The organism is symbiont of Argiope bruennichi, from assembly GCF_051094275.1.
In the GTDB taxonomy this organism is placed as follows: Bacteria; Bacillota_I; Bacilli_A; order Mycoplasmatales; family SG1.
In genome coordinates, this window is the sequence record NZ_CP070274.1 from 57,672 (window position 1) to 288,357 (window position 230,686).

Genomic DNA, 230,686 nt, shown 5'->3' on the forward strand with positions numbered 1-230,686 from the left:
ATATTTTATAACCTTCATTTTTTAATTCTCTAATTAATTCCATGCCGTAAGTTAAAAAAAGTTGATAGCCAATTTTTAAAATTGGTTTTTCTACAAATTTCATTTTTTTCAAACAATTCATTAAAGATTCTTTATCTTCAAAATCACATGCAAAAATTAATCTGTTCATAACACTATTTTTTTCATTGGTTTTTTTCATAGTTTATATTTATATTTAACTTTGAAGGCTCAAAATTAAACTCCTTTTTAATATTATATTCATTTTTTTTTAATTGTATCAAAAAATCTTTAATTGACGCAAGTAAAGGTCTTAATAGAAGAAAGATTATAAAGATATTTAACATAAAACTGATAGAAACTAAAATATCGCTCATATCAAAAATACTTGACCCAATTCTTCCAATAATTGGGGAAAAAATACACGCAAGCATGGCAATTACGCGATATAGAATCACAATTTTATACCGTAGGGCTTCATTTTTTAAATTTTTTGTTAAAAATAAGACATTAAATTCAGCAATTAAAATTCCTCCAAGGGTGCAATTAATTGCAAAATAAAGAATAAATAAAGAAATAATAATACCCCCAACATTCATTCCTCAAATTTGCCAACTAAAAAGTTCTTGTAGTGTTAACCAGGTAAAGTACTCCGATGTGTGCCCGGCAAAATTACTGTTATTGCTAATAATTTTTGTATCATCTGAAAATTTATTTGCAAATTGAGATAAGTCGCCATTATAATTTACTATAAGCCCGATTGTAAAAATAAAACCAGAAAGAGAACAAAAAATTAATGTGTCAAAGAGAACACCAAAGCCTTGGGCAAGTCCTTGTTTTAAGGGGTGATCAATTTTTGCGCTAGCTGCAGCATGAGTTCCAGACCCTTGCCCTGCTTCATTTGAAAAAATTGATCTTTGTGCGCCAATAATAATAATTAAAAAAACTGAAGCGGCTAGGGGTCCTTTAATAATCCCGTTGCTATTAAATGCACTCGAAAAAACTATTTTAAAAAAATCTGGAAAATATTGAATGTATGAAAAAAAGATAACAAGCGCGAAAATAAGATACAAAATAATAAAAATTGGTGCTAGTTTTGAGGAAAAATTTATGATTCCTTTTACTCCTTTTAGCAAAATAAAAAAACCAATAAAAAGCCCGATAATTAAACATATTATTCAAGGAGTTGGTGCAAAAAAATCTGATAAGTTAGCATTTTCTCCAGAAATTGTAAATAAAGAGGTGTAAACAATTGAGTTGATATTTGCTGTTACAATAAAAAACCCTTTAGTAAAAATACTAATTATAGCATAAATTATTGCCAAAAAATAAAATTTTTTGGAAAGACCGTTGGTAATATAGTAAGAAACCCCACCAACATACATACCTTTTTCTTCAACATCTTTTTGCTTATAAATTTGTGCTAATACTGCTTCTGCAATTGCAATACCAACTAAAAAAATCCCAAAAATTCAAATTCAAAACATAATTCCGGGTCCACCGATAAAGATCCCATATCCAATCCCGATAATATTTCCGGTTCCAACTTTTGTAGCAACTGAAGTCATCACTGCAGAAAAATTAGATATTGAATTTTTTGACTTTCCACTTTTTAAATCAAAAAAGCATTTTGTCATTTGAACAATTCTTCTGAAATAAAAAGATTTAAAGACAATTGTAATAAAAGCGCAGGATAAAATAACAATTATGGCATAAATTGCCAAATATCACTGATATTCAGAAAAATAAAAATTTTGGTAAAAAAAGGAATTTTTCATAATTAAAAAAATAACATAAAATTAAAAAATTTAAATATTATAATATATTTTTATTTTTTTAAATTTATTTTTTAAACAAAAAAAATAAAATGTCGTCTTGTTGAACAATGTAATCTCTCCCAACAAATGAAAAAAGATTTTTTTCTTCAATTTCTTTTTCTGAGTGACAATTTTTCACTAAATTATAATTCGATCTTTTAGCTTTTATAAAATTATCACCAATATCTGTGTGGATTAAAAAAGCGCATTGCTTTGCTGTAGAACCCTTAGTGAAATTTCATGCCCGAACTTCATTTGCACCACATGTAAAAAAAAATTCAATATTTAAAACTTTTATGCCTAAATTTAAAATTTCAAAATAATTAAGTTTTTTTAGGGAAAACTCTTTCATCATAAAATTTAAATCTTCTTCGTTCTCTATTGAGGCCAAATCATATTCTGTCTTAAAGTCAACAAATATGGTAAAAAAATGATAATTTTGAGTCTTATTCAAAAATTCTCTCTCTAGTGCTTTTGATCTTTTTAAATAGTCAACGTTCCCAACGATAAAAAATTTTTTTAATGATAAAAAATTGTATTCCTTAATATTTTCCAATTCTTTTTCGGAAAAATTAATTTGATTTAATAATTTCCCGTCTTTTAAAAAAGATAATGCTTTTTTTAATGCATCTTTTTTTTCTTTTAATTGTGGTAAATGTTGATTTTTTTTTCATTTATTTTCTACTTTAAAAAAATTATCTTCACATTTTTTTAAGTCAGATAGAACTAGTTCAAAAGTTAAATCCTCAAAATCTCTTATCGGATTGATACTGTTTTCTACATGCAAGACATCTTTTGAGGGAAAAAATCTAATTACAAGCGCGATTGCGTTGCATTCGCTAATATGTGATAAAAATTTGTTCCCAAGACCCTTTCCTTCCGATGCACCTTTAATGAGACCAGCAATATCAATAAATTCAATATAGTTGTAAACTTTTTTTTTAGCGTTAAATATTTTTTGTAAATGATCGAGTTTTTCATTAAAAACTTCACAAACTGCAACCGAAGGGTCGATTGTTGCAAATGGATAGTTATTAATGTTTGCTGCTTTCTTTGTTAAAAGAGAAAAAAGGGTTGATTTACCAATATTTGGAAGACCAACGATACCAATTTTTAAATTCATTTATTGACTAATCTGCTCCAATTTTTTTTAGTATTCTAAAAAAGTCTTCTTTGTCGGCAAAGTTAATGATAATTTTTTTATTTTGCCTAATAGTAACCTTTGTGTCTAATAATTTTTTTAATTTTTTTGAATAGTAAGAAAAGTTTTCTTTTTTGTTTTCAACTAATTTTTTATTTTCTTGTAGTTTGTAACCATTAACGATATTTTCTACATTTCTAACCGACAACTTTTCATTAATAATTCTTTTGGAAATTTTTTTTATTAAATCATGATCTTTTAGCGAAAGAAGTGCTTTTGCGTGACCTTGAGAAATTTTATTTTCTAAGACTAGTTTTTGTGTTTCTTGTGGTAAATTTAAAATTCTCAAAACATTTGTAATGTAAGCTCTAGATTTTGCAAATTTTTTTGAAATTTGATCGTGGGTTAAATTTTTTTCTTCAAGAATTTTTTTATAAGCGATGGCTTCTTCTAAAGAATTTAAATTTTCTCTTTGAATGTTTTCAATAATTGCTGTTTCTCCAATATATTCATTTTTTTCTTCAAAAACAATCGCTTTGATAGTTCTTTTTTTTAGGAGTTTTACAGCTCTAAATCTTCTTTCGCCCGCAATAATAAAATATTTATCTTGTTCTTTTTTTAGGATAATAGGAGCAATTAGTCCGTATAACTTAATGCTTTCTGCTAGTTCTTCAATTTTTTTTTGATCAAAAATTTTTCTTGGTTGTAAAGGGTTTGAAAAAATTTTTTTAATATCAACCTCAAGAATTCTTTGATAATATTTTTTTTCAGAAAAAAATTTTTCTAATTCTAGTGAATTATTTTCAGTTTCTTCAAAAATATTATCAATTCCATCTCCTAAGTGTTTTTTACTTTTCATATTTTGATAAAATTTCCTTTGCAAGAATTTGATAACGAATTGCACCAATGCAATTTTTATCATATTGTGATATTGCTTTGCCAAAAGATTGAGCTTCAGATATTTTAACATTCCTTGGAATCGTTATTTCAAAAAGTTTTTCTTGAAACTTTTCTTTTACTTTACGATAAACTTGCCTTGAAAGAACGGTTCTTCCATCAAACATTGTGACAAATATTCCTAAAAGATCAAGTTTTTGGTTGTAATTTTTTTTTATTAGATTGATAAATGAAAGAATTTGTACAATTCCATCAAGAGAGTAAAATTCAGCTTGCATCGGAATAATTACGTTGTCTGAAGTAATTAAGGCATTTTTATTTAAAATTCCAAGACTTGGAGGACAATCAACAAGTATATATTCATAATTTGGGGCTACTTTTTCAATAATACTTTTTAATTTATAAATACCATTTTCATCTTCTTGTAAAAATGTTTCAATGGATGCCAAATTTATTGTTGCTGGAATTAAATCAAGATTTTTGGAAATATTTTTAATTACTTCTTCAAATTTAGCTCTGTCTGCTAATAGGTCAAAAGCACACTTTGATAGTTTGCTCTTTAAAAAACCAAGTCCAATTGTTGCGTGTCCTTGGGGATCTAAATCGAACAAGAGCGTTTTTTTATTAAGATTTGAAAATTCAAATGCTAAATTTATTGCAGATGTGGTTTTTCCAACCCCGCCCTTTTGATTAATTAAGGAAATAACTTTTGCCATAAACTTTATAAATTATAAATTGTTTATTTAAAGATTAAGAATAAATTGTAAAAAAACAAATAATTTATACAAAAAAACCACACTTTTAAAAGTGTGGTTTTTTAAAAAAGTAAGTTGAAAAAAAATTAATTTTCTGAAGTTATTTCTTCGTTAAAATATCTTTTTAGTAACCCAATTAAAGATTTACCATGTCTTGCTTCATCTCTTGCGATTTCATGAACCATATCGTGTAAATCATCATTTTCTTTTTTGGCTCAACAAGCAATTTCATATCTTATATGATTAGCCCCATTTTCGCCATGAATCATTTTTTTTAGATTTTCTTTTGTGCTTGGATATACCATTTCACCAATTGCTTCACAAAATCTAGAAGCGTGATCTGCTTCTTCAAAAGCAATTTTTTCAAAAATTCTACCAATTTCTGGATAGCCTTCGCGAAATGCTTGTCTAGACATTGCAAGATACATTCCAACTTCAGAAGTTTCAGCTTTAAAACAACCATCTAACATTTCTTTAATGTTTGCAGGGACATCTTTTGCAAAACCAATTCTATGTTCTGCAACTCATTTTAAAGGACCTTTTTCAGATGAAGATTCTGCGTATACACCACTATGTTCATCGGTAATTTCGTGAACATGCATTTTGTCTGCTCCGCAAACGGGGCAATTGCCATGCTCGTTGAAAATTGCTCCGCAAACTTTGCATTTAAATTTTTTCATTTTATAAATAGACCTCGAATTTATTTAAATTAAAAGGTCAAAGGTTGACCATATTATTATATCATTAATTTAAAATTATTTATTAACATTAAGTTTTATTTATTTAAAGTTAATTTTTTTCAATCTTTTATCAAAATATTCACATCTTCCAACCTTCGCTGAAGGCGTATTGTTGTTTTTAACAGCATCACAAGTAAAATCGCAAATATTTTTTAATAATGATCTTCCAACACCATATGCATCAACAGGTACGTTATTTTCTTCAAAATATTTAATTTTTTTTAGATTAAAACCACTACTAACAACAATTTTTATTTTTTTAAAATTATTTTCGTCTAATTTTTTTCTAAGAGCAAAAATTAATTCTGGATTAGTTCCTTTTAATTTAGATCTTTGAAAATTTTTATATTTTGGATTATTTAAAAAAAATTTATCAATTAGTTTTATTGAAGTGTCAACTCTAAAACCAGTTATTTTTCCCCTAAATTTTTTGGCAACTTTTAAAGCATCATCAATAACATTGTTGTTGTAGTCAATTAAACAAATAATTTTTTTATAAAATTTTAAATAATTTTCACATGATTTTAAAATATCTCCGTCGTTTAATTGAATAAAAGAGTGCGGGATAGAGCCGTATAGTGGCAATTTTTCATTAATTTTTTGAATTTCAGACTTTGAAGAAAATAATCTAATTCCGCCTACATATGCAGCATAACCATCATTTGGCTGATTTATATAGTGATCGCATCGATCTGCCATAAAAATAATATCTTTTTTTTTAGGTTCTAAATATTTTACAACTCAATAGCAATTTGTTGCGATAGAAGATTGGCGAGATAAAATACCATTGATAGTGTTTTCAAAAATTATTCCTTTGTAATATGTTGTTACTAGTTTTAAGACTGGGGTATTATTATTAATAATATCTCCATCTTTCAATGCATATACTTCAATCGATTTATCAACCATTTTTATAAGGTTGACTGCTTCATTTATCCCACAAAGGCAAACATTGTTGGTTCTTTGAAAATATTGAAAAGTTATTATATTGTCTAGATTTAAATTTTTTGCAACTTTTTGTGTTTCTAAAAAATAAGTTGATATATTGTTAAAAAATAATTTTAAATCAAAACACATGTGTAAAAATCTTTAAAAAATAGTTAAAATATTATAAATAAATTTATAGTTTTTTTATGAAAAATGTAAAAATTGTTGTGGATTCTTCTACTGGTTGAACAAAGAAAGAAGCTAAAGAAAGTGGTTTCTTTTATCTGCCACTTTGTATTAATGATATTTTTGAAAATAAAAGTTATTTGGATGATGGAGAATCAATAACAAAGTCGCAAATTCTTGAGTATTTAAAAGATAGCCGTTTAATAACATCTCAAAGTTCTGTTGGTTCAATTATTGAAGTGATGAATTCGTTTTCTGAAAATAATACGGTAGTTTTTGTTGTTATTCCAAAAAAAATTAGTAACCTTTACTTTACAATAAAAAACTTAATTTCAAATAAAAATTTAAAAAATTTTTTTGTAATTGACAATAGTTTTGTTTCTGCTCCGCTAATTTATTGTTTAAAGTATATCAAGAAATATATGGAAAACTTTGAAAGTGTTGAAGAGATTCAATATTTTTTTGATTATGTAAATAAAAAAAATTCTGTTTTTTTCGCTGTTAATGATATAAGGTATTTAAAAAATGGTGGCAGAATCAACTGGGGGGTTGCAAAAATTATTTCTTCATTAAATATTGTGCCTGTTTTAGAAATGAAAAATGGAGAAATTGTAAAAAAAGGTGTTTGCAAAAATATTAATTCTTTTGTCCAAAAATATGTTATTTCTAAAATAAAAAGATCTGATAGTGTTATTTTTATTTCCTCTTACAACGAAGATGATTCTTTAGTTTTGAATACAAAAAAGAGAATAAAAGACAAACTACCAAACATTCAAATTATATTTTTTTCTTTGCCAAATACAATAATGATACATACAGGGCCAAAAATGATTGGGTTTTGAATACCAAGAAAAATAAAAATTGTAGATGTTTTTTAAATATTAAGAGGAAATAACCTGAGAGCCTTTTCACAATCTTCCATCTAATCCATTTGTTCAAGGTTTAAACATCAACCAGAATAAATATATCTATGTAAATCAAGATGGGTGCTATTGCCTTATGTCATGAAAGAAGCGTCAAATGTTTACTTACATAACCAGCTCCGTTTTCCCTATAACTTATGTTCGTAAACTTTTTTACAAGCTTGAAATAAATACTCTTTTGTGTTAAACGTCATTTTTTTATTTTTTACAAGGTATTCGGTATGTGGTTTTATAATAAATAAACCGCAACATATTCACATATCAAACGCAAGATCAAAAGTAATTTGACTGTGAGAATTAATACAATTAATTAAGTCGTTGTCACTTATCAACAATCTTCAATCTGATCATTGATCGTATGATGTGTATGCCTTAACGCGCCTTCTTTCTTTGAGTTAAATTCTATAGTCGCTTTGTACGGTAAGGCTTTATCTTCTATTTTTGGTAAGCTTTTTGAATTTTTTTAAAATTGTTGTACCCAACTCTCAGAAAATATCAGACACGAGATACCATAAAAAAACGTAGAAGCAATATAGGGAACGGCAAGGCCAAGCGTTAGTCCTAGCCCCATAAACTTTCACCCGAACTCTCCTTTTTGTGCCCCTAATGTTGTCACACATGGAATAGTTAAAAGTAAAAATACACAGTAAGAAATTGCTTGTGGTTTGGTTATTAAAGCGTGAGATAGTTTTTCTGTAAGGGAACTATCAGCAGTGCTGTTTGTAGTTCCTAAAAGCCCATCAAGCCAATGCCAAGGAAGCAACGAAATAAAAATATTTTTAATATTGTCTAAAGAATTATGTAAAAATCCAGAAAAATTAAGAACATCTTTTTTTTCATCTAAATGATATAAAACTGCAAGAGCGCCAATTGCAGTTTCTTTTGCAATAATTGCTGGAAAAATTGCAATAATAAACTCTAAGTGATTTCAAAATCCTAATGGATAAAAAATATATTTTAATCCTTTGGCAATTTCTTCAATAATTGATGTATTGTTGGATGTGACTGGTTCATTTAATAATCAAAGAATAATACAAGAAAATAAAATAATTCCTGATGCCTTTTTTAAGTATCCTTTGGCATAAATTCCTGATGTTGTTAAAATATTTTTTATTCTTGGTCTTACATAATTTGGTAGGGAATTAACATCAACTGATGAAATAAATATTCTTGATTTTTTTCTAATAATAATATTTACAATGTATGCAAGTAATAGTGTTGTAAATATTCCTAAAAAATATAAAAACAATAAAAAATATGCCCCAGAATTATAAAAAAATGCTGATGCAAATAAGACAAAAACTGCAAGTCTGGCACTACATGGAATAAAAGGTACAACAAGCGCTGTTATTCAGCGGGTTTTCTTGTCTTTTATTGCCCTAGTTGCATAAATACTTCCAACATTACAGCCAATTCCTAAAACTAATGGAAAAATTGCTTCTCCATTTAATCCAACTTTTTTAAAAAGCTCATTTAAAATAAATGCCATTCTTGCCATATATCCGGTCTGTTGTAGGATGGCAACAAAAAAATATAAAACAAAAATTATTGGAACAAAAGTGATAACTGTCCCTGCCCCACTAATTACCCCTTCAACAATAAAACGTTCAAGAAAATTATTTTTAATTGCAGTTTGTAAATATCCACCAAGCAATCCATTAATTAAATCGTCGACAATATTTTTAAGTGGATTTGCAATATTAAATACCAAAATAAACATTAAAGAAAAAGTAAGAATTAAAATTGGTAGTGCAAGGAAGCGGTTTAAAACAATTTTGTCAATTTTTATTGTAGTTGTGGTAACTTTTGAAACTAATTTGTTGATCTTTAAATTTAAAAAAACATTGTTGATGAATTTAACTCTTTTTTGAAAAATATAATTTGCTAAGTAATTACCAGTTTCATTTGCAAAATTTTTTTGAATAATATTTAATTTGGTTTTATCAAACTTTTCAATTTTTAGATGATCAAAATAGTGTTTATTATTTTCCATAATTCTAGAAGCATAAAAATTTAAAGTAAATTCATCTTCTTTTTGATTTATTGCTTGAAGAATTCGCTGTTTTTTTAAGTCATTTATAATTTCGTTTTTTGCAAAAGATAAATGGTTATCATAAAAAAGAAACTCTTTTTTTTGATCTGTTTTTTCTTTTTCTTCAAAATATTTTTCAACAAAGGGAAAAAATTTATCAATATTTTTTTCTTCTAATGCAGAAACTGTAAGAACTTTTGTCTGAAAAAAAAGTTCTAGTTTTTTAACATCAATGTCTTTAAAATTTTTTTCAATAATATCTAGGTGATTTACAACAATAACAAAGTTTGCGTTAATTTCTCTTAATAGTTGAGTTAAATAAAGTCCTTTGTTTAGGTTGCTACCATCAATAACATTAATGATTAGATCGTATTTATTTTCTTCAATTGTGTGACAAGTAATTTTTGTATCAACTGAAGTTGGATTAAAATCATAAATTCCTGGAGTATCAATAATTTCGTAGTTTGTATTGTTAAAGTTAGAATGAACAATTTTTTTTCCTATTGTAACCCCGTGCCAGTTTCCTGTCATGCAAACAAATTTTTTTACAATTGCGTTAATTAACGAGCTTTTGCCACAATTTGGATTACCCAAAAGAATGATTTTTTTTTTATTAATAAGATCTTTATTCAAGATAAAATATTAATATCTTAAAAAAAATATTAATAAACTTCTACTGATTTGCAGGCTTCTTTGGAAAAAGTAACAATTGAGCCGTTAACTAAAAATGCTCTTGGAAAGCTAAATGGTGAGGTGTGTAGGTAGGTAATATTTGAGTTTTCTGTAACTCCATGAAAGAAAAAAGAAGAGTTTGATTCAGTCAAAACAATTTTTTTAATTTTTTTTGTTTGACCTTTTTTTAATGATAATAAATTCATTTAATTTAATTAAATAAAGTTTCTACTATTTTTTAAAATAAAACCTTTTGTAAAGTTATTATAAAATAAAAAATAAAAAATAAATTTAAAACTTTTTATAATTTCTAAAAATACTTAACTAAAAAAGAAAAGAGCAAAAAATGGATAATAAAGAAATAAAAAATATTTTGATGAATCTAACAACCAACACAAAAAAGGGCGAAAAAGTTAATTATTTAAAAGAAAATATTAAATTAATAGAAGAATTAGATTTAAGTGAAAACGATATTTTTGCTATTATTGGTTTATCAAAAGATTGATATGAAGAAAAAAAAGATATTTTAAAATTTTCAAGTAATTTAGATGAAATTTTAAAGCACTGTAATAAAAAATAATTTTAACTCTTTGAATTTCTTTTTTGTTTAAAAAAATTTTTTATTAAATTACTACTCTTCTCTTCAAATAAAGATATCTTATTTAATAAAAATAATTGGTCGAACATTTTATTTTCTTTTAGTAAATAAAAATTTTTATAAATACTAAATTTATAATTTTCACAACAAAAAAAAATATTTTTTATTCCAAAATTAATTAATGCCCCATAACACATCATGCATGGTTCCATGGTAACAAAAAAAATATAGTTTTTTCGTTCTTTTTTTGGTATTTGTAACTTTTCTAATTTTTTTAATGCAATAATTTCTGCATGATTAAAGATGCTGTTTTTTTTGCCATTGTTGTGAGTTTTTAAAATTATTTTGTTATTTAATAAGACGACACAACCAACTGGTAGCAATTTTTTTAATTGTGCTTTATTTGCTTCTTTTAAAGCGGCTTTCATAATTTTTAAGTAACAAAGCATTTTTTAATTTAATTTTTTTATAGATAGAATTTAAATTAAATTAAAAAAATAGTCGCACATAAAATACGTTTTTAAGGCTGCTTTTTTTCAAACCTGACCTGATTTAAAACTTTTTTATTGCGACTACAAATTTATTATATAAAAAATTTAATTAAATAAAAATTTTTTTAAAGCTTTAGGTAATATGATTGTTTTATTGTCTTTTTGGTGATTTTCAATAATTGCTGCCATTAGTCTTTCTATTGGCAATGCAGAACAATTATAAGTATATACATATTCTTTTTTTTCGCTAGAAGTTAAATACTTAATGTTTGATCTTCTAGATTGATAATCAGTACATAAAGAACATGAAGCAATTTCTACATATTTTTCTTGTGATGGCATTCAAACCTCAACATCATATGTTTTTGCAGAACTGATTCCCAGTTCTTTTCTAGTTAATTCAATAATTCTATAAGGTAAATTTAATAAGTCTAATAAATTTGTTGTGTTTTTTACTAAAAATAAAAAATTTTCTTCAACATTTTCTTGTTTAGTAAATAAAAAAGTTTCAATTTTTCCAAACTGATGAAGTCTTATTAATCCTTTTGTGTCTTTCCCGGCAGCACCTGCTTCTTTTCTAAAACATTCAGTATATGTACAAATTTTTTTTGTTGTAAAATTTTTATCAAAACAAGTGTGAACAAATAAATTTAATATTTGAACTTCGCCAGTTGGTGATAGATATTTGTTTAATGATGTTTTAAAAAGATTCGTTCTAAATTTTGGTAGTTGTCCGCTATTAACTAGACCAATTTCATTTAATAAGTAAGGAAAAGAATAAAATTCAAAATTATTTTTAATATTGTTAGATATTAAAAAGTTTATTAAACCTTGGCGTAATGTTGCTCCAAATTTCTTAAAAACAACAAATCTAGAACCATATATATTGTTTGTGTTTTTAGATTGTATTCAATTATTTATTTTTAAAAAATCGTCGTGATGAATTACACTGTTTTTTTCTTTTTTTAAAAAATTGTTTTCAGAAATTACAATATAATTACAATTTTTTTTTGTAATTGGCGATGTTTCACGTGGAACATTTGGTGCTTTTATTCATAAGGCAACAAATAAATCTTCTGCTAGTTTTTTTTTATTAGCAGTTTCTTTAAATTTTTCTTTTAAATATTTTAATTTAATTTTTTCATCGTCTGTTAAATTAAGATATTTTTTAGATAAATTATTAATTTCACTTTTTAACGATTCTCATTCAAACAAAAATTTTTTAAAATCTCTATAGCTATTAAGTAATTTTAAAGATTTTTTTTTAGAAAAGCCTCTAGATAACAATAGTGAAGAATATTTATTAAAGTCTTTTTCAAAATCTTTAATTGATATCATTTTAATTTAAATAACAATAAGAAACTTTTTCTTTATTTTTTAAATTTACTAAAATAACGCCTTTAGATAACTTACCTTTTACTTTTCTAATTTCTGATAAATTAATTCTTATCGTTTTGTTATTTGTTGTCACAATTAGTAATTCTTCTTCATTATTAATTAAAAATAAGGAAATTAAATTTCCATTATTTTTTCTATCTTTAATAACATATCTACCGGTTGCGCGTCGATTTGTATGTTTTATTATGCTTGCAGAAAAAATTTTTCCATACCCTTTATCTGTAACAGATAGTAATTGGCATTCTGGCTCAGAAGATCGAGTGACAGAAACAATTTCATCGCCTTCTGATAGTTTTAAACTTAAGTTACCATAAGTAGCGTTTGTAGATCTTGTTGGAATGTCTTTTGTAAATAATTTAATAACTTTACCAAATAATGAACCAATAATAACTTCATCTCCATCGTTTATCAATAAAGAAGTTAAAAGATTATCATTGTCTCTTATTTTAATAACTCTTTTGCCAGACTTGTAAATTTTGATTAAATTTTTTAATAAAATTTTTTTTAAAAGTCCTTGTTTTGTTATTAAAAATAAATATTTATCTTCAGAATCTTTATCGAAATTAGTAATATCAACAACTTTTTCATCTTTTTTTATAAAATTAAAATAATTTGCAAAAGATTGACCTCTAGAAGTTCGTAAACTTTTATTAATTTCATAAGCCTTTTTTTGAAAAATATAACCCATATTAGATAAAAAATAAATGTTATCTAAGTTATTAGCAACAATAAATTTTTTAATGTTGTCTTCAGATAATGAATTTAAAATAAAAGTACCAACACCTCCACGATGTTGTAACTTAAATTCATCAATTGAAGTTTTTTTTATGTAATTAGAGTTTGATATTGAAATAATAACTTTTTCATTTTTTATTAAAGACTCAATATTAATTGGTTTATATTCACCACTTATTTTTGTTTGTCTTTCGCGACCATATAAATTTTTAATGTTTTCTAAACTTTTACAAATGTGATTATCTAGGCTTGTTTCTGTTTCCAAAATTTTATCAATTTTTTCAATTTCTTTAATTGTTTTGTCTAATTCTGATTGAATATTATTAATTTCTAATTTTGTTAATCTTTGAAGTTTTAATTCCAAAATTGCAATAACTTGAACCTCAGAAAAACTAAATCTTTCAATTAAATTAATTTTTGCATTTTTTACATCATTTGAGGATTTAATAATTTTTATAACTTCATCAATATTGTTTAAACAAATTAGAAATCCAGATAAAATTTCTTTAGTCTTATTTAATTTTGATAATTCAAAATTTAATTTTTTTAATTCTATTTCTTTGCGAAAAATAAAATAATCTTGAAAATAAGTTAATAAGTTGTATTTAATAGGAACATTATCTTTTATTGCTAAAAAATTAAAATAATGCATTTCTTGTAGTGGAGTATGAGAAAAAAGTTTATTTTTTAATATTTCTAAATCATATTCTGGATTAAAATTACTTTTAAGTTCCAAAACAATTCGAATTCCTTCAAAATTACTCTCATCACGAACATTATTAATTTCAGTAACTTCTTTGCTTGTAATTAAAAGATTAATTTTTTCAATTATTTTTAATTTATTAACTTGATAGGGAATTTCATCAATAATTAAAGAGTAGTGTGATGAAGATTTTTCTAATTTTATATTTCCTTTTAAAACAATTGTACCAACACCATTTTTATAAATATCTGTTACGTTTGTTTTAAATAAAATTTCACCTTTAGTTGGAAAATCTGGCCCTTTTATAAAATTTAATAAATTTTCAATACTACAAGTTGTTTTATTTTTTATATAGTAAATAAAAGCATCAATAACTTCGTTTAAATTGTGGGGTAGGATAGAGGTTGCCATTCCAACTGCAATACCTAAAGATCCATTAATAATTAAATAAGGAAAAAGTGTTGGCAGTAATTTTGGTTCGTCTTCAGTATTATCATAGTTTTTTACAAAATCAACTGTGTCTTTTTCCAAATAACTAACTATTTCAGTAGCAATTTTATCTAATCTAATTTCTGTATAACGCATTGCAGCATAAGAATCGCCGTCAATTGAGCCAAAGTTTCCGTGCCCATCAATAAGAGTATGATTAATATTAAATGGTTGTGCCAATTTTACAATAGCTTCATAAATTGATGAATCTCCATGGGGGTGATATTTACCAATTACTTCACCAACAATTCTTGCAGATTTTTTATATGAAGAATTATAAAAATTTTTAAGATTATACATTGAATAAATAATTCTTCTAACTACTGGTTTAAAACCATCCCTAACATCTGGAATAGTTCTTCCAATAATTACACTCATAGAGTAGTTTAAAAAAGATTTTTTTACTTCTTCGTTGATTAACTTAGTTTCAATTTTCATAAATTTAAATATCTAAATTAGTTACAAGATTTAAATTTTTGTAAATAATTTTTTTTCTTTCATCAACTTTTGTCCCCATTAGTTGAGAAAATAAATGTTCTGTTTCCAATTCATTTGAAAGATAAATTTTTTTTAAAATTCTTTTTTCTGGATCCATTGTTGTTTCTCAAAGTTGTTTTGCATTCATTTCCCCTAAACCCTTGTATCTTTGAATATTAATTTTTTTATTTTTATTTTCTTTTAAAAATATATTCAATTCTTCATCTGAATAAAAATAATTAATAGATTTACCAATTGTTACTTTAAATAAAGGAGGATTTGCAATATAGATATGTCCTTCTTCAATTAAATTTTTCATAAATTTAAAAATAAATGTTAATAATAAAATTTTTATGTGTTCACCATCTACATCTGCATCTGTCATAATAATAATTTTTGAATATCTAAGTTTAGCAATATCTAATTCTTCTCTAATACCACAGCCAATAGATTTAATTAAATTTATAATCTCTTCATTATTTAAAATTTTGTTTAAATGTTTTTTTTCTACATTTAAAACTTTACCTTTTAAGGGAAGAATTGCCTGAATATGACGATTTCTAGCAAATTTTGCATTTCCTCCAGCAGACTCACCTTCAACTAAAAAAAGTTCTGTTTTTGTATTATCTGATAAAGAACAATCTGAAAGTTTTAATGGTAAATTTAAAGAATTAATTTGTTCTTTTTTGAATTTTAATTCTTTAATTTTTTTTATTTCAGTTCTAATTTGTGCATTTTCTAAAACTTTATCAACAATAGCTTTTGAATTTTTAAAATCAGCATCCAAAAACTCTTTAAAATATTTACTTACAGAATCATAAATTGGTTTTTTAATTTCATTATTTGAAATTTTAAACTTTGTTTGTCCTTCATATTTAGGATTAAAAATTTTTAAAGAAAAAATAACATTTAATCCAGAAAAAATATCTTCTCTTGTAATTGTTAAATCATTTTTATTTAAATTTTTTGATTTTATATAGTAATAAATTGTTCTATAAATAGCATTTAAAAAACTATCAATATGTGTTCCGCCATCTTTTGTTAAAATATTGTTACAAAATGAAAAAACGTTAGTATCAGAATCTGAAAAATATTGAATAACAAATTCAATATTAATATTATTTTTTAAATATTCTTTAAAAAAAATAGAAGAAATAGCAATTTTATTTTTATTTATTTCTTTAAAATAATCAATAATTCCATTCTCATAAAAAAAAATTTCTTTAGAATCTTTTATTCTGTCATAAAAGGAAATTTTAGTTTTTTTATTTAAAAATGAAAGTTGTTTTAATCTTTCTTTAATAATTTCAAAATTAATTTTTACTTCTTCATCAAAATATCTAAAATCTGGTTGAAAAATTACTTTTGTACCATTTAAATTAGTATCACCAATTTTTTTTAAAGAAAAAATATTTTTTCCATTATTTTCAAATTTTTGAAAAAAAATAGAATTTTCTCGATAAACATAAACTTCAACAAAATTACTTAAGGCATTAACAACAGAAGCTCCAACTCCATGTAAACCACCACTAACTTTGTAAACATTATTTTCAAATTTTCCACCACTATGTAAAAAATTAAAAATTGTTTCAATGGTAGTTTTTTTAGTTTTTTCATTAATTCCTACAGGAATACCTCTACCATTATCAAAAACAGAAATAATATTATTATCAAATGCTTCAACTTCAATGACATTTGCAAAACCAGCTAATACTTCATCAACTGAATTATCAATAATTTCTCATACCAAATGGTGAAGACCAGAAATACCAGTATTACCAATATACATACTAGGTCTTTTTCTTACAGGTTCTAACCCTTCTAAGACCTTGATATTATCATCTGTATAATTTACAGTGATTTCATCATATTTTTTTTCTTTTTTTTGTTCCATTTTTATTAATATAATTTTAACTTATTTTTTATAAGTTTTTATATAAATTTTAATAAAAATAATAATGATTAATATATTTTTTATGATAAAATTAAGTTAATTAAAATTAATTTTATAAATAGAAAAAGAATAAATAAATTAAAAAAATAATGAATGTAAATTTAATAGAAAAAATAAAAATTGGTTTATTGGGTCTGATTTGTCTTTTTTTAATGATTGGTTGTATTGGAATATTTAAGGCAGGCAATAAAATATCTCATCAAGGTGAAGTTTATCATTGTTATTATAAAAAAAATACTCAAAAACTTGTTTGTGGTTGATTTGATCCTAATGATTTGCCTGATATGTAAAAAAATTGTTAATTTTTTTTATATATAATTAATTATTACATAAATAATATTTTAAAAAATTAACATGTTTTAGTTTTAATCCTATTAAGTCCTTGACATTATCATGTGATAAAATATTTTTGTAGTTAAATAAAATAAAATTTAATTAATTTACATTTTTTTTATAATAATTTATAAAATAAAAATAATTTATAAATACAAATAATTAAATTAAATAATAAATTAATAATAATAATTAAATTAAATAATAAATAAAAAAAAAGAAACTAATAATAATATTAAATTATGAAAAGAACATATCAACCAAAAAAAAGAAAAAGAAAAAAAGTTCATGGATTTTTAAAAAGACTTTCAACTAAGAATGGAAGAAGAGTTTTAAAGAGTAGAAGAAATAAAAAAAGACATCAATTAACTGTTTAATTTTTTTTGAATTTTTTGTTTTTTATAAAATATTGATAAATGAAAAAAAAATTTATTTTAAAAAAATATGAAAATATTAAAACTATTAAAAATAAATCAAAAAAAATAAAATTTAATAATTTAGTTGTTTATTATCAAAAAAATAATTTAAAATATCATCAATTTTGTATTCAATTATTTAAAAAAAATATTAAGTTATCAGTAATTAGAAATAAAATAAAAAGATTTTTAAAAGATTTAATTGTGAATAATATAAATTTTAAAAATAATAATCAAAATTTTTATTTTATTTTTAATATTTTTTTTTTAAATAATAAAGAAAATAATTTAAAATATAAAAAAATTATTATTGAAAAAAATTTTTTAAAATTTAAAGATTGATATTATAAAAATTTAAATGATTCAGGATCTTATAAAAGAAAAAAAAAATAAAGAAAAACGTAATTTTTCTAGTTTATCATTAAAATATTTAAAAATTTTTTTATTTGTTTTTCTTTTTGTTATGTCACTTTATGGTTGTGCACAACAATTTATTGATCCAAGAGTAAAAACATATTATTTTCCTGGTTCTGGTTTTGAATTTTATAGTAACAATACTGATGTTAATAATCATTTAATTTTTTTTAATGATAAAACAGGTAAATTTTTTGAATATTTTCATATTCAAGTATCTAGTTGATGACAAACACTAGATTATGGTCCATTTTACTTTATTTTTATTTATCCTTTTGCATATTTCTGTTCACATTTTTTACCATTATTAAATAATTCAGGTTCTGCTATTGTATTAACAATTTTTTTAGTTGTAGTTTTTATTAGAACAGCAACTTTATTTGTAACTATTCCTCAGTTTAAACAGCAACTTTTAATGTCAAAAGTTCAAATTAAAACTTCTGAAATTAAAGGTAAATATGAAGGCAAAAAAGATAAATTTTCTAAACAAAAACAACAAATGGAAATAATGGCTTTATACAAAAAATATAATTTAAAGCCCTGGACTTTATTTGCTTCAACTTTTGTAACTTTACCATTTTTTTATGCAATGTATCGAGTTTTTTGTTCCACTTACGCAATTAAAAATGGTACTTGAGGCCCATTTTCTATGCAAGATATTCCATTATATAGTATATTTCATGGTCATTATTGATATATTTTGGTTGTTTTAATTATGGTTCCAGTCCAAATTTGTTCTTTTAAGCTTCCTCAATGATTAACAAGTAAACGAAGTCAAATTAAACAACTAGATTCAGCTGCAAAAAAAAAATATAAAACTTCACAAATTATTAATTATGTAGTTATGGGATCTTTTACATTTATTTCTCTTATTGTTCCATTTTCTTTAACTATTTACTGATTTTTTGGTGGTTTATTTACAATAATACAAAATCTTTTATTACATTACTACCTATATGAAAAACAAAAAATAAAGAAAAGAAAATTAAAATTAGCATAATGTTATGAAAAAATTAAAAATATTAGAAAATTTATTTTATGTTGGTGTTCAGGATAAAGATTTAAAGGTTTTTGATATTGTAATGGTTTCAAATTATGGAACTAGTTATAATTCTTATATTTTTAAAGATAGTGAAGAATGTTATGTTCTTTTTGAAACAGTAAAAATATCATTTTTTGATGAATATATTCAAAAGATTAAAGAAATTATTGGAAGTAATGATTTAAATAATATTAAATATGTAATTGTAAATCATACAGAACCTGATCATTCTGGAAGTTTATTAAAATTATTGGAATTAATTCCAAATATTTGTTTTGTTGCAAGCACAGTTGCAATTAAGTATTTAAAAGAAATTTTAAATGTTGATTTTAATTATTTAGAAACAGAAAAAATTAAAAAATTAGAATTAAAAACTGAGATAATTGAATTTATCGATGCACCATTTCTTCATTGACCAGATTCTATTTATTCATACTTAAAAAATAATAAATGTTTAGTAACTTGTGACTCTTTTGGGGCACATTTTTCTTTCGATGAGGTTATTTCTTCAAAATTTGATGAAGAGACAGAAAAAAAATATTGGCAAGCATATTTTTACTATTGAAAATGTATCTTTTCTCCGTTTAAAAATTTTTTATTAAGTGCAATAAATAAAATTAAGAATTTAGAATTTAACTATATTTTAAATGGGCACGGACCTTTATTAGATAATAAAAAACACATTGATTTAGCAATTAAAAAATATGTAGATTGAAGTATAACAAAAAAAAATACAGAAATAAAAAAATATTTAATTTTTTATTGTTCAGCATACGGTTATACAAATGAAATTTTAGAAGAAATTTGTAAAGGAATATCTTCTGTTAATTCAAAAGTTGAATTTAAAATATATAAAATTGATATTTTAGACTATCAAACAAAAAAATTTCAAATTTTGTTAGATTTAGAAACTTCAGATGCAGTTTTAGTTGGTTCACCAACAATTAATTCAGATGCCCTTCCAATAATTTGGGATATTCTTGGAAATTTTGGAGTTTTTTCTTGTTTGAGAAAATTTGCCACTTGCTTTGGTTCATATGGATGAAGTGGCGAGGCAATTCCAAATATTGAACAAAGACTTACTCAATTAAAATTTAAAGTTTTTTCTGGACTTAAAATTTTATTTAAGCCATCTGATAAACAAAAAAATATTGCGTTTAATTTTGGAAAAAATTTTGCTACATGTGTTGAAAATAAAAAAATTTTATTTTTTGAAGATATTACTACAAATGAAGATAAATATTTAGAATTTTGTGAAAAAAATAATCCAGAATCTTTAATGTTAAATTGAAAATGTAAGGGATGTGGCGAAATAATTTTTGCAAAAAAACCTCCTTTAAATTGCCCAGTTTGCGAAGCATCACATAATCATTTTTTTGTTATAAATGAAGAAAAAAATATTATAGAAGATAAAAAATTTAAAATTGCAATTATTGGTGGGGGAGCTGCTGGAGTTAAAGTTTGTGAAGAAATTAGAAAAATAAATAAAAAATCTGATATTTTTCTCTTTTTAGATGAAAAAAAATTACCATATTATAGACCAATAGTTTCAGATATCTTATCAAATCCAGAAAAAATTAATTCAAAATTCTTTTACATTAAACCAGAAAATTGATATCATGAAAATAATATTAATTTAGTTTTTGAAAAAATTAATGAATTGGATTTAAAAAATATGTCAATAAATTTTTTAGACAGAGAACATATTTTTGATTATATTATACTTTCTACTGGTGCTAAACCAATATATTTACCAAATATTGGTTTAAAACATGATATAAGCAATTTATTTTCTTGTAACACCTACGCAGATTCTTTAAAAATTTTTGATTTTATTAAAGAAAATAAAATAAAAACTGCAACAGTAATTGGTGGTGGGCTTTTAGGACTAGAAAATGCCAATGCACTTGATGAATTAGGTTTAAAAATTAATATTATTGAATTAAAAAATCAGCTTTTACCAATTCAAACTGATTTAATTGGATCGGAAATATTAAAACAAAATATTTTAAAAAAAAATCACAAGATTTTTTTGGGCAAAAATATTGAAAATGTCATTATTAAAGACAATGAAATTAAAAAGTTAGTTTTAACAAATAATGAAGAAATCGAGTCTGATATTTATATTATAAGCATCGGTGTTGCAGCAAATATTGAACTATTTAAGGATCAAAAAATTAAATATAATCGCGGAATCATTACAAATGAATTTTTAGAAACATCAATAAATAATGTTTATGCATGCGGTGATGTTGTAGAAATTAAAGATAAATTTATTCCAAAAATATGGGCAACTGCATTAGATCAGGCAAAAATTGTTGCCAATAATATTTTTTTTCCAAAAAAATCTTATGTATTTCAAAATTTTCCCTTTATTTTAGATGTTTTCAACACTAAAATTGTTAGTTTTAACTATGATAAACGCTCAGAAAATTTAAAAAGCATTTCTCTAAACGATGTTTCATCATATGGAAAACTTTATTTTGATAAACAAAATAATTTAATTGCTGGAATTTCTATTAATAATAAAAATTTTGAAACACTAATTTATTCTCATAAAAGTGCTTGAAAAAATCTTTTTAAATAGTGAACAATAATGAAATTGATTTAAAAATTAATTTAGCATTGGATAAAATTAGACCATTTTTAAGAAGAGATGGCGGTGATGTTTTATACTTGGGTTTTGAAGATGGAATTGTATATTTAAAATTTTTGGGGGCATGTGTTGATTGTAATGTTCAAGATCTAACAATTGATAATGCAATTGAAAGAATTTTAATAGAGGAAGTTCCAGGAATTATAAAAATAGAAATTACTAATAAAAAAAATAGTTAAATTTATTAAAATAAAATAAATAAAATTAAAATAATTTTTTTTCTAAAATAAATAAAATGTTAAAAATATTATTAGTATCTGATAATCACGGAGATGTCTCAGTTTTAAATAAAGTTTTATTACAATCTGACTTTTGTAATATTAAAGTTCATTGTGGTGATTCTGTAATGGATGAGGAATATATTAAAAAACATTTTGATTATGCTGTAAGAGGGAACAATGATTTTAATTCTTTACCAATAGAACAGACTTTTTCTTATGAAAAATTTAGATTTTTAGTTATTCATGGTGATGAAATTACTTGAAAAAGAGAAAATTATTTTAAAGAATTTGCAGAATATGCAAAGAAAAAAAATTGCAATGTTGTCCTTCACGGACACATGCATACCATTGTTGACACAACATATGATGGAGTTAGAATAATTTGTCCGGGCGCACTTATGTACCCTAGAACTTCTGTTGGAAAAACTTATATGATTTTAAATGTTTCTTCAAGCGAAATAAATATTTTCTTAAAAATGTTATAAAAGAATAGTGTTTCAAAAAGAAAAAATTTTTATTAAATCGCTTTTTTGTTGAATTATTTTTTGATCTTTTATGGTATTTTTTTTAAATTTTTTTATTTCGCCCGTTTATACAAACGTTGCAAATAAAAAAATTAAATGCACTGCTGATAATTGCCTTGGAAATTTAAAACAAGCAAAAAAAGACGGATTATTAGATGATGATACTTTAACAAATTTAAATTTATCTTTAGATCAAAACGGAAACTTAAAACAAGATCAAAATAAAGAAAAATTATTAAATCATTTAAATTTAATTTCAAAAAACAACTTAATTTCATACAAAATTTCTTTATATTATTACTATAAACCATCCAACAACAATAATTGAATAATTTTTGTTCACGGAATTTCTTCTGATTGAACAAGCTCTTTTTTATATTCACAATTTGCTTTAAAAAAAAAATATAATTTCGTTGTATTTGATTCTTTTGGTGTTGATAAAAATTTAAAAGACTCGTTCGGCAACCTAGGGAGCGATGGCTTTGGATATCCTACATTTGGAGCTTATGAGCAATACGATATTAATTCAATTGTTAATTGAATTAATTCAAAAAGTTCAAATCCACAAATTGGAATTTTTGGCCTTAGTATGGGGGCAGCCACAAGTCTTATTTATCTTAAAAATTTTTATTCAAAAGAAAATTCAATAAAATTTTTATTTTCTGATGCAAGCTACGCAAACACTGTAAATGAAATGAAACATGTATTGAAAGAAATGTTTCCGTTGCCTTGATTTTTTATTGTTCCTGGCGCCTCACTATACATGAAATTATTTTTTTCTTACAGTCCTTACGATGTTAATCCTAGCAATCTAAGAAACCACACAGACTTACCATATATTAGCTTCATTCATGGAACCAACGACAATTTTGTTCCATTTAGCAATTTTAACAAGTTATTCAAAGACTATTGAAGGATTAATAGAAATTGAAGCACACAGACTTTACAATATTCTTCTTTTTTAGAATATGGAGCAGATCACGCAAATGACTTGCAATGAAATAAAAAAAATGGCAATAAATTTTTTAATTTTTTAGAGTCTGCTTCAGAAGTTTTTTTTAAAAATTAAAACAATTAAAATTAGTATAATAAAAAATGTTTAAAAATTGAAAAATTAAAAAAAAATTATTTTGTTTTAATTGAAACATTTTATTAAAATCTTTTTCAACTTTTTTAATTTTTTGATCTACAGTTTGAATTTTTTCGAATACTTTTTTTGGACCAATTTTTGCCTATATTCCAATGAAGTTAACAAATTGTCAACAGTGAAATACTTGTTTGGGTAATGTTAAATCTGCATTACTAAAAAATCAATTAAACTCAGCAATTATAGATGAAATTAATAGCAGCGAACAAAATGTTAAACTTAAATTTTATGGTTCAATCTTAACTTCTCAATTACATTATGAAAATTTTCATGCTTTTTTAAAAGTAAATGAAGGTAACCACGTGCCTCATTATAAAATTTCCACATACTTTTTTTTAAACAACAACAATAACAATAAATGAATTATTATGACCCATGGAATTTCATGTGATTGAACTTATTCTTTTCTTTTTGCTCTTTCTTTTTTTAAAAACTACAATGTAATTTTGTACGATTCATATGGAGTTAATTCGGAAAAAAAGGACAGCTTTGGCAATTTAGGAACTTCTGGCAATTGTTCCACTTTCGGAAAGTATGAACAATATGGACTTCATACCATTGTAAAATGAATTTACAATATGAACAAAAGTGCAGAAATTGGTCTTTTCGGCCTTAGCATGGGGGCATCAACAACACTTTTGTATTTAGAAAATTTTCACGACGAATCATCTAAACTTGTAAAATTTGCAATATCTGACGCTGCCTACAAGGATGCCGCTGAAGAAATGGGATATGTAGGTTCTTCTTTTGTTGATATCCCTTCCTTTTTTTTCACCCCTGGCGGATCATTGTATTTATCTTTTTTCGCCGGATATAATCCATATTCAATAAATATTATTAAAAATATAAAAAAAATTGACAAAGATAAGAAATTATTTTTTATTCAGGGATCAAGCGACAATTTTGTTCCATTTAAAAAAAACTTCTATCAACTAGTCGATGAGGCAAAAAAATGTAAGTTAGACACTGATCAATTAGTTGAAGAACACGGCACACATGGCGAAGATTTAAGCTGAAATAGATCAACAATAAGGGCAGATGAAATGGCAACAGACGGTACTTTTTACACATGCTTAGATAGATTTGCCCGCATGGGGTTTGGTGAATAAATGAAATACGACGCTAGTTCAATTGAAATTTTAGATGAGTTAGAAGCGGTAAGAAAAAGACCTGGAATGTATATTGGGTCGACCGACTACATAGGCTATCAAAATTTAATTCATGAAATAATTGATAACTCTGTTGATGAAATTATGAATGGATATGGAGATTTAGTTGAATTAATTATTGAAAAAGACAATTCAATTACAATTATTGATAATGGAAGAGGCATTCCCTGCGACATTCATCCAAAACTTAACAAACCAACAATTGAAATAATTTTTACCAAATTGCATGCTGGAGGAAAATTTGGTAGCGACGCATACCAAACTTCTGGAGGACTTCATGGAGTTGGAGCTTCAGTTGTAAATGCATTGTGTGAAAAAATGTTTGTTGAAACATGTTGAAATAAACAAAAATTTTCAATATCTTTTTTTAAAAATGGAAAAATAAAGGAATCTTTACTTTTTAAAGAAAAAACCTATAAATCTGGGACAAAAATAAACTTTTTGCCTGATAAAAAAATATTTATCGATGTTGATCCTGAAAAACAATATATTTTTAACCTTTTACAAGAAAAAGCCTTTTTAAATTCAAAAGTTAAATTTAACTTCCTTGACAAAAGAGATAAGTCTTCTCATAGCTTTTATTATGAAAATGGGATCAAAGACTTTATAAAATATTTAACCAAAAAGAAAAAACTCATCTCAAATAGTATTGATTTAAGTTACAGCGATAATATTTTGAAAGCAAAAATTAGATTTTGCTTTCAATACGCATACTTTGACGATGAAACAGAAATTTTTTCCTATGTAAATTGTATTAGAACCTATGATGGTGGTTCCCACGAAAACGCTTTTGTCAACAATTTTTGTAAATTAATGATTGAAAAATTGAAAGACAGTGGCTACAAAAACTGAAAAGAAGTAAAAAACACTGACATTTTAAAAAATCTTTTTGTAATTTTAGATCTTAGAATTATGGATCAAGATATTGAATTTGAGGGTCAAACAAAAAGAAAACTAAATTCTAAAGTTGGCAGAATTCTGGTAGAAAATTTAATAAACACCTATCTAAAAACTTATTTACTACATCAAAGCGAAGAAGTAAAAAAAATCTTAGAATACTTAAAAAACAATACAGAAATTCGTTTAAAAGAGCTTGAAAGCAAAAAAAAAATTACCTTAAAAGTAAATAAAAAAGAGCCTAATAAATTTATTACCAAACTTGTTCCTGCTTATTCTAAAGACAAAAACAAATGCGAGCTATTTTTGGTTGAGGGCGAGTCTGCTGGAGGAACGGCAAAAAGAGCAAGAGATGCAAAAATTCAGGGTATTCTTTCCTTAAAAGGGAAAATATTGAACACAGAAAAATGCACCTACAAAGATATTTTAGAAAACAAAGAAATATGTTCAATTTTTTATTCTTTAGGCATTTTTAGAATTAATGAAGAAATTAATGTTGATAAAGTAAAATATAAAAAAATTATCATTATGACAGATGCAGATGTAGATGGAAGCCACATAAAAGTTTTACTTTTAACTTTTTTCTTTAAAATGGCCTTTAATTTAATAAAAAATAACATGATTTATATTGCAAAACCGCCTCTTTTTCAATATAAATCTAAAAAAGAAAAAAAATATTTTTTTAACGAAGAGGAATTAAACAAGTTTTTGGAAACAAAAAAGGATGTAGAAAAGTACGAAATTCAAAGATATAAGGGTCTTGGCGAAATGAATCCTGATCAACTTTGAGAAACAACCATGAATCCTGCAACAAGAAAACTAATTTTAGTTACTGTAAATGATTTTCTAACTTGCAAGGAAAATATTTTTATCTTAATGGGTAATGATGCTGAAAAAAGAAGAGATTGAATAGAACAAAATCTTTTTTTTGATTAAAAAAATTTGGTTATCAATAAATTAAATCTATAAAATATAAGTCAACTTAACAACTTACACTCTAAAAAATATGTTCTTTGATGACATAAACAAGGAGAATATTGTGTTACTTAAATTTTTCTTTTTAATTCATTCAACTAGAAAGACTATTAATCATGCGCATAGTACCCTAAGATAGTGTCCATTCTTAAAAGCAATTTATTTTGAATTTGTCCTTCATATTATTTTTTACTTGTTTCTACAATTCTTTCTTTAATTTTTTTAATTCCAATATATTCGGGCACAGATGTTTATAACATGCATCCATTTTTTATAATAGGATGTATTAATTTATTATTTTTTTTCATTATTCACATCTTTGTTTGAAAAAATCTTTCTAAAAAACTTAAAGATACAAAACTTTCAGATTAAATTTATTTAAAATACATTATTTTAGGGACTAAATATTAAAAAAATTGTTTAATTGCAATAAAAACAAGCATAAACAAACAAAATATAATTAAAATTTTTGTTCTTAAAAAATAATAATTTTAATATGTTATTATTTTTTTATCATTATTTATTTTTATTTTATTTACTTTTTTTACTATTAATTCAATTAAACATTTCTCGTTATGAAGGTGCTTAAGAAATCTTTTAATTTTATTGTCATTTTACCCATTATTTTCTTTAATATTAAAATTTACATATACCTCAAAAAACTAAAAAAATGAAATATAAAAAATTTTTAAATTAAAAATTAAACAAAATTAAATTAATAAAGGCTCCAGAACTTTTATATATCAAGGTAAATAATTTTTTAGTATTTTTTAGACTATAACGGACCATATGCCCATATATTTAATATATTTTGACTTGAATACGCGTGAAGCAAAAAAAATTATTATTATATAGAAAACGAACTTAAAAACAGTGTAATATCCGGGCATATGGTCCATACTTTAAAAATGTCTACATGCAATAAAAAATGTTAACGCATACAAATCTATACAAAATATATAATAAATTAATATGTATCTACACACAATTCTAAACAATGCCTAAAAAAAATATAAGTGAGTTAGCAAGAGAACATAATATAACAAGATCAAGCGTTTATAAAGCAATTGAAAGAGATAAACCACAAAACACAATTGAATTAAATGTTGCGCTGGAAAAAGTAAAACAAAATAAACAACACTATCAAAAACAAATAACAAAAGACGAATATATTAAAGTATTAGAACAAAAGATAATGTGATTAGAAAATGAAGTTAATAATTTAAAGTTTAAAGTTAGCAAAATTGAATTATTAGAAACGTCAATACCTAAAAGAAAGTGGTGAATGTTTTGGAAAAAAAACCAATAAAAACCGAAAATATTAAAGAAAAATATTATTTAAATTGCTGTTTCTACACAAAAAAAGAAGTTGCTAAATTATGCTGGGACTATGTTTTGAAAAATTTATTTAAAAAAAAGTCAATCGACGAATATTTATTTATTGAACCAAGCGCGGGAGAAGGATGTTTTTTTGATTTATTGCCTAAAAATAAAATAGGAATAGATTTAGAACCAATTAGAAAAGAATATTTGATAACTGACTATTTAAAATATGAAATACCACTTAATAAAAATATAGTTGTAATTGGTAACCACCTTTTGGAAAAAGAGGAGATATTGCTTTAAAATTTATAGAACATTCAAAAAACGCTAAATATGTTTGTTTTATATTACCAATGTACTTTAATAGCGTTGGAAAAGGTTCTTTAAGATACAGGGTTAAAAATTTTAATCTTTTATATAGCATAAAACTTCCTAGCAATTCTTTTTATCTACCGAATGGTTTAAGTAAAAGTGTAGAGACTGTATTTCAAATATGGGGAAAAGAAAAAACTAAAATTAAAGAAAATAACTGATATAACCCCAAAAAAAGCAATTTAATAAAAGTTTTTACAATATGTGTTAATAAATCTAGGTTATGTGGATTAAAAATGATTGGAGCTTGTGATTTTTATATATCTTCAACATTTTTTAAAAACACAAAAGTAGTTAATAATTTTGCAGATGTTAAATATGGAAGTGGTATCGGAATAAAAATATTAAATAAAAAAGATGAAGTATCAAAAGTTTTAAAAGAAGCTAATTGAAATATTTATTCTACGAAGTCAACTAACAATTGCTATCATATAGGTATTTCACATATTCACAATTTAATTTTAGATAAAGTAAAACATGATTAAATCTTATAAAGAAATTTTTGTTGGCTTAGTTAAAAATGCTTCTAAAAACGATAAAACTATAAAAATATGAAAAGATACTTTGTTTGAATATATAAAATATACTAATAACACTAATAAAGGATATTTAGCAGAAAAGTTTTTGGAAATAATATTTAGTGATTTAGATTATGTTGTAAAAAAAGAAGACTATAAACATACACATTATGATTTAATAGTTAATGGCAAAAAAATAGAAGTAAAACTAGCAACATTAGATACAAACAATAATTTTCAGTTTAATGGACTAAATCCAAAATATCACTTTGACTTATTATTTTTATTAGGTGTAGAACCAAACGACTTATGATTTATACTAATTAAGAAAGAAAATATTAATTTGAATAAACTTGTTAGTATGAACCCAAAAAGCACCACATCTTACAAATATACTTTAAATAAAAAACAAATTTTAAATATTGATGAAATTAAGACTTATATAAAAATAAATTATTTATTCTTTACTTAAAACAACTTCTTAATCTAAGAGTTTTGTGTCTTTCATTTTTTTCAATTGTTTAATATATATATAAGTTTTAGTACTAAAAAAAATTAATGAGTAGAATAATAATAATATTGCAAAAGTTTTATAAACATCTTCATAATTAGAAACTTTTAATTGAATTCATAGCAGAAAAAAAATACATAATGCTATAATAAAGTAGTGATAAATAGATGATAATATATACCAAAATTGTCATTTTTTAAGAAAAGAGAATATTTTAATCATGTGATATACTTATATATTTGTTTTTTTATTGTTGATAAGTGGGATTTTTATAGTTTTTGACATTTATTTTTTAACAAGATATATTAAATGAAAAAAAAAAAAAAAATAAAACTAAATAATACAATATTCTCCTTGTTTGTGAAATCAATTAATTATAAGGGATCAAGAAACATCTCAAACAACACCACAACCAGCATCATCATGCATTATTGCTTTAACATATGGTATTCCAACTTTTTCTGCTAAAGTTATTAATACCCCTAAATAAGGAATGTCTCCCATAATTTTTTCTAATATTGCTGCTAAACCTTCACCTAAATCAAGATCTTTTAATGCGGTTTTACATTGCTCACTAGTTATATAAAAAGCATATCCCCATCAGTATCTAATAGGAATTCCAGAATTACAAGTACAACCATTTATAGGATTTCAAATAAAATAAATTATTAATTTACACAATGATAATTAAATACAAGTGTTATAAAATTAATTTTTATTTACTAGTAAGTTTTTAGTTATTTGTTGAATTGTTTTTTAACTTAAAATTTAAAATTTACTATAATATAAATAGATTTCATAAAGGTAAAGTAATGTCAAATATAACTAAAATAATTTCATTAACAACATTCTTAACTGGTGGTTTTATAATAAATAATCTTGGAAGTTATCAAATTAATAATAATTCAATTCAAAAAATAAATAAAGTTAGAACTAAAAATATTGAAAAATTGATTAATGATAACTATTGTTTAAAAGATGATAAATTTTGATTTGATAAAAATAAATTAAATGATAGTGAAAAAGACTTAATTGTTATTAAATTAAATATTCAAAACATCAATCAACTTGATAATTTACATTCTGATAAGTATTCTATTTGAAATCCTATAAATGGTTGTACTTGTAATTCTGGAATTCCTATTAGATACTGATGGGGATATGCTTTTTATATAACTAGTGAGCAATGTAAAACCGCATTAAAAGATCTTGATTTAGGTGAAGTTTTAGCAGCAATATTAGAAAAAATTATGGGAGACATTCCTTATTTAGGGGTATTAATAACTTTAGCAGAAAAAGTTGGAATACCATATGTTAAAGCAATAATGCATGATGATGCTGGTTGTGGTGTTGTTTGAGATGTTTCTTGATCCCTTATAATTAATTGATTTCACAAACAAGGAGAATATTGTATTATTTAGTTTTATTTTTTCTTTTTTTTCATTTAATATATCTTGTTAAAAAATAAATGTCAAAAACTATAAAAATCCCACTTATCAACAATAAAAAAACAAATATATAAGTATATCACATGATTAAAATATTCTCTTTTCTTAAAAAATGACAATTTTGGTATATATTATCATCTATTTATCACTACTTTATTATAGCATTATGTATTTTTTTTCTGCTATGAATTCAATTAAAAGTTTCTAATTATGAAGATGTTTATAAAACTTTTGCAATATTATTATTATTCTACTCATTAATTTTTTTTAGTACTAAAGCTTATATATATATTAAACAATTGAAAAAAATGAAAGACACAAAACTCTTAGATTAAGAAGTTGTTTTAAGTAAAGAATAAATAATTTATTTTTATATAAGTCTTAATTTCATCAATATTTAAACATTTGTTTTTTATTTAAAGTATATTTGTAAGATGTGGTGCTTTTTGGGTTCATACTAACAAGTTTATTCAAATTAATATTTTCTTTCTTAATTAGTATAAATCATAAGTCGTTTGGTTCTACACCTAATAAAAATAATAAGTCAAAGTGATATTTTGGATTTAGTCCATTAAACTGAAAATTATTGTTTGTATCTAATGTTGCTAGTTTTACTTCTATTTTTTTGCCATTAACTATTAAATCATAATGTGTATGTTTATAGTCTTCTTTTTTTACAACATAATCTAAATCACTAAATATTATTTCCAAAAACTTTTCTGCTAAATATCCTTTATTAGTGTTATTAGTATATTTTATATATTCAAACAAAGTATCTTTTCATATTTTTATAGTTTTATCGTTTTTAGAAGCATTTTTAACTAAGCCAACAAAAATTTCTTTATAAGATTTAATCATGTTTTACTTTATCTAAAATTAAATTGTGAATATGTGAAATACCTATATGATAGCAATTGTTAGTTGACTTCGTAGAATAAATATTTCAATTAGCTTCTTTTAAAACTTTTGATACTTCATCTTTTTTATTTAATATTTTTATTCCGATACCACTTCCATATTTAACATCTGCAAAATTATTAACTACTTTTGTGTTTTTAAAAAATGTTGAAGATATATAAAAATCACAAGCTCCAATCATTTTTAATCCACATAACCTAGATTTATTAACACATATTGTAAAAACTTTTATTAAATTGCTTTTTTTGGGGTTATATCAGTTATTTTCTTTAATTTTAGTTTTTTCTTTTCCCCATATTTGAAATACAGTCTCTACACTTTTACTTAAACCATTCGGTAGATAAAAAGAATTGCTAGGAAGTTTTATGCTATATAAAAGATTAAAATTTTTAACCCTGTATCTTAAAGAACCTTTTCCAACGCTATTAAAGTACATTGGTAATATAAAAACAAACATATTTAGCGTTTTTTGAATGTTCTATAAATTTTAAAGCAATATCTCCTCTTTTTCCAAAAGGTGGGTTACCAATTACAACTATATTTTTATTAAGTGGTATTACATATTTTAAATAGTCAGTTATCAAATATTCTTTTCTAATTGGTTCTAAATCTATTCCTATTTTATTTTTAGGCAATAAATCAAAAAAACATTCTTCTCCCGCGCTTGGTTCAATAAATAAATATTCGTCGATTGACTTTTTTTTAAATAAATTTTTCAAAACATAGTCCCAGCATAATTTAGCAACTTCTTTTTTTGTGTAGAAACAGCAATTTAAATAATATTTTTCTTTAATATTTTCGGTTTTTATTGGTTTTTTTTCCAAAACATTCACCACTTTCTTTTAGGTATTGACGTTTCTAATAATTCAATTTTGCTAACTTTAAACTTTAAATTATTAACTTCATTTTCTAATCACATTATCTTTTGTTCTAATACTTTAACATATTCGTCTTTTGTTATTTGTTTTTGATAGTGTTGTTTATTTTGTTTTACTTTTTCCAGCGCAACATTTAATTCAATTGTGTTTTGTGGTTTATCTCTTTCAATTGCTTTATAAACGCTTGATCTTGTTATATTATGTTCTCTTGCTAACTCACTTATATTTTTTTTAGGCATTGTTTAGAATTGTGTGTAGATACATATTAATTTATTATATATTTTGTATAGATTTGTATGCGTTAACATTTTTTATTGCATGTAGACATTTTTAAAGTATGGACCATATGCCCGGATATTACACTGTTTTTAAGTTCGTTTTCTATATAATAATAATTTTTTTTGCTTCACGCGTATTCAAGTCAAAATATATTAAATATATGGGCATATGGTCCGTTATAGTCTAAAAAATACTAAAAAATTATTTACCTTGGTATTTTTTTTGAATAAAAAATTAAAAAATATTAAATTATTTCTGGTTGCTGGCACCCGGATTGCCTCCCTTACCAACAATTTAGCTTTGCTGAAAAAAGAACACATTTAATAAGTATTTATGGAGATATAAATTGGAATTAAAAAATTAAATACACCACAAACATAATTTTTGTAAAAAATAGTAACTTTGACTTTATTTTTTTATGGTATACAATTATTTTTAAAAATAAAAAACATAAGTAAAAACAAACCTTGTCTTATAAAGGAGTACAAAAATTGCCATATAAAAAAGAAATAAAAAAAAGTATTTTTTTGATTGTACCATTAACTTTTTTAGTTTTTTTAACTTTTGGTTACTCATTAATTGATAATAAAAGCAATATTAACCAGGAATCAAGAAAGTTAAGATACGCTGATAATTTTCCAGTAAATTCAAAAGAACACTTAACAAACAATTGAATTTCTAAAATAGAATTAGAAATTACTAACAGTCAAAACATAAACTTAACAGTAAGCGTTGTTACAGGATATCATGCAAATTCAATCTTTACGATATGCAATGTATTAGTAAATAATTCCTTCAACACTAAAAAATTACACACTATGGGGACAGAAGACATAAATGAGGCGAGGAGACTTAGAAAAACCGGAAAACCAATTATTGGTTATTTAAAATATAAATTTACCTACCCTGTAAGTATTATTCAAAATAACGGAATTTTGGATATAAGAATTGATGTTCACGGAGAAGAAGAGTGTTTAATCGCCAACGACACCATTGATATGTATAGATATAATCATGGCAAATGTAATGAGTTGCCAATTACAATATACGATCAAATAAGCTATCAAAAGTCAATAAATATTAATGATTTTATTGGTCCGGTAAGCTTTCAACACATTGAACTAAAAAACAACGAACAAAAAACAATTAAACTTTTAAAATCAATTTATATAAACCCATATTTTACAGTTGATGTACCAAATATTGAAGGCGAAAAGACATTTAAAAAAAATGAAAATGCAATTTGGAACCCAGAGTACGATTACATAACAATTAAAAAAAACAAAAACCATTCATTTGATAATAAATTTTTTTTTAGTGACTATGAATTTACAGATTACCAGGATTTTTATAATAAAAACGGATCAATTCACTTTAAAAGTGCACTTATTCAAGAATATAATAATAATTTTTATTTACCAACCAAAAAAATTGACTGCTACTTAAAAAAATACAACCAAAAATGATTTCTTTTCAGCAACTTTGATAGTACTTTAGAAACCAACAACAAAAAAAACTTTTACTTTAATGTTTTTCCTGCATATCCAGAAACAAAAAACGGAATTTTAAAAAATAATATAATTTCAAACAAAACATTTTTACAAATAAATTTGTTTGTAAAAGAAAAAATGAATGTTAGCTTATTATTTCCTTTGCACGATGAAAAACCATATTTTGACCTAAACAACAAAGGATTAATTAAAATTATTGATGAAAAGAATTAAATTTATTTTTTACAAATCTATTAGATTTTTTAAAAATATTTACGTTATATTATTATTATTTTTTTTTGCAATTTTGTTTTCTTTGGTGGGATATTATCGGTTTTTTTACCACAAAGAAAATTTGAATTTTCTTAACATAAAAAATAATTATTACTTAAATCTTGCAAAAAAATTAAAAATAAATATTAAAGAAAACAACTTAAGTAATACAGATATAAAAAATATAATTATTAAAAAGACCAAAAAATTAAATTTTTGGCTAAAAAATTTCGAAACAATATATTTATACAATAATTCTATATACGTTGATTCAGATAAAAAAATTTGTATTAATAAAGATAACTTTTCTTGGAACTTACAGAAACTTATAGAAAATCATTTTTACGAATTAACTGAAAATTATTTTTTAAAAGTAAATTCAAATAATAAAAGTTATTTAAAAATAAATTTTGGATTTTTTTTGTTTGACAACTCTTTTTTTACAAAAGAAAAACCATTAAAAATTACCTTTAACAAAAAATTTGTAATTAACAAATAATTTTATTAAATTAAAAAAAATTAAAAAAACTCTTATAATTTTTTGTCTTGTGGAAGATAAAGTAGATATTTATTTAATTAAAAAATTTGAAAAAATTTTAAAAGAAAAAATTTCTTTAAATGATGAAATTCGTCATTTAAATATTGATTCAATAATTTTTTTTGATTTTATTTTTCAAGTGGAAAAAGATTTTTCAATAAAAATTGATTTTTCTGAGTTAAACAACATAAAAACATTAAATGACTTTGGATTATTAATTAAGAGTAAATTAAATAAATAATTTTTGCCCAGTTAGCTTAGTGGTAAAGCAAACGGCTGTTAACCGTTGTACATTGGTTCGATTCCTTTACTGGGCGCCATTTTGGCCCGTTGGTGAAGTGGTCTAACACGCACGGTTTTCATCCTTGTATTTTCATGGGTTCGAATCCCATACGGGTCACCACAGGGGTATGGTTCAACGGCTAAGAACGCCAGGCTTCAACCCTGGAGATATGGGTTCGATTCCTATTACCCCTGCCATTATTAAAAATAAAAAAACAAATTTTTTATTTTTAATAATTTTTAAAATAACACAACAAAAAACATTTTTTAACATAAAAAACTCCAACTTATTTATAAAATTTTTTACTTAATCTTAACAATTAATATTTATTCAAAAAATTAGTAGTAAATAAAAGATAAAACAGTTTTACAATTTTTACTTAACTTCAAACACAACTAAAAATAAAAAAGTTTAAAATTTTAATTAAAATATATATATTAATGAACCGTATATCTAAAGAAATAATTGAAAAAAATAATAGTTTATTAGCGAAAAAACTTTTTAATTATTTCTCAATTTTTGCTTTTTGTTATAAAGGTGAAAAAAATAAATTAAGTTTAAATTTTTTAGCAAATTGTGATTTATATTGTGATAATAATAAAGTTTTGCTACTTTTTTACAATAAATTATTGCAAAAAAATGCAGAAATTATTTTCAAACAAAACGATTTAAAAAAAATTCTCTTAGAAAAAATTTTTTTTAATTTTGATGAAATATACTTAGATTCTTCCGAAAAAGAAGAGAAAAACCATTATTTAAATGCAAAGAAAAAGATATTAGATGCGTTAAAAAATAGCGATATTGAAATATCTTACCAAAAATAGTTATGATTATTGTTTTTGAAGGTGCTGATGGTGTAGGGAAATCTTCAGTTATCAACGAACTAAAAAATGATCCATTTATCAAAGATAACGATTTTATTTTTTGCAAAGAGCCTGCAGACAATGATAAATATCTAAAAACACTAAGGAATCTTATTTTAACCGAAGAAAATTATAAGATTTCTGATTTTCTCCTTCTTATGGCATCTAGAGCTAGACATTTCAAAAAATATATTATTCCACATATTAACGAAAAAAATTTTATTTTTGATAGATATACTTATTCTTCTTTCGTATATCAATTGGAACATGAAAAAGATCTTTCATATATGAATCAAATTATAAAAATTACATTCGAACATCTTACTGAAGGAAAATTGGAAGTTTTTAATAAAATTGTGTCTCCCGACATTGTTTTTTATTTTGTTTGCGACCTAAAAAAACAAATTGATCGGCAAAAGGAACAAAAAAACGAAATATTTAGGTTTGAAAAAAAATCAATGATAGAGAAAGCAAAAATAAAAGAAAAATACGAAAAACTTTTTGTACAAACTATTAAAGATGACTTAGGAAATCCTAAAGAAGCACTACATAGCAATGTTTTTAAAATTGATACCACAAACAAATCAATTATTGAAATAAAAAAAATTTGTCTTGAAAAAATTAAAGAATTTATTGAAAACGAAGCGAAAAAAATTCAAACCAATAAATAAAAAATGAATGATTTAAAAATATTTTTAGATATTGTTGCGACACCAATCGGCAATATTAACGAAATTACTTTTCATGCTATAGAATCATTAAAAAATTCAGATATTGTAGTTTGTGAAAATATTTTAAGAACTAAAAAAATTTTCTACAAATACAATCTTTTAACGAACAAAAAGTTTTTTAGATGCAATGCATCAACAGAAGAATTAGCCTTTAAAGCTGTAGAAAAATATTTAAAAACCTTTAAAAAAAAAGAAGCTATAAACATTTGTTTAACTTCTAATGCTGGATACCCATTAATTTCTGATCCTGGATGATATTTTTTAAGAAAACTAAAAGAAAAGTTTAATATTAGTACTACAGTTTCTAATGGGCCATGTTCTATAAATCATGCGCTTTTACTATCAGGTTTCAATATAAATTCTTTTTTCTTTTTTGGATTTTTACCAAAAAAAACTTCAGAATTGAATAAAAAAATTCAAATAATAAAAGACTTACCTACATTAATTGTTTTTTTTCTTTCAAAACACAGATTAAAAAAAGAACTCACAAATTTATTATCTTTTTTTGAAAAAAAAGAAGCAAGTTTGGCCTTTGAACTTTCTAAAGTTAATGAAAAAGTAATCAATGGAAAAATAAGTGAATTATTAAATAAAATTTCTGATGATGTAAAGGGCGAAATTGTTTTAACAATAAATAATAATTAAGTGAAAAAAGTAATTATCACATCCCCAATATATTATGCAAACAACAAATTGCACTTAGGACATGTGTACACGAATGTAATTTGTGATTCTTATTGTAGGTTTTATAAAAAAAATTGTTTTGAAGTATTTTTTACAACAGGAATGGATGAACACGGGGACAAAGTTTTTTTAAGTGCAAAAGAAAAAAATATGCCAATAGACTTATTTTTAGATAATATTACAAAAGACACTCTTGATCTTTGAAAAAAATATAATATTGAATTTACAAATTTTATAAGAACTTCAGATCAACAACACATAAAAACAGTAAAAGACATTTTCTTTTACTTTTTTAAAAAAAAAATTATTTACACTTCAAACTACGAAGGATATTATTCTTTAAAAGATGAAGCTTTTTTGTCAAAAAAAGAATTAAAAAATCTAAAAAACAAAGACAATTTAGTTTTTAAAAAAGAGGAATCATTTTTTTTAAAAATTGAAAAACAAAAAGAACTATTAAAAGAAATTAAAAAAAGACTTCTGCCAAAAAATAAAGTAAAGGAATTAGAAAAAAATTTTTTTTCAGATTTAAAAGATCTTTCAATTACAAGAGAAAATTCAAAAAATTCAATATCTTTAGAAATAAACAACAAAAACTTAAATATTTATGTCTGATTTGACGCTCTAATTAATTATCTTTCTGCATTTAATTTTTCTTTTAGAAATCAAAAATTTTTTGATTTTTGAAATAGTAAAGATACTAAAATAATTCAATTTATTGGCAAAGAAATTGTAAGATTTCATACAATTTACTGATTTTTAATTTTAAAATATTTAAAATTAAAAATACCCAATAATATTATTTCTCATGGGTGGCTTTTGTTGAAAAATGAAAAAATGTCAAAAAGTGAAAAAAATATTATTTGTCCTCATGAATTATTAAAAAAATTTTCTTCAGATGAAATTAGATATTTTTTAACAAAAAATTTTAGTTTAAAAAATGATTTTTCTTTTTCTATAGATTCAATAGCAAATACAAAGAAGCAAGATTTAATCTTTGTTTTTAGTAATTTGGTCACAAGAACCTTAAAAATGATTGAAAAATATTTTAATGGACAAATAAAAATGAATTTAAATAACACACAAGTCAAGCTTGGAAATAAATGAATTAATGAAGTAATAAAATTTTACGAAACTTACAAAATTTCAGCATCAATTAATTTTTTATTAAAAAAAATGAGCCTTATTAACAAAAAAATTCAACTAAAAGAACCTTGAAAACTTTATAATCAAAAGAAAATGAAGTCATTGGAAAAAATTTTATTAGATTGTTTTTTTAAAATTTTTTTAATTGTTTTTTTATTAAGTCCAGTTCTTGTTACAAGTTACAAAAACTTTATTTTAATGTTTGAAAAAAATAATTTTTTTGAAGAACTAAATTTTTTGAATTTTATAAATTTAATTAACAATAAAGAAATTAAAATAAAAGAAATTAGCTATCTTTTTAAAAATGATTAATAACAAAATGTTTTTTGATGTAATTGTGGTTGGTGGGGGACATGCAGGGGTTGAAGCCGCAAATATTTGTGCTAAAAAGGACTGTAAGACGCTACTTATAACTTTTGATCCAACAAAAATTGCAATGACACCATGCAATCCTGCAATCGGTGGGAGTGCTAAGGGAATTGTAGTAAAAGAAATTGACGCTCTTGGGGGCATTATGGGTAAGGCTGCTGATGCAACTTACTTACAATTCAAAATGTTGAATGAAAGCAAAGGGATTTCGGTTCACTCATTAAGAGCACAAATTGACAAAAAAAGTTATCCAGAATTTATTCAAAATTATTTAAAAAATTTAAAAAACTTAACCATTCTTGCAGATGAAGTTCTAGATTTTTTGATTGAAAATAATAAAATTGTTGGCATAAAGGCCAAAAAACATAAAAATATTATGGCAACTTGTGTTGTTGTAACAACAGGAACTTATCTAAAGGCAATTCAAATGTATGGAAAGGTTGAAAAAAATGAGGGGCCTGAAAAGACAAAAATAAACTTAACATTAAGCGACAAATTAAAAAAATTAGGATTTAAGATTCTTAGATTTAAGACGGGGACACCACCAAGACTTGATTACAATACGATTGATTTTTCAAAATTTGAAGTTTTAAATTCAGGTAAAAATTGTTGTTATTTTTCTTTTTTAAGAGAAAAAGAAAAAATAGTTGATAAAAACATTAACTGTTATGTTGGATACACAAATAAAAAAACCGAAGAAATAATTTTAAAAAATTTGCATAAAAGTCCAATGTTTCAAGACAGAATTAAAGGAATTGGACCTAGATACTGTCCTAGTATCGAAGACAAAGTTGCAAGATTTAAAAATCGTGAAAAACATCAGTTTTTTTTAGAACCAGAAACAAAAGACTACAAATCTGTCTATATCCAGGGGTTTTCTTCGAGTCTACCAGAAGAAATTCAATTGTTAGCGTTGAGAAGCATTGATGGTTTAGAAAATTGTGTTCCCTTAAGGTACGGATTTGCAATTGAATATGATTGCATCGACCCTCAAGAATTATTTTTAACGTTGGAATCAAAAAAAATTGAAAATCTTTTTTTTGCTGGGCAGATTAACGGCACAAGTGGCTATGAAGAAGCAGCAGGGCAAGGTATTATTGCAGGGATTAATGTATTTTGTAAAATAAAAAACTTAAAACCATTTATTTTACAAAGAAATGAAAGTTATATTGGAATTATGATCGATGATCTTTGCAATAAAGGAGTTTTAGAACCATACAGACTTTTATCATCTAGAGCAGAATTTCGATTATTTTTAAGAGTTTTTAATGCAGATTTAAGAATGTATCAAAAAAGTAAAGAATGAAAATTGTTGGAAGACAATGAATTGCTAATAATAAAACAAAAAAAAGATAATATTGAAAACACTTTAAATTATTTAAAAAATACTTTGGTTTCACCAAAAGAAATTAACGAATTTTTAGCCCGATTTGAAGAAAAAGTAACGAAAAAATTTTCTCTTTTTGATTTGCTAAAAAGACCAAAAATTAATATTTTTGACTTATTTAATTATTTAAAAATTAACTATGAAAATCTTTCAAGAATTGAAATGGTTGAAGTAGAAACCTTAACAAAGTATGATGGTTACTTTAAAAAGCAGGCAGATGAATGGGAAAGAATGCAAAAATTTGAAAAATTTAAACTTAATAAAAATTTTGATTATTATAAAGTTAACAATTTATCAATTGAAGCTAAAGAAAAATTGACAAAAATTAAACCAGAAACAATTGGCCAGGCATTTCGAATTTCTGGAATCAATCCTTCAGACATTGTTGGACTGTTTTATTATTTTAAAAATAAAAAAAAATCATCAAATCTATTAAAAAAAGATTAGAATAAAAATAATTAATATGAATAATTATATTTTAGTAATAAACTCTGGATCCTCTTCATTAAAAATCTCTCTTTTTGATTTTTCTTTAAAAGAAATGCTTATTTCTTTTAATTTTCAAGCATTAAATGCTGAAGACTGCACACTTTTTGCAAATTTTAAAGGTAAAAAAATAACTGAAAAATTACCAAACTTTGATCACGAAAAGACAATAAATTTTTTTTTAAATTTTTTAATTGACAAAAAAATTATTAATTCAATCGAACAATTAAAATACTTTGGTCATAGATATGTTCAAGGTGGTGAATTTTTTCAAAAGTCAACAATTATTGATAAAGACAATGAAGAAATTCTTGAACAAATTATGGATCTGGCTCCGCTTCACAACCCAGTAAATTTTAAGACCTTTAAAATATTTAAAAAAAATTTTCCAAATGGGTTACATGTTGCTGTTTTTGATACCCAATTTCACACAACCATTCCAATCGAAAGATTTTTATTTCCGATTCCCTACAGTTATTATTCAAACCATAAAATTAGAAAATATGGTTTCCATGGTTCTAGTTATATGTATGTTTTAGAAAAAGCCAAAGAATACTTTAAAAAAAAGAAATTAAACCTTATTGTTTGCCATATTGGTGCTGGTTCTAGTATTTGTGCGATAAAAGATTCAAAGTCATTTGATACTTCTATGGGAATGTCACCCCTTGGTGGAATAATGATGGGAACAAGATGTGGGGATATTGACCCTAGTGTTATTGAGTTTATTCATCAAAAAACTAATAAAAATTTGTATGAAATTACGAATGAATTAAATAGAAAAAGTGGTATTAAGGGTGTTTGTGAATTAGAAACAGGAGACTTTAGAAATTTAATTTCTTTGGTTGAAGAAGGTAATATTCAGGCAGAGATTACTTATAATATGTTTTTAAATCGAATTATTGAGTATATTGGAAGATATTTTTTTGCATTAAAAGGCGAAGTTGACGCTTTCATTCTAACTGCTGGAATTGGGGAAAATTCCCAAAAACTTCATACCGATATTTTAGATTATTTAAATAACATTTTTAAAGAAAATATGGAACTAAAACACCAAGAAATTAACGGGATAAAAGTTTTGGCAAAATTTAAAAATTTTGAATATTTAGTAATTCCAACAAACGAGGAATTAGTTATTGCAAAAGAGGTAAAAAAATTTATTTAAATGATTAATTATAACATTTTGATTAAGGCACTTAAAAAAGAACCATTAAAAAAAATTGTTTTTTCTGAAGGAAGTGAAATTAGAGTTATTAAGGCTGCTATTAACTTAGCAAAAAAAAACATTATTATTCCAATTTTACTTTCAGATGAAAAAACTGTAAAAAAAGTCTGCAAAGAACACTTTTTAGAATTGCACCAAGGAATACAGTTTTTAAATCCTAATAGTTTTTCTGAAAAAAAAAGAAAAAAATTTATTGATGAAACTTTAAAATTAAGACAAAATAAAAATTCAAAAGAAGAAATTGAAAAGTGATTTTACGAACCAAATTATTTTTCAGTTATGTTGGTTCAATTTGGATATGCAGATGGTGTTATTGGTGGTGCTAATTTTTCTACTGCTGATACAATTAGGCCCGCATTTCAAATTTTTAAGGCTGATAGATTTGCCTCTAGTTCAATGATTTTATCAACTAATGAAAAGGCAGTTATTTTTACAGATTGCGCCATAATGCTTGATCCAAACGGACAAGAATTGGCAGAAATTGCCAAAAGAGGCGCCAATCTTTACCAAAAAATTTTTTACAAAAAACCGGTTGTTGGTTTTCTTTCATATTCCACAAAAGGTAGTGGCAATGACACTAACGTTCCAAAAATTAAAGAAGCGATTAATATCTTAAAAAACGATCAAGTAGATTTTATATTTTCTGGGGAGTTTCAATTTGACGCTGCCTTTTCTTCTAGAGTTGCCAAAAAAAAATGCAACGACGACAAAGCGGCAGGTCATGTTAATGTTTTTGTTTTTCCTAATTTAGTTTCTGCAAATATTGGTTATAAAATTGCCCAACTTATGGGAAATTGAAATGTCGTTGGCCCAATCATTTCCGGGATTAAAAAACCAATATTTGATTTAAGTAGAGGGTGTACTGCTGAAGAAGTTTTTAACTTATCAATTATTTTGGCTTACTTAATTTAATTAGATTGAAAAAAAAAAATTTTTGCCTTTTTGCAGGCTCTTTTGATCCTTTTACCAACGGACACTTAGAAATTTTAAAAAAAAGTTCTGGACTTTTTTCTAAAATGTTTCTTGTGGTTTCCGAAAATTTAAGAAAAAAACCGCACCTTCCCCTAGAATTTCGCTACAAATTAATTAAATTATTAGTAAAAAAACACAAACTATCAAACGTTGAAGTTCTTCTTAACAAAGATGTGCTAACTTCATTATTGGCAAAAAAACTAAACTGCGAATTTTTGCTTCGCGGGATCAGAAATAGTTTGGAATTTGAACAAGAAAAAATCATTGCAAAAAACAATAGTTTTATCAACGAATCATTAACAACAATCTTTGTCATGATTCCAGAGCCACATTGTTATATTTCTAGCTCTGTTTTTTGAGAAATATTTTTTTACAAAAACACCGCTACTAAACGTTATGTTGATGATGATATCTATTTAGAAATTAATAAGTATTTTCAAATGAAAGGGTAAAATTATGACAGAAAACGATCAAATTGGTAAATCTATTTATGATTCATTAGAACAAATTAGAGGAAAATTAGAACCCACAAGATTTAGAGATATTTTTTTTCCATTGTTTTTTTTACTTTTTGCATCTAAAAAATTTGAATTAGCCGAAAAAAAAGAAATTGAAACCAAAGAAAAACTTGCAGGAGTATCTTCTTATATTCTTCAAGAAGCGCTTAACTCCGACACTTTTAACCGACAAGGGATTCTTTATATTCCAAAAAAGGCAAGATGAGAACAAATTGTTGAAGCCGACAAAACCGGATCACTTTTTTCTGCTATTTCTTCGGCATTTTCGATGATATACAACGAAAACGATAAAAATAAGTTTAATAACTTTGAATTTTTGTTTAAAGAAATTAATCAATCAAATGTTTCTGCCAGCAATTTATCTTTAATTGTAAATCTTTTTAACAAAAAAATTTGAATAGATAACAAAGACAACATAACTTTAGAAAATATCGATGACCATTTTGGAAAAATTTACGAATATTTAATTTATCATTATGGAGATAAAACCAACGATAATGCTGGAGAATTTTACACTCCATCATCAATAATTGATCTTTTGGTTAATTTTTTAGACATTCAACCGCAAAAAAAGATTTATGATCCATGTTGTGGATCTGGAGGAATGTTTATTAGATCATTAAATTACATTAATAAAGTTTATAAAGATGATTTAGAAAAGAAAAAAAGAGCATTAAATCCTTCAGAATTTTTAGAATTTGTTCCCGCTGAGTTTTACGGGCAAGAAATTAATCAAAATACCATTTCTATTTGTTGATCTGGTCTGATTATTAACGGAATTATTCCAAAACTTGGAAATGACGATACCTTTAAAAATTATTTTCATCAAGATCAAGTTGGGCAAATTGACTATGTGTTGGCTAACCCTCCCTTTAATTTAACCTTGAACGAAAAAGAATATCCTTCATGAGGAAGCGATCCACGATGAATTTTTTTGGTTCCTTCAACAAAAAACGCAAACCTTGCATGAATTCAACATATTTACTACTATTTAAGAAAAGATGGTGGTAAGGCCGCAGTTATTTTATCAAAAGATAGCGCTTCTTCACCTGACAGTATTGATATTGAAACAAGAAGAAAAATCATTGAGAGTGGTTGCATTCAAGCAATGTTGTTTTTGCCAGAAAATTTATTTTTTAATACGGGAATTTCAGTTTGTGTTTGATTTTTAAAGAGAGATGTTAATAAAACAAACGATAAAATTCTTATTCTTTCATATCCTGAAGGAGGAGAGTCTGAATCAAAAAAAATTTCCTATCTAACTCCATCAGAAATTAAAAATTTAAAAGAAATATACTTTAAATATCTAAACGGACAATTAGAAAAAGAAGGCTCTTCAGTTATTTACAAACAATATAAATGTGAGTGAAAAATTTTAACAATCGAAGAAGTTTTAACTGATAATCCAGATTGCTCTTTGACTCCTGGCACCTTTAATATTGAAGAAAATATTGATTTATCAGAGGACTTAGAAGTTGACGAAATTCCTTTTGAACCTGGTAACGAAGAAAATGTTTTGCTAAAAGAAATTAAAGAAATGCAACCTTGACTTAAAGAACTAAGCGAAAGCAAAAAAAATTTTGATGATTTCCTAATTTAGTTTTTGGCAAATTAGCGGTTGGTTACATTTTAAACGAAGATTATTATAAAGACAAAACCGATGATATTAACAACTTAGTGAATATTTTATCTTGATCTAGTAAAAGAAAATACACTGAGTACACCAAAGATCAAGATCCAGAGAGAGAAAAAAAACATCAAGAATTTTTACAATTAATAAAAGATCCAACTGATATTAATTATTACAATAAAATAATCGAAACAGACGAAAACAAAGACTTTTTGGACTTTTTAAAAGAAAACAAGTATTGCTTTGATTACAACTTTGAAGATGATTCTGATAAAAATTAACAAAGGTAAAAAAAAATATGTCATCTAATCGAAAAGTAAATTTTATCCTTGATAAAACAGAAAACAAAATTACCGAAATTTTTTCGAAATGATATGAAAAATTTGATGAGAAATTTAAAAGAGTCGAACACTTTGAACTCGATAAGCTAAATGCTGCCGTTCTTTTTTACATTGTTCAATCAAAATTATTTGAAAAATATTCAAAAACTGAAAAATACTTAGAAAATTTGGAATTATACGATGAAGAGGATGAAAAAATTAATTCGATTCAAAATGATTTCAAGATGTTCTATTTTGAAAAAGAAGATTATTTATTTCCAAAAATTTTAGAAAAAGCAAATTTTTATCTAAAAAATCCTGAAGATTTTCGTATTAATTTTAAAAAAGATTTTAGTGAATATTTTATCGATATCTGCGTTAATTTAGCACAAAAAAACAATAAATCTGACATTTTTTTTGCTTTATTCAACAAAAACATTAAAGACATTTCAACAATTATTGCAAATATTTTAATTTTTTACAGTAATGCTGAATATGATGGTGAAAAAATATATCAAAGTGATAATTTTTCTGAGTTAATGTTTTCAAAACTAATTATTTATTTTTCGATTCTTTTAAATAGTTCTGGAAAAGGTAAAAATAAAACAGTTGTTTTTTCAAATAAAATTTTAGTTAATTTTATTACTAAATTAATTGCTCCAGGAAAAATTTTAAATGAAACAAAAGTTTATTCACCAATTAGTGATTATGGAATCTTTTTTGTTAGTTTTTTGGAAGAATTACACAAAACCCACAAAATATTTAACAACAAACCAATGATTCATAGAATTAAAATTTGCCCTCATGTAAAAACAATATTTATTAAAAATTTATGTTCTATGATCTTGTACTTATTGGATATTGATACTGATTGATTAGAAGATGAAAAAGCCATTGGCGATCCAGTTGAAAATGATCGCTTAGATGATGAAAAATTTGATTATATTTTTGCAGACATCCCAACAGAGATTAAATCATGATCATCTGAAAGTGAATTTGAATTAGGAGAATTTAGGGATGAACCTTCAAGCAATCTCCCAATTTATGCATGATTTATTAAGGTAATTAATAAATTTGCAAAAAATACCAAAGGCGCTTGTGTTATTATCTTTCCTTATGGTAGTGGAAGTGTCAAAACGATGGAAGAAAACAGAAAAATTTTTGTTGAAATGAACATCCTAGACGCTATTATTAAAATTCCAAAAGGAGAATATTTTGGTTTAGATGAATCAAAATTAATGTTTATTCTAAAAAGAAGACCAAAAGACGACCATGAAGTATTCATCTCAGATATTGAATATTTCTTAAAGTACTACGATAAACCTAGTGATTTTTTTGATATCATGGAAAAAATTAAAAAGAATTATGTTGCTTGAACCATTAACCATAATTATTTTAGAGAAACACCACCAAAATACCGCTATGGTACAATTATCAATGGTAATTTATTTAAAATGAATGACTCATGTTCTTTTCGTATGGAAATATTTTTAAAAAAACTTGAGGGAAATAGAACATATTTTGATCAAAAAACAAAATTTTTTGATTTTATTTTTGATCATTTTACAGATCAAATTCTTTTTCAAAAATATTCTGATGAAATGTCAGAAATTATTGAAGAAATTGAAAAAGAACATCAAAACTAGTTCATGAACATCGAACAAGGAAATTTTAAAGAATCACACCTAAAAAATAAAATTAAAGAATGTCTTGCTGATTTTAATAACGGTGCCATTGATGAAAGCAGAGATAATGATGTTTTTTTATTATACCCAGAATTAAACTGAACCAACGCCGATCCAGTATCTAGCAAAACAAGTTTTAAAAAAGAGGATTGACATTTCGCTGATACTCACGAGAAAAAAAGATGATTTAATGAAAAACAATTTTTGCTTTACTTAAAGAAGATAAAAATTGAATTTAAAAATGGTTTAAACTCAGTAAGTGATGAAAAAGTTATTAAAAATTTAAATGAAATATTTGAAAAAGAGTTTGGGTATGGTTATGAAAATATTGATGAAACTATTAAAGACAGATCATTTTTAAATTTTTTAAAACAAGAACATTATTTGGCCTCAATTGCCAAAAACATTAAATTAATTGATCTTTCAAATATTAAAAATAATATTTTTACTTTTAAAGAAGAAGTAACTTACACAACAAAAAAGTCTGAGAAATTTCGCTTTGATTTAGTTCTTTTTGTAAATGGATTTCCATTAGTTGTTTTGGAATTAAAAAAAAATTTGAATAAAGAAGCTGCTGGTCAGCTTGGAGATTATGTAAAAAAATGCAAAAATTTTTTTATTCCCAACGTTTTTTGTTGTTGTGCATTAGGTTCATCATTTTATCTTTCTAATAAAAAAAACTTTACAGAAACTCCTTATATTGATAATAGCAAGATCAAAAAATGAATTACCCAAGTCGAATACAACAACGAAGAACAAGAAATTATTGAAAATTCAAAAAAAATTAGAGCTTTTGTAACCGAGGTTTTAGCTCCAGAAAGAGTTCTGTCTTTTTTAAACGTATTTAATTACATATTTTCTGTAGGCAACAGAAGAGAACGCAGAATTTGCTATTCACACCAATTTTTAGCTGCATTTGCAGTTTTAAAAAGATATAAAGAAAATAAAAAACTTGGAATTGTTTGACATCCAACCGGAACTGGCAAAACTACGACAATGTATTATACTATTAAGTTAATTTTAAACTGAGTAGATAATAATCTAACTTTTTTTATCGTTACTGATAGAAGAGAACTTTTGGATCAAACATCAGCATATTTTGAAAGTTGCTATGAAAATAAAGTTTATAAAGTTAAAAATAGAGAAGATTTAGAAAAACAATTTAAAAAAGAAGATGAAAAAATAATTAAATATGCAGGATGTGTAATTATTTTTAATCTTCAAAAAATAACCGATAGTATTTATAAATTACAAGATTATTTTGTTGAAAAAGGTTCTGATAAATATGTTTTTTTGGTTGATGAAGCGCATAGATCGCATAGTGATGCCGGAAAAAGAGAAAATTTTTCATCCTTTGATAGAGATGAAGGAGATCCTTTTTCTTATTCACAAGCATTATGAGATGTTTTTAGTAATTCAAAATTTTTAGGTTTTACCGCAACAATAGTTTCAAACAGAAACACTGACACAAAAAAAAAATTTGGTGAAGTTACTCATCAAATTCCACTTAAAAAGGCAGTTCAAGAAAATTTTATTGTCGCTTGCACATGTCTTACAACTGAAATTCATCCTCCAGCAGAATCTGTAAACAAAAACAAAAAAAAAGTTGATGAAATTGAGCCTGAAATAGAGAGAAATTCTGAAGAAGCACAAAAAAACATAATTAATCGTCACACTTCCCCAAAAGATGTCATAAAACAAAAAATTTATTCTGAAAAATTTGGAGATGATAGATTTATTGAGACTGCAGTCGAAAAAATTTGCAAAGATTACAAAGAAGAATGGATTAATGAAAAACAAAAAATTTGGGGCAAATCACTTATAGTTTGTAAGTCAATATCTGCAGCAAACTACGTTTACAAAATATTTTTAGAAAAATCAATTAAAAATAAAGTATTGTCGAATGAATACGATTATTATAAACGTGTTTGCGAAATTGAAAAAACAACACCAATTTCTTATAAAAAGTTTTGCGAAGAGTCAATAAAAATTATTTATACCAGTAATAATACCCAGAACAATGAAGACAATGATGATTTTATTCAAGGAAAAATTAGAATGGACAGCTTTTTTGTTGAAAGGGTTAGAGATGAATTTAAGAAACAAAGGTATAAAGATTACAACAAAAGCAACATCGATATAAAAATTGTTATTGTAGTAGAAATGCTTCTTGTAGGATACGATTGTCCACCTTTAGAGAATATTTACTTGTTAAAAGATGTTAGTCCTACCGGAGCAGTTCAACTTTTAGGAAGGGTAGATAGAAATTTTACTTTTGAATTTTTAGATGAATTTGGAATTAAAAGAACCAAAAAAAAAGAAATAGGAAGAATCCATTCTTTTACAGGAATTGATTTATTTGGCTTAATAAGGAATTATTACGAGAATTTTAAAGAAACAAATGATTTTAAAGAGAATTCCGAAGAAATTCGCAAATTAATCGAATGTTTTATTGAAAAAATTACCTTAACTTATACAAACATTCTTTATGAATTAATCGGAAAAGAAGAATGAAAAAATTTTAAAAAAAAATTTTTCAATGTTATTGAAGATTTTAAAAAAGGCGTTTTTTCTGACGAAGTACTTGATTTTCACACAAATATTTATATAGATTTTAGAAAAAAAATCGTTAATGAAAAACCCTTTGAATCAAAATCACAAAAAAAATATTACAACGAAATAGATTCACTTTATCAAATAAAATATAACAAGTTAGTAAAAGTTATTCCTAATTTTCAAGATATTTTTCAGAATTTTTTATCGAATATAGAACCTTCCAATTATATTACTTATCATGATTTTTATTTACATTACAAAACTTTTTACAACAAGTGTATTCAAAAGGTTAATAATTATACCTATCTTAGAAAACAATATGTTTTTTCAGATATTAGAAAAAACAAGTACAAATTATATCTAGATATTCATTTTTTCTACTGACTTGAAAAAATTATTAAAATAAACGATCAAAAAATTATTAAAAATTTTTTTAAGGATCAAATTGAATTTATTATTGAGAAAAAAAATGAAATTCCATTTTTTTCAACCGAAACAAAAATAATCAAGTGAAGTGCATACTTTGACTCTGCACAAGTTAATAGAGTTTTAAAAAGTAAAAATACCGACCGAGAGACAGAATTGTCATTGGGTTCGAGCGAAGTTAATGCTTTATCAAAAAAAATGGTGCTAGCGAAAGAATATTTAAAAAACGATCGTGATAAAAAGGAATCTGATAAAATTTCGGAATTATTTGTAAAAATTTTTTCAAGGTATGGACTTGGTGAAAATCTACAAGACATTGAAAAACAAATATTATTAAAACCAAAAGATGATATAAGAATTAGTATTAGTGATCTAAAGGAGTTTAGTGATCTTTATAATAAAATTAATAAATTTGTCGAAAAAATAGTTCCTTTAAAAGATCAATATTATTACACAGAAGATCTTAATGCTTCTGAAAATGAATTAAAAGAATCTTATTATTGCTACTCAAAAGAGGTATTTTACCGCTTTTGTTTTAATATTGAAAGAGCAATTAGAAATTATTTTACCGATGACGCAAAACTAAAAATATTTCAAAATAAAAAAATTCTTTTAAATTTTTTAAAAGACTTATTAATTAAATATTTTGAGAAAAATCCAAATCCAAAAAAAGATCAATATATTGAACATACTGGATCATCAAAGTGATCAATTAAAGATAATTTTATGAGATTTACAAAACAATATTTTGGAATAAAATTTGATGACTGTTTTGGAAATGACAAGAACAAAAAAGGTGTTTTTTTAGAAGAAGTGTATGATATATACACAAATATGTTAAGAACTGATCATTAAAACATAATTAAATTCTTAACATTAATTATTTTTTTGCTATTAATAAAATTAAGTTATTAACAAAAATAAATTTTTAAAAAAGTTTAAAATAAATAAAAGTTTTTAATTTTAACAAATGATAACATTCGTTATGTTCTTTTTGCAAAAAAGTCTTGTTATCAATAATAAACATAAAAAGAAGGTACTGATTTTGACAGAAAACAATGATTTAATCAATGATGAAAATGAAAAAAATAAATTAATTGATAAAAAAAATGACACTTTATCTGAAAATGAAAAAAGTAATTTAAAAAGCGATAAAAAGTTTTTTTTAAAGCCAAAAGTATTGCTAAAATCTGGAATTCAGTTTGGTCATAAGGTTGAAAAAAAGCACGTAAACGCTTCTTGATATATCTATGGTGTTAAAAATAATATTCATATTATTGACCTTTCCAAAATTTTAAAAAATTTAATTCAAGCTATTGGTTTTGTTTACGATTTGGCAAAGGCTAACAAGACAATTCTTTTTGTTGGTACTAAAAAACAGGCAAAAGATGCTGTTAGGATTGAGGCTGAAAGGTGCAAAATGCCTTATGTTTCAGAAAAATGAATTGGCGGCACCTTAACTAATTTTTCAGTAATTCAAAAAAGTATTTTTCGTCTTGCAAAACTTGAGACAAAATATAAAAAAAACATGTTTTATTACTTAAATAAAAAAGAATTAAAAAAAATTAAAAACGAAATAAAAAAACTTACGATTAAGTTTTTTGGTTTAAGGAATCTTTCAGCGCTACCAGATGCAATTTTTCTTTGCGATCCCTTATTAAATAAAAATACGATTATTGAAGCTAAGAAAAAAAATATTCCAATTATTGCCATTTCAGATACCAATGTAAATCCAGATGATTTTCACATTGCGATTCCTGGAAACGATGATGGAATAAAAAGTAACCGGATTGTCTGTGCATTAATAGCAGATGCAGTAGCTGCTGCAAAAGGCGAGCCATTTTCAGTGCTAGGACACGATAACGCTGAATTAATTTTTGATAGAGAAACAAAAGAACTTAATTTTTCTTACGAAAACGAAGAAAAAAAAGACGAAATATTTTCGAGTAAAAAAAAATTTGATGACAGCACAAAAGAAATTAATTTAGAAAAAGCGGAGTAATTTTATGGGTGTAAACATTGAACTATTAAAAAAATTAAGAACAAAAACTAATGCTGCAATTAAAGATTGTAAAAATGCTTTAGAAAACTGTGAAAATAATTTTGAAAAAGCAGTTGATTTTTTAAGAAAAAAAGGTATTTTAAAGGCAAAAATAAAAGAAGATAACTTAACAAATCATGGTTATGTTTATGCAACTAGCAACTTAAATGAAGCATCTATTGCATTAATTGGAACAGAAACAGATTTTTGTGCAAACAATGAAATGATAAAAAATTTGACCATAAAAATTTGTAATTTTATTCTTTCAAAAAATGCTAGTAATATTGAGGAACTATTAAATTTACAATTTAATGATTACAACGACACTCTTGGCAATTATATTAAAGAAATTGCTTCTAAAATGTCTGAAAATGTTAGATTATTAGAATTTAAAAAGTTAGACAACCTGTCTTCTTATAACGTTGGGGTTTACAATCATTTCGATCACTTAGCTTCTGCTGTTTGCGTTTTAGAGGGTGGAAATGTTGATTTAGCGAATCAAATTGCTGCACAAATTGTTGCCATGTCACCAAAATACATTTCTTTAGATGATGTTCCAAAAGAAGTATACGAAAAAGAAAAAAAAATCTTAGAAGAAGAATTAATGTCTTCGGTTACTGCAAAATCAAAACCAAACCACATATTTTTGAATATTTTGACTGGAAGATTAAAAAAAAATTTTGCAAATGAGACACTTTTAGCACAACCTTTTATTTTTAAAGAAAAATTAAGTGTTGAGGAAATTTTGAATCACTCTAAGGCAAAAGTTATTGATTTTTATTACATATCAATTAGAAATTAATGAAAAAAAAAGTTGTTTTAAAAATTTCTGGCGAAGCTTTTTGCGATACAAACTCTAAATATAACACCATTTGGCTTCAAAACATTGTCACAGTTATTAAAAAATCTTTAAATAATTTTCACATATCAATTGTGGTTGGCGGTGGTAATATTTGAAGAAAAGAAGATATAAGTATTGAACAAATTAATCAAAACGATTCTGATTACCTTGGCATGCTGGCAACTATTATGAACGGAGTTGTTTTAAAAAACTTTTTTTTGAGTAATAAAATTCCCTCAACGCTTTACAGCGAGGTTGATATTACAAAAGTTGTTCCATCTTTTAACTATCAAAAAGTAGAAAAAGATTTTTCTGAAAACAAAGTATGTATTTTTTGCGCTGGAATTGGTCATCCATTTTTTTCAACCGACACAAACACTATTTTAAAAGCATTAGAAATTGGTGCAGACCTGGTAATTTTTGGGAAAAATAATGTTGATGGAGTATATGATAAAGATCCTCAAAAATTTTTAGATGCTAAAAAATATGACTTAATATCATTAACAGAAATTATTGACAAAAAACTTAAAATAATTGATTTAACCGCGGCCTCTTTGGCACTAAAAGGGAATTTTGAAATATTTTTTTTAAATATTAACAAACCTGAAAATCTCGAAAATTTTTTTTTCTCAAAAAAAGTTAGTTTTACAAAAGTAATCAACAAAGGATAAAAAATATGCAAATAGAAATTAATGAACAAGAAATAAAAGAAAAATTCTTGTCTGTAATTTTTGGATATAAAAATGAATTAGCAAAAATTATTACAAATTACGCTAATGCAAACATTTTAAATCAAATAAAAGTTCCATATTATGGGCAGATGTTACAAATTTCTCAAGTTTCAACCATTTCTGTTCCTGGACCTACAGAAATTATTATCAAACCATTTGAAAAAGAACTAATTAAAGAAATTCTCAAAGGAATTACTGATTCTAACTTGAATTTAAACGCCCACTCAGAAACAAACTTAATAAGAATAAAATTTGAACCATTGACAGAAGAAGTAAGAAAAGAAACGGTAAAAAAAATTAAAAAAGTAACTGAAAGTAATTTAGTAAAGTTGAGAAATGTTCGAAGAGAAGAACAAAATTTAATTAAAAAAGCACAACATGTTTCAGAAAGCGAAAAAAAAATTAATTTAGAAAAGATTGATAAATTATTTTTTCATTATCAAGACATTTTAATTGCAAGCGAAAAAGAAAAAATTGATTCAGCATTACATTTTGATAGTTTAAAAAAAAATAAATAATGGTTTATAAAAGTAAAAAAGAAGAGTCAAAAGCTTTTAAAATTAATTTTTTTAAAAGGCTTATTGTTTCCCTTTTGATTATTATTATGATGGGGTTGTTTTTGTCCTTTGTTTTCATTCTTGAAAGTACAAAAAACATAAATGAACAAAACTTTTATTATTATGCCATTATTACTTTTGTCTTTTTTTGATTTTTTTTCTTAGCAGTTGAAATCTCTTTATTAATTATTAACGTAGATGTCTTAAAGAAAAAAAGCTCTATTTTATTTTTTCTTTTTTATCTTTTAGGATTTACATTAAATTTTTTATTTTTTAACAACAAATTTATTTTTAAATCAAATCAAAATGGGTCCCCTTTAGATTTAACTTTTCCCTCATTTAATTGAATTTTTTTATTATTTTTTTCACTTATTAGTTTTTTACTTTCCTTCACACTAACGGGAACATATTTTTTCAAAAATTTTTTAATTTTTACATTAATTTTGTTCTTAGTTTTTATATCACATCTTTTGTTAGCAATTTCTCTATATCATGAAAAACCTAATTCAGCGGACATTCCTTCGAATGTTATTAGTCCTTTTTGAACGCTTTTATATTTATTTTTAACAAATTTTGTTTTTGATATCTCGGCTTATTTATTTAGTTGTTTTTACAAAAAAGAGGGCGATCTTGCACCTAAAATTTCTAAAAATAAAACAAAAAAAGCCTTTCTTTTTGGAACAGCAGTAAGTTTTTTAACTGGTGCTATTTTTGCATTTACTTACTCATTATTAAATAAAAAAACTTTTGTATCATTTTTATACAACAATGGAGATCCTTTATTTGCTGTTAATTTAACGTTAATAATTTTTATTTCGCTTTTTATCCCGATAACGGCACAACTTGGAGATTTATTTTTTTCAAAAGTCAAAAGAGAAAATCAGATTAAAGACTTTTCAAGAGCCTTAAGCGCTCATGGTGGCGTTCTTGATCGTTTTGATAGCCTAATTTTTTCGCTATCTTTTTAAAAATGAACAAAACTTTTATTATTATGCCATTATTACTTTTGTCTTTTTTTGATTTTTTTTCTTAGCAGTTGAAATCTCTTTATTAATTATTAACGTAGATGTCTTAAAGAAAAAAAGCTCTATTTTATTTTTTCTTTTTTATCTTTTAGGATTTACATTAAATTTTTTATTTTTTAACAACAAATTTATTTTTAAATCAAATCAAAATGGGTCCCCTTTAGATTTAACTTTTCCCTCATTTAATTGAATTTTTTTATTATTTTTTTCACTTATTAGTTTTTTACTTTCCTTCACACTAACGGGAACATATTTTTTCAAAAATTTTTTAATTTTTACATTAATTTTGTTCTTAGTTTTTATATCACATCTTTTGTTAGCAATTTCTCTATATCATGAAAAACCTAATTCAGCGGACATTCCTTCGAATGTTATTAGTCCTTTTTGAACGCTTTTATATTTATTTTTAACAAATTTTGTTTTTGATATCTCGGCTTATTTATTTAGTTGTTTTTACAAAAAAGAGGGCGATCTTGCACCTAAAATTTCTAAAAATAAAACAAAAAAAGCCTTTCTTTTTGGAACAGCAGTAAGTTTTTTAACTGGTGCTATTTTTGCATTTACTTACTCATTATTAAATAAAAAAACTTTTGTATCATTTTTATACAACAATGGAGATCCTTTATTTGCTGTTAATTTAACGTTAATAATTTTTATTTCGCTTTTTATCCCGATAACGGCACAACTTGGAGATTTATTTTTTTCAAAAGTCAAAAGAGAAAATCAGATTAAAGACTTTTCAAGAGCCTTAAGCGCTCATGGTGGCGTTCTTGATCGTTTTGATAGCCTAATTTTTTCGCTATCTTTTTTCTTTTTAATTTTTTTGATTTTTAATTACAACTGATTTTTTATTAGTACCATTAATTAAATGAATAAAACTAAGGCCTTTTTTGACGCTCTTTCAATTAATATTTCAACAAAAGATGAAAATTCTGGATTTTTTTTAAAAAAACTTTCTTTTCTTGATAAAGATGAAAAAATAGTTGCTTTCTTTGAATTTAATGACTATGAATCGCTACTATTTTTTTTAAATTATGTAAAAAAACTTTCTTTCAAATACTATTTCTTGTCATTTGAGTACATATTATCTTCATTATTTTTTAATTCTTTAGTCTTAAAAATTAAAAAGATAATTTTAAAAGAATTATTAATTGATGAAGAAACTTTTAGCAAAAAAATTGCTTTAAAAAACGAAAAAAACATTTATTTTATTACGACAAAAGATTCAAAATTTTTAGAAAACATAAAAAAAATAACATTTTCTGATAATTTTTTAGATTTTGTTTGAAAACAGATTAAGTTAGAAATTGGTGAAACAGAAGCTAAAAATTCCCAAGCAATAGAAACTATTATTAAAAACGATCAAAAACAATTAAAAAATTCATATGAAAATAATCATAAAAATTTTCAAGACATTGAAACTATTATTAAAAATGATCAAAAACAATTAAATAGTTCTTATAAAAATAACCAAAAAATTTTTGCAAAAGAATCTTTAACTACCAAAGAAATTTTTTTGAAAAATAAAAATAATTCTAATTTATTAACAGATTTTAACTTAGATAATGTAAAAGTTAATGATAAAATCAGCCTCAATGGAATTTTAATTTTTAAAGATTTAGCAATTAAAAAATCTTGGCATGTTTTAAATTTGCTAATTACTGACAATAACAATAATTTTTTAAGTTGCGAAAAACTATTTCAATCAAATTCATTTGATAAAACTATTGAGTTATATGAAGAAATTTCTGAAGAAGACATTATAAATGTTGAAGGAATCTATCAGTTTAATAGCTATTCTTCAGAATATGTTTGCAAAATTACTTCATTTAAAAAAATAAAAGGTTGAGAAATTTGACAGGGAACTGACAATAATAGATCAGAACTTTTGTGTCACACCAATATGTGTGCCATGGATGGTGTTTCTAGCGTTGAAAGTTATGTAAAAAAAGCCATAAAGTCAAAACTAAAATCAATTGCTTTCTTGGACAATGTATCAGTTCATTCTTTTCCAGATATTTATAAGTTTCAAAAAAAATATGGGAACGACATCAAATTTATTTATGGGGTGCAACTAGAAATAATTGATGAAGAACCTAACTTTATTTTGAACTCAGAAAACAAAATTGATCTAGAACCTGAAGGCTCTTACATTCTTTTCGATCTTGAAACTACAGGTCTTTATCCCCAATTTAATGAAATCATTGAATTTGCTGGAATAAAAATTAAAGATGGCAAAGAAGTTGAAAGATTAGAAATTTTAATTAAACCCAAAGTTGAAGTAAATAGTTTTATCACCAGTCTTACAAAAATTACTAATGAAATGTTGAAAAACAAAAACTCAATTGAAAATGAAATTAGAAACATTCAGAAATTTTTGGGTGATTCAGTTCTTGTGGCTCATAATGCCATATTTGATTTTGGATTTTTAAATTTTGCATTTGAAAAGTATTTAAACACTTCTTTAAAAAATATTGTTATTGATACGCTTGCTTTGAGCAGATCAATTGTTTTTTGTAAAAAACATAATCTTGCAAATTTATCAAAAGAGTTAAAAGTGCCTTATGATGCATTAGATAAGGCTCACAGGGCAATTTATGATACAGAAATTCTTAGAGACTGTTTTTTTAAATTATTAAAAATTTATCAAGAAAAATATCAATCAAAATATCATCAATTATTAAAAGACAAGCTGGCTTTAGAAAATTTTTATCAAAAAACCATTGGATTTTCTGTTTCTTGCTATTGCAAAAATCAAGATGGAGTGAAAGACTTGTATAAAATATTGTCTTTAAGTCTTACAGACTACTTATATAAAAAACCAAAAATATTTGCCTCAGTTCTAAAAAAATATCAAAATAACATTCTTATTTCCACAACTGACTTTAGAAGCGAACACTTTTATTATTTTAGTCTTGGTTTACAAAATATTTTCTTAGAAAAACTAAAAAAATATAACTTTTTAACCATTGAAGCACCATCCAATTATTTACATTTTATCAGCGATAATGCAGCAACAGATATTTCGCAACTAAATATTTTTTTAAGCAATTTTTATAAATTTTTAAAAAAAACAAAGATGATCGTTTGTTGTGTTTCAAATAGTTACTTTGTAAGTAAATATGAACATGAAATTCGTGAAATTCTTATAAATACCAAAGGAATTTCTGGGACATATCACTATCTTTCTGGATTTGATTTAAAAAAATATCCAGAAAACTATTTAAAAAATGAAGCAATTTTTCGAAATGAGTTTTCTTTTTTGTCAAAAAAGGAACAAGATGAAATAATTATTGATAATCCGAATAAAATAGCCAGTTTAATCACTCCTGTTATTCCAGTAAAAAGTAAATTATATTCACCAAATTACATTAAAGATCCAAACAAAGAATTAATAAAATTTGCAAAATTTGCCCTAGATCTTATTTATGGCAGTGAAGTAGATCCAATAATTTTGGAACGTTTTGACAAAGAAATTAAAATTTTAACGAAAAACAATTATTCAGAAATTTATTTAATTGCAAAAAGTACAATTGAACAAGCAGAAAAACTAGGTTCTACCGTTGGGAGCAGAGGATCGGTTGGAAGCAGTTTTATTGCGTTCTTACTAAAAATAACCGAAGTTAATCCCCTAAAACCTCATTATTATTGCAAAAGTTGCAAATACACCGAATTTTCATCTGAAAGTGATTGTGGATTTGATTTACCTCCAAAAAAATGTCCAAAGTGTAATGAGTTAATGTTTGGTGATGGAATAAACATTCCTTTTGAGACATTTTTAGGATTTGACGGTGATAAAATCCCAGACATTGATTTAAATTTTCCTTCATCAATTCAAGCAGAAATCCATAATTATATTAAAAAAACTTTTGGTAAAAATTCTGTTTTAAGAGCTGGCACTACTTCTACAATTGCTACAAAAACAGCCTTTGCTTTTGTAAAAAGTTACTTAGATAAAAAAGAAATGACGCTTCCAATAAGCTACAGAAATTTTTTAATTAAAAAAATGGAGGGTATTAGGAGAACTACCGGGCAACATCCTGGAGGAATTTTAATTATTCCAAAAAAATACAAATTTGAAGATTTTACTCCAATTGCTTACCCTGCAGATGATAAATCAAGCGAGTGATACACATCTCATTTTACAATTGACACCTTACATGATAACTTACTAAAACTTGATCTTTTAGGGCATCTAGATCCAGAAATTCTTTTAGAGCTAGAAAAATTAACTTCAAAAAAATTTTTAGAAATTAAATTTTTTGATAAAAAAGTCCTAGAATTATTTCTTTCAAATGATTCGATTAATTTAAAATATCCAGAATTTCTAGGATATAAAAAAAACTCTGGATTAGGAATTCCAAACTTTGGTACTTTTTTTGTAAGAGATATGCTAAACGATATTAGGGTACGTAATTTTTCTGACCTAATTCGAGTTTCTGGGCTTTCTCACGGAACAAATGTTTGAATTAGTAATAACTTACCACTTGTAAAAAAGAATAAAGTTCCTCTAGAAAAAATTGTTTCTTGCAGAGATGATATTATGATTCAATTAATGGATAAAAAAATTGACAAAATGTTGAGTTTTACAATTATGGAAAAAGTAAGAAAAGGGATAAAATTATCAAATAGTGAGATAAATGAACTAAAATTCCACAACATTGACGATTGATACATTGAATCACTTTTAAAAATCGAATATTTGTTTCCAAAAGCTCATGCGGCAGCATATGTAATTATGGCGTGAAGAATCGCTTGATATAAGGTTTATTACCCCTTAGAATTTTATGCAGTTACTTTGTCATATCGATGCGATATTTTTGATATTGAGGTAATGACCAGCAATGTTGAAAATATTCACAAGCATTTTCAGAAATTACTAAAAAAAGCTCAAACCACTGTCAAAAAAACAAGCAGTTTTATTACAAATAAAAGAGTATCTGAAGCTTCTGCAAAAGAGCAACAACTTCTCGTTTCATTAGAAATTTGCTTAGAACTTTATTGTAGAGGTTATAAAATTTTAATGTGTGATTTAAAAGAATCATCAGAATTTAAATTTAAAATATCAAAAAATGATAATGCTATTATTGCACCATTTTTGACAATTAATGGTCTAGGTTCGGTTGTTGCCAAAAATATTGTTGAAGAGCGAAAAAAAGGTTTTTTTACCTCAATCGAAGACTTTAAAAATCGTACCAAAGTTCAGAAACCAGTAATTGATTTTCTAAAAACAACAAATTTTTTTCAAAAATACAATCTTGAATAGCGGATAATTTTTTTTAAAACAACTTTTTTTTAAAATTATTCATGAAAAAAAACCTTTTTTTTCTTGAAGAAGTTAAAAATTATAATAGAAACCTAAATGTTTTTTTTTCGCTAAAAATAAAAAAAAACGATCTTCTTTTTTGAATTTACAAAGATTTTTCTAAAAAAATTTTTTTAAATTTTTCTAAAGGCAATTTTAAAAAAGTTAATAAAGAATTAAATAATTTTTTAAACATTACAAAAAAATTATTTATCTTTTACTTTTTTAAAGAAAACAACTTTTCTTTTTTTTATGGATTTTCAAAAATTGATGAAAAAAATAATATTTTATGCGGCTTAAAATTTTTAGTATCAACTTTTTCAATTAAAAATTTTGGTAAAGTTTATTTTATTTATCAAAAAAATATTTTTATTAAAAAGCAAAACCAAATTTTTTATCAAAAAATTAACCAAACTTTTGCTTCTTTTGAAAATAAAAAACACAAGCTTTGTCTAGGTTTTAAAATTTCTAAAAATATTAACTTGAAGTTTAGAAACTACCAGAATGAATTATTACAAATCACTTATCAAAAATTAAATATTTGTAATTTTCAAAAATGAAAAAATAACTTTGAAATTTTTAAGGGAATAAAGAATAAAAGATTCTCAAAAAAATTAATTGATCAAATTTTTGAAAAAAAAATTTTACTCTTTTACAAAAAAGATCAAATTTTATCATTTAGAAAAGTTGCCTTCTTTTTGTTAAAAAAGGCAAACAACTATTTATCTTTTGGAAAATACAGCCTTGGATTTGATTCTAGATATTACTTTAATTTTTTTAAAAATCCCCAGAATAAACTTTACAATCCAGAAAATTTTTTTAAAGCCATAAAATATTTTCAATCTTGCAACCCATACGAACAAAATTTAAATCTAAAAAAAATAATTAATTTTAAAAAAAAATTTAAGGCAATCCAAAAGAAACTTTATTACCATTTTCTTTTATCAAATAAAAAAAAATACTTCAAGTTTTTAAAAAGGTACTACTTAGGCTACGATTCAGATAGTTTTTTTTCAAAAAATTTTTCTGATAATAACAAATATTTTTGCATTAACAAAGTAAAAGAAAAATTTAACTATTTTGAATCAATTGATCCTTATGAACAAAATATCAATTATTTTTATATTTCCTATTTTTTTAAAAGTAATTTTATTTTAAATTTTAGAAATCATCAATTGCTTCTTTTTAAAAAACATCTAAAAATTAAAGAAAAAGAGTGAGAAAAAATTTTAGATGATCCAAAAAATTTAGAATTTAATAGTAGCAATTGCAACTATTTTTTAAACATTCAAGAATTTGATCCAATTTATATAAAAAAAAAATTTAAAAATTTAAATGATAACGATCCATTTATTAAAAAATTTTCTAAAAAAGATATTGATAACTTTTTTCAAAAAAACTTTACGATATTTTTTTATTTTCATCAAAAAAAAGCCTACCAATCGTTTTTAAAACAACACAAACAAAAATATTATTATTATTTTCTTGGATATCAAAAATGATACGATCCTTTAAAAAAATTTCATATTAAAAAAGAATTTAGCAACTTTGATTTTGCAAAAATTATTTATTTATTTTTAAATTTAGAAAAAATATCTGATAAGTATTCTTTTTTACAAAGAAATAAAAATTTTAATTTTCTTTTTCAAAATTCTTTTCAAAATAATTTTTTTATCTTTCAAAAAAAGTATAAAAAACAATACGCAAAAGAGCTCATCAAACTTTACAGGGATCCGGGCAAGTACAATTTTTTATTCACAGAAAAAAGCCCAGAAATTCAAAAAATATATGATGTGAGTTTTTCTTCTCAAAAACTAATTAATTTTCTTAAGGATAAAGAAATTACTGATTTTTGGTTAAGACAATTTGATCCATTTTTAAATGGACAAATTTTTTTAAAATTTTTTGAACTACAAATAAAATACTTAAAATTTTATTTGTTTTATCTTTTAAACTGATTTTTTTACTACAAAAACTTTCAACTTTACAAAACTTACAAACGAAAAATTAGTTATATTTTATCTTTAATAAAAACAAACGATTTAGAAAAATTAAAAAAATACAATTATTATTTCTTAAAAAAAAATTACACTTTTTTTCATAAAAGTAATTATTTAACTTATTTTTCAAAAGATGACAAAACAACTAGTTTATTATCGTTATACTGACCTAAAAATTGTTATTTATTTTCAGATTTTTATTTTAAAAAATACCATATTGATTATTCATTTTCCCCAAATACCATAAAAAACTTATTATTGTCAAAAAAAAATGATGAAATATTAAATTTGTATCAAAGAGATTCAATTAATTATTCTAAATTTTGAAAACTTCAATATAAAATTCAATCTCTTTACATTTACGAAATTTTAAATTTTTATCAAAGCGATCATCAAAACTATAAAGGTTTTGGAGTTATAAAAATCGACAACATCTTTAAAGAAAAAATTTTATCTTATTTACATATTTTTCCCCTATCAAAAAATAATTTTTTAAGTTTAAAAAAATTTTGTTACTTAAATTCTTATTTTTTATATTATCAATTTTTATCAAAACAATACGTAATTTTTAAATATTTTCAGTTAAAAAAAACTTTTTTTTACGACGAACAAAACTTTTTTTCTTTTAATATTTATGGCAATTATTTAACTTATAAGCCCTTAAACTTAAATTTTTCTAAATGGTCATTGTTAGACAAAAATGCCCTAAAACACTTAAATTATCATCAAGAAACTTATAAAGTTTTTTTAAAAGAACAAAAAAAAATTAAAAAAACTTATGAAAATATTTCCAAAAAAGATAAAAAAATCCTTTTAATTTTTATATATATTTTTTTAAAAGACAAAATTTTTAATTTTGAAATTAAAAACATTTCTTTAACTAACATAAATTCTTCTTGGAAAGAAGTAGATAATATTTTTTTTGAAAACAAAGATAAAAAATATTTAGTTTTTTTACCAAAATTTTTGTTTATTTTAATTTTTGAAGTGTCTTCGAAAACTATTAACTTTTTTCAACCAAGTAATTTTAAATCACTAATTTATATTAATTTTCTAGAAAACAAAATTATTGAAACAAAAAAATTTTTTATTAATGAAAAAACAATTCAATTTTTAGAAGGGGACAATACTTATGAAATTTTAAAAACAAACTATTTTGATCAAAACTATTTTTCTTTTATTTCTTGCCCCTTAATTTTTAAAATTAAAAAAAACAATCAGGTAACTTCTTGTTTTTATTCAATAAAATCAAAAAAAAATAACAATTATTTTGATTACTTTGCAACTTATAAAAACATAAAAGAAAATTATTTTAAAAACTATAAAATAGTTGGTTTTTTTGATATAAATTGTTATTTTTTGCTCAAAAATGAAAAAGATACTTTTTTATACAACTTTGACTTTAATAATACGAAACTAAAAAAATATAGTTATTTTGAAGCAAAAAAAATTTATCATAAATTACTAAAAAACAAAAACATTATTAAAAGAACTTTTTTAAAAAGAAAACTAAAAAAATTTTTTTTAAAGAAAATTATGTCATATTTTTAACGTTACTAAAACGATAGAAAGTTTATATTAGTGTTAATAGGAAACGGGAAAAATAGATAAATCATTAGACACATTGTTGAAAATGTTTGAGTTATTTTATTTTTATTAATTTATTCACTTAACACTTAAAATTTATAAAATATAAATAAAGGCAATAATTATTAATTTTTATTTTTTCTTTTATGTTTTACATATCTTAAATAAAAACAAGTATCAATTCAACAAAATATACCTAATAAAACAATTGTTATAAATCCAATAATAAGGGCTAACATTATGAAAAAAATTCTTACAAAATGAAATTTTTACTTTTATATATCTATTACACTTTATTTAATCATATTTGGGTTAAGTTTTTACTGAAGAAAACGCTTTATTAAATAAATTTACTATATTATTTACACTTTTAGTCTCTGTTAAATTCTTTAAGTAAAAATCTCACTTATATCCTGCTCCTGTTGCTTCTACAGACTTTCCTCTTAAATGTAATTTTTTAAAAGGTATATCAATATATTTATGTAAATGTATATATAAATTATTTGGTGCAATGTCTACAAAAATTATAGCATCATAGCTATTAGTTTTTTTATTCCTTCATGTTGAAATTTATTATTAATATCTAGGGGTTGCAGTTTTTATTTCTATTTTCTTATTATTAATTTTTAAGTCATAAACTCCTGTTTTATTATCGTGATATTCAACTAAAAAGTTATTATCTTTAAATATTTTTGCAATAAAATGTTCTCCAAAAGCGCCTTTTTTATCAATTTGCATAGTTCTAATTTTATAGCATAAGCCAGTTTTTTTACAAGATTTATGATAATTGTATTTAAGTTTTAACAGTTTATCCTTAAAGATTTTACAGATAATTTAGTTTTACTCCATTTTTTCAAAACCGCTTTTTTTCCCAAATCAAGCTGTTTTTACTTAGGCTATATATAAAAATAAAAAAATAATTCTCTATATAGGTTAATCCAATTCAATATTAATTTGAAAGAATGGGAGAGTCATTATCTTTAAAAACTGCATAAAATTATTTTTTTGAAAATAAGTGCTAAAATAAAATACAATACAATTATTTCTAAATAATTGGAAGCAATGCTTCCAATTTTTTTTTAGGATATATTTTTTTGAAAAATGAAAGTAAAAAAATGTTAGGTTCAAAGTCAAATAAAAAAATTTTTTTAATTATTAACTCTTTATTAAAGGAGAGAAGTATCCCTTTAAACACAATTTCTGAATTTTTAGAGATTTCAATTCAAAAAGCCTATAAGAAAATGGAAAATATTGAGCCAATAATTAAAGCAAACATCAATCAAGAAAAAAAAGAAGTTGGTTTTTTCAGGGTTTTTAATATAAAAGAAAATATCGAGGACGATACCACAGAAATTCAAGAAAAAGATTGTGATCCAAAGTATATTGACAAAGAAAATAATTTATATTTGCAACCAATTGACTTAACATTATTTTCTATTTCTGCAGTTCAAATTTTTAAACAAGTGTTTTTAAAAAAAATAACTGACTTTCAAAACAATAAAATTATTAAATATTTTAAAAATCTTTCAAATAAAATAATTTTTGGAGAAGTGTTTGCAATTTCTGAAAAAGTACATGAAATTTACTATATGAATTGTAAATGTATTTTGCCAAACAACCAACTAATTCCAAACGAAGAATTAAAAGTTCATCACTTTTACTACTTTTATATTTTAGATATTAAAGAAGTTAATTCTGATTTTGTGGTTTATCTTTCAAGAAAACACATTAATTTGTTAACTTCATTACTTAAAAAAGAAATTCCAGAAATTCAGAATGATCAAGTTGAAATAAAGGCTGGATGAAGAGTTCCGGGACAAATTAGCAAAATTATTGTTAATTCAAACGTTAGCAATATCGATCCCTTGGGTGCTTGTCTTGGAATTCAAAACGAAAGAATTAATTCCATTCAAAAACTTATAAATAATGAAAAAATTTATTTTATTAGGTACTTGGAAAATAAAATTGATATGATAAGTGAATGCTTTCCAAGAGTTGATATCAAACTTATTATAAAAGGTCAAGAAGAAGATCGGATTGTCAATTATATTGTTGTTGATGACGATAAATTATTTTTAGCAATTGGAAAAAAATTTATTAACATCAATTTGTTAAACTCATTATATCCAGAAGACAATTATAAAATAATTACTTTATCTGAATTAGATAAAGTAAAAGAAATTCCCGAAGAAATAAAAGTTGATACTACTGATCAAATCGTAAAAACTATGGAATTTAGTTTAGATGAAAACGAAAAAATTGATGATATAAAAAATGATTTTGACGAAGACATTTTAGATGATCTTTCTAGCAAAAAAGATCAAATTATTATTGATGAACCACAAAAAAAAGAAAAAATTATCACTGATACAAAAATCACCTTAGATTTACAAGATGTTAAATTAGATTTTGATGATTTAATGAAAACAAAAGAAAAACAAATCGTTAAAAAAACAAAAAAATCAAAAGAAAAATCATTTGAAAAACTTATTGATGAAAACAGTTTAGTAGTGGATGAAGATAAATTAAAAGAAATTGATAAATTATTAGACGATGAAAATTTAATTGATGATGAAAAATATGATGATTTTGAAAATTTATAATAATAATATTTATCTTATTTTAAGTTAAAATTACATAATCGATGAAAAGAAAAGTTAAAGTTACCAGAAAAAATATTACTTATAAGTTTGATGATGCCAAAAAGAAAAAAAATCAAGAAATAAAAAAAGATTTTTATTATTCTGGCAATATTTCTTTGCATGATTTTGCCAAAGAAACCAATATTTCTGGGAAAGACATTATTTTATATTTTTTTTATAAAAAACAAGTTGTTAATTTAAATACAATTCTAGATGAAGATAAATTAAAAGATTTGTGTGAAAACTTTAAAATTAAGTTTTTGAAAAAAGATCTCGATAAAGATGCTTTTTCTGAGTATTTTTCTTTAACAAACGAAAATTCTAAATTAAAAAAAAGACCTCCGGTTGTTACCATCATGGGGCATGTTGATCATGGTAAAACAACTCTTTTAGATATTATTAGAAAAACCAACGTTGTTGGCAGTGAATTTGGTGGGATAACCCAACATATTGGTGCTTATCAAATTAATTTTAAAAATGAAAAAATAACTTTTATTGACACGCCAGGACATGAGTCATTTTCTGAAATGCGAGCTCATGGAGCAAAAATTACCGATATTATTGTTTTGGTTGTGGCTGCAAATGATGGTTTTAAAAAACAAACCATTGAATCAATTCAATTAGCAAAGGCTAGTAATATTCCAGTAATTGTAGCGATTAATAAAATAGATCTAAATGATAAAAACTTTGATCCTATTTTTCAGTCACTAGAACAACATGGATATTTGGTTGAAGAATGGGGCGGCGATACAATTGTTGTTCCAATTAGTGCTAAAAACAATGTTAATATTGAACTTCTTTTAGGAAATATTGTTCTTTTAAGCGAAATTTTAAATTTAACGGCAGATTATGAAAAAAATCCTACCGGGGTTGTTATTGAGTCATTTATGGACAGTAAAGTTGGTTCGACAGCAACACTTTTAATTCAGGCCGGTGTTTTGAAAAAGAATCAATACATTGTTTTCAATAAAACATATAGCAAAATAAAACAAATGAAAAATCAATTAGGACAATTGGTTCAAATTGCAGAACCATCTTGCCCAGTTCAAGTTTATGGTTTTTCAGAAGTTCCTGAAGTTGCTTCAAAATTTGTTGCTTTTGATAATGAAAAAGATGCTAAAATTTTGGCTCAAAAAATAACTGATGGCACTATTTCCCATCTTCAAGAGACTTTTTCTGATGCAAACAAATCAAACTTTATCAACGTTATTGTAAAATCTGATGTAAAAGGCTCATTAGAAGCACTAAAATCAATTATTTTAAAGTTTAATGATCAAGAGCATAAACTAAAAATTATTCGTGATGATACTGGTGAAATTAATAAAAACGATGTTATGATGGCCTTTATTACCAAAGCAATAATTGTTGGTTTTAATGTTCGATGTGCTAGTGAAATTATTAATTTAATTAAAGAAAAAAAGATTCCTTACATTCAAGATAATATTATTTATCGAATTGAAGAACAAATTAAACTTTATTTAGATTCTAAAATTATTAAAGAAAAAGAAGAAATTCTTATTGGTGAAGCTCAAGTAAGAAAAGTATTTAAAACCAAAAAATATGGCACAATCGCCGGTATTTATGTTCGAACTGGTTTTATAAAGGCTGATTCTATTGTGGTTATTTTTAGAAATAACGCCCAAATTTATAAAACTAAACTTAACAGTTTAAAACATTTTGAAAAAAATGTTAATGAAGTAAAAGCGGGGCTTGAATGCGGTGTTACTTTAGCTAATTTTAATGATATCAAAGTTGACGATATTTTTCAAATTTATAACCTATCACAATAATTTATGAAACCATTATATATTATTCGAAAAGAGGCAAAGTGTCTAAAAGCAGCTGCTTTTTTTCTAGAGACACTTTTTTTATCTTTAGATATTGCCGGTGTTTTTGTAACTCAAATCATTCTTTCAAAAAACGACGAATACTTAAAAATTTATTATTTTTGTAGTAAAAGTAATTTTTTTGTCGTTCAAAAAACCCTAAAAAAAAATTTAGTTCCGATTTTAAATCATCTTTTAGCCAATGTTTCTTTCAAAAAAGTTCCAAAAATTTGTTTTATTTTTGACAGAAACTATGAGAAAGTTTTAAAAACCCAAAACATTATTGACAATTTGTCATAAAATCTATGGAAATTATACTTATTGAAATCTCTGATAATTTTTCTTTTAAGAACAAAGAAAAACTTTGCAATTTACCTCTTGTTACAACAATTGGAACTTTTGATGGATTTCATAATGGTCATACAAAATTAATTAATAAAGTTTTGTATGAGTCCAAGGCAAAAAGATATTTTTCTGCAGTTATTACTTTTGATCAATCAATTAAACAATTTTTAGCAAATTCAAAAAAAAATTATTTATTTTCTTTTGATACCAAAAAATTAATTTTTCAGTCATTCAAAATTGACTATCTAATTGTCTTTAAAGTAAATAAAAATTTATGTAATTTACAACCAAAACATTTCAACAAACTTCTTTCAAACTTTTTTAATATTAAAGAAATTATTGTTGGAGAAGACTTTTGTTATGGAAAAAATCGTACAGGGAACATTTTAACGCTTCGAAAAAACTTTAAATCGATTTCTTTAAAAAATTTAAAATATCAAGATAAAAAGCTTGGCACTTCAACGATTAAGAATCTTTTTAAAGAAAATAAAATTGAAGAAACGTTTGAACTTTTAAGAGTTCCTTATTTTGTTAATGGGAATGTCGTTGCTGGAGAAAAAATTAATAAAGACTACCATACAGCCAATATAAAACACAAAAATTTTAAGTTTTTTTTAAATGAAGGTGTCTATTTTGGTTATTCAATTTATCAAAAAAAAATTTTTCCATCAATGATTTATTTTGCCCTTAATGAAAAAAATCAGACGTATTTATGAGAAACTCATCTTTTTAATTTTTCAAAAGACATTTTGGAAGAAAAAATTTTTATAATTCCTGTTGCCTTTTTAAGAAATAAAAAAATCTTTAAATCTGAAAAAGAAGCCAGAGCAGAAATAAAAAAAGATTATCTTTTATGTAAAAAGAAGAGTAAAATTTTTGCCACAAATAAAAAAATTCATGGTTCAATGAAACAATTATTAAAAGTATTATCTTTTAACGAAGTTTTGCCAGAAAACAACGAATAATTTTGTATAATGTAAAATAATATCTTCTTTACGATTATGAAACAATATTTGGAACTATGTAATAAAATTTTAATTTCTGGTGAAGATTTTGTTGACAGAACAAAAACTGGTTGTAAATCCATTTTTGGTTATTTTATGAAATTTGATTTAAATCAAGGTTTTCCCTTATTAACTACGAAAAAAATGCCCTTTAAGACAATTTTAAGAGAACTTTTATGATTTTTAAAAGGGAACACAAACATTAAAGAATTAATTGATAAAAAAGTAAATATTTGAAATGAGTGACCATACGATCACTACTTAAAAAGTTCTAATGATCAAAAAAAATTATCATTTGAAGAATTTATTTTTCAAATAAAAAATAATTCTGATTTTGCTCAAAAATGAGGCGATATAGGTCCACTTTATGGAAAACAATGAAGAAAATGAGGCAAAAATAATATTGATCAACTAGAAAATATTATTAAAGAAATTAAAAAAAATCCCTCTTCTAGAAGGCTATTAGTTTCTTCTTGAAATGTTGATGAGTTGGATGAAATGCTTTTATATCCTTGCCATGTGCTCTTTCAGTTTAATGTAATTAACGGCAACATCGACTTACTTTTATATCAAAGAAGTTGCGATGTATTTTTAGGTGTTCCCTTTAATATTGCAAGTTATTGCCTTTTACTTTTAATTGTTGCCAATATTTGTGATTTAAAACCAAGAAATTTTATTTATTCGATGGGCAATTGTCATATTTACAATAATCATTTAGAAATTTTAAAAAAGCAACTTAAAAAATTGCCTTTTTCTTTACCTCAAGTAAAAATAACCAAGAAATTTAAAAATTTAGATGACATTGAAGAAACAGATTTTTTATTATTAAATTACAATTCTCACGAAAAACTTGTGGGGGAAATAAGCGTTTAATTGATTATTTTAGTACTTGCATGTACCCAAGACGGGGGCATTGGATATAAAAATTCTCTTCCATGAAATATTAAAAGTGAAATGGAAATTTTTAAAAAAATTACTTTAAAATTCCCAAACGTTCTTATGGGAAGAAAAACTTTTGATTCTTTACCTTTTCCTTTAAAAAAAAGAAAAAATATTGTTTTAAGCAACAAAGAAAATTATTCAAATGATGAAAATGTATACTTTTTAAAATTTGATGAAAAAGTTTCTTGTAAAAAAATAACTCAGATAGAATATAAAAAAAACAACACCTTTAATTTTTCTAATTTTGTTAGTTTTTATCAGCAAAAAAACAAAAATATATGTGTTATTGGTGGGGAAGAAGTCTTTAATTTATTTTTTCCATTTTGTGATGAAATTTTTATTTCAATTATTAAAAAATTTTATTTGTGTGACAAATACTTTAAATTTTTAAATAATGTCTTTAATAACAAACGTTTTTTTGAATTAAAAGAGGATAGAATTACTTGCGAAGAATTTATAAATTATCATTTTATTAAAAAAACTAAGGAAAAAAATTAAAAAATGCGTATTTGATTTTTATTTTTGTACTCTTTTATTCTATGACCATTTAAGTTAATTAAAGCAAAAAAAATTAATAAAAATAAAGAATTTAACGAAAAATATAATGTTTGGTATCGTCAAAAATATTTTTTAAAAATTATAAGATTTTTGTGTTTTGGATTTAAAGTAAAATACGAACTAAAAAACTTTGACAATATTAACGATAGAGCCTGTATTTTTATTTTTAATCATCAGTCATTTTTTGATTGTTTATCATTTGCAAAAGTATTCAAAAACCGACCATTTACTGTTATTGCAAAAATTGAACTAAGCAAAGGGTTTCTTGGAAATTTTTGTAAAATTATTGATCCTGTTTTTGTAGATCGAGATGATCATGCTTCAAAACTTAGAGCCATTACCGAGGCTTCATTCAAAATTATCGATCAAAAATTAGATTTGGTTATTTTTCCAGAGGGTACTAGATCTAGAAAAAAAGAAATGAATAAATTTCATTATGGATGAGTGTTAATTGCTAAAAAAACCCTAGCCCCAGTGGTTCCAGTAACAATTTTAAATTCATATGACACCTCACTTTCAATTTTTAGAAGAACCAAAAAAATTATTTTACATTTTCACAAACCAATTTATTCAAGAGAATATTTAACTTTGGATTCAGAAAAATTTGCAAATAATGTCGCCGATATTATTAAGTCTAGCTTGTAATTTATAATTATAAATTTTTTGTTTTATAATGATGTATGATTACCTCAATAACAAAAAATAAACCTTCTTTTTGACATAAAGTAAAAAATGAATTTGTTGTTATTAAAGACGATCTTAAGAGTTTTTCCTTGCCTATTAAGATCTTGTTGTTGCTTTTAGTGTTAGTTGCTATTTTTAATTCTTTTTTCAATTTTAAAACTGGAAAATTTGAATTTATCGATCCAAGTTTAACTCTTTTCAAACAAGTGTGTAAAATACTTAATGGTTTTGGAACTATCGCTGGAGTTATTACTGTTGGTCTTGTAACAAAGAAAAAAATTTCTACCTTTTATTGATCTTATATTTACATTCCAATATATGCTTTATATTGTGCTAGCATAGGACTTTGAGCAATTTTTCAGATCCAAATGTTCTTTTTTCTACCTTGTAGCATCGCTGGACTTTTTATTTGAAAAAGAAATATGAACTCTAATGTTGCAGAAGTTAAAACGACACCATTTGAATGAAAAGAGACCCTTTTATTTCTTGGATTTTTTATTATTGTTGCCTTCTTCGCATTCTATGAATTCAAATGAATTAATCAACTAGCAGGATCAAAAATAGATTATAGTAATAGCAAGGATCTTTCAAAAGCAATTTTTGATGCTATTACTAGTTGTTTACTAATGACAGGACAAGTAGTACAACTTAGAAGAAAAAACTTTACAATGCTTACTTGATTAATTGCTGACATTGGAATGATGCTTTCAGCTATTATTCCTCCAAGTGTTGGTTGAGCCGATTCTTACGACTTCAACGTAATTATTATGACAACAATTTTTGTAATTCTTGCAGCTTATGGTATTTTTAGATGAAATATTTTACCAATGATTGAGGCAAGAAGAAAAAAAAGTTAAAATATTTTTTTTAAAAATTTTTAATTTTTACCAAGGCATCTATTAAAATAGATGCTTTTTTTATTATTTTTTCATTTAAAAATATTTAAGTTTTAGATTTTTAAGATAAAATAATTTATACAACTTATATTATTTAACTTTTTTTAAGTTTTTACAAAATTTAAAGAATTTTTTAAGGAAAAAATGAAAAAAAATTTTATTGTCGCATCTGTTGATGGTAACGCTGTTGTTGCAGATATTGCTTATTATTTTTCTGAAGTTGCTTGTATTTTTCCAATAAGCCCTTCAACTCCAATGGCAGAGACAGTTGATGCCATGGCAAACGCCAACAAAACTAATTTTTTTGGTAACAAAGTAAATGTTTTTGAGTTTCAATCAGAGGGGGGTGCTGCTGGAGGTGTTCATGGCGCATTACAAGCCGGTTCATTTGCGACAACTTTTACAGCATCTCAAGGACTACTTTTGATGATTCCAAATATTTATAAGTGAAAAGGTGAATTATTACCAGCAGTAATCCATGTCGCTGCTAGAGCAATCGCTTCTAAGTCACTTTCAATTTTTGGGGATCACCAAGATATTTACGCAGTTCGTCAAACCGGGGTTATCCTTTTGTGTTCACACTCGGTACAAGATTGTGCTTTTATAACACCAATTGCTCATGCTATTGCGATTAGTGCTAGTGTTCCAGTAGTTCATTTTTTTGATGGTCTTAGAACATCCCATGAAATCAACAAAATTAATCTTTTATCAAAGGAAGAACTTTCAACCTTTATTGATTTAGAAAAAGTTGAAGAGTTCAGAAAAAGAAAATTATCTTCTGATAATCCAGTAACCAGGGGTTCTGCAGAAAACGATGACACTTATTTTCAAGGTTTAGAAGCACAAAATTTACATTTTAACAATGTTATTAAAGTTGCTAAAAAATATTTTAAACAAATTAATGATCTAACTGGAAAAAATTACGATACATTTACATATTACGGCCATAAAGATGCAAAACATGTAATTGTTGCTATGGGTTCAGTTACAGAAACAATTGAAGAAACAATTGACGATTTAAAAGGTCAAAAAATTGGTCTTGTTAAAGTTTATCTTTACCGACCATTTGACACGGAAACATTTATTAGTGTTTTACCAAAATCAGTTACTTCAATTGCCGTACTAAATCGAACAAAAGAACAAGGCGCTACTGGTGAACCATTATATTTAGATGTTGTTTGTGCCTTAAAAAATCACAAAAAAATTAAAATTGCTAACGGCAGATATGGACTGTCTTCAAAAGATACCAATCCAGCTCAAATTAAAGCTGTTTTTTCAATGTTGAAAAATAAAACAATTAAAGATGAATTTACAATTGGAATTAATGATGATCTTACCCATCTTTCATTAGACTATGATGATAGTTATGAAACAAAAGTTGAAAAAAAAGCTCAAAAAACAATTTTTTATGGAATTGGATCTGACGGTACTATTTCTGCAAATAAATCAACAATAAAAATTGTCTCTGAAATTTCAGACCTTTTCACTCAAGCATATTTTGCATATGACTCTAGAAAAGCTGGAGGACTAACTCGTAGCTTTTTAAGATTTTCAGATGTTCCAATAAAATCTACTTACTACATAAAAAACGCTGATATTTTGGTTTGTACCAAAGATAATTATCTATTTCAGTATCCACTAATTGAAAAATTAAATAAAAATGGTGTTTTTTTATTAAACACTTCTTTTAGTAAAGACGAAATTATTACGATTCTTCCAAATAGAGTAAAAAAACTTTTAGCCCAAAAAAAAATTAGTTTCTACATCATTGATGCCAATAAGATTGCCAATAAAATTGGAATTCCAGGAAGAATTTCTACAATTATGCAGTCTGCATACTTTAAGTTATTATCAAAAGTTGTCCCTTTTGAAAAAGCAATTGTTTTAATGAAAAAGTATTGCGAAAAAGCATATGGAAAAAAAGGTCGAGATATTGTTGAAATTAATTATCAAGCTATCGACCTTGGTTATAAAAAAATGACTAAAATTAAAGTTTTAGAAGAATGAAAAACTTTAGAATTTCAGCCAATTACTTCAAAAAAAACTAATGATTCATATGTTGATGATTTTGTGAGAAAAATTGATAACTTACAAGGTTACGAGCTACCAGTATCCAAATTTTTAGCTCACAAAGATTTTGCTACTTTAGATGGTACAATGCGAAATGATGTTACTTTTAAAATTGAAAGAAAAATTGCAGAAAATGTTCCAACTTGAATTCCAGAAAAGTGTATTCAGTGTAATAGATGTGCTGTTGTTTGTCCGCATGCTACAATTAGAGCCTTTTTGTTAGATGATTTAGAAATTAAAAACGCACCTAAAGAATTCAAAACTTTAGATGCAATTGGAGCTCCAAAGTATCAATTTCGAATTCAAGTTAATGCAGAAGATTGTGTTGGATGTGCTCTTTGTGCCACAGAATGTCCAGTTGGTGCCTTGAAAATGACCCCAATTAAGGAAAGAGTTAATAAAGATCGAGAATTAACTGAATACCTTTATAAAAAAACTGAAGTTAAAAAAGTTTTTTCAATAAATTCTTTTAAAGGCTTTGGATTTTTATATCCATATATCGAAAATCATGGAGCATGTGCTGGATGTGGTGAAGCACCATATTACAAAATGTTGACAATGCTTTTTGGAAAAGATATGATTATTGCTAATGGTACTGGATGTACTTCAATATATGGAGGTTCTTTTCCATATTCTCCATTTGCAACTGACAAAGACAATGAAGGTCCATCTTGAGCAAACTCACTCTTTGAAGATAATGCAGAATTTGGTTTTGGAATGCGCCTATCATTAGACGTTTATGAAACAAAATTGAGAAATTTAATCATGTCTTGTATTAATGATGAGAGCATTAACAAAGATTTCTGCGATGTTTTAAATGAGTTTTTAACAGTTGACAGAAATAATCGTGACCGTCAAAGAGAATTAAAAGCGATTATTTTAAAAGAAGCATACACATCAAAAAACTTAAAAATTAAAGAATTATACCAATACAAGGATTATTTAGTCCGTAAATCGCTTTGATTGGTTGGCGGGGACGGTTGATCTTATGATATTGGCTTCTCTGGATTAGATCATGTAATGGCATCTGGAAAAGATATCAATATTTTAGTATTAGATACGCAAGTTTATTCAAATACTGGAGGACAAGCCTCAAAATCTACAGATATTACGGCATCTGCTGGGCTTTCAATTGGTGGTAAAAAAACAAATCGAAAAGATCTAGCAAGAATGCTGATGACTTATAAAAATGTTTATGTTGGTCAAATTGCTATGGGTATGAATCCAAATCAAGCCATAAAAACTTTTATTGAAGCAGAAAATTTTGACGGACCTTCAATTATTATTGCATACTCACCTTGTATTGCTCATGGCATTAAGGGTGGTATGCGTATGCATCAAGAAATTGAAAGACTTGCCGTAAAATCTGGATATTGACCAATCTTTAGATACAACCCAGATTTATTAAAAGTTAATAAAAATCCCTTAATTTTAGACTATAAAAAACCTGATTTTTCACTACTTTACGACTTTTTAAACAAACAAAGAAGATTTTCAATTATTTCAGAAAAGAAACCAGAGCTTTTTTCAAATCTTTTTATAATGCTCAAAAAATATCATATTGACGCATGAAACGAATTAAATTATTTTGCTAATCGAGAATTTAATGAACAACTTTTTGACAATGCAACGGAAAAAAAATTGATTTTTGAAAAATTAAATGTTAAAGGTTAATAACTTATCCGTTTTTACCAATAATAATTCAAAAAAAATTATTAATAATCTTTCAATTAACTTCAATCCATCAGAAGTTCATGTCATCATTGGACCTAATGGTAATGGTAAATCAACTTTTTTAAAATCCTTAATTAACGATTCATCTTATCAAAAAGAAGGTGAGATAATTTTTGAAAATTTAAACATTACTAATCTTTCAACTGAAGAAATAACCAAAAAAGGCATTTTTTTATGTTGGCAAAACCCTCTTTTAATGCATGCTGTGAATTGTTTGGATTTTTTACAATTAATGATTGAAAGTATTAACGGTAAAAAAATTGAATTTTACGACTTATATCAAAAAATTACTACGGGCTGCAAAGAATTAAATTTTGATTTTAATTTATTAAAAAAAACTAATGAAAATTTTAGTGGTGGCGAGCGAAAAAAATTTGAAATTTTACAACTTTATTGCATTTCACCAAAAATTGCTTTAATTGATGAATTTGATTCTGGATTAGATATTGATGGTATTAAAAAAATCTCAAAATATCTCCAAAAAATTGCTAAAGATAAAAAAATTTGTGTTATCTTAGTTTCACATTATGAGTCAATTTATCGCTATTTAGATCCAGATTTTGTTCATGTAATGGTTAATGGAACCATTGTTGAATCTTCAAAAGACAAGGCATTAATTGAAAAAATAGCAACATATGGCTATGATTGGATTTATAAAAAACATAAAATTTTAAAAATTGAAGATGATGAAAGAGATAGCTTATTAATTTGTGCTAGCAACAAAAAATAATTTAGAAAAATACACCAAAGAATTTTTATTTAAAGATTCTATTTTTTATTTTTCTTCAAAAATTATTAAAAATCTCAACAAAGAGGCACTTTTTTTTAATTTTTTTCTTTCAGATTTTTATCACAAAATAATTTTTAAAAATTGCAGCGATTTAAAAATTTTTATTGTTTTTGAAGAAAAAATTTTTATTTCCAAAACTTTTGATTTTTTTTGTGAAAACTGCAAAAACATTCGCTTTTTTATTTTTTCAAAAAATAGCAATCATCAAAAAATCAACTTTAAATTTTTTTTAAAAAAAAAATCAGACATTTTGGTAAATTTTTTGTATTTATCAAAAAATACTGTCAATGACTTTTATTTTTTTGTCGACCATTTAGGAAACGAGACTAAAAGTAAGGTTAACATTATAAATTTCTGCTATAATAAAGATAGATTATCAGTAATTTGTATTTCTAGAGTAAAAAAGCGATTTATTAATTGCGATCTATTTCAAGATATGAAATCATTTAATTTGACTCAAGATAGTAATATTAAAAATTTGCCCATTTTAGATATTAATAACTTTGAAAATTATTCAAAACATGGTTGTATGATCGGGGATGTTTCTTTAGATTTATATCATTATTTTTTTTCTAAAGGAATTGATAAAAAAAGCGCTTCAAATTTAATTTTTAAAAGTATTGTTATTTCTTTTTTAAAAGAAATAAATGAAATTAACCTAGAAACAATTTTTTACAATAACTTTTACTTAAATGTCACCTAAAAATTATGAAATTTTAAAAGAAATTAAAGATTCTAAAAAAAAATTTGATTTTGTAAATAAAGAAAAAAATTTTTTTAGTTTAAATTTTGGTATTTCAGAAGAAAAAATTATTCAAATTTCAAAAATTAAACAAGAACCTGAGTGAATGCTAAATTTAAGAAAACAGTCTTTTAAAAAATTTTTGTCACAAGAAGAGCCATGATGGGCAACTTCAATTAAAAATAATGATTTTAAAAATTATAAATATTTTGTAAAAGCAACCGAAAAAGTTGTTGATAAATGAACAAAAGTTCCAAAATCAATTAAATCAACTTTTAATAAGTTAGGAATTTTAGAAGCTGAACAAAAATGACTTTCTGGTGTTTCAACCCAATATGAAAGTGAAGTTGTTTACCACAAATTACTAAAAGAGGTTGAAGATAAAGGGGTGATTTTTTTAGATACTGACACAGCCTTAAAAAAACATCCAGAATACTTTAAAGAATTTTTTGGTAAAGTGATTAATTTTCATGACAACAAATACGCTGCCTTAAATACTTCTGTTTGAAGTGGGGGATCTTTTATTTATGTTCCAAAAAACGTTAAACTGGATAAACCATTACAATCATATTTTCGTATGAATACAAGATCTTTTGGTCAATTTGAAAGAACTTTAATTATTGCTGATGAAAATTCATCAGTTCATTATATTGAAGGATGTACCGCACCTTTTTACACAAAAAATTCGTTACATTCTGCAGTTGTTGAAATTATTGTCAAAAAAAACGCTAAAGTAAAGTATACAACAATTCAAAATTGAAGCAAAAATGTTTTTAATCTTGTAACTAAAAGAGCATTAGTTGAAGAAGGTGGAAAAATGGAATGAATTGACGGTAATATTGGCTCGATGGTTACGATGAAATACCCCTCATGCATTCTAAAAGGTGATAATTCATTTGGAAGAACGATATCAATTGCTTTTGCAGATAGTAAAAAAATCACTCAAGATACTGGCTCTAAAATGATTCACTTAGGAAAAAATACTAAAAGTGAAATAATATCAAAAACCATTGCTATAAATGGAGGAACTTCAATTTATAGAGGAATGGTCTTTATTGATAAAAATGCCTTAAACTCTTATAGTAATGTGGTTTGCGACACGCTTTTATTGGATAATAAAAGTAAATCAAAAACTTTACCATGGAATCAAGTTTTAAATAATTCTTCTTATTTAGAACACGAAGCTTCAATTAGCAAAATAAAGGAAGAAGAAATTAATTATTTTAAAAGTCGCGGCATTCCTAGAGAAAAAGCGGTACAAATGATTGTTATGGGGTTCATTTCCAACTTTCAAGAAAGTTTGCCCATGGAATACGCTGTTGAATTAAATCAATTATTAAAAATTTTGATTACTTAAAGGATGAATTTTTTTGATACCATTGTTGCTCCAGCAACAAGTATAAACCCATCAGCTCTAGCAATTATTAGAATATCTGGCAATGATTGCTATGATATTTTTGAAAAACTTGCCAAAAAAAAAGTTTCAAAGAAACAAAACTATTATCAATTTTTTCCCCTATACGATGAAAACAATCAAATAATTGATGAAACGGTGGTACTTTTTTATCAAAAACCGAAGTCCTTTACCGGAGAAGATTTAATTGAAATTATTTGTCATGGAGGCTACTTTATTGTTGAAAAACTTTTACAAACAATTTGTCTTTATGGCGCCAGAATGGCTCAAAATGGTGAATTTTCAAAAAGAGCTGTCATTAATCAAAAAATAGATTTAATTAAAGCTGAAGCAATTAATGCTGTTATTCACGCCAAAAGCTCCTATGAATATCAAAATTCGCTTCAGTTTTTTAATCCAAAAAGTGAATCTAAACTAAACGAACTAAAAAATTGATTACTGGAAGTAATTTCTAGAATTGAAGTTATGATTGATTTTCCTGAATATAACGAGTTTCAAGAAGTTTTTTTTGAAGAAGTCAGCAATCTTTTAGAAAAAATTCAAAAAATCGTCAAAAAAATTATTTTTTTTTCCAAAAAAACTCAAAAAATCTACCAAGGAATTAATGTTGTAATTTTTGGTGAACCAAATGTCGGAAAATCACTTCTTTTAAATCGGGTTGCCAAGGAAGATAAGGCGATTGTCTCAAATATTTCTGGAACTACAAGGGACTTTATTGACTATTCTTTTTATTTAGATCAATTTTTAATAAATTTAATTGATACGGCAGGAATTAGAAAAACTGATGAAAAAATTGAACAGCTTGGAACCAAAAAAGCAAAAAAAAAATTAAAAGAGGCAGATATTATTATTTTTTTAACCGATGTTTTTAAATATAAAAACAATTTCACCTTAAAAAATCTTAAAAAATTAGAAAATCTTAAAAAACCTTTTTTAATTGTGATTAATAAAATTGACAGAAAAAAAAATTTTGATAAATTTTTAAAAGAAACTGACAAAATAATTAAGTCTAAAAAAATTTTTATTTCTGCCAAAAAAAATAATATTGAAAATTTATTAATAGAATTAAAATTAATTATCAAAAACAAGTATTTAGTTGATCAAAAAGAAATTTCAATGGTTTATCCCTCAGTCAATCAAATCTCAATGTTTAAAAAAATTAACTTAGAAATAATTCACATTTTAAACGATCCTTTTTGCCTTCAAAATATTGATTTATTGTCAGTTAGCTTATTAAATCTTTATAAAATGATTTTAAAACTTAAAGGAGAGGAATTCGACGATCATTTAAATGAAAGTATTTTTAAAAAATTTTGCGTTGGGAAGTAATTTATGGAAAGCTATTTAGGTATTTTTGATAGTCACGTTCATCTAAATGATGAAAAGTATACAAACGCTGGGATAACGGTTAAAAGTTATATTGAGGAGAATGTTTCTGCTGGGGTTTTTTATTTCTTAAATGTTTGTTGTCATTTATCAGAGGCTGAGAAACTAATTGACTCAACCCTAAAATACGATCATTTATATTGTAGTGTTGGGATTCATCCTTTATATGTAGAACAGAAATTTACAGATGAGGCAAGAAACAGGATTAAAAGTTTTCTTTCAAACGAAAAAGTTGTCGCAATTGGTGAAACAGGGCTTGATTACTACTATAAAAAGGATGAAAAAACGAAAAAAGTTCAAATAGATTCCTTTGTAAATCACATTAAACTTGCACAAGAGTTTCAAAAACCATTAATTATTCATTGCAGAGAAGCATTTAGAGAAGTTTATCAGACTTTAGCTAAATTTGATGGCTCAATAACCGGTGTTATTCACTGTTTTACGGGAAATTTAGAATATGCTAAAAAATTTGTTGGCCTAGGTTTTTATATTTCATTTGCCGGACAAATTACTTTTAAAAACACCAAAGATCTTCAAGATGTTGTCAAACAAATTCCCCTAGAAAAAATTTTAATTGAAACTGATGGGCCATATCTTTCCCCTCACCCTTATAGAGGACTTTTAAATAAGTCAAAATATTTAAAAGAAACAATTAAAAAAATTGCAGAACTAAAACAAATTCCCTCTCAAGAAGTGATTAAAATTACTACATTAAATGCCAAAAAATTATTTAAAATCTAAAAATAATTTTTTTAATAAAAACTATTTAAAAAAATTATTTTTAGAGAACAATTTTGTTCCAAATAAAAATGAGGGGCAAAATTTTCTTTTAAATAATAATTTTTTATTGTCCTATTTAGAAAAAAATCCTTTGGATAAGTCTGGATTTTGCTTTGAGTTGGGGAGTGGCTTTTTGGCTTTTTCTTTATATCTTGCCAAATATTTTAAAAATTTTGTAGCAATTGAGAAAAATAAAAAAATTTTTCTATTAACAGAAAAACTTCTACCAGGAAAAATTTTTAATTACGACTTTTTTTCTAAAGAGTGTGAAGAATTAATTGATCATAATTATTTACCAACAAATAATTATTTTTTTTCAAATTTGCCTTATAAGCTTGGAAATAAAATTATTATTTCTCTTTCCAAATCAACGATTCTTTTCGACAAATACATTTTTTTATTACAAAAAGAAGTTTTTGATAAAATGAACGCAAAAATAAATGAAAAAAAATACAGTTATTACTCTGTGTATGCAAATTTTATTTTTTTTAAAATAAAAAAAATATCATTAATTTCAAAAAATAATTTTTTTCCAAAGCCAAAAGTTGACTCTATTTTTGCAGAATTTTCGATAAGAACCAACTTTTTTTTGGTTAATCGAACAAAATTTTTATTTTTTTTAAAAAAATTATTTTTAAATCGAAGAAAAAAACTTTTATACAATTTAATAAATAATTTAGATTGAATCACAGAAAATGCCATTTTTATGTTAGAATTATTTAAAATTAATCAAAATTCAAGAGCACAAGAATTAACTTTGTTTCAAATTTGATCCTTGTTTACTTGTTATTACTATTTTTTAGAACACTAAAGGAACTTTATGAATCGCACCGCAATTGTATATGTTAACAAAATTTCCAATCAAACCTCTTTAAACCCTTATTTTTTACCAATTATTGAAAAAAAATCAATTGATATTTTTATCGAAAATTTAATGAGAAATGATTTTAAAAAAATTTGATTATTGGATAAAGATGAAGTTTTACAAAACTATAATTTTCCAGACACTTTTATTCGAGTAAAATCGGTCAAGGATATTCAATTAGTAGATGATTATGTTTTCTTATTTGAAGCTAATAATTTGGGTATCACAGAGGAATTGGTTAAAAACGCTGAAACTGAAATTGAAAATACCACAAAAAATTGCTTATTATTTTTATCACAAGTGCAACAAAATGATGGATATGCCAGAATTATCCGTGATTCTAAAAGAAAAATTATTTCATTTTCTACAGAAAATGTCAACCAACCTTATTCAAATCAACCATTTGAAATTTTCACTCATACTTTATTTTTAAACAAAGAAGTAGCAGCAGAAGTAATTGATAAATCAATTTTACAAACAGCAAAAAATTTAGTTGAATACAATATTGATTTTAAAGAATTTTATATTCCCGGCCAATTGGCATTACATATTTTACATCCAGGGCAAGTACCAAAAATTTTTCAAAGTTTTCAATCATTTAAAATTTTGGAATTTTTAAGAAAGGGTGTAATTTTTTTCAATCCATTATTAGTCGTAATTGATAGAGATGTTGTTATCGAAGAAGGTGCTATTATCTATCCTTTTGTAACTTTATTGGGCAAAACTGTAATTAAAAAAAATGCCAAAATTGAAAGCAATTGTGTTTTAAAAAATGTTGAAGTTGGCGAAGAAGAAGTTGTTAAATTTAATACTGTAAAAATTAATGAATAAATATGAACAATAATGATTTTGTGGTCTTTGGCCTTTCTGATGGAAAACATTTAGCTAAAAGTGTTTGTGATGTTTTAAATTTTCCCTTAGGAAAATCAAAAACAATAAAGTTTGCAGATGGTGAAATTTTAACAGAAATTGGCGAGTCAGTAAGAAACAAAGATGTCTTTGTTTTTCAGTCTTTTTCTTCACCAGCAAATGATAATATCATGGAGTTTTTAATTTTTGTTGATAGTTTGCGAAGAGCAAGCGCTAAAAATATTTACGCTGTAATTCCATATTATGGATATGCACGTCAAGATCGAAAAGCTCACGGAAGACAGCCAATAACTGCCAGATTAATTGCTGATTTACTTGAAAGAGTTGGGGTTAAAAGGGTAACAACTTTTGATCTTCATTCATCTCAAATTCAGGGCTTTTTTGATATTGCAGTTGATGATTTAAGAGCTGGTCCGATTATTTTGTCATATATTGTAAAAAAATATCAAAACGAGATTAAAAATAAAGAGTTAACAGTTGTTTCACCAGATCAAGGCGGCGTTAAAAGGGCGAGATTGATCGCTAGCGAATTAAATGTGAATTTATCAATCATTGACAAAAGAAGAAATGTTGTCAATGATATGGAAGTTATGAATATTTTGGGGAATGTTGAAAATAAAGTTTGTTTAATGATTGATGATATGATAGATACTGGGAACACCATTATAAAAGGTGCAAAGGCCTTAAAAAACTGTGGTGCTAAGTCGGTAATTATTTGTTGTACTCACCCAGTATTTTCTAAAGATTGCATTATAAACTTGCAAAATTCTATTGCTGATGAAGTAATTACGACAGATACAATTTTTTTACCAGAAAATAAACATTTTGAAAAATTAAAAATTGTTTCAGTAAAAAATTTTTTGGCAGAACTTTTAGAAACTGTGTCAAAAAATGGTTCTATTAGTGATATTTACAAAAAATATAGCATTATAAATTCTTAATTTGATAAAAATAATTGTTGGAATTGGAAATATTGGACCAAAATATGAAAACACAATTCATAATTTTGGTTTTATTGCCATTGATTATTTACTAGAAGCATTTAATTTAAACTTAAACCATAAAAAGCAAATGTTTAATGGTTTAATTTGAGAATTTTTTCATAATGATCAAAAAATTATTTTTGCAAAACCACTAACTTATGTAAATAACACAATTTTTTTTCTGTTATCAGTAATTAATTTTTATAAAATTCATATTGAAAATATTTTAATAATTTATGACGATATTACTCTCAAAAAATGAAAAGTTTTTGTCAAAGATAATGGTTCTGGAAATTATCATTTAGGAATGGAAAATATTATTACTGGGCTAAAAACGAAAAAAATTAAAAGAATTAAAATTGGTGCGCTAAATATTTTTACCGATCAAAGAAAAATTTGTGATAAAGTTCTTTCAAAATGTTCCGTAGACGAAATAAAAAATAATTTCCCCTTTTTAGAAATTAAAAACATTGTAGATCATTTTATAAATAATGAATTTGACCTTGCAAAGCAAAAATATCGCTAATCTTGATTATTATTTTAATAAGTATTTTCAAAAATTTTTAAAAGAAGATGTTTATTTAGTTGCTGTAAGTACTGGTCCTGATAGCACCTTTTTGTTACATTTTTTAATAAAAAATAATTTTAAAAATTTAATTGTTTGCTATGTAAATTACAATACAAGAAAAAATTGTCAAAAAGAGGAACGTCACTTAAAAACTTTTTGCGAAAAAAACAGGTTAACCCTAAAAATTCTTTCATACAATAAAAAAATTACTTCCAATTTTCAAGAAACTGCAAGAAACATTCGCTATTATTATTTTTTTAAAATTTTAAAAAGTTTTCAAGCAAAGGGCATTTTTTTAGGGCATCAAAAAGATGATTTATCTGAAAATATTGCAATGAAAACGAAAAAAGATTGCCACTTTATTCTAAAAAAAATAACAAACTTTTACCAGTTTAAAATTTTCAGACCCCTTTTAGAAATTGAAAAAAATGCAATCACTAATTTTTTGAATCATAAAAAAATTAAATATTTTGTTGACGAATCAAACAATCTACCAATATACAAAAGAAATCAAATTAGAAAAAAACTACCCCAAATTTCTAAAAAAAATTTTGAAATAGAAAATAATGACAATCCTTTTGCTGATAAAAAGTTTCTTGAAAAACAAGAATTAGAAGAAATTTACCAACAAGAAGCCTTTTATTCAATAAAAAATTTTATCTATCAAAACAGCAAAGCCTTTTTATGAAAAAAAATAACCACAAATAAGTGTAAAAATTTTACAGAACAAGCAATAAAATCAAAATTAAGAGATTTTTATTTTATAATAGAAAATAAACATTACTTAGTTATTAAGAATAAAAAAATTTATTTTTTAAATTGATTCTTCCATAACTAATTAAAAAAGGTATAAATGAAAAACACCACCCATCTTTTTATAAAAAATCAAGAAATTGAAGAAATTATTTCAAATCTTGCCAACGAAATTAATCTTTTTTTAAAAAACTACCAAAACGAAACAATTGTTTTTGTAGGAGTATTGAAAGGATGCATCTTTTTTTTCACAGATTTATTAAAAAAAATTGATCACCCAGATGTTGTTTGCGACTTCTTATACTTAACAACATATTCTGGAAGAAAAAAAATAAGTAACCATGAATTTAATTTGCTTTGTGATCTAAAATACAATGTAAAAGATAAAATGGTTATTTTTGTTGATGATGTTGTAGATACTGGATGATGTTTAAAGTTAGTTACTGATTACATAATTAAAACAAAACAGCCAAAAGATGTAAAAATTGTTTCATTATTAAGAAAAAATCTTGACAATAATACTTTCTTAAAAATTGATTTTTTAGGGAAAACAATTGAAAATAAATTTATTTTTGGCTATGGGTTAGACTTGGATGAAAAATACCGCAACTTACCAGACATTTATTACGTTGATTAACGAAAAATATTATTTTTTTATCCCTTTTCATTTTTTTCTTTTTTTACTTAAAATATTTGTATAATGTTAAATTTTTATAATCGCAAAAGTAATCAAAATTTTTTTACAGAAAAAAATTTTATTTCTTCAAATGACGATTCAAATTCTAAACAACCACCAGTAAATCAAAAAAAAAATTGGTTAATGATTGCCCTTACCGTTGGGTTGGTTTTATTGATTCTTGCTTTTTTTCTTGGATATTTTAGCAACAACACCAAAGTATTTACTGCAGATGAATTAGAAGATTTTATAAACAAAAACAAACATAATATTAATTTTGGCGCATCAAGTGCTAGTTCATATGTTGATAAAGGTTTATTTTATATAAATATTATTTTAAAAGTTAATGGTCAAAATACACATATTTTAGTATTTTCTATTATAACTGACAATGACACCTTTTATGATGTATCAGAATTTCTTTCAAAAAATAATATTACAATTACTCCAAAATCAACAACTTTTTTTGATGCTATTTTAAATTTTTTACCTTCTCTTATCGTAACTCTTATTATTTGCTTTGCACTTTATTACTTACTAAAAATATCAATGAAGGGTAAAGGAATTGACTTTGGTTATTCAAAATCTAGAGCAATAATTAGCAGTTCTACCATAAAATATCGAGATATTGCTGGATACGATGAAGAAAAAACCGAACTAATTGAATTTATCGATATCTTAAAAAATCCCAAAAAATATCAAGAAATGGGTGTTAACACGCCAAAAGGAATACTTTTGGTAGGTCCTCCAGGAACTGGCAAAACAATGTTGGCAAAAGCTGTTGCTGGCGAGGCTACCGTTCCTATGTATACAATTAGTGGTAGTAACTTTGTTGAATTATTTGTTGGTGTTGGGGCCGCTAGAGTTCGGGACTTATTTAAAGTTGCCAAGAAAAGTGCCCCATGTGTAATTTTTATCGATGAAATTGATGCAATTGGTAAAAGTAGAGGCGCTAACATGATGGGTGGAAATGATGAAAGAGAACAAGCACTAAATCAATTACTAATTGAAATTGACGGTTTCTCTCCAAACAATGGAATAATTGTTATTGGTGCGACAAATAGAGCCGATGTATTGGATCCAGCTCTTACAAGACCTGGAAGGTTTAATAGAAAAATTACGGTTCATTTACCAAACTTTAATGAAAGAATTGCTATTTTAAAAATTTATGCTGAAAATAAAAATGTTGATCCTTTAGTAAACTTCGAAGACATCGCTAGAATTACTTCTGGATTCTCTGGGGCTCAATTGGCAGAAATCATGAATGATGCCGGACTTTTAACTGCTAGAGCATCTAAATTAACGATTACTGAAGATGAAATTTACGAAGCAATTGACAGAGTAATCGGTGGAATTCGAAAAAGAAGTCGAAAATATGATGATTTGGACAAAAAAATTGTTTCATATCATGAAACTGGTCATGCACTTACAGGATTAGTTTTAAAAACTGACGAAATTATTCAAAAGATCACCATCATCCCTAGAAATTTAATTGGTGGATATACATTAATTGCTCCAGCAAAAGAACTTTTTTGATATACAAAACAAAAGTTAAACGATAAAATTGCTATTTTGTTATCTGGAAGAATTGCTGAAGAAATTGAATTTGGCAGTGAAAATATCACAAATGGTGCGAAAGATGATATTGAAAAAGCTACAAAAATTGCAAGAGAAATGGTTACAGCGCTTGGAATGAGTAAGCTTGGACCAATTCAATTTGAAGAGGAAAATAACAGTCCTTACGCTATTTATCAAGGACAAACAGTTCAAAGAAACTATTCTTCAGAAACTTTTTTAAAGATCGAAAATGAAATAAAGTATATAATTGAGAGCAATTACAATAGAGCAAAAAAAATTCTTTTAGAAAACAAAGAATTACTTGATTTAATTGCAAATGAGTTATATAAAAAAGAAACACTTTTATATGAAGAAATTACGTTTCTTTTTAACGAAAAGAAACCATTACCAGAAAAAGAAAAAGTTTCTGTAGAGAACTTAATGCCAGTTGTTGAAAAAGTTATTTCTGTAACGAATGAAAATGAAGAAAAAATAGCGAAAAAAACTGAAGTTAAAAAAAATTTTTCTTTTAAAAGTCTTCCAAAAAATTTTGAAGACTTAAATAAAGATAAAAATGGTAAAATAAAAGATAAAAATAATAAAAAATTATTAAAAGAAAAAAAAAGCTTATCAAAAGACGATAAAAAAGAAAATGAATAAAAAAGATAATATTGGTCAAGATTCTAAATTAAAAAAAGACAAAAATTCAAAAAGCATTTGATTTTGAAAAAATAAAAAATCAGAGTCTATTCCTATTTTGGTTAATGAAAAAGATAAAAAACTTTCACCTTTAGAGCAAGAAAAACTTTTAAAAAAACAGCAAATAGATGCCGAATTACTAAAACTTAAAGAAATAAAACGTGAAAAAAGCGAAATAAGAAAAAAACTTTACGAAAAAAACAAAAAAATTCGTGAAGAGGGCAAAGTTGCTTTAAAAAAACTAAAAGAAACAAATAAAAAATTAAAATCTTTAAGATCTAAACATTCTAAAGAAGTTATTAAAGGAAAAATTGTTTATTATGATAAGGAATTTCCTTTATCATTAAATAAATATTGTATTGAATTAAACAATGTTGGAAAATCTTATTACATGGGTTATGTTTGTAATAAAATTTTAGACAACTTTTCTTTAAAAATTGAAAAAAATAAAATTATTTCAATTTTAGGACCCTCTGGTAGTGGGAAAACAACACTATTAAATATTATGAGTGGATTAGACACTGCAGATTCGGGAGATGTTTTTGTTGATGGGTACAATCTAACCTTGTTAAAAGATAACGATCTTACTAAATTTAGAAGAAGAAAAATTGGTTTTGTGTTTCAACAATATAATCTTTTACCTCACCTTACCGCAAAAGAAAACGCTGAAGTTGGAGAAAATTTGGCTGATAAAAAATCAAAAATTTATTCATTGACAGAAATTTTTAAAACTATTGATATGCTAGAACACATTGACAAATACCCATATCAGCTATCTGGGGGGCAACAACAAAGAGTTAGTATTGCAAGAGCTCTTGCAAAAAACCCAGTAATTTTATTTTGTGATGAACCAACTGGTGCTCTTGACGAGAAAACTGGAAGAAAAGTTTTGGAAGTTTTAATAAGTATTAATCAAAAACTTAAAACAACTATTATTATTGTTACTCATAACCCAAATATTGCAGAACTTTCAGATTATGTTATTAAGGTCGGCAATGGAAAAATTGTTGATCAATATGAAAATTTAAATAAAAAATCTCCTCAAGATATTTCTTGAAGTTAATTTTTTAAAAATTCCTAAGGTTTTACTTTTTTGTTTATTTTATTAAAAAATATCCTTTTTAGCTTTAAAAAATCTAAATTTTTAATTATTTTCTTCTTTTTGATTATAACTTTAGCTTTTTCAGTAATTTTTACAACTAATAGTTTTTCAACCCAAATCGAAAATAACACTTATTCGTTTTTAAAAAACAATAAGGCACCAAATTACTCTTTAGCTTGAAACCCAAACATAAATGTAGATGAGAAAAAAGAAAAAAACATTATTAAAGTAATTTCAGAAATGGCTCCTGGTGGACCTGCTAAATTAGGTGGTGGTTTTTCTTTTATCTTAGAACCTTTTCGTTATTCTTTTATTTTAAGTATTAATAATGAAAATATTGGAAAACAAAATTCAGAATTTTATTCAAATATTTTATTCAGTCAAACTTCAAAACTTAATATTTTATATTCAAAAAACCACATAAATTTAAATAAAAATGACATTTTTATTTCCAATCCTATTGCAAAGTCAAGCAATATTAAAATTTCTTCAAAAATTAGATTAACCCTAAAGCAATCTCTTACAGATGAATATTTCCAAAATATTCATTTTAATGTCCAAAGTATTGGATATTCACCAATTGACATCTTAAATCAAGATACCAATACTTTAATATTTAATCCAAAAAATGAACACTTTTTTTATGCTAATGATTCTTTTTTAGCCAATAATAACTCAAACGAGGGAATTTTTTTCTTTGCAGAAAAAAACGGCAAGATTATTAATAATTATGGTGATATTAGTGATTTTTGTCAAAAGTTAGACAGTAAAATACATATTAAATTAAAAAATGAAATCGATAAAGATACGGCTGAATATTGATATAAAAATAAACACCCCATTTTTTTTAATAAATGATTTTTAACTAATGAAAACATTGTTTCTGGAATGATTAAAATTAACTTTTATGTTGGCTATTTTTTGGCAGCGATTATTTTTATTTTTTCTTTTTTAATTTTTTTAATTGTCATAAAAAAATTTATTGAACAAAGAATTTTAGAAATTACAACTTACAAAACAGTAGGTTATTCAACATTTCAAATTACCTTCCCATTTATATTATTTCCAATTGTAATTTTTTTTATTTCATTTCTGGCTTCAACCACTTTTTCTTTTATTGCACAAGAATTTTTAATAAAAAGTCAAGAAAAAATTTTTAATATTTATTCTTCTTGTTTCAATTTAAATTGACCCTTCACATTAACTTTATTTTTCTTTGTTTTTATTATTTCTCTACTTTTAACATTTGCAACAACTTTCATTTATATTAAAAAAAACATTAAAGCAAATTTTTCTCAAAAAGAAAATATAAAACCAACTACTTTTTCTTTGTTTATATCTTATATTACTTTTTTTTACCCTTTTAGGATAAGATTATTTTTTGCTTTTAGTTCAAAGATTATTGGAAAAATATTAGTTTCATTTTTTTCCGCTCTTACTTGTGTAATTTTATTTATGGTTTCTATTTCTGGAAGTTCGTTTTTATCATCAACTTACAATTCTTACAACAATGACAATAATTATAATTTTATTTCAATAAACACAAACTACAACTATTTATCTAACATTCAAACCCCTAATAATCCAAAGATAATTGAATCTGAAGAAAAATACAGCGATAATTCCCGTACACTTCCAATTATTATAGACAATGATACCATATTAGAACAAAAAGATAAAATTATTATTTCTGATGACACAAGTATTCAAAAAGCAGTAGATGAAATTTTTAGTTACAAAGAAGATAATCAATTTGATCCATATTATTTTCAAATTTCTTTTGAACCATTGGCAGATAAAGAAGAATTTTTTAAGAAATTAAATGAAAGAAACGAGAAAGAAAAACAAAAACAAGATGACCGTGACACTATTAGCGCATATGATATGGCATATCTTCGATCTAAAATAATAGGTGCTGGTATTAATAAAATTAATATTAATTTTATAACAAATCAATCTGGATTTTTAAATAAAAATTATTTTTTTAGGGGGACCGGGTTATTAAAATCTTCTAATACATTAGATACAAAAGTATCTTTACTTATCGCTGATAAATATTATTACAATAATGCAGGGTATAAAAAATATTTTAGCAATTTAGATTGGAATTTTTTTATTCAATTAAATATAGATTATCAAAAAAATGAAGAATTTTTTCAATCTAACAAATATATTCCTGTAATTATTGGAAGCGGATTTGCAAAAAAATATTCACTATCCACAGGAGATACTTTTGGTAATAATCTTTTTTCTCCTGTTGATTCTCAAAATACACCAGAAAAGTCATCAGAAAAGTTTTATGTATATAAAATTTTTAAATGAACCAGTTTTAACAACGCTTTTTATTACAAGGCTGATTTCATTTTTACTTCAGATCTTGTTATCAGTAAATTTTTAAAAAATAATACCCCTAACGATCAAGCTTTTTTAGTATTTTGTGATCTTTTTGACAATGACGTTAACAAAATTACACCAGATTATGTATCCTTAACAAAATCAAATTGTTCAACAAAAACTCCTAAAGGAGATCCTTATAACTACACTTCAATTACGGCACTTGGCTAGGGAACTTTAAAAATTAAAAAAAATAATGTGTTAAATTTAATTTCTTACAATTTCTCCGTAATTTCTGTAGTATTAATTATTGTTTCAATAGTTTCATCACTTTTATGCATTTTGGTTGTAAGTATGATCATGAAATTTTTTATTGAAGAAAATAGTTATTCAATTTCAGTACTAAAAGCGATGGGTTGAACTTACAGAGAAATTGTTGGATTTTTTGGAAAAATAATTGTTCCTTCAATTATTTTAGGATTTTTTACAGGTCAGTTTATTGGAAAAATAATTTTAGATAAAATTTCTTGATTTGCATCTAGTAATACCGAAGAATATATTAACCTATCTAGCAATTATTATGTTATTTTAATTGCTTGCCTTTTTACCTTAGTATTATATTTAATTGTATTATCGATAAATTTTGTTCGATTAAAAAAAATAAATGTCGTAATTTTGTTAAAAAAATAGTTATAATATTATTGCTTAAAAATATTATTTTTATTATTTTTTTGACTTATAAAAAATGTACCATATTGCAAAAAATATTTTAAAAAACATTTTCACTTTAAAAGTACAATTTATCTCATTAGTATTTTTAATAGTTATTTTCATTAGTGTTTTTTCATCTTTTACACAATTTTATTCATTAACAAATCAAAGTTTTAAAAATTTTGTTAATGAATCAAACCCCTCGCTTTTTTATTTAGATATTTCAAATAGTAAATTTAATAAGGGGGCTGGATCTAATAATATTTTTGACGGGAAAGAACCTTGATCTAAGGATTATGCTCAAAGTGAATCAACTAATCAATCAGATATTGGGTTAGACAACATTGTTTCAACTTTAAGCTGTAAAATTTCAAACTTATTTCCAAATTCTACCAATATATGTTCTCCCGATTCAATTAAAAAATTTGATTTAAAAAATGCAGCATTTAATGTTTTTTTTCGCGACACCAGATTTTTTAAGGATGGTTTTAAATCTTACAAAATTATTAATTTAGATGATAATTTAAATTTATCAAATCGAGTAGAGCTTCTTGCTGGCAGAACTCCACAATGAAGTGATGAAATATTATTAGAACCAAACTACGCATACAAAAACAACTTAAAAATTAACAGTTATTTTAAAATAAATACCGAACTTTTTCATGTTGTTGGTTATGCAACTTCTTTTGATTTTTCTTATCCATATGAATCAAGCGATAATTTTTTAAATAATAATAAATTTAATTGTTTGGTTTATACTTATAAAAACGCTTATTATTATTTAAACAGTCATCTACCAGGAAAATTTTTAATTGCCAATAGTAATCAAAGAGAAATTTATCTTTATGGTAGTGTAAAGGACAAGAGTAATTTAAAAATTTTTGATCAAAAAAGAAATGAAATAAAAAAAGTTATTAACGAAATATTAACCAAAAACAATATTAAATATAATTTTTATTTTTATGATGATACAAATTATCCTTTTTACCAAAGAACCCACTTTTTTTCAACATTTATTTATTATTTTTACTATTTTGAAATATTTTTTATTATTCTTATAATGACAACAATTTTTTTAATTTTTTATAATATTTTCTTAAAAAGATTGTCACAAGAGTCATCCTCAATTAGAAATTTTTATTATCTTGGATTTTCTATAAGAACAATTATTACTACCTATTTAATTTTTCCCACAATTATTTTTTTGTCTGCAGTTTATGTTTCATTGTTTACTAGTATTTTAATTAATGTTTTTTTAATTCACATTTTTTCAAATTTTTTTGTTATTCCCATCAAATTTAGTTTTTCATTATTTTTTTATATTATATTGGGGGTTTAATTGCTGCAATAATTTCTTATTCTATGGTTTACTACCAGATTAAATATAAAATTATTAAGAAAAAGATAACATATGAAAGCTAATAAAAAAATAACTTCTAAAATAAAAAGAAAATTTTCTTTATTTCTTTCTAACAAATTAGTTTTAAACAAAATAAGATTTCAATTTGCAAGACATGAAAAAATAAGAATTGCTACCAATTATTTTGTTTTAATTCTTGGATCTTTTTTAATGCTATTATCCTTTTTTGTTCCTTCAATTTTACTTACATTTCTTTATGGATCAATTAATAGTGTAAAACCTTACAATAGTTATGTAAAATATCAACCAATTCCCTGAAATGATTTTCATGGAAATATGATTTTAGGTAATGTTGATAAACAACCACCAACTAAAGATAATTGACAACACGCAGGTCTTCCAGCATCTACGGTTGATAATTATCAATGATTTAATGAAGATGAAAAAAATATTTATGGATTTTATAACACTTCGCCAATTTATCCAACTTTTTTACCTTCTTCATCAAAAAATTATAAAAATAACGATAACTTTTTACACTATTTAGGTCCAGAAAATGGAAGTACAAAAAATCCTACTACATATCTAACTGCAACAGCAAAATATTTTGGTGGTTATTTATTTGATCAAAATTGATTAAACACAATTGGTGATAAAAGTTCTCAATCAAAAATAATTTGTCAAATGATTGGTAGTGAAAAAGATAATGCAGGGGAATGCATTGTTGAATTAATGTCAAAAAAACTTCCTCAATATGTTTTCAATAAAGTTATTTCTGGTGATAGTTTTTACCCTAATTCTTCAATTTCATTCGGCTTAGTTCCTTTTGATCCAGTTACAGATAATAAATTTACCTATATCGAAAGTAAACTTTTAAATAAAAATTTAGAAATTTGAGGAGTTAATAAAAACTTTGAAAACTCTGATGTTACCAACGTTTTGTATAAAGATTCCTTAAAAAGCGATGATAAAGTTATTAATGTAGTAGTTAATACTGCAGTACAAAAATCATTTAATTTAAAATTAAATCAAGAATATCCGATTACTTTTTTTCAAAATTTAGTAGAAAATAACAAAAAAAATGCTATTCAGCCATTCGATACTCATATTAACATGGAAAGTAGATGAGATGATACAAATGCAAATCTTATTTGTATTCCTGGAGAGAGTTATTCTGATTGTGTATCTTTAAATGAACCCCAAACCAAAGAAACTGAATGACTTCCTCATTATACTTATGGAATTTTTAATAAAAATATAAGCACTCCCCCGGCAGTCGATCAATTACCTTTGACAGTTGATGATAGTATTGCCCAAAAAGTTTTAGAAAATAATTACAACATAATACAGAATAATTTGACAGATTATAAAATTAAGGTTGTTGGTAAAGTGAGTCAAATTTCTGATTTTAAAGTTTATGCAAAACAACAAGATATTAATAATTTAATTTTTGCAAATTACAGTGATGTTGTAAAAGACAAGAGTAATATTATTAAAGCAGAAATTTTTAAAAAACTTTATTTTAACGGTAAATTTTCTAAAAAAATTCACTTGGATGATGAAACCAACATTAGTTTTTTTAATCCTTATGGTGATTATACACAACAAGGATTAAACGGGGGTAAATTCCAATATCCTATTTTTGATAATGGTGTTTTTAATTCGCAATCAATCAGTGATTACAAATCATTTTCTACCTCAACAGTGAGTGATGAGTGAAGCCACGCTCTATTTTTTGATAAAATTTATCAAACTATTGGCGGTTTTTCTTTATTGCTTATTCTTTTTACGGTTTTAGTTTTTCTTCTATCTTTTGTAATTATGCTTTCATGTTGTAATATTTTAATTCACGACAACAAGAAGCAAATTTTAATTATGAAATCTTTAGGTTACAAAAACAAAGAAATAAATTCTGTAACTACAGGAATATTTTTTATTACAATTATTTTTAGTTTTTTAACGATATTAATTGCCTCATACATTCTTGGATATTTTTTAGTTGAAAGTTGTTAGGTTCTATTAATTGATATATTTCTTATTGGTTTATTATTATTTCTTTATTTTTTACTTTATTACTTTTACTTTTTATCTACTTTACTGTAAAACATTTTACTATTAAGTCATTAAATAAACTTGATATGAAACAAGTCTTGCAAAAATAACATGCTGCTATTAAAAAATGGAATAAAGTCTATTTTTTCTAACTTAGTTCAAGTATTTTCAATTTTTTTTCTGCTGTTATTATCATTCAGTTTGTTTATAGGAATATATAACAGTAGCGTAAAGTACGAAAAAAAATTTTATGAAATTGTTAACAAAGGAAAATTAAATGATTTTTTCTTTTCTTACAAAGACATTATTAAAGATAATGCAGAAAAAACGCAAATTTTAGATTATTTAGAAAATAGTCCGGGTAAAACAAGTAAATTTGTTAATGATTTAGAAAAATCACATTTTTCTTTAGATACAGACACAAATATTGTTTATCAAATTGATACTTCAAACTTCAAAGTTGACAACAAATCACTCAACAGTAAAAATAAAAAAAAAGATTTTTTTACATTTTTTTTTATTAGTAATTCAAACAATATCAACTTATCTCTAGATTATCAGTCATTGGATAAAACACCATCCCCAAAACCAGATCCAAAAAACCCAGAAATTTTTTTAAGTCCAATCTTTGCAAACTTTAATAACATAAAAATTGGAAGTACTTTAAAAATTGAAAATTATAATTTTAAAGTAAAAGGTTTTGATTACTTACCTCAATTTTGTTATTATGATTTTAAAACTTTTCTTTTTCCAACTTATTCTTTGCAATCATATATTGTTGCAGATCCAAGTACACTTGCAACAATTTCACCATTAAATCAAAATTTCCAATATTGTTATAAGTTTAAAGACAAGAATAAGATAAATGAAGAAAACTTTTACAAAAAAGTATCCACCTTACTAAAGGATCATGGCATTAATAATTTAACTGTTTCAAAACCCTTTACCAATAAGGATTTTTTTACAAATATCGTTCAAACAAGAATTCTTGCTAGTAGAATTTTTACATTTTCAATCTTATTTATTATTATTGCATCAACAGAACTTTTAATTATTTTTTTTACTAAAAGAAAAATTGAAATAAATAAACCACAAATTGGAATTTTAAAGTCATTAGGATACAAAAATTATCAGTTAGTTTGAAATTACTTACCATTTTCTATTTCACTAACAACTTTTGCTTTTATTTTTTCTCTACCTTCCTTGTTTTTAATTAATTATTTTGTTGATGTCGTACAAAGCAGTTTCTATTCCATTTTAGTTTCTAGAAATGAAATAATTTGATGAATACCATTAGTATCATTTATCCTTGTTTTTTCAATTATTTTTCTTTTAACTTTAATTACTTCATACTTTATGTTAAAAGAAAATGTTTTAAGTATGATTTTTGGAAAAAAAAGTTCTGTTGTTGTTAACAGATTTCTTATTAATATTTTCTTCTGAAAAAGACTGGGTAAAACTCCAAAAATATTTAGCTTTAACTATCGATTAAGAACGGCAATTTTTTTAAGTTCTTTAAAAAAAAATTTATTTGTTTTTGGAACTTCAACAATAAGCTCGTTTTTAATTTTGCTTTCTTTAGTTGGAGTAACATTTTTAAAATCTTTTATTTCTAATGTTAACGATAATATTAACTTTTCATACAGCTATCAGTTAGCAACTGTTTTTGATAAAAAAGAGGGCTTGGATTCCCAAAAAAACATTTACTTAAATGAAAGTGATCAAAAATATAATATTTTACCAAATACAAAAAATTGAAAAGACCTTGAAGAAAAGATTGAAAACAAATTTTTTAATAATTATCCGTTTTTTATTGAAAATAATAAAAAAACAATAGTTCTTAATGAAAATAATGAATATTGTATAGAAAAAGATTGCAAAACTCCAGATGCAATTTTTAATGATATTAAATATCCTATTTCAGAAAATTATAAAAATCAGATTAAAAACTCATTAAAAAGACTTACAAACGATCAATCATACAAATTATGTTATAAATGTGTTTTTATCGAGGAAGATGATTTAACCAACTTGAATTTTTTATTTTTTTACAATGATAATAATTTTCTTCTTTCAACATTTAATGAAACCGACAAAGAAAGAATAAATTCTTTTTTACCTAAGTTATCACAAAATATTTTAGATGAAACAAATTTTAGTATCTTAAAAGACAGAGTAATTTTAAATATTGTTGCATCTAAAAAATTTCAGTTATTATACAATTGCAAAGAGGGTGATACAATTAATTTTAAAATAAATAATTTATTAGTTGAAATTAACATTAAAAAAATTGTTGAAACTCAAGATCCTTCAAGTGTTATTTATTTAATGGCTAATGATGATCAGTTATCAGAATTAAGAAATAAATTTTCATCTATTAATCTAAATCAATATTCTGAAATTTTTTCTCACAATGATAATAACTACAAAAATGAATACGATTCTTTTGTAAATATTGATAATACATCTTTTTCTTTAAATAATATTTTAATTTTACCAACAATTATTTTAACTATTTCAAAAGATGATATTTTAAATGCTGTAAAAAAAAATGTAAATTTTATTTCAATTTCTTTTTATATTTTTAGTTTTTTTAGTTCTATTATTAGTTTTTTTATTTTACTATCAATTTCTAATTTGATTCTTTCAGAAAACGCCAAATTAATTATTATTTTAAAGTCTGTAGGTTATAAAAATAAGGAAATAAACTTACTTTTTTTTACAATTTATTTTTCTACGGTAATCATTGGAATCATTACAGGAATTATTTTGAATTATTTCATTATGAATCTTATTGTTAACAAAGTAGCTTTGATTTTAAAGATTCAATTTTATTTGCCATTTACTTGATGAATCATTCTTATTACTTTTTTTTCAGTAATTTTAATTTTTATTCTTACTTTCTTTATCACAAAAAATATTATAAAAAAGTTAAAATATTATCAAACTTAATAACACATATTAACTAAATGATTAAAGAAGAATTAGAACAAAATTTAAAAAAATTTAAAGAAATTAAAAAGTTAAATAACAATTGTTTATACAATAATAATTTTCCTGTAAATATTGATGTTGAAAAAATTATTGTAAAATACAAAGATTTTTCTAAAGAAGAACTTTTAGAAGTTACTGAAGAATTTTCTTTATATGGAAGAATAATTTTAAAAAGGCAATTAGGAAAAGCAATATTTTTTAGTTTAAAAAATAATAATTTTACGTTACAAATTTATTTATCTGTTGACACTTTAAAGGATCAAAATAAATTTTTGTTAGCAACCTATTTGAATTTACTAGATATTATTTGAGTAAAAGGAAAAATTTTTCGCACAAAAGTTGGTGAACTTAGTTTAAAAGCTTCTGACTTAGTTTTACTTTCAAAAAGCAATTTACATCTACCAGACAAACATTTAGGAATAAAAAATATTGAATTAAAATATCGAAAAAGATACTTAGATTTAATTCAAAATAACAAAAGTTTTGAAGTTTTTAAGACAAGAACCAAAATAATAAAATTAATTCGTAATTTTTTTGATCAAAAAGAGTATTTAGAAGTTGATACCCCAATTTTACAACCCATTTATGGGGGAGCTCTTGCAAAGCCTTTTAAGACTTATTTTAATTATTTAGGACAAGATATTTACTTAAGAATTGCTCCAGAACTTTACTTAAAAAAATTAATTGTTGCTGGGTTTTCAAAAGTTTATGAAATTGGTAAAAATTTTCGAAACGAGGGAATGTCACCTAATCATAATCCAGAATTCACAACAATTGAAGTTTATGCTGCCAATGAAAATTTAGACTATATGATAAAAATTTCAGAAGATTTAATTAATTATTTATTTGATTCTTTAAAGCTTCCAAAAAAATTTAAATACAATAATTTAGACATTCAAATTTCTGAAAAATTTGAAAAAATGTCAATGGTTGAAGCAATTTTAAAGTATAAAAATATTGACTTTAATAAAATTTTGGATTTTGAAACTGGAAAAAAATTGGCAATTGAACATAATATTGAAGTTCAACCATTTCACAACTCTCTAGGACATATTATTTCTTTATTTTTTGAAAATTTTGTTGAGGAAAAATTAATAAATCCAACTTTTATAACTGAATTTCCAGCAGCAATATCCCCGCTTGCAAGAAAAATTGAAAAAAATCCGATGTTCACTTATCGATTTGAACTGTATATTGGAAAAAAAGAATATGCAAATGCCTTTTTTGAAATTATTGATCCCCTGGATCAATTAAATCGCTTTATTTTACAAAAAGAGGAAAAAAAACAAGGCAATTTTGAGGCTTCAGATATTGACTACACATTTATTGATGCCTTATCTTATGGAATGTGTCCAACCGCAGGACTTGGAATTGGGGTGGATCGACTAATTATGTTAATTACAAATTCTTTTTCAATTAAAGATATTATTTTATTTCCTCACCTTAAAAGTTTTGAAGAATAAAAAAGATCATCAATTAATTTCAAAATTAATAAAAACAACCAACAAAGTAATTTTTAATTGTTTGCCAATTTACAATTGCAAAGATAAAAAATTAGTTGACAATATTGCAACGCTAACTTATGAAAAAGAGTTAGATAAATTTAAAGATCAATTTGAAGTTATAAATTGTGAGGGAATGTTGGATAAAGTTGAGATTGTTAAACTTTTAAAAAAATCCCAATATGAAAATATTTTTGATTTAACAATTGATCCAGTTGAGGGGACAACAAATTTTTCTCAAGGAAAAAATCCTTCTGCAACGGTAATTTTATGTACCGAAAACCGAAAAACTTTAAAAATTCCAGAAATGTACATGAATAAAATTTTTTGTCAAAAAAAGTTTGAAGATTTTTTTTGAAAAGCTTCATCGATTGAAAATTTTTTTTTAGTACTTTCAAACAATTTTAAAAATTTGAAAGTTGTTGTTCTTGATAAACCAAGACACAAAAACATTATTAAATTTTTAAAAAATTTAAAATTTGATGTCACCCTCATTTCTGATGGCGACTTGTTATATTCAGTCTTAGTTTTATATCATGAATTTGATATTATTTATGGAATTGGTGGCAGCCATGAAGGTGTTATTATGGCAGGTATTGCGATGAGTTTAAATTATTTTTTTGCTTTTGCCTTTTGTCTTTCAAATAATATTTACAAAGAAATTGATTCAGAATCGGAAAAAAAATTTTTAAATACCCATAAATTTACAACAGATCACTGATATCCAGCAAATTTACTGATAGAAGATAAAAACCCTTTAGTGATATTTTCTTTTTTAGATAATTTTTTTTATTTTAAAAAACCTAGAGTATATCCAAAATTTTTAGAAATTGATTCTATAATATGTTACAATTTATCACTTATTAAATACATATCTGAATTAAGTTATGATAATAATTAATAAAAATAATAAAGAAAGTATCCTTTTACAGCTATTTAAATGACTTTTTATGAGTTAATATATATTTTATCTCCAAATCTATCTGATAAAGAAATTGAAGAAAATAATCAAAAAATTGGATCTATTGTTGAAGTTTTACATTTAGAAGATTGAGGAATTCGTGAACTTGCTTACAAAATAAACAAATTTACCACAGGTCATTACGTTATTTTAAAAATTAAAACAAATCACGATAAGTTACAAGAGTTAAAAAATTATTTTGTGGTAAACAAAAATGTGATTCGCTATTTAATTATTAATTTGTCAAAGGAAAAAAACTATCAAATTCCAGAGAAGTTTGAAAACTTTAAACCCTTTGACTTTGATAAAGCAAAAAAACCAAGAAAGATTGAAAAGGAAAGAAAAAAACCAAGTGAATAAGGTATTTTTAACTGGCAATCTCATAAACATTAGAACTTCTGCCAATCCCAAAGGAAATTTAAATGCTTATGTAACTATTGCTCCCGCTAACTGAAGAAAAAAAACTGATCAAAATCAAAAAACACTTTTTTTAACTGTAAATTTTTTTGATGTTTCTCAAAATTATTTAGATAATTTAAAAAAAGCTCGTATTATCTCAATTGAAGGGCATATTTCTACATATAATCAAAAAGTGACTGAAGAAAAAATTATTAAATCTTTATCAATTATTTCTGATCGTTGCCATATTTTATTGTATAAAAAATTAAAATCTGATGATCAAAATGAAAATTTTGGTGATTTTAAAGTCGAAGAGCCTGATTTTATTTATGAAAAAGAGGCAAAAAGCGAAACTAAAGACAAAAAAAATTCAAGTGATGGTGATCTAGATAATTTAGAAGAAACAATTTTTTTAAATGATGACGAAGGATTATTTTAAGTTATGAAACCGCGTAAAAAGAAAAAAATTATTAAAAAAAAAAGAAATCGCTGCTTTTTTACCATTAATAAAATTGAATATATTGATTACAAAGATATTGAATTATTAAAAAAATTTATTTCTGCGAATGGAAAAATTTTATCACAAAAAATTACTAATAATTCTGCAAGTAGTCAAAGAAAATTAACTACAGCAATAAAAAGGGCAAGGCAAGTAGCTTTAATTCCATATATTGTAAGATAATTTTGTGTATCGTATTTTTAGATTTGTTTTTTGATTTTTATTAACAATATTCTCTTTTGAACTAATTTATCTTTTATATTTTTTTTCATTTTTTGAAAAAACAAGCAAAGATGTTTTTACTTATGAGTTCTTAGTTTTTTTTAATATTACCATTTTGTTTTTTTCATCTTTTTGCATTTTGTATAAAATTAAATTTTATTGGACCAGAGAAAAAGAAATTATTGAATCTACCGCCAAAAATGTTTTTAATTTTGCAAAAATTGGACTTTTATTTTTCAACGATGAAAATGAAATAATTTGAATCAATGAATACTTAAAGCTTCGCCATAAAAAGCTTATTTTTTCTTCAATTTGGGAATTATTTCCAAGAATTATTAATATATACAGTCAAAAAAAAATTTCTGTTGTTGAAAAACTCGACGATTTTTATTACAATATTTTTATTTTTTATGACCAAAAAATGATGATTTTATTGGATAATACAGATTACCGAAATTTGCTAACAGAATATGAAAATAATCGTTTAGTGGTTGGAATTTTAAATGTTGATAATTATGAGCAACATAAGAATTTAGCGCTAAATTACAATGAAATTAAATTTAATAGCTTAGTTAATGGGGTTATTTCTGATTGATGTGAAAAAAATAATATTTTTTTTCATTCTTTTGAAAAAAGTAAGTTTTTACTTCTAATGACAAAAGAAATTTTAGATAAATTAAAAAATAACAATTTAATAGATGATTTTTTAAACGAAATTAAAACAAAAACAAAAAATTTTAAATTTCCAATTACTTTCAGTATTGGTATCGGATATGGAAGTAATGATCCCTCAGATATTTTTCAATTTGCTACAAATAATTTACAAAATTGTATTGCAAAAGGGGGCGACCAGGCTCTTATTACTAATATAATGAATAATTATTCTTATTCTGTCGGGGCAAACTTTGAACAAAGAAGTTATTCTAAAGCTTCAAAAATAATGTTTTTTGGAAGAAGATTGATTAAAACATTAGAACAAACGGAAGAAATTGTCATTTGTGGGCATCAATTTGGCGATTATGATTGTGTTGCTGCTGGAATTGGGATGTATTATTTTTGTAAAAACTTTATTTCTAAAAAGACTATTTTAAAAGTTTTAATACATATTAACCTTTTGGATGAAAATGTTAAAAAAAAAATTCAAAGTATTATTCCAATGAAGGATTTGGAAGCAATTTATTTTTTAACCCCAGAAAAATATAAAATTACTAAATTAAACACAACACTTATTATTGTTGACACACATATTGGAAAAAGAATTGAAAATCCCGATTTATTATCAATGAATTTTACCAATTCTTTTGTTATTGACCATCATATTTTTGATCAAGACAAGTCTGTTAAAATTGATGATGATAACATTCTTATCGAACCATCTGTATCTAGTACTTCAGAAATAATTTGCGAACTAATTTTTAATTTGGTGAAATTTCTTGAAAAAATTCCAAAATATGTTTTCGATTTATTTTTAACTGGTGTTTTATTAGATACCGATCATTTCCGTAAAAGAACCTCACAAAGAACCTTGGAAATTACCTCAAAATTGCTCGAAAATAATGCCCAAATTGAAGTTGCAGAAAATCTTTTGACCGACACAATAGAAGTTGCAAACATTAAAAACAAAATTTTAAAAAACACTTTTTTTTATAAAAATAAATTTGCAATTGCCATAGCAGATGAGGACTTAAGAATTTCGATGAGCATTATTGCCCAAGTTGCCCAACAATTATCATACTTAGAAGAAGTAAAGGCAAGTTTTGCTATTTCATACAACAACAATGGGGATGCAGCAATAAGTTGTAGATCTGCCAAAAATTTTAACGTTCAAGCAATTGCCCAAGAATTAGGTGGGGGCGGACACTTTTCTGCAGCTGCAGCCCAATGAAAAAATAAAACCATTTATCAAATGCAAAAATATTTATTAACAATATTAAAGGAAAAATAATGAAAGTAATTCTTACAAAAGATCAACCAAATCTTGGGAAAAAAGGTAGTATTATTGAAGTAAAAGACGGATTCTTTTTTAACTTTTTAAAACCTAATAATTTAGCAATGATTGCAAACGAAGCAAACTTAAAAAATCTTCAAAAAATTCTTGAAGAGAAAGAAAAACAAAGAGAAGAAAATTTAGAAAAAATTATTAAATTAAAAGACTTAATTGAAAGTAAAAAAATGGAATTTTTCTTGAACATGAAAGACAATAAGATCTTCGGTTCCGTTAATAAGATTGACTTAATAAATTGTTTGAAAAATGAATATAATATTAAAATAGGAAAAAATGATTTTTTAAATTTTTCTCATTTTAATACTTTAGGAGATCATACTGTAATTATTAAATTACCCCAAAATATTAAAGCAACTTTAACTTTTGAAATAAAACATGAAAATTAGCGAAGATATCAATTTGTCTAAAGACAATCCAAAAGAAATTCCAAAAAACTTAGAAGAAATTTTTTTAATTTGCTGTTTAAAAGACAAAGAATATTTAAAATTAATTCGTTCAGAATTAAAAGAAACTTATTTTCAAGACAAACATTATCAAATAATTTTTAACAAAATTTTAAATTTAGATGATGAAAAAATTTTAAGTTTTGAAGCTTTATTTTTGTCATTTAAAAATGAAAACTTAAAACCAACTGAAAAGAAAAAAATTTTAAATAAAGTTTTAGAACTTAATCAAGATATTGTTATTAATAAAAAGCTTCTGCAATTTTATTTAACAGAACATCTAAAAAGTTATGAATTTAATAAATTTGAAAATGATTTTCGAAGTTTTTTAGCAAATCTTAATGTTTCCAATTATGAAAATGAGTTATTAAAACTTTTATCAAGAATTCAAGAAAACAAAAAAATTTTTAAAAGTGACAAATTTGTCAAAATTTCAAAAGTTATTTCAAAGTTAATTGAAAGTTTTAATGATAAAAATAAAACAACTTTTTTACCATCTGGTTTTAAGGATTTAGATAATTTAATTAATGGATTTTATCCTGGAGAACTTATTATTATTGCAGGAGTTACTTCGATTGGAAAAACTTCTTTTTCTTTAGCACTTCTTTGAAATATTGCTAAAACTTTAAAAGAGGATGAAGAATGTATTTATTGTTCGTTTGAAATGACAAATGAACAATTACTTACAAGAATTGCTGCATCAGAATTGTCAATTGAACTTTCAAGAATAAATATGAAAAATTTTTCCGATTTTGAGGGGCAAAAATTTTTTTATTTTGAAGAATACATGAAAAAAAATGACCGAATATCTTTTACTTCAAACTCTGATTATAATTTAAAAGAAGCCGATGATTTATATTATGAGATTAAAAAAAGAGCCTCAGGTAATTTTAAAATTTGCGCCTTATTTGTTGATTATCTGCAATTAATGTCATCAAAAAATATTAAGAACAAACACGAAGAAATTTCATATATTACGAAAGTATTAAAAAAAATTGCCTTAGAATTTAATATTCCTGTGATTGCATTATCACAATTTTCAAGAGGCGTCCATTCAGATAAAAACTCTAGACCAAAACTTTTTCATTTAAAAGAGAGTGGTTCAATAGAGCAAGATGCAGACTTGGTTATTTTACTTCATAAAGATCATGAGAAAGATAATGAAAATGAAAATGGAATGATATCAAATGACCCAACAGAAGTTGAATTGATTGTTGCAAAAAATAGAAATGGTAGAATTGGTACAGTAAAACTTCGTTTTATGAAAAATTTCTGTAAATTCATTAGTGATGAAAAACCCGCGAATTAAACTTTTTAAAATTAAAAAAAATTTTACTTTTCTAGCATTTTTTCTCTTAATTCTTTCTGGTTGTGGTACAGATTTAAACTATCAAATTAACACCAACATTATTTCAAGTATCGACAATAATAAATCACTTTCATGCCTTACAGATATTTCAAAACTTTTTTTGAATTATCCAACTTATTTTAGCAAGGGTAAGGTTGTAAAAGATCTTGATCAACTCGCCGATATGCTTGAGGACTCCCTAAATCCCGATCCCGATCCCCGTCCAGTTCCTTCAGGTGTTATAAGAAACTTACTTTCATTTAACAGCGAAGATAAAGAAGATCCTTATCGTTTTTGTTTTGACCATTACGACAGTATTTATTTTTATGTCGATGGCGGAGGTTCTTTTGTTAATTGTGATCCCGCAGTTGATGGGGTAAAATATTGTGTTGGCTATGGTGGTGCCATTAAAATAAAAAAAGATATACAATACTATTGATTTTATTTTAATGACTCATTAAATAAAAATGAGGATGCAATTGATAAAATCACTGAAATAACTAAAATTATTCTAGTTTAAGATTAAATAAAATAAAAGTTTTTTTTGATTTTTAAAATTTTTAATTAAAATATATAAAAATTATTAAATAAAAAATAGGAAAAAATAAATGAGCGAAAAAATTTATGTATCTGGTGATAAACCCGGAATTGGAAAATACAAGTGCATTGGATGTCCTTATATTGTAGAAATTATAAGTGATGATGAAGAACTTGAAGCTTGTCCAATGTGTGGCATTGAAGAATACATAAAAGTTGAATAATCTTTTAAAAAAATTAGAAAATAGCGATTGAAAAGAATTTTTTCTCTTAGAAGAAAAAAAACCTTATTTTAAGACTCTCATAAAAAATATTAATATTTTTTATGAAAAAGATACTTGTTATCCAGAAAAAAAAGATATTTTTAATTGCTTTCTTTTTACCCCTCTTTCAAAAGTAAAAGTAGTTATTCTTGGTCAAGACCCCTACTTTATTGAGGGAATGGCGCATGGTTTAGCCTTTAGTGTTGCAAGTGGTAAAAGTAAAAGTTTAACTAATCTTTTTAAAGAAATTTACAATTCTTTTGGATTTACGAGAAATAATTATAATTTAACTGATTGGGCAGAAAATGGAGTTTTACTTTTAAACACGATTTTAACAGTAAAAAAAAATATTCCCCTTTCACACAAAAACATTGGCTGAGAAAATTTTTCTGAAAATTTACTCTTATGACTTTCAAAAAAAAAAGATTTTTTAGTTTTTTTATTATTGGGCAATTATGCCAAAAGCTACCAAAAATTTATCACTAATAAAAATTTTAAAGTCTTAATGTTTTCCCATCCAAGCCCCTTTAGTTATGAAATATCTTTAAAAGGTTCTAGATGTTTTTGAAAAATTAATAATTTATTAAATGAAAGAGGCCTTAAAGAAATTGCCTGATAAAGTTGATAAAACTTTCGAATATAAATTAAACAATAACAAAAAAGTTAGAATTATTGATAAGAGTTACTTAAATACCAAAAATCTTGTAAATATTTCTGTTTTTACCGCTGCTAGTGTTAGTTTAATCATTCTTTTAGTTTCATACACCCCAATTTTAGCAGTTCCTACTTTTAGAATTGCTTTTGAAGGATTATTTGTAAAATTAGTTGGATATATTTTTGGACCATTTGTTGGAATTATTGTTGGTCTTATAACCGAAGTTTTAATTAATTTTTTTCGACCCAGTTATATTCACTGAGCCTTTTTTTTAACGATGATTTTATATGGATTTTGCGGGGGAATAGGGTTTTGAATTAATAAGCGTTGTCCAGATGTTAAAAAAAAAATTTATGTTCTTTTTATTTTATTTTTAATTTTACTTCTTGCAGTTGTATGTTTATACATTATTGCCATAACAGTTCCTTATTTTCAAGATCATTTAATTAGTGATCAGATAAGAATTACTTATCGAAGTTACTTAATTATTATTTCTGGTTTTTGTTTTTTATATATTTTGTCCTTAGTTTTTTTTGTTTTTTATCATATTTATCGAAAAAACTGAGAATTTTTGTCAGAAATCACAACCATCATCATCTTTACAGTAATTATTGACTTTGGAATTACAAATCTTATTATTCCGATTGCTGATGCAGATATTACAAATATTGGTTATTCAGGTCTGGTTTTTGTAAAATTACTTTTTTCTCCATTTATTTCTTATTTTAATATTGCTATTATTTACACCGCAGTTTATGTTCTTAAAAAAATAATTTATGAAAAAAAATAGTATCGAAAAAATTTTTAACATTAATGTTAATGCCTATCGAAAAGATAAAAATAATGTTTTGAGAATGAAATTCATTTTATTAAATGAATTAAAGTTAACAATAAATTTTAAAATTATTGGTATTACAGGAACTAATGGTAAGGGTAGTTTAACCCAATATCTATACCACGGCCTAAAAAAAAAATATCAAAAAATTGGGATTTTTACTTCACCTCATCTGTTAGATTGAACCGAAAGAATTTCCATTAATGAAAAAAAAATTTCTAAAAAAGCTTTTTGATCCTATTATAAAAAAATTTCTTCAATTATTGAAAAGTATCAATTAATATTTTTTGAAATCTTTTTTTTAGTTTCGATTTTGTATTTTTTAGATCAAAAAATTGATCTTTTAATTTTAGAGTATGGAATTGGAGCCAAAAATGACTGTTGCAATTGTCTTGAAAACGATTATTCTGCCATTACAAACATCCAAATCGATCATAAAAATTTTTTTGCTAACTCACTTTTAAAAACCTTAAAAAATAAAATTTTTATTTTTAAAGAAAAAAGTCAAAATATTGTTTATTTTCCCGAAGATATTTTAAATTTATATGAAAAAAAAATTAAAAAAAAGCATAGTTTTATTAATGTTAAAGATTATTTAAAAGATATTAATTATAAAGATGGTTATTATTTTTTTTCTTATAAGGGAAAAGCTTACCAACTAAAAACTTTTTCCTTAAATCAAGTTTACAATTGTTCGATAGCAATTGAAATTTTTTTACTTGAAAAAATTTTATTTGAAGATATTTTTAACACTTTAAAAAAAATTACTATTAAAGGGCGATTTCCAGCTCATTTTCACAAAAATTGTATTTTTGATCCCTGTCATAATTTAGCAGGAGTAACTTCTTTTATCCACTCATTTAAAAATTTTCAAAAATTTTCAGGATTTTTTGAAAATTATGCAATTTATTTTACTTGCCAATCTTTAAAAGATTGAAAAAATATGATCCAAATATTAAAAAATAATTTTTCAAAACATAAAATATTTTATATTGTGATTAAAAATAAAAATTTTTTAACAAAAAAACAATATCTAAGCCAAAATGTTGAAGAAACCAATATTATTGTTCTCAAAAATTTATCAGAATTGCTAAAAGCACAAAGCGATAAACATCATTTTTTTATTGGAAGTTTCCATTTTCTAAAATACTTAAAAAAAATTTATTTTTAAAAAAATTATTTAAAATAAATTAAATTTTTTGGAGTTTAAAAAACACTTTTATTTCAAATTATCTCACAATAATTTTTACTTTTTTAACAATTTTTTTCCTAATTTTTTCATGGGTTCTTGATAAATTTTTTGATGTAAAAAGTTTTGAAAAAAAAGCATTAATTAAAAAAACTGTATCTTCAATTATGTTTATTGATTTGGCAACCATCTTACAAGTTATTCAAAAAATTGTCTTTGGGCCGGTTTCAAAATTTTTTCAGTTGCCACTTTCAAACATCCCTCTCGCTTTATGTGGGATTTTTAATGGCTTATTTATGGGATACTTATCAGGAATAATTTACGATGTTATTCAGCTATTTACCGGACTTCTTACCAGTTTCAACATTGGATTTACTTTTCTTAACGGAACAATTGGCTTTATTTCAGCACTAACTTTTTTAACCGTTAAAAAAATATTTTTGCTTTTTAAAAACAATGAAAAAAATAATGAAAATTTTATTTTTTCAATATTTATTTATTTTTTTTTATTTTTTATTATTTTTTTAGCTTTAATCGTAATTTGAAATTTTAATAATTTTTATCAATATTTAAACCATCAATATGGAAATAAAACCATTACAACAATTCTTTTTTGTCTATTCTTTTTTCTTTTGGTAATGCTTTTATGCTTAACTTTATTTTTTTGAAGAAATTGTACTAAGAGACCAGAAAAAGCTAATATTTACCTAACAATTTTTCTAGCATTTATTTTTCAATATTTATTTATTTCTCTATTTATGACCCCAATTTTATTAAATGTTTTTTACAAAATTCCTTACAAAATTTCCTATCTAAAAATTTTTATTCAGCCACTTTCTTTTTTTACAGCAATGTTTTTTACGATCTTTCTTTACAACAAACTTAAAAAATTTTTCTTTTTTAGCTTTTAAAGAAATAAGATTATAAAATACTAATTACAATCTTTTAGCATATTAAAAAAATTTATTTTTAAAAAAATGATTTTAAAATAAGTATGAATTTTAAATTTTTTTGGAGTTTAAAAGCACTTTTATTTCAAACTACCTCACAATAATTTTTACTTTTTTAACAATTTTTTTTCTAATTTTATCTTGATTTCTTGATAAATTTTTTGATAAAAAAAGCTTTGGAAAAAAAACATTAATTAAAAAAACTGCAACTTCAATTATGTTTGCAGATCTAGCTGTCATTTTAGAATTTGTTCAAAAAATTGCTTTTGAATCAATTTCAAAATTTTTTCAGTTCCCACTCTCAAACATCCCTCTTTTTTTATGTGGGATTTTTAATGGTGTATTTATGGGATACTTATCAGGAATAATTTACGATCTTATTTTATTATTTATTGGACTTCTTACAAAATTTTACATTGGATTTACCTTTACCAAAGGACTAATAGGTTTTATTTCTGCATTAACTTTTTTGATTGTTAAAAAAATGTTTGCAGTTTTTAAAAATAATAAAAATTTTATTATTTCATTTTTTATGATAATTTTTTTAGCTTTTATTGTTTTTTTTGCTTTGTTTTCAATTATAAATATTAGCAAGTATTATCAATATTTAAACCATCAATATGGAAATAAAACCATTTCAATAATTCTTTTTTGTCTATTCTTTTTTCTTTTGGTAATGCTTTTATGCTTAACTTTATTTTTTTGAAGAAATTGTACTAATACGCCAGATAACGCTAATATTTACTTAACAATTTTTCTAGCATTTATTTTGCAATACTTATTTATTTCAATCCTTATGTCACCAATTTTATTAAATTTGGTGTACAATATTCCCTACAAAATTTCCTATCTAAAAATTTTTATTCAGCCATTCTCTTTTTTTCCAGCAATATTTTTTACATTCTTTACTTACAATAAAATAAAAGACTTCTTTTTTTAAAATGATAAAAAAAACTAACTTAAAAATTTTTTGTTCTTTAGAAAAAAAAATTACCAATATTATGATCGAAGATAATACTTTTACCTGTTATCTTTGTGGACCTACGGTTTACAATCATATTCATATTGGAAATTTAAGACCGATTTTATTTCATGATTTGATCACAAAATACTTTTTATACTTAAATACTAAAGTTATTTTTGTTCATAATATTACTGACATTGATGACAAAATTGTAGAAAGAGCAAAAATTTTAGGAACCACAGAGCAAGAAATAAGTAAAAAATACTATTACGCATATTTAAATATTTTAAAAAGTTTTCTCATTAAGAGGCCCACATTTCTTCCCAAAGTTACTTCAAATATCAAAGAAATTAAAATATTTATTGAAAAGCTTGTTTTAAAAAATGCTTGTTATTTTTTAAAAAATGATGGCGTTTACTTTAATGTTTCAAATTTTAAGAATTATTATTTTTCACTAAGTAAAAACAAAGAAGAAAAATTAATTTCTAAAGAGAGTAACAAACAGAGCCCTTTAGATTTTTCCGTTTGAAAACTTAAATCGGATGGAAAAACTTGAGTTTCTAAATTTGGTAAAGGAAGACCTGGATGACACACAGAATGTGTTGTACTTATCCAAAAGTTTTTTCAAAAAACCCCAATTTCTTTACATGGAGGGGGAATAGATCTAATTTTTCCCCATCATGAAAATGAAATAATTCAAAATTTGGCTTTAAACAACAACAAACTTTCAAGGAATTGAATCCATTTTGGGTTAATAAATTTTAATCATCAAAAAATGTCAAAATCAAAAAATAATTTTTGATATGCAAAAGACTTTTTGACAAAATACGATCAAAAAGTTTTAAGATTTTTTTATTTTGAAAAAAATTACAAAATTCCTTTAAATGTCTCTTTTGAAAGACTTGATGAAATAAAGGACTTATTTTTAACTTGACAAAAAATTTTTAATTGTTTAAATTTTTTTGATTATTTTTTAAAAAGTAAAAAAATAAAAGTTTCCTCGACTGATTTTTTTAAAGAAATAATAAGTTTTTTTGAAAACAATTTAAATACCGCAAAAATAATTGACTATTTAATTAACTTGAATAAAAAAATAAAAAAGTTACTATCTTTAAATCAGTACGAAAACGCCTTAAGTTACTTTAAAGACTTAAAAAAAACTTATATTTTTTTAGGTTTTGATTTTAAATCGAAAAAATATTTTAAAAATGATATAAAATTAGTCCTAGAATGAAAATTTTTATTAAAAGAAAAAAAATATAAATTGGCAGATAACATTCGAAAATTACTGAAAGAAAAAGATATCCTTTTAATTTTTTAAATAACAATGTTTTTTAAAAATAAATCCAAAAAAACTAACGATAATTTTGATTTAGGCAAAAGAAAATCAATTTATCGCTTTGAAAAAAAAGAAAAAGAAATAAAAGAGTTTGTTGAGGATGAAAAATTTGCCGATAAGAAGCCTTTTTTAATTCGCACTAAAAATTACTTTTTTGGAATCTGAAAAGAGTATGTAACGATAAAATGAATGAAAAAAACCGAATTATTTGAAAATTTTTTTCGAGTTTTATGATTTTCATTATTTTTTATTGCAATTTTTATTACCATAGATGTGTTAATGAATATTTTTCGTTTTGCACATCTTTTATAAGAGGGGATAATGGAAGAAGAATTTAATTGATATATTGTAAATTTTAATAATAAACTAAAAGATACAATTATTTCTGACTTAAAGGAACGAATTAGTTCTTTAAATTTAGAAGAATTTTTTAAAGAATTTAAAATTATTATTAAAAAAGAAATTAATGCTAAGTCTAAAAAATTTATGGAAAGAAATATTTACCCAGGGTATCTTTTTATTCTTATGAAAATGAACAATGATTCTTGGCACGTGGTTCGTCATACCCCAGGTATTATTGGATTTTTAGGTACAACCGGCAAAAAAGCCCAACCGATTCCAATTTCTTTTTCAGAAGCCGAAAAAATGCTCGAAAAATATGAAGAATATGAAACAAAAAATTATGAAAAAACCATTAATTTTGATGTCAACGATATTGTTTATATTAAGGATCCGTCATTAGGTATCGATCACGGGAAAGTTTTAGAAATTAATTTAGAAAAGGAACTAGTAACTGTAGAAATTGAAGTTTTTGGAAGACTAACACCATGAGTAATTCCCCTGAAAAATGTTTCTAAAAGATAATTTTTTTCTGGTACAATAATCCTTGTAAATATGAAAACTATTAAAAGAATTGCAAAAATTAGATTTAATGGAGGTTCTGCAAAACCTTGTGCGGCACTTGCTGGACTTTCGATTAATATGCCGCAATTTTGTAATGCATTTAACGAAAAAACCAAAAATAATCCAAATGATTTATTTCCTGTTTCCATTACAGTTTATAGTGATAAATCATTTGATTTTGAAATAAAAACCCCGCCAACTTCAGTTTTAATAAAAAAAATGATTAACTTAGAAAAAGGTTCATCTGATGTGAAAAAAAATAAGGTTGGCAAGATTAAGCTTTCTCAAATTAAAGAAATTGCTAAAATAAAAATCCCTGACATGAATACCGTTGATTTGGATGTTGCATGCAAATCAATTATTGGATCTGCAAAGTCAATGGGTTTAGAAATAATTGAAAGTGAGTAAAAATTGACCGAAAACATTACAGAAGACACAAAAAATGTCGCTACCACTGTTAAAAAAGCTAGCAAACAAAAATTAACAAAAAATTTTCAAAAAGCTTATTCAAATGAGTACTTTAAAACAAAAAAGAAAGTATCCATTGAAAAAGCGGTTGATGTTTTAAAAGAAATAAAATTTTCTAAATTTTCTGAATCTTTTCAAGCATCTTTTGTGCTTGCAAAACCAAAAAAAGGGAAGCTGTCTTTTTCTGGTTTTGTAACTTATCCAAATTCTTTTTTGAAAGAAAAAAGAATTTTAGCGATTGTTCCAGATAATTTAATCGAATCTGCTAAAAGTGCCGGAGCTTTATTTGCTGGAGGAATTGAGTATTTAGAAAAAATTCAAAATGAAAATTGATTTGATTTTGATTTAATTGTTACTGTGCCAAAAATGATGACAGCAATTGGAAAAGTTGCAAGAATTTTAGGACCAAAAGGTTTGATGCCTTCACAAAAATTAAAAACAGTAACTGATGATGTTGAAAACTGTATTTTAGAATTTAAAAAGGGGAAATATTTTTTCAAAGTTGATTCACATGGAAATTTAAACGCAATTTTTGCCAAAGATACCATGAATAATTCAGAAATTATTGATAATTTTAATATCTTAGTTAAGGCAATTAATTCTTTTAAACCCCAAAATATTAAAGGTAAATTAGTTTTATCGTGCAATGTTTCTTTAACGATGTCTCCATCAGTAAGGGTTGAAATATAATGTCATTATCATTAAACAAAAAAAATACTAAAATTTTAGAAATTAAAGAAAATTTATCTGCAAATAAATGTTTTTATATTTGTAATTATCAAAAAATTACTTCAAATAAAATTAATTTAATTCGAAGAAAAGCCAAAGAAAATGGTTTTAAGTGTGTCGTTTATAAAAATAATTTATTTAATATTGGGTATAAAAAATTTTATAATTTGCAAGACGACATTGAAAATTTATCTGGACAAAACATTTTTTTGTTTCGAAAAGATGAAGGTTTTAAAGGATTAAAAGAAATTAATAACTTTACCAAACAGTATGACAATAACCTTAAATGTGTTTTTGCTTTTTTTGAAAATTCTCTTTTAAAGGAAAAAGAACTAAAAAAACTTTCAAGATACGGTTCAAAAAATGATCTTATTGCTTCATTAGCTTTTGTTTTATCGTCTCCGATCATAAAACTTGCTTTAACATTAAAAAGTCTTGTAAGTTTAAAAGAAGAAAATAAAGAAACCAATAAAAATTAATTTTTTAAGGAATAAATTAAAAGGATATAACTATGGAAAATAAAAAAATAGATGAAATTTTAAAATTAATTGATGAAATGAGTGTTTTAGAACTTAATAACTTAATTACTTCAATTGAAGAAAAGTACAACATTAAGGCTCAAGCGATGGCATCTGGTTCTGCTGCTAGCCATGATGAAGTCGAAGAAAAAGAACAAAAATCTTCTTTTTCAATTTTCTTAAAAGAAGTTGGTCAGAAAAAAATTATGGTTATTAAAGTTGTTCGTGATATTAAAAATTGTAATTTAATGGAAGCTAAAAAAATTGTTGAACAAGCACCAGTTCTAATTTTAGATAAATTAAATCAAGATCAAGTAAAAGAAGTCCAAGCAAAATTTGAAGAAGCTGGAGCAGTTTGCGAAATAAAGTAATTTTTTCTTTAAATTTCTTTAAATACTTAAAAAAGCATTTTTTAAGTAAACAATATTATTTTTTAGGAGCATTATGGTAAGTTACACAATTAAACAATGTGGAGACTATATTGAAAGAATTAACTTTTCTAAGAAAAAAAAAGAATTAGAAATTCCTAATCTTTTATTAATTCAGAAAAAGAAATTCCAAGAATTAATTGACTTTGAACTAGAAGAAACATTTTCTTCTTTTTTTCCGATTACAAACAAAAATAAAACAATTTCTTTGGTTTTTAATAAATTGTATTTTGAAGAACCAAAAATAGATTATTTAACCGCAAAAAAACTTGGTAAAAACTATGAATATACGATCAATTGTTCGTTTTCTTTACTGATAAATAATAAAGTTGTTCAAGAGAAAAAAGTATTTTTATGTTTTCTTCCAAAAATGTCTTACAAGGGAACTTTTGTTGTTAACGGTGTTGAAAAAGTAGTCGTATCACAAATTGTAAGATCACCTGGAATTTATTTTGCCAAAATTTTTGAAAAAAACATTGGCAGATTTATTTATTATTTCAATTTTATTCCCTTGTTTGGAACTTGATTAGAATTTTTCTTTGATTTGAAAGAACATTTGTTTGTAAAACTTGAAAAAAACCGAAAAATTTCTTTTGCAATTTTTTGACTTTCATTAAATCTTACCGAAAAACAGGCTCTCGAACTTTTTTTAGATGATGAAATGATTGAAAATAGTTTTTCAAATTTTAAAGATTATTCTGCAGTTGACGCAAGAAAAGATTTTTATCATAAATTAAAACCTGGCGAACCAATCAGAAAAGATGAAGATATTGTAAAAATTATTGAAAACCTGCTTTTTAATGAAAAAAATTTTTCTCTTGGAAAAGCAGGACGTTTAAAAGTTAATAAAAAATTAAATATTTGTGAAAGAGCTTACCACAAATATTTAGCTGAAGACATTTTGGATAGAAATAACAAAGTTATTTTTTCTAAAGGAACGTTCATTGGTAAAAAAGAAACCGAAATTTTATCAGATTTAATTGAAAAAGATAAATTAAAGTTTTTTGAATTAAAAATTTCACCTAAAAAAACCTTAAGATTTTATCGTTGGTTTATAAGCAATGAAAACAATAGCGATTCTTCATATGTTATTTTAGGAACTCAAAAAAGTCCCTTAGAAGAAAAACAATTTAAAATTCAAGATTTTATTGTCGCAATTAATTATTTTTTAAATTTAAAACACAATATTGGTGAAACTGATGACATTGATGATTTATCGAATCGAAGAGTAAGAACTTCTGCTGATTTAATTAAAAATCAAATTGTCAATGGACTGTTAAAAATTGAAAAAGGTTTGAGAGAGATGATTATGGGGGCAAACGAAGCTACCATTTCCTTTAAAAATTTATTTTCAAATAAGTACTTATTAACTTTAATTAAAGATTTTTTTAATACTTCACAACTTTGTCAATTTTTAGATCAAACAAACCCCCTAGCAGAACTTGCAAATAAAAGAAGAATTTCTTCGCTTGGAGTTGGAGGATTGAATCGAGAAAGAGCTGGATTTGAAGTTCGAGATGTAAGACCTAGTTTTTATGGAAGATTTTGTCCGATCGAGACTCCTGAAGGACAAAATATTGGATTGATATCAAACTTAGCAACTTTTGCTAGAGTTAATGACTTAGGTTTTATTGAAACACCTTATTTAAAAGTTAAAGATGGAAAAGTTTTGCAAGATGAAGTTGTTTATTTAGAGGCTGACGAAGAACAACACTACATTATTGGACAAGCAAAAATTGATACTGATGAAGATAATAATCTAACTCATGATTTAGTTATTGCAAGATACAAAAATGAAACCATTGAAGTTGAAAAAGAAAAAGTAAATTATATTGATGTTTCTCCAAAACAACTTTTTTCTATTTCTGCTTGTACGATTCCATTTTTGGAACACAATGACACTACGAGAGCACTTATGGGTTCAAACATGCAACGTCAAGCGGTTCCTGTTTTAAATGCAGAAAACCCTTTAATTGCGACAGGAATTGAATATCAAATCGCCAAAGACTCAGGACTTGCGTTATTATCATCTGATGAAGGGGTTGTCGAATATGTTGATGGTAATGAAATTGTTATTAAAAACTCTAAAGGTGAATTAATAAATCATAAACTTTACAATTATTTACGAAGCAATAAAGATACTTTAATTTTACAAAAACCGTTAGTAAATATTGGCGATATTGTAAAAAAAGATCAATTAATTGCTGATGGTCCTGGTATTGTAAACGGCGAACTTGCACTTGGAAATAATATCTTAGTTGCCTTTATTAGTTGATATGGATATAATTTTGAAGATGCGATTATTGTTTCTGAAAGATTAATTGAAAAAGATATTTTTACCTCAGTTCACATTAAAGAATTAGAAATTGAATGTCGTTCTACAAAGCAAGGATCTGAAGAAATAACTTGAGATATTCCCAATATTTCTTCATATGAAAAAAGATTTTTGGATGAAGATGGACTTATTATTCCGGGAACTAGAGTTCAAGTTGGTGATATCTTAGTTGGAAAAATTACCCCAAGAGGTGAGTCAAATTTAACTCCAGAAGATCGCTTACTTCAAGTAATTTTTGGTGAAAAAAGTAAAAATTATAAAGATACTTCCCTTCGAGTGCCAAATGGATATGAAGGAATCGTTCTATCAGTCCACAGATATTCTAAAAGAGACTATGAGAACTTGGGGATGGATGTTTTTGAGATTGTAAAAGTCTTTATTGCTCAAAAAAGAAAAATTCAAGCAGGGGATAAAATGAGTGGAAGACACGGAAATAAAGGAGTTATTTCGAAAGTTGTTCCCAAAGAAGACATGCCCTTTTTAGCTGATGGAACGCCAATTGATATTATTTTAAATCCCCTAGGGATTCCTTCAAGAATGAATATTGGACAAGTTTTAGAATTACATCTAGGTTTAGTTGCCAAAAAAAATAATTGAAAGATTTTTAATCCAATTTTTGATGGAATTACCATTGATCAAATTAACACTTTGTTAAAAGAAAATTTTCCCGAAGCTCCAGAAGGCAAATTTAGTTTATATGATGGGTTAACTGGTGAAAAATTTAAATCAAAAATTTCTGTTGGCTATATTTATCTTTTAAAACTATATCATATGGTAGAAGAAAAAATTCATGCCAGAAATGTTGGCCCTTATTCTTTAATAACTCAACAGCCCCTAGGTGGAAAAGCTCAAAATGGTGGTCAGAGATTTGGAGAAATGGAAGTATGAGCCCTTGAAGCTTATGGAGCATCCCATTTATTACAAGAAATGTTAACTTTAAAAGCTGATGATATTAATGGAAGAATTAATGTTTATAATGCTTTAATTTCTGGAAATAAAATCCCAGGATCATCCATTCCCGAATCTTTTTTAGTTTTAATTAGAGAACTAAAAGGCCTTGGCTTAAACGTTATTGTTCATCAAAGAAACAACTTTCAAAAGTCAGAGGAAGACCCACTTTTAGATAAAAAAACATATTTGGAAAGCATTGATAGTTTAGAAAAAGAATCTGAAGATTTTTATCAATTTATTCCTAAAAAGGATAATATGGAAGCAATATTTACTTTTAAAAGCGCTGTAGAATTAGAAAGAGGTGAAGATGATGAAAAAAATTAGCGATATTCATCAAAAAAATATTGAGTCCATCTCAATAAGCCTTGCTTCTTCGAGCGATATTATTAGTTGATCATATGGAGAGGTTAAGACATCGGAAACGATTAACTATAAAACTTTAGCTCCAGAACCAGATGGACTTTTTTGTGAAAAAATTTTTGGACCTGTAAAAAATTATGAGTGTGCTTGTGGAAAGTACAAAAAGCCCAAAAACAAAGGGATAATTTGTGAAAAATGCGGTGTTGAAGTAACAGAATCAATTGTTAGAAGACAAAGATTTGGCCATATTAAACTTTGTATTCCAGTTTGTCACATTTGAATGTTTAAATACACTCCTAGCAAACTAAGTTTAATTTTAAACTTAAAAGTTAAAGAAATTGAAGAAATTATTTATTTTATTTCTTATGTTGTGATTGAACAAGGAAATTCTACTTTAAAAGAAAGAACCATTATTGATCAAAATAATTGTCATAAATATTTTTTACAAGAATTGTTAGATATTAAAGAAAAAAAATCTTTATCTGGCAAGGAATTAATAAAATGCGAACAGTTTATTCATGTTTTTTCAAATGAAGGAAACAAAAAACAGTTTATTCCATTTTTTGATATTTGTGAATTTATTACTTTACAAAGTAAAGCCAAATTTGGAATTGGTGCCCAAGCAATTCAAGAATTACTTCAAAAAATTAACTTTAAAAAAGAATTAGAAGAATTAGAACAAAAAAAAAATTCATACCATCAAAACATTATTCGTTACTCAAAAAGATTTCAACTTCTTCAAAAAATTGTTGAAAATAATAGTTTGATTAACCAATTAACAATTGATATTATTCCAATTATTCCCCCAGAAATGCGACCAATTATTCAATTGGATAACGGTAGATTTACATCATCTGACGTAAATGAACTTTACAGAAGAATTATTATTCGAAATGAACGTCTTAAAAGAGCTATTGAATTAGATTCTCCAGTAATTATGTTAAATAATGAAAAAAGAATGCTTCAAGAAGCAGTAGACGCCTTATTTGATAATACTAAAAAACACAAACCATTTCTTGGTAAAGATAAGCACGTTTTAAAATCACTAACCGATCTTTTAAAAGGAAAACAAGGAAGATTTCGTCAAAATCTTTTAGGTAAAAGGGTTGACTATTCGGCCAGAAGTGTTATTGTTGTCGGACCTGATTTAAAACTTTATCAGTGCGGAATTCCCAAAGAAATTATTTTAAAAATTTATTTACCACATATTATTGGGGAATTATTAAAAAAACAATTAGCAAAAAATATTAAATCAGCTCAAAAGCTAATTGAAGAACAAAATAAAATTATTTGACCAATTGTTGAAGAATTAGCAAATTCTCGCCCCCTACTTTTAAACAGGGCTCCAACATTGCATAGACTAGGAATTCAAGCTTTTCAACCAAAAATTATTAATTCAAAAGCGATAACTTTACATCCTTTGGTAACAACAGCATTTAATGCTGACTTTGATGGTGATCAAATGGCGGTTCATTTACCACTTGGGGATGCAGCAATTGCAGAGGCTAGAACGCTTATGATCGGAAGTAATAATATTTTGGGGTTAAAAGACGGAAAACCAATTACCATTCCAAATCTTGATATGATTTTGGGAATTTATTATTTAACTTCTGAAAAAAAATTTGAAAAAGACCAAAAAATTCATTTTTTTGCCAACGAAAAAGATGTTTTATTTGCCCATAAAAATGAAATAATTTGTGAAAACCAGTTAATTTTACTTTCACTTGAAGCAATTAAAAATAAAATTTCTGATAAAAATTTTAATCTAAATTCTGGTTATTTAATTACAACCCCAGGAAAAATTATTTTTAACTCAATTCTTCCCAAAGATTTCTTTTATGTTAACAACTTTTCAGATCTTAAAAACTTTTCTAAAAACGACCTTGTTTTTTTAAACAAAGAATCTGATTATTTATCTGTAAATTCAAAAGAGGATATTTTAAAAATTCTTTTAGAAAGAAAAATTGAAGCTGGATTTAATAAATCAAACGTTTCTTCTTTAATTTCAACGATTTACGATCAATATACGAATCAAATTGCCAAAATTTTGGATGACTTAAAAGATTTAGGTTTTGAATACGCAACTAAATCTAGTACCACATTTTCAATTTCTGATCTTATTTTTAAAGAAAAAGATAAAAACATTGTCTTAGAGTACAAAAATAAATTAGTTGAAGAAACTTCATTAAAAGTAAAAAAATATTGAAACTTTTATCTTAAAGGTTTTTTAACAGAAAAAGAACGCCATCAACATGTGGTTAACAGTTGATCTGAGGCAAGAGATAAAATTCAAGATTTCTTAAAAAATTTAATTGAAGATGAAAAAAATCAAAGCAATCCTTTGATTATGATGTTAAAATCTGGTGCTAGGGGAAATATTTCTAATTTCACCCAACTTTCAGGAATTCGAGGGCTTATGAACAATCCTAAAGGGGAAATTATTGAAATTCCGATTTTTTCATCATTTTACGAAGGATTAAATATTTCTGAATTTTTTATTTCAACTCACGGCGCTAGAAAAGGATTAGCAGATGTTGCTTTAAAAACTGCAGATTCTGGATATCTTACAAGAAGACTTGTCGATGTTGCCCAAGATGTCATTGTAAATGACGATGATTGTGGAACTTTAGAATATATTGAAGTTTCTGACATCATCGATGAAAAAACAAATTCTTTAATTGTTCCCTTGCATGATAGAATTCTTGGTCGTTATGTCTTAGAAGATTTATATGATAAAAACAATCGTATTATTATTCAAAAAAATCAACTAATTGACAGAAAAATTGCTAAAGAAATTATTGATAATGGGATTCAAAAAGTAAAAATTAGAAGTGTTTTAAAGTGCAAATCTCCATATGGTGTCTGCAGAAAATGCTATGGATGACATCTAGCTAACAACAAAGAAGTTGAAATCGGTGAATCGGTTGGAATAATTTCGGCTCAATCTATCGGCGAACCTGGTACCCAACTTACCATGCGTACCTTTCATACTGGGGGGGTTGCTGGAGAATATGACATTACTCAGGGTCTACCTAGAATTAAAGAATTATTTGATGTTACGAAACCTAAAGGTGCTGTTGCAACAATTTCACCAGTTGATGGATTAATCACAAACATTGCTCAAGTTAATGATTATCAATTAAAAATTACCATTGAAACGGAATATTTATCTTCAAATAAAAAATACAAAAAATATCATATTTCAGAAACAGTTTTTATCAATGACTCTTTAAGAGTAAAAGTTGGAGATTATGTAACTGTTGGTCAGAAATTAACTAATGGAAATTTAGACTTAAAAAAATTATTAGCAACAACTGATATTGATGAAGTGCAAAAATACATTATTAAAGAAGTTCAATGAGTTTATCGTTTGCAAGGAATTGAAATTTCTGACAAATATATTGAAATCATTGTTTCCCAAATGATGAATAAAATTTTAATTATTGGTTCTGGTGATTCTGACTATCAAGTTGGAACCTTAATTCACAAAGATAAGTTTATTAAAGAAAACAAAAAACTTTTTTTAGAAAAAAAAAATCCAATATTTGGTAAAATAGTTTTGCTAAGTGTGAAAAAAGCACCATTACTTGCAAATTCATTTTTATCTTCTGCATCCTTTCAGGACACATCAAGAGTTCTTTCAAATGCGGCTGCAATTGGAAGCATTGATCATCTTTATGGCCTTAAAACGAATGTTTTAATTGGAAACTTAATTCCTGCAGGAACAGGGTTAAAAAATGAAGATGAAGTTATTGCTGAAAGTAAAAAAGCCATTTACAATTACTATTAAAACAAATCATTCACAAGGAGTATCAATTTGCCAACAATTAGTCAATTAATTAAAAAACCCCGAAGCAAGGTGAAAAAAAAATCAAAATCACCTGCATTACACTTGTTTTTAAACAATATTAACAAAAAAACAAAAAAAGTTTTTTCACCTCAAAAAAGAGGAGTTTGTACCAGAGTTGCTACAATGACACCCAAAAAACCTAACTCTGCCTTAAGAAAATATGCAAAACTTCGCTTAACTAATGGGATGGAAGTTATCTCTTATATTCCAGGAGAAGGCCATAATCTTTCAGAACACTCAGTTGTTTTAATTCGTGGTGGTCGAGTTAAGGATTTACCTGGTGTAAGATACCATATTATTAGAGGTACTCTTGACACCTTTGGTGTTTCTAAAAGAAGACAAAGCAGATCTCTTTATGGTACAAAAAGACCAGCAAAAGAACAGGGTAAAACGAAAAAATAATGCGCAAACAAAAAGCCAAAAAAAGAGAAATAACACCAGACATTCTTTATAAATCAAAGATTGTTACCAAACTAATTAACAAGTTGATGTATAAAGGCAACAAACTTTCAATTGAAAAACAAGTGTATGAAGCTTTCGACTATATTAATCAAAAAACCGGACATAACCCCCTAAAAGTTTACGAACAAGCTTTAAACAATGTTATGCCGAGAGTAATTGTAAAATCTAGAAGAATTGGTGGGGCAAATTATAAAATTCCTGTTGAAACTTTACCTTATCGAAAACTTTTTTTAGCAGTTAGATGAATTATTGTCAGTGCTAGAGAAAGAAAAAATAAAACCCTTTCAGAAAAATTGGCATTAGAAATTATTGATGCTGCAAAAAATTCTGGTGGTGCTGTTAAAAGACGCGAAGAAATAGAAAAAATTGCAGAAGCTAATAAAGCTTTTGCACACTTTAGGTGATAAGATTTGAAACTTGATTATAGTGATCTTTCATTATTAAGAAATATTGGAATTATGGCACACATTGATGCCGGAAAAACGACAACGACTGAAAGAATTTTATATCACGCTGGAAAAATTCATAAGATTGGTGAAGTTCATGAGGGCGAAAGCCAAATGGACTGAATGGTGCAAGAACAAGAGCGAGGAATTACGATTACTTCGGCTGCAACCACAATTTTTTGAAAGAATCATGTCATTAACATTATTGATACTCCAGGGCATGTTGATTTTACCATTGAAGTTGAAAGAAGTCTTCGAGTTTTGGATTCAGCAATTGCTGTTTTAGATGCTCAAAGTGGCGTTGAACCGCAAACAGAAACCGTTTGAAGACAAGCATCAAAATATAATGTTCCAAGAATTGTATATTGCAATAAAATGGATAAAATTGGTGCTGATTTTTTTTATTCTTTAAAAACTCTAGCAGATAAATTAAATGCAAACGCACATCCTATCCAAATTCCGATCGGTAAAGAAGATCAATTCCGAGGTATTATTGACTTAGTTTCCTTAAAAGCTTATTTTTATGATGGCAATAAAGAAGAAAATTATCAAACTCTAGAGATTCCCGAAGAATATTTAGATGAAGTTGAATTATACCGAAACCAACTTATCGAATCTTTATGTGATTTTGATCATGATTTGGCAGAAATATACTTAAATGAACAAGAAATTACCCCAGAAATATTAAAAAAAGCCATCAGAAAAGCAACCCTTTCAGCAAATTTTTACCCAGTTCTATGCGGTTCTAGTTTTAAAAACAAAGGAATTAAAGTTCTTTTAGATGCTGTAATTGATTATCTTCCTTCTCCAAAAGACATTAAAAATGTTTCAGGGTATGACAAAGACAATCATCCAGTTTTAAGAAATTTAGAAAAAGAAGAACCTTTTTGTGGCTTAGTTTTTAAAATTATGACTGATATTTATGTTGGCAGACTATCATTTGTAAGAATTTACAGTGGAATTTTAAAAAAAGGTTCTTTTGTTTTAAACGCTGGAAATAAAAAGCGCGAACGAATTGGTAGAATTGTTCGCATGCATGCCAACAAAAGAGAAGAAATTGATGTTGCTTATGCTGGAGAAATTTGTGCAATTGTTGGGTTAAAATCAACAACTACCGGTGATACCATTTGCGATCCAGACAATTTTATATTGTTAGAAAAAATGTTTTTTCCAGAACCAGTAATTTCTTTAGCATTAGAACCAAAAACAAAAGCTGATCAAGATAAACTTTCAATTGCAATTCAAAAGCTGAGTGAAGAAGATCCAACTTTTAGAACTCACATTGACAATGAAACTGGTGAAACAATAATTTCTGGAATGGGTGAATTACATTTAGAAATCATTGTTGATCGATTGAAAAGGGAATTCAATGTTGAGGTAAATGTGGGAAAACCTCAAGTATCTTATCGAGAAACGATTACGAAAAAAGGTGATTGCGAAGGAAAATATATTCGTCAGTCTGGTGGTCGTGGTCAATATGGGCATGTTAATGTTATTTTTGAACCAAATGAAAAAAAAGGCTTTGAGTTTGTAAATAAAATTGTTTCTGGAAAAATTCCTTCAGAATACATCAATCCTGTAAGAGATGGTCTAATTGCTTCAATGAAAACAGGATTAATTGCCAATTATCCAGCAATTGACATTAAAGCTACCTTGTATGATGGCTCATTTCATGAGGTTGATTCGAGTGAACTAGCCTTCAAAATTGCAGCATCTGTTGCCTTTAAAGCCTCAAAAGCAAAATGTGAACCAATTTTACTAGAACCAATCATGAAAGTTGAAGTTACCGTTCCAGAAGAGTACTTTGGTGATGTAATGGGTGATATTTCTGCTAGAAGAGGAACAATTGAAAATACTTATAAAATTGGTAATGCATATAACATTTCTTCAAAAGTTCCTTTAAGTTCGATGTTTGGCTATGCAACTGATTTGAGATCAATTTCTCAAGGCAGAGGAATTTATACGATGCATTTTTTTGACTACAAACAGGCTCCAAGAGAAGTTACAGAAAAAATTTTAATTGAAAGGAATAAAAAATAAAAAAATTATCTTATAATAACTAAGATTTTTTGTTTTTTATTAAAAAAAATAAAATTAAGGATTTATAAATGGAAAAATTTGAAAAAGATCACATAAACATTGGTACTATTGGTCACGTAGATCATGGTAAAACAACTTTAACAGCAGCACTTACTTCATACCTTTCTAAAAAAGGTTATGCAAAAAAAGTAAATTATGAAGAAATTGATAAGGCACCAGAAGAAAAAGAACGTGGAATTACCATTAATACGGCGCACGTAGAATATGAAACTGACACAAGACACTATGCCCACGTTGATTGCCCAGGGCACGCAGACTATGTAAAAAACATGATTGTTGGTGCATCACAAATGGATGTTGCAATTTTAGTAGTTGCAGCTAGTGATGGTCCAATGCCTCAAACCAAAGAACACATTTTACTAGCAAAACAAGCTGGTATTAAAGATATTGTTGTTTTCTTAAACAAAGTTGATACTGTTGATTCTGAGGAATTAGAACTTGCAGAAATTGAAACTAGAGACTTATTATCTCATTATGGATATGATGGAGAAAATATTGCTTTTGTCGCTGGAAGTGCTCTTGGAGCTTTAAATGGCGACGAAAAATGAGAAAAAAAACTTCAAGAATTGATTGACATTATGGACGGTTTTCCTGTTCCAGTAAGAGAAATCGACAAACCCCTATTATTACCAATTGAAGATGTTTATTCAATTGAAGGTAGAGGAACAGTTGCTACTGGTAAAATTGAAAGAGGCATGGTACAACCAAAAGATAATGTCGAAATTTTAGGGTTAAAAGACAAAGTTTTAACGAGTGTTGTTACAGAAATTAAACAATTTAAAGATAGTTTAAAAAAAGGAATTGCTGGCCAAAACGTTGGTCTTTTACTTCGTGGGATTAACAAAGATGACATTATGAAAGGTCAAGTTATTGCAACTCCAAAAACAGTAACAACTCATGATGAATTTTCAGCAGTTATTTATGTTTTAAAAAAAGATGAGGGTGGTAGAGCAACTGGATTTACAGAAACTTACAGCCCTTCATTTTATATTCGTACAGCTACTGTAACTGGAACTTTAAAATTACCAGAAAATGTTCAAATGGCTTTGCCAGGAGACCACTTAGAGGTAAATATTCAATTAATTAAAAAAGTTGCCGTTGAACCTGGTACCTTGTTTTCGATTAGAGAAGGCGGAAGAACAATTGGTAACGGAAAAGTTATTAAAGTTTTGTAAAATATGATAGATGCCCAAGATCTTAATTGAGATTTAACCCCTTTAATTGGTAATAATAGTATTTCTTCACTTTTAGTCATCGTAGAGGACTTAAAAAACCAACTAAAAGTGTTAAAAGGGCAGCTTTTTTCATCTAAAGACAACTTTGCTTCATTTTTGTCTTTAATTGAAAAGTTTTATCGAATAAGCAGTGAGATTGAATGTTATTTACAAAATAAAAGCAACTCTAACTTACAAGATATTCAAACGCAAAAAGTTTATCAAGACTGATCTTTAAAATACCAAAAAATTGCTTCAGACTTATTTTTTATTCGTAATGAAATTTTTGCTTCCGAAACAAAAATTAATGAATACTTAAATGATGAAAAATTTTCTTATTTAAAAAATTATTTTCATAATTTTTTTAATTTTAAAAAACATCGCTTGTCTGATGAAAATGAGCAACTTATTAGTCAACTATCAGGTATTTTTGATAATAATAAAAATATTTTTACAAAACTTACGAACGCTGACTTTAAGTTTCGAAAAATTAAAGATTCAAATCATAAAAGTTATGAATTATTGCCTGGGAATGCAAGTTTTTTTCTTTCTCACAAAGATATTGAACTTCGAAAAAATTGTTATAAAAATTTTTGAAAAGTTTATTTTGATCATCGTTTTACTCTAGCAACAAACGCTTTTTACAATCTTTTAAGCACTTCTAAATTTGCTAAAATATATCACTATAAAAGTTCTTTAGAATCAAACACCTTATCAGATTATGTTGATAAAAAACAATATAAATTTATTTTAAAAAATATTTCAGATAATACTAACTTAATTTTGGAATGAAAAAAAATTTTGGTAAAAGTTACCAAAATTACAAATCCAAATCCATGGGACTGAAGCGGTCCTTTATTTGAGGCTTCAAATGATGATTTTACCATTGAAGAAAGCAAGAAAATTATAAAAAAATCACTTTCTCTTTTAGGACCAGAATATTTAAAAGAAATTGATTATGTTTTTGAAAATAACTTAATTGATTGACTTCCAAGACCAAACAAGCGAAGTGGCGCCTATTCTTATTGTGTTTATCAAAAAAATCCTTATATTTTATTAAATTGAAATAAGAAATATTTAGATGTTTCTACTTTAACACATGAACTGGGACATGCAATTCACTCAATTTTTTCGAATCGCCACCAATCATTTTTTTACCACGATTATCCAATCTTTTTAGCAGAAATTGCTTCAATCACCAACGAAATTTTGCTAAATCATTCAATGATTGAGAATACTAAAGACGATGAGAAAAAAAAAGCTTACTTAGAACTTTTTATCAAAGAATTTATTGCCACAGTTTTTCGCCAAGCTCAATTTGCAGAATACGAATTAATTGCCCACGATATGGTCGACAAAGACAATTCACTAACTTACACAGATTTTGTAAAAATTGCGAAAAAATTAAATAAAAAATATTTTCCAAAACTTGAAACTGAAAAAAAATCTCATAAATTTAATTATCTTTGACCACTTTATGTTCCCCATTTTTACTCAAATTTTTATGTTTATAAGTATGTTGTTGGAATGGTTTGTGCAAGTTGCTTTGCCAAAAAAATTATTGATAAAGAAAAAGACGCTGTCAAAAATTATTTAAATTTTTTAAAATCAGGTTCTAGCAAAAAACCATTAGAAATTTTAAAAGAAAATGGAATTGATCTTACAACAGAGCAACCATTTAAAAATGCTTTTTCATTGTTTAATGACTATTTAGTAAAACTTAAAAAATTAGTTAATTAAATTTAAAAAATATTTAAAATTGTCTTAAAATTACTATTGTATTGTAATAATATTTTTTTAAATTTAATTATTAAAAAAAGAAAGGAAAAAGTTTGAATCAATTAAGAATAAAGTTTTCTTGCTATGACTTTAGAGTTTTAGACAAGACAATTTTTAAAATAATTGAAATTTTTGAAAGCAAAGGGATTCAAATTAATGGACCAATACCTCTGCCCACAAAGACCGAATTAATCACCGTTTTACGTTCTCCTCAAAGAAACAAAGACTCTAGAGAGCAGTTTCATTTAAGAACTCACAATCGTCTTTTGTGTATTAAAGGAAATAACACAGTATTTTTAGAAAGTATTAAAAATATTGTGATCCCTTCTCAAATTCAAATTAAAATTATTTCATAATGATTGGGATTTATGCAATAAAAGTTGGAATGACAACAGTTTATAAGCAAAACAACGAAGCTGTTCCAACAACAGTAATTAAGTTACTAGAAAATCAAGTTATCGAAAAAAAAACTAAAGAAAAACATGGGTATGAAGCAATAAAAGTTGGTTTTTTTCCCATAAATGAAAAACGTGTTTCAAAACCTCATAAAGGTCATTTTGTAAAACATCAATTAATTCCAAAAAAGCATTTAAAAGAAATTCGTGATTTTTCTTTAGATATTCAAGTAAAAGATGTTATTCCTGCAAATTGCTTTGACTTAGAAAAAAAAGTTAATGTTACTGCAGTTTCTAAAGGAAAAGGTTTTGCTGGTGTGATTAAAAGATGAAATCAAAGTCGTGGTCCAATGGCTCATGGTTCTGGTTTTCACAGAGGTATTGGGTCTATGGGTGCGATTTCTCCCAACAGAGTTTTTAAAAGTAAAAACATGCCTGGAAGAATGGGTCATGAAAAAATTACCACAAAAAACTTACAAATTTTAGAAATTTGTGAAAAAGATGAATATTTATTAATTAAAGGTTCAGTTCCTGGTCCAAACAATTCAATTGTTTTTATTAGTCAAGACAAATATTCAAAAAAATGTCAAAAACCAGAACTTTTTAAAAATAAAAACTAACTATTATGAAAATTAAAGTATTTGACCAATTAAAAGATAAAACTTTTGACATAGAATATAATCCTTTCTTTGAAACAATTAATGAAAAAATTATTAAGGAAGTTGTTGTTTCAGAACATGCTTCAAAAAGACAGGGTACCGCTCATACCAAAGTTCGAAGTGAAGTTCGTGGGGGGGGCAGAAAACCTTGAAGGCAAAAAGGTACTGGTAGAGCCAGACATGGAAGCATTAGATCACCACTTTGAAGAACAGGTGGCGTTGTTTTTGGTCCTAGAAACAATGTAAATTACCAAAAAAAAGTCAATAAAAAAGTGGTTCACAAGGCTTTTAAAACCGCAATTGACTTTATTTGTCAAAATAACAAATTAGTTTTATTAAAAGAGATTTCCTTTCCAGTATTAAAAACAAAACATTTTGCTGATTTACTAAAAAAATTAAATATTTCTAGCACATGTCTTTTTATAACCAAAGAATTTGACGATAATTTATATTTGATTACGAGAAATATTGAAAATTTACAATACAAAACCATTAACCAAGTAAGCACTTTTGATTTATTAAGACCAAAATTTGTTCTTACTACCGAAAAAGATTTTTATCTGTTAAAGGAAAAATATTAATATGAATCATAAAAGTTTTTCACAAATTTTTTCAATATTTAAAAAACCAATTTTAACAGAAAAAAGTTACAAACAAATGAATGATGCGAGTGCTTATTCCTTCTATGTTGATAAAAACACTAATAGATGACAAATTAAAAAAGCTTTTGAAAAATTATTTTCAGTTGAAGTTTTAAAAGTTAATGTTTTAAATACCAAAAAAAAACACAAAAGAATGGGAAAATTTCAAGGATTTAAACCAGCCCAAAAAAAAGTAATTGTTTTCATCAATAAAGATCAGAAATTAAACATTTATGATGAAGAATCAGAAAAAGTAGAGGATAATGATGGCAATAAGAAAAGTTAGACCTTTGACTCCTGGTCAAAGAGGGACCTCATATATAGATTACTCGAAGGTTATTACCAAAAAAAAACCAGAAAAATCTCTTGTTACAATTATCAAAAAAAATTCTGGAAGAAACAATCAGGGCAAAATTACCGTTCGTCATCAAGGCAACGCTCATAAAAGAAAATATCGCATGATAGATTTTTTTAGAAATGATTATAATATTAAAGGAAAAGTTGTGTCTATAGAGTACGATCCGAATCGTACTGCTTTTATTGCTTTAATTTCTTATCTAAACGGTAAAAAATCTTATATAATTGCCCCCAAAAATTTAAAAGTGGGCGATTATATTTGTTCTTTTAATGATAAAACCTTGGATATCAAACCAGGAAATAGTGTTCCATTAAAATTCATCCCTGACGGAACTTTAGTTCATAATATTCAATTAAACAAAAATAGCAAAGCAAATTTGGTCAGAAGCGCTGGATGCTTTGCTCAAGTTTTAGGGATTAGTGATGATCCAAAATTTTCGATTATCAAACTTCCAAGTGGCGAGGTTCGTTTAATAAAAAATGAAAATCTAGCAACAATTGGTACGGTTGGAAACGAAGACTGATCTTTAGTTTCTTTAGGCAAAGCTGGTAAAAGCAGACACCTAGGAATAAGACCTACAGTTCGTGGATCTGCGATGAATCCAAACGATCATCCACATGGTGGTGGTGAAGGAAGAAGTCCCATCGGTAGAAAACATCCACTTACTCCTTGAGGAAAAAATGCCTACGGTGTTATTACAAGAAAAAAGAAAAATAAATCTAATAAATTTATTTTGAAAAATAGAAAAGGTAATGTTGTAAATAAAAATGGCTAGAAGTATTAAGAAAGGTTATTTTGTAGACGAAAAACTTTTAAAAAAAGTTCAAAATCAAGAAAAAAACAATTCAAAGAAGATCATTAAAACTTGATCTCGAAGAAGTGTTATTATTCCTGCATTTCTTTCATACACTTTCGCAGTTCATAACGGGAAAGAATTTATTCCTGTCTATGTAAAAGAAGAAATGATTGGTCACAAACTTGGTGAATTTTCTCTGACAAGAAAATTTGGACTAAAAAATTCTCGTAAAAAATAAAAAATATGGCACATTTTAACGCTTATAGTATTAGAATTTCTCCAAGAAAACTTCGTTTAGTTTCCGATCTTGTTCGAAATTTAGATGTTACCGAAGCCATTAATGTTTTACAATTTTGTCAAAAAAGGGGTGCAGAAATTTTAAAGAAGTCGCTTCACTCAGCGCTTAATAACGCAATAAATAACCACGGCCTAAATTCAGAACTTTTATATGTTGATAAAATTTTGGTTAATGAGGCCAAAACAATCAAAAGATTTCGCCCAGGTCCTAGAGGAAGAACAAATAAAATTTTGAAAAGATCTAGCCACTTAAAAATTGAATTAAAAGAAAGAAAAACTAAATAATGGGTCAAAAAGTTAATCCCACTTCCTTTAGAATTGGAAGTTTAATCAATTGAAAATCAAATTGAATTGTTGATAAAAAAACCATTGGAAAATTTTTAGTTCTTGATAAAAAAATTAGAAGATTTATTATTAATTTTTTACCAAGATTTATCGTTTCTTCAATTGAAATAACTAGATCTGATAATTTACTAGACATTGTTATTTATACAACTGCAATTGGTCTTTTAATCGGTAAGGAAAAAAAAAATCTAATTGCTCTAGAAAATGGTTTAAAAAAATTAGACAATAGCAAAAAAATTAATGTTATTCCAAGACCAATTAAAAATCCAGCAATTGATGCACAATCAATTGCAAATTTTATTGCAAGTCAAATTGAAAATCGTCAATCTTTTCGAGTTGTTCAAAAAAGTGCGATTCGAAAAGCTCTAAAATCTGGAGTTTATGGGATTAAAACTTCAGTTTCTGGTCGTCTAAATGGAGCAGATATTGCAAGAACTGAAAAATACCAATTTGGTATTTTGCCCTTACATACCATTAGTAGTGATATCTCATTTGCAAAATCAATCGCAAAAACAACTTATGGTATTATTGGCGTAAAAGTTGAGTTTGTAAAAGTTCTAAAGGAAAATTAGTTTAATCATGTTACAACCAAAAAAAGTTAAACGTCCAAAAATGCATAAAGTTTCTTATGAAGGCATCGCTACTAGAGGAAATAAAATTTCTTTTGGTGATTTTGCGTTGGTATCAAAAGAAGGGGCATGAATTACTTCAAATCAAATTGAAGCTGGAAGAATTGCCATCAACAAGCACTTAAAACGTTCAGGGAAACTTTGAATTCGAATTTTTCCATTTTTTTCAATGACCAAAAAACCTTTAGAAGTTCGAATGGGTAGTGGTAAGGGTTCTGTTGACAAATGGGTTGCTGTTGTAAAAAAAGGCACGGTTATTTTTGAAATTTCTAAAACTACCAAGGATTTAGCTTTCGAGGCATTAAGACTTGCATCACACAAATTATCGGTAAAAACAAGTATTATTGCTAAAGAGGATGTAAAATAGTTATGTTGGAAAAAGAATTAGTTAATAAGTCGGAAACTGAGTTAAAATCAATGATTGTTGAATTAAAACAACAATTATTTGCTTTTAATATTCAAAAAGCGACTGGAAAACTTCAAGATACTTCAAAAATTAAAAAAACCCGCAAAACAATTGCCCAAATTTTGACTATTTTGTCACTTAGAGAAAAAAATCTTCCTTATATTTCGAAATATTTAAAAGATAAAAAAGATAAACCCAAAAAAGCAGCGTTAAATGCAAAAAAAGAGCAAAAAGATAATTCTGAAATTTTAGATGTTAAAGCAATTAACGTAACTAAAGAAGCTGAAGAGACAAAACTTATTGAAGATAAAAACGAAATGAAAAATGAAATAATTTCTGTTGAAGCAAAGGAAACCGATGAAAAAGATATTTAAAGGCAAGGTTGTTGCTAAAAAGATGGAAAAAACGGTAACTGTTGAAATTGTCCATCAAATGAGCCACCCTTTATACAAAAAAACCATTAAGAAAACCAAAAAATTTTTAGTTCATGATCCAAAAAATGAATCAAAACTTTTAGATATTGTAAAAATTGTTGAATGTCGTCCAATTTCTAAAAGAAAAAGATTTCGTTTACTTTCAATCGTTGAGGCAAGCAATGGTTCAACCTTATAGTAGATTAGTTGTTGCCGATAATAGCGGTGCAAAAGTGGTTCAAGTAATTAAAAATTTGGGCGGTTCTAAAAAAAGATATTCAAACATTGGTGATATTATTGTTTGTAGTGTAAAAAACGCTCTACCAAACGGACAAATTAAAAATCATCAAGTGGTTAAAGCCTTAGTTATTAGAACAAGACATGGAATTAGAAGAAAAACTGGCGAAGTAATTAAATTTTCTGATAATGCAGCTGTTATTATCAGAGACGACAGAACTCCTTACGGTACAAGAATTTTTGGTCCTGTTGTAAGAGAACTTTTTGATCTTGGTTACAATAAAATTATTTCAATTTCTCAAGCGGTGGTTTAATTTATGCAAAAGTTAAGAAAAGGCGATACCGTAAAAGTAATTACTGGTAAGTGCAAAGGCGAAGAAGGAATTATCAAAAAAATTAGTTATAAGGATGGATATGTTGTTGTTGAAAAAGTCAACATGATTAAAAAACATAAAAAACCTACAAATGACAATCCAGAAGGTGGAATTGTTGAACTTGAAGGGAAAATTCATCTTTCAAATGTCATGATTATTGATAAAAAAGCCAAAAAACCTTCAAGAGTTGGCATTATTTTTGATGAAAAAGGAAAAAAAAAAAGAATTTTTAAAAAAAGTAAAAAAATTATCGACTAATTAAATGAATAATAAAGAAAAATACAACGTTATTTTAAGAAAAAAACTCTTAGAATCCAAAGAATTTTCAAATATCATGGAAGTTCCCAAAGTTACTAAAATTGTTGTTAATGTTGGCATGGGAAAATATTTAAAAGATAAAAATTATTTTTCTCAAGTAGTTCAAGATCTTGCGACAATTTTTGGTCAAAGACCAGTCATCACAAAAGCAAAAAAATCTGTTTCCAATTTTAAATTACGTAAGGGAATGGATGTCGGGATCAAACTTACTTTAAGAAATAAAATTATGTTTGATAATTTAGACAAACTTATCAACATTATTTTCCCAAGGATTAGAGATTTTGATGGTTTTAATAAAAAATCTTTTAATAAGTTTGGCAATTTTTCTTTTGGTATTAAAGAACATATTGTTTTTCCAGAAATTGATTTTGCAAAAATTGATCGAATTTTTGGCATGGACATTACAATTGTCACTTCTAGTTCTTCAATTAGTGATACTTTAAAACTTTTTAAAGTTTATAATTTTCCAATAAAGGAGTAATATGGCAAGAAAAGCATTAATCGAAAAAGCAAAAAAAGAACCAAAATTTTCAACCAGAAAATACACAAGATGTCAAATTTGTGGCAGAACTCGCTCTGTTTTTAGAAAATATATGATTTGTCGAATTTGTTTTCGTAAATTAGCATCAAAAGGTGAAATTCCTGGGGTTAGAAAGGCTAGTTGGTAACATGTTAACCGATCCAATTGCAGATTATTTTATTAGAATTAAGAACGCATTATTAAAAAGAAAATTAAAAATTGTTGTTCCATATTCAAAAATAAAAGAAGAAATCACTATTCTTTTTAAAAATAAAAAAGTTATTGATAACTATTATGTTAAAAAAGATGAAAAAACTGGATTTTTATCACTTGTTATTAGACTTTCATATTTTCAAAAAATCCCTCTAATTTTAAATTTGAAAAGAATTAGCAAACCAGGTTGCAGAATTTATTCTTCCTATACAACCTTATATCGCTATTATTCTGGTTCTGGTTTCTTAATTATGTCAACTTCTAAGGGAATTACTGATGGTTCTTTTTGCATTAAAAATAAAATTGGTGGCGAAGTTTTAGGAGCTGTTAGTTAGTTATGTCAAGAATTGGTAAAAGAATTTTAACTTTCCCAGAATCTGTTTCTTGTCTTTTAGATGAAAAAATTAACAAACTAACGGTATCTGGGCCAAACGGAACTTTAGAAAAAATTTTTTGTAAAGAAGTTGAAATAAAAATTGATCAAGATAAAAAAACGATTCAAACTTTCATAAATTCTCAAGAAAGAAAGGTTCGTCAATTATTTGGTCTTACCAACTCTTTAGTCAAAAATATGTTGGATGGAGTTCAAAATAAATTTTCTAAAAAATTAAAAATTGTTGGTGTTGGTTATAAAGCACAAGTTAATGAGAATAAATTAATTCTTTCCCTTGGATTTTCCCATCCAGTAATTATCGAGATTCCCAAAAATATTGAACTAAAATTAGTTTCTCCAACAGAAATTCATCTATTTTCAAACGATAAACAACAAGTTGGTCAATTTGCAGCTATTATTCGCGATAAAAAAAAACCAGAACCTTACAAAGGTAAAGGGATTATGTATCATGATGAAATTATTGTTAGAAAAGCTGGAAAATCGGTATCAAAATAATGAAAAAAAAGCATTTATCACCTCGTAAAATACGTCATTTTCGGATTAAAAAAAAAGTTTTTGGGACTTTTCAAAGACCAAGAGTTTCGGTTTTTATTAGCAATAAGAATATTTACTTGCAATTAATTGATGATGAAAAAGGCCACACACTAACTTCTTGTTCTTCAAAAGAGGTTAAGTTAAATAATCAAAAAAATATGGATACAGCCATTAAAGTTGCTCACACTTTTGGCAAAAAGATTCTGGAACAAAAAATTGACAAAGTTGTTTTTGATCGCTCTGGTTACTTATATCACGGCAAAGTTGCAGCAATTTGTGAAGAATTAAGAAAGTTAAACATTTTTGTTTAAAAAAAAGTTATGAGTGAAAATCTAGAAGTCAAACAAGAACCCGAAACTTCTGTAAATTCTCAAGAAAATTCAAAAAATTTATCAGAAACTTTAAAATCTAAAGCAGCTTGAGTTTCAAAACAAAAAACAAGAACTCTTTCATCCCAAAATCAGCCTGAAAATGAATTTAGGGTGATTAAAATTAAAAGAATCGTTAAGGTTGTAAAGGGTGGAAGAAGGTTTCGCTTTTCTTCATTAGTTGTCAATGGTGATGGAAAATATAGCGTTGGATATGCAAATTCTAAATCTCAAGAAATTCCCAATGCTGTTAAAAAAGCCAACAACAAAGCAGTTAAAAATTATTTAAAAATTCCGGTAAACAAAGACGAATCAATTTTTAATATGGTAATTGGAAAATGTGGTGCTAGCATGGTTTTATTAAAACCTGCAAGTAAGGGAACAGGAATTATTGCTGGAGGCCCCGTAAGAACAATTTTTCAAATTGCAGGAATTAAAAATATTTACTCAAAATGTTATGGTTCTAGAAATCAAATTAATATTATTAGAGCTACATTTAATGCCATCGAGCAGTTAATAAAAATTAAAAAATTAGAATCAGTTAAGGTTAATTTAAATGCTAAACAAGTTACAAACTAAAAAAACTAAAACTAAACATCGTAAAGGTCGGGGCATTTCTCAGGGAAAAGGTAAAACTTGTGGCAGAGGAATGAAGGGTCAAAAAGCGAGATCTAAAGTTAGAATTGGCTTTGAAGGGGGACAAACACCACTTTACAGAAGAATTCCGAAGCGTGGTTTTAAATCAATTACCAAACCTTCATATCAAGTAATAACTTGCGATAAAATTATTGAAAATTTCCAAGAAAAAGAACTTGTAAATTACGATTCTCTTTTAAAAAAAAATTTAATTAAAAAATTTCCTTTTAAAATTAAAATTATTGGCAACAACCCAAAAATTAAAAGTCTAGAAATTAATGTTGATATTCTTTCAAAAGGTGTAAAAAATATTTTAAATTAGCTTAAAATTTATTTTAGTTATGTCGCTTTTAGAAACGATTAAATCCTGCTGAATTTTTAAAGATTTACGAAAAAAAATTATTTTTACGATTGTAATTTTAATTTTTTTTCGAATTGGCAGCAACATTCCCATTCCTGGAATTAATGTCGAAAAAGATAGTTTTGCTTCAGGTACTGATAGTTTTTTTGGAATGATGTCCATGCTGGGTGGAGGAAATCTTAGAAAATTTTCAATTTTTTCTTTAAGTGTATCACCTTATGTTCTAGCAACGATTATTGTTCAATTATTATCTGCAGACATTATCCCTTCATGAACAAAACTTTCAAAATCTGGTGAAAGAGGGAAAAAACAACTAGATTTAATTGCTAGATTTTTAACAATTTTTATTGCCATTGCTCAGGGCTTTGCAATGGTTGCTGCGATGCAATCAAAAGGATTTATTACTGCTTCGGGTTTTTTTCCATTTTTTAATGCGGTGATCATTCTTTTATTTGGCTCTGTTTTTGCGATTTGATTGGGTGATAGAATTTCAGAGCATGGAGTTGGTAATGGTACTAGTATGATAATTTTTTCAGGTATTGTTGCAAATATTCCTTGAAATTTTTTCATTATCGGGAAATCTTCTTTTACTTTTGACCCCAATAGTACTGATCAAATCGTAAAAACATTTTTAGGTGTATTAAATATTTTAATTATTTTAATTCTTCTTCCAACAATTATTATTTTGACAATTTACTTAACTCAATCTGTAAGAAAAATTCCAGTACAACAATTAGGTTCTGGAATGGACAAAAAAAAATCAGATCTCGAAAATTCATATATTTTACTAAAGATTAACTCTTCTGGGGTTATTCCAGTAATTTTTGCTTCCTCGTTAATGTCGATTCCGTTAACTATTTCCCAATTTTTTGTCAGCGATCAAACTGCTAATTATTGGGTTCAGATGTTTTTTTCGATGTCTTATGTTCCAGCGTTAATCTTGTACTTCACCTTAGTAGTTCTTTTCACCTTTTTTTACTCTTCAATTGTAATAAAACCAACAGAACTTGCAAAAAATTTTCAAAGACATGGCTCATTCATTCCAGGTGTTAGCCCTGGCACGGAAACAAAATTTTATATTTTAAGAACTTTGAGCCGTTTAAACTTTTTAGGAGGTCTTTCCCTTGCTTTCATTGCCTCCCTTCCATACATTATTTTTATGGTTATTGGGGTTCCAAGTCAGCTATCAATTGGTGGCACTGGAATGATTATTATGGTTGGGGTAGCAATCGATGTCGTTTCACAAATTCAAGGAAGAATTATTCAGAAAAAATACGCAACTTTATCTGATAAATCTTTAATTAATGTTGACGATAGAAAATTAAATTTTTCTGATTTTGAAAATGATAATAATTCTTTAGAAAATTTAAATGATCCAAAAATTGAAGATGAAGATAAAAAATCGCTTCTTTGGTAACAAACAAATATTATGACTGATAAAAACAATCTTATTTTATTTTTTGGTGCACCAGGTTGCGGCAAAGGAACTGCCGCAAAGTTTTTAAAGCAACAAAAAAACTATTTTTATTATGGGTGTGGTGATTTTTTAAGAAAAAAAATTAATTCTGACAAAACAAATGATTTTTTTCTTCAAGACATTATTAAAAATGGTAAGTTAGTTCCCGATAGCTTAATTTGTTCTTTATACTTAAACAATTTAGAACAAAATTTTTTAGACAAAGAAAACATTATTTTGGATGGTTTTCCAAGAACCTTATTTCAAGCTAAATATTTGAAAAATTTTTGTGAAAAAAATAATTTTCTGGTAAAAACGGTAGTTTTTTTTGATATTTCTTTAGAACTTGCCAAAAAAAGAATTTTAAGTCGCCTAGTTTGTAAAAGTTGTGGCGCCATTTACAATGATTTTACAAATAAACCTAAAAAAGAAAACATCTGCGACTTATGTGGTGGAGAAGTAGCCAAAAGAATTGATGATAATGAAAAAGTTTTTCAAGAAAGATTTTTAGAATTTCAAAAAAATATTCAAAGTATTTTAAATTTTTATCAAGAAGAAAACATTAAAATTAAAAAAATTGTCATTTTAAACGATGATTTAAAAGATTTTTACCAACAGTTAGAAAATATTTAATATGTCTGTTATTTTACCAAAAGATCAAGAAAAAATTCGTTATTCTGGAAAAATTTTAGCATTTCTTTTAAATACTTTAAAAGAAAATGCTTATCCTGGAAACACCAGCAAAAATTTAGATTTGCTTGCAAATGATATTATTATTAGTAAAAATTGCACGCCATCTTTTTTAAATTACAATGGTTATAAACACAGCATTTGTGTTAGTGTAAATGACACCATGATTCATGGTACTCCATCAGATGTTCCTTTTAAAGACGGCGATATGATTTCGATTGATGCCGGGGTTTGTTATCAAGGATTTCACACCGATGCGGCAATTTCCTTTATTTGCGGTAAAAATGATGCCGATATTAAAGAAAAACTTTTAAAAACCACAAAAGAAGCACTAGATTTGGCAATTAAAGAAGTAAAATCTGAAGTACCTGTTAGAAAACTTGGAAAAATCATAGAAAATGTTATAATGAGAAATGGATTTTTTACTTGCTATGATTATTGTGGTCATGGTGTTGGAAAAAAATTACATGATTTACCATTAATTTTCAATTATGATGAACCAGAATGTAAAGATATTTTAAAAGAAAACATGGTAATTGCTATTGAACCAATGGTACTTTTATCTACTTCAAATACTTTTGTTGCCAAAAATGGTTGGGATGTTAAAAGTACTAATGGTTGTCTTACATGTCACTTTGAACATACAATATTAGTAAAAAAAAATGGAAGTGAGGTTTTAACAAGTTAGTTTAAATGGAAAAAGAAGTTATTTCTGTCAATGGAGAAATTGTTGAAGTCTTACCCAATTTTACTTTTACAGTTCTTTTAGAAAATGGAACGAAAATTAACGCCCATATTTCTGGTAAAATGAGAAAATATGGCATTAGAGTTTTTTTAAAAGATAAAGTTAAAGTTGACTTATCTCCATACGACTTAACAAAAGGTAGAATTGTATATAGGTATAAATAATGAAAGTTCGCGCATCAGTAAAAAAAATTTGCCCTTTTTGTCAGATTGTAATTAGAAAAGGGAAAGTTAGAGTTATTTGTAAAAACAAAAAACACAAGCAAAGGCAAAAATAATTTTATAATAAAAAAAGAGGTTAAAAATTGGCACGATTAATTGGTATTGATATTCCAGATAATAAGCATATTTACATTGGATTAACTTACATTTATGGCATTGGAAAAGCTAGATCTAAAGAAATTCTTGATGAGTTAAACATTTCTTTGCAAAAAAAAGTAAAAGAACTAACAAGTAATGAAATCTTAAAAATTAAAGAATATATTGAAAAAAACAATATTTTAATTGAAGGGAATCTTCGTTCTAAAGTTCGTCTAGACATTAAAAGACTTTTAGATATTAATTGTTATCGCGGGATAAGGCATCGAAACAACCTTCCTGTAAGAGGTCAAAACACTAAAAGTAACGCTAGAACAAGAAAAGGTCCTAGAAAAACCATTGCTAACAAAAAGAAGGTAAAAAGTAAAAAATAATGGCAAATAATCGTTTATCATCAGCAAAAAAAAAGAAAAAAATTTCTTTAAACTCCGCAATTGTTCACATTAGATGTAGTTTTAATAACACGATTATTGTTGTTACCAATGAAGATGGCAAAGTTGTAACTTGGGCAAGCGCTGGATCTTGTGGCTTCAAGGGAACAAAAAAAGGTACCCCGTATGCAGGGCAACAGGCAGCAATTAAGTGTTGCAATTTATGCATTGAATTTGGTGTTAAAGAAATGACGATTTTTTTAATAGGTATTGGTCCTGGAAGAGATTCTTCACTTCGAACTTTTCAATCTTCTGGAATAAAAATTAACAAAATTAAAGATCACACTCCAATTCCCTTTAATGGATGTAAATTATCAAAAAGCCAACTAAAAAACAAAAAATAAGAAAACCAATCAAGAAAGAAATTACAATATGACCGATTTTTTAAAATTTGAAAAGATTAAGATAAAAACCGCTCAAATATCTGACGATCCAATTACATATCAACTTTCAGTAGAACCTCTTGAAAGAGGCTTTTCAGTAACCCTTGGCAACGCCATGAGAAGAGTAATGCTTTCTCACGTTCCGGGAGTTTCTACCTATGCTGCCGTAATTGAGGGTGTTTCTCATGAATTTTCAACAATCAAAGGAATCCACGATTCAGTTACCGATATTATTTTAAGACTGAAAAGTTTGGTAATAAAAGTGCCAAATGTTTTTACTTTTAATGAAAAAGAGTGTTTTTTAACCTTAAAAACTCATGATATTGGAAAAATATTGGCAAAAGATATTGAATGTCCTGAAGGAATTGAAATTTTAAATAAAAATTTTTTAATTGCTACTGCTACTAAAAAAGATGTTTTAAAAATTAAAATTTATATTCGCAGTGGTAAAGGATATTGCGATGATAAACAAAATTTAGAATATATTGAAGATCCGAACGCGATTGTTTTTGATTCTGCTTTTGGTTGTGTTCAAAATGCAAATTATGTTATTGATACCATAAAATCTAGCGATCAACAAGAAAGAGAAAAATTAATTTTAAATTTTGAAACCAACGGATCAGTTTATTGTGATCAAATTATTGGATTTGTTGCGAGAACTTTAGAATATTATTTTCATGAAATCGGAAGTGTTTCTGAAAATATTAAACTAGAAGATATTACTTTAAATATTAAAACCCCTCAAAGAAACATCCATTTAGATAAAAAAATTGAAGAATTAAATTTGCCGGTACGTTGTTATAATTGCTTAAAAGCAATTGGAATTCAATACGTTTATGAAATTATTGACATGGGAAAAAACAGATTAAAAACCTTAAAAAATTTGGGTGAAAAATCATTTAATGATATTGTCAATGCAATTAACAATCGAGGCATTAAATTTTAGTTATGTCATATATTAATCAGCCAAAGAAACATAAAGATTTTTGAGAGAGAAATTTAAAAAATCAGCTTTCAGACTTTGTTTTTCACGAAAAGCTAATAACAACTTACAAAAGAGCCAGATTAGTTCAACAAAAAGTTGAAAAACTAATTACCATTGCTAAAGAAAAAAATCTTTCAAATATTCGATACATTAAAAAAAATTTAATTTCTTACGATGATCCCAAAAAAAAACTTTTACATCAAAAATTTTTTGATAACTTTGCCGTAAAATATCAAAACAGACCTGGCGGTTACACAAGAATTACGAAACTTTATCACAGAAAAGGGGATAACACCTTATACGTTAAATTATCTTTTGTAGATGAAAAATAATGATATTTTGCTAGAAGTAAATAATTTGTGTTATAAATATCAAAAATCTTCCACTCTTGCCCTAAACAATATTTCTTTTAAAATTAAAAGAAATTCATATGTTACTATTATTGGCCACAATGGAAGTGGTAAGAGCACGCTTTCAAAATTAATTTCTGGTCTTTTTGAACCATTATCTGGTTCAATTTTTTTTAATAATTACGATTTATTTGCAAATCATCGAAATTTGACAAAAAATATTGGAATTGTTTTTCAAAATCCAGACAATCAATTTATTGGGAGCACAGTTTTAGACGATATTGTTTTTGGTATGGAAAATCATTGTTTTTCTCGAGAAAAAATTATTGATAACTTACAAAGAAGCGCCAGTCTTTTGGGAATAAAAAATCTTTTAAATAAGGTACCAAGTTCTTTAAGTGGTGGGGAAAAGCAAAAAGTTGCGATTGCTGGGATTGTTGCTCTTGACAGTGACTTAATAATTTTAGATGAAGCAACAAGTATGTTAGATCCAAAAGGAACCGAAGACTTGTTAAATGTCATTTTAAAACTTAAAAATGACCACAATAAAACAATTATTTCCATAACCCACAACATGGATGAGGCATACAAAGGTGATTGAGTTATTGTGTTAAATAATGGTGAAAAGGTTCTTGAAGGAATTCCAGATGATGTTTTTAGAAATCAAGAACTTCTAAAAACTTTTAAATTATCTTTACCGCCTTCACTAGTTTTACAACGTTATTTGGAAAAACACAATTTTACTTTTGAAAAAAATTATAAGAATTTTGACGAGTTAGTGTTAAAAATATGCCAATCTTAGCCGGGAAAAATCTTTCATATTTTTACAATAAAAAAACTGAATACGAAGTTCGCGCTGTTGAAGATGTTTCTTTTAAAATTAATGAAAATTCAATTGTTGCCATTGTTGGCACTGGAGGCAGTGGTAAAAGCACTTTAATTCAACTTTTTAATGGAATTTTAATTCCAGACCAAGGACAAGTTGATATCGACAACACTTTTGTGATCAAAAAAGCAAGAAAAATAAAAAACATCAAAGAAATTAGAAAAAACATTGGGATTGCCTTTCAATTTCCCGAGTCTCAACTATTTTGTGAGACGGTTGAGAAAGACATTATTTTTGGACCATTGAATTTTGGAATGAAAAAAGATGTTGCCTTGAATAAAGCTAAATACTACTTAGAGTTAGTAGGTCTATCAGACGAGTACTTAAAAAAAAGTCCTTTTTCCCTTTCTGGCGGGCAAAAAAGACGCGTAGCGATTGCAGGAATTTTATCATTTGACCCAAAAATATTAATTTTTGATGAACCAACTGCAGGACTTGATCCAGAAGGTAAAGCTTATTTTCAAGATTTATTTTTAAAACTCGTTTTAAACGAGAAAAAAACGATTATTTTTATTTCACATGATATGGATGAAGTTTATCAAATTGCAAATTATGTTTATGTTATGAAAAATGGAAAAATTAGTTATGAAGGCGAACCATTTGATTTATTCAATAACGATGAATTATTAAAAGAAAACAATTTAACTTTGCCATATGTTTTTAGAGCCATAAAATTATTAAAAAAATATCATCCGATTAACGAATTGAAAACCATTAAAACTGTCGACCAACTAGCGAAATTTATTGTTAGTAAAAAGGTGATAAATGAATAAGTTTACGGTTGGCGTATATGTTCCAAATAATTCCTTTATTCATCGATTAGATGTCAGAATTAAGCTTTTGTCATTGGTGTTTATCATGGCGCTTGTTTTTATCTATTCAGGAATTGAAGGTTATATTTATTTAACAATTTTTGCTTTAGTTGTTTTTTATTTTTCAAAATTACGTTTTAATCTTATTTTTAATATGTTAAAACCAATTTATCCAATGATGGTTTTTTTACTTTTGGTAACAGTTTTTGCCTCAGAATTCAATCATAAAGGGCTTCATTTTACTACTTCTGATGATTGACTTGATAAAAGTTTTAATATTGGCAATTTTAAATTTCATCTTCAGTCAATTTGAAGAACTTTATACATTATTTGAAGAATTTTTTTAATGATGACTTTTACGGTTATTTTAAGTTCAACGTCAACTCCTGTAGAATTAACTTTGGGTCTTGAGTCACTTATGAAATATTTAAAGTATATTAAATTTCCAGTTCATCAAGTTGCAATGATTATTTCCATTTCGCTTCGTTTCATTCCATCACTTTTTGAAGAAACAATTGTTATTTCCAATTCTCAAGCTAGTCGTGGTGTTGACTTTAAAAACGGCAGAATTAGAGAAAAATTTAAAGCCCTAACGTCACTTGTTATTCCAATTTTTATTTCTTCATTCCGAAAAGCTGATGATTTAGCGAATGCTATGGAAGCTAGAGGATATGATCCCTATGCTTCAAGAACTAGGTATCGTCAATTAAAAATTACCACAAGAGATATTTTTTGTCTTTTATTTTTTTCTTGTTTTTTTGCTTTAATTATTTGTACCAACTTATCTTTTAAAAGCGCTAATTCACCATTTTATTTTTTAAAATGATTTGATAACTTACATTTAGGAGAACCAATTCTTTAAAATGAAATTAAAAAATAATTATCACGCACATACTCTTTGATGTAGACATGCATTTAATACCGCAGAAGAAATGATTTTAGAGGCAATTAAAAACAACTATCAAATTTTTGGAATTTCTGAACATGTTGGTTATTTTGGGAAAAATGATGCTGGCCAAAGATTGCATAACGACGAAGTTTTTGCATATATTTCTGAAATGAAAGCATTAAAACAAAAGTACTCTGATAAAATTACGATTTTAACGGGATTTGAAACAGAGTACTTAGAAGATGAAAAATCTTGATATGAAAAACTTTATCAAAACAAAGATGTTGATTACTTAATTTTAGGAAATCACTTTGAAAATCAAATTTTGGATGAACAATATTATGGAATAACCATAAAAAGCCCAGAAAAACTTAAGGCTTATGTCGATCAAGCAATTAAGGGCATGGAATCGGGACTTTTTTCGATTTTAGCACATCCAGATTTATTTATGCTTTCATACAAAGAATTTGATGAAAATGCCTTAATTCAGTCAAAAAGACTCATTGAAGCAGCAATTAAAAACAATGTTTTATTAGAGGTTAATATTAATGGTTTGAATATGGTAAGTGATCCCAACAATTATCATAGTTGAAAGTATCCAAACTATAATTTTTGAAAATTATTTTCAACTTACAATCATCCCTGCATTATCAATATTGACGCCCACTGAAAAGAAATGTTGTCAAATGAAAAATTTCAAGATTTAGTTTTTGACTTTTGCAAAAAATTGAATTTAAAAATTGTTGATAAAATTAAATTAAAATAATTTATAATAACTTTGTAATAAAATTTTATGAATCAAACTACAGTAACAAAAAAAAAAGATCTCCCTAAAAAATGATATTTAATTGACGCTTCTAATTTGATTCTTGGAAAATTATCTGTTTTTGCAGCTAATATTTTAAGAGGTAAAAATAAAGCAAATTTTTGCCACTATTTAGATTGTGGTGATTTTTTAGTGATCACAAACACTGATAAAGTTAATCTTTCAGGAAATAAATTAAATACAAAAATATATTATCATCACTCTAGATATCCTGGCGGGTTAAGAGAAACAAAAGCATCAAAAATGCTTCAAGAAAAAAGCGACCGTATGGTTTATTTAGCAATTAAAGGGATGCTACCACATAACAGACTTGGAAGAAAACAAATTTCAAATCTTTTTGTTTATAAAGGTAGTGAACACAAACATATTGCTCAAAACCCTGAGGCTATTAAGGTTTTATAAATTAAATGGAAGAAAAATTAATAAAAAATTCTAAAATTTTTGTTGGTAAAAGAAAAAATTCTGTTGCAAGAATTTTTTTAAGAGAAAAAGAAAATAATCTTTTGATTGTAAACAATAAAAAGGTTTCTGAATATTTTCCTCATGATTTACTAGTTAAAAGAGTTTATTTACCCTTTGAAGTTTTAAATATAAAAAATCACAAAGAATTTTTTTGTAATGTTCAGGGTGGTGGTTTTTCTTCCCAGGCTAGTGCAATTTCCCTTGCATTATCTAAATATTTAGTTACTTTAAATGAAGAAAATAGGCATAAACTGAAAGAGTTTAAATTATTAACTAGAGATTCTAGAAAAAAAGAACGTAAAAAATATGGTCTAAAAAAAGCTAGAAAAGCTCCTCAATTTTCTAAAAGATAATTCTTGGGATTATAGTTTAGTGATAGAACGCACCCCTGATAAGGGTGAAACGATGGTTTGATTCCATCTAATCCCACCATTTTTTATCAAACTTTTATGTAAAATATTTTAGGTATTTTAGATAAAAGTTTTTTTTATTTTATTTTTTCTTTTTCTTGATAATTTTTTTATCTAACTAATTTTTTAAAATAATAAAGAATTTGTAAATTAATTATAAATTTTGAGCTAGTTATGAATAAAAAAATTATTAAAAAAACCCTTTTTCCTTTTTTTTCTTTATTATCAATTCCGCTTCTTTTAGCATGTGCTTTTCATTATGACAATGACCCTAATGATGCTGCAATCTCATTGGAATATAAAAAAGAAAATTTAACTTTTACTTTTAGTTATTACAGGTTTTTTGAAATATTAACTGAACAGACAGCAAGCGACTTTTCAAAATTTGATAAAATTTCACAAACTCCACCTAATGAAAGCGACAACACCCCAGGATTTTACCACACCGGAGCTAATATAAAAGAAAGTTTTATTCATTATATTTCTGGAATTTCTGATATTTTGGCAAGAACAAAAAATTTTAAAAGAACTTCTTCAATGTCTGTTATTTTTTATATTCTTCCAAAAGGAGATGAGTCTCTTCCATGATATAAGGGAGAAATTTTAGCCAATGTCCCTCTGGCTTTACCACAAAGTTTTATTAACAACTTGGATAATCACAAAGATGATGATGAGAACTTTAAAAAAGAAAATTGACCAACTTTTACAAAAAATTTTACTCTTAGCAAAAATATTGGCAATTTTAATTTTTTTATTCATCTAGATCAAGAAGAATACACTAGCTTACCATTTATCAAACAAGGTAGCGATGACATAGAACTTTTTTCTAAATATGGGCTAAATGCTTTGGATAACAGTGCCGGAAATATTTATCGCCTTGATTTAGATCGAGAAAGTCCAGGTATTTCCCTACCAGTTTATAGCAATTTATCTAATTTCACTGAATTAGAGAGTGGTGCTGGCGAAGCTGGCGGGCAGGATGCACACTTCACGTTTGACAATCCAAACGGAGAAGATGAATTAGCACCTATACCAATAATTGTTGGAGCATTTTCTTTAATTTTTGCAATTATTTTATATTATCCAACAATAAATTACATAAGAAACAAAATTTAAATTTAGTTAGAGAACATGAAAATAAACAAAAAACCCTTTAAAAATTTAAAAAATAAAATTAATTCTTCCTTAAAGGCTCTAAGAGACAAACCTGATAATAAATTTTTTTCAGATGAAGTGCTAGAAGAAAAAATTTTAAATTCTAAACATTCTTTGAGAGTTAATAATGTAACAAAAATATTTAATAACTTTGTTGCGGTAAAAAATGCCTCTTTTACTGTATCTAAAGGAGTAATTCATGGTTTTTTGGGACCCAATGGTAGTGGTAAAACAACAATTATTAAGTCAATTATTACTGCTATTAACTTAAGTTTTGGAACAATTGATCTTTTTGGGGTTGATCATAGTTCTGTAAATGCCAAAAAAACAATTGGTTACATTCCAGAATCTGCAAGATTTCCAAAAAACACTTCTTGTTACGAATACTTGGTTGTTATGGGAGTTTTGAGTGGAAAAAAAGTTGAAGAAGCAAAAAAAATTGCTACAGATATTTTAAAACAATTAGATTTATTAAAATTTAAAAAAAAATCTCCATTAAACTTTTCTTCTGGAATGCAAAAAAAAATTTTGTTAGCACAAGCTTTAATTAATGATCCAAAGTTTTTAATTTTAGATGAACCAGCAGAAAACTTAGATCCAAGCACAAGAAAATTTTTATATGATGAGTTGGTAAAACTTAAAGAGCAAGGAAAAACAATTTTTATTTCCTCCCATGTTTTAGCAGAGTTAAATGACATAGTTGATGAAATAACCATTATAAAATATGGCGAAATTTTATTTACAGGACCAGTTAATTCAGTAATTGGTATTGAAACCAACGCATACAGCCTTTTTACTTCAGATATTAATAAAACCATCAAACTTTTACAAAATAAAAATTATTTATTTCATGTTGAAGAAGAGGAAATTATTGTAAAAATTTTAAACGAACATCAAAAATACATTTTACAAGAACAACTCTTAAAAAATAATATTGTTATTGAAAAATTTGTGCATTATCGAAAAAACTTACAATTTTTCTACAACGAGGTCTTAGAAAAAAAAGATTTTAGATAGGATGAGATATGACCGCCAAAATAAAAAAAGAAAAATTTATTCTATTAAATAAATTTCCTATTTTTGCTTATACATTTAAAAAAGTTTTTTACAGTTGAAGTACCCTTGCTTTTGTTGTAATTTCTTTTTTAGTTACTTCTGGATTAATACTTTTTACCAATAAAGTTTATTCAATAACAGTAGAAAAACAATTAGAAATATTTTCAAATGTTTTTGAAGTAACTTTTTTTGTGATCAATGTTTGTATTTTTTATTTAATTTTTTTAGCTATTAAAGCAACGCAAATTTTTAGAGATGAAATAGATGACGGAACATTTTTAGTTATTATTTCCAAACCCATTACAAAAAATTCTTTGTTATTGGAAAAATATTTTGCATTTCAAACCATTGGTGGAATCTATATTCTCTCAATCTTATTTTATAGCGCCGGTTTTTCTTTAATTTATTTCAATTCTTTGGAAATTATTATTTATTTTTTAAGAAATTTATTTTTTATTATTTTTTTCTTAATAATTTTTCAAATTATTTTTTCATCAATTTTTATTTTAATTTCCCTTTTTATTTCTACAAAATCATTAATTATTTTTGCCTCAATTGTGGTTATTTTTATTGTTTTTTTCAATGTTGTTGTCCCTTTTTTTATTATTCCAGATCTTTCGAACGCATATAATGAAGATGTAAGAAAAATTTCTTTTTCTTTAAAAAGAACAATTTTAGAAGAGCAGAACAATTATTATTTCTTATCATTTTTTAATCTTGGTTATCAATTTGGCAATATGTTTGTTTTTGCCTTAAATGGATTTAGCCATAAATCAGGAACAAAACTTGAAATGGGTGATCCTGGATTATTTTCTCGATTTGGAATTATTCAATATGCATTAATTAGAACTAAAGGTAGTGATATTGAAATTACTGGGTGAACAGATTTTATAAACGCCATTTATTTATATGTTTTCTATATTTTTTTCTCATCATTAATGATTTATACTACTTATTTTGTTCTTAAAATAAAAGACTTTCAGTAAACTCTTAGTAAATTTTTTCTTTTTTATTTAAAATTTATAATAAAAAAAACAAATTTTTGTTTTTTCTAAAAAAACCAGGAAACTGGTTTTTTTTAATAATTACATGTCTTTTTTTTACAAAAAAAAATTATCTTCAAAAATAGATACCAAAATTACCATGCCTTTTTTTAAAAAGGCACTTTTTGCCATTCTGCCAGTAGCTTTTCAGTCATTTATTGAAGTTGCCATTACCATCATTGACACTTTATTAGTGGGAAATACAAATGATGCCGCCACAAATATTCAGGCAATTGGTTCAGTAAATGCAATTTTTTATGTTTATTTTTCAATTTTAATTGGCTTACTAAATGGAACAGGAATCTTTGTAACGCAATTTTTTGGCGCTAAAAAATTTAAAGAAATGAGATATGTGATTCGTTATCGAATTTTTATCTCCATTCTTTTTTATCTTTTTTACTTACTTTTAATTTTTTCTGCAACAAATTTTTTAATTAATTTGACTCTACACAACAACGATCCATCAAATGTTTTACCGCATGCAAGAAAATACTTATTTTTAAATTCAATATCTTATGGATTTGTTGCTTTAAGTTTTGCAATTCACTGAACTTTAAGGGATACAAAAAGATTAAACATTCCTTTTTATGTTAGTGTATGAAATTTAATTGTTAAAGTTTGTCTTTCATTAGTTTTGGTTTATATTTTCAATCTTGGTATTTTAGGCATAAGTTATACCAATATTGTTGTCAGAGTTTTAGAATTCTTAATGCTTTTATTTATTATAAATTACAAAAAATTTGAATTTAATTACCAACTTTGAAATATTTTTGGATTTACAAAAAAAACTTTAATTGATGTCAATAGAAGGACTTGAATTTTTACTTTAAATGAAGTTTTATGATCAACTTCAATTCTTTTACAAATTTTTTCTTTTACATTATTAAAACATAATGATCAAATTATCCAGTCAGTTCAAATTTCTTTTACCATTATTGACTTAGCATTTGCAGCCATTTTTGGAATAAGCGGGGGAATAAGTACCTTGGTAGGAATAAAACTGGGAGAAAATAAATTAGATGAGGCGTTTTCCAATTCCCTCAAATTAAACAAAATTGGCTTTTATATTGCAATTTGTATGGGTTCAATTCTAATAATTTCTTCACCTTTTGTTGCTTTTGTCCTATTTTCTAAGGTATCACATCAAGTAAAAATAGATATTATTTGTCTTTTAATTATTGATGGTTTATGTCTTCCCTTATTTAGTGCTGCATATTGTCACTTTTTTACCATAAGACTTGGAGGGGATACCAAATCTATTTTGTTAATGGATGGGACATATTCAATTTTTATTGTATCTACATTAAATATTGCTTTGTGTTACTTAACTTCAATTGAGGTAATAAACTTAAGTTTTATTAGTATTTATGTTATTGTTTATTTAGTAATTTCCTTTAAAACCTTTATTACAACAAAAATGTATTATAAAAAGAAATGATTAAAAAATTTAACAAATATTAACTATTAAAATTTTTCAATTATTTTTTCAATCCATATTATTTAAATATTCACAATTTTTTTTAATTAATAAAACTTTATCAGTCTTAATTATTGTTTGTTTTTTTTAATTTCTTTAAAAAACTTAGGATCAAATTCTGAAAATAAACTTTTTATTCTTTTTTATTTTCACGTTTGTTTCTTTTTCAACTTTCTTTTGCTGTAAAAGAAACATTACCTTTTTTATAAGTAAAAATATCTCTTGCATAAACTAACATGTAATCAAAAGTTGGAAAGTAAAAATATTTTCAAAAATAATATTCTTTTCAATAGACATTTTTACAATTATTTTTTTTGAATTGGATATTATTTTTATTCAAGATATGTTTTAAAAAGATAAAAAAATAATAAAATTATTGTATTAATGAAAAAAAATTTCTTTTCAGATATTGAAAAAAAGTGATTAAACAGGCTAAAATCTTTAAATTTTTATCAGTTTAAAGATGATTTAAGCAAGAAAAAAAAATATATTTTGGATATGTTTCCTTATCCTTCTGGTAGTGGGTTACATGTAGGCCATCTTAAAGGTTATTTTGCTACAGACTTACTATCTAGATATTATCATTTAAAAGGCTATGCTGTTTTTCATCCAATGGGATGAGATTCTTTTGGACTCCCAGCAGAGCAAGCCGCATTAAAAGAAAATATTGACCCAGCACTTTATGTTGAAAAAAATATTAAAAATTTTAAGAAACAGCTTTTAGACTTAGGTCTTTGATATCATTTTTCTAATGAAATAAGAACAAGCGACAAAGAATACTACAAGTGAACTCAGTGAATTTTTTTACAATTAATTAAAAAAAATTACGCTTTCAAAAAAGAAACCTATGTTAATTTTTGTGAAAAATTAAATACTGTTTTAGCAAATGAAGAAATAATTTATGAGAATGGAGTACCACTATCTGAAAGAGGTAATTTTCCAATAACAAGAATTAAGACTAATCAATGGGTCATTGATTTAAAAAGTAAAGCAAATTCATTGCTTTCTAACTTAAATTTTTTAAATTGACCAAAAGAAATTAAAGAATTACAAAAAAATTGAATTGGCAAACAAGAAACTTTATTATTAAAGTTATTGCTTGTAGAAAAAGACGCTTTCTTTTCAGTTTATTTTGATCAGTTTGAAAAAACAAATAGAATCGATCTAATTATTGCAGATGTTGATAGTGAAATTACAAATTTTTTATTTAAAAATGATTTGTTTGACGAAAACTTAAAATTAGAAATTCAAAAAATTAGCAATTTGGGTGCTGTATATTGCGAAAACAACAATGTTTTTTTAAAATCTAATTTTCATTTTTATCATCCGATAACTTTAGAAAAAATTCCAATATTTTTTTCGGTATTAAACAACAACTCTTGTTTTGCTTACAATCAAAATTATTCAAAATTTGCCAAACTAATTTGTGAAAAAGAAAAAATTTCTAAAAAAGAAAAGTTAGATGCAAATATTTCTTTTTGTGGCAAATTAGTTGTTCGATATAAACTAAATGACTGAATTTTTTCAAGGCAAAGATATTGAGGAGAACCATTCCCAGTTTATTATAAAAATGAAAAAATACATTTATTTGACTGCCAAGACTTACCAATTGAGATTGTAAAAAATATCGATATAAAAGAAATATATAAAAATTTTCCCCCATTAAAAGGAATTAAAAATTGAGAAGTTTTTAATAAAATTTCAGCAAAATGAGATGATAATGTTATGCCTCAGTGAGCCGGAAGCTGCTGATATTATCTTGGATACTTACTAAAAAACGAAAATTCTCATAAATTAATTGATTTAAATTCTCATAAGGCAAAAAAAATTTTTGATCGCTGGCTTCCTGTAGACATTTATGTTGGTGGAAAAGAGCATGCTGTTTTACACTTGCTTTATAGTAGATTTTGACATCATTTTTTATATGATGAAAATATTGTTGGGTCTAAAGAGCCTTTTGACTATCTTTACAATCAAGGACTTATTCTGACAAAAGATCACAAAAAAATGTCAAAGTCTAAAGGCGAAGTGGTTTCACCAAATGAACTATCACAAATTTATGGAGCAGATACCTTAAGAGGATACTTATTTTTTTTATCTTCATTGTTTGATAGTGCCGTTTGAGAAAATAATAATTTAGAACCAATGGAAAACTTTTTGAAAAATAATTTATTTTTATTTTTTAAAGACATTAAATTTTGCGATGGGGATGATTTAAATATTAAAAAAGATTTTAATTTTTATTTAGCTTCATTGGAAAAAAATTTTTTAAAATTAAAATTTAATGTTTCGATTAGTAATGTGATGGTTTTTTTAAAAAAAATTAAAAAGCAGGAAAAAATAACGAAAGAGTTATTAAAAAAATTTTTAATTTCTATCTATCCCTTATTTCCTTTTATTTCCTTAGAATTATTTGATTATCATTTTAGTAAATTTATTCATTTAGAGAATTGACCAACACTTTACAAAATTGATATAAAAGATGAAAAAATAATAAAATTAATTATTCAAATTAACGGGAAATTTAAACAAATTATTGAAATTCAAGAAGAATTAGATGAGAAAAACCTTCTTTTTGAATTAAAAAAATTAACGTTGAAAAAAGTTGTACAAGAAAGTTTAAGTAAGGCAAAAAATATTAAAAAAATTCGCAAAGATTTAGTTAATATTATCACAATATAAACATGATTTTACTTTTAGATATAGGTAATGCCTACATAAAAGTTGGAAAAGCAGAATTTTTAAATAATAAATATTTTTTAAAAGACATTTCATACATTGAAACAAGTTTGGTAACTCAAAACTTTGAAACAAGTTCCTTTTTTGTTGATTTAATTTTAGAAAATAATTATGATTTTATAATTTTTTCTTCAGTAGTATCTAAAATCACAAAAAAATTAGTTGCTTTAAATAATTCAAAAATAATGTTTTTTAAAGACTTATTAGAAGCAACAAAAACAAGAATTTTAGCTAATAAATTAATCGATATTTCTGAAGTTGGTTCAGATATTCTTGCAATGTGCTATTATTTTTCAGAAACTGATGTTTTTTCAAATAAATTAATTTTTTCTCTAGGAACTGCTAATGTTGCAATTTTTATTAAAAACAATGTTTTTGATGGTTGTTTATTTGCCTTAGGTCTAGAACCAGCCTCAAAAGAAATTTTAAATTATTGTTCTTTATTAACTTCTGAAAAATTAAGATTTGATCGATTTTCTTTTTTAGTAAAACAAGATACAAAGACAGCAATTGAAAATGGAAGTTTATATCAAACTGCTGGTTTTTGCGAATTAATTGCTAATTCTTATGAATATCAAAAGCCAATTTGCTATTTAACTGGCGGAAACGCAAAACATGTAAAATTTTTATTATCAAAAAAATACATTAAAATTGGCAACTTAGTTCTTAAAGGACTTTTAAATTTTTTAAATAAAAATTTAAATTATTTTGTAAAAAAATAAGTAAAATAATAAAAATAAAGTGAGTAATATATGGGATTAAAAACAAAATTTTTTCAAGAAATTAAAAATGAAAAAGACAATATTTTAAGAGACTTAAAAAGTATTATTAATATTGACACAACTTTAGATAAAGATTCAGTTGATTTAAAGAATCATATGCCTTATGGAAAAAATGTTCGTAAAGGTTTTAACTTTATTAAAAAGTTGGCTGAAGATAATGGTTTTTATTATTATGAATATGAAGGAAAAGCTGCAATAATTAGTTATTTACCTTTACAAGACAAAAAAGATTATCAAGATACGATTATGATGGCAACCCATATCGATACCGTTCCATTTCACAATGATAATTGAAAATTTGATCCCTTAAGTGGTGAAATTGAAAACGGATTTCTTTATGGTAGAGGAGCAATTGATGACAAAGGTCCTTTAATTGCTTCATTTTACACACTAAAAATTTTAAAAAAACTTGGCATTAAATCAAAATACAATTTTACTTTGTTTATTGGCGGCAACGAAGAAAATGGAAGTGATTGTGCTAAAAGTTTCTTTAAAGCTCATAAACCACCACTTATTGCCTTTACACCAGATTGTGTTTTTCCTTTAGTTGCTGTCGAAAAAAGTATTACTCATGTGTTAATTACCCTTAGCAATGTAAAAACTTACATTAAAGATATTAAAGTTTATGGGGCGATGAATGTTGTACCTGGTAAATGTTATGTAGATATTGATGTTGCAAAATGACAAGTTGATGAATGAATTGATATTTTTAAAGAAAAAAATTACTTTATTAAGATTCGTTATGAACTTTTAGATAATGGTTTAATTAGAATTTACAGTATTGGGAAAACAGCCCACGGATCTGCACCTCAAGAGGGCAAAAATGCACTTACATATTTAATGAGTTTTTTACAATCTATGAAGTCGGATCCTCTTGCTCATTTTATTGCTGGATATTTCCACGAAGATCATTACGGGAAATCTTTAGAAATTAATTATTATGACAAATTAGAAGAAGAACTAACAATTAGTTTAAATCTTTGTTATTTTGAAAAAAATAATATTACTTTAGGACTTGATATTCGTCATCCAAGCGTGCAAAAAAAAGAAAATATTTTGTCAAACTTATTATTTATTCTCGAAAAACACTTTAAAAACAAACCAAAATTAAAATTTAATCATGTTCCTGGTTATAAAATTGATGACGACAACAAATTCAAACAAATTTTTTTAAATAACTATCAAAAAATTAGTGGTGATTATACAAGCAAACCAATTGTAACTGGTGGGGGAACTTACGCTAGATCAATTCCAAATTGTGTTGCCTTTGGACTTTTATTTCCAACAGAAGAGGGCACAGAGCACAAACCAAACGAAAGAATTAATATCAACAATCTTCTTTTATCAATTGAGATATTTTGTAATGTCGTCGAAGAGTGTGGTAATTTAAATTAATTTTTCTCATTTTTTATTAAAATTAATTTATGGCGAGTGTGGCGAAATGGTCAACGCACTAGTCTGTGGCCCTAGCATCGTGGGTTCAATTCCCACCACTCGCCCCATTTTATTTATTTAATGTACCAAGTTATTTTTGATCTTTCAACTAAATCAATAAATATCATTGTTGTAAAAGAACAAAAAATTTATTTTTCTTCCTTTAAAAAATTTAAAGAACCACATTCAGATGTGGCAATTGACTATCTTTTTCAGTTTTTAAAAGAAAAAAATATTAATCTAGAAGAAGTATCTGAAATTATTATTTCTCAATTGTCCGGTTCAATTGTTGGGAATATGATTGCTTTTTCTTTAATTACTTGTTGAAAATTTTTTAATTCCAAAACAAAATTTTTTTTCGTTGACAGTTTATACTTACAAATTTGTAAAAAAACACAAATTTCTGCCTTTAATGATGTGAAAAAAAAATATAATTTTTTGCTTTTTAACAAAAAAACCCAACTTTTTGAAAAAAAAACTTTAAACAACCAAGATTTTTTCGAATTAATAAAAAAATATCCAAAAGATGCGGTTCAAACCGACAATCAAAGAGAAAACATTGCTGATTATTTTTTTATTAATGCAAACAAATATAAAAGGCCAATAACAGATGATTATTTTTGCTTTAGAGGCTAGTTGTGATGATACTTCAGTTGCTGTTTTTAAAGATGATAAATGGATTTTCTTTGAAACGATAACTCAGACTTCACATGCAAAACATGGTGGCGTAATTTTATCAGATGCTGTAAAAGAGCACATCATAAACCTCCAAAAATTAATTTTTAAGGTTATTAAGGAACTTAATTTAAAAGAAATTGATTATTTTGCATATTCTAGTTTTGAAGGACTAGAGCCTTGTTTAATATTTTCAAAAACAATTGCTTTAACCTTTAAGTACTTATTTAATTGCAAAATAATTCCCATAAACCATTTATATGCTCACGCATTCATTCCATTTTTTGATCATAAAGCAACCAATTTCTTTCCTTTCGTGGGAATTGTTTTAAGTGGGGCTAATAGCGTTGGATATTATTTTCAAGATTTTGAAAATCCGATAAAAATTGTAGAAAAAAACGACAATCCGATCGGACATGTATTTGATAGAGTTGGCAACAAACTAAAGTTACCCTATCCCTCAGGGAAAACAATGGAATGTCTTGCAATTAAAGGAAAAAAAGAGTTTCAATTTACCTTTCCCAAGACGATTGATTATTTTTCTTTTAGTGGTTTTTTATCACAATCATACCGAATCATTGAAAGGGAACAAAATTTAAATATTTACAATTTTTGTTATTCTTTTCAAGAAGAAATTTTTCAATACACGATCAAAATCTTAAAAAATGTTTTGTTGTTAAAAAAATTAGGCAAAAACAAGGTAAAATATTTAACAATAGGTGGTGGTGTTGCTTGCAACAAATTTTTACAAAATTTATGTTTAAAAAATTTTTCAAATTGTCTTTTTGCAAAAGACAATCATTGCACCGATAACGCTCTTATGATTGGTTATTTAGCGAGATTAATTATTAGTAATGCTTCTGAAAAGGAAAAAAATGAAAGATAAAAATATTGATTATTTTACGAACCAAATTAAAAATTGAAAAGTTTGAAGAATTGTTATTTCCTTTCTTTTTATCTTATTTATTTTTCCAATTCCCTGAATTATTGCCATTTCACTTTTTATTTTTTTACCAAATTTTTATTGATTAAAAATTTTTTTTCTAATCCTTCCAATCTTTTCTTTAATTATTTTTGTTCTTACCGCAAAACATTTTTTTTACAAAAAATATGGAGTAGACTCTGATAATATTCAAAAATTATTTGATTTAAATAATGAAAAATTTAAAGAGTTTTTTGAAAATCAAGACGAAAACATTAACTTTGATAACAATGAAAAAACTTTAGATTTAGTTGAAGTTGACGCCAAAGTTTTGGAAGAAGAAAATGAAAAACCTACCAAAGAGGGAGCAAAAAAACCTGTAGAAGCAGATTTAAAAGACAATAAATATCGAGAAGACAAATCCTTTTAAATGGTTGATAAAAAAATTTTTAGAGTAAAAAATTTTCGGGTTTTTAAAAAACTTGTTTTTATTCACTTAACTGATGGGTCAGATTTAGGTTTTGAGGGAATAATTTTTGATGACAATAAAGATTTTTCCTTAGTAAAACAATTAAAAATTAATTCAATTGTAAAAATTCGCGGCTCATATCAAGAAAAAAATTATAAAAAAGATTTTGTTATTTCATCACTTGAAATCTTATCTGATGGTGAAAATAATTTTTTAATTCAAAAAAAATATCACACCTTAGATTTTTTGCGTCAAGTTCCACATTTAAGACCTTTTACCAATATTTTTTTTTCAGTTTTTAAAATTAGATCTTGTCTTACAATGGCAACTTTTAAATTTTTTGATCAAGAAAATTTTGTAAATGTATCAACTCCTATTTTTACAACCAATGATGCTGAGGGTGCTGGAGACACTTTTTCTTTAGATCCAGAATTTTTTAATAAACAAAGTTTTTTAACTGTTTCTGGACAACTACATCTCGAACCATTTGCAATTGTTTTCAACAAAGTATTCTGTTTTAATCCTGCCTTTCGTTCGGAAAAATCAAACACTCAAAGACATTTAGCAGAGTTTTGGATGTTAGAAATTGAAAAAAATTTTTCTTCAAAAGAAGAAATGCTTTTAAATGTGGAAAAATACTTAGATTTTGTTGCCAGAGAAGTGTTAAAAAATTGTCAAAATGAATTAAAAATTATTGAAAAAATTAAAAATATTGATTTGATTAATAAAATTGAACAATTAAAAAACATTAAAATTTTAAAAGTAAGTTATTTAGAAGTTTTAAACAAATTACAACAATTGCAATCTGAACAAAAAATTTTTTTAGATAAAAATTTTGCTTGAGGTTTTGATTTTGACACTGAAGTTGAAAAATATCTTGTAAAATATTTATATAATCCTTTGGTTTTTATTTATGATTATCCAAAAGAAATCAAACCGTTTTATATGAAGTTAAACAATGATCAAAAAACTGTTGCTTGCTTTGATATTTTATTAGATGGAATTGGGGAACTTGTTGGGGGAAGCGAAAGAGAAACAGACCTTAATCTTCTTAGTTCAAAAAATCTTCCAAAAAATCTCGATTGGTATTTAAATTTAAGAAAACAAGGATCATTTAACAGTGCTGGATATGGGCTTGGATTTGAAAGATTGGTGATGTATTTTACGGGAATTGAAAACATTAAAGATGTTATTCCGTTTCCTAGATCGTATCAAAATCTTTTATTTTAAAGGAAAAAAATTATTATGAAAAACTTTGTTTATTTTTACAACACAAAATTATATTTTGGGCAAAATTCAATTGAAAATATTTTAGATGAACTAAAAAATCACCAAGTAAAAAGAATTCTTTTTTGTTATGGAAGAGAGTCAATTAAAAAAAATGGCATTTATGATGAAGTTATTAAAATTTTAAAGACTTCATCTTGTAAATTCTGAGAGTTAAGTGGGATTAAACCAAATCCAACCTTAGACTCGTTAAATTTGGGGATCAAATTAGTAAAACAAAATAATATTGACTTTATTTTAGCAGTTGGTGGTGGTAGTGTTATTGATTTAGCAAAAGCAGTTGCTGCATGCAGTCAGTCAAAAAGTGCTCCATGAGAATTATTTTGTAAAAATGAATATGATTATCAACCCCTTCCAGTTGGGGCTGTTTTAACTCTTGCAGCAACAGGGAGTGAAAATAATGGCAACGCTGTGGTTACAAATGAACAAGAGCAGTCAAAAAGATCAATTAATGATCCAAGAATTGTGCCAAAATTTGCCATTTTAGATCCTTCTTATACCTTATCTGTCAATCGCTGACATACAGTTTGTGGTAGTATAGATATCATTTCACATTGCCTAGAGCAATACTTTAGCACTGAAAAAAACACCGACTTAATTGACAACTTAACACTCGCAATTATTAAAACTGTGATTGACAATACAAAAATTGTTCTTTCAAAACCCAAAGATTTAAACGCCCGAAGTGAAATCTTATTAGCTTCTAGTTTCGCCTTAAATGGGTTACTAAGTTGTTCCAAATTTAACACTACAGGGTGAGAAACTCACACTTTAGGACATCCAGTTTCAGCGATGTATGACGCAACCCACGGGGCAACTTTAGCAGTTATTTTTCCAAGAATTATTAAACATTTAAAAAATGTTATGTGGATGGAAAAGTACCAAAAACTTGGAAAATTACTAAATATTGAAGTTAATTCTTTAAAAGATGTTGATTTATTAGCCGATAAACTTTTAGAACTCTTTGTAAGTTGAGGAAGTTTTTCAAAATTACGTGATTTTGGTGTAAAAGAATACGATATTGATATTATGTCCATGAAGGCATTTGACAGAAAAAATTTGGATTATAAATATGATAAAATTGGTTTTGTCAAACCCCTAGATTTTGAAGAAATTAAAAAAATTTATCAAGAATGTTACTAATTAATTAATGTATTTCTGTTGCTTTTCCTTTTATTTATCCAATAATAATTTTTTAAGAAAACTAAAAAACATTGAGTCATCAATTAGCAATAATAATCATAAAAAATTAGAATTTTTCTTTCTTTTATCAAATGTTTCTAAAGAAAATTTAAAAATTTTTCTCGGTGTCTTAAAAAAATATCCTTTAATTTGTAAAAAAATTATTATTTTAAATGGAAAAAACAATAAAAAATTTTTATATAATTTTTCAATTTCTCAATGTCATTCAAAATATATTATTTTCTTGTCTGGAAATTGCTATCTTTTAAAAGATTTTTACAAAAACACTGATTATTTAGAAAAAAATACTTTTGATATTGTTGAATTATCACACAATTTTTCGATGAATGATAAAATTTATTTTCGTAAAAAAGATTATGTCGCCAATTTAACTTTTGGCAACAACTTTTTTTTAAATGAAAAAATTTTTGATCATATTTCATTTTTTTTGTTTTCAAAAATGTTTTCGGTTAATTTTTTAAAAAAATTTAACTTAAAATTTTATTATTTAAAAGGTAGTGGGGTGTTTTACATTGTAAAAACATTCCGTTTTGCGAAAAATCTTTTTCATTGAAACAAAACCAAAGTTTGTTATGAAATTCATCCAACAAAATATGAATATATTGAAAAAAGAATTTTAATTTGACACAACATTATTCAATACATTAACTTTTTATCTTTTTATCAAAAAGTAAAAACAAATCTTCTTTGCTTGTTTTTATTAGATATGTCCTTTATTTACTTTCTTTTTCTTGAAAATAAAATTACTTACAATGAAAATGAAAAAGAAAATCTTTTTCTTGAAATTCAAAAAATTATTAAAAATTTTTTTAAAGAGGAACATGTTTATTTACAAAATCATTATTTTACCGATTTTTTTAATGTAATTTACAACAACAACTTAGAAAAACAAATTGAAATATTGAAAAAAAATAATTTTTCCTATTTTTTAAATGACTAACTATTTATCTAGATTTTTTAGTTTTTTAATTGACTATTTAATTTTATTTTCTCTTTATTTATTATTTTATTTTTTTATTAATGGTTTTTCTTTTCATGAAAATGAGAACAAATTGTTATTAATTTTGATCACATTTTGTTTCTTTTCAGGGAACTTTACTTATTTTGTTTTAATCCCTTTTTTCTTTAAAATTACCCCAGGAAGAAAAATAATGAAACTAAAATATTTATTTACTTCAACGAAAAAGTTAGATCAATTTGTTGGTCTTTTAAAATTAGAGTTGTTTGTAAATATTTTGCCATTTTTATGCCTATTTTTTTATGCTACTGCGAACTATTTTAATTTTTTTCTGGCTTTTTTTCAATATCTTTACATAACTTTTTATATTTTTGCCATTATTTGCCTATTTTCAAATTTATTTTTTTTAAAAACTAGTTCGATCACGGAAAAAATTTCTCATATATTTTTGGTAAAATTAGTAGATTTAGACCTTGAAACAGTTTATAATGAAAAAACTAATTCAAAAAAATCGAAGTTTTCTATTTTTTCTTCAAAAATAAAATCATATGAATAATTATTCGAACTTGCTTTATTTAAACAACCAACAAAAGGCATCAATATTTTCAGATGAATATAAATTAATTAAAATTATTGCTGGAGCAGGTAGTGGTAAAACTACTGTTTTGGTTGAAAGACTTATTTATATTAAAGAAAAATTAAATGTTTCTTTTGCAAAAATTCTCTGTATTGCCTACAACACAAGAGCAGTAAAAAATCTTCAAACGAAAGTAAAAACAAGATTAAATATTTACAGCAATTCCTCATTATCAAACATTGCAACCTTTCATTCATTTTGTTTGAATAATGTTTTAAGAAGTTATTTTGATAAATATGGAAAAAGAATTACCGTTATTGATGATGATATTTTAACCTTGTCATCTGTAAAAAAACAAGCAAAAGATGAAGAATTTATTAATTTTATTGATAAATACAAACTTTTTTATAATGATAAATTTTTTGAAGATAAAGATACCGTTTCTAGATTACTAGAAGAACTCTTAGTTGATTATTATGAATATTTGTATAAAAATTGTAAAAAAACATTAAACGAATTTTTTGAATCAAAAAATTTTTTTGTAAGAAGCTGACCAGAAATACAACAAATTCTTTTTGCCTTAACAATTATTTATTTTCGAAAAAAATTTCATTCTTCAATTCATGAAATTTCTGTTGATTATTTTGACATTATTTTATTATCAAAACTACTTTTGGAAGAAAATAAAGAATTTAGATATTCCCTTACCAATTACTTTAATTACATCTTAATTGATGAGTTTCAAGATATCGATGAAATTCAGTATGAAATCTTAGAATTATTAATCAAGACAAATAATATTAAATCACTTTTTGTTGTTGGTGATCCAGATCAATGCATTTATGAGTGAAGAAGAGCAAATATTGACATTTTACTTAAAAAAATTGATGAAAATTTTAAACCAGATGAAATTAAAGTTATTGTATTAAATCAAAATTATCGTTCTGGAAATAACATTTTAAGTTATGCAAATAGTTTAATTTCATATAATAAAAACAGATATAAAAAAGATCTTTTTTCAAAACTTCCTGACGGCAAAGTACATATTAAACATTTTGACACTCAAGATGAAGAATTAAAGTATTTAAGTTTAAGGATTAAGGAATTATTAAAGGAAAAAATTGTTTTACCAAAAGATATTATTTGCCTTACAAGAACAAACAGAGCCATTTCTTTTTTAGAAAAATTTTTAATTGAACAAAAAATTCCTTATCAAATTTTTAGAACCAACAGTTTTTTAAATCAAAAAATTATTAAATCAGCAATTTATTGCTTACTTTTTATGGCAAGAAAAAGTAAATTATATTTTTCAAAAATTTTAGAAATTAGAGCCATTCCTTTAAATATTGGTGATAAAACAATTTTAAAACTTGTTAATTCTCATTGAGAAATTGATGATTTATTTTGAAATGAAGATAATTTAAAAGAAATTTTTTTACCACAACAAATTAAATTACTAAATAAATTTTATTTAATTTGACAAGAATATTTAAAAAAAAGCGATAAACTACCAACAAACATTGTTTTGCATCAATTATTTGATGACTTAAATTTTTTTAAAAACCAAACCCCAGAACAAAAAAATAATTTAAATATTTTTATTGAAGAACTAATTCATTTTAATATTCCAAATTACAATTTAGAAAATATTAGTGATTATATTGAAAATTTTTTTGTTTCAGGAATGGATAGTAAAAGTGATGATGAAAACAAAATCACCCTTTCAACAATTCATCAAGCAAAAGGTTTAGAATTTAACACTGTTTTTATTTTTGATTTGACAGATAAAGCGACCATTCGTTCGACCCTTAAAAGGATCGAAGAGGAAAGAAGAATTATTTTTGTTGCTTTAACAAGAGCAAAAACAACCCTTTTTGTTTCTTCAAATGACGGCCATACAAAAGCTAATTTCTTTTATTTAGCAAGATCTAAAACGAATAAATTTATAAGTGAAATGACAACTTGAGAAACAAAAAAAAAATAAATGAATATTATTGCCCTTGTTACCACATGTATCTTTATTGTTATTTTAATTTTTGCCCTTTATCGTTTGTATTATGATAATTTACTTTCATTTTTTCAAGTTAAAAAAATTTTTCCTATTTCTTTTGAAATTAATTATGAAAAAAAAACTTTAAAATTTTTTCAAGAAAATATTTTTTTTCAGTCAGGCACAAGATATTTTTACGATAGTTTTTTTAATATTTTAATTTCTAGGAACTACTTTTTATTAAAATTTATTTTTTCCAATATTGAAAATTTATATGAGAAATACAACTTTATTTTAATTGAACTAATTGATAAATATGGGAATGATCACAAGTTTGAATTAAATTTTATTTTTACTGATACTAATAAAAAAAAAGTTTATTGCACTTTAATTCCGGTAAATAAAATTACTTCATTTAAAAAAAAATATTTAAATATTTTTTTAAAAAAAGAAATCAATCAAAAAAAATATCTTTTATCAAAAGTTGACTTTCTTTTAAAAATTAATCATATAATTATTAAAAAAAAATTATCTAAAAATTTTTATTTTTTTACTTTATCGATTAACAAAAACTATCAAGAAGTTGCTTTTGAAAACGTTTTTTTTGAAGAAAAAGTAAATTATATTTTGTCTTTATTTTATAAATTATTTCTTTCAAGAATTTACATTGCAAAATTTGAAAAAAACACTTACAAAATGTTTTCTTATGGATTATCTTTAAAAAAAATTTTAAAAATTATGAAATTAGTTGAAAAAAAATTAAATGGATACTTTTTTAAATTTAATTTTTTTTCAATATATGTAGGAATTTATTATCCAGAAAAAAACAAAAGCATTGATGTTTCTGATTTTTTTAATAATAGTGAGTTTGCCGCTATTCTTGCAAAAAAAAACAAAACCCTTTTTGTTGTTTACAATTTGCAAGACAAGTCAGTTGCAGGGAAATACTTTCAAATTGAAAAAAAAATTTTAGAAGAGCAAGATTTCTCTTTAGACAATTTAATTGTTGATCAAAAAGGGAACACTTTGGGATTTTTATATGATCACATTTATATGGCTGGAGAAAAAAAAGTTAAAAAATTTTTTAGCGATTACTTAAATATTTTTTTTCAAAACGATGAATTTAAATTAAAGTATGATCGAAAATTTTTTTCAAACATTTTATTAAAAACCAAAAAAATTAAATCTGAATTAGCTTTAAAAAAAGCTTATGTCTTTTTTTCTTTGTGTTATGGAACATTTTTTGAAGTTGACAATTTATTAAAAATATTTAAAATGTATGAAAAAGAAAATATTGTCCCTGTCTTGCAAATTGATAAAAATTTTTATTTGTCACCTTTATTTATTGATGCAATCAATAAACTAAAAAAAAATTCCTTTGAAATTTGTTTTGTTACTGGGAAAATTGATCCTATTAGATATAATTTAATCCTAAAAATTCATCCAAAATTTGTTTTAATTCGAAAATCATATGTAGACAATGCCATTAACAACTTTAATACTTTCAATCAATTAATTTTTTTTGCAAATTTCTGCAAAGACAACAAAATCCATTTAATAATTTCTACCGATCAAAAAAATAATTATGCAAAATATTTTTTTGATAAAAAAATTAATTGCAATTACTATAAAATTAAAAAAAGTCTTTCTGTTTCTTAAATTTAAATGCACAGGTCAATCGCCAACTTTTTTAAATATTTTTTAAAACTTTTTTGCTTGTCACTTTTTTTAATCTTAATTTTTCTTTTTCCAACAAAAAATATTATTTATTCGATTGGTAGTACCACAGTTTTGCCGTTAATGGAAAAACTTGGAGATAATTATTACCATACATCAGATACCAAAATTGCAGTTGCAGGTGGTGGTAGTACTGTTGGGGTAAATATGATTCAAAAAGGACTTACAAATATCGGTAATGCTTCAAGAAATCCCTCAAATGATGAACACAATCAATCAGTTTGAGTATCTAAACAACTATCAACTTTTCCCATTGCATATGATGGAATTTTAATTATTGCAAATTTAGGTGATTTAGGCAATAAAACTTTATTGCTTGATATTAGTAAATTAATTAAAATTTATGAAGGAAATATAACTAATTGAAGGGATGTGGCAACAGAACTTCCAAATTTAAAAATAACATTGTTTAATCGAGAAAGTGGTAGTGGTACCTTAGATTCTTTTAGCAATGCTTTGAAAAAATATAACAATAACATTAAAATTAATTTTTCATCATCCTGCAATGTTATTAACTCCAACACACAAATGATCGATCTTTTAGAAAATACCCCAGGATCAATTGGTTATGCACAATTAGCATATTTAGATGAAATTATTCAAGATAAATTAATATTGCCAGATTTAAAAACAGATAAAGGTACAATTTTTACTCCAAGTAGTGATAAAGGTGCAACTGATCAAGAAACTATTCAAAAAATTAAAGAAGATGTTGACAAAAAAATTTATGAATCCGTTGAAGATCCAAATTCAAAAACACATTCTAATTATTATTTATTTTGACATTCATTAAATTTAATTATTTCCTTAAACGAAGCAAATATTAAGACAATAAAAAATTATATTCATTTTATTTTTACTAAACAAGATATTGTTGCAAAAGCACAATACTTACCGGTGTATGATGGGAATAATTTTTATTATGATCTAAACGATTCAAAATTTGAAAAAAAATCTTTTAATAAGTGTATTAATAAAAATGATAAGCAACAAGAATGTATTTTTAAATTATTTACAGAGAATCCAGATTCTATAAGAAAACCATGGTGGTGAAGTGAATAATATTCAAATTTCTAGTAGTTATCAAAGATATCGAAAAAATATTGATTTTTTTGTTAAAGTACTTTTTTATGGCTTTTTAATTTTTATTGGTATTTTAATTTTTTTACTTTTTGGCTTTTTATTTTTTAAGGGATTTTCTGGATTAAAATTATTGTTTTCTTGAAAATGAGATCCTGTAAATCATGTTTATTCAATGCTACCTTTTCTAATCGGTACTTTAACAACAACTCTTTTAACAATTTTATTTGCTTTACCATTGTCAATTGGTTCAGCGCTTTTTATTTATGAATTTTGCAGTAAAAAAATTAAAAAATTTTTAAATTCTTTAATTCAATTATTGGCTGGAATACCTTCAGTTGTTTTTGGTTTTTTTGGTTTAATTGTAATATCTAAATTTTTTGGTTTATCAATCTTTTCAGCATCAATTATTTTAACTTTTATGATTTTGCCCTTAATTGTCTCTTTTATCAACATTGGGTTAAATTCAATTGAAAAAGAAATTAGAGACAATGCTTTTGCTCTTGGTTGTACAAGAATTAATTATTTATTTCGAATTGCTTTAAAGATGGTTGGAAGTTCTGTTCTTGTTGGATTAATTATTGGAATTGCTAGAGCAGTTGGTGAGGCAATGGCGGTTTCAATGGTAATTGGTAATAGTGTAAATTTACCTGATTTAAAACATTTTTGAGATAATTTTTTAGGTTCACATGGTTCTACAATTACTTCAATTATTTTGATGGACTTTTTAGAGGCTACTGGAAGTCACTTAAAAGCTCTTTACGCCTTAGGGCTTGTATTGTTAATTTTAGTAACAATTTTAAATATAATATCTTTATCAATTCATAAAAACATTATCGAAAAACACGAGTAAAAATATGAAAATAAATCAAAAAAAAATTAACTTTGAAAAAATTCGAAGTACTTACAAATTAAAAAATCAAATTTACTCTTGCTTTGGTTACATATTTTTATTTGTTTCGATTTTTATTACTTTAGGATTTGTTTTTTGAATTATTGCTACAATAATTTTTAAAGGAATTCCAAACTTTCATTTTTGAATGCTTTGAACTGACTATAATCCCAATGATTTACATAATAGTGGGGTGTTTCCTTTTCTTGTAACAACCTTTATGCTATTGTTTTTTACCTTATTGATTGCAATTCCCCTAGCAATTATTTTTGCTTTATGTTTATCTGAATATTTAAACAAAAAAAAGAAGAAAAAGATTTTATTTGTTCTGAATGTTTTTAACTCAATTCCTTCATTAATTATTGGAATTTTTGGACTTTGACTTTTTATATTTGTTTTAAATATTACTTCCAATGGTTTTTCGATTTTAGCTGCTGGGCTTACAATGGTTTTTGTTGTTTTACCAATTTTAACTATTGGATTTTATGAATCATTTACAAAAGTTCCAAAAATTCAAAAAACTAGTTTTTTAGCCCTGGGTGCAAAAAAATATCAATTAATTTTTAAAATTATTTTGCCAAGTTGTAAAAATAATTTATTATCAATTGTCTTTCTTGCTATGATTAGAATTCTTGGTGAAACCGCACCAACAATTTTAACAATTGGAGGGAGTTACTTTACACCACATAGTATTTTAGATCAGGGAAGAACCTTATCTGCTTTAATTTACTTATTATTTTCTGAATCAAACGATCCATTTGCTCAAAATTTTGGATACACAGCAATTTTTATTTTGATATTTTTTATTATAATTTTAAATATTTGTCAAAAAGGAATTATAAAATATTCAAATATTAGTGAGTGAAAAAATTTAAAAAACAAATCAATTGTTTTTTTAAGTCTTTTAAAGACATTTTTCAAAATATTTTGACACATTTTTAAATCACCAAAGAAGAAAATTAATTAGTGAAAGAAATTAAAGATCCCATTATTGAAGTTAAAAATTTTAGCTTGAGATATAAAGAAAAAAGAATTTTAAAAAACATTGATTTGGTTTTTAAAAAAAATGTTGTTACCTCAATTATTGGTCCTTCAGGCTGTGGAAAATCAACACTTTTAAAATGTTTAAATCGTTTAATTGATTTTGAAGATCATTGTTTTCATAAAGGTGATATTATTTTTGAAGACAAATCAATTTTTCTTACCAAAGATTGTAGTAATTTACGATATAAAATTGGGACAATTTTTCAAAGACCAACAGTATTTCCATTTTCAATTTTTGAAAATGTTATTTATGGTTTAAAAATTCACGGAATTAAAGACAAAAAATTTTTAGAAAAAACTTGCATTGAGTCTTTAAAACTTGTTTCTTTATATGATGAAGTAAAGGAAATTCTTCAAAACAAGGCAAATCTTTTATCTGGTGGGCAACAGCAACGACTATGTATTGCAAGAGCAATTGCCTTAAATCCAGAAATTATTTTAATGGATGAACCTACAAGTGCCCTTGATCCCATTTCAACGGCAAAAATTGAGCACTTAATTTTAGAATTAAAAAAATCTTATACAATAATTTTAGTAACACACTCATTGCAACAAGCAATGAAAATTTCTGATTATACAGTTTTTATTAAAAATGGTCGTATTATTGAGTATAATGATACAAAAACTTTATTTTCAAAACCAAAAAACAAATTGACTGAAAATTATATTACTGGAAGATTTGAATAATGAAAAAAATAATTGATCAAGAATTAGGTTTGATAAAAAAATCAGTTATAAATTTTTTAAATGATCTTATTGAAGATTTAGAAAAATATGCTGTTTCGATTGAAAACAATGAAACAGAAAGAATTGCTTTGCTAATTGAACAAGAAAAAAAAATAAATCAAACCCATGATGAAATTTTTGAAGAAATTGTTTGAGTAATTTCTAAAGAATCTCCGGTTGCAAAAGACTTAAGAAAATTAATGGCTTATAGCAATATGGCAAGAGAAATTGAAAAATTGAGTAATTTAATTCGCCTATCTTTTGAAAAATATTTAAATACAAAAAATTTAAATTTAAAAATTTTTAAAAAATATTTTATTTTGGTATTTAATTTTTTAATTTCTGAATTAATTGCTATTTCTTATCTTATTAGTAGTTATAAAGATGAATTAATTAATAATATTATTACTTACGAAAATAAAATTAATAATTATGTTCAAAAAGCCTCAATCTCTATTAGTAATAAAATATATGCAGAATCTGAAAAAAAAAATTTAGAAACTTATTTTTTATTATTTTATTTTCTACAAAACATTGAAAGATGTGGTAACTTAGCAATTCAACTCGTAAGAGAAAAAATTTTTATTTTTAAAAATCGTTACATTGAAATCAACTAACAACAAAAATCTTTTTTCTAAAGAAGATTTAAACAAATGATATTTAGAAGTAATAAAAAAATCTGAAGTTTTTTTACACGATGATATTAAGGGCTTCTTTTATTTTGATTGATATGGGTTAAAAATTTGGGAAAGAATAAAAATAATATTGTCAGATATTTTTGAAGAAAATCAAATTCGAGAAATCAAAACTCCATTATTTTTTCAGAAATCAGAATTAGAACAAGAAAAAAATCATTTTTCTGGTTTTTCTCCAGAAGTATTTGAACTATCTTACAAAAACCATCAATTAATTTTAAGACCAACCAGTGAAATATTATTTTTAAAATACTTTAAAAAAAAGCTTTTTTCTTATAAAGATTTGCCATTTATTGCAGGTCAATGAGGAAATGTTTTTCGAAAGGAAAAAAATAATAAAGCTTTTTTAAGAAACAATGAATTTTTTTGATATGAAGGGCATGGAGTTTTTGAAAATCAAACAGAAGTTCAAAAAAACATTGCTTTTTTGAACAATTTATTTTATTCTTTTTTTAATGATATTTTATTTTTACCTTTTATATTTGGCAATAAGACTGAAAATGAAAAATTTTTTGGGGCTCTAGAAACTTTTACTTTTGAAGTTTTATTACCAGATAATCAATGACTTCAGGCTACAACTGTCCACAATCTAGGAACTAATTTTTCAAAAAATTTTTCCTTTAAACTACCTGATAAAAGCAACCAGTTTTTTTATCCTTGAACCAATAGTTTTGGAATATCTACAAGAATTATTGGTGGGTTAATTATGTCCCACGGGGATGAAAACGGTCTCGTTTTACCGTCAGAAATTGCTGTTTTTCAAGTATGTTTTGTAATTTATTGAAAATTTTTGGATGAAAAAAAAATTAAAAGTTTTCTTGATGAATGAAAATATAAACTTAAACATATTTTTCACTTACGATTTATTTTTAATTCCCAAAAAGTTGATCCTTTTTGGTTTTTGAAAGACTGTATTATCAAAGGTGTTTGTTTATTTGTAGAAATTGGAAGAAAGGAATTTGAAGAAAAATTTTTTACTTTTTTTACAAGGACAAATTTTAAAAAAGAAAAAATCAACATTTCTAATGCCAATAAAAATTTTTTTTGAACGAACTTATCACTTTTAAATGCCTCAATAAAAGCAAAGCAAGACAATTTTTTAAAAAAAAACTTAAAAGAACCTTCATCTATTGATGAATTTAACAATTTTTTAAAAGATAAAACTTCTTTTTTTATTTATGTAAATCTAAAATCTTTAAAAGATCATCATGTTTTTGAAAAAAAAATAAATTCTTTTGATCTTTCAATTAGAGCAATTAGTTCTATGAATGTTGAAAAAAAATGTTTTTTTTCTCAAGAAAAAGCCACACATATTATTTATATTGGCAGAGCCTATTAATTTTTTTAAAATTTTTTTTACATTTTTTTAAAAAATTTTCTTACAATTTTTTTTTGCTAAAATCTACTGTTAAAAACAAGAAAAAGAGATTGTTAGATGAAAACTTTTTTTGACTTAGAGCTAATAGAAATTGGCAACAAAGGTGAAATTTTATTTTTTGATCACTTTAATAGTGAAGACTTATCAAAAAAAATAAATAAAGATAATTATTTTGAATATATAAAAAGTAATAAAAAAAACTACGATCAAATTGATTTTTTTTACGATATAAAATATTTTTCTAATTTTTTATATGATGGAACGGTTTGGAAATCAGAAATATTTTTTCTAAAAAATAATTTTTATAAAATTGTTAAAAATTCAAAAATTGAAGGAATAAAATACAATTTTGATTTTTTAATTAAAAAAATCGAAAACTATGATTTTTGATATAAAAATTATAATTCAAAAGATATTTTGAATGAAATAAAAATTTTGTTTGAAAAAAATATTAAATTTTATACTTACACTGATTTTATTGACAAATTAAATCAGTTGTTTTATTTATATATTGAAGTTGTCGCAAATGGATGATTTCAAGAATTTACCAAAATTAAGTTACTAGCAAAAAAATCTGAAGAAAAAATGGATCTTTACAATATTGAAAATTTTAAAACTTTTTATTGCAAAGATGATTTTTTAAAATTTAATGAAAAAATTAATCATATCAATCAGATATTTTTTGATAAATTATCAAAATTAGTTGCCCATATGATTAAAAAATATAATTTTTACAACTATATTTATCAGTTTATTGGAGCAGAATACAATTTAAAGTTTAAATATAAATCACAAGAATATACTTTTTTAGAGTTACATGAAATTTTAATTTTTTCCAACAAAAACATTTACTTTTTCTACGATCAAATTAATGAATATCTAAAAAATGCTTTTAACTATATTAGTGAAAAAATTATTGAAATTTCAAAAGATGTTCAAAATGAAATTATTTTTTTTCAAGAAAAAAAATTTTTTAATATTTCTGGAAGTATTAAAGATGAATTTGTTGAATTAAATCATAATTTTTTACGTTTAATTAAAAATCAACCTAAAGATTTTTATTTAATTAATGATTTTTTTAAAATTTTATGAAAATTAAATAATTCATATTTAAAATTTTTTTTTATTATTGCCAAAAAAAATTATCAAAACATCACCGAACAATTAAAAAAATGAAATTATATTCATAAAAAAAAGGCAATTCTTAATATTATTTCACAATATAGAGAAGCACTAACATCATTTTCTGAAGAAAAGCTAAAAAATTTTTTAGATAATCACTCTTATTAATATTTATTATTTAAAAATATTAATAAAAAGCTCGGTTGTTTTATATTTTTTTTTAGAAAGATTTAAAAACTCTTCAAGAGAATATTTTTCTTTAAACTTTTTTACAAATTCTATAATTTCTGTGGTTTTAGAGCCTAAAGGAAACCTAAGACAATATTTTTTTTCCAATTTTACTTTTTCTTCTTCAAATATTGTTCTTGCAAAAATAGATGCTAAGGCAATTGCTAAATTTTTTTTATCACCATAAGAAACTAAATTAATATTTTCAAATTCAATTCAGCCAAAATTGTTTTCTTTGAAAGTTTTTTTTATTTGAAAAAAATATTTTTTAAAGGATGCAATCTCACAAAACTTATCAATTGATCAAGGCTCATCTTTGTTAATTTTTTTTTTCAAGTTAGTAAAAACTTTAAAGTGAGCAAAGGCTTTCTTAACGTTGTCATTTCAATGATATTCTTGTTCAAAAAAATTATATTCCTGGTTTGATAAAACATAAACCTCATAATCTACGATTTCAGAAAAAACCTTATAAATTTTTTTTCTTTTATTTGAATAAAGTTCTTTGCTATCTTTAATAACAAGATTTTTTTTTTTACAAATTTTTAAAATTTCTAAAAATTTTTTTTCATCTAAAAATACACAACAATATACTGATGGTAAAAGATAGACACCAGTGCCAACTTCATCACTACCATAGCCCTTTATAAATTTATTCATTTAAATTAAATAAATTATAAAATTAAAACAAAAAAGTTATAAAAAATTGCAATGATTGAAACTAAAATTTTAGATGGTAAAAAATTATCTTTTATTTTTGAAAAAAAAATTTTAAAAATCACTAATTTATTACCAAAAAAACCAAAACTAACAATTTTTTTAACAACAGATAATTTTTCTAGCAGAAAATATGTCGATATAAAAATTAAAAAAGCAAAGCATTTAAATTTTTTAGTTGAGTTAATTTATTTACCAGAATGTAAAAATGAGTTATTTTTTAAATTATTAGATGAAAAAAACAATGATCCAAACATTGATGGTATTTTGGTTCAATTTCCAACCAATAATTTAGATGAAAAAGAAATATTGTCAAAAATTTCTTCAAAAAAGGATGTTGATTCCATTACACCAGCAAATATTGGTCTTATTTTTCAAGATAATTATGATCTTTTAAATCCGGTTGTAAGTGCTGTAAATTCTTTAATCAGTTTTTACAAAATCTCATTAAAAGGTAAATATTGTGTTCTCATTGGTTCTAGCAATATTGTTGGGAAACCGCTTATAAGTTGGTTGGTAAACCAAAAAGTAACTTTGACAGTTTGCAATGAATTTACAAATAACTTAGAAAATATTTTAAAAGCCGCAGATATTATTATTACAGCCGTTGGAAAACCAAATTTTATTGGTGAAAATTTGGTTAAAAATAATTGCATAATTATTGATATTGGAATTAATAAATTAAATAACTGTTTGGTAGGGGATGTACACGCTGATGAAAAATTATGAAATAAAGTTAGTTATTTAACTCCAGTTCCAGGAGGAATTGGGCCATTAACGGTAATTTTTTTATTTTATAATTTACTATTTTTATATTTAAAAAATTATAATTTACTAGATAAATACCAAAAATTTTTAGATGAATTTAAAAACATTTAAATTAAAAAATTTTTTTTATATTATATTTTTCTGTTTTTTTATAACAGGAATTTTTATTTCAAAAATTTTTATTGTAGAAATTGGTAGTGAAAGAATTTTAAATTATTACAAAAATAAATACAACGGAGTTATTAAAGAAAATAAAAATTTTTTTAATGAACAATATTTTAACGGTGATTTTTTTAAAATCAATAAATTGTTTTTGTTCAACGCAATTTATATTTACAATATTGATTATGCCTTGGAAGTAAAGTCTAATCCTGGCGCAATTAATGAATTAGAACAAAATTTTTGCAATCAAATGGAAGATTTAACAAGGTTATTTTTAATGGATATTTCTTTTTATAAATTTATTGATGGAAAATATTTATTAAATTTTTTCTTTAATTGTTTGCAAATCAAAAATACCCCAGAAAACAAAATAAAACTTTCTGGCGTATTTGAAACTCTTGAAAAAAAATGAAAATATTCTCAAGACCCCGATATAGTGCCATCTGATTATTTTAATTTTAATAAAAATTCATACTTTGATTATATTTTGTTTCAAGTAATAGAAATAGGAATTTAAGTATTCGAAAAATATAAATAAACAAAAAAATTATCAAATTTAATATTTAAATATTATAATGTTTTAGTTATGAATAATTTTAACTCTCACTATAATAAAAAAGAAATAATTTTGGGAAAATCTTTTATTTATCAAAGATTTTCTTGCTCCATTATTAATATTTTTCTTTTTTTATTTATCTTTTCAATCACTTCTTTAATATTTTATTCAAGTTCACTTTCAAACTTAATAACTGAATTAAAAAAACTTGTCGATTTTTCTAGCACTAGTTTTTCTGGTAATTCTTCAATTCTTTCATCAGTTGCAATTTCACTTCTGATTCAAACAGTAATTTCTTCTGGATTTATTATTTTTAATTCTCAAAGTTTACCAATGTTTTTTAATAATACAAAATTTTATCGTGTTAACAATAAAAGAATTTTAATAAAAGATCTAGCGCTTATTTTATTATATAATTTTGTAAAAGTTTGAGTTGTTGGTTTTTTTGTGTTCTTTTTGTATATGACCCATATTGCAACAAGAATTTTAGCAATTATTTTTATCATTTTACTAATTGGCTTGTATTTTTGAGTTTATAAAAAATTTGGTTTTTCTTTGTTAGAAATTTTAACAAGAACGAAAAAAATGTCCTTTTTTTCTGAAACCAAAGAACCTTATGTATCAATTTTGCCTGCAAAAAGCACAATTTTATTTTCAGAAATTATTGAAAATTCTTTTGATAAAAATCAGGCAAACCTTACCAAAGAATATAATATTGATAAAGAACGTAATTCAAAAAACCACACATAAAATTAATAATGCATTTGTTTCCAGCAATCAAAAAGGAAAAGAATCTTCTTTATGTTGCAAAATCACATCGCCATCACATTGTTGATGTTTTGCGGGTAAAAATTGGTGAGCCAGTAAAAATTATCTATCAAGATAAAATTTATGAGTGTAAATTTCACTCTTTAAAAAACAACTTAATTTGTAAAATTATTAAAGAAAAAGAGATCTTAAAAAATTTGAGCAACATAAATATTTTTATTGGATTAATTGAATTAAGGCCTTTGAAGTTATTAATAGAAAAATTAACTGAATTAAATGTTGAAAAAGTTTTTATTGTAAAACTTATGAACTCTAATAGTTATTTAGCTAATAAAATTGATCAAAAAGTGGAAACACTAATAAAAATTAGTAAAAATGCTCAAATTCAATCTAATTGCACTTCAACACCAGAAATTATTTTTTTAGATAATATTAATAAAATCTTAGATTACAAAGCAGATATTAATTTTTTTTGCGATGTTGAAGAACAGAAAGATTTTTTATATTATTTAAATTATTTTTTTAATCAAAAAAAAAGTGATTTACTAGAAAAAGAAATTTTATCATTAAATTTTATCATTGGATGCGAAGCAGGCTTTACAGAAAATGAAAAAAATTTTTTTCTTTTAAATAATTTTTTTCCATTATCTTTAGGAAACAATATTTTAAGAGCAGAAACGGCTGCAATTGCTGTATCATCTAAAGCAAGTATTTGAAGAAAGTCACTATTGTTTTTTAAAAAAAATATTAAAAACAGTAAATAATTACCTATCTATGTTTAAAAAATTATCAAAAAATATTAATTTAAAGGTTTTCTTTGCTTTAAAAAGATACTTTAGTTTTTTTCTTTATTTAGCAGTGGCTTTTATTTTAACAAGTTACACTTTTGGTTGAATTGAAAAAACTAGAAATCACCAAGAAGATTTTTCTGTTTTTACTGATTCTACTTTTCTAGTAACTTTCTTTTTTTCAGTTTTTTTCTTTTTATGCTACTTTGTCTCACAAATTATTTTTATTTCTAAACTAAAATTAAAAAAGTTAAACCAATATTTTATTTGAATCTTTATTTTTTTTATTTTTATGTTTATTATTGAAATTTTTTTGTTTTCTGCAAAAAATTTAAATGATGTAATTCTTTCGATTGCTGCTTTTTTTACCATTATTTTTGCTTTAGTTTGCATCGTTTCTGATAGTTTAATTATTGTTATTTTATTAAAAATTCAAAACAAAACTATTGCTGAACCATCAAAATATAAAGCTCTTTATATTTATGATGAAGAAGATAACAGAACAGTTGAAGAAAACTGAACTAAAATTAAAAATAAAATTGAAAATTTAAAAGATGTAAGTGAACCAAAAGAATAAATTAAATTAACATGAAAAATTATATTATTATTACTGATTCATCAGTAAATTTATCAAAAGAAGAGCTAAATTCTCTTGGATTTGAAGTCTTTTATTTTTCGATTATCTTTAATAATGAACAGTTTTTAGATAATAAAGAAAGAGATATTAATTTTTTTTGTAATTTATTGAATAAAACAAAAAAAAAACTTTTCCAAAAAGAGTTATTCTTTCATACCTCACAACCTTCACATTACTTAATTAAAAATAAAATTACTTCCTTTCTTTCAAACTACAAAAAAGTTTATTTATTTATTACAAGTAAATATGTAAGCGGAATTTACTATTCAATTAAAAAAATTATTCTTCAAAACGAATGAAAAGATCGCGTAATTTTGTTTGATTGTGAAAATATTGCTGACGGTTTATTAGAGTATGCCATGTTTTGAAAAGATAATTGTGAAAAATATTCTATAGAAGAATTTCAAAAAATTCTAGATGATCACAAAAAAAGAAGAAAATGATTGATCTTTCCAACAGATATTAAATATTTAAAAAATAGTGGGCGAATTTCTTCAACTGCTGCAACAATTTCAAATGCATTAAGAATAAAAATTTCTTTAACATTTGAACAAAAAGCTCAAAAACTTTTTATTTCTACCTCATCTAGAAAGCTTTATGAAAAGTCTCTTAATTATTTATACAACAATTATTATCACAAAGAGGCGACAATCTTTCTTTATTTTTCTGAAAAAATTACTAAAGAAACTAATTTGCTTCACAGCTATTTAGTAAAAAAATTTAAAGACAATAAAATAATTTTAAAGCAAATTCCCCTATTAATGTTTAGTCATAATGGTAATAATGCTAACTTTATTTATTATTCACAACCAATAATTTTAAAATGCTAAAAATCTTAAAATTTTTTAAAAAAATTTTTTTTATCACATCGATTTTTTGTTTTTTATTTTTAATTCTTTTTGTTGTTCTTGCCCTCTATCATGTAATTAATAATTTTATTAATAATAAAGCCAACTTTAACAACAAAGAATTTATTGCTATTGTTATTTCTTTTCTGCTATTTTTTATCTTATCTTTAGTATCTCAAAAAATTATTAATAAAATAATTGTAAAAATTACCAAAAAAACCATTACATACTTAGATTTTAACAGTGAAGCATTTTTCTTAAAAAATTCTCCTTTCACCCCCCAAAGTTTTGAAAATGATAAAACTTGCATGAAAGAAGATTTTTTAAATATTTGCAACATCTTAGATCAAAACAAAAATATCTTTTTTTTAAGCCACAAAAGATCTGGGACAACCACTTTTTTTAGGTTAATTGAAAAACAAAAGATTGAAACCTATCAATTTTATTACTTAGATTTTAAATTAGTTTCGATAGATGATAAAATCTTAATTATTTTTTATTTTTTACAAAAAATTTTACCAGAAAAAAGCTTTCAAAAAGTTGCAAGAATTGGAAATTTAATTTCAGAAACTTTTTTAAATTTAATTATCACAAATCTTTTAAAGTCTGATAAAAGTAAAATTCTTTCTACCGATACTTTTAATTTTTCTGATGAAAAAATCTCTCTTTTAAACAACCTAAAAACTTATTTAAAAAAAAATCACAACTTACTTTTTAATAAATCATCTCAAAAAAAAGTTTGTTTCTTAATCGATAACTTAGACTTTATAACAGCAAAACAACTAATTTTAGAAATTAATTTTGTTTTTTCTGATTTTTGCGACAAATATTTTTTTATTTTTCAATCAAATCGAGAAACCATTAATAATACCAGCGAAACTTTTTTAGATTTTTGTTATTTTTTAAAAAAAAATAATTTTCTTTTGTATGAACCACAATTTACTACAAAAGAAAAAAAACAACTTTATGTTAAAACAACTCTTAAAGAATACACCAATAAATCGAAAAAAAATATTAACTTTTCAAATTTAAAAAAATTTAAAGAAGATTTAATTTTAAGCTCTGAAAAATTATCTTTTTCAGAAATTAATGAAAAAATTTTAAATTTTTTCAGTTAATTTTTAAATTTTTTTAAAAAATATTAATAAAATTGTTATTTTACATTAAAATTGTTATTTTTAAATTATAATAAATATAAAAATAAATAATTTTTTATTTTTTCATAGTTAATATAAAAATTTTAAGGAAAATATCAAGTAATTTTAGTGAAATTTAAAGAATCTATTATTGAGGAATCTTACAAAGGGAATTTTATCTTTGAAATCGAAGGTTCTGACTGAACAAAATATTTAGAAAAAGCAAAAAAAGATTTATATAGTGAATTAAAGGTTGAGGGATTCAGAAAAGGACAAGTGCCAGAATCAATTTGTGCAAAACATGTTTCTGAAAGAAAAATTTTACAACATGCAGCTAATCTTTTTGCAAAAAAATGTCATCATTTTGCACTAAACAATAAAGATTCTAAAATTGTTCCTTTTGATCTTCAAAATAATTTTCATATCGATGTTTTAGAAGCATCAGAAAAACTATGTAAAGTAAAAATAGAATTTGAATTACAACCTTCAGTAAAAATTGGAAACTGAAGAGATATTAAAGTTTCTTTTAAAAAAAAAGAAGTTTCAGAAGATGATGTGTTAAAAAATATTGATGCAATTTTGGATAGCAAATCATTTTTAGAAGTCGTTTCAGACACTTCAGTAGAGAAAGGTTCAATTGCAAACATCGACTTTGTTGGTACTATTGACAATAAAAAATTTGCTGGTGGCACTGGTAAAAATTATGACCTAGAAATTGGTTCTAATGTTTTTGTTAAAAATTTTGAAGAGCAATTAATTGGTTTAAAAGAAAACGAAGAAAAAGAAATTAAAATTACTTTTCCAAGCGACTATAAACCCCAAACTTTAGCAGATAAAAAAGCTGTTTTCAAAGTAAAAATTAACTCTGTAAAAATTAAGAAAAAACCTGAATTAAACGATGATTTTGTGAAATCATTAAATATTGAAAATGTTTTAACAGTAGCTGATTTTAAAGAACATACCAAAAAAGAATTAGAAAAAAAATTTGAGCAAAATTCTTTAGAAAATTTACAAGATGAAATTGTAGAAAAACTTTTAAATATTTCTCAAGTACGTCTTCCTTATTCAGTTGTTGAAAAAGAATACAAAAAAATGTTAAATGAATTTAATCAAAGTTTAAAACAACACAATTTAACAATTGATAAATATTTTGATTTAGTAAACCAAGATAAAAATGCTTTTGAAAAGCAAATGTGAACTGACGCCAATAATAAGCTTTCATTAGGTTTTATTTTTGATTCAATTTCAAAATCTGAAAACATTATTACTACCGATGATGAAGTTGAAAAATTTTTAGAAGAAGTTGCTAGAGTTAATAATCTAAAAATAGAAGAGTTAAAGAAAAAAATTCCTTCATATGATGAATTAAAATTTCGTTTGTCAAACGACAAAATTTGAAAATTAATTCAAAAAGAAGTAATTAAATTTGACAACAATGAAACAAAATAGAAGCGCTCTGCCAGTAATTGTTACTCGACAAGTTTATATTTTTCCGAACCACTTTAGTAAATTAGACATTGGTCGAGTTTTAAGTGTTAACGCTGTTAATTTATCTTTAGAAGACTATGATAAAAAATGCATTTTAATATCGCAAAAAGATGTTGAAAAAGACGATATTGATACGGAAAATTTATATTCTAACGGAATTATTTGTGATATTAAAATTGAAAAAATTTGATCTGAAACTTCACTTACGATATCTGCGCTTGGAATGAAGAGAGTTTTAGTAAAAAATTTTATTAAATCTGAAAATTGTTTGTTTGCAGATTATGAAGAGTTAGTTGATATTAATGATAATCAAAAAACAGAGTACGCTCTTGTAAGACAATTAGTAAATATTATTGATGACGCTTTTACAAAAACAGATATTTTTCCAAAACAAATTTTAAATAAATTTACTGAAGGAATTCCGGCTTCAGAACTTTCAGATATTATTGGCCAATATTATCCATTTTCTCCAGAGAAGAAACAAAGCTTAATTTCAGAAACAAATGTAAATAATCGATTAAAAATTATTTTAGCTGAATTTGAAGAAGAAAAAGAAATTAAGAATATTGAAAATAAAATTACCAAAAAAATTCGTAATAAAATTGATACTACTCAAAAAGAATTTTTATTACGCGAAAAACTTCGCGCCATTCGCGAAGAATTGGGCGATTTAACTGGCGGGGAAAATGATATTGAAAACATCAGAAAAAGAGTTGAATCAAATCCTTATCCAGAACACATCAAAAATAAAATTTTTGATGAATTAAAAAAACTTGAACTTGTAAATCCTTCAAGCGGGGAAAACAGTGTTATTTACACTTATTTGGATTGATTATTGGAACTTCCATGATGACAAATTAAACCAGAAATCACCGATATTAAGAAATGTTTTTCAATTCTAAATGAACATCACTGAGGTTTAGAAAAAATTAAAACTAGAATTGTTGAACATTTAGCGGTTTTAGAACATAATAAGAACAATGATAACTACAACCAAAAAAGTCAAATTATTTGTTTTGTAGGTCCGCCCGGGGTTGGAAAAACTTCCCTTGCAAAATCAATCGCTTTAGCTACAAATAGAGAATTTTTAAAAATTTCTTTAGGTGGAGTTCGAGATGAATCTGAAATTCGAGGTCACAGAAGAACTTATATTGGGGCAATGCCTGGGAAAATTGTTCAAGCAATGCGAAAAGCAAAAGTTATTAATCCTTTAATTCTTTTGGACGAAATTGATAAAATGAGTTCTGATTTTCGTGGCGATCCAGCAAGCGCCATGTTGGAAGTTTTAGATACCGAACAAAACAGCACTTTTTCTGATCATTATCTTGAAGAAACCTATGATTTATCAAAAGTTATGTTTATTGCAACGGCCAATTACATTGAAGATATTCCTCATCCTTTGATGGACAGAATGGAAATTTTAGATTTATCTTCTTACACTGAATTAGAAAAAGTTTCCATTGCCAAAAATTACTTAGTTCCCAAAATTATCAAAGCTCATGGGGTTAAACCAAAACTTTTTAAATTAAGTGATGATTTAATTTTACACATTATTAATCATTACACTAAAGAGGCTGGTGTTCGTCAGTTAGAAAGACTATTATCAAAAATTGCAAGAAAAATTGTTTTACAATTGTATTTAAATAAAAACAATCTTGAAAAAATTACTAAGAAAAATATTAGAAATTATTTAGGTTATGAATTGTATGACTTTACAAAACATCGTGATAAAAAAGAAACTGGTGTTGTTAACGGTCTTGCATGAACTCCATTTGGTGGTGATATTTTACAAATCGAAGCCACAAAATTTGAGGGTAAAGGTAACTTATCATTAACAGGACAATTGGGTGATGTTATGAAAGAGAGTGCTTCAATTGCTTTAGGTTACATCAAATCACAAGCCAAAAAATTTGATATTTCTGCAAAAGTTTTTGAAAAAAACGATATTCATATTCACGTTCCTGAAGGAGCAGTTCAAAAAGATGGTCCAAGTGCTGGAATTACCTTAACTACTGTTATTATTAGTTGTTTAAAAAATATCTCTATCAGTAAGTACATTGCAATGACGGGTGAAATTACTTTGACTGGTAAAATCTTACCAATCGGTGGTATTAAAGAAAAATTAATTTCTGCTGACAGAAGTAAAATAAAAACCGTTTTTATTCCAGCAGAAAACTATAAAAATTTAGAAGATGTTCCGCACGAAGTCTTAAAAAAATTAGATATTGTCTTGGTATCACATTACAAAGAAGTTTTTGATATTTTATTTTTTAATAAAAAAATTGAAGACAAACAGTTATTTAATTTTGATACTTTTACCACTTCAATCAAACAAAGCGAAGTTTTTAATCAATTAAATTTTTAATCATTACTAATGATTAAAATTACTTCATTAACCCTGCTTTTAAAACAAAAAAAAATTTTAAATGACTTTCCAAAAATTTTTCTTTTAGGTAGAAGTAATATTGGGAAGTCTTCTTTTATTAATTTTTTTGTAAATCAAAAAGTTGCTAAAAGCTCAAAAAGGCCCGGAAAAACTTTATTCTTAAATCATTATTTAGTAAACGAGTCTTTTTATCTTATAGATACTCCAGGGTATGGTTATATGAAATCATCATTGATTAGAAAAAATTTAGTAGAAGAGATTATGAAAAATTTTTTTAAGCAATTAAAAGATGATGATTTTGTTATTTTATTGTTAAATATTTTTGATAATATATTTGAAATTGATTGATATGTTTTAAAAAATATTTTAAAACAAACAAAGCATATTTTTATTTTAATTTCAAAATCTGATAAATTAAATCAATCTAAAAAACATCAAATAAAATTAGTGTTAGAAAAAAAACTTTCAGAAATATCTTTAGAAGTTGCTAAAAATTATGCTTTTTTTTCGCTTAAAAATCAAGAATTACCTAAAAATTTAGAAAACCAAATTTTATCATTTATCTGTGAAACCCCAAAAATATAATTTTTCTGAAATTGAAAATAAGATAAATAAATTTCGAAGTAAATTTAAAAGTAAAAAAAAAATTGAAAATAAAAATCTTTTTACAATTTTATTACCACCCCCAAATGTTACTGGAAATTTACACTTAGGGCATTATTTAGACATTATTTTACCAGATGTTATCGCAAAATATCACAGTCAAAGAGACTTTCAAGTTCTTTTTTTTCCAGGAGTTGATCATGCAGGAATTGCAACTCAGGCAATTTGTGAAAAACATCTTTGATTAACACAAAAAAAAACTAAATTTGATCTGGGAAGAGCAGCTTTTAAAAAAGAAATTTTAATTTTAAAAAATAAAAATGAAAAATTAATTAAAAATGAGTGAAATTCTTATGGGGTATCTTTAAATTACAATTTTTTTTATTATACATTATCAAATAAATTCTCTTCATTAGTAAAAAAAACTTTTTTAAATTTACATCAAAACAAATATATTTTTTACGATCAAAAAATTGTATATTTTGATTATCAATTAAAAACGGTTTTATCGAATATTGAAGTAAACTTCAAAGAAATTAAAACCAAATTATATTATGTAAAATATTTTTTAGAAAATAGTTCTGAATATTTAACAGTTGCAACGACAAGACCAGAAACAATCTTTTCAGATGTAGCCCTTGCTGTTAATAAAAACAGTAAAATCTGAAAAAAATACCAAAACAAATTATTTGTGAATCCCTTAACAAAGAATTTAATTCCCCTTGTTACTTCCTCAAAAGTTGAATCAGATTTTGGAACTGGAATTTTAAAATTAACCCCATCACATGACTTTTTAGATTTTGAAATTAACAAAGAATATCAATTAAAAAACTTTCTTTGTATTGATGAAAATGGCAATTTAAATCAATTTGCAAATGAATATCAAGGAATTTTTTATCTAAAGGGTAGAGAAATCATTGTAAATGATTTAAAAAAACAGAATCTCCTTGAAAAAGTTGAAGATTACGACACCATTATTGGTTATAGTAGCAGATCAAATACAATTGTGGATGCAAGAATTAGTAATCAATGATTTTTAGATTTAAATAAAATTTATCAAGAAAATAAAAATTTTTTTAATTTATCTTCTGTTATTGTTAATAACTTATTTGAAAAAAAAATTAATTATTGATTAAATAACTTAGAACCATGATGTATTTCAAGACAACTTTGATGAGGACATAAAATTCCAAAAATTGTCAAATCAAACGATGTTCTTGACACTTGATTTTCAAGCGCTTTATGCTTCACTTACTTTTACGAATTGCTAAAAATTGAAAAAATCGACTTATTAGTAACTGGATATGATATTTTATTTTTTTGAGTTATTAGAATGATTTTTATGAGTTATCTTACAACAAAAAAAATGCCATTCAAAAATATTTATTTACATGGGCTTTTAAGAGATGCAACTGGAAAAAAAATGTCAAAGTCAAATAATAATGGGATTATTCCATCAGATATTTTAAAAAAATATGGAAATGATAGTTTGAGATTTTTTTTACTAGGTCTTGTAAATGAAGCCAAAGATATTAATTTTTACCAAGGTCATTTAGAAGATAGTAAAAAATTTGTCAATAAAATTTTTAATGCAAATATTTTTCTTTCACAAAAATGACAAACAAAAGAAGATGCCAAAAACAAAGATTTAGCAAAACTTATGTTAAATTTTTTAGAATTAAAAGTTTATTTGTTTTCTGAAGATTTGTCATTAAAAATTAAAAACTTTAATTTTATTGGAGCAAAAATTTTAATTTATCAATTTTCTTGAGATTTTTTTTGTAATCAATTTTTAGAAATTTATAAAATATTTAATTTTTATCATGAAGAGTTTAAGTTACTTTGAATGAAAATTTTATGATTAATTTTTCCTTATTTACCTTTTATTTCTCAATATATTTTCTTACAATATCAAAATAAAAACTTAGAACAAAAAAAATACTTTTTTAAAAAACCAAAATTATTAGATCAAAAAGTACCACAAAATTTGATAGATCTTTTTTTAACCTTAAAAAACCAAAAAAATGAAACAGTATTTTATGATATAAAAACATCAAATAGCTTTATTTTTAATATTTTTAACTATTTATCTCAAAAAAACAACCTTAAATTTGAAAAAAAATCTCAAAAATTTTTTAAAAATATTTATTTTTTTAATGATGATATAACTATAGAAATTTTAGATAATAAGAAGAAAAAAGATGATCTAAAAACTATTGAAGAATACAAAACTTTAATTGAAAAAACTAAAAAATTATTAAGTAATCAAAATTTTTTAACAAAAGCCAAAAAAGAAGTAGTTCTAAAAGAAAAAGAAAAACTAAAAAAATTAGAAAACGAATTAGAAATTTTTAAAAATTAAAATTATTATTGTCCATTTTTTTTATTTTTTACTTTATTTTTGTTAAATTAAATTAAAATTAGTTAATGAAAAATAATCAAGATTTTTTTGATTTAAGTACTTATTTTATTGATAAATTAAATTTAAATAATTTATCGATTGAAGAATTACAATACAAAAGAAAATTTTGCTTAAACGCTCTATATTTATCATATTTAGATGAACTTTTAAAATCTAATGTTTTTGGATTTCAAAAAAATAATTGTAAAAATGTTTGTTGAAAAGAATATCACTTTTGAAAAAATTTTTACTTTCCAACTTTTGACTATACATTGGTTCATGCAAAGATATTTTTACTTATAAAAAAGGTAATATTTCCTTTACTGCAAAAGAAAGTTGAAAAAGAAACAAACGCGAAGATAAAAAAGAATGAAAAAACAAATATTTATTAGTTAGCTGATGAAGAAAAAATGATGATAAATTATATATTGAAGAAAATGATCATTTTTCTTACTTACCAGATGATGTTATCAAAGATAAATTTTTAAAAGCAAATTACGGTGATTTTGTTTTTACAGATGTGCTGCCGTTTGGAAAAATAAGTTTTTTAAAAAACAATAATGTTTTTGTTAACAATCACATTGTTATTTTTAAAAATAATGAAAAAATATGTTTAAATTTATTTTTTTATTGTTTTTTTAAGGGCAATTCATATTTATTTGAAAATAATGTTCATCATACTGTTGGGTCTGCTGAATTTACACAATGAGGATTTGATGCCAGTTGAATGATTATTCCCACAAACTTATATCAACAAGCAAATTTCATAAAAATGTTTTATGAACTCGAAAAACAAATTAGTTTGTTAATAAAAATTAGAAGAAAATCAAGAAATATTTTACATTTTTTGGGAAAAAATTGCCTTGATGATAAAATTATAAATTAAGTGATTTAGTAGAGAAAAGATCTCCATTAAACAAAATTAATAAAAAACTTTTTTTTGATTGACTTAGACTTCCTAGAGCTAATCATTTAAGACACACAGTTTTTCCTTGAAAAACAGTTACTGCAAATTACCAATGAACAAAAATTAAAAAAATCTTATATTCTGAGCCAGCAAAAGAAATAAATTTAGAAAAAACTATCTATAGATGTTATTTAAATGATTTAATAATTCCAAAAATTTACTCAAAAACATCCAATCCTTTTCTTGTAGACAGGATCAATTTATATGCTTTTTCTACAGATTATCAGCCATCATTTTCAAAATTACCAGAGGTTTCAACTCATGTAATTTTATGATCAATTATTAGTCAAAATTTTTACCAAAGATATGCTAACTTAACAAAAAGAGGCACTTCGCTTGAAAGATTTGATCCTAAACGTTTTTTTAAAAAAGAATTACAACTAATAAAACCAAAATATTATCACTTAACAGAACATTTGTCAAACGTTTACAATTTTTGCGCTAAAAATATTTCAAAATATACTAAATTACGAGAAGAAATCTCAAGATTATTGCAAGATCCTGCAGTAATTGAGGATAAAACCCATGAAAAACTTTTGCAAGATGTTTTTTTGTTAGGACAAGATAACAAAGAAATAACTACTTCTTTATTAAATAAAAAAACATTAGATCAAAAAACTAAACTAAATAACAATTCAGAAGTTTCTAAAAAAGTTAGTTTACCTCAAAAAAAGTGATGAAATTTTTGAAAATAAATTAAATAAAAATTAATTTTTATTTAAAAATTTTATTTTAAAAAAAAAATTATAAATGACTAATACTGAAACTGCAAAAAAAGCAAAAAAATCCACTAAAGAGCAAAATACAGTAATTATACTTGGTTCTGGAGCTTCAAAATGTTTTGATTTTCCGACACTCAAAGAATTTCACAACTCAATTTTTAAGAATATGATAAAAAATTTATTTAATGTTTTTAAAGAATGCGAAAAATATTTTAGTAAAACATTCAGCAAGCGTTTTGAAAGTGAGTTAAGAAATTTTAGGGAAAATATTAAAGACATTGAAATAAAAAACTTTTTTCAGAAATTATCAGAAAAAATTGAAAATATTAAAAAAGAATTTGATAAAAATACACAAATTGTTTTTTATGATGAAAAAAGTCTTGAAATACAAAAAAAATTTTAACTATAAAAAAGACTCTTTTTTATATATAACATTAAATCATTATTAAAAATTTCTAATGTTATTAATGAGTCTATTAATAAAGATAGAGATTCAATTTTTACCATAGATGACGTTTTGACCAAAATTAGTAATAATAAAAATGTCAACAGACCAGAATCTGAGATTAGTTCTTTACTACAATACGGTTATTATTTTAATAACAGTTTATTTGATGATCAAATTAAAAATAGTTGATATAAAAATTTATTTATTTTTTTTAATTATGAAAACACAGAAATTATAAACTTTAATTATGATGAAACTTTTTATAATTATTTTAATTTTTATTTTAATTCAACCCAAGAAAAAGATCTTTTTGATGAAAGAAAAAATAGGCTACTTTATATTCACGGTCGGATAAATAATTACAATACAACTTCTATTGGAAAATTTTATAAAATTAAATATTTTGACCCACTAATAGACTTAGAGTTTTCTTGATTTATAAAAAAAATAGATGAAAAAATAATTTGAACGCAGCCATCTCTAGGTTTTAATGACAAAGAATATGAGATAAAAAACCCCAATAATTTTAATGAGACACTTTGAGTAAATAAAGTTCATAAAGTAATTTTTTTTGGTTTTGGATTTCATGAAACAAATTTATCTGGAATCGCATGATTGAATGAAAATAAAAAAATTTATAAAAATTTCAATATAAAAATTATTATTATTGCTGGAAACAGTTTTGATGATAGTAATAATGATGCAAAATCCAACATAAAAAATTTATTCTCAGAATTTGATCCTGACTTTATTAAAAAAATTGAAACAGACGAAGATAAAACAATAATTAGTACTGATAAAGTATTATTAATTAAAAAAAATTGTGAAAAATTAGATGAAAATAACTGAGAAAAAATGAGAGATTTTTAAAAAATAAATAAACTCAAAAAATTTTTTTTAAGAAACTTTAAATAAGATATTTTAATAAATTTAAACAAGAGACTATTAAACGATTAATTTCAATTTCTGGTATTTTGACATTTTTATTAAATTAATAAAAACTTATTTTTAAAAATTAAAACTATTTTTTATTATGTAAAATAAAATAATGCCAGAATTACCAGAAGTTACCACAGTAAAATTTTTTTTATTAAAACATTTTAAAAATAAAAAAATTGAAAATGTTTTTTTATTTTTAGATAAAAGTTTAAAAAATTGCGATAAAAATCTTTTTTTAAAGTTAAAAAATAACAAAATTTTAGATGTTTTAAATGTTGGAAAACATTTAATTATTAAAACTGATAATTTTAACTTACTAATTCACTTAAGAATGGAAGGAAAATTTATTTTATCAAAAGAATTTAAAATATCTTTGCATGATATTTTTTGCTTTGAAATAGAAAATATTTTTTATTTTTTAAATGACACAAGACACTTTGCAACCATTTATTTATATCAAAAAGATATCGATCTTTTTTCAAATAAACCACTAGCAAATGTATCATTTGATCCATTTTCTGAAAAATTTACTTTAGAATATTTTAAGAACAATATTCAAAAAAAAAGCATTAAAATATATAAGTTATTATTGGATCAGTCATTTGTTGCTGGAATTGGTAACATTTATGTTTCAGAAATTTTATTTTTAGCAAAAGTTTTGCCATGAAGACTTGTAAATACGCTAAATGATCAAGAAATTTTAGATATTATTAAATATTCTAGAATTGTTTTATCGAAAGCAATTGAAGAAGGGGGTAGTACTATTAAAAGTTTTAAGGTTGGCGATAATATTGGGAAGTTTCAAGTTAATTTAAATGTTTATCAAAGAACAAATCAAACTTGCAAACTTTGTGATGACAAAATCAAAAGAATTAAAATAAATAATCGTTCTTCATATTATTGTGAAAAGTGCCAAAAATAGCTATCAAATTTTTTTAGTTACTGGAAATGTTGGGGTTGGAAAGACCCATTATTTAAAATCAATAATAAAGCTACTACCAAATAAAATTTCAAACGTATTTTTTATTAATTGTGATGAAATTGCAAAAGAGTTATATTTAAAAAATTCCAAAGTAAAAAATTTTTTTGAAAATAATTTAAAACTTTCTTTATGAAAAAATAATAAATTAGATTATTATTTGCTTCTAAAATTTATTTTAGAAAATAAAAATAATATACAATTAATAGAAAATTTTATTTGACCATTAGTGATTGAAAAAGTTAACCAAGAAATTTTATTATTAAAGAAAAACTTTATTTTTTTTTCTTTATATATTGAGGTTAATATGCGATTTTGTTTGTCAGAAATGTTATCTTTAATTTCTTTTGATAAAATTATTCTATGTGTTAATAAAAAACAAAATCTCTCAGAAAAATTTTCTGTTTTAAATGATCATGAAAAAACAGAACTTTTAAAAATTTTAAGTACTGACGCCGACTTTTTTAAAAAAACATTAAGTGAAAGAAAAATTAATTTTAAGGTAAAAGAAATTGAATTTATTTAGTAAATCTAAGAACAAACTTTCTGATGCTTTTTTTGTAAATTATTCAAAAAAAGTTTTTTTTGCCGATATAAAAAACTTGTTTTTTTTATATCAACCAATTGTTGGAAGAGACGCTATTAGTGTTTATTTAACTTTGTTGAATTATGTCCCCTCATTTTTAAACAAAAATGAAAAAAACTCTTATTTCCATAAAACCCTTTTTACGATCTTAAATATTAAAGAGTCTGAATTTTTACTTGCAAAATCACACCTTGAAGCTTTTGGCCTAATAAGAACGAACTTATTACTAGAAAACAATACGATAGAATACGTTGTAAATGTTCCGTTACCCCCAGATAAGTTTTTTGATAATGAAATTTTAAATAAAGTTCTTTATTTAACAGTTGGGAAAGATACTTATTATTTTATTAAAGAGAATTCTTTAAATTACATTGAAGGAAAAGAAATATTTAAAGAAAAAACCAATATTTCTTCAGGAATTTTTGATATTTATTCTAAAGGTAAGTGAACCAAAATTTTAAACAGTAAAATTGATGAAGAGCATGATGCCCAAAAAACTTTAGAAATTGATCTTTTTGAATCAGATTCAAACGAGCCTTCATGCAATAATTATCTTTCTTTTTACGATCAATTAAAAAAGTCAAATCTATTAGACATCAAACTAAACACCAATATTATTATTAAAATTTTTAATTTAAAACATAAGTATAAAATTACCGATTGAACTGATTTAACAGAATCACTAAAAGTTGCCATAGTTAACAAAAAAATTGATTTTGATATTTTTGAAGATAATTTGAAAGAAATTTATAATTCAAAAACTCCCTGTGAATTTAAATGAAATGATTATAATTTTACTGATGAAGATATTAAATTTTTTGATGACTTTATGGAAAAAAACAATGTTGATAAAGATTTTATTAACAGTATTATTTTTTATTGTAGTAAAAAAAATTATCATTTTTCCAAAAATTATTTTTTAACAATTGCGAATTCTTTTATTGCCAAAAAAATTACTTCTGGTAGTGAAGTTTATGAAAAACTTACAAGTATTCTAAAAAAGACTGAAAAAAAATAACTAAATGGCCACTAAAAAAGAAATTGATTTTGCCTCTGAAGAATATAAAAAAAAACTATTTGATAAAGTTTTAAAAAATAGTGATTTAAAAGAATTTTTTAAAGATAAAGATTTAAATGAAATTTTTAAAACACCATTAGATTTATTAAATTTAGAAAGTCTTTTAAATCAAAGTATTTTTTGCAAAAATTGCAAAAATTTACAAGAGTGCAAAAACAACAACAAAGGTTATTTTTATCTTCCAAATTTTTTACCTAATAATGGTTTTTCTTTATCAATTAAAAAATGTAAAAAAAAACATTATTTTGATAGTTTGATTCGATGTTTTTCATTTTTGGACAATAATTTTTCTGTCTCTAAAATTCAAGATTTAAAATTTAGTCAAAAAACTTACCAAAAATATTTAACAAAAGTTGATGAATTTATTGAAACTTATCCGAAAGGTAAAGGTTTATTTATTAACAAAAAACCAAATATTCAAGATTATTCTTTTTTGGTTTTTATTACGAAAAAACTTTTGGTAGTTGAAAAGGATATTATTTGATTGAATTGAAAAAATTTTATTAGTTTTTTTCAATTATATATTTTTGATCAAGATAATAAGTATAAAATTGATGAAGCATTAAGAATTTTAAAAAAAGTAAAAATTTTGGTCATTGAAGAATTTGGAATTGAAATCTTTTTTTCATATGCATTTGATCAATGTTTTTTTGATTTTTTTATTGAAAGAGATAAAAATAAAACAAAAACATTTATTTTATCATATCTATCATTGGATGCAATTTTGAAAAGATATACAAAAAATGACAAGTTTTTATTACCTAAATCAGAAAAATTAGCGATTATTTTTAAAGAAAATTTTGAATTTATTTAACAAATAATAAATAATTATTTTTTATTTTTTATAAAATAAATTATTAAATAAAAAAAATATTAAAATTTTAGAAAAATTTTAACTTTTACAGAAAGAAATATTAAATAATGCCTGCAAAAACAGCAAAAAAATCAGAAAAAGCAAAATCTAGTTCAAAACCTACAAAAACTGCTTCAAAAACAACAAAAACAGCAAATAAACCTGTAGAAACTAAAACTACAAATACCACAAAAAAAGCTACAGAAAAAAAACCTACTGAAACAAAAGTTGAAAAAAATACCCCCCTTCGTGTAGCAATAAATGGATTTGGAAGAATTGGTAGACTTGCCTTTAGAGAGTTATATTACAACATTATTGAGGGTGAAGAAAATATTGAAATTGTTGCCATTAATGATTTAACAGATGAAAAAACTTTAGCATATCTTTTACTATTTGATACTTCACAAGGTCCCTTTTTATCAAAAGACGATATTTCTTACACTGATGGTTATCTAGTGGTTGACAACAGAAAAATTCAAGTTTTTAAAGAAAAAGATCCTTCAAAATTGCCTTGAAAAAAATTAGGTATTGATTTAGTAATTGAATCAACTGGTTTTTTTACTTCAAAAGAAAAAGCTCAAAATCATATTAAAGCTGGCGCCAAAAAAGTTATTGTTTCTGCACCATCTTCGGACTTAAAAACCATTGTTTACAATGTAAATCATGAAACTTTAACGCAAAAAGATACCCTTATTAGCGCTGCATCTTGTACAACTAATTGTTTAGCTCCAGTAATTAAAGTTTTAAATGATAATTTTAAAATAAACTGAGGGTTCATGTCTACAGTTCATTCTGTTACAAATGATCAAAGAATTTTAGATTTACCACATAGTGATTTAAGAAGAGGAAGAAGTGGTCTTGCAAACATTATTCCAACTACTACTGGTGCTGCAAAAGCGATTGGTTTAGTAATTCCAGAACTTAATGGAAAAATGAATGGAATTGCTCTAAGAGTTCCAACAATTTCTGGTTCTATTTGTGATATTACTGTTGAAGTTACCAAAAAAGTTTCTAAAGATGATGTAAATAATGCGATAAAAAAAGCTCAAAATGATACTTTATTTTTTTGCGATGAAGAAATTGTTTCATCAGATGTCATTGGTTCTTCTTTTGGATCAATTTTTGATGGTGGTTTTACTTCATGTTATCAAAATGATAAAAATAAAACAATTATTAAAGTTTTAAGTTGATATGATAATGAAAATTCTTATGTTTGTCAAATGATAAGAACTTTGCTTCACTTTATCAAAATTTAATGACAAAAAAAACTCTAAGCAATATTTTTTTAGAAAACCAAACAGTTTTTTTATCTTGTGATTTTAATGTTCCCTTAACTTTTTTAAATGGTGAATATGTTGTAAATGATGATACAAGAATTAAGGCTAGTTTTGAAACAATCGACTATCTTTTAGAAAAAAACGCAAAAATTGTTATTTTTTCTCATCTTGGAAGAATAAAATCTGAATCTGATAAAAAAAAAAATTCTCTTTGAGCAGTATATAAATATTTTGAAAAAAATACCAATTATAATATTAGTTTTTTTCCATTACATAAAGGAAAAGAATTTGAAAATCAAATAAAAAACTTAAAATCTAAAGAAATTTTATTATTAGAAAATACGAGATATTTAGATTTAGAGAATGAGCAAGAATCAAAAAATAATCCAGAATTAGCAAAATATTGAGCTTCTTTATGTGATGTTTTTGTGGGTAATTCTTTTGGGCTTTCACACCGAAAACATTGTTCAAACTATGGTATTCCAACTTTTCAAAAAAACAACTGCCTTGGTTTTTTAATGGAAAAAGAGTTATTTGCATTAGAAAAAATAACTTCTAATCCCAAAAAACCATATTATGTTTTAATGGGTGGAGCAAAAGTTAGCGATAAAATAAAAATTATCAACAATTTAATTGAAAAAGTTGATAAGTTGCTAATTGGTGGCAAAATGGCTTACACTTTTATTTATTCGTTGGGATTTGAAGTTGGAAAATCAGGTCACGAAGAAGATCAAGTTGAATATTGTAAAAATCTTTTAAAAACTCACTTGGATAAAATTATTTTGCCAATTGATTTTAAAGTAATTGATGATTTTCGCGATGATAAGCCAAAAATTGTTTCTTACAAAGAAATTCCTTCTGACCACATGGGATTAGATATTGGTCCTTTAACAATTAAATTATTTGAAAATAATTTGTCAGATGCACAAACTATTGCTATTAACGGTCCTGTTGGAGTTTTTGAATTTGAAAATTTTTCTCTTGGAACCAAGGAAGTATTTTCTTATGTTTCTGAAATGAAAAATTGTTTTACTTTTGTTGGTGGAGGTGATTCTGCATTTGCATGTAATAAGTTTAACTTACAAGACAAAATGAGTTTTATTTCTACTGGTGGTGGGGCTAGTTTGCAGTATTTGGAGGGTAAAACTCTTCCTGGAGTGGATATAATTTGTGAAAAATAAATATTTAATTGCTAATTGAAAAATGAATTTATTGTCTAAAGATATTACCGATTTCTCAGAATATTTTAAAAATTTTCATTCAAAAATAAATCTTGGAATTTGCTGTAATTTTTTATATTTAGAGCAAGTAAAAAAACTTTTTCCTAAAAGTTGAAATATTTATGCTCAAAATTACAGTGAATTTTTGGATGGAGCATATACGGGTGAAACTTCATGTTTGATGTTAAAAGACAAAAAAATTTCTCATGCATTAATCGGGCATTCAGAACGAAGAAACTTATTTTTAGAAAATAATTCAAAAGTAAATACCAAAATTCTTCTGGGATTAAAATACGATTTTAAATTAATTTTTTGTATTGGTGAAACCTTAGAACAAAGACAAAACAATGAAACCTATCAAGTTTTAGAAAATCAAATAAAACTTGGGTTATTATCAGTAAAAAACAATGAAATTTCCAATATTATCATTGCATATGAACCAGTTTGAGCGATCAACACCGGAATCAGTGCCACTGATGAAGAAATTTTTTTAGCAGTTGATTTTATTAAAAAAACCATCAAAAATATTTATCCAGAAACTAAAGAAGCAATTCCTGTTTTATATGGTGGTTCAGTAAATGATAAAAATATTGATGTTTTAAAAAAAATTGCTGTTGTTGACGGCTTTTTAGTTGGTTCTTCAAGTTTAAAAAAAGAAGCGTTTCTAAATTTAATTAAAAAATATGAAAAATAATAAAAAACCCCTGCTTTTATGTATTTTAGATGGTTATGGAATTGGAAAAAAATATCCAGGGAATGCGATTGAGCTGGCAAAAAAACCTTTTATTGACTATCTTTTTAAAACTTATCCAAATATTTTATTAAGTGCATCAGAAAAAAGTGTTGGTCTACCACCACACCAACCCGGGAACAGTGAAGTTGGCCATTTAAATATTGGTTCTGGAAGAATTGTTTACCAAACAATTACCAAAATTTCTGAAGAAATTGAAAATAAAAGTTTCTATCAAAATCCAGCCCTTTATAAAATTTATGATTATTGTAAACAAAACAATGACACCATTCATATTATGGGAATCATAAGTGACGGTGGAATCCATGGCCACATTGACCATTTTATCGCTTTTATTAAGTGAGCAGTAGGTCATTTATTTGAAAATATTTACTTACACTTAATAACTGATGGAAGAGACACAGATCCTAAAAGTGGTTATCTTTTTGTCAAAAAAATTGTTGATTATATTAGTACTTTTAAACATGTTTCAATCCATATTGCATCAATTTCTGGTCGTTTTTACACCATGGATCGTGATCGAAGATGGGAAAGAGTTTTAAAAGGCTATGAAGCCATTTGTGGTACTTCAAAAAACACTTTTACTGATGTTCTTTCATACGTCAAAGAAAGTTATGAAAAAAATATTACCGATGAGTTTATTGAACCAGCAATTAATAAAAATATTCATTTTGGCTTAACAAAAGGGGATGGGTTAATTGTTTCAAACTATCGAAAAGATAGAGTTATTGAAATATTGTCTGCAATTACCAATGATGAATATGAATTTAATAAAAATTATCATTTTCTTTCAAAAAACATTTTTCTTTTAACAATTAAAAATTTTCAATCAACTTGTAAAATTAATGCTTTTCTATACCCAGATGAGCAATTATCTTATAATTTTTCCGAAGTGATTAGTAACTTTGGTCTAAACCAATTAAAAATTGCAGAAACAGAAAAATATGCACACGTTACCTTTTACTTTAATGGCGGTTTAGATATTGTCTATAAAAATGAAGATCGGATTTTAATTCCTTCTCCAAAAGTTAGAACTTACGATTTAAAACCAGAAATGTCATTGCCAGAACTTACAGAAAAATTATTAGCACAAATTGACAAAAATTTTTATGATGTTATTGTTTTAAATATTGCCAATTCTGATATGGTTGGACATACTGGTAATTTAGCAGCAGCTATTAAAGCGATTGAGGCAATCGATCATTATTTAGAAAAAATTTATCAAAAAATCAAAGAAAAAGATGGTATTTTAGTTTTGACAGCAGATCACGGGAACTCTGATGTCATGCTAACAGATGATAATAGACCAGTAACTTCTCATTCTTTAAATCCAGTTCCATTCTTAATAACTGATAAAAAATTACAATTTTCTAAAGAATTTGGAAAATTATCAGATATTGCCCCTTCTTGTCTTTTTTTATTAGATATTTTAATTCCCGAAAAAATGACTGGTGATAACTTAATTTTTTTTAAATATTGGTATAGAAGATAGGATATGATGAATACAAAAAAAATCGCTATTTTAACCTCTGGTGGGGATGCCCCAGGAATGAATGCTTGCATTAGATCAATTGTTAGAACTGCTTTAAAATTGGATTATGAATGCTACTTTATTTACCAAGGTTATTATGGTTTGGTAAACAACAACATTAAAAAAGCAACTTCTTTTGATGTCTCTGGAATTATCAACAAAGGTGGGACGATTCTTGGTGCTTCAAGACTTAAAGAATTTACGTCACCATTAATTCGAAAAAAAGGGATTGAAAATTTAAAAAATTTAGGAATTAATAATTTAATTGTTATTGGTGGTGATGGAACTTACAGAGGTGCTGAAAAACTAAGTGAAGAAGGTATCAACTGTATTGCGATTCCAGGAACAATTGACAACAATATTAATGGGACTGAATATACAATTGGATTTGATACTTGTATGAATACAATTGTTGATAGTATTGACAAAATTAGGGATACTTCCTCATCTCACAATCGTTGTGCAATTATTGAAACCATGGGACAATTTAGTGGTAATTTAGCCCTTTATTCGGCATTAGTTACTGGGGCAGAGCTTGTAAGTATTCCAGAGGCAAAAAAGACTGAAGAAGAAATCATTCAAGCAACTTTAAATTCAAAATCATCTCATAAAAACCACTGTATTATTGTAGTATCAGAGCACTTGTACGATGTTTTTGCACTTGCAAATAAAGTTACTGAAAAGACAAATATTACCACAAGAGCATCAGTTTTGGGTTATATTCAAAGAGGTGGAGCACCTTCTTTTTATGATCGAAAAATGGCAGCCCTATTTGGAGAAGAAGCAATTTTTGCTTTGGAAAAAAATTATTCTGGCGTTTGTGTTTGTTTATGTAAAGGTGAAATCGTTTTAAAAAAAATATCTGATGCTCTTGCAGAAAAAAATCAAAATATTGATAAAATATTAGAAAAAATTAATTATTTAAGTTAAAAATTATGAAATACAAAAAAACAAAGTCAATTATTACTGTTGGACCATCAAACGAATCAAAAGAAAAACTTTTTCAATCAATTATTAATGGGGCAGATTGTATCAGACTAAATTTTTCTCATGGAACTCATGAAGAGCATTTAAACAAAATAAACGCTATTAGAAGCATTGAATCCCAATCAAATTGTTATATTCCAATTATTTCTGACACTAAAGGTCCAGAAATTAGAACTCATGATTTTGAAAATGGTGCTTTTTTTTATCAAAAAGGCGAGCAAATTAAAGTATTTTTTAACGAAGAAATTATTGGTACTAAAGGAAAATTTTCCATAAATTATCCTCACATTGAAGAAGATGTGAAAGTTGGCAATATTATTTTGTTGGATGATAACCGATTTCGCCTAAAAGTTTTGCAACTTAAAAAAAACTTTTTTTTAGCAGAAGCCTTGAATTCTCATACTTTAGTAAATAAAAGAAAAGTAAATCTTCCAGGAATTAATCTTTCTTGTCCATTTTTATCAGAAAAAGATCAAAATGATATTATTTTTTCTATTAAAAACAAAGTGGACTACTTAGCACTATCTTTTGTTTCTTGTAAAAACGATATTGATCAAGTTCGTGAAATCTTAAATATTTACAACAGTAACATTAAAATTATTTCAAAAATTGAATCAGAAAGTGCCCTAACAAATTTTGATGAAATTTTATCTGCAAGTGATGGAATTATGATTGCTAGAGGAGATCTAGGAATTGAAGTTTTATATTACAAAATTCCAAAAATTCAAATTGATATTATTAATAAGTGTCTTGAAAATCATAAGTTGGTAATTGTTGCAACTCATATGTTAGAATCAATGTGCAATAATGTTACCCCAACAAGAGCAGAAACCAGCGATGTTTTTTATTCTGTAATTCAAGGAACTTCAGCAAATATGCTAAGTGCTGAATCTGCATCTGGTAAATATCCAATTGAAGCGATTAAAACCCTAACAGAAATTAATAAATACTCAGAAAAAATTTTCTTTTCAAATTATTTTTTTAAACATTTTCAAAAATTTCAAAGAAGTACGAGTCACACTTTAAAAATTGCAACAGAAATTATTGAAAAATATTCACCCGACATTATTATTTTTTATAAATGCGATTTAAAACTAATTTATGCGTTTAGTTCTTTAAGGCATCATAGTATCATTTCAGTTGTTATTCCCGAACCAATAATTAAAAAATACACCTTTTTAAACTTATATTACAACGTAAACATTGTTCCAATTGAAAAAGATATTTTTGACAAAGAATACCTAAGAAAAGAAGTAAGTCAATTTTATATTTCAACATTTCAAGCTTCATCTACAGTTTCTGCGGCAATAAATGGCAAAATGTTGTTTTTAAACCAAAATAAAGTTGCTTAATGGCAAAAAAAAATATTTTATTTCCTAAAAATTTATCTTTTTCTGACTTCAATAAAAAATATTTTCCAAAGATTAAATTACTTGCCATAAAAGCAAATAATAAAATCTTTGATCATTTATCCGTTTTTAATGAAAAATTGACAAATATTTCTTTAATTACTGATTATCAAAGTTACGATTATTTTTTAATTTTAAATCATTCTTGCGCCCATATTTTAGCATCTGCAGTCAAAAATTTATATAAAAATGTTTCGCTTTGAATTGGTCCCTCTTCAAATGAAGGATTTTTCTATGACTTTTATTTTGAAAAAGAGGAAGAAATTAACCTTTCAAAAATTTCTTCTGAAATGAAAAAAATTATTAAAAGTAATTTATTTTTCAAAAAAGAAGTTATTGATTTAAAAAGCGCCAAAGAAATTTTTAAAAATGATCCTTTAAAAGAAATCATATTATCAAGAATAAAAGATTCGGTTCTTTCTTATTATCAAATTGGTTCATTTATTGATTTATGTAGAGGACCTCACGTAAAGAGTACTCTTGATTGCAAAAATTTTGCACTTTTAAATTCCAAAAAAATTAATTTAGAAATCTACAATAAAATTTATCAAATTATTAGAATATCTGGGATTTGTTTTCATCTGAAAGATGATTTAGAAAAATATTTGAAGGAACTAGAAAATCAAAAAAAATATGATCATAGAGAAATAAATAAAATTCAAAATTTATTTTTTTTCGATGAGAAATCAGGGCAAGGATTACCATTTTTTTTACCAAACGGAAGTTTGATTTTTAAAAAAATTGCTAACTTAATTTATGCATTAGAAGCTGAATTTGGTTATCAAAGAGTAATGACACCCTTACTTGGTTCCATTGATCTTTATCAAAAAAGTGGTCACTATGAACATTACAAGGAAAATATTTTTCCAGAAATTAACTTTGAAAATGAAAAACTAATCTTAAGACCGATGGCATGTCCACACCACTGCCTTGTTTTTCAAAAATTAATTCAAAGTTATCGGCAACTTCCCTTAAGGTTATCTGAAGAAGTGGTTCAGTTTCGATATGAATATAGTGGGGGTTTATCAGGTCTTGAGCGAGTGCGAATGATGCATTTAACTGATGCACATATCTTTGTTTCTGAAAAAAATCTTTTCCAAGAACTAAAAAAAGTTTTTTCTTTTATTCAAAAAACTTTAAATCTTTTAAAGATTGAAAAAGTTTTTTTTGTCTTAGCTACTAATGATCCAAACGACAAAAAAAATTTTTTAGCAAATCGTGCAATTTGAAAAAAAGCTACAAATAAACTAAAAAAAGTTTTAATTTCAAATAAGATTGAGTTTGAAGAAAAAATTGGTGAAGCAGCTTTTTATGGCCCTAAAATTGATATTGAAGTAAAAACCTCGTTGAACAAAAAAATTACTCTTTCAACGCTACAATTAGACTATTTTTTACCAAAAAAATTTGATTTATTTTTTACAAATGAAAAAAATGAAAAAGAAATACCGGTTCTAATTCACAGAGGGGTTATTGGAACTTATGAAAGATTTTTAGCCATTATTATTGAAAATAATCAAGGGAACATTCCATTTTTTCTTTCCCCTTTTCAAGTAAATATTATTCCGATAAATGAAAAATATCTTTCATTTTGTAAATTAATTCAAAAAAAATTACAAAAAAATAATTTTTCAGGAACAATTGATGATTCTGATAAATCTTTTAATTTTAAAATTAGAAATAGTCAAAAAATGAAATACTGATACACAATCATTATTGGTGAACAAGAGTTTCGTTCCAACACAATTACTTTTAGAAAATATCAAAATAAAAATTCAGAAACAACAACCCTGAATAATTTTCTTAAAGAGTTAAAAAATAAAATAAATTTTTTAAAAAAATATTGAAATATAATATAATTTTAAAGTTATGATGCAAATATACACAATAAATTAATGGCTAAGAAAAAAAGTCAAAAAGAAACTAAAAAATCTTATTTTTTAAATGAAAAAATTCCTTTTACTGAAGTTTTAGTAATTGATGAAAATAATCAAATGCTTGGAAGTATGTCAAAAAAAGCTGCCATCGAAGTAGCTTTTAACAAAAATTTAGATTTACTTTTTGTTTCAAAAACTCAAGATGGGGCAGTTTGTAAAATTTTAGATTTTGGGAAATGAAATTACAAAAAGCAAAAACAAACTAAAAAAGTTGCTCAAACCAAATCTAAAGAAATTAGAGTCAGAATCAATATTTCAGATCATGATTTACAAGTAAAAGCAAATAATGCCATTCGTTTTTTCAAACACAAAGATAAAGTTCATTTAAAAATTAGATTTCGTGGTCGTCAAATTTTGCATAAAGATTTGGGTTATGAAATTGTCGATAAATTTTATGAAATGATTAAAGAATATGCAGAATATGAAACAAAACCAGCTCTTACAAATACTTTGTTAGATGTTTTGTTTAAGCCAATTAATAAATAAGGGTCGTAATTATGAAAATTAAAACCAGAAAATCAATTGCAAAAAGATTTAAAAAGTCTAAAAACGGCAAAATAGTTCGTCATTATGCCTTTACAAGTCACTTAAAATCAAAAAAAACCGGCAATAAAAAACGTAGAATGAGAAAAGGAGTATTAATTTCTAAATCAGATTACAAAAGACTTAAAAGAGTTTTTAATCTGATTTAGATAAAAATTATGAGAAATTGTCCAAATACTGCAAGAAAAAGACGAAAAAAATTTTTAAAACTTGCAAAATCTTACTTTGGTTCAAAACATCGTCTCTTTAAATCAGCCAAAGAACAAGTAATGAATTCCTTATCTTATGCATACAGGGATCGAAAAAAAAAGAAAACTCAATTTCGTCAAATTTGAATTACAAGAATCAGTGCCTCTTTAAAAGATTCTGACTTGAACTATGCAAATTATATTAATGCCCTTAAAAAAGCAAATATTAACTTAAATCGTAAAATGCTTTCAGAAATTGCCATTAATAATCCAGAACTTCACACATCTTTAGTAAACGTTGCCAAAGAGCAATTAAAAATAAATGCAAACAAATAAATTTGATTTTTTATTAGATATTTTTAAAAAACAATCAGAGTTAGATAAATTTATTTTAGAAAATACAAAAGATAAAATTAAAAATCTTTTAGAAAAAAAAATTTTATCTTTTACTGTTGAAGTTGCAGAACTTTGCAATGAAACGCGCTGTTTTAAATATTGATCAAAAAAATCGCCATCTTCTAAAGAAATTTTGTTAGATGAGTATGCAGATGGGCTTCATTTTCTTGTAAGTATTGGAATTGCTTTAGGTTTAACAAAAATTATTCCTCAACCCTTAGAAGACTTTGAAAAATGTGAACTATTTGAATTATTTAACCACATATTTTTGGCTTCTTCAATTTTTCTTTTACATGCAAATAGCGAACACGGCAACGGATACTATCAAAATTTATTTAATTTTTATTATTTTTTAGGGCAAAAATTAAATTTTTCCGATCATGAAATCCACAATGCTTATTGTAAAAAAAATCAAATAAATTACGAGCGACAAAAAAATAATTATTAGAAAGTTTTTATGGAACATTTATATCAATTAGTTAAATTATACGGAGAAGCTTTTGGTCCTTCAGGATATGAAAAATTTGTGATTCAATTATTTCACGAAAGACACAAAAAGTATCCTTTTGATTTTTCAAGAGATCATTTAGGTTCTTTAATTTTAAAATCTAAAGATTATGATTTATCGAAAAAAACCATTCTTTTTACTGCCCATAGCGATGAAATTGGTTTTATAATTTCAGAAATCACAAAAAACGGTCTTATAAAATTTGGTCCACTTGGTGGTTGATGAAGTCATGTCCTACCAGGCAAACAAGTAAAAATTTATGCAAGAAATGTTGATAAATTTTTTATTGGTATTATTGGCTCAAAACCAATTCATTTGTTATCAATTGAAGAAAGACAAAAACTACAACCATTAAAATCAATGTTTATTGATATTGGGTGCAAAACCAAAGAACAAGTGTTATCATTAGGGATTTCAATTGGCGATCCAATTACAAAACATTACCAATCTTTTTTAATGGAAAACAATCTTGTTTGTACAAAGTCAATTGATAATCGCGTTGGAGTTGCAATTTTAGAAGAAGTTATTAAAAATACTCATAACTTAACTTCTGATTTTAATTTTGTTTACTCTTTATCTGTTCAAGAAGAAGTGGGGTTAAGGGGTGCAAAAACAATGACAAATGCGATTAAACCAGACATTGCGATTGTGATTGATACTACTGCTACCGATGACACATCAGTTTTGAACTCAAACAACGACACCCAACTTGATAAAGGTGTGACAATTTCTATTATGGATAGTTATTTTATTGCAAATCCAAGACTTGTTCATTACTTTATAAATCTTGCAAAAAAACACAATATTCCCTACAATATTGATCCTTCAGTATCTGGAGGAACTGATGCTGGTTCAATTCACTTAAAAAATCAAGGGATATTTACTATTTCCTTACATATTCCATCTAGATATTTACACACCCACAACGAAGTTTGTAGTTTACATGATGTAAAATCAATGATTGATTTAATAACAAAATTTGCTCAAGAATTTAAAAATGCAGATTTTGAAGACTTAAAAAATATTTGAGTATAAAAAAAAAGCACCTTTTTGGGTGCTTTTTTAAATTTATTTTATTAAATTTTTTTTCTTGAAAATATTATGATACTTTGTCTTTATTTTCTATATCTTTATTTTCTATATCTTTATTTTCTATATCTTTATTTTCCAGCTCACTAATTTTTGATTGTAAACTTTTTACAATTTCATCGCCTTGTTCTCGCATTTCTTTTTTAGTTTTTTCGCTTTTTGCATTAATGTAGAATAGAAGACAAATAACTATAAGGATAATTCCTAAAAGATTAAAAAATGCTAAAACAATTCCAGATACCTTACCTTGTTTTGATCACCTAACAGCATAAATACCAGAAAAAATTGATCAAATAATAAGAATAAGTAAAAATACAACAATAAAAATTGTCACTCCTGAAGAGAAACTATCTGAATTCATAAAATATTGTCCTTTCTAAAAACACTATATAATTATAACCAAAATATAATTTTAACCAAAACCAAAACACTTTATAATTTTAAAAATTTTTAAAATTAAGACAAAATTTAAAATTAAAATCATTAACAATAAAAAATTATTCCTTGGCAGGTATTTTTAAAGTTGTTTTTATGTATGATATTTTGATTTATTTTTTTGGTATTTTGAATTAGACCTATAAACTATGATATTTAAAAAAGACCAGGGTAAGAATTTAATTAGATGATCACTCAGATAATTTTTTAACTCTCAAACACCTTAATGATTAGATTCCTAATTTTGATAATAACTAATTTTTATGAAACATTTTAAGATAAATTTTTTATAATTTAAAATATTTAAAAAATGAAAAAAAATTTATTTTATTATTACAACTTAGAAAATATTAGAAAAGCAATCTTTTTTTTGGCTTTACCGGCAATTTTTTCATTGTTTTTACTAATGTCATATAACTTTTTTAACTCTTATTTTATTGTTCATAATGTAAGTAAAAAAAAGGCAGTTTTTGTAGAAAGTGGTCTTAATTTTTCCAATCTTGTATACGTTATTATGCTTGGTTTTTCAATGCTGATTGGAGTTGGTGTTACAACCACTTTAAGTCGATATTTTGCTAAAAGTGATAAAAATCTTCCATCAAATTATATTTCAAGCATTGTTTACTTTATTTTTTTCTATACAATAATTATTACTTTAATTTTATATTTTCTTGTTCCGCAACTGGCAAAAATTCAAAACATTAATGCAATTAGTGGCAGAGAAAATGTTACAGAAAATGTTTCTACATATTTTTCTAGAACGCAAATTTTTGGACTTTTTTTCTTTAATTTTTCAATTATTTTAAATTTTGTGATTCGAAGTGAAAATAAAATTTTACAACCAATTGCTTTATCAATTATTATTTGTGCCATTAATGTTTTTCTATTATGAGTATTTTTACCATTAGTAAAAGATAAAAATTTTTTTAATATTTACTCACCAGATCCAGAAAATCAAAAAATTTATTTATGTGTTATTTGAGCTGCGATTTGCAATATAATTTCTTGAATTTGTGGTGTTTTACTGTATGTTACGACCATTTATTACAATCGAATCAAAAAATTTTCTTATTTAAATTTTTTCAATAAAGTTCCTCTTAAAGATTTTTTTTACTTTCAAAAAATTACCATGCAATATGGACTTACTTCTTTTGGAAGAAATATGGGTAATGCAGCAATTATTTTTTTAACTAATTTTTGTTTAAGAAAATGGGGGACAGTGCCTTATGGTTCAATTGTCGATCTTCAAGGCCATAAAAGCGATCTTATTTTGCCTTCTACCTACTGGCAAAGCGTTTACGCTGTGATTTCAGTTTTAATTGTTGTTACTTCGACACCAATTTTTGGTACGATGCAGGCGACTAGAAATTATATTTTATACAATTGAACCAAAAAAAAACATCAAGTTTGTAAAAGCGCCATTAATAAAGCAACCATTTTTATCTTTTCATATTACTTGTTAATTTTTCTTTTTTTTGCTGCATTTGGATTTAAAATAGGATTGCTTTGACACTTACAAAATGGAAATATTCAGACAACACAAGGACATCAAGTAAAATTTCCTTTTATTCAAACACACTTTTATCACGCTCTATTAATTACTTTTTCTTGTACATTTTTGTATACTTTTACCTTAATATCAATGCCTTTTTACTTAACGATTAAAAAAATTTATTTATCAATTTTTGTTGGTTGATTTAGATCAGTTCTTTTAGAACTTCCCTTAATTATTTTGATTTCATTAATTTCTTGACACTATCAAAATATTTGGATTATTTGAAGTTCTTACCCATTGATGGACATAATTGCAGCCCTTTTAATCATCCCTTTATATATTTACAATTATCGAAAGTATTTATTAAAGGTTTAATTTCTTGGCAAAAAAATCATAAAAGTTATTAAAATAAAATATTAAAATTAAAAATGGCCAACAATCTTTTAAAAGAACTAAAAATATTTGCCCTAGAACAAAAAATTTTGCAAGATATTTTAGATTTTTTTTCAGAATTTGAAAAAAAAATTAAAAAAATTGACAATTTAACTTTTTTAATGGAATTTGAAAGAAATTTTTTTTCTTTTTTAAAAAAAATTAATTTAGATAATAAAAAAGTTACCGCTTTTTTAAAAAAATATTTTTTTTCCTTAATTTCTGAAAAAAAATTAGCAATTTCAAAAAAAAATCTTTTAGACTTAGATCTTTTAATTAAAAATAAGATTAAAGATCCTTATTTTTTTAATTTATTCAAAAATCGAGGAATGTTGCATATTTTTACCACAGAATTAGAACATATTTTTCATTTTTTTCATCAGTTCAACTTTGAATTTTTACAAGGATATGAAATTGATGATAAAAAATATAATTTTACCTACTTAAATGTCCCAGATTATCATCCTTCAACCCTATCAAACGACACTTTTTACTTAAACAACCAGTATCTTTTAAGAAGTCATTGCACCAATTTGTCTTTTAGAGCTTTAAAAGAAAAAAAAAACAAAAAAGCAGAGCATAAAATTTTTTCATTCGGAAAAGTTTATCGAAATGATAAAAATGATTTAACCCATTCCCATCAATTTTTTCAAATCGATGTTTGTTGGGGTGCAAAAGACATTAGTGTTGGGACTTTAAAATGATTTTTAACAAAATTTTTAAAATATTATTTTGAAAATGAAAATTTAGAAATTAAATTTCGCTCATCATATTTTCCTTTTACAGAACCAAGTTTTGAAGTTGATCTTTTATGTTTTAATTGCCAAGGAAAGGGTTGCAATGTTTGCAATAATTCTGGTTATATCGAACTTTTAGGTTCAGGTATTTTTGCAGATAACGTCTTAAAATATGCTAAATTTAACCCTAAAAACTATTATATTTTAGCATTCGGGATCGGGCTCGAAAGACTTATTATGGTAAAATATGGTATTAAAAATATTCATCAATTTTATTATGACTATCAAAAAAGAATTCATTAAAAATGAAAGTATCAAGAAATATTTTAGCAAAATTTTGCCCAGAAATTAGAAACATTTCAAAAGAGAAGTTAATCGACTGTCTTTTAAATTTGGGTTATGAAGTTGAAAGTGCTTTTGATTTTTTAGCATTAAATCAAAAACTTTACACAGGAAAAATTTTAAAAATTTCAAAACTTAAAGGGTATGACAAATTAAATTTACTAGAAGTAGATCTTTCTTTTAAAAAAATTAACATTGTAACCTCATATCAAAAATTAAAGATTGAAGATATCGTTGTCTGTGTCTTGGGTTCTGGACAAACCAACAACAAAATTATTAAAAATCAGCAGTTCAAGGAAGTTTTATCTGAAGGAATGCTATGTTCCTTTAAAGAAATTGGCTTAGAAAATTTTTTATCAGATGTCATTGTTCTTTCAAATTATTTTTCTTCAAACACAATTAAAATTGGTGATAGTAATCCGTTAAAATATTTAGAGTTAGATGATATTATTTTTGATTTACAATTTCCTTCAATTTGCAATTATAATAAAGGAATTTATTTTATTGCTTTAGAAATTGCCGCATTTTTTGATTTAGAATTTAATTTTTTTAAAACAAGAAACTACTTTGTACACCAAAATAAACAAGTTCCAGACCTTAAAATTACTTGCAAAACTGAATATTTAAAATATTTTAATTTAGTGCAATTTTCTTTGAAAAAAGTTAAAAATGATGACATTTTTTTAACTTTAAATTTAGTAAAAAGTGACTTTGAAGTAAGCAACTTTTTAAATAATTTAGCAAAATATACGATGCTTATCACAGGAATTTCAACAAACATTTTTGCTTTATCTGAAATTAGTGATTTTTTAATCATTGATGAAATTAAGAAAGAAACTCCCTTAAAAATTTCAAATAAAGAAATAATCTTTAAAAATGTTCCAGCAATTTTTAGTAATCAAAAAATTATTTCTCTTGGAGGAATTTCAAAAGTTAATGAAAATGAAGCTCAATTTCTACAAAATAATACTTTTTACTTTGAAACTTCATTGTGGAATGATAAACTTTTTTGTAAAAATTTTTCTCAAAATAATTTCACAAATTTTGAGTTATTAATAAATTTAAAAGAAATTAGTCCCTTAAAACTACCTTTTGCTTTAAATTATTTTGTTTTTCTACTAGAACATTATTTTGACGATTTTTTAATTTTTAAGAAAAAAACCATTAATAAATTAACTTCAATTGCCCCAAATTCAATTAAAGTTAATATTAAAAAATTAGAATATTTTGTTTCTTTTAAAATTGATCTTAATTTACTTAAAAAAAAATTTGAAAAACTAGGTTATAAAATTCGTTTTGATAACCATAACATTTACGTACAACAACCTAGATACAGAACCGAAAAATTTTATTTTAATTCTTTTGCCAAAGATATCATTCGTTTTTTTCCCTTCAACAAAGTAAAAGAAGTAGCCAAAGTTTCTGTCAATAAAATTTCAAACGACTATGAATTTTTTTCAAAATTAAATATCAAATATTTTCTTTTAAATGAAAATTTTTTTGAAGATTTTTCTTATTCTTTGGTTTCTAAAAATTATTTAAATTTTCCTTCAATTTACAAATTTTTTGAAGTTAAAAACTTTAATTCATCATCTTTTCAGTATTATAGAAACAATATTTACAGTTCTTTATTCTATAAAAATTTACCTCAAATTAAGTCACAAAGTGAGTGTAAGCTCTTTGAAAATGGTTTTTTATTTAGTTCGCTTAAAAAATTTAGAGATATTTTTTCTTTTGTTGTCTCTAAATCAATTCAAGAAAATTTTGATTTTTTTTCATATTTCCAAAAAATTCTCGAAAAATTTTTTACAAATCAACATGTTTGTTTTTCTAAAATTAAATTTGTTTATGTGAATAAAAAAAATAATTTTTTAAATTTTTATTGAAAAATTTATTTTGAATCAAGATTAATTGGCTTGTTCGGTGTCTTTTCACAAATTTTTTTACAAAAAAATAATATTAAAAACAAAGAAATTTGATTTTTAGAGATAGATTATTTTTTTACCAACAAAAAACTTTTAAAAACTTATCAATTTAAAAATAATTTTCCAATATCTTCATTTGATATGACAAAATCACTTTTAAAAAGTGAAGATACTTTTGCTTTATTTTTACAAATTAAAGAAAAAATTAAAACTTATTTTTTAAAAGAAAATATTTATTTTATTCAATTAATTCCACTAGATGTCTTTGAAAAAAATGAATTTAAAAATTTTTCTTTTAAAATATTATTTCAACCAATTAAAGAAAATTTTTCTTCAAATAGGTTAAAAACAATTGAAAAAACGATTGAAAGTATTTTAAATGAAAGATAAAACAAAGCAAGTTATTATTTCAAATCTAACCAGAGATATGATTAATCAAAAAAGGTTAGAAGAGATTTATTTACACTCAACAATTTGAAAATCACTTTTAAGAATTATTGTTCCGACAGTTCTTTCAATGGCAGTTTTTTCTTTGTATTCAATAATTGATCAGATTATTGCCATCCAATATGGAAGTGGTAATCAAATTTTTATTCACGGCAGTTTAGATTCAAAAGACATTCGAACTGTGATTCAATTAGCCCAACCATTTTGAGGAATTCTTATTGGAATTGGGGTATTTATAACCACTGGTGTTGGTAATAAATTTGGAATGTTTCTTGGAGAAGCCAATTTTAAACGTGCCAAAGACACACTAAGCAATGGATATTTTTATAATTTTATTTTTTATTTTTTTCTTTTATTTTTTTGTTTTATTTTTTCAAAAAAAATTATTGAATTACAGTTTAGCAGCGCCAATGTTTCTTTAGACAAACACAATGAAATTGTCAATCTTTCTTATTACACGACCTTAATTTGAGCTTTTTTTGCCGTATTTTATTTTATTTCGAATATTGCAATTATTGGACTTCGAGTTGAAGGGTATCCAACTTTTGCTTTTCTTACGATCTTTTTTTCTTCAATTTTAAATGTTGCTCTTGACTTTCTTTTTACAATCGTATTTCACTGAGGGGTACTTGGTACTATTTTTGCTACTGGAATTGCTTGATTTTTTCAATTTATTGCCAGTTTTTTATTTTGTTTTTGAAAAAAAGTATATGTTATTTTCGAGGCACTAAAAATAAAAAAAGATGCTTTAACCAAAACAATTATTTTTGCTTGTTTTATTTTTGGTTTCCCATCACTTTTTAGAAATTTTGCCCAAGCCATCAACACATGATTTTTCAATCTTATTTTAGACTTTCAAAGTTCTAGATCTGATCCTAAATCGTTAGGTTATTGAGTCTCAATATTTGGAGCAATCACACCAATTATCAATCTTTTTGTCATTTCTGTTTTTGGTTTTTTGCAGTCAATGAATATTTTTATTCCCTATAATTATGCCCATAAAAAAAATGAAAGAATTATTAAATCAGTTTGAATATGTATTTTTTTTGTGGTTGTTTATTTATTATTTGTAGAAATTTTATGTTTTTTTATCGGTGATAATCTTTTAAGTTTATTTATTCCAAAAGACATTAATAATCCACACGAGTTAAGTGATGCAACTCATGCTCTTAGAAATTTATTTTTACTTTTTCCCTTGCTTGGTGTCTCTTTAGTAGTTTCTGGTTTTTATCAAAGTATTCAAAAAGTTTCAAAATCAGTTTTAATTATTTTTTTACGATTTGTTCTGATCTATTTTGTTGTTTTAACACTTTTATATTTATTAGGTAAAAAATATAATAATAATTACTTAGTTTTTTATGTAACACCAATAACTGACTTGCTTGTTACTTTTATCTCGGTGCCATTGTTAATGTTTGATTTTAAAAAATTAAAACAAGGAAAATATTAAAAATAAAAAAAAGATTTTTTTATTTTAATTTATAATATAAAAGTTATGGCAGTACCATTTAGAAGAACTAGTAAAACTAGAAAAAGACTTAGAAGATCTCATTTAGCCCTAAAAAAACAAACTTTTGTGGTTTGTTCTAATTGTGGTGCAATGCATTTACCCCATAAAGTTTGCAAAAGTTGCGGATTTTATAATGGTAAAAAATTAATTTAAAAAACATAAAATATTTTTTTTATTTTAATAAAAATCTTTAAAAAAACTAGAATTTTTTTTTAAAGATTTTTTTTTATGTATAATAAATTGTTTAGTGGAGGAAAGTGGAGTAAAAAAATTTAAAAATGTTTCAAAAGTATTGTTACAAGATTGATAAAAAAAATCGCATATCACTACCAAAAAAACTTCAAGAATACTTCAATGAAAAAGTTTTTTTTAACCGTGGTTTTGACAATGATAACTTTATTTTAAGAAATAAAGATCAAATGGAAACATTCGAAAATTGATTAAATAACCTACAAGACACTAAACAAGCGAATAGAATTATCAAAAGACATTTTGCAATTAATAACTTTTTACAAGAAATTGACAAAAATAATCGTTTAACGATTCCAAAATTTATTTGTGAAGAATTAAAAATTGACAAAGAAGTTGTTTTTTTATTTGTTGGAAAACACATTGAACTTTGAAATCCTTTAGTCCTTGAAAAACAAACAAATAATTCTCAAATTAACATTAAAGAATTACTAGAAAACATTGACTAATGTGTACGATGAATTAGAACATAAACCCATCTTAACAGAAGAAATTGTCAAAAATTTAATCACTGATCCTGATGGAATTTATGTTGACATGACACTAGGTGATTGCGGACATTTTTTAGAAATCAAAAAAAATCTTTCAAACAAAGCAATCCTTATTGGATTTGACGTTGATTTACACGCTTTTAATAAAGCACAAAAGAAGTTATCAAAATTAATTTCAAATTGTATCTTGATTAATAGCAATTTTAAATACTTAAAACAAGAATTAACAGATTACAAAATCTTTGAAATTACTGGTTTATTATATGATCTAGGGCTATCATCAATGCAAATTGATGCAAAAGCTAGAGGCTTTAGTTTTCAAAACGAAAACGAAAAGCTTGACATGCGTTTTGATTTAAGCCTTAAAAAAGATGCTAGTTATTACTTAAATAACTTAACATTTACTGAGTGAAAAAACATTTTTAAAAGATGTGATTTAAAATTGTTTGCTTCGAAACTTGCGAATAACATTATTAAAAAACAACCATTTATTACTACAGCAAAAGATTTGAATAAAATCATTGAACTTTCAATTCCAAAATATTTACAAAAACAAAAAAAATATTTTCAATTAGTGTATTTATGTGTTCGAATCTTGGTAAATAATGAGTTAGAAAATTTTTCTGCATCTTTAAATTCTGGATTAACATTGTTGAAGGTTTTTGGCAAATGTTGTATTTTAACCTTTAACTCTTTAGAAGAAAAAGTTATTTTTAATACTTTAAAAAAATTAAACAAAGATTTTTTTTTACAAAAAAACTTAAAAAAATTTATTTTTCAGGACAAAGAGTTAATTTTTTTTCATTTAAGCAAACCAATACAACCAAAACCTGAAGAAATAGCACAAAACAGCCGGGCTAGATCAGCAAAACTTTGAGTTATTACAAAAAAAATAGAAAGGATCTAAACATTTGTACGAATCAATTTATGCAGTAGTAGAATTTGGAAATTTTTCTACGAAATTTTTGGTAGCTAGAAAACAGGATTCTAGAATTGATTGTCTTTATAAAACAATTGAAAAAAATGTTTTTTTAAAGGACAACAAAATTGTAAATCCATTATCAGTTGGAAACTATTTAACTAAAAAACAAAAAGAGGTGAAAAAACTCTTAAAAATTGATTTAACAAAAATAGTTTTTGTTTACCCAGTTAAAGATGACTTATTGATAAAAGAAGTAAATGAAACGATTTTTATCAATGATAAATTAAATTATTATTATATCAATTTGATTTTGCAAAAATACAACAATAAAATTGAAAATGGTAAAATTTGTCTTTACATGAAAACAAAAAACTATTTAGTTGATAAGTTATTTAGTTACAAAATTGCTCCAATTGGAAAGATAGTTGGTGAATTAACAATAAAATTAAAATTGTTTTTTGTAGACGTTGATTTTTATAGCAAAATTCAAGAAGCATTGACCGTTACAAACTTAAAATTATTAAATTTTTGTTTGTCTTTTGTGTCTTTATCAAATGAAATTTGTTATAGCAATCAAAAAACTTTAGTAATTGATACATCTTTTGACTTTACAAATATGTATTTGTATAACAACAAAGATTTAGTTGATTATTGCACAATTGAAGAAAAAGCTTCAAACATTAACAAAGATTTAAAATATTTTTTAAATCTAGATGACAACTCAATTGAAAATTTAAAATTAAAGTATGGAAATTTAAATTTTAATTCAAATGAGAGTGAATCTTTTGATTTATTCTTAAAACCAACCGTAATAAATTTTCAAGGTAAAGAATTAATGACTGTTGAAGAATTAAATAAAATAATTTTGGCAAGATATGAAGAAATGTTTACCAATATTTTTTCAAAATATCAAATTTACTTTCAAGAACATGAGGTAAAAAATATTATTTTAGTTGGTGGAATTACAAAAATTTTAAATTTTAATACTTTTATTAAGAATACTTTTGAGAATGATGAAGTTGCTATTTCTGTGTATAAATCACCTTACATTGGAATAAATGACAATCTTTATTGTAAATTAATTGGGGCATTGAACTATTCAGATAAATTAAACAAAGTTAAAAAAACTTCTGATTATTCAATTAAAAAATTTACCTTATCAAGAATCTTTGATATGGCTAAATGAAAAAAAATTTTAAAACGAACATAGGAAAATAAATGGAAAAAGAAACACTTGTTCAATTTGATGAATTTGATAAAAACGCTGTAATCAAAGTATTTGGTGTTGGCGGTGCAGGGAATAATGCTGTTAATCGCATGATTGATGAGGGGGTTCAGGGTGTTGAATTCTGAGTTGTAAATACTGATTCTCAAGTTATTGCTGCCTCTAAATCAAAAAATCGTATTGTTCTAGGAAAAGAAATCACTAAAGGTCTTGGTGCTGGTGCAGATCCAGAAAAAGGGAAACAAGCCTGTCTTGAAAGTGAAGATGAAATTAAAAGAGCCATTCAAGGCACTGACATGGTGTTTGTAGCCGCTGGAATGGGTGGAGGCACTGGTACAGGTGCAGCACCTGTTATTGCAAAAATTGCCAAAGACTCTGGGGCACTTACAATTGGAATTGTCACAAAACCATTTCGCTTTGAAGGTAAATTAAGAGCTCAAAATGCAACATATGGCCTTGATGAGTTAAAACAATATGTTGATTCTTTGATTGTAATTTCAAATGATAAATTGCTAGAAGAAATTGGTGGAACTCCCTTAAAAGAAGCCTTTCAAGAAGCAGACAAAATTTTAAGACAAGGGGTGCAAACAATTACCGATTTAATTGCTGTTCCTTCATTAATTAACCTAGATTTTGCAGATGTTAAAGCAACAATGGAAAAAAAAGGTTATGCATTAATTGGAATTGGGATGGCAAAAGGGGAAAACAAAGCTGAAGATGCAGCTGGAAAAGCAATTTCTTCACCCCTTTTAGAGGCTTCTATAAATGGGGCAAAAGATGCGATTGTTAATGTTACTGGTGGACAAACAATGACCTTGTATGATGCAAATGACGCTGTTGATTTAATCAGACAAGCAGCAGGAAATGATGTAAATATTATTTTTGGGGTTGCTGTTAATGAAAACCTAGAAGATGAAATGATTGTTACTGTTATTGCAACAGGATTTGAAGAATCAGAAATAAAAACTAATTTCTTTTCAAACAATAAAATTTTAAAAAACCGAGAAAAAGTTCAAGAAAATTTTAAAAATAAATTTTTAAAAACTTCTGATTGAAATAAATATCAAACAAGAAAAATTTTTAACGAACAAAACACGCTTGAAAAAAGATATAATACAAATTTTGAAAAAAAATTTAATACTTCTGAAGACTTAAAAGAAATTCCTTCATTTTTGAAAAAAAAATAAAAAAAGAAAGGCACTAAATGATTTCATTTATTAAAAGAAGATACTTACAATTATTATCTGATGAAAATACCCAAGAATTTGATATGAAAGATTTATGAGGTAAATCATCATTCTTTCGTAACAAAAACCACAATATTGCGACTTTTATTCCAAAAAAATATGGCGATGTAATTCAAATTACAGAACACATAAAAACAAATAAAACCGCAATTATTAATCTTTCAATAATTAACAATGAAGATTACACAAGAATTATTGATTTTTTGAGTGGTGTTAGTTATGTAATTTCAGGACACATTCAAAAAATTGGTGAAAAACTTTTTCTATTGGCACCAAAAAATGTAGATATTGATGAATATCTTTCAAAAACAGTTGCAAACTAAAGAATAAATAAAATTTTTAAAAAATTATTTCTTAAAACCCTAGAATTTTTTCTAGGGTTTTTTTTATATTTTTTTTGAGATTTATTTTTTATTTTTTAATATTTATTTCGAAAAATTTTATAATAATGTTAATAAATTATTAATTTTGTTAAAATAAAACAATGAAAAATAGCCTAAATAACACCTTATTTTTACCAAAATCAACTTTTGATAGCAAATATAAAATTAAAAAAGAAACTGAAATTTTAAAATTTTGAGAAGATATTAAATTACATCAAAGTTTTGAAGAAAATAAAGACCAAAAACAACAATTTTTTTTATTAGATGGTCCTCCATATGCTAATGGAAAAATTCATTTAGGACACTTCTTAAATAAAGCCTTAAAAGACATTATTCTTCGTTTTTTTCGCTTAAAAGGATATTACGCTCCTTTTTTTTGTGGTTGAGACACTCATGGGCTTCCAATCGAAGTTGAAGTTCAAAAAAAATTAAAAATTATCAATTTTTCGAAAGAAAATTACCAACTTTTTTTTGATAATTGCATTGATTATGTAAAAGAACAAATTCAGTTACAGAAAAAAGACTTTCAAAGAATTGCTATTTCATCTTCATTTCAACATAATTATTTTACTTTTGACAAAAATTATATTACTTATCAACTAGAAATTTTTTTAAAACTTTTTCAAAAAAATTTTTTAAAAAGAGATTTATTGCCAGTATTTTGATGTTGTAAGCAAAAAACTGCCCTAGCTGATGCAGAAGTTGAATATAAAATTAAAAAATCTGATTCTTTATACTTTAAATTAGAAATTTTTAATTGAAAAGTTCATTTTGATCGAAAATGTTATTTTTTAGTCTGAACAACAACGCCATGAACTTTAATTGCTAATCGTCTGTTAGCAATTAATGAGAAAATTACTTATTCACTCTTTAAAGTTAAAGACTACTATATAATTTGCCAAAAAAATTTTCTTTTTGCAAAAATTGAAACTTTTGAACGCTATGTAAAAGATATTTCGGTAGAAAAACTTCAAAAGTTACTATATATTCATCCTTTTTTTGAGAAAAGTCAAGAAGTTGTTTTATCAGATCATGTTTTAGAAGATGAAGGTACGGGCGTTGTCCATATCGCACCTTCTCACGGGCTTGATGACTATTATCTTGCCAAAAAACACTTAATTAAAGATTATCATAGCGCCATTTCAAATGACGGAACGATGATAAATTTTGAAAACAATAAATTTAACTTAGACTTAAAAAATATTTTTTATTTAAAAGCTAATAAACTTATTATTGATACTTTAAAAGAGCAAGGTTATTGTGAATTTTACACAGAAATTTTACACGAATATCCCTACAATTGAAGAGATAATTCCCCCTTAGTTTACAAAGAAACTTATCAGTGATTTATTGATTTTGATGCTTTAAAATTAGAAATGCTTCCAGAATTAGAAAAACTTGATTTACGCCTTAAAAACATGGTTTTTAATCGAAAAAATTGATGTATTTCTAGACAAAGAGTTTGAGGGGTTTTTTTACCAATTTTTTATCTAAATGAAAAACCTCTATTAGATGAAACAATTATTAATTTTTTAATTAATTGACAAAAAAATCACTCAGTGTATGAATGACATTTAAGAGATGCTAAAGAAATTTTAAAAGAAAATGATATTTTATATCAAATTTACAAAGATCAAAATATTACCAAGAAAAATGAAATTTTTGATGTTTGATTTGATTCTGGATGTGCATTTTATTATTTTTGTCAAAAATATCAACTTAAGGCCATTGATTTAGTTGTTGAAGGGCAAGATCAGTTTCGAGGCTGATTTAACAGTAGTTTTATTATTTGTTTTTTGCTTGCAAAAAAACCCTTTGCAAATAAGATTTTATCTCATGGTTTTATTGTTGATGATAAGAAAGAAAAATTATCAAAATCTAAAGGTAATTTTTTAAGTTTGGATTTATTAATTGAAAAATATGGTGTTGATACTTTAAGGCTTGCCATAGCCCTTTCAAATGTTCAAAAAAATATTAATATTTCTGATTCATTATTACAAAATGTTCAAAATAACTTAAAAAAAATTCGTAATTGATTGAAATTTATTCATGGAAATTTAAGTGATTTTTCGAAAGAAAACTTAACTATTTTGTTAGAACCGGAAGATTATTTTGTTTTAAAATATTTAGATGTCAATATTTTGAATTTAAATGTCGAAGAAAAGTTTAGTTTTGAATTACTTTTCTCAAACATTTTTTATTTTTTTACCAATATTTTGAGTTCATTTTATTTTGATTTTTCCAAAGATGTTTTATATTGTGAAAAAAAAACGAGCAGAAGAAGAATTCAAATTCAATCAACCTTATATCTTCTTTTAGAAAAAATTTTACAAATTTTATCACCAGTTTTAGTGTTTACAGCCGAAGAAATGTGACAACTATTTAAAAATGATAACACTTCTGTATTTCAATCAAAATTTGAAAATAACTTAAAAGATATTTACCAAGATTTTGTTGATTTTTCTTTTTGAGACGAGTTTTTTCTTTTAAGAGACAATATTTTGAAAGAATATGAAAATGCCAAACAAAATAAATTGTGCACGAGAATTCAGCAAGCAGATCTATATATTAAGTTAAAAGACAATAAGTACTTAACCCTTTTAAAAGATCAAAATAAATTAAAAAAGTGATTGTTATTTTCTGATGTTTATTTTACAGAAGACACAAAAAATTTAGTTGAGTACCAAAATTGTTATTTATCAATTAAAATCAATAAAGAAAAACTTAAATGTAACCGATGTTGAAACTATTTTTTCAAAGAAGATCTTACAGAAGAAGGAATATGTCATAAATGCATTCAAAATTTAGCTTAAAAAATTTAATTAAACTTAATAAAAGGTCACTTTTTTCAAATTTTTACCAAAAATATTTAATTTTTTCAAAAAAAGAAATTATCTTTAAACTTATCTTTTTTATTATTTTTGCCATTCCTTTTATTATCGACAAAGTATTGAAATCTCTAATTTATAATAATTTAAAAGAGGGAGACTTTAAAAATATAATCTCAAAACTCTTTTCTTTTAATTACAAAAAAAATTCTGGAATTGCTGGGGGTTTTCTTAGCAACAACAATTTATTAGAATTAATTATTGGTATTACATTTGTAATTCTTGTAATGCTTTTTTTAATTTTTTTAACATCTAAAAATACTACAATATCAATTGGATGTTTGTTGGTTTTTGTTGGGGGATTAGATAATTTATCTGACAGACTAAGTTATAAATGTGTGGTTGATTATATTGTTTTAGTAAATAGTAATTTTTCTTGTAATATTGGGGATGGATTAATCTTTGGTGGTATTTTTGCCCTTCTTGGTTGATCTTTTTGTTATTTTTTTGTTCCAGAAGTAAAAAAAATTAATGTTGAACCAACAAAAATTTTATAATTTTCTAAAAAAACACCAAAACAATTATTTTATTTTTTTTTCTTTAAACATTCCTGTAAATAAAGAAGATTTTTTCAATTTTTTTTCAAAAATTTTAAACTTAGATCTTAAATATTTAAAAAAACTTTTATTATTAAAAAAAGTTTTTTTAAACTTTAAAGTTATTAAAAATTTTCAAAATTTAAAGAAAAAAGACCATCTTTTATTTGTTTTTGAATCGCTAGAAGAACGAATTTTTATCAAAGAACAATATCAAAAAATTTTTTTTGTAGAAAAAAATAGCGAATATTTTTTATTATTTAAACCATCAGGAATAACTTGTCAAAAATCATATCATCATTTTGAATACACAATTGTTGATTTTTTAAAAGAAAAAATTAAAAATATTTTTTATCTTGATGATTTTTTTTATGGAATTTTACATCGTCTAGACAAAGTTACTTCTGGATTAATACTTGGAAATATTACAAAAGAGGCCTATTTTTACTTTAAAAATTTATTTAAAGAACAAAAAATTGAAAAAAAATATTTAGCCTTAATCCATGGGGTTTTATCACCAAAAAATTTAAAAGTTAATTTACCATTAGAAGCACAAAAATCAAACTATTTAGTAAAAAAAGTTTCTCCAACAGGGCAAAACGCCCTAACTTTTTTGAAAACCTTAAAGGTTTTTCAAAATAATAAATATTCGTTAATTGAAGCAAAAATAATTACTGGGAAAACCCATCAAATAAGAGCGCACCTATCTTACTTAAAACATCCAATTTTATACGACTTCAAATATCAAAGTTCTTTGAAAAATTTATACATTTTGCTTCACGCATATTATTTAAAGTTTTATTGTTTTAAAGAAAAAAAAGAAAAAATATTTTTTTTAGAAATGCCAAAATATTTTTATCAAAAAATAAAGGAGGTTAGTTAATGAAAATTGAGTTTTCTGACTATTTTATGTTAATTGCTTGAATATGCTCCTTAAAAAGTAAAGATGAATCAACAAAAGTTGGTGCATGTATTATATCCAAAGACAATATTTTATTAGCAACTGGATACAACGGCTTATGTTATGGATGAGATGATAAAGATTTTAATTGAAAAGAAGTTGATAAAAATAATTATAAATATCCCTTTGTGGTACACGCAGAACAAAATTGCATTGCAAATTTAAATTCTTTTCAAAAACCATATGCAATTTATGTTACCCATTTCCCTTGCAATGAATGCGCAAAACTTATTATTCAAAAAAAAATTGAAAAAGTATTTTATTTGGAAAATAAATATGAAAATGATTCAATATATCTTTGAAGTAAAAAACTATTTTTCAAAGCAAATATTGAAACAATTAAACTTTCAAAAAAAAAATTAAAAGATATTATTAAAAATAATTTAATTATTTAATTTAAAAAATTAAAAATTATTTTATAATTTCTTACTTTGATTTTTTTATTTATGGAGCGTTAGTTGAGTTGGTTAAAACATCTGTCTTACAAACAGAAGGCCGTAGGTTCGAGTCCTTCACGCTCCACCAGCCGGTATAGTTTAATGGCTAGAACACCTGTTTTGTAATCAGGGAATATGGGTTCGATTCCTATTACCGGCACCAGGAGGGGTAGCGAAGTGGCTAAACGCGCTTGACTGTAAATCAAGTCTCTTGGGTTCGTGGGTTCGAATCCCACTCCCTCCACCATTTTTTGGGATGTAGCCAAGAGGTAAGGCAACAGGCCTTGGCCCTGTAATTCGTAGGTTCGAATCCTTCCATCCCAGCCATTATTTTTTTGCCCCCGTGGCCAAGTGGAAAGGCAACTGGCTTTTAATCAGTCATGCGAATGTTCGATTCATTCCGGGGGCACCATGCCTAAGTGGCGGAACGGTAGACGCGCAGGGCTTAAGCCCCTGTGAAATTAATAAATTTCGTGCAGGTTCAAGTCCTGTCTTAGGCACCATTGTGGGTGTAGTTTAGTGGCAAAACATTGGATTTCCACTCCAAAAATGAGGGTTCGATTCCCTTCACCCACTCCAAAAAGCCCAAGTGGCGGAATGGTAGACGCGCATGATTCAAAACCATGTGAATTTTCGTGCAGGTTCAAGTCCTGTCTTGGGCACCATTTTTTGCCCTTATTAAAACAAAGAAAGCGATCTGTTTATGGAAAAAAAGCTTTTAATAAGTGTTGAAAATCTTTCAAAAATTTATAAAAACAAACACGCTTTAAAAAATGTTAATTTAGAAATTTTTGAGGATGAAAAAATTGCAATTATTGGTAAGAATGGGGCAGGTAAAACAACTTTAGTTGAAATTTTATCTGGAATTAAACAACCAACATCTGGAAATATTAATCGCACTTTTGGAAATACAAAAGTTGCTATTGCCAAAAACATTGGAATTCAATTTCAGGGTAATGATTATCCAAAACAACTAAAAGTTTCAGATATTATTAATTTTTATCGGGTAATTTACAAAGGAAATACTTTTATTACCGAAAATTTAAATGATCTTATTAAAAAATTTGAAATTGATGAATTTTTTAAGCAAAAAATTTATAAATTGTCTGGCGGTCAAAGACAAAGATTAAATGTTTTGGTAGCGTTACTACACAACCCAAAATGTTTAATTTTAGATGAGTTAACGACGGGATTAGACATTGAGGCTTCAGAAAAAATAAAAATTTTCATTAAAGATTTAGTAAAAAATAATAAATGAACTTTAATTTTAATTTCTCATAATATTTTAGAATTAGAAGACATTTGTGAACGTTTTATTGTTGTTAAAGATGGGGAAATATTTTTGGATACTACCAAAGATAAATTAATTGAAGAATATGGATCAGTAAAAAACTACTGTGATATTTACTTTAATATTGATGAAATTAAAAAAGAAAGTAATAAATTAAACTAAAATGCTTTTTTGACTTCAAAAAAACCATGCTTTATTTGTGTTAATGCTTAAAAACTGGTTAAGAAATTTTCAAGGCCCGTTTTTTGCTTTGGTTTTTCCTTTAATTTCAGTCTGAATTATGGGATCAATTGTGGTATCTTACACTACTTCTAGTAGTGTGCCAGGGCAAGACAACCCACTTTCACATGTTTTTCTTTCAATTATTCCTTCATTTATTGCGTTAATTATTATTTCTGTCTGTATGTCTTCATTTACCAATCAGTTAATTGATTTTAAAACTTCAGTGATTATTAAAAGAATTGGTGTCTCACCAATTTCAAAAATTCACTTTTTTTTAGCCTCATATTGTTTTGCAATTTTTTTAAGTTTTATTTCAACCCTTTGAATTGTAAGTGTCATTGAAATTTTCTTTCATTCAGATATTTATTCTCAAGCAATTGTTGCCCAAGCCCACATGTTGCAAAATTTTAGTTCTTTTTTAATTTTTGCTTTAGGGTGACTTTTAGGAATTTTTGTGGCAACTTCAATTAGTTTTTGAGTTACTTCTATTTCAAATTCTCAAGGAAAAGCAATTGGAATTATTATGTTGTTTTTCTTTCCAACCATGTTTTTATCAGGGGCACAACTGCCACCAAGTTTAATTGATCATTCACCATCTTTAAAAATTGTTTCATATTTTATTCCTCAAAGATATGCAATTCAGGTTTTATATTCTGGATATTTTAGTAGTTCTTTTTTTGGCACTCCAAATGAAACAATTAAGGTAATTTATCAAAATTCACCAATTCATGCTTGACATGCCGCAATTATTGCACTTTCTTTTTCTTTATTACTTTCTACTTGAACTTTTTCAACTTGAAAATGGGAAAATTAATTTAAAATAACAATAATTTTGCAAGTGATATAAACACAAATCAAAAAACTTCAGGTTAAAAGTTTTTTGATAATAATAATAACTTCAAAAAAATCAAAAAAGACTATGATAAAGGACAACTTGTCCAATTATAGTCTTTTTTTTTACTGAAAATAGATCACAAAAATAATTAATTTGTCAAAGATTTAATTTAGTTTCTTCAATAAAAGAGGCAAGATCAAACAATTTAAAACTTCAGTGACAAGTATCAAAATCAATCAAAATAACTTTTTTTTTATTATTAATTAAAAAATTATTAATATGCAAATCACAATGCGATAAGACATTTTTTTTCTTTTTTAAAACACTTTTTCGAACTAAAAGAAATGTTTCTTTCATTTCTTGAATTCATTTTTGATCAAAAACAATATTTTCTAAAATAAAATCATCATTTCATTCATCAAAAAGCGATTCATTATCTTGTTTTTTTTTAATTGACTGATATTTTTTTATAATAGCGGCAATTTGTGTTAAAATATTTTTTTGTTCTTTTAAAGAAAGTTTGTGAAAATCAAAGTTATCAAAATCTTTTTGATTTAAAAGAGTAATGGTATTATTTTTAAAATTTATAAAAAAATCAATAATTTTTTGATTATTTAAAAACTGATATTGCAAAAAAATTTTTTCTTTTTTAGTTAAAAAATTAGCTTCGAAAAAATTAATTTTTTTATAAATAAAATTTTTGTCAAAAATTAATTTATTGAAAAAAGTATTTAATATTTTCAATGAGTTAATTAAACATTCAACATCTGGTTAATAGCAGAAAAAGAAGCATCATAATCTAAGTAACCAGCAGAAAAACCTATAATAACCCCTTGATCAAAGTAAATTATAATGGGAATTCCATAATCATAATTGTTGGTTTTTTTCAGACCATCATTTACAAATTTATAATATAAATCTTTGTCATTTTCGGCAACATAATCAACAATTTCACCAACAAAATTATATTGTGGTGGAAGCCCAAGAGTTCATTGATTTGGATGATCATTATCACCTGAAGTAATTGGTTGACCAATTTTGTGATCTTTTCCTAAATAAATATCAATATAATAAGCTTTATAGTTAATTTGTGGTTCCTTTTCTGGCAAAATTTCTTTCATTGCGTGAACGGCTTGATTTAAAGATCCATATCATTTTTCAGTATTTTTATCAAATCAAGATTGTAACTTAGTTTCATCATCTGAAGCATATTTATCTCAGTAATTTTTCATTGATTTGTAAGCATCAGGATCTAAGTCTAACATTGAATGACAAAAAGGACAATATGTTGCGCCCACAAAAAGAATCCCTGTATATTTGTCCTTTTCCATTTTTGATTTATCTTTTGTAACGATGCCATCGCTTAAATTAGTTTTAAATTTATTTCAGTCAGAAAGATTATCTAATCTATCATCAAAATAACAAGTTCCAACTGCACTAAACTTACTACATCCAACGAGAATCAATGGAATAGATGACAGAATAAAGAATTTGCTAATTTTATTTTTTAAAAATTTTTTTTTCATTATATTAATTTATAATAATTCTTATGTTTTTTATTATAAAATATAATTATAAAAAATTAAACTTAAAATAATGGCCTCGACAATCCTTCCTTTTTTCTTTTCTTTTCATTCAGAATTAATTTTTTGAGGAATTATTTTATTAGTTTCTTTTATTTTTATTTATTTTGCTTGATTTACTGCTGCTAGTGAAAGCGCTCTTTCAAATAGTACGATTGTAAGACTTCACAATATGTTATTGAAAAAAAATTTCTCTAACAAAAAAATCAAGCAAGTTATTAAGTTATTTAATAATTACAACAAATTGCTTTCAACTTTAATTTTATTTCATAATTTAATTGAAATTTTACTTCCAGCAATTATTACTTTTATTTTAATGATTGCAAAAGTTGATCACGATCTTGTAATCTTAGTAATTGTTGTAAACACCCTTCTTTTGCTTTTTGTAGGGGAAGTATTTCCCAAAATTTTTGTTAAAAAAAAACCAGAATTATTTTTTATTAATAACTTTAAAAAAATTAATTTTTTTTACAGATTGGGTTATGGATTTAACTTTTTGCTTTTTTCAGTTTTTAAAATTAAAGAACCAGTTGCTGCCCCATATGACGAAAGAGAATTGTTAAGATTATTAGATTATATTGAAAGTGGTGGATTTATTGAAAAAAAAGAAAAAAAATTTATTCAAAATGCCATTATTTTTGACGATATTACCATAAAAGATAGTTATATTTCTTGAGATAATGTTTTAACGATTAACGAAGATGAACCAGTAAAAAATGTTTTTTTATATTTTGAGAAAATTAATTTTTCAAGAATTCCAGTTGTGAAAAAAGAAACAAATTTTCCAATTGCTTGAATTGAAGATAAAGATTTTTTTCTTGCATATATTAAAGAACAAAATAATTTAATTTTAAAAAATCATTTTTCAAAAAAATCTTTACTATTTGTTTATCAAAATGAAATAAAACAAAACGTTTTTAATAAATTAATTCAAAAAAACGTTTCCTTCGCGATTGTTTTGTCAGAAACTAACGGGAACATTTTGGGGATTATTTCCATTGAGGATTTAATCGAGGATATGTTTGGTGACATTAATTACGACAGAACGATTGATAATTTTATTATTTCTGACAATTTATTTATGAATTTTTTAGTTCATAAATATACACCAATAAAAATTTTAGAATCTCATTTATACTTAAAAGTTTTTAATGAAACAATTGAGTCAATTTCTAAAACAATCGAAGATAAAAGTAAATTTTTATTTTTTTATGATTTAATTAAATTACTTGAAAAAGATTCTGAAAAAATTATTAATTCTGAGAATACAAAAACAATATCTTTTGAAAAATTTACCATTTATTTATGCCCAATTCATATCAATTCCATTTTTTACTACGAGGTAAAAGTTAAAAGTAATAGGTGAGATAATGAAAAATAGCTATAAAAAACTTGTCTTAAAATATGTTTTTTTTAGCAATAAAGAAGTTTATCGATTTTTTTCTCGATTAAAGTGAATTTTATTTTCAGCAACTTTAAACTTTTTGGCTCTTCAACTTTTTGTTGTAAAAACTAAAGCGATAAGTGGAGGAATCACTGGAATTGCCTTGTTTCTTTTTAACTTATTTTCGATTCATCTTCAAGATAGTGCCAGAAATGATACAATTTTTTTATTTTTGATTCAACTTTTATTAAACCTTCCTTTTATTATTTTTGGATACTTAAAAATTGGTAAAAAATTTACCATTTTGACACTTTTTTACTTGGGATTTGAACTAATTTTCTCTCTTGGTTACAGCTACTTTAATTTAGAACAATATTTTGATTTTTTTAAAGGTAATAAAGGCGTAGATATTTCTGATGCATCCAAAATTATCTCTTGTTTTATTGGTGGAATTTTTTATGGTTTTGGATGTGTTTGTGCCTATAACGCCCTAGGATCAACCGGAGGAACTGATTTTATTACCGTTTATTACAATTACAAATACAATAAAAATATTGGCAAAGTAAACGCCTTAATTAATTCTTTTGTGGTTGTCATTGGAATTTTTATTTTATCAAAACAAAAAAATGCTTCAGTTAGTCATTTTTTTGGGGTTGAGTTACTAGCAACTTTTACTTTTTGCCTTACATATTCTTTTTTAATTGACAATTTCTTTCCACGACAAAAAAATGTTAGTGTTTTTATTATTACTTCGGATGAATTAAAAATTAAAGAAGCCTTTAAAGAAGGAAAATTTCAAAGAAGTTATACAAGAATTGATTCAATTGGTGCCTTTAAGGGAACGAAAAATGTGGTTCTTTTAACAACAATGACCATTTTTGAATATCATAAAATTATTGAAAAAATTAAAAAACATGATCCCAATGCTTTTGTTTTTGTTTCAAAAATATGAAGAATTTCTGGAAATTTTCGAAGAATTAGTTGGAATGATTAATTATTTTTTCCAACATCAATCCAACTCCCGCATCCTCATTAGAAGAATCAGTTTCATACTTACACACTTTTTTTAAATTAATATTACCATTTTTCATTTTTACGCCAATTCCGGCTCATTTTAAGATTTCATAATCATTATTTTCATCACCAAAGGCAATTACATTACTTTGAGGAATTTTATAATAATCTGCAACCACAGAGCAGGCAATATTTTTATT

At 24.8% G+C, this 230,686-nt stretch carries 228 protein-coding genes, 13 tRNA genes and 1 other RNA gene (2 of these 242 only partly in view); 216 read left to right on the forward strand and 26 right to left on the reverse strand.

Features of this window, described 5'->3' with window-relative positions:
- From pyrF to JTY60_RS00330, 7 genes are all read right to left on the reverse strand, one after another.
- Positions 1-169 carry the 5' end (the start) of an orotidine-5'-phosphate decarboxylase gene (gene pyrF, locus JTY60_RS00300; protein WP_434414660.1) on the reverse strand. It extends 497 nt beyond the left edge of the window, so 169 of the gene's 666 nt are visible here — the first part of the coding sequence; it begins with the start codon at positions 167-169; the stop codon falls past the left edge of the window.
- Positions 170-173: 4 nt separating this feature from the next.
- Positions 174-1,775, reverse strand: coding sequence for an alanine:cation symporter family protein (locus tag JTY60_RS00305; RefSeq protein ID WP_434414661.1), 1,602 nt, complete (start codon positions 1,773-1,775; stop codon positions 174-176).
- Positions 1,776-1,839: 64 nt separating this feature from the next.
- A complete protein-coding gene (ychF, locus tag JTY60_RS00310; protein WP_434414662.1) occupies positions 1,840-2,937 on the reverse strand; it encodes a redox-regulated ATPase YchF in 1,098 nt (365 codons plus the stop codon).
- Positions 2,938-2,944: 7 nt separating this feature from the next.
- A complete protein-coding gene (locus tag JTY60_RS00315; RefSeq protein ID WP_434414663.1) occupies positions 2,945-3,814 on the reverse strand; it encodes a ParB/RepB/Spo0J family partition protein in 870 nt (289 codons plus the stop codon).
- Positions 3,804-4,568, reverse strand: a complete 765-nt coding sequence (locus JTY60_RS00320; RefSeq protein WP_434414664.1) for a ParA family protein — start codon at positions 4,566-4,568, stop codon at positions 3,804-3,806. Before JTY60_RS00320 ends, JTY60_RS00315 begins: the two co-directional genes overlap by 11 nt.
- A gap of 125 nt (positions 4,569-4,693) precedes the next feature.
- Positions 4,694-5,287 (reverse strand): ferritin family protein, encoded by a 594-nt coding sequence (locus JTY60_RS00325; RefSeq protein WP_434414665.1) that lies wholly within the window; start codon positions 5,285-5,287, stop codon positions 4,694-4,696.
- 99 nt (positions 5,288-5,386) lie between these two features.
- Positions 5,387-6,424 (reverse strand): nicotinate phosphoribosyltransferase, encoded by a 1,038-nt coding sequence (locus tag JTY60_RS00330; protein ID WP_434414666.1) that lies wholly within the window; start codon positions 6,422-6,424, stop codon positions 5,387-5,389.
- Between the two features lie 56 nt (positions 6,425-6,480).
- On the opposite strand from JTY60_RS00330, the gene JTY60_RS00335 reads away from it, so the two are divergent.
- Positions 6,481-7,338, forward strand: a complete 858-nt coding sequence (locus JTY60_RS00335; RefSeq protein ID WP_434414667.1) for a DegV family protein — start codon at positions 6,481-6,483, stop codon at positions 7,336-7,338.
- Between the two features lie 508 nt (positions 7,339-7,846).
- On the opposite strand, the gene feoB is transcribed toward JTY60_RS00335, so the two are convergent.
- Together feoB and JTY60_RS00345 are read right to left on the reverse strand one after the other, a co-directional pair.
- Positions 7,847-10,048 carry a ferrous iron transport protein B gene (gene feoB, locus JTY60_RS00340; protein WP_434414668.1) on the reverse strand — a complete coding sequence of 734 codons (2,202 nt, stop codon included), beginning with the start codon at positions 10,046-10,048 and terminating at the stop codon, positions 7,847-7,849.
- 29 nt (positions 10,049-10,077) lie between these two features.
- Positions 10,078-10,293, reverse strand: a complete 216-nt coding sequence (locus tag JTY60_RS00345) for a hypothetical protein (protein WP_434414669.1) — start codon at positions 10,291-10,293, stop codon at positions 10,078-10,080.
- 140 nt (positions 10,294-10,433) lie between these two features.
- Here JTY60_RS00345 and JTY60_RS00350 point away from each other — a divergent pair, with 140 nt between their 5' ends.
- On the forward strand, positions 10,434-10,667 hold the full coding sequence (locus tag JTY60_RS00350; RefSeq protein WP_434414670.1) for a hypothetical protein: 234 nt from the start codon (positions 10,434-10,436) through the stop codon (positions 10,665-10,667).
- Positions 10,668-10,669: 2 nt separating this feature from the next.
- Here JTY60_RS00350 and JTY60_RS00355 read toward each other — a convergent pair whose 3' ends face one another.
- From JTY60_RS00355 to JTY60_RS00375, 5 genes are all read right to left on the reverse strand, one after another.
- The gene (locus JTY60_RS00355) at positions 10,670-11,113 is read right to left on the reverse strand and encodes a nucleoside deaminase (RefSeq protein WP_434414671.1); all 444 of its coding nucleotides are present in this window, start codon (positions 11,111-11,113) and stop codon (positions 10,670-10,672) included.
- 64 nt (positions 11,114-11,177) lie between these two features.
- Positions 11,178-11,263, reverse strand: an RNA gene (gene ffs / locus JTY60_RS00360) — signal recognition particle sRNA small type.
- A gap of 18 nt (positions 11,264-11,281) precedes the next feature.
- A complete protein-coding gene (gene serS, locus JTY60_RS00365) occupies positions 11,282-12,514 on the reverse strand; it encodes a serine--tRNA ligase (protein WP_434414672.1) in 1,233 nt (410 codons plus the stop codon).
- Between the two features lies 1 nt (position 12,515).
- A complete protein-coding gene (locus JTY60_RS00370; protein ID WP_434414673.1) occupies positions 12,516-14,939 on the reverse strand; it encodes a DNA topoisomerase (ATP-hydrolyzing) in 2,424 nt (807 codons plus the stop codon).
- Between the two features lie 4 nt (positions 14,940-14,943).
- Positions 14,944-16,872 (reverse strand): DNA gyrase/topoisomerase IV subunit B, encoded by a 1,929-nt coding sequence (locus JTY60_RS00375; protein WP_434414674.1) that lies wholly within the window; start codon positions 16,870-16,872, stop codon positions 14,944-14,946.
- Between the two features lie 149 nt (positions 16,873-17,021).
- Here JTY60_RS00375 and JTY60_RS00380 point away from each other — a divergent pair, with 149 nt between their 5' ends.
- The 14 genes from JTY60_RS00380 (at position 17,022) to JTY60_RS00445 (ending at position 29,411) form a co-directional block, all read left to right on the forward strand.
- Positions 17,022-17,222 (forward strand): hypothetical protein, encoded by a 201-nt coding sequence (locus JTY60_RS00380; RefSeq protein WP_434414675.1) that lies wholly within the window; start codon positions 17,022-17,024, stop codon positions 17,220-17,222.
- A gap of 285 nt (positions 17,223-17,507) precedes the next feature.
- On the forward strand, positions 17,508-17,642 hold the full coding sequence (gene rpmH / locus JTY60_RS00385; protein ID WP_434414676.1) for a 50S ribosomal protein L34: 135 nt from the start codon (positions 17,508-17,510) through the stop codon (positions 17,640-17,642).
- A 39-nt stretch (positions 17,643-17,681) separates the two neighbouring features.
- Positions 17,682-18,074, forward strand: a complete 393-nt coding sequence (locus JTY60_RS00390) for a ribonuclease P protein component (protein ID WP_434414677.1) — start codon at positions 17,682-17,684, stop codon at positions 18,072-18,074.
- Positions 18,040-19,095, forward strand: coding sequence for a membrane protein insertase YidC (gene yidC, locus JTY60_RS00395; RefSeq protein ID WP_434414678.1), 1,056 nt, complete (start codon positions 18,040-18,042; stop codon positions 19,093-19,095). The genes JTY60_RS00390 and yidC overlap by 35 nt, the downstream gene beginning before the upstream one ends.
- Positions 19,096-19,099: 4 nt before the next feature.
- Positions 19,100-21,724, forward strand: a complete 2,625-nt coding sequence (locus tag JTY60_RS00400) for an FAD-dependent oxidoreductase (RefSeq protein ID WP_434414679.1) — start codon at positions 19,100-19,102, stop codon at positions 21,722-21,724.
- Positions 21,724-21,972, forward strand: coding sequence for a NifU family protein (locus JTY60_RS00405; protein ID WP_434414680.1), 249 nt, complete (start codon positions 21,724-21,726; stop codon positions 21,970-21,972). The genes JTY60_RS00400 and JTY60_RS00405 overlap by 1 nt, the downstream gene beginning before the upstream one ends.
- 56 nt (positions 21,973-22,028) lie before the next feature.
- Positions 22,029-22,499: a metallophosphoesterase family protein gene (locus JTY60_RS00410; RefSeq protein ID WP_434414681.1), complete on the forward strand. Its 471-nt coding sequence runs from the start codon at positions 22,029-22,031 to the stop codon at positions 22,497-22,499.
- A 7-nt stretch (positions 22,500-22,506) separates the two neighbouring features.
- Positions 22,507-23,607, forward strand: coding sequence for an alpha/beta hydrolase (locus JTY60_RS00415; RefSeq protein ID WP_434414682.1), 1,101 nt, complete (start codon positions 22,507-22,509; stop codon positions 23,605-23,607).
- A gap of 26 nt (positions 23,608-23,633) precedes the next feature.
- A complete protein-coding gene (locus JTY60_RS00420; RefSeq protein ID WP_434414683.1) occupies positions 23,634-24,794 on the forward strand; it encodes a hypothetical protein in 1,161 nt (386 codons plus the stop codon).
- Positions 24,795-26,687, forward strand: a complete 1,893-nt coding sequence (locus tag JTY60_RS00425) for a toprim domain-containing protein (protein WP_434414684.1) — start codon at positions 24,795-24,797, stop codon at positions 26,685-26,687. It abuts the gene before it with no gap.
- A gap of 1,036 nt (positions 26,688-27,723) precedes the next feature.
- Complete coding sequence (locus tag JTY60_RS00430; RefSeq protein ID WP_434414685.1) at positions 27,724-28,035, forward strand: hypothetical protein; 312 nt, start codon at positions 27,724-27,726, stop codon at positions 28,033-28,035.
- A complete protein-coding gene (locus JTY60_RS00435) occupies positions 28,008-28,352 on the forward strand; it encodes a hypothetical protein (protein ID WP_434414686.1) in 345 nt (114 codons plus the stop codon). The genes JTY60_RS00430 and JTY60_RS00435 overlap by 28 nt, the downstream gene beginning before the upstream one ends.
- Before the next feature lie 50 nt (positions 28,353-28,402).
- Positions 28,403-28,906, forward strand: coding sequence for a hypothetical protein (locus tag JTY60_RS00440; RefSeq protein ID WP_434414687.1), 504 nt, complete (start codon positions 28,403-28,405; stop codon positions 28,904-28,906).
- Positions 28,899-29,411, forward strand: a complete 513-nt coding sequence (locus tag JTY60_RS00445; RefSeq protein WP_434414688.1) for a hypothetical protein — start codon at positions 28,899-28,901, stop codon at positions 29,409-29,411. Before JTY60_RS00440 ends, JTY60_RS00445 begins: the two co-directional genes overlap by 8 nt.
- 372 nt (positions 29,412-29,783) lie before the next feature.
- Here the strand turns inward: JTY60_RS00445 and JTY60_RS00450 are convergent, their stop codons facing one another.
- Positions 29,784-30,131 carry a hypothetical protein gene (locus tag JTY60_RS00450; protein WP_434414689.1) on the reverse strand — a complete coding sequence of 116 codons (348 nt, stop codon included), beginning with the start codon at positions 30,129-30,131 and terminating at the stop codon, positions 29,784-29,786.
- A 131-nt stretch (positions 30,132-30,262) separates the two neighbouring features.
- Here JTY60_RS00450 and JTY60_RS00455 point away from each other — a divergent pair, with 131 nt between their 5' ends.
- Positions 30,263-30,871: a hypothetical protein gene (locus JTY60_RS00455; RefSeq protein ID WP_434414690.1), complete on the forward strand. Its 609-nt coding sequence runs from the start codon at positions 30,263-30,265 to the stop codon at positions 30,869-30,871.
- 408 nt (positions 30,872-31,279) lie between these two features.
- On the opposite strand, the gene JTY60_RS00460 is transcribed toward JTY60_RS00455, so the two are convergent.
- The 4 genes from JTY60_RS00460 to JTY60_RS00475 are packed head-to-tail and all read right to left on the reverse strand — an operon-like array spanning position 31,280 to position 32,933.
- Positions 31,280-31,756 (reverse strand): hypothetical protein, encoded by a 477-nt coding sequence (locus tag JTY60_RS00460; RefSeq protein ID WP_434414691.1) that lies wholly within the window; start codon positions 31,754-31,756, stop codon positions 31,280-31,282.
- Positions 31,749-32,273, reverse strand: coding sequence for a hypothetical protein (locus JTY60_RS00465; protein WP_434414692.1), 525 nt, complete (start codon positions 32,271-32,273; stop codon positions 31,749-31,751). The genes JTY60_RS00460 and JTY60_RS00465 overlap by 8 nt, the downstream gene beginning before the upstream one ends.
- On the reverse strand, positions 32,242-32,649 hold the full coding sequence (locus JTY60_RS00470; RefSeq protein ID WP_434414693.1) for a hypothetical protein: 408 nt from the start codon (positions 32,647-32,649) through the stop codon (positions 32,242-32,244). The genes JTY60_RS00465 and JTY60_RS00470 overlap by 32 nt, the downstream gene beginning before the upstream one ends.
- Positions 32,622-32,933, reverse strand: a complete 312-nt coding sequence (locus JTY60_RS00475) for a hypothetical protein (RefSeq protein ID WP_434414694.1) — start codon at positions 32,931-32,933, stop codon at positions 32,622-32,624. Before JTY60_RS00475 ends, JTY60_RS00470 begins: the two co-directional genes overlap by 28 nt.
- 531 nt (positions 32,934-33,464) lie before the next feature.
- On the opposite strand from JTY60_RS00475, the gene JTY60_RS00480 reads away from it, so the two are divergent.
- The 26 genes from JTY60_RS00480 (at position 33,465) to JTY60_RS00605 (ending at position 64,603) form a co-directional block, all read left to right on the forward strand.
- A complete protein-coding gene (locus JTY60_RS00480) occupies positions 33,465-34,697 on the forward strand; it encodes a hypothetical protein (RefSeq protein ID WP_434414695.1) in 1,233 nt (410 codons plus the stop codon).
- Complete coding sequence (locus JTY60_RS00485) at positions 34,684-35,235, forward strand: hypothetical protein (RefSeq protein WP_434414696.1); 552 nt, start codon at positions 34,684-34,686, stop codon at positions 35,233-35,235. The genes JTY60_RS00480 and JTY60_RS00485 overlap by 14 nt, the downstream gene beginning before the upstream one ends.
- Positions 35,236-35,284: 49 nt before the next feature.
- Positions 35,285-35,515 carry an acyl carrier protein gene (locus tag JTY60_RS00490; RefSeq protein ID WP_434414697.1) on the forward strand — a complete coding sequence of 77 codons (231 nt, stop codon included), beginning with the start codon at positions 35,285-35,287 and terminating at the stop codon, positions 35,513-35,515.
- A gap of 5 nt (positions 35,516-35,520) precedes the next feature.
- Positions 35,521-35,594 (forward strand) — tRNA-Asn (locus tag JTY60_RS00495).
- Between the two features lie 4 nt (positions 35,595-35,598).
- A tRNA-Glu gene (locus tag JTY60_RS00500) sits at positions 35,599-35,677 on the forward strand.
- A 1-nt stretch (position 35,678) separates the two neighbouring features.
- Positions 35,679-35,754, forward strand: a tRNA-Trp gene (locus tag JTY60_RS00505).
- 243 nt (positions 35,755-35,997) lie between these two features.
- Entirely contained in the window at positions 35,998-36,381 is a 384-nt protein-coding gene (locus tag JTY60_RS00510; protein WP_434414698.1) for a hypothetical protein, read from the forward strand.
- 2 nt (positions 36,382-36,383) lie between these two features.
- A complete protein-coding gene (locus JTY60_RS00515) occupies positions 36,384-37,091 on the forward strand; it encodes a dTMP kinase (RefSeq protein WP_434414699.1) in 708 nt (235 codons plus the stop codon).
- 3 nt (positions 37,092-37,094) lie between these two features.
- Positions 37,095-37,796 carry an SAM-dependent methyltransferase gene (locus JTY60_RS00520; protein WP_434414700.1) on the forward strand — a complete coding sequence of 234 codons (702 nt, stop codon included), beginning with the start codon at positions 37,095-37,097 and terminating at the stop codon, positions 37,794-37,796.
- Positions 37,797-39,293, forward strand: coding sequence for a methionine--tRNA ligase (locus tag JTY60_RS00525; RefSeq protein ID WP_434414701.1), 1,497 nt, complete (start codon positions 37,797-37,799; stop codon positions 39,291-39,293).
- Positions 39,286-41,184 (forward strand): tRNA uridine-5-carboxymethylaminomethyl(34) synthesis enzyme MnmG, encoded by a 1,899-nt coding sequence (mnmG, locus tag JTY60_RS00530; RefSeq protein WP_434414702.1) that lies wholly within the window; start codon positions 39,286-39,288, stop codon positions 41,182-41,184. Before JTY60_RS00525 ends, mnmG begins: the two co-directional genes overlap by 8 nt.
- Before the next feature lie 16 nt (positions 41,185-41,200).
- Positions 41,201-42,385 (forward strand): acetate/propionate family kinase, encoded by a 1,185-nt coding sequence (locus JTY60_RS00535; protein WP_434414703.1) that lies wholly within the window; start codon positions 41,201-41,203, stop codon positions 42,383-42,385.
- A complete protein-coding gene (locus tag JTY60_RS00540) occupies positions 42,386-43,357 on the forward strand; it encodes a phosphotransacetylase (protein WP_434414704.1) in 972 nt (323 codons plus the stop codon).
- A 5-nt stretch (positions 43,358-43,362) separates the two neighbouring features.
- Positions 43,363-43,869, forward strand: a complete 507-nt coding sequence (gene coaD, locus JTY60_RS00545) for a pantetheine-phosphate adenylyltransferase (RefSeq protein WP_434414705.1) — start codon at positions 43,363-43,365, stop codon at positions 43,867-43,869.
- A gap of 4 nt (positions 43,870-43,873) precedes the next feature.
- Positions 43,874-45,535, forward strand: coding sequence for an HsdM family class I SAM-dependent methyltransferase (locus tag JTY60_RS00550; protein ID WP_434414706.1), 1,662 nt, complete (start codon positions 43,874-43,876; stop codon positions 45,533-45,535).
- A 77-nt stretch (positions 45,536-45,612) separates the two neighbouring features.
- A complete protein-coding gene (locus tag JTY60_RS00555) occupies positions 45,613-45,846 on the forward strand; it encodes a hypothetical protein (protein WP_434414707.1) in 234 nt (77 codons plus the stop codon).
- A 17-nt stretch (positions 45,847-45,863) separates the two neighbouring features.
- Positions 45,864-47,531, forward strand: coding sequence for a hypothetical protein (locus JTY60_RS00560; protein ID WP_434414708.1), 1,668 nt, complete (start codon positions 45,864-45,866; stop codon positions 47,529-47,531).
- 3 nt (positions 47,532-47,534) lie between these two features.
- A complete protein-coding gene (locus tag JTY60_RS00565) occupies positions 47,535-51,407 on the forward strand; it encodes a DEAD/DEAH box helicase family protein (protein ID WP_434414709.1) in 3,873 nt (1,290 codons plus the stop codon).
- 130 nt (positions 51,408-51,537) lie between these two features.
- Positions 51,538-52,554 (forward strand): 30S ribosomal protein S2, encoded by a 1,017-nt coding sequence (gene rpsB, locus JTY60_RS00570; protein WP_434414710.1) that lies wholly within the window; start codon positions 51,538-51,540, stop codon positions 52,552-52,554.
- A gap of 4 nt (positions 52,555-52,558) precedes the next feature.
- Positions 52,559-53,395 (forward strand): translation elongation factor Ts, encoded by an 837-nt coding sequence (gene tsf / locus JTY60_RS00575; RefSeq protein WP_434414711.1) that lies wholly within the window; start codon positions 52,559-52,561, stop codon positions 53,393-53,395.
- Complete coding sequence (locus JTY60_RS00580) at positions 53,395-54,105, forward strand: uridine monophosphate kinase (protein WP_434414712.1); 711 nt, start codon at positions 53,395-53,397, stop codon at positions 54,103-54,105. The genes tsf and JTY60_RS00580 overlap by 1 nt, the downstream gene beginning before the upstream one ends.
- 5 nt (positions 54,106-54,110) lie before the next feature.
- Entirely contained in the window at positions 54,111-54,683 is a 573-nt protein-coding gene (locus JTY60_RS00585) for a ribosome-recycling factor (RefSeq protein WP_434414713.1), read from the forward strand.
- On the forward strand, positions 54,683-55,690 hold the full coding sequence (locus JTY60_RS00590) for a phosphatidate cytidylyltransferase (protein WP_434414714.1): 1,008 nt from the start codon (positions 54,683-54,685) through the stop codon (positions 55,688-55,690). Before JTY60_RS00585 ends, JTY60_RS00590 begins: the two co-directional genes overlap by 1 nt.
- Before the next feature lie 325 nt (positions 55,691-56,015).
- The gene (locus JTY60_RS00595) at positions 56,016-56,615 is read left to right on the forward strand and encodes a phosphatidate cytidylyltransferase (protein ID WP_434414884.1); all 600 of its coding nucleotides are present in this window, start codon (positions 56,016-56,018) and stop codon (positions 56,613-56,615) included.
- A complete protein-coding gene (locus JTY60_RS00600; protein WP_434414715.1) occupies positions 56,616-61,013 on the forward strand; it encodes a PolC-type DNA polymerase III in 4,398 nt (1,465 codons plus the stop codon).
- Between the two features lie 41 nt (positions 61,014-61,054).
- Positions 61,055-64,603 (forward strand): hypothetical protein, encoded by a 3,549-nt coding sequence (locus JTY60_RS00605; protein WP_434414716.1) that lies wholly within the window; start codon positions 61,055-61,057, stop codon positions 64,601-64,603.
- 612 nt (positions 64,604-65,215) lie between these two features.
- On the opposite strand, the gene JTY60_RS00610 is transcribed toward JTY60_RS00605, so the two are convergent.
- Positions 65,216-65,377 (reverse strand): hypothetical protein, encoded by a 162-nt coding sequence (locus tag JTY60_RS00610; RefSeq protein ID WP_434414717.1) that lies wholly within the window; start codon positions 65,375-65,377, stop codon positions 65,216-65,218.
- A gap of 356 nt (positions 65,378-65,733) precedes the next feature.
- Between JTY60_RS00610 and JTY60_RS00615 the strand changes: the two genes are divergently transcribed.
- The 96 genes from JTY60_RS00615 to JTY60_RS01090 all read left to right on the forward strand — a co-directional run bounded on the left by JTY60_RS00615 (position 65,734) and on the right by JTY60_RS01090 (position 153,888).
- Entirely contained in the window at positions 65,734-67,242 is a 1,509-nt protein-coding gene (locus tag JTY60_RS00615; protein WP_434414718.1) for a NusA N-terminal domain-containing protein, read from the forward strand.
- Between the two features lie 41 nt (positions 67,243-67,283).
- Positions 67,284-69,071 (forward strand): translation initiation factor IF-2, encoded by a 1,788-nt coding sequence (gene infB, locus JTY60_RS00620; protein ID WP_434414719.1) that lies wholly within the window; start codon positions 67,284-67,286, stop codon positions 69,069-69,071.
- A 3-nt stretch (positions 69,072-69,074) separates the two neighbouring features.
- Positions 69,075-69,407, forward strand: coding sequence for a hypothetical protein (locus JTY60_RS00625; protein WP_434414720.1), 333 nt, complete (start codon positions 69,075-69,077; stop codon positions 69,405-69,407).
- A 5-nt stretch (positions 69,408-69,412) separates the two neighbouring features.
- Positions 69,413-70,417 (forward strand): riboflavin kinase, encoded by a 1,005-nt coding sequence (locus tag JTY60_RS00630; RefSeq protein WP_434414721.1) that lies wholly within the window; start codon positions 69,413-69,415, stop codon positions 70,415-70,417.
- Positions 70,418-70,453: 36 nt separating this feature from the next.
- Positions 70,454-71,329, forward strand: a complete 876-nt coding sequence (thyA, locus tag JTY60_RS00635) for a thymidylate synthase (protein ID WP_434414722.1) — start codon at positions 70,454-70,456, stop codon at positions 71,327-71,329.
- Positions 71,330-71,896, forward strand: coding sequence for a dihydrofolate reductase (locus JTY60_RS00640; protein WP_434414723.1), 567 nt, complete (start codon positions 71,330-71,332; stop codon positions 71,894-71,896).
- Positions 71,897-71,920: 24 nt separating this feature from the next.
- The gene (locus JTY60_RS00645; protein WP_434414724.1) at positions 71,921-72,601 is read left to right on the forward strand and encodes a lysophospholipid acyltransferase family protein; all 681 of its coding nucleotides are present in this window, start codon (positions 71,921-71,923) and stop codon (positions 72,599-72,601) included.
- Between the two features lie 35 nt (positions 72,602-72,636).
- Entirely contained in the window at positions 72,637-73,497 is an 861-nt protein-coding gene (gene pnuC, locus JTY60_RS00650; protein WP_434414725.1) for a nicotinamide riboside transporter PnuC, read from the forward strand.
- A 183-nt stretch (positions 73,498-73,680) separates the two neighbouring features.
- On the forward strand, positions 73,681-77,280 hold the full coding sequence (gene nifJ, locus JTY60_RS00655; RefSeq protein WP_434414726.1) for a pyruvate:ferredoxin (flavodoxin) oxidoreductase: 3,600 nt from the start codon (positions 73,681-73,683) through the stop codon (positions 77,278-77,280).
- Complete coding sequence (gene sufC / locus JTY60_RS00660) at positions 77,267-78,070, forward strand: Fe-S cluster assembly ATPase SufC (protein ID WP_434414727.1); 804 nt, start codon at positions 77,267-77,269, stop codon at positions 78,068-78,070. Before nifJ ends, sufC begins: the two co-directional genes overlap by 14 nt.
- Complete coding sequence (locus JTY60_RS00665) at positions 78,051-78,833, forward strand: SufD family Fe-S cluster assembly protein (RefSeq protein WP_434414728.1); 783 nt, start codon at positions 78,051-78,053, stop codon at positions 78,831-78,833. The genes sufC and JTY60_RS00665 overlap by 20 nt, the downstream gene beginning before the upstream one ends.
- Positions 78,823-80,229 carry a Fe-S cluster assembly protein SufB gene (sufB, locus tag JTY60_RS00670; RefSeq protein ID WP_434414729.1) on the forward strand — a complete coding sequence of 469 codons (1,407 nt, stop codon included), beginning with the start codon at positions 78,823-78,825 and terminating at the stop codon, positions 80,227-80,229. Before JTY60_RS00665 ends, sufB begins: the two co-directional genes overlap by 11 nt.
- A 3-nt stretch (positions 80,230-80,232) precedes the next feature.
- A complete protein-coding gene (gene mnmE / locus JTY60_RS00675) occupies positions 80,233-81,615 on the forward strand; it encodes a tRNA uridine-5-carboxymethylaminomethyl(34) synthesis GTPase MnmE (protein ID WP_434414730.1) in 1,383 nt (460 codons plus the stop codon).
- A 3-nt stretch (positions 81,616-81,618) separates the two neighbouring features.
- The gene (locus JTY60_RS00680) at positions 81,619-82,413 is read left to right on the forward strand and encodes a TatD family hydrolase (protein WP_434414731.1); all 795 of its coding nucleotides are present in this window, start codon (positions 81,619-81,621) and stop codon (positions 82,411-82,413) included.
- Entirely contained in the window at positions 82,388-83,263 is an 876-nt protein-coding gene (locus JTY60_RS00685; protein ID WP_434414732.1) for an rRNA adenine N-6-methyltransferase family protein, read from the forward strand. Before JTY60_RS00680 ends, JTY60_RS00685 begins: the two co-directional genes overlap by 26 nt.
- Before the next feature lie 9 nt (positions 83,264-83,272).
- A complete protein-coding gene (locus tag JTY60_RS00690) occupies positions 83,273-84,148 on the forward strand; it encodes a hypothetical protein (protein ID WP_434414733.1) in 876 nt (291 codons plus the stop codon).
- 2 nt (positions 84,149-84,150) lie between these two features.
- Positions 84,151-85,128, forward strand: coding sequence for a ribose-phosphate diphosphokinase (locus JTY60_RS00695; RefSeq protein WP_434414734.1), 978 nt, complete (start codon positions 84,151-84,153; stop codon positions 85,126-85,128).
- Between the two features lies 1 nt (position 85,129).
- Positions 85,130-85,696: an aminoacyl-tRNA hydrolase gene (pth, locus tag JTY60_RS00700; protein WP_434414735.1), complete on the forward strand. Its 567-nt coding sequence runs from the start codon at positions 85,130-85,132 to the stop codon at positions 85,694-85,696.
- Complete coding sequence (gene tilS / locus JTY60_RS00705; protein ID WP_434414736.1) at positions 85,662-86,576, forward strand: tRNA lysidine(34) synthetase TilS; 915 nt, start codon at positions 85,662-85,664, stop codon at positions 86,574-86,576. The genes pth and tilS overlap by 35 nt, the downstream gene beginning before the upstream one ends.
- Before the next feature lie 15 nt (positions 86,577-86,591).
- Positions 86,592-87,128 (forward strand): phosphoribosyltransferase, encoded by a 537-nt coding sequence (locus JTY60_RS00710; RefSeq protein WP_434414737.1) that lies wholly within the window; start codon positions 86,592-86,594, stop codon positions 87,126-87,128.
- A gap of 63 nt (positions 87,129-87,191) precedes the next feature.
- The gene (gene ftsH, locus JTY60_RS00715) at positions 87,192-89,384 is read left to right on the forward strand and encodes an ATP-dependent zinc metalloprotease FtsH (protein WP_434414738.1); all 2,193 of its coding nucleotides are present in this window, start codon (positions 87,192-87,194) and stop codon (positions 89,382-89,384) included.
- Positions 89,377-90,486 carry an ATP-binding cassette domain-containing protein gene (locus JTY60_RS00720; protein WP_434414739.1) on the forward strand — a complete coding sequence of 370 codons (1,110 nt, stop codon included), beginning with the start codon at positions 89,377-89,379 and terminating at the stop codon, positions 90,484-90,486. The genes ftsH and JTY60_RS00720 overlap by 8 nt, the downstream gene beginning before the upstream one ends.
- 99 nt (positions 90,487-90,585) lie before the next feature.
- Positions 90,586-93,090 carry an ABC transporter permease gene (locus JTY60_RS00725; protein WP_434414740.1) on the forward strand — a complete coding sequence of 835 codons (2,505 nt, stop codon included), beginning with the start codon at positions 90,586-90,588 and terminating at the stop codon, positions 93,088-93,090.
- A gap of 27 nt (positions 93,091-93,117) precedes the next feature.
- Complete coding sequence (locus tag JTY60_RS00730; RefSeq protein ID WP_434414741.1) at positions 93,118-93,549, forward strand: FtsX-like permease family protein; 432 nt, start codon at positions 93,118-93,120, stop codon at positions 93,547-93,549.
- Positions 93,550-93,604: 55 nt separating this feature from the next.
- Entirely contained in the window at positions 93,605-94,909 is a 1,305-nt protein-coding gene (locus JTY60_RS00735) for a hypothetical protein (protein ID WP_434414742.1), read from the forward strand.
- A 72-nt stretch (positions 94,910-94,981) separates the two neighbouring features.
- Positions 94,982-96,943: an FtsX-like permease family protein gene (locus tag JTY60_RS00740; protein ID WP_434414743.1), complete on the forward strand. Its 1,962-nt coding sequence runs from the start codon at positions 94,982-94,984 to the stop codon at positions 96,941-96,943.
- A gap of 150 nt (positions 96,944-97,093) precedes the next feature.
- On the forward strand, positions 97,094-99,934 hold the full coding sequence (locus JTY60_RS00745) for an FtsX-like permease family protein (protein WP_434414744.1): 2,841 nt from the start codon (positions 97,094-97,096) through the stop codon (positions 99,932-99,934).
- 17 nt (positions 99,935-99,951) lie between these two features.
- Positions 99,952-101,439: a lysine--tRNA ligase gene (gene lysS / locus JTY60_RS00750; protein ID WP_434414745.1), complete on the forward strand. Its 1,488-nt coding sequence runs from the start codon at positions 99,952-99,954 to the stop codon at positions 101,437-101,439.
- Entirely contained in the window at positions 101,429-102,379 is a 951-nt protein-coding gene (locus JTY60_RS00755; RefSeq protein ID WP_434414746.1) for a fructose-bisphosphatase class II, read from the forward strand. Before lysS ends, JTY60_RS00755 begins: the two co-directional genes overlap by 11 nt.
- 39 nt (positions 102,380-102,418) lie before the next feature.
- Positions 102,419-102,799, forward strand: a complete 381-nt coding sequence (rpsF, locus tag JTY60_RS00760; protein WP_434414747.1) for a 30S ribosomal protein S6 — start codon at positions 102,419-102,421, stop codon at positions 102,797-102,799.
- A complete protein-coding gene (locus JTY60_RS00765; RefSeq protein WP_434414748.1) occupies positions 102,792-103,277 on the forward strand; it encodes a single-stranded DNA-binding protein in 486 nt (161 codons plus the stop codon). The genes rpsF and JTY60_RS00765 overlap by 8 nt, the downstream gene beginning before the upstream one ends.
- A 3-nt stretch (positions 103,278-103,280) precedes the next feature.
- Positions 103,281-103,520, forward strand: a complete 240-nt coding sequence (rpsR, locus tag JTY60_RS00770) for a 30S ribosomal protein S18 (protein WP_434414749.1) — start codon at positions 103,281-103,283, stop codon at positions 103,518-103,520.
- A 4-nt stretch (positions 103,521-103,524) separates the two neighbouring features.
- Positions 103,525-105,504 (forward strand): DHH family phosphoesterase, encoded by a 1,980-nt coding sequence (locus JTY60_RS00775; protein WP_434414750.1) that lies wholly within the window; start codon positions 103,525-103,527, stop codon positions 105,502-105,504.
- On the forward strand, positions 105,504-105,950 hold the full coding sequence (gene rplI, locus JTY60_RS00780) for a 50S ribosomal protein L9 (RefSeq protein WP_434414751.1): 447 nt from the start codon (positions 105,504-105,506) through the stop codon (positions 105,948-105,950). Before JTY60_RS00775 ends, rplI begins: the two co-directional genes overlap by 1 nt.
- A complete protein-coding gene (locus JTY60_RS00785; protein ID WP_434414752.1) occupies positions 105,940-107,316 on the forward strand; it encodes a DnaB-like helicase C-terminal domain-containing protein in 1,377 nt (458 codons plus the stop codon). Before rplI ends, JTY60_RS00785 begins: the two co-directional genes overlap by 11 nt.
- Positions 107,297-107,875 carry a hypothetical protein gene (locus tag JTY60_RS00790; protein ID WP_434414753.1) on the forward strand — a complete coding sequence of 193 codons (579 nt, stop codon included), beginning with the start codon at positions 107,297-107,299 and terminating at the stop codon, positions 107,873-107,875. Before JTY60_RS00785 ends, JTY60_RS00790 begins: the two co-directional genes overlap by 20 nt.
- A gap of 88 nt (positions 107,876-107,963) precedes the next feature.
- Complete coding sequence (locus tag JTY60_RS00795; RefSeq protein ID WP_434414754.1) at positions 107,964-108,116, forward strand: hypothetical protein; 153 nt, start codon at positions 107,964-107,966, stop codon at positions 108,114-108,116.
- Entirely contained in the window at positions 108,109-108,774 is a 666-nt protein-coding gene (locus JTY60_RS00800) for a uracil-DNA glycosylase (RefSeq protein ID WP_434414755.1), read from the forward strand. The genes JTY60_RS00795 and JTY60_RS00800 overlap by 8 nt, the downstream gene beginning before the upstream one ends.
- Positions 108,743-109,600 (forward strand): ECF transporter S component, encoded by an 858-nt coding sequence (locus tag JTY60_RS00805; protein WP_434414756.1) that lies wholly within the window; start codon positions 108,743-108,745, stop codon positions 109,598-109,600. Before JTY60_RS00800 ends, JTY60_RS00805 begins: the two co-directional genes overlap by 32 nt.
- Positions 109,587-110,816 carry a Mur ligase family protein gene (locus tag JTY60_RS00810; protein WP_434414757.1) on the forward strand — a complete coding sequence of 410 codons (1,230 nt, stop codon included), beginning with the start codon at positions 109,587-109,589 and terminating at the stop codon, positions 110,814-110,816. Before JTY60_RS00805 ends, JTY60_RS00810 begins: the two co-directional genes overlap by 14 nt.
- A 185-nt stretch (positions 110,817-111,001) precedes the next feature.
- Positions 111,002-111,745 (forward strand): hypothetical protein, encoded by a 744-nt coding sequence (locus JTY60_RS00815; protein ID WP_434414758.1) that lies wholly within the window; start codon positions 111,002-111,004, stop codon positions 111,743-111,745.
- Between the two features lie 100 nt (positions 111,746-111,845).
- Positions 111,846-112,724 carry a hypothetical protein gene (locus JTY60_RS00820; RefSeq protein WP_434414759.1) on the forward strand — a complete coding sequence of 293 codons (879 nt, stop codon included), beginning with the start codon at positions 111,846-111,848 and terminating at the stop codon, positions 112,722-112,724.
- A 1-nt stretch (position 112,725) separates the two neighbouring features.
- A complete protein-coding gene (gene cysS / locus JTY60_RS00825) occupies positions 112,726-114,069 on the forward strand; it encodes a cysteine--tRNA ligase (protein ID WP_434414760.1) in 1,344 nt (447 codons plus the stop codon).
- 6 nt (positions 114,070-114,075) lie between these two features.
- The gene (locus JTY60_RS00830) at positions 114,076-114,399 is read left to right on the forward strand and encodes a hypothetical protein (protein ID WP_434414761.1); all 324 of its coding nucleotides are present in this window, start codon (positions 114,076-114,078) and stop codon (positions 114,397-114,399) included.
- A 9-nt stretch (positions 114,400-114,408) separates the two neighbouring features.
- On the forward strand, positions 114,409-114,951 hold the full coding sequence (gene nusG, locus JTY60_RS00835; RefSeq protein WP_434414762.1) for a transcription termination/antitermination protein NusG: 543 nt from the start codon (positions 114,409-114,411) through the stop codon (positions 114,949-114,951).
- A 30-nt stretch (positions 114,952-114,981) separates the two neighbouring features.
- On the forward strand, positions 114,982-115,398 hold the full coding sequence (rplK, locus tag JTY60_RS00840; protein WP_434414763.1) for a 50S ribosomal protein L11: 417 nt from the start codon (positions 114,982-114,984) through the stop codon (positions 115,396-115,398).
- A gap of 3 nt (positions 115,399-115,401) precedes the next feature.
- Positions 115,402-116,148: a hypothetical protein gene (locus JTY60_RS00845; RefSeq protein ID WP_434414764.1), complete on the forward strand. Its 747-nt coding sequence runs from the start codon at positions 115,402-115,404 to the stop codon at positions 116,146-116,148.
- Positions 116,148-116,666, forward strand: coding sequence for a 50S ribosomal protein L10 (gene rplJ / locus JTY60_RS00850; RefSeq protein ID WP_434414765.1), 519 nt, complete (start codon positions 116,148-116,150; stop codon positions 116,664-116,666). Before JTY60_RS00845 ends, rplJ begins: the two co-directional genes overlap by 1 nt.
- 32 nt (positions 116,667-116,698) lie before the next feature.
- The gene (gene rplL / locus JTY60_RS00855) at positions 116,699-117,076 is read left to right on the forward strand and encodes a 50S ribosomal protein L7/L12 (protein ID WP_434414766.1); all 378 of its coding nucleotides are present in this window, start codon (positions 116,699-116,701) and stop codon (positions 117,074-117,076) included.
- 73 nt (positions 117,077-117,149) lie between these two features.
- On the forward strand, positions 117,150-120,743 hold the full coding sequence (locus tag JTY60_RS00860; RefSeq protein WP_434414767.1) for a DNA-directed RNA polymerase subunit beta: 3,594 nt from the start codon (positions 117,150-117,152) through the stop codon (positions 120,741-120,743).
- Positions 120,739-124,569 (forward strand): DNA-directed RNA polymerase subunit beta', encoded by a 3,831-nt coding sequence (rpoC, locus tag JTY60_RS00865; protein WP_434414885.1) that lies wholly within the window; start codon positions 120,739-120,741, stop codon positions 124,567-124,569. The genes JTY60_RS00860 and rpoC overlap by 5 nt, the downstream gene beginning before the upstream one ends.
- Before the next feature lie 27 nt (positions 124,570-124,596).
- A complete protein-coding gene (rpsL, locus tag JTY60_RS00870; RefSeq protein ID WP_434414768.1) occupies positions 124,597-125,031 on the forward strand; it encodes a 30S ribosomal protein S12 in 435 nt (144 codons plus the stop codon).
- A complete protein-coding gene (rpsG, locus tag JTY60_RS00875; RefSeq protein WP_434414769.1) occupies positions 125,031-125,498 on the forward strand; it encodes a 30S ribosomal protein S7 in 468 nt (155 codons plus the stop codon). Before rpsL ends, rpsG begins: the two co-directional genes overlap by 1 nt.
- Positions 125,499-125,501: 3 nt before the next feature.
- Positions 125,502-127,577, forward strand: a complete 2,076-nt coding sequence (gene fusA / locus JTY60_RS00880; protein WP_434414770.1) for an elongation factor G — start codon at positions 125,502-125,504, stop codon at positions 127,575-127,577.
- Positions 127,578-127,645: 68 nt separating this feature from the next.
- Positions 127,646-128,812, forward strand: coding sequence for an elongation factor Tu (tuf, locus tag JTY60_RS00885; protein WP_434414771.1), 1,167 nt, complete (start codon positions 127,646-127,648; stop codon positions 128,810-128,812).
- Positions 128,813-128,815: 3 nt separating this feature from the next.
- A complete protein-coding gene (pepF, locus tag JTY60_RS00890; RefSeq protein ID WP_434414772.1) occupies positions 128,816-130,591 on the forward strand; it encodes an oligoendopeptidase F in 1,776 nt (591 codons plus the stop codon).
- Positions 130,592-130,683: 92 nt separating this feature from the next.
- The gene (gene rpsJ / locus JTY60_RS00895) at positions 130,684-130,986 is read left to right on the forward strand and encodes a 30S ribosomal protein S10 (protein ID WP_434414773.1); all 303 of its coding nucleotides are present in this window, start codon (positions 130,684-130,686) and stop codon (positions 130,984-130,986) included.
- Positions 130,986-131,645: a 50S ribosomal protein L3 gene (rplC, locus tag JTY60_RS00900; protein WP_434414774.1), complete on the forward strand. Its 660-nt coding sequence runs from the start codon at positions 130,986-130,988 to the stop codon at positions 131,643-131,645. The genes rpsJ and rplC overlap by 1 nt, the downstream gene beginning before the upstream one ends.
- A 5-nt stretch (positions 131,646-131,650) precedes the next feature.
- Positions 131,651-132,265, forward strand: coding sequence for a 50S ribosomal protein L4 (gene rplD, locus JTY60_RS00905; RefSeq protein ID WP_434414775.1), 615 nt, complete (start codon positions 131,651-131,653; stop codon positions 132,263-132,265).
- 1 nt (position 132,266) lies between these two features.
- Positions 132,267-132,611, forward strand: coding sequence for a 50S ribosomal protein L23 (gene rplW / locus JTY60_RS00910; RefSeq protein WP_434414776.1), 345 nt, complete (start codon positions 132,267-132,269; stop codon positions 132,609-132,611).
- On the forward strand, positions 132,592-133,458 hold the full coding sequence (gene rplB, locus JTY60_RS00915; RefSeq protein WP_434414886.1) for a 50S ribosomal protein L2: 867 nt from the start codon (positions 132,592-132,594) through the stop codon (positions 133,456-133,458). Before rplW ends, rplB begins: the two co-directional genes overlap by 20 nt.
- Entirely contained in the window at positions 133,451-133,717 is a 267-nt protein-coding gene (rpsS, locus tag JTY60_RS00920; RefSeq protein ID WP_434414777.1) for a 30S ribosomal protein S19, read from the forward strand. Before rplB ends, rpsS begins: the two co-directional genes overlap by 8 nt.
- Before the next feature lie 5 nt (positions 133,718-133,722).
- Positions 133,723-134,061 (forward strand): 50S ribosomal protein L22, encoded by a 339-nt coding sequence (rplV, locus tag JTY60_RS00925; protein WP_434414778.1) that lies wholly within the window; start codon positions 133,723-133,725, stop codon positions 134,059-134,061.
- The gene (rpsC, locus tag JTY60_RS00930) at positions 134,061-134,693 is read left to right on the forward strand and encodes a 30S ribosomal protein S3 (RefSeq protein ID WP_434414779.1); all 633 of its coding nucleotides are present in this window, start codon (positions 134,061-134,063) and stop codon (positions 134,691-134,693) included. The genes rplV and rpsC overlap by 1 nt, the downstream gene beginning before the upstream one ends.
- 7 nt (positions 134,694-134,700) lie before the next feature.
- The gene (rplP, locus tag JTY60_RS00935) at positions 134,701-135,117 is read left to right on the forward strand and encodes a 50S ribosomal protein L16 (protein WP_434414780.1); all 417 of its coding nucleotides are present in this window, start codon (positions 134,701-134,703) and stop codon (positions 135,115-135,117) included.
- Positions 135,118-135,119: 2 nt separating this feature from the next.
- Positions 135,120-135,530 (forward strand): 50S ribosomal protein L29, encoded by a 411-nt coding sequence (rpmC, locus tag JTY60_RS00940; RefSeq protein WP_434414781.1) that lies wholly within the window; start codon positions 135,120-135,122, stop codon positions 135,528-135,530.
- Positions 135,514-135,768 carry a 30S ribosomal protein S17 gene (gene rpsQ, locus JTY60_RS00945; protein WP_434414782.1) on the forward strand — a complete coding sequence of 85 codons (255 nt, stop codon included), beginning with the start codon at positions 135,514-135,516 and terminating at the stop codon, positions 135,766-135,768. The genes rpmC and rpsQ overlap by 17 nt, the downstream gene beginning before the upstream one ends.
- Positions 135,752-136,120, forward strand: a complete 369-nt coding sequence (gene rplN, locus JTY60_RS00950) for a 50S ribosomal protein L14 (protein ID WP_434414783.1) — start codon at positions 135,752-135,754, stop codon at positions 136,118-136,120. Before rpsQ ends, rplN begins: the two co-directional genes overlap by 17 nt.
- 3 nt (positions 136,121-136,123) lie before the next feature.
- On the forward strand, positions 136,124-136,438 hold the full coding sequence (gene rplX, locus JTY60_RS00955) for a 50S ribosomal protein L24 (RefSeq protein ID WP_434414784.1): 315 nt from the start codon (positions 136,124-136,126) through the stop codon (positions 136,436-136,438).
- 4 nt (positions 136,439-136,442) lie between these two features.
- Positions 136,443-136,979, forward strand: a complete 537-nt coding sequence (gene rplE, locus JTY60_RS00960) for a 50S ribosomal protein L5 (RefSeq protein WP_434414785.1) — start codon at positions 136,443-136,445, stop codon at positions 136,977-136,979.
- A gap of 1 nt (position 136,980) precedes the next feature.
- The gene (locus tag JTY60_RS00965; RefSeq protein WP_434414786.1) at positions 136,981-137,166 is read left to right on the forward strand and encodes a type Z 30S ribosomal protein S14; all 186 of its coding nucleotides are present in this window, start codon (positions 136,981-136,983) and stop codon (positions 137,164-137,166) included.
- Position 137,167: 1 nt separating this feature from the next.
- Positions 137,168-137,566: an uS8 family ribosomal protein gene (locus tag JTY60_RS00970; RefSeq protein WP_434414787.1), complete on the forward strand. Its 399-nt coding sequence runs from the start codon at positions 137,168-137,170 to the stop codon at positions 137,564-137,566.
- A gap of 2 nt (positions 137,567-137,568) precedes the next feature.
- Positions 137,569-138,120: a 50S ribosomal protein L6 gene (gene rplF / locus JTY60_RS00975; RefSeq protein WP_434414788.1), complete on the forward strand. Its 552-nt coding sequence runs from the start codon at positions 137,569-137,571 to the stop codon at positions 138,118-138,120.
- Complete coding sequence (rplR, locus tag JTY60_RS00980) at positions 138,120-138,470, forward strand: 50S ribosomal protein L18 (RefSeq protein WP_434414789.1); 351 nt, start codon at positions 138,120-138,122, stop codon at positions 138,468-138,470. Before rplF ends, rplR begins: the two co-directional genes overlap by 1 nt.
- 9 nt (positions 138,471-138,479) lie before the next feature.
- A complete protein-coding gene (gene rpsE, locus JTY60_RS00985) occupies positions 138,480-139,106 on the forward strand; it encodes a 30S ribosomal protein S5 (protein WP_434414790.1) in 627 nt (208 codons plus the stop codon).
- Positions 139,084-139,485: a 50S ribosomal protein L15 gene (gene rplO / locus JTY60_RS00990; RefSeq protein WP_434414791.1), complete on the forward strand. Its 402-nt coding sequence runs from the start codon at positions 139,084-139,086 to the stop codon at positions 139,483-139,485. Before rpsE ends, rplO begins: the two co-directional genes overlap by 23 nt.
- A 19-nt stretch (positions 139,486-139,504) precedes the next feature.
- Positions 139,505-140,941, forward strand: coding sequence for a preprotein translocase subunit SecY (secY, locus tag JTY60_RS00995; RefSeq protein ID WP_434414792.1), 1,437 nt, complete (start codon positions 139,505-139,507; stop codon positions 140,939-140,941).
- Positions 140,942-140,953: 12 nt separating this feature from the next.
- Positions 140,954-141,613 (forward strand): adenylate kinase family protein, encoded by a 660-nt coding sequence (locus JTY60_RS01000; RefSeq protein WP_434414793.1) that lies wholly within the window; start codon positions 140,954-140,956, stop codon positions 141,611-141,613.
- Position 141,614: 1 nt separating this feature from the next.
- Positions 141,615-142,358, forward strand: a complete 744-nt coding sequence (map, locus tag JTY60_RS01005) for a type I methionyl aminopeptidase (RefSeq protein ID WP_434414794.1) — start codon at positions 141,615-141,617, stop codon at positions 142,356-142,358.
- 5 nt (positions 142,359-142,363) lie between these two features.
- Positions 142,364-142,579 (forward strand): translation initiation factor IF-1, encoded by a 216-nt coding sequence (infA, locus tag JTY60_RS01010; RefSeq protein WP_434414795.1) that lies wholly within the window; start codon positions 142,364-142,366, stop codon positions 142,577-142,579.
- Positions 142,579-142,692, forward strand: coding sequence for a 50S ribosomal protein L36 (gene rpmJ / locus JTY60_RS01015; RefSeq protein ID WP_434414796.1), 114 nt, complete (start codon positions 142,579-142,581; stop codon positions 142,690-142,692). Before infA ends, rpmJ begins: the two co-directional genes overlap by 1 nt.
- 27 nt (positions 142,693-142,719) lie before the next feature.
- On the forward strand, positions 142,720-143,106 hold the full coding sequence (rpsM, locus tag JTY60_RS01020) for a 30S ribosomal protein S13 (RefSeq protein ID WP_434414797.1): 387 nt from the start codon (positions 142,720-142,722) through the stop codon (positions 143,104-143,106).
- Positions 143,106-143,507, forward strand: a complete 402-nt coding sequence (gene rpsK, locus JTY60_RS01025) for a 30S ribosomal protein S11 (RefSeq protein WP_434414798.1) — start codon at positions 143,106-143,108, stop codon at positions 143,505-143,507. Before rpsM ends, rpsK begins: the two co-directional genes overlap by 1 nt.
- Before the next feature lie 28 nt (positions 143,508-143,535).
- On the forward strand, positions 143,536-144,492 hold the full coding sequence (rpoA, locus tag JTY60_RS01030) for a DNA-directed RNA polymerase subunit alpha (protein WP_434414799.1): 957 nt from the start codon (positions 143,536-143,538) through the stop codon (positions 144,490-144,492).
- A 2-nt stretch (positions 144,493-144,494) separates the two neighbouring features.
- Complete coding sequence (gene rplQ / locus JTY60_RS01035) at positions 144,495-144,863, forward strand: 50S ribosomal protein L17 (protein ID WP_434414800.1); 369 nt, start codon at positions 144,495-144,497, stop codon at positions 144,861-144,863.
- Positions 144,853-145,683: an energy-coupling factor transporter ATPase gene (locus JTY60_RS01040; protein WP_434414801.1), complete on the forward strand. Its 831-nt coding sequence runs from the start codon at positions 144,853-144,855 to the stop codon at positions 145,681-145,683. The genes rplQ and JTY60_RS01040 overlap by 11 nt, the downstream gene beginning before the upstream one ends.
- Positions 145,671-146,540, forward strand: a complete 870-nt coding sequence (locus JTY60_RS01045; RefSeq protein ID WP_434414802.1) for an energy-coupling factor transporter ATPase — start codon at positions 145,671-145,673, stop codon at positions 146,538-146,540. The genes JTY60_RS01040 and JTY60_RS01045 overlap by 13 nt, the downstream gene beginning before the upstream one ends.
- Positions 146,533-147,441: an energy-coupling factor transporter transmembrane component T family protein gene (locus tag JTY60_RS01050; RefSeq protein ID WP_434414803.1), complete on the forward strand. Its 909-nt coding sequence runs from the start codon at positions 146,533-146,535 to the stop codon at positions 147,439-147,441. The genes JTY60_RS01045 and JTY60_RS01050 overlap by 8 nt, the downstream gene beginning before the upstream one ends.
- 1 nt (position 147,442) lies before the next feature.
- Positions 147,443-148,234 carry a histidinol-phosphatase gene (locus tag JTY60_RS01055; protein ID WP_434414804.1) on the forward strand — a complete coding sequence of 264 codons (792 nt, stop codon included), beginning with the start codon at positions 147,443-147,445 and terminating at the stop codon, positions 148,232-148,234.
- A 27-nt stretch (positions 148,235-148,261) separates the two neighbouring features.
- Complete coding sequence (gene rplM, locus JTY60_RS01060; RefSeq protein WP_434414805.1) at positions 148,262-148,696, forward strand: 50S ribosomal protein L13; 435 nt, start codon at positions 148,262-148,264, stop codon at positions 148,694-148,696.
- Between the two features lie 5 nt (positions 148,697-148,701).
- Positions 148,702-149,109: a 30S ribosomal protein S9 gene (gene rpsI / locus JTY60_RS01065; RefSeq protein ID WP_434414806.1), complete on the forward strand. Its 408-nt coding sequence runs from the start codon at positions 148,702-148,704 to the stop codon at positions 149,107-149,109.
- Between the two features lie 5 nt (positions 149,110-149,114).
- A tRNA-Ile gene (locus JTY60_RS01070) sits at positions 149,115-149,188 on the forward strand.
- A 152-nt stretch (positions 149,189-149,340) separates the two neighbouring features.
- Positions 149,341-150,282, forward strand: a complete 942-nt coding sequence (locus JTY60_RS01075) for a hypothetical protein (protein ID WP_434414807.1) — start codon at positions 149,341-149,343, stop codon at positions 150,280-150,282.
- Between the two features lie 15 nt (positions 150,283-150,297).
- Positions 150,298-151,338, forward strand: a complete 1,041-nt coding sequence (locus tag JTY60_RS01080; protein ID WP_434414808.1) for an ABC transporter ATP-binding protein — start codon at positions 150,298-150,300, stop codon at positions 151,336-151,338.
- An 8-nt stretch (positions 151,339-151,346) separates the two neighbouring features.
- Positions 151,347-152,363 carry an ABC transporter permease gene (locus tag JTY60_RS01085; protein WP_434414809.1) on the forward strand — a complete coding sequence of 339 codons (1,017 nt, stop codon included), beginning with the start codon at positions 151,347-151,349 and terminating at the stop codon, positions 152,361-152,363.
- Positions 152,364-152,466: 103 nt separating this feature from the next.
- Entirely contained in the window at positions 152,467-153,888 is a 1,422-nt protein-coding gene (locus JTY60_RS01090) for an MATE family efflux transporter (protein ID WP_434414810.1), read from the forward strand.
- 142 nt (positions 153,889-154,030) lie between these two features.
- Here JTY60_RS01090 and JTY60_RS01095 read toward each other — a convergent pair whose 3' ends face one another.
- Positions 154,031-154,237 carry a hypothetical protein gene (locus tag JTY60_RS01095; RefSeq protein WP_434414811.1) on the reverse strand — a complete coding sequence of 69 codons (207 nt, stop codon included), beginning with the start codon at positions 154,235-154,237 and terminating at the stop codon, positions 154,031-154,033.
- Between the two features lie 44 nt (positions 154,238-154,281).
- Here JTY60_RS01095 and JTY60_RS01100 point away from each other — a divergent pair, with 44 nt between their 5' ends.
- The 20 genes from JTY60_RS01100 to JTY60_RS01195 all read left to right on the forward strand — a co-directional run bounded on the left by JTY60_RS01100 (position 154,282) and on the right by JTY60_RS01195 (position 175,775).
- On the forward strand, positions 154,282-156,579 hold the full coding sequence (locus JTY60_RS01100) for a class I tRNA ligase family protein (protein ID WP_434414812.1): 2,298 nt from the start codon (positions 154,282-154,284) through the stop codon (positions 156,577-156,579).
- Positions 156,580-156,581: 2 nt separating this feature from the next.
- A complete protein-coding gene (locus JTY60_RS01105) occupies positions 156,582-157,358 on the forward strand; it encodes a type III pantothenate kinase (RefSeq protein WP_434414813.1) in 777 nt (258 codons plus the stop codon).
- Between the two features lie 30 nt (positions 157,359-157,388).
- Entirely contained in the window at positions 157,389-158,813 is a 1,425-nt protein-coding gene (locus JTY60_RS01110; protein WP_434414814.1) for a Sapep family Mn(2+)-dependent dipeptidase, read from the forward strand.
- Between the two features lie 32 nt (positions 158,814-158,845).
- Positions 158,846-158,920 (forward strand) — tRNA-His (locus tag JTY60_RS01115).
- Positions 158,921-158,933: 13 nt separating this feature from the next.
- Positions 158,934-159,488, forward strand: coding sequence for a hypothetical protein (locus JTY60_RS01120; protein WP_434414815.1), 555 nt, complete (start codon positions 158,934-158,936; stop codon positions 159,486-159,488).
- Positions 159,463-160,413 carry a hypothetical protein gene (locus tag JTY60_RS01125; RefSeq protein WP_434414816.1) on the forward strand — a complete coding sequence of 317 codons (951 nt, stop codon included), beginning with the start codon at positions 159,463-159,465 and terminating at the stop codon, positions 160,411-160,413. Before JTY60_RS01120 ends, JTY60_RS01125 begins: the two co-directional genes overlap by 26 nt.
- On the forward strand, positions 160,403-160,879 hold the full coding sequence (locus JTY60_RS01130) for a hypothetical protein (RefSeq protein WP_434414817.1): 477 nt from the start codon (positions 160,403-160,405) through the stop codon (positions 160,877-160,879). Before JTY60_RS01125 ends, JTY60_RS01130 begins: the two co-directional genes overlap by 11 nt.
- Complete coding sequence (gene asnS, locus JTY60_RS01135; protein WP_434414818.1) at positions 160,880-162,148, forward strand: asparagine--tRNA ligase; 1,269 nt, start codon at positions 160,880-160,882, stop codon at positions 162,146-162,148. It begins immediately after the preceding gene.
- A 15-nt stretch (positions 162,149-162,163) separates the two neighbouring features.
- Positions 162,164-163,348, forward strand: coding sequence for an iron-containing alcohol dehydrogenase (locus tag JTY60_RS01140; RefSeq protein WP_434414819.1), 1,185 nt, complete (start codon positions 162,164-162,166; stop codon positions 163,346-163,348).
- Positions 163,349-163,355: 7 nt separating this feature from the next.
- A complete protein-coding gene (locus JTY60_RS01145) occupies positions 163,356-164,348 on the forward strand; it encodes a hypothetical protein (protein ID WP_434414820.1) in 993 nt (330 codons plus the stop codon).
- Positions 164,341-164,922: an RDD family protein gene (locus JTY60_RS01150; protein ID WP_434414821.1), complete on the forward strand. Its 582-nt coding sequence runs from the start codon at positions 164,341-164,343 to the stop codon at positions 164,920-164,922. The genes JTY60_RS01145 and JTY60_RS01150 overlap by 8 nt, the downstream gene beginning before the upstream one ends.
- A complete protein-coding gene (locus JTY60_RS01155; RefSeq protein WP_434414822.1) occupies positions 164,915-166,927 on the forward strand; it encodes an ATP-dependent helicase in 2,013 nt (670 codons plus the stop codon). The genes JTY60_RS01150 and JTY60_RS01155 overlap by 8 nt, the downstream gene beginning before the upstream one ends.
- Complete coding sequence (locus tag JTY60_RS01160; RefSeq protein ID WP_434414823.1) at positions 166,928-168,592, forward strand: hypothetical protein; 1,665 nt, start codon at positions 166,928-166,930, stop codon at positions 168,590-168,592.
- Positions 168,593-168,598: 6 nt separating this feature from the next.
- Positions 168,599-169,732, forward strand: a complete 1,134-nt coding sequence (locus tag JTY60_RS01165; RefSeq protein WP_434414824.1) for a PstS family phosphate ABC transporter substrate-binding protein — start codon at positions 168,599-168,601, stop codon at positions 169,730-169,732.
- Positions 169,725-170,603 (forward strand): PstC family ABC transporter permease, encoded by an 879-nt coding sequence (locus JTY60_RS01170; protein ID WP_434414825.1) that lies wholly within the window; start codon positions 169,725-169,727, stop codon positions 170,601-170,603. The genes JTY60_RS01165 and JTY60_RS01170 overlap by 8 nt, the downstream gene beginning before the upstream one ends.
- A gap of 4 nt (positions 170,604-170,607) precedes the next feature.
- Entirely contained in the window at positions 170,608-171,609 is a 1,002-nt protein-coding gene (locus JTY60_RS01175; protein WP_434414826.1) for a PstA family ABC transporter permease, read from the forward strand.
- Positions 171,609-172,373, forward strand: a complete 765-nt coding sequence (pstB, locus tag JTY60_RS01180; RefSeq protein ID WP_434414827.1) for a phosphate ABC transporter ATP-binding protein PstB — start codon at positions 171,609-171,611, stop codon at positions 172,371-172,373. Before JTY60_RS01175 ends, pstB begins: the two co-directional genes overlap by 1 nt.
- The gene (locus JTY60_RS01185; RefSeq protein ID WP_434414828.1) at positions 172,373-173,029 is read left to right on the forward strand and encodes a PhoU domain-containing protein; all 657 of its coding nucleotides are present in this window, start codon (positions 172,373-172,375) and stop codon (positions 173,027-173,029) included. The genes pstB and JTY60_RS01185 overlap by 1 nt, the downstream gene beginning before the upstream one ends.
- Entirely contained in the window at positions 173,016-174,446 is a 1,431-nt protein-coding gene (locus JTY60_RS01190) for an aminoacyl--tRNA ligase-related protein (protein ID WP_434414829.1), read from the forward strand. Before JTY60_RS01185 ends, JTY60_RS01190 begins: the two co-directional genes overlap by 14 nt.
- A gap of 96 nt (positions 174,447-174,542) precedes the next feature.
- On the forward strand, positions 174,543-175,775 hold the full coding sequence (locus JTY60_RS01195; RefSeq protein WP_434414830.1) for a hypothetical protein: 1,233 nt from the start codon (positions 174,543-174,545) through the stop codon (positions 175,773-175,775).
- Between the two features lie 6 nt (positions 175,776-175,781).
- Here the strand turns inward: JTY60_RS01195 and JTY60_RS01200 are convergent, their stop codons facing one another.
- Positions 175,782-176,492, reverse strand: a complete 711-nt coding sequence (locus JTY60_RS01200; protein ID WP_434414831.1) for a hypothetical protein — start codon at positions 176,490-176,492, stop codon at positions 175,782-175,784.
- 51 nt (positions 176,493-176,543) lie between these two features.
- On the opposite strand from JTY60_RS01200, the gene JTY60_RS01205 reads away from it, so the two are divergent.
- The 31 genes from JTY60_RS01205 to JTY60_RS01355 all read left to right on the forward strand — a co-directional run bounded on the left by JTY60_RS01205 (position 176,544) and on the right by JTY60_RS01355 (position 207,441).
- The gene (locus JTY60_RS01205) at positions 176,544-177,428 is read left to right on the forward strand and encodes a tetrahydrofolate dehydrogenase/cyclohydrolase catalytic domain-containing protein (RefSeq protein WP_434414832.1); all 885 of its coding nucleotides are present in this window, start codon (positions 176,544-176,546) and stop codon (positions 177,426-177,428) included.
- Positions 177,409-177,996: a hypothetical protein gene (locus tag JTY60_RS01210; protein WP_434414833.1), complete on the forward strand. Its 588-nt coding sequence runs from the start codon at positions 177,409-177,411 to the stop codon at positions 177,994-177,996. Before JTY60_RS01205 ends, JTY60_RS01210 begins: the two co-directional genes overlap by 20 nt.
- 69 nt (positions 177,997-178,065) lie before the next feature.
- Complete coding sequence (locus JTY60_RS01215; RefSeq protein ID WP_434414834.1) at positions 178,066-178,785, forward strand: hypothetical protein; 720 nt, start codon at positions 178,066-178,068, stop codon at positions 178,783-178,785.
- Between the two features lie 8 nt (positions 178,786-178,793).
- Entirely contained in the window at positions 178,794-179,567 is a 774-nt protein-coding gene (locus tag JTY60_RS01220; protein ID WP_434414835.1) for an RsmE family RNA methyltransferase, read from the forward strand.
- A 10-nt stretch (positions 179,568-179,577) separates the two neighbouring features.
- Positions 179,578-180,168: a hypothetical protein gene (locus JTY60_RS01225; RefSeq protein ID WP_434414836.1), complete on the forward strand. Its 591-nt coding sequence runs from the start codon at positions 179,578-179,580 to the stop codon at positions 180,166-180,168.
- A gap of 11 nt (positions 180,169-180,179) precedes the next feature.
- Positions 180,180-181,058, forward strand: coding sequence for a DegV family protein (locus JTY60_RS01230; protein WP_434414837.1), 879 nt, complete (start codon positions 180,180-180,182; stop codon positions 181,056-181,058).
- Positions 181,052-182,194 carry a hypothetical protein gene (locus tag JTY60_RS01235; protein ID WP_434414838.1) on the forward strand — a complete coding sequence of 381 codons (1,143 nt, stop codon included), beginning with the start codon at positions 181,052-181,054 and terminating at the stop codon, positions 182,192-182,194. Before JTY60_RS01230 ends, JTY60_RS01235 begins: the two co-directional genes overlap by 7 nt.
- Before the next feature lie 147 nt (positions 182,195-182,341).
- On the forward strand, positions 182,342-183,661 hold the full coding sequence (gene tig / locus JTY60_RS01240) for a trigger factor (protein ID WP_434414839.1): 1,320 nt from the start codon (positions 182,342-182,344) through the stop codon (positions 183,659-183,661).
- Complete coding sequence (lon, locus tag JTY60_RS01245) at positions 183,648-186,065, forward strand: endopeptidase La (protein WP_434414840.1); 2,418 nt, start codon at positions 183,648-183,650, stop codon at positions 186,063-186,065. The genes tig and lon overlap by 14 nt, the downstream gene beginning before the upstream one ends.
- Positions 186,066-186,074: 9 nt before the next feature.
- Complete coding sequence (locus JTY60_RS01250) at positions 186,075-186,671, forward strand: GTPase (protein WP_434414841.1); 597 nt, start codon at positions 186,075-186,077, stop codon at positions 186,669-186,671.
- Positions 186,652-189,051 (forward strand): class I tRNA ligase family protein, encoded by a 2,400-nt coding sequence (locus JTY60_RS01255; protein ID WP_434414842.1) that lies wholly within the window; start codon positions 186,652-186,654, stop codon positions 189,049-189,051. The genes JTY60_RS01250 and JTY60_RS01255 overlap by 20 nt, the downstream gene beginning before the upstream one ends.
- Positions 189,052-189,307: 256 nt before the next feature.
- Positions 189,308-189,976, forward strand: a complete 669-nt coding sequence (locus tag JTY60_RS01260) for a hypothetical protein (RefSeq protein WP_434414843.1) — start codon at positions 189,308-189,310, stop codon at positions 189,974-189,976.
- 497 nt (positions 189,977-190,473) lie between these two features.
- Positions 190,474-190,752, forward strand: a complete 279-nt coding sequence (locus JTY60_RS01265; RefSeq protein ID WP_434414844.1) for a hypothetical protein — start codon at positions 190,474-190,476, stop codon at positions 190,750-190,752.
- A gap of 55 nt (positions 190,753-190,807) precedes the next feature.
- On the forward strand, positions 190,808-191,182 hold the full coding sequence (locus tag JTY60_RS01270) for a hypothetical protein (RefSeq protein WP_434414845.1): 375 nt from the start codon (positions 190,808-190,810) through the stop codon (positions 191,180-191,182).
- 114 nt (positions 191,183-191,296) lie between these two features.
- The gene (locus JTY60_RS01275) at positions 191,297-192,097 is read left to right on the forward strand and encodes a hypothetical protein (RefSeq protein WP_434414846.1); all 801 of its coding nucleotides are present in this window, start codon (positions 191,297-191,299) and stop codon (positions 192,095-192,097) included.
- Positions 192,098-192,275: 178 nt separating this feature from the next.
- Positions 192,276-193,088 carry a bifunctional DNA-formamidopyrimidine glycosylase/DNA-(apurinic or apyrimidinic site) lyase gene (mutM, locus tag JTY60_RS01280; RefSeq protein ID WP_434414847.1) on the forward strand — a complete coding sequence of 271 codons (813 nt, stop codon included), beginning with the start codon at positions 192,276-192,278 and terminating at the stop codon, positions 193,086-193,088.
- Positions 193,069-193,671 (forward strand): hypothetical protein, encoded by a 603-nt coding sequence (locus tag JTY60_RS01285; protein ID WP_434414848.1) that lies wholly within the window; start codon positions 193,069-193,071, stop codon positions 193,669-193,671. Before mutM ends, JTY60_RS01285 begins: the two co-directional genes overlap by 20 nt.
- Positions 193,658-194,749 (forward strand): hypothetical protein, encoded by a 1,092-nt coding sequence (locus JTY60_RS01290; protein ID WP_434414849.1) that lies wholly within the window; start codon positions 193,658-193,660, stop codon positions 194,747-194,749. Before JTY60_RS01285 ends, JTY60_RS01290 begins: the two co-directional genes overlap by 14 nt.
- A 4-nt stretch (positions 194,750-194,753) precedes the next feature.
- Entirely contained in the window at positions 194,754-195,623 is an 870-nt protein-coding gene (locus JTY60_RS01295) for a hypothetical protein (RefSeq protein WP_434414850.1), read from the forward strand.
- Between the two features lie 107 nt (positions 195,624-195,730).
- The gene (gap, locus tag JTY60_RS01300) at positions 195,731-196,918 is read left to right on the forward strand and encodes a type I glyceraldehyde-3-phosphate dehydrogenase (RefSeq protein WP_434414851.1); all 1,188 of its coding nucleotides are present in this window, start codon (positions 195,731-195,733) and stop codon (positions 196,916-196,918) included.
- The gene (locus tag JTY60_RS01305; protein WP_434414852.1) at positions 196,876-198,120 is read left to right on the forward strand and encodes a phosphoglycerate kinase; all 1,245 of its coding nucleotides are present in this window, start codon (positions 196,876-196,878) and stop codon (positions 198,118-198,120) included. Before gap ends, JTY60_RS01305 begins: the two co-directional genes overlap by 43 nt.
- Complete coding sequence (gene tpiA / locus JTY60_RS01310) at positions 198,110-198,853, forward strand: triose-phosphate isomerase (RefSeq protein WP_434414853.1); 744 nt, start codon at positions 198,110-198,112, stop codon at positions 198,851-198,853. Before JTY60_RS01305 ends, tpiA begins: the two co-directional genes overlap by 11 nt.
- A complete protein-coding gene (gene gpmI / locus JTY60_RS01315) occupies positions 198,843-200,402 on the forward strand; it encodes a 2,3-bisphosphoglycerate-independent phosphoglycerate mutase (RefSeq protein ID WP_434414854.1) in 1,560 nt (519 codons plus the stop codon). Before tpiA ends, gpmI begins: the two co-directional genes overlap by 11 nt.
- A gap of 6 nt (positions 200,403-200,408) precedes the next feature.
- Entirely contained in the window at positions 200,409-201,371 is a 963-nt protein-coding gene (gene pfkA / locus JTY60_RS01320) for a 6-phosphofructokinase (RefSeq protein WP_434414855.1), read from the forward strand.
- Positions 201,372-201,376: 5 nt separating this feature from the next.
- Positions 201,377-202,780: a pyruvate kinase gene (gene pyk, locus JTY60_RS01325; protein WP_434414856.1), complete on the forward strand. Its 1,404-nt coding sequence runs from the start codon at positions 201,377-201,379 to the stop codon at positions 202,778-202,780.
- Positions 202,780-204,693, forward strand: coding sequence for a threonine--tRNA ligase (gene thrS / locus JTY60_RS01330; RefSeq protein ID WP_434414857.1), 1,914 nt, complete (start codon positions 202,780-202,782; stop codon positions 204,691-204,693). Before pyk ends, thrS begins: the two co-directional genes overlap by 1 nt.
- A gap of 36 nt (positions 204,694-204,729) precedes the next feature.
- Positions 204,730-205,257: a translation initiation factor IF-3 gene (infC, locus tag JTY60_RS01335; RefSeq protein ID WP_434414858.1), complete on the forward strand. Its 528-nt coding sequence runs from the start codon at positions 204,730-204,732 to the stop codon at positions 205,255-205,257.
- A gap of 11 nt (positions 205,258-205,268) precedes the next feature.
- Complete coding sequence (gene rpmI, locus JTY60_RS01340) at positions 205,269-205,463, forward strand: 50S ribosomal protein L35 (protein WP_434414859.1); 195 nt, start codon at positions 205,269-205,271, stop codon at positions 205,461-205,463.
- A gap of 9 nt (positions 205,464-205,472) precedes the next feature.
- Positions 205,473-205,838 carry a 50S ribosomal protein L20 gene (gene rplT / locus JTY60_RS01345; RefSeq protein WP_434414860.1) on the forward strand — a complete coding sequence of 122 codons (366 nt, stop codon included), beginning with the start codon at positions 205,473-205,475 and terminating at the stop codon, positions 205,836-205,838.
- On the forward strand, positions 205,825-206,346 hold the full coding sequence (locus tag JTY60_RS01350) for a dUTP diphosphatase (RefSeq protein WP_434414861.1): 522 nt from the start codon (positions 205,825-205,827) through the stop codon (positions 206,344-206,346). The genes rplT and JTY60_RS01350 overlap by 14 nt, the downstream gene beginning before the upstream one ends.
- A 9-nt stretch (positions 206,347-206,355) precedes the next feature.
- Complete coding sequence (locus tag JTY60_RS01355) at positions 206,356-207,441, forward strand: M42 family metallopeptidase (RefSeq protein WP_434414862.1); 1,086 nt, start codon at positions 206,356-206,358, stop codon at positions 207,439-207,441.
- A 64-nt stretch (positions 207,442-207,505) separates the two neighbouring features.
- Here the strand turns inward: JTY60_RS01355 and JTY60_RS01360 are convergent, their stop codons facing one another.
- A complete protein-coding gene (locus tag JTY60_RS01360) occupies positions 207,506-207,856 on the reverse strand; it encodes a hypothetical protein (protein ID WP_434414863.1) in 351 nt (116 codons plus the stop codon).
- Positions 207,857-208,240: 384 nt separating this feature from the next.
- Here JTY60_RS01360 and JTY60_RS01365 point away from each other — a divergent pair, with 384 nt between their 5' ends.
- The 24 genes from JTY60_RS01365 to JTY60_RS01480 all read left to right on the forward strand — a co-directional run bounded on the left by JTY60_RS01365 (position 208,241) and on the right by JTY60_RS01480 (position 226,484).
- On the forward strand, positions 208,241-209,800 hold the full coding sequence (locus tag JTY60_RS01365) for an MATE family efflux transporter (protein ID WP_434414864.1): 1,560 nt from the start codon (positions 208,241-208,243) through the stop codon (positions 209,798-209,800).
- Positions 209,801-209,853: 53 nt separating this feature from the next.
- Positions 209,854-210,897 carry a hypothetical protein gene (locus JTY60_RS01370; RefSeq protein WP_434414865.1) on the forward strand — a complete coding sequence of 348 codons (1,044 nt, stop codon included), beginning with the start codon at positions 209,854-209,856 and terminating at the stop codon, positions 210,895-210,897.
- Positions 210,898-210,899: 2 nt separating this feature from the next.
- A complete protein-coding gene (locus JTY60_RS01375) occupies positions 210,900-213,251 on the forward strand; it encodes a hypothetical protein (RefSeq protein ID WP_434414866.1) in 2,352 nt (783 codons plus the stop codon).
- On the forward strand, positions 213,241-214,758 hold the full coding sequence (locus JTY60_RS01380) for an MATE family efflux transporter (protein WP_434414867.1): 1,518 nt from the start codon (positions 213,241-213,243) through the stop codon (positions 214,756-214,758). The genes JTY60_RS01375 and JTY60_RS01380 overlap by 11 nt, the downstream gene beginning before the upstream one ends.
- A 45-nt stretch (positions 214,759-214,803) precedes the next feature.
- A complete protein-coding gene (gene rpmF / locus JTY60_RS01385) occupies positions 214,804-214,971 on the forward strand; it encodes a 50S ribosomal protein L32 (protein ID WP_434414868.1) in 168 nt (55 codons plus the stop codon).
- 125 nt (positions 214,972-215,096) lie between these two features.
- Positions 215,097-215,516 (forward strand): hypothetical protein, encoded by a 420-nt coding sequence (locus JTY60_RS01390; RefSeq protein ID WP_434414869.1) that lies wholly within the window; start codon positions 215,097-215,099, stop codon positions 215,514-215,516.
- A gap of 1 nt (position 215,517) precedes the next feature.
- Positions 215,518-216,465 (forward strand): 16S rRNA (cytosine(1402)-N(4))-methyltransferase RsmH, encoded by a 948-nt coding sequence (gene rsmH / locus JTY60_RS01395; protein WP_434414870.1) that lies wholly within the window; start codon positions 215,518-215,520, stop codon positions 216,463-216,465.
- Between the two features lie 4 nt (positions 216,466-216,469).
- Positions 216,470-217,690, forward strand: coding sequence for a hypothetical protein (locus JTY60_RS01400; RefSeq protein ID WP_434414871.1), 1,221 nt, complete (start codon positions 216,470-216,472; stop codon positions 217,688-217,690).
- Positions 217,691-217,698: 8 nt separating this feature from the next.
- Complete coding sequence (ftsZ, locus tag JTY60_RS01405; protein WP_434414872.1) at positions 217,699-218,892, forward strand: cell division protein FtsZ; 1,194 nt, start codon at positions 217,699-217,701, stop codon at positions 218,890-218,892.
- A gap of 17 nt (positions 218,893-218,909) precedes the next feature.
- The gene (locus JTY60_RS01410; RefSeq protein ID WP_434414873.1) at positions 218,910-219,275 is read left to right on the forward strand and encodes a cell division protein SepF; all 366 of its coding nucleotides are present in this window, start codon (positions 218,910-218,912) and stop codon (positions 219,273-219,275) included.
- Positions 219,276-219,436: 161 nt separating this feature from the next.
- A complete protein-coding gene (ileS, locus tag JTY60_RS01415; RefSeq protein WP_434414874.1) occupies positions 219,437-222,148 on the forward strand; it encodes an isoleucine--tRNA ligase in 2,712 nt (903 codons plus the stop codon).
- Positions 222,127-222,720: a signal peptidase II gene (locus tag JTY60_RS01420; RefSeq protein ID WP_434414875.1), complete on the forward strand. Its 594-nt coding sequence runs from the start codon at positions 222,127-222,129 to the stop codon at positions 222,718-222,720. Before ileS ends, JTY60_RS01420 begins: the two co-directional genes overlap by 22 nt.
- Positions 222,695-223,642, forward strand: a complete 948-nt coding sequence (locus tag JTY60_RS01425; protein ID WP_434414876.1) for an RluA family pseudouridine synthase — start codon at positions 222,695-222,697, stop codon at positions 223,640-223,642. The genes JTY60_RS01420 and JTY60_RS01425 overlap by 26 nt, the downstream gene beginning before the upstream one ends.
- The gene (locus tag JTY60_RS01430) at positions 223,642-224,115 is read left to right on the forward strand and encodes a deoxycytidylate deaminase (RefSeq protein WP_434414877.1); all 474 of its coding nucleotides are present in this window, start codon (positions 223,642-223,644) and stop codon (positions 224,113-224,115) included. The genes JTY60_RS01425 and JTY60_RS01430 overlap by 1 nt, the downstream gene beginning before the upstream one ends.
- Before the next feature lie 53 nt (positions 224,116-224,168).
- Positions 224,169-224,245: transfer RNA gene (locus JTY60_RS01435), tRNA-Val, on the forward strand.
- A tRNA-Thr gene (locus tag JTY60_RS01440) sits at positions 224,246-224,320 on the forward strand.
- Positions 224,321-224,404 (forward strand) — tRNA-Tyr (locus JTY60_RS01445).
- A 5-nt stretch (positions 224,405-224,409) separates the two neighbouring features.
- Positions 224,410-224,484, forward strand: a tRNA-Gln gene (locus tag JTY60_RS01450).
- Positions 224,485-224,494: 10 nt separating this feature from the next.
- Positions 224,495-224,569: transfer RNA gene (locus JTY60_RS01455), tRNA-Lys, on the forward strand.
- Between the two features lies 1 nt (position 224,570).
- A tRNA-Leu gene (locus JTY60_RS01460) sits at positions 224,571-224,660 on the forward strand.
- 2 nt (positions 224,661-224,662) lie between these two features.
- Positions 224,663-224,736 (forward strand) — tRNA-Gly (locus JTY60_RS01465).
- 4 nt (positions 224,737-224,740) lie between these two features.
- Positions 224,741-224,822: transfer RNA gene (locus JTY60_RS01470), tRNA-Leu, on the forward strand.
- Positions 224,823-224,860: 38 nt separating this feature from the next.
- On the forward strand, positions 224,861-225,610 hold the full coding sequence (locus JTY60_RS01475) for an ABC transporter ATP-binding protein (RefSeq protein WP_434414878.1): 750 nt from the start codon (positions 224,861-224,863) through the stop codon (positions 225,608-225,610).
- Positions 225,611-225,653: 43 nt separating this feature from the next.
- Positions 225,654-226,484, forward strand: a complete 831-nt coding sequence (locus JTY60_RS01480) for an ABC transporter permease (protein WP_434414879.1) — start codon at positions 225,654-225,656, stop codon at positions 226,482-226,484.
- Here the strand turns inward: JTY60_RS01480 and JTY60_RS01485 are convergent.
- Both JTY60_RS01485 and JTY60_RS01490 read right to left on the reverse strand, forming a co-directional pair.
- On the reverse strand, positions 226,440-227,249 hold the full coding sequence (locus tag JTY60_RS01485; protein ID WP_434414880.1) for a phosphotransferase: 810 nt from the start codon (positions 227,247-227,249) through the stop codon (positions 226,440-226,442). The two genes, JTY60_RS01480 and JTY60_RS01485, sit on opposite strands and share 45 nt — an antisense overlap.
- 8 nt (positions 227,250-227,257) lie before the next feature.
- Positions 227,258-228,031: a hypothetical protein gene (locus tag JTY60_RS01490; protein ID WP_434414881.1), complete on the reverse strand. Its 774-nt coding sequence runs from the start codon at positions 228,029-228,031 to the stop codon at positions 227,258-227,260.
- 70 nt (positions 228,032-228,101) lie between these two features.
- Between JTY60_RS01490 and JTY60_RS01495 the strand changes: the two genes are divergently transcribed.
- Entirely contained in the window at positions 228,102-229,469 is a 1,368-nt protein-coding gene (locus JTY60_RS01495; protein WP_434414882.1) for a CNNM domain-containing protein, read from the forward strand.
- On the forward strand, positions 229,459-230,466 hold the full coding sequence (locus tag JTY60_RS01500) for a YitT family protein (protein WP_434414883.1): 1,008 nt from the start codon (positions 229,459-229,461) through the stop codon (positions 230,464-230,466). Before JTY60_RS01495 ends, JTY60_RS01500 begins: the two co-directional genes overlap by 11 nt.
- On the opposite strand, the gene JTY60_RS01505 is transcribed toward JTY60_RS01500, so the two are convergent.
- A protein-coding gene (locus JTY60_RS01505; RefSeq protein WP_434414345.1) for a Cof-type HAD-IIB family hydrolase crosses the window boundary here: on the reverse strand, positions 230,450-230,686 show its end. Its footprint extends 594 nt past the window's final position; the window shows 237 of its 831 coding nt (coding positions 595-831); its start codon lies beyond the right edge, outside the window — the gene reads right to left on this strand; its stop codon occupies positions 230,450-230,452. The two genes, JTY60_RS01500 and JTY60_RS01505, sit on opposite strands and share 17 nt — an antisense overlap.